221 protein-coding genes and 2 tRNA genes (2 of these 223 running past the window's edge) are annotated in these 226,545 nt (G+C 57.4%); 111 read left to right on the forward strand and 112 right to left on the reverse strand.

The window, feature by feature from the left end; translation table 11 throughout:
- A protein-coding gene (locus AC2FLE_RS07465; RefSeq protein ID WP_496696185.1) for a cytochrome c biogenesis CcdA family protein crosses the window boundary here: on the reverse strand, positions 1-354 show its start. 387 nt of this gene lie to the left of the window's left edge; only the first 354 of its 741 coding nucleotides appear in the window; the start codon lies at positions 352-354; its stop codon lies off the left edge, out of view.
- A gap of 80 nt (positions 355-434) precedes the next feature.
- On the opposite strand from AC2FLE_RS07465, the gene AC2FLE_RS07470 reads away from it, so the two are divergent.
- The 4 genes from AC2FLE_RS07470 (at position 435) to AC2FLE_RS07485 (ending at position 3,143) form a co-directional block, all read left to right on the forward strand.
- Positions 435-809 carry a hypothetical protein gene (locus AC2FLE_RS07470; protein ID WP_496696187.1) on the forward strand — a complete coding sequence of 125 codons (375 nt, stop codon included), beginning with the start codon at positions 435-437 and terminating at the stop codon, positions 807-809.
- 100 nt (positions 810-909) lie between these two features.
- Positions 910-1,218, forward strand: a complete 309-nt coding sequence (locus AC2FLE_RS07475; protein WP_142635976.1) for an ArsR/SmtB family transcription factor — start codon at positions 910-912, stop codon at positions 1,216-1,218.
- 41 nt (positions 1,219-1,259) lie between these two features.
- Positions 1,260-2,321 (forward strand): YeeE/YedE family protein, encoded by a 1,062-nt coding sequence (locus AC2FLE_RS07480; protein ID WP_496696188.1) that lies wholly within the window; start codon positions 1,260-1,262, stop codon positions 2,319-2,321.
- 285 nt (positions 2,322-2,606) lie between these two features.
- Positions 2,607-3,143: a bacteriocin fulvocin C-related protein gene (locus AC2FLE_RS07485; protein WP_496696190.1), complete on the forward strand. Its 537-nt coding sequence runs from the start codon at positions 2,607-2,609 to the stop codon at positions 3,141-3,143.
- Between the two features lie 57 nt (positions 3,144-3,200).
- Here the strand turns inward: AC2FLE_RS07485 and AC2FLE_RS07490 are convergent, their stop codons facing one another.
- A complete protein-coding gene (locus AC2FLE_RS07490) occupies positions 3,201-3,740 on the reverse strand; it encodes a ZrgA family zinc uptake protein (RefSeq protein WP_496696192.1) in 540 nt (179 codons plus the stop codon).
- 231 nt (positions 3,741-3,971) lie between these two features.
- Between AC2FLE_RS07490 and AC2FLE_RS07495 the strand changes: the two genes are divergently transcribed.
- The 10 genes from AC2FLE_RS07495 (at position 3,972) to speB (ending at position 15,023) form a co-directional block, all read left to right on the forward strand.
- Positions 3,972-5,243 carry an imelysin family protein gene (locus AC2FLE_RS07495; protein ID WP_496696193.1) on the forward strand — a complete coding sequence of 424 codons (1,272 nt, stop codon included), beginning with the start codon at positions 3,972-3,974 and terminating at the stop codon, positions 5,241-5,243.
- A gap of 128 nt (positions 5,244-5,371) precedes the next feature.
- Positions 5,372-5,665 carry a (2Fe-2S)-binding protein gene (locus AC2FLE_RS07500; RefSeq protein ID WP_142635828.1) on the forward strand — a complete coding sequence of 98 codons (294 nt, stop codon included), beginning with the start codon at positions 5,372-5,374 and terminating at the stop codon, positions 5,663-5,665.
- Positions 5,613-6,098, forward strand: coding sequence for a bacterioferritin (gene bfr, locus AC2FLE_RS07505; RefSeq protein ID WP_142635826.1), 486 nt, complete (start codon positions 5,613-5,615; stop codon positions 6,096-6,098). The genes AC2FLE_RS07500 and bfr overlap by 53 nt, the downstream gene beginning before the upstream one ends.
- Complete coding sequence (locus AC2FLE_RS07510) at positions 6,058-7,599, forward strand: di-heme oxidoreductase family protein (RefSeq protein WP_496696195.1); 1,542 nt, start codon at positions 6,058-6,060, stop codon at positions 7,597-7,599. The genes bfr and AC2FLE_RS07510 overlap by 41 nt, the downstream gene beginning before the upstream one ends.
- The gene (locus AC2FLE_RS07515) at positions 7,599-8,609 is read left to right on the forward strand and encodes an imelysin family protein (RefSeq protein ID WP_496696196.1); all 1,011 of its coding nucleotides are present in this window, start codon (positions 7,599-7,601) and stop codon (positions 8,607-8,609) included. The genes AC2FLE_RS07510 and AC2FLE_RS07515 overlap by 1 nt, the downstream gene beginning before the upstream one ends.
- Before the next feature lie 3 nt (positions 8,610-8,612).
- Positions 8,613-9,695, forward strand: a complete 1,083-nt coding sequence (locus tag AC2FLE_RS07520; RefSeq protein ID WP_496696198.1) for a DUF1513 domain-containing protein — start codon at positions 8,613-8,615, stop codon at positions 9,693-9,695.
- Between the two features lie 99 nt (positions 9,696-9,794).
- Positions 9,795-11,684: a biosynthetic arginine decarboxylase gene (gene speA, locus AC2FLE_RS07525; protein ID WP_496696199.1), complete on the forward strand. Its 1,890-nt coding sequence runs from the start codon at positions 9,795-9,797 to the stop codon at positions 11,682-11,684.
- A 21-nt stretch (positions 11,685-11,705) separates the two neighbouring features.
- Positions 11,706-12,929, forward strand: a complete 1,224-nt coding sequence (locus AC2FLE_RS07530) for a saccharopine dehydrogenase family protein (protein ID WP_496696201.1) — start codon at positions 11,706-11,708, stop codon at positions 12,927-12,929.
- An 85-nt stretch (positions 12,930-13,014) separates the two neighbouring features.
- Positions 13,015-14,184 carry a carboxynorspermidine decarboxylase gene (gene nspC / locus AC2FLE_RS07535; RefSeq protein WP_496696202.1) on the forward strand — a complete coding sequence of 390 codons (1,170 nt, stop codon included), beginning with the start codon at positions 13,015-13,017 and terminating at the stop codon, positions 14,182-14,184.
- Complete coding sequence (gene speB, locus AC2FLE_RS07540) at positions 14,181-15,023, forward strand: agmatinase (RefSeq protein WP_496696204.1); 843 nt, start codon at positions 14,181-14,183, stop codon at positions 15,021-15,023. The genes nspC and speB overlap by 4 nt, the downstream gene beginning before the upstream one ends.
- Here the strand turns inward: speB and AC2FLE_RS07545 are convergent.
- From AC2FLE_RS07545 to AC2FLE_RS07555, 3 genes are all read right to left on the reverse strand, one after another.
- Positions 15,020-15,610, reverse strand: a complete 591-nt coding sequence (locus AC2FLE_RS07545) for an HD domain-containing protein (protein ID WP_496696206.1) — start codon at positions 15,608-15,610, stop codon at positions 15,020-15,022. The genes speB and AC2FLE_RS07545 overlap by 4 nt on opposite strands.
- A 108-nt stretch (positions 15,611-15,718) precedes the next feature.
- Positions 15,719-16,858 (reverse strand): LPS export ABC transporter permease LptF, encoded by a 1,140-nt coding sequence (lptF, locus tag AC2FLE_RS07550; RefSeq protein WP_142635808.1) that lies wholly within the window; start codon positions 16,856-16,858, stop codon positions 15,719-15,721.
- 162 nt (positions 16,859-17,020) lie between these two features.
- Positions 17,021-17,503 (reverse strand): MarR family winged helix-turn-helix transcriptional regulator, encoded by a 483-nt coding sequence (locus AC2FLE_RS07555; protein WP_496696208.1) that lies wholly within the window; start codon positions 17,501-17,503, stop codon positions 17,021-17,023.
- Positions 17,504-17,580: 77 nt separating this feature from the next.
- Here AC2FLE_RS07555 and AC2FLE_RS07560 point away from each other — a divergent pair, with 77 nt between their 5' ends.
- Both AC2FLE_RS07560 and AC2FLE_RS07565 read left to right on the forward strand, forming a co-directional pair.
- Positions 17,581-18,462, forward strand: coding sequence for an EamA family transporter (locus AC2FLE_RS07560; RefSeq protein ID WP_496696209.1), 882 nt, complete (start codon positions 17,581-17,583; stop codon positions 18,460-18,462).
- Between the two features lie 73 nt (positions 18,463-18,535).
- Positions 18,536-19,555, forward strand: coding sequence for a hypothetical protein (locus AC2FLE_RS07565; protein WP_496691697.1), 1,020 nt, complete (start codon positions 18,536-18,538; stop codon positions 19,553-19,555).
- A gap of 144 nt (positions 19,556-19,699) precedes the next feature.
- Here AC2FLE_RS07565 and AC2FLE_RS07570 read toward each other — a convergent pair.
- Positions 19,700-19,775 (reverse strand) — tRNA-Trp (locus tag AC2FLE_RS07570).
- A gap of 143 nt (positions 19,776-19,918) precedes the next feature.
- Between AC2FLE_RS07570 and AC2FLE_RS07575 the strand changes: the two genes are divergently transcribed.
- A complete protein-coding gene (locus AC2FLE_RS07575) occupies positions 19,919-20,626 on the forward strand; it encodes a lysophospholipid acyltransferase family protein (RefSeq protein ID WP_496696211.1) in 708 nt (235 codons plus the stop codon).
- Here the strand turns inward: AC2FLE_RS07575 and AC2FLE_RS07580 are convergent.
- From AC2FLE_RS07580 to AC2FLE_RS07600, 5 genes are all read right to left on the reverse strand, one after another.
- A complete protein-coding gene (locus AC2FLE_RS07580) occupies positions 20,623-20,868 on the reverse strand; it encodes a MoaD/ThiS family protein (RefSeq protein ID WP_281972450.1) in 246 nt (81 codons plus the stop codon). The genes AC2FLE_RS07575 and AC2FLE_RS07580 overlap by 4 nt on opposite strands.
- Positions 20,861-23,116 carry a xanthine dehydrogenase family protein molybdopterin-binding subunit gene (locus tag AC2FLE_RS07585; RefSeq protein ID WP_496696213.1) on the reverse strand — a complete coding sequence of 752 codons (2,256 nt, stop codon included), beginning with the start codon at positions 23,114-23,116 and terminating at the stop codon, positions 20,861-20,863. Before AC2FLE_RS07585 ends, AC2FLE_RS07580 begins: the two co-directional genes overlap by 8 nt.
- Entirely contained in the window at positions 23,116-23,595 is a 480-nt protein-coding gene (locus AC2FLE_RS07590) for a (2Fe-2S)-binding protein (RefSeq protein WP_496696215.1), read from the reverse strand. The genes AC2FLE_RS07585 and AC2FLE_RS07590 overlap by 1 nt, the downstream gene beginning before the upstream one ends.
- On the reverse strand, positions 23,592-24,458 hold the full coding sequence (locus AC2FLE_RS07595) for an FAD binding domain-containing protein (RefSeq protein WP_496696216.1): 867 nt from the start codon (positions 24,456-24,458) through the stop codon (positions 23,592-23,594). The genes AC2FLE_RS07590 and AC2FLE_RS07595 overlap by 4 nt, the downstream gene beginning before the upstream one ends.
- 128 nt (positions 24,459-24,586) lie before the next feature.
- Positions 24,587-27,799 (reverse strand): reductive dehalogenase, encoded by a 3,213-nt coding sequence (locus AC2FLE_RS07600; RefSeq protein WP_496696218.1) that lies wholly within the window; start codon positions 27,797-27,799, stop codon positions 24,587-24,589.
- 76 nt (positions 27,800-27,875) lie between these two features.
- On the opposite strand from AC2FLE_RS07600, the gene AC2FLE_RS07605 reads away from it, so the two are divergent.
- On the forward strand, positions 27,876-28,781 hold the full coding sequence (locus AC2FLE_RS07605; RefSeq protein WP_496696220.1) for a LysR family transcriptional regulator: 906 nt from the start codon (positions 27,876-27,878) through the stop codon (positions 28,779-28,781).
- Here the strand turns inward: AC2FLE_RS07605 and AC2FLE_RS07610 are convergent.
- From AC2FLE_RS07610 to AC2FLE_RS07625, 4 genes are read right to left on the reverse strand one after another with little or no spacing between them, the layout of a single operon-like run.
- Positions 28,768-30,036, reverse strand: coding sequence for an NAD(P)/FAD-dependent oxidoreductase (locus AC2FLE_RS07610; RefSeq protein ID WP_496696222.1), 1,269 nt, complete (start codon positions 30,034-30,036; stop codon positions 28,768-28,770). The two genes, AC2FLE_RS07605 and AC2FLE_RS07610, sit on opposite strands and share 14 nt — an antisense overlap.
- A 41-nt stretch (positions 30,037-30,077) precedes the next feature.
- Positions 30,078-31,112: an ACP S-malonyltransferase gene (locus tag AC2FLE_RS07615; protein ID WP_496696224.1), complete on the reverse strand. Its 1,035-nt coding sequence runs from the start codon at positions 31,110-31,112 to the stop codon at positions 30,078-30,080.
- Positions 31,109-33,301 carry a dehydrogenase E1 component subunit alpha/beta gene (locus tag AC2FLE_RS07620; protein WP_496696226.1) on the reverse strand — a complete coding sequence of 731 codons (2,193 nt, stop codon included), beginning with the start codon at positions 33,299-33,301 and terminating at the stop codon, positions 31,109-31,111. Before AC2FLE_RS07620 ends, AC2FLE_RS07615 begins: the two co-directional genes overlap by 4 nt.
- Positions 33,302-33,311: 10 nt before the next feature.
- Positions 33,312-34,481: a pyridoxal phosphate-dependent aminotransferase gene (locus AC2FLE_RS07625; RefSeq protein WP_496696228.1), complete on the reverse strand. Its 1,170-nt coding sequence runs from the start codon at positions 34,479-34,481 to the stop codon at positions 33,312-33,314.
- Positions 34,482-34,579: 98 nt separating this feature from the next.
- Here AC2FLE_RS07625 and AC2FLE_RS07630 point away from each other — a divergent pair, with 98 nt between their 5' ends.
- On the forward strand, positions 34,580-35,473 hold the full coding sequence (locus AC2FLE_RS07630; RefSeq protein WP_496696230.1) for a LysR substrate-binding domain-containing protein: 894 nt from the start codon (positions 34,580-34,582) through the stop codon (positions 35,471-35,473).
- Between the two features lie 55 nt (positions 35,474-35,528).
- Here the strand turns inward: AC2FLE_RS07630 and AC2FLE_RS07635 are convergent, their stop codons facing one another.
- Complete coding sequence (locus AC2FLE_RS07635) at positions 35,529-36,686, reverse strand: acyl-CoA dehydrogenase family protein (protein WP_496696232.1); 1,158 nt, start codon at positions 36,684-36,686, stop codon at positions 35,529-35,531.
- Positions 36,687-36,792: 106 nt separating this feature from the next.
- Entirely contained in the window at positions 36,793-37,368 is a 576-nt protein-coding gene (locus tag AC2FLE_RS07640; RefSeq protein ID WP_496696234.1) for a TetR/AcrR family transcriptional regulator, read from the reverse strand.
- Positions 37,369-37,664: 296 nt separating this feature from the next.
- On the opposite strand from AC2FLE_RS07640, the gene AC2FLE_RS07645 reads away from it, so the two are divergent.
- The 7 genes from AC2FLE_RS07645 to AC2FLE_RS07675 all read left to right on the forward strand — a co-directional run bounded on the left by AC2FLE_RS07645 (position 37,665) and on the right by AC2FLE_RS07675 (position 46,085).
- Positions 37,665-38,129: a nuclear transport factor 2 family protein gene (locus tag AC2FLE_RS07645; RefSeq protein WP_496696235.1), complete on the forward strand. Its 465-nt coding sequence runs from the start codon at positions 37,665-37,667 to the stop codon at positions 38,127-38,129.
- A 12-nt stretch (positions 38,130-38,141) separates the two neighbouring features.
- Positions 38,142-38,762 (forward strand): pyridoxamine 5'-phosphate oxidase family protein, encoded by a 621-nt coding sequence (locus tag AC2FLE_RS07650; RefSeq protein WP_496696236.1) that lies wholly within the window; start codon positions 38,142-38,144, stop codon positions 38,760-38,762.
- Between the two features lie 47 nt (positions 38,763-38,809).
- Positions 38,810-38,971: a hypothetical protein gene (locus tag AC2FLE_RS07655; protein WP_496696238.1), complete on the forward strand. Its 162-nt coding sequence runs from the start codon at positions 38,810-38,812 to the stop codon at positions 38,969-38,971.
- Positions 38,972-39,074: 103 nt separating this feature from the next.
- Positions 39,075-41,555, forward strand: coding sequence for a heavy metal translocating P-type ATPase (locus tag AC2FLE_RS07660; RefSeq protein ID WP_496696239.1), 2,481 nt, complete (start codon positions 39,075-39,077; stop codon positions 41,553-41,555).
- Complete coding sequence (gene cueR / locus AC2FLE_RS07665; protein ID WP_142635768.1) at positions 41,552-41,941, forward strand: Cu(I)-responsive transcriptional regulator; 390 nt, start codon at positions 41,552-41,554, stop codon at positions 41,939-41,941. Before AC2FLE_RS07660 ends, cueR begins: the two co-directional genes overlap by 4 nt.
- Before the next feature lie 97 nt (positions 41,942-42,038).
- Positions 42,039-42,911, forward strand: coding sequence for an NAD(P)-dependent oxidoreductase (locus tag AC2FLE_RS07670; protein WP_496696241.1), 873 nt, complete (start codon positions 42,039-42,041; stop codon positions 42,909-42,911).
- A gap of 108 nt (positions 42,912-43,019) precedes the next feature.
- Positions 43,020-46,085, forward strand: coding sequence for an aminotransferase class III-fold pyridoxal phosphate-dependent enzyme (locus AC2FLE_RS07675; RefSeq protein ID WP_496696243.1), 3,066 nt, complete (start codon positions 43,020-43,022; stop codon positions 46,083-46,085).
- A 52-nt stretch (positions 46,086-46,137) separates the two neighbouring features.
- Here the strand turns inward: AC2FLE_RS07675 and AC2FLE_RS07680 are convergent, their stop codons facing one another.
- Together AC2FLE_RS07680 and hemP are read right to left on the reverse strand one after the other, a co-directional pair.
- Positions 46,138-46,614, reverse strand: coding sequence for a hypothetical protein (locus tag AC2FLE_RS07680; RefSeq protein ID WP_496696245.1), 477 nt, complete (start codon positions 46,612-46,614; stop codon positions 46,138-46,140).
- The gene (gene hemP, locus AC2FLE_RS07685; RefSeq protein WP_142635762.1) at positions 46,611-46,778 is read right to left on the reverse strand and encodes a hemin uptake protein HemP; all 168 of its coding nucleotides are present in this window, start codon (positions 46,776-46,778) and stop codon (positions 46,611-46,613) included. The genes AC2FLE_RS07680 and hemP overlap by 4 nt, the downstream gene beginning before the upstream one ends.
- Before the next feature lie 220 nt (positions 46,779-46,998).
- Here hemP and gph point away from each other — a divergent pair, with 220 nt between their 5' ends.
- Positions 46,999-47,664 carry a phosphoglycolate phosphatase gene (gene gph / locus AC2FLE_RS07690; protein ID WP_496696248.1) on the forward strand — a complete coding sequence of 222 codons (666 nt, stop codon included), beginning with the start codon at positions 46,999-47,001 and terminating at the stop codon, positions 47,662-47,664.
- A 324-nt stretch (positions 47,665-47,988) separates the two neighbouring features.
- Here the strand turns inward: gph and AC2FLE_RS07695 are convergent, their stop codons facing one another.
- The 5 genes from AC2FLE_RS07695 to AC2FLE_RS07715 form a co-directional block, all read right to left on the reverse strand.
- The gene (locus tag AC2FLE_RS07695) at positions 47,989-48,744 is read right to left on the reverse strand and encodes an ABC transporter ATP-binding protein (RefSeq protein ID WP_142635758.1); all 756 of its coding nucleotides are present in this window, start codon (positions 48,742-48,744) and stop codon (positions 47,989-47,991) included.
- Between the two features lie 9 nt (positions 48,745-48,753).
- Positions 48,754-49,509 carry an ABC transporter ATP-binding protein gene (locus AC2FLE_RS07700; RefSeq protein WP_142635756.1) on the reverse strand — a complete coding sequence of 252 codons (756 nt, stop codon included), beginning with the start codon at positions 49,507-49,509 and terminating at the stop codon, positions 48,754-48,756.
- A gap of 9 nt (positions 49,510-49,518) precedes the next feature.
- Entirely contained in the window at positions 49,519-50,724 is a 1,206-nt protein-coding gene (locus AC2FLE_RS07705) for a branched-chain amino acid ABC transporter permease (protein ID WP_496696250.1), read from the reverse strand.
- A gap of 3 nt (positions 50,725-50,727) precedes the next feature.
- Entirely contained in the window at positions 50,728-51,759 is a 1,032-nt protein-coding gene (locus AC2FLE_RS07710; RefSeq protein WP_142635752.1) for a branched-chain amino acid ABC transporter permease, read from the reverse strand.
- A gap of 96 nt (positions 51,760-51,855) precedes the next feature.
- Complete coding sequence (locus AC2FLE_RS07715; protein ID WP_142635750.1) at positions 51,856-53,202, reverse strand: substrate-binding protein; 1,347 nt, start codon at positions 53,200-53,202, stop codon at positions 51,856-51,858.
- A gap of 759 nt (positions 53,203-53,961) precedes the next feature.
- Between AC2FLE_RS07715 and AC2FLE_RS07720 the strand changes: the two genes are divergently transcribed.
- Together AC2FLE_RS07720 and AC2FLE_RS07725 are read left to right on the forward strand one after the other, a co-directional pair.
- Positions 53,962-54,807, forward strand: coding sequence for a helix-turn-helix transcriptional regulator (locus tag AC2FLE_RS07720; protein WP_496696253.1), 846 nt, complete (start codon positions 53,962-53,964; stop codon positions 54,805-54,807).
- A complete protein-coding gene (locus AC2FLE_RS07725; protein WP_496696255.1) occupies positions 54,807-55,298 on the forward strand; it encodes an A24 family peptidase in 492 nt (163 codons plus the stop codon). Before AC2FLE_RS07720 ends, AC2FLE_RS07725 begins: the two co-directional genes overlap by 1 nt.
- Positions 55,299-55,311: 13 nt before the next feature.
- On the opposite strand, the gene AC2FLE_RS07730 is transcribed toward AC2FLE_RS07725, so the two are convergent.
- The 9 genes from AC2FLE_RS07730 to AC2FLE_RS07770 all read right to left on the reverse strand — a co-directional run bounded on the left by AC2FLE_RS07730 (position 55,312) and on the right by AC2FLE_RS07770 (position 63,829).
- The gene (locus AC2FLE_RS07730; protein WP_142635745.1) at positions 55,312-56,295 is read right to left on the reverse strand and encodes a type II secretion system F family protein; all 984 of its coding nucleotides are present in this window, start codon (positions 56,293-56,295) and stop codon (positions 55,312-55,314) included.
- Positions 56,296-56,308: 13 nt separating this feature from the next.
- The gene (locus tag AC2FLE_RS07735; protein ID WP_496696257.1) at positions 56,309-57,337 is read right to left on the reverse strand and encodes a type II secretion system F family protein; all 1,029 of its coding nucleotides are present in this window, start codon (positions 57,335-57,337) and stop codon (positions 56,309-56,311) included.
- Positions 57,338-57,348: 11 nt separating this feature from the next.
- Complete coding sequence (locus AC2FLE_RS07740; protein ID WP_496691717.1) at positions 57,349-58,746, reverse strand: TadA family conjugal transfer-associated ATPase; 1,398 nt, start codon at positions 58,744-58,746, stop codon at positions 57,349-57,351.
- A 48-nt stretch (positions 58,747-58,794) separates the two neighbouring features.
- Complete coding sequence (locus tag AC2FLE_RS07745; protein ID WP_496691718.1) at positions 58,795-60,000, reverse strand: CpaE/TadZ family protein; 1,206 nt, start codon at positions 59,998-60,000, stop codon at positions 58,795-58,797.
- 11 nt (positions 60,001-60,011) lie between these two features.
- Positions 60,012-60,650: a TadE/TadG family type IV pilus assembly protein gene (locus AC2FLE_RS07750; protein ID WP_496696259.1), complete on the reverse strand. Its 639-nt coding sequence runs from the start codon at positions 60,648-60,650 to the stop codon at positions 60,012-60,014.
- Positions 60,647-61,138 (reverse strand): TadE/TadG family type IV pilus assembly protein, encoded by a 492-nt coding sequence (locus AC2FLE_RS07755; protein WP_271948250.1) that lies wholly within the window; start codon positions 61,136-61,138, stop codon positions 60,647-60,649. The genes AC2FLE_RS07750 and AC2FLE_RS07755 overlap by 4 nt, the downstream gene beginning before the upstream one ends.
- A complete protein-coding gene (locus AC2FLE_RS07760) occupies positions 61,135-62,619 on the reverse strand; it encodes a pilus assembly protein TadG-related protein (RefSeq protein ID WP_496696261.1) in 1,485 nt (494 codons plus the stop codon). Before AC2FLE_RS07760 ends, AC2FLE_RS07755 begins: the two co-directional genes overlap by 4 nt.
- A gap of 30 nt (positions 62,620-62,649) precedes the next feature.
- Positions 62,650-63,477 (reverse strand): Flp pilus assembly protein CpaB, encoded by an 828-nt coding sequence (gene cpaB, locus AC2FLE_RS07765; protein WP_142635731.1) that lies wholly within the window; start codon positions 63,475-63,477, stop codon positions 62,650-62,652.
- A gap of 163 nt (positions 63,478-63,640) precedes the next feature.
- A complete protein-coding gene (locus AC2FLE_RS07770; RefSeq protein WP_496696263.1) occupies positions 63,641-63,829 on the reverse strand; it encodes a Flp family type IVb pilin in 189 nt (62 codons plus the stop codon).
- Between the two features lie 381 nt (positions 63,830-64,210).
- Here AC2FLE_RS07770 and AC2FLE_RS07775 point away from each other — a divergent pair, with 381 nt between their 5' ends.
- Complete coding sequence (locus tag AC2FLE_RS07775) at positions 64,211-65,209, forward strand: LacI family DNA-binding transcriptional regulator (RefSeq protein WP_496696265.1); 999 nt, start codon at positions 64,211-64,213, stop codon at positions 65,207-65,209.
- Here the strand turns inward: AC2FLE_RS07775 and AC2FLE_RS07780 are convergent, their stop codons facing one another.
- Entirely contained in the window at positions 65,210-66,343 is a 1,134-nt protein-coding gene (locus AC2FLE_RS07780; RefSeq protein ID WP_496696267.1) for a Gfo/Idh/MocA family protein, read from the reverse strand.
- Between the two features lie 37 nt (positions 66,344-66,380).
- Positions 66,381-67,484: a Gfo/Idh/MocA family protein gene (locus tag AC2FLE_RS07785; protein WP_496696269.1), complete on the reverse strand. Its 1,104-nt coding sequence runs from the start codon at positions 67,482-67,484 to the stop codon at positions 66,381-66,383.
- A 126-nt stretch (positions 67,485-67,610) separates the two neighbouring features.
- On the opposite strand from AC2FLE_RS07785, the gene iolC reads away from it, so the two are divergent.
- From iolC to AC2FLE_RS07800, 3 genes are read left to right on the forward strand one after another with little or no spacing between them, the layout of a single operon-like run.
- Complete coding sequence (gene iolC / locus AC2FLE_RS07790) at positions 67,611-68,579, forward strand: 5-dehydro-2-deoxygluconokinase (protein WP_271948662.1); 969 nt, start codon at positions 67,611-67,613, stop codon at positions 68,577-68,579.
- Between the two features lie 9 nt (positions 68,580-68,588).
- Positions 68,589-69,425, forward strand: a complete 837-nt coding sequence (locus AC2FLE_RS07795) for a 5-deoxy-glucuronate isomerase (RefSeq protein WP_496696271.1) — start codon at positions 68,589-68,591, stop codon at positions 69,423-69,425.
- Positions 69,422-70,261 (forward strand): class II fructose-bisphosphate aldolase, encoded by an 840-nt coding sequence (locus tag AC2FLE_RS07800; protein ID WP_496696273.1) that lies wholly within the window; start codon positions 69,422-69,424, stop codon positions 70,259-70,261. Before AC2FLE_RS07795 ends, AC2FLE_RS07800 begins: the two co-directional genes overlap by 4 nt.
- Positions 70,262-70,310: 49 nt before the next feature.
- On the opposite strand, the gene AC2FLE_RS07805 is transcribed toward AC2FLE_RS07800, so the two are convergent.
- The 9 genes from AC2FLE_RS07805 to iolG form a co-directional block, all read right to left on the reverse strand.
- Positions 70,311-71,069, reverse strand: a complete 759-nt coding sequence (locus tag AC2FLE_RS07805) for an SDR family NAD(P)-dependent oxidoreductase (RefSeq protein WP_496696275.1) — start codon at positions 71,067-71,069, stop codon at positions 70,311-70,313.
- Positions 71,066-71,872, reverse strand: a complete 807-nt coding sequence (gene iolB, locus AC2FLE_RS07810) for a 5-deoxy-glucuronate isomerase (RefSeq protein ID WP_496696277.1) — start codon at positions 71,870-71,872, stop codon at positions 71,066-71,068. Before iolB ends, AC2FLE_RS07805 begins: the two co-directional genes overlap by 4 nt.
- A 39-nt stretch (positions 71,873-71,911) precedes the next feature.
- Positions 71,912-73,093, reverse strand: a complete 1,182-nt coding sequence (locus AC2FLE_RS07815; protein WP_496696279.1) for a phytanoyl-CoA dioxygenase family protein — start codon at positions 73,091-73,093, stop codon at positions 71,912-71,914.
- Between the two features lie 48 nt (positions 73,094-73,141).
- Positions 73,142-74,041 (reverse strand): myo-inosose-2 dehydratase, encoded by a 900-nt coding sequence (iolE, locus tag AC2FLE_RS07820; RefSeq protein WP_496696281.1) that lies wholly within the window; start codon positions 74,039-74,041, stop codon positions 73,142-73,144.
- Entirely contained in the window at positions 74,038-75,870 is a 1,833-nt protein-coding gene (gene iolD / locus AC2FLE_RS07825; RefSeq protein WP_496696283.1) for a 3D-(3,5/4)-trihydroxycyclohexane-1,2-dione acylhydrolase (decyclizing), read from the reverse strand. Before iolD ends, iolE begins: the two co-directional genes overlap by 4 nt.
- A gap of 83 nt (positions 75,871-75,953) precedes the next feature.
- A complete protein-coding gene (locus tag AC2FLE_RS07830) occupies positions 75,954-76,775 on the reverse strand; it encodes an ATP-binding cassette domain-containing protein (RefSeq protein ID WP_496696285.1) in 822 nt (273 codons plus the stop codon).
- Position 76,776: 1 nt separating this feature from the next.
- The gene (locus AC2FLE_RS07835; RefSeq protein ID WP_142635706.1) at positions 76,777-77,883 is read right to left on the reverse strand and encodes an ABC transporter permease; all 1,107 of its coding nucleotides are present in this window, start codon (positions 77,881-77,883) and stop codon (positions 76,777-76,779) included.
- A gap of 68 nt (positions 77,884-77,951) precedes the next feature.
- Positions 77,952-78,872: a sugar ABC transporter substrate-binding protein gene (locus AC2FLE_RS07840; protein ID WP_142635704.1), complete on the reverse strand. Its 921-nt coding sequence runs from the start codon at positions 78,870-78,872 to the stop codon at positions 77,952-77,954.
- Positions 78,873-78,989: 117 nt separating this feature from the next.
- Positions 78,990-80,003, reverse strand: coding sequence for an inositol 2-dehydrogenase (iolG, locus tag AC2FLE_RS07845; protein WP_496696288.1), 1,014 nt, complete (start codon positions 80,001-80,003; stop codon positions 78,990-78,992).
- Between the two features lie 365 nt (positions 80,004-80,368).
- Between iolG and AC2FLE_RS07850 the strand changes: the two genes are divergently transcribed.
- From AC2FLE_RS07850 to AC2FLE_RS07875, 6 genes are read left to right on the forward strand one after another with little or no spacing between them, the layout of a single operon-like run.
- Positions 80,369-81,796, forward strand: coding sequence for a tyrosinase family protein (locus AC2FLE_RS07850; RefSeq protein ID WP_496696290.1), 1,428 nt, complete (start codon positions 80,369-80,371; stop codon positions 81,794-81,796).
- A gap of 6 nt (positions 81,797-81,802) precedes the next feature.
- Positions 81,803-82,504 carry a copper chaperone gene (locus AC2FLE_RS07855; RefSeq protein WP_142635698.1) on the forward strand — a complete coding sequence of 234 codons (702 nt, stop codon included), beginning with the start codon at positions 81,803-81,805 and terminating at the stop codon, positions 82,502-82,504.
- Complete coding sequence (locus AC2FLE_RS07860; RefSeq protein WP_496696292.1) at positions 82,491-84,098, forward strand: S8 family peptidase; 1,608 nt, start codon at positions 82,491-82,493, stop codon at positions 84,096-84,098. Before AC2FLE_RS07855 ends, AC2FLE_RS07860 begins: the two co-directional genes overlap by 14 nt.
- Before the next feature lie 7 nt (positions 84,099-84,105).
- A complete protein-coding gene (locus AC2FLE_RS07865) occupies positions 84,106-85,914 on the forward strand; it encodes a S1 family peptidase (RefSeq protein ID WP_496696294.1) in 1,809 nt (602 codons plus the stop codon).
- Complete coding sequence (locus AC2FLE_RS07870) at positions 85,911-89,033, forward strand: ATP-binding protein (protein WP_496696296.1); 3,123 nt, start codon at positions 85,911-85,913, stop codon at positions 89,031-89,033. Before AC2FLE_RS07865 ends, AC2FLE_RS07870 begins: the two co-directional genes overlap by 4 nt.
- 51 nt (positions 89,034-89,084) lie before the next feature.
- A complete protein-coding gene (locus tag AC2FLE_RS07875) occupies positions 89,085-91,067 on the forward strand; it encodes a DNA/RNA non-specific endonuclease (protein ID WP_496696297.1) in 1,983 nt (660 codons plus the stop codon).
- Between the two features lie 37 nt (positions 91,068-91,104).
- On the opposite strand, the gene AC2FLE_RS07880 is transcribed toward AC2FLE_RS07875, so the two are convergent.
- From AC2FLE_RS07880 to hutC, 5 genes are all read right to left on the reverse strand, one after another.
- Positions 91,105-91,182: transfer RNA gene (locus tag AC2FLE_RS07880), tRNA-Arg, on the reverse strand.
- Between the two features lie 313 nt (positions 91,183-91,495).
- Positions 91,496-91,630 (reverse strand): hypothetical protein, encoded by a 135-nt coding sequence (locus AC2FLE_RS07885; protein ID WP_496676439.1) that lies wholly within the window; start codon positions 91,628-91,630, stop codon positions 91,496-91,498.
- Positions 91,631-91,805: 175 nt separating this feature from the next.
- Complete coding sequence (locus AC2FLE_RS07890; RefSeq protein WP_496696299.1) at positions 91,806-93,182, reverse strand: formimidoylglutamate deiminase; 1,377 nt, start codon at positions 93,180-93,182, stop codon at positions 91,806-91,808.
- Positions 93,183-93,226: 44 nt separating this feature from the next.
- On the reverse strand, positions 93,227-94,030 hold the full coding sequence (hutG, locus tag AC2FLE_RS07895) for an N-formylglutamate deformylase (RefSeq protein WP_496696300.1): 804 nt from the start codon (positions 94,028-94,030) through the stop codon (positions 93,227-93,229).
- Positions 94,031-94,126: 96 nt separating this feature from the next.
- Positions 94,127-94,831, reverse strand: coding sequence for a histidine utilization transcriptional repressor HutC (gene hutC, locus AC2FLE_RS07900; protein WP_246097191.1), 705 nt, complete (start codon positions 94,829-94,831; stop codon positions 94,127-94,129).
- Between the two features lie 216 nt (positions 94,832-95,047).
- Between hutC and hutI the strand changes: the two genes are divergently transcribed.
- The 3 genes from hutI to hutU all read left to right on the forward strand — a co-directional run bounded on the left by hutI (position 95,048) and on the right by hutU (position 99,567).
- On the forward strand, positions 95,048-96,256 hold the full coding sequence (gene hutI / locus AC2FLE_RS07905; protein ID WP_281972488.1) for an imidazolonepropionase: 1,209 nt from the start codon (positions 95,048-95,050) through the stop codon (positions 96,254-96,256).
- Positions 96,253-97,788 (forward strand): histidine ammonia-lyase, encoded by a 1,536-nt coding sequence (hutH, locus tag AC2FLE_RS07910; protein ID WP_496696303.1) that lies wholly within the window; start codon positions 96,253-96,255, stop codon positions 97,786-97,788. Before hutI ends, hutH begins: the two co-directional genes overlap by 4 nt.
- A 105-nt stretch (positions 97,789-97,893) precedes the next feature.
- Entirely contained in the window at positions 97,894-99,567 is a 1,674-nt protein-coding gene (gene hutU / locus AC2FLE_RS07915) for a urocanate hydratase (protein ID WP_496696304.1), read from the forward strand.
- A gap of 101 nt (positions 99,568-99,668) precedes the next feature.
- On the opposite strand, the gene glyA is transcribed toward hutU, so the two are convergent.
- Complete coding sequence (gene glyA / locus AC2FLE_RS07920) at positions 99,669-100,976, reverse strand: serine hydroxymethyltransferase (RefSeq protein ID WP_496696306.1); 1,308 nt, start codon at positions 100,974-100,976, stop codon at positions 99,669-99,671.
- Positions 100,977-101,079: 103 nt separating this feature from the next.
- Here glyA and AC2FLE_RS07925 point away from each other — a divergent pair, with 103 nt between their 5' ends.
- Positions 101,080-101,949, forward strand: coding sequence for a LysR family transcriptional regulator (locus AC2FLE_RS07925; protein ID WP_496696308.1), 870 nt, complete (start codon positions 101,080-101,082; stop codon positions 101,947-101,949).
- A gap of 8 nt (positions 101,950-101,957) precedes the next feature.
- Here the strand turns inward: AC2FLE_RS07925 and AC2FLE_RS07930 are convergent, their stop codons facing one another.
- A complete protein-coding gene (locus tag AC2FLE_RS07930) occupies positions 101,958-102,434 on the reverse strand; it encodes a GNAT family N-acetyltransferase (protein ID WP_496696310.1) in 477 nt (158 codons plus the stop codon).
- A complete protein-coding gene (locus AC2FLE_RS07935; protein ID WP_142635668.1) occupies positions 102,435-102,746 on the reverse strand; it encodes an ETC complex I subunit in 312 nt (103 codons plus the stop codon).
- A 177-nt stretch (positions 102,747-102,923) separates the two neighbouring features.
- On the opposite strand from AC2FLE_RS07935, the gene AC2FLE_RS07940 reads away from it, so the two are divergent.
- From AC2FLE_RS07940 to AC2FLE_RS07950, 3 genes are all read left to right on the forward strand, one after another.
- Entirely contained in the window at positions 102,924-103,397 is a 474-nt protein-coding gene (locus AC2FLE_RS07940; protein ID WP_496696312.1) for an SRPBCC family protein, read from the forward strand.
- 87 nt (positions 103,398-103,484) lie between these two features.
- On the forward strand, positions 103,485-105,674 hold the full coding sequence (gene uvrB / locus AC2FLE_RS07945) for an excinuclease ABC subunit UvrB (protein WP_496696314.1): 2,190 nt from the start codon (positions 103,485-103,487) through the stop codon (positions 105,672-105,674).
- Positions 105,675-106,284: 610 nt separating this feature from the next.
- The gene (locus AC2FLE_RS07950) at positions 106,285-106,638 is read left to right on the forward strand and encodes a DUF6280 family protein (protein WP_496696588.1); all 354 of its coding nucleotides are present in this window, start codon (positions 106,285-106,287) and stop codon (positions 106,636-106,638) included.
- 132 nt (positions 106,639-106,770) lie between these two features.
- Here AC2FLE_RS07950 and AC2FLE_RS07955 read toward each other — a convergent pair whose 3' ends face one another.
- Together AC2FLE_RS07955 and AC2FLE_RS07960 are read right to left on the reverse strand one after the other, a co-directional pair.
- Positions 106,771-107,061 (reverse strand): antibiotic biosynthesis monooxygenase family protein, encoded by a 291-nt coding sequence (locus AC2FLE_RS07955; protein WP_496696316.1) that lies wholly within the window; start codon positions 107,059-107,061, stop codon positions 106,771-106,773.
- Between the two features lie 274 nt (positions 107,062-107,335).
- Complete coding sequence (locus AC2FLE_RS07960) at positions 107,336-107,782, reverse strand: MarR family winged helix-turn-helix transcriptional regulator (RefSeq protein ID WP_496696318.1); 447 nt, start codon at positions 107,780-107,782, stop codon at positions 107,336-107,338.
- 110 nt (positions 107,783-107,892) lie between these two features.
- Between AC2FLE_RS07960 and AC2FLE_RS07965 the strand changes: the two genes are divergently transcribed.
- Positions 107,893-108,117 (forward strand): hexameric tyrosine-coordinated heme protein, encoded by a 225-nt coding sequence (locus AC2FLE_RS07965; protein ID WP_142635660.1) that lies wholly within the window; start codon positions 107,893-107,895, stop codon positions 108,115-108,117.
- A gap of 43 nt (positions 108,118-108,160) precedes the next feature.
- On the opposite strand, the gene AC2FLE_RS07970 is transcribed toward AC2FLE_RS07965, so the two are convergent.
- From AC2FLE_RS07970 to AC2FLE_RS07985, 4 genes are all read right to left on the reverse strand, one after another.
- Entirely contained in the window at positions 108,161-108,514 is a 354-nt protein-coding gene (locus AC2FLE_RS07970; RefSeq protein WP_142635658.1) for an MmcQ/YjbR family DNA-binding protein, read from the reverse strand.
- A 38-nt stretch (positions 108,515-108,552) separates the two neighbouring features.
- Positions 108,553-108,954 carry an excalibur calcium-binding domain-containing protein gene (locus AC2FLE_RS07975; protein WP_496696321.1) on the reverse strand — a complete coding sequence of 134 codons (402 nt, stop codon included), beginning with the start codon at positions 108,952-108,954 and terminating at the stop codon, positions 108,553-108,555.
- Between the two features lie 158 nt (positions 108,955-109,112).
- On the reverse strand, positions 109,113-109,520 hold the full coding sequence (locus AC2FLE_RS07980) for a universal stress protein (protein WP_142635656.1): 408 nt from the start codon (positions 109,518-109,520) through the stop codon (positions 109,113-109,115).
- A 71-nt stretch (positions 109,521-109,591) separates the two neighbouring features.
- Entirely contained in the window at positions 109,592-109,912 is a 321-nt protein-coding gene (locus tag AC2FLE_RS07985; RefSeq protein ID WP_496696323.1) for an antibiotic biosynthesis monooxygenase family protein, read from the reverse strand.
- 143 nt (positions 109,913-110,055) lie between these two features.
- Here AC2FLE_RS07985 and AC2FLE_RS07990 point away from each other — a divergent pair, with 143 nt between their 5' ends.
- Positions 110,056-110,718 (forward strand): hypothetical protein, encoded by a 663-nt coding sequence (locus tag AC2FLE_RS07990; RefSeq protein ID WP_496696325.1) that lies wholly within the window; start codon positions 110,056-110,058, stop codon positions 110,716-110,718.
- A gap of 43 nt (positions 110,719-110,761) precedes the next feature.
- Here the strand turns inward: AC2FLE_RS07990 and AC2FLE_RS07995 are convergent, their stop codons facing one another.
- The 5 genes from AC2FLE_RS07995 to AC2FLE_RS08015 form a co-directional block, all read right to left on the reverse strand.
- On the reverse strand, positions 110,762-113,050 hold the full coding sequence (locus AC2FLE_RS07995) for a glycosyl hydrolase family 28-related protein (protein ID WP_496696327.1): 2,289 nt from the start codon (positions 113,048-113,050) through the stop codon (positions 110,762-110,764).
- 138 nt (positions 113,051-113,188) lie between these two features.
- A complete protein-coding gene (locus AC2FLE_RS08000) occupies positions 113,189-113,590 on the reverse strand; it encodes a DUF4864 domain-containing protein (protein WP_496696329.1) in 402 nt (133 codons plus the stop codon).
- Between the two features lie 48 nt (positions 113,591-113,638).
- Positions 113,639-115,213: a lysine--tRNA ligase gene (locus tag AC2FLE_RS08005; protein ID WP_496696331.1), complete on the reverse strand. Its 1,575-nt coding sequence runs from the start codon at positions 115,211-115,213 to the stop codon at positions 113,639-113,641.
- A 122-nt stretch (positions 115,214-115,335) separates the two neighbouring features.
- Complete coding sequence (locus AC2FLE_RS08010) at positions 115,336-115,689, reverse strand: 4a-hydroxytetrahydrobiopterin dehydratase (protein WP_496696332.1); 354 nt, start codon at positions 115,687-115,689, stop codon at positions 115,336-115,338.
- Between the two features lie 7 nt (positions 115,690-115,696).
- A complete protein-coding gene (locus tag AC2FLE_RS08015) occupies positions 115,697-116,497 on the reverse strand; it encodes a phenylalanine 4-monooxygenase (protein WP_496696334.1) in 801 nt (266 codons plus the stop codon).
- Between the two features lie 115 nt (positions 116,498-116,612).
- Between AC2FLE_RS08015 and AC2FLE_RS08020 the strand changes: the two genes are divergently transcribed.
- Both AC2FLE_RS08020 and AC2FLE_RS08025 read left to right on the forward strand, forming a co-directional pair.
- Positions 116,613-117,071 carry an Lrp/AsnC family transcriptional regulator gene (locus AC2FLE_RS08020; protein ID WP_142635958.1) on the forward strand — a complete coding sequence of 153 codons (459 nt, stop codon included), beginning with the start codon at positions 116,613-116,615 and terminating at the stop codon, positions 117,069-117,071.
- Positions 117,072-117,152: 81 nt separating this feature from the next.
- Positions 117,153-117,575, forward strand: coding sequence for a tellurite resistance TerB family protein (locus AC2FLE_RS08025; protein ID WP_142635642.1), 423 nt, complete (start codon positions 117,153-117,155; stop codon positions 117,573-117,575).
- A gap of 2 nt (positions 117,576-117,577) precedes the next feature.
- On the opposite strand, the gene dacB is transcribed toward AC2FLE_RS08025, so the two are convergent.
- The 3 genes from dacB to AC2FLE_RS08040 form a co-directional block, all read right to left on the reverse strand.
- Positions 117,578-119,059 (reverse strand): D-alanyl-D-alanine carboxypeptidase/D-alanyl-D-alanine endopeptidase, encoded by a 1,482-nt coding sequence (gene dacB / locus AC2FLE_RS08030; RefSeq protein ID WP_496696336.1) that lies wholly within the window; start codon positions 119,057-119,059, stop codon positions 117,578-117,580.
- Between the two features lie 66 nt (positions 119,060-119,125).
- Positions 119,126-119,746: a nicotinate-nucleotide adenylyltransferase gene (locus tag AC2FLE_RS08035; RefSeq protein WP_496696338.1), complete on the reverse strand. Its 621-nt coding sequence runs from the start codon at positions 119,744-119,746 to the stop codon at positions 119,126-119,128.
- 32 nt (positions 119,747-119,778) lie between these two features.
- The gene (locus tag AC2FLE_RS08040; protein WP_496696339.1) at positions 119,779-120,162 is read right to left on the reverse strand and encodes an MOSC domain-containing protein; all 384 of its coding nucleotides are present in this window, start codon (positions 120,160-120,162) and stop codon (positions 119,779-119,781) included.
- Positions 120,163-120,349: 187 nt separating this feature from the next.
- On the opposite strand from AC2FLE_RS08040, the gene AC2FLE_RS08045 reads away from it, so the two are divergent.
- The 6 genes from AC2FLE_RS08045 (at position 120,350) to AC2FLE_RS08070 (ending at position 125,689) form a co-directional block, all read left to right on the forward strand.
- On the forward strand, positions 120,350-121,639 hold the full coding sequence (locus tag AC2FLE_RS08045) for a KAP family P-loop NTPase fold protein (RefSeq protein WP_496696340.1): 1,290 nt from the start codon (positions 120,350-120,352) through the stop codon (positions 121,637-121,639).
- 93 nt (positions 121,640-121,732) lie between these two features.
- Positions 121,733-123,388, forward strand: a complete 1,656-nt coding sequence (ettA, locus tag AC2FLE_RS08050; RefSeq protein ID WP_282021610.1) for an energy-dependent translational throttle protein EttA — start codon at positions 121,733-121,735, stop codon at positions 123,386-123,388.
- A 35-nt stretch (positions 123,389-123,423) separates the two neighbouring features.
- Positions 123,424-123,948 (forward strand): hypothetical protein, encoded by a 525-nt coding sequence (locus AC2FLE_RS08055; RefSeq protein ID WP_496696342.1) that lies wholly within the window; start codon positions 123,424-123,426, stop codon positions 123,946-123,948.
- Positions 123,945-124,334: a hypothetical protein gene (locus AC2FLE_RS08060; RefSeq protein WP_496696343.1), complete on the forward strand. Its 390-nt coding sequence runs from the start codon at positions 123,945-123,947 to the stop codon at positions 124,332-124,334. Before AC2FLE_RS08055 ends, AC2FLE_RS08060 begins: the two co-directional genes overlap by 4 nt.
- 411 nt (positions 124,335-124,745) lie before the next feature.
- On the forward strand, positions 124,746-124,952 hold the full coding sequence (locus tag AC2FLE_RS08065) for a cold-shock protein (protein ID WP_142635630.1): 207 nt from the start codon (positions 124,746-124,748) through the stop codon (positions 124,950-124,952).
- 179 nt (positions 124,953-125,131) lie between these two features.
- Positions 125,132-125,689 (forward strand): L,D-transpeptidase, encoded by a 558-nt coding sequence (locus AC2FLE_RS08070; RefSeq protein ID WP_496696346.1) that lies wholly within the window; start codon positions 125,132-125,134, stop codon positions 125,687-125,689.
- Here AC2FLE_RS08070 and AC2FLE_RS08075 read toward each other — a convergent pair whose 3' ends face one another.
- The gene (locus AC2FLE_RS08075) at positions 125,690-126,349 is read right to left on the reverse strand and encodes an arylesterase (RefSeq protein ID WP_496696348.1); all 660 of its coding nucleotides are present in this window, start codon (positions 126,347-126,349) and stop codon (positions 125,690-125,692) included.
- Positions 126,350-126,375: 26 nt separating this feature from the next.
- On the opposite strand from AC2FLE_RS08075, the gene AC2FLE_RS08080 reads away from it, so the two are divergent.
- Both AC2FLE_RS08080 and AC2FLE_RS08085 read left to right on the forward strand, forming a co-directional pair.
- Complete coding sequence (locus AC2FLE_RS08080; RefSeq protein ID WP_496696350.1) at positions 126,376-127,071, forward strand: ABC transporter ATP-binding protein; 696 nt, start codon at positions 126,376-126,378, stop codon at positions 127,069-127,071.
- Positions 127,068-129,596, forward strand: coding sequence for an ABC transporter permease (locus AC2FLE_RS08085; RefSeq protein ID WP_496696351.1), 2,529 nt, complete (start codon positions 127,068-127,070; stop codon positions 129,594-129,596). Before AC2FLE_RS08080 ends, AC2FLE_RS08085 begins: the two co-directional genes overlap by 4 nt.
- A gap of 2 nt (positions 129,597-129,598) precedes the next feature.
- Here the strand turns inward: AC2FLE_RS08085 and AC2FLE_RS08090 are convergent, their stop codons facing one another.
- On the reverse strand, positions 129,599-130,045 hold the full coding sequence (locus tag AC2FLE_RS08090) for an RrF2 family transcriptional regulator (protein ID WP_496691756.1): 447 nt from the start codon (positions 130,043-130,045) through the stop codon (positions 129,599-129,601).
- 93 nt (positions 130,046-130,138) lie between these two features.
- Between AC2FLE_RS08090 and AC2FLE_RS08095 the strand changes: the two genes are divergently transcribed.
- On the forward strand, positions 130,139-130,708 hold the full coding sequence (locus tag AC2FLE_RS08095) for a gamma-glutamylcyclotransferase family protein (RefSeq protein ID WP_142635620.1): 570 nt from the start codon (positions 130,139-130,141) through the stop codon (positions 130,706-130,708).
- A 52-nt stretch (positions 130,709-130,760) separates the two neighbouring features.
- Here AC2FLE_RS08095 and gltX read toward each other — a convergent pair whose 3' ends face one another.
- A complete protein-coding gene (gltX, locus tag AC2FLE_RS08100; protein WP_496696352.1) occupies positions 130,761-132,086 on the reverse strand; it encodes a glutamate--tRNA ligase in 1,326 nt (441 codons plus the stop codon).
- 140 nt (positions 132,087-132,226) lie between these two features.
- On the opposite strand from gltX, the gene AC2FLE_RS08105 reads away from it, so the two are divergent.
- Positions 132,227-133,159, forward strand: a complete 933-nt coding sequence (locus AC2FLE_RS08105; RefSeq protein WP_496696354.1) for an MBL fold metallo-hydrolase — start codon at positions 132,227-132,229, stop codon at positions 133,157-133,159.
- Between the two features lie 3 nt (positions 133,160-133,162).
- Here AC2FLE_RS08105 and AC2FLE_RS08110 read toward each other — a convergent pair whose 3' ends face one another.
- From AC2FLE_RS08110 to AC2FLE_RS08120, 3 genes are all read right to left on the reverse strand, one after another.
- Entirely contained in the window at positions 133,163-134,491 is a 1,329-nt protein-coding gene (locus AC2FLE_RS08110) for an NAD(P)/FAD-dependent oxidoreductase (protein WP_496696356.1), read from the reverse strand.
- A gap of 154 nt (positions 134,492-134,645) precedes the next feature.
- Complete coding sequence (locus AC2FLE_RS08115) at positions 134,646-134,897, reverse strand: hypothetical protein (RefSeq protein ID WP_496696358.1); 252 nt, start codon at positions 134,895-134,897, stop codon at positions 134,646-134,648.
- A 288-nt stretch (positions 134,898-135,185) separates the two neighbouring features.
- On the reverse strand, positions 135,186-136,844 hold the full coding sequence (locus AC2FLE_RS08120) for an NAD+ synthase (RefSeq protein ID WP_496696360.1): 1,659 nt from the start codon (positions 136,842-136,844) through the stop codon (positions 135,186-135,188).
- 146 nt (positions 136,845-136,990) lie between these two features.
- Here AC2FLE_RS08120 and AC2FLE_RS08125 point away from each other — a divergent pair, with 146 nt between their 5' ends.
- Complete coding sequence (locus AC2FLE_RS08125; RefSeq protein WP_142635608.1) at positions 136,991-138,460, forward strand: MORN repeat-containing protein; 1,470 nt, start codon at positions 136,991-136,993, stop codon at positions 138,458-138,460.
- Positions 138,461-138,466: 6 nt separating this feature from the next.
- Here AC2FLE_RS08125 and AC2FLE_RS08130 read toward each other — a convergent pair whose 3' ends face one another.
- On the reverse strand, positions 138,467-139,132 hold the full coding sequence (locus AC2FLE_RS08130; protein WP_496696362.1) for an SDR family NAD(P)-dependent oxidoreductase: 666 nt from the start codon (positions 139,130-139,132) through the stop codon (positions 138,467-138,469).
- Positions 139,133-139,415: 283 nt separating this feature from the next.
- Here AC2FLE_RS08130 and AC2FLE_RS08135 point away from each other — a divergent pair, with 283 nt between their 5' ends.
- Positions 139,416-140,987: a 2-isopropylmalate synthase gene (locus AC2FLE_RS08135; protein ID WP_496688927.1), complete on the forward strand. Its 1,572-nt coding sequence runs from the start codon at positions 139,416-139,418 to the stop codon at positions 140,985-140,987.
- A gap of 181 nt (positions 140,988-141,168) precedes the next feature.
- Here the strand turns inward: AC2FLE_RS08135 and rlmJ are convergent, their stop codons facing one another.
- Positions 141,169-141,954, reverse strand: a complete 786-nt coding sequence (gene rlmJ / locus AC2FLE_RS08140; protein WP_496696364.1) for a 23S rRNA (adenine(2030)-N(6))-methyltransferase RlmJ — start codon at positions 141,952-141,954, stop codon at positions 141,169-141,171.
- A 154-nt stretch (positions 141,955-142,108) separates the two neighbouring features.
- Between rlmJ and AC2FLE_RS08145 the strand changes: the two genes are divergently transcribed.
- From AC2FLE_RS08145 to AC2FLE_RS08170, 6 genes are read left to right on the forward strand one after another with little or no spacing between them, the layout of a single operon-like run.
- Complete coding sequence (locus AC2FLE_RS08145) at positions 142,109-143,155, forward strand: rod shape-determining protein (protein ID WP_142635599.1); 1,047 nt, start codon at positions 142,109-142,111, stop codon at positions 143,153-143,155.
- Between the two features lie 55 nt (positions 143,156-143,210).
- Positions 143,211-144,113, forward strand: a complete 903-nt coding sequence (mreC, locus tag AC2FLE_RS08150) for a rod shape-determining protein MreC (protein ID WP_281972515.1) — start codon at positions 143,211-143,213, stop codon at positions 144,111-144,113.
- Entirely contained in the window at positions 144,106-144,639 is a 534-nt protein-coding gene (locus AC2FLE_RS08155; protein WP_496696366.1) for a rod shape-determining protein MreD, read from the forward strand. The genes mreC and AC2FLE_RS08155 overlap by 8 nt, the downstream gene beginning before the upstream one ends.
- Positions 144,639-146,588 (forward strand): penicillin-binding protein 2, encoded by a 1,950-nt coding sequence (mrdA, locus tag AC2FLE_RS08160; protein WP_496696368.1) that lies wholly within the window; start codon positions 144,639-144,641, stop codon positions 146,586-146,588. Before AC2FLE_RS08155 ends, mrdA begins: the two co-directional genes overlap by 1 nt.
- On the forward strand, positions 146,585-147,724 hold the full coding sequence (rodA, locus tag AC2FLE_RS08165) for a rod shape-determining protein RodA (protein ID WP_496696369.1): 1,140 nt from the start codon (positions 146,585-146,587) through the stop codon (positions 147,722-147,724). Before mrdA ends, rodA begins: the two co-directional genes overlap by 4 nt.
- Positions 147,725-147,739: 15 nt before the next feature.
- Positions 147,740-148,672: a 2-hydroxyacid dehydrogenase gene (locus AC2FLE_RS08170; protein WP_496696371.1), complete on the forward strand. Its 933-nt coding sequence runs from the start codon at positions 147,740-147,742 to the stop codon at positions 148,670-148,672.
- On the opposite strand, the gene AC2FLE_RS08175 is transcribed toward AC2FLE_RS08170, so the two are convergent.
- From AC2FLE_RS08175 to AC2FLE_RS08200, 6 genes are all read right to left on the reverse strand, one after another.
- A complete protein-coding gene (locus AC2FLE_RS08175; RefSeq protein WP_496696372.1) occupies positions 148,669-150,684 on the reverse strand; it encodes a M3 family metallopeptidase in 2,016 nt (671 codons plus the stop codon). The two genes, AC2FLE_RS08170 and AC2FLE_RS08175, sit on opposite strands and share 4 nt — an antisense overlap.
- A gap of 59 nt (positions 150,685-150,743) precedes the next feature.
- Positions 150,744-151,787, reverse strand: a complete 1,044-nt coding sequence (locus tag AC2FLE_RS08180) for a HesA/MoeB/ThiF family protein (RefSeq protein WP_271948361.1) — start codon at positions 151,785-151,787, stop codon at positions 150,744-150,746.
- Entirely contained in the window at positions 151,787-152,242 is a 456-nt protein-coding gene (gene dut, locus AC2FLE_RS08185; RefSeq protein ID WP_496696374.1) for a dUTP diphosphatase, read from the reverse strand. The genes AC2FLE_RS08180 and dut overlap by 1 nt, the downstream gene beginning before the upstream one ends.
- A 15-nt stretch (positions 152,243-152,257) precedes the next feature.
- A complete protein-coding gene (gene coaBC, locus AC2FLE_RS08190; protein ID WP_496696376.1) occupies positions 152,258-153,454 on the reverse strand; it encodes a bifunctional phosphopantothenoylcysteine decarboxylase/phosphopantothenate--cysteine ligase CoaBC in 1,197 nt (398 codons plus the stop codon).
- A gap of 63 nt (positions 153,455-153,517) precedes the next feature.
- Entirely contained in the window at positions 153,518-154,333 is an 816-nt protein-coding gene (locus tag AC2FLE_RS08195) for a ChaN family lipoprotein (protein ID WP_281995197.1), read from the reverse strand.
- Positions 154,330-155,208, reverse strand: a complete 879-nt coding sequence (locus AC2FLE_RS08200; protein WP_142635576.1) for an RNA polymerase factor sigma-32 — start codon at positions 155,206-155,208, stop codon at positions 154,330-154,332. The genes AC2FLE_RS08195 and AC2FLE_RS08200 overlap by 4 nt, the downstream gene beginning before the upstream one ends.
- Positions 155,209-155,308: 100 nt before the next feature.
- Between AC2FLE_RS08200 and cobU the strand changes: the two genes are divergently transcribed.
- From cobU to AC2FLE_RS08220, 4 genes are read left to right on the forward strand one after another with little or no spacing between them, the layout of a single operon-like run.
- Positions 155,309-155,830 (forward strand): bifunctional adenosylcobinamide kinase/adenosylcobinamide-phosphate guanylyltransferase, encoded by a 522-nt coding sequence (gene cobU / locus AC2FLE_RS08205; protein WP_496696378.1) that lies wholly within the window; start codon positions 155,309-155,311, stop codon positions 155,828-155,830.
- On the forward strand, positions 155,827-156,405 hold the full coding sequence (locus tag AC2FLE_RS08210; RefSeq protein ID WP_496691771.1) for a histidine phosphatase family protein: 579 nt from the start codon (positions 155,827-155,829) through the stop codon (positions 156,403-156,405). Before cobU ends, AC2FLE_RS08210 begins: the two co-directional genes overlap by 4 nt.
- A 58-nt stretch (positions 156,406-156,463) precedes the next feature.
- Positions 156,464-157,348 carry a glutathione S-transferase gene (locus AC2FLE_RS08215; RefSeq protein ID WP_496696380.1) on the forward strand — a complete coding sequence of 295 codons (885 nt, stop codon included), beginning with the start codon at positions 156,464-156,466 and terminating at the stop codon, positions 157,346-157,348.
- 45 nt (positions 157,349-157,393) lie between these two features.
- Entirely contained in the window at positions 157,394-158,905 is a 1,512-nt protein-coding gene (locus AC2FLE_RS08220) for a YifB family Mg chelatase-like AAA ATPase (protein ID WP_496696382.1), read from the forward strand.
- Here AC2FLE_RS08220 and gshB read toward each other — a convergent pair.
- The 3 genes from gshB to rsmI are packed head-to-tail and all read right to left on the reverse strand — an operon-like array spanning position 158,902 to position 161,125.
- A complete protein-coding gene (gene gshB / locus AC2FLE_RS08225) occupies positions 158,902-159,834 on the reverse strand; it encodes a glutathione synthase (RefSeq protein WP_496696384.1) in 933 nt (310 codons plus the stop codon). The genes AC2FLE_RS08220 and gshB overlap by 4 nt on opposite strands.
- Positions 159,835-159,894: 60 nt before the next feature.
- On the reverse strand, positions 159,895-160,266 hold the full coding sequence (locus tag AC2FLE_RS08230; protein ID WP_496696385.1) for a YraN family protein: 372 nt from the start codon (positions 160,264-160,266) through the stop codon (positions 159,895-159,897).
- A gap of 1 nt (position 160,267) precedes the next feature.
- Positions 160,268-161,125, reverse strand: coding sequence for a 16S rRNA (cytidine(1402)-2'-O)-methyltransferase (gene rsmI / locus AC2FLE_RS08235; RefSeq protein ID WP_496696387.1), 858 nt, complete (start codon positions 161,123-161,125; stop codon positions 160,268-160,270).
- Positions 161,126-161,212: 87 nt separating this feature from the next.
- Between rsmI and AC2FLE_RS08240 the strand changes: the two genes are divergently transcribed.
- Genes AC2FLE_RS08240 through murJ form a run of 3 tightly spaced genes read left to right on the forward strand, consistent with a single transcriptional unit; the run spans position 161,213 to position 166,702 of the window.
- On the forward strand, positions 161,213-162,385 hold the full coding sequence (locus AC2FLE_RS08240) for a penicillin-binding protein activator (RefSeq protein ID WP_496696388.1): 1,173 nt from the start codon (positions 161,213-161,215) through the stop codon (positions 162,383-162,385).
- Positions 162,345-165,164 carry a [protein-PII] uridylyltransferase gene (locus AC2FLE_RS08245; protein ID WP_496696390.1) on the forward strand — a complete coding sequence of 940 codons (2,820 nt, stop codon included), beginning with the start codon at positions 162,345-162,347 and terminating at the stop codon, positions 165,162-165,164. Before AC2FLE_RS08240 ends, AC2FLE_RS08245 begins: the two co-directional genes overlap by 41 nt.
- A complete protein-coding gene (murJ, locus tag AC2FLE_RS08250; protein WP_496696392.1) occupies positions 165,161-166,702 on the forward strand; it encodes a murein biosynthesis integral membrane protein MurJ in 1,542 nt (513 codons plus the stop codon). Before AC2FLE_RS08245 ends, murJ begins: the two co-directional genes overlap by 4 nt.
- On the opposite strand, the gene AC2FLE_RS08255 is transcribed toward murJ, so the two are convergent.
- A complete protein-coding gene (locus AC2FLE_RS08255; protein WP_496696394.1) occupies positions 166,703-167,389 on the reverse strand; it encodes a rhomboid family intramembrane serine protease in 687 nt (228 codons plus the stop codon). It abuts the gene before it with no gap.
- 86 nt (positions 167,390-167,475) lie between these two features.
- Between AC2FLE_RS08255 and trpS the strand changes: the two genes are divergently transcribed.
- The 13 genes from trpS (at position 167,476) to AC2FLE_RS08320 (ending at position 179,062) form a co-directional block, all read left to right on the forward strand.
- Positions 167,476-168,504 (forward strand): tryptophan--tRNA ligase, encoded by a 1,029-nt coding sequence (gene trpS / locus AC2FLE_RS08260; RefSeq protein WP_496696396.1) that lies wholly within the window; start codon positions 167,476-167,478, stop codon positions 168,502-168,504.
- Between the two features lie 60 nt (positions 168,505-168,564).
- Positions 168,565-169,428, forward strand: a complete 864-nt coding sequence (locus AC2FLE_RS08265; protein ID WP_496696398.1) for a branched-chain amino acid aminotransferase — start codon at positions 168,565-168,567, stop codon at positions 169,426-169,428.
- A gap of 60 nt (positions 169,429-169,488) precedes the next feature.
- A complete protein-coding gene (locus AC2FLE_RS08270) occupies positions 169,489-169,944 on the forward strand; it encodes a universal stress protein (RefSeq protein WP_142635548.1) in 456 nt (151 codons plus the stop codon).
- 10 nt (positions 169,945-169,954) lie between these two features.
- Complete coding sequence (locus AC2FLE_RS08275; RefSeq protein WP_496696400.1) at positions 169,955-170,548, forward strand: 2-hydroxychromene-2-carboxylate isomerase; 594 nt, start codon at positions 169,955-169,957, stop codon at positions 170,546-170,548.
- A gap of 69 nt (positions 170,549-170,617) precedes the next feature.
- A complete protein-coding gene (locus AC2FLE_RS08280; protein ID WP_271948391.1) occupies positions 170,618-171,181 on the forward strand; it encodes a NifU family protein in 564 nt (187 codons plus the stop codon).
- Positions 171,171-171,758: a tRNA (adenosine(37)-N6)-threonylcarbamoyltransferase complex dimerization subunit type 1 TsaB gene (gene tsaB, locus AC2FLE_RS08285; protein WP_496696402.1), complete on the forward strand. Its 588-nt coding sequence runs from the start codon at positions 171,171-171,173 to the stop codon at positions 171,756-171,758. Before AC2FLE_RS08280 ends, tsaB begins: the two co-directional genes overlap by 11 nt.
- Positions 171,755-172,168: a GNAT family N-acetyltransferase gene (locus tag AC2FLE_RS08290; RefSeq protein WP_496696404.1), complete on the forward strand. Its 414-nt coding sequence runs from the start codon at positions 171,755-171,757 to the stop codon at positions 172,166-172,168. Before tsaB ends, AC2FLE_RS08290 begins: the two co-directional genes overlap by 4 nt.
- A 161-nt stretch (positions 172,169-172,329) precedes the next feature.
- Positions 172,330-173,328: a BMP family lipoprotein gene (locus tag AC2FLE_RS08295; RefSeq protein ID WP_142635539.1), complete on the forward strand. Its 999-nt coding sequence runs from the start codon at positions 172,330-172,332 to the stop codon at positions 173,326-173,328.
- A gap of 92 nt (positions 173,329-173,420) precedes the next feature.
- Positions 173,421-174,950: an ABC transporter ATP-binding protein gene (locus tag AC2FLE_RS08300; protein ID WP_496696406.1), complete on the forward strand. Its 1,530-nt coding sequence runs from the start codon at positions 173,421-173,423 to the stop codon at positions 174,948-174,950.
- Position 174,951: 1 nt separating this feature from the next.
- A complete protein-coding gene (locus AC2FLE_RS08305; protein WP_142635535.1) occupies positions 174,952-176,043 on the forward strand; it encodes an ABC transporter permease in 1,092 nt (363 codons plus the stop codon).
- 3 nt (positions 176,044-176,046) lie between these two features.
- Positions 176,047-177,015, forward strand: coding sequence for an ABC transporter permease (locus AC2FLE_RS08310; protein WP_142635533.1), 969 nt, complete (start codon positions 176,047-176,049; stop codon positions 177,013-177,015).
- Positions 177,016-177,371: 356 nt separating this feature from the next.
- Positions 177,372-178,292, forward strand: coding sequence for a sulfite exporter TauE/SafE family protein (locus tag AC2FLE_RS08315; RefSeq protein ID WP_142635531.1), 921 nt, complete (start codon positions 177,372-177,374; stop codon positions 178,290-178,292).
- A gap of 2 nt (positions 178,293-178,294) precedes the next feature.
- Positions 178,295-179,062, forward strand: coding sequence for a TIGR02186 family protein (locus AC2FLE_RS08320; protein ID WP_142635529.1), 768 nt, complete (start codon positions 178,295-178,297; stop codon positions 179,060-179,062).
- Positions 179,063-179,066: 4 nt separating this feature from the next.
- Here AC2FLE_RS08320 and AC2FLE_RS08325 read toward each other — a convergent pair whose 3' ends face one another.
- From AC2FLE_RS08325 to AC2FLE_RS08350, 6 genes are all read right to left on the reverse strand, one after another.
- Positions 179,067-179,795 (reverse strand): SDR family oxidoreductase, encoded by a 729-nt coding sequence (locus tag AC2FLE_RS08325; RefSeq protein WP_282021633.1) that lies wholly within the window; start codon positions 179,793-179,795, stop codon positions 179,067-179,069.
- Positions 179,792-181,324 carry an ATP-dependent DNA helicase gene (locus tag AC2FLE_RS08330; protein WP_496696410.1) on the reverse strand — a complete coding sequence of 511 codons (1,533 nt, stop codon included), beginning with the start codon at positions 181,322-181,324 and terminating at the stop codon, positions 179,792-179,794. Before AC2FLE_RS08330 ends, AC2FLE_RS08325 begins: the two co-directional genes overlap by 4 nt.
- 61 nt (positions 181,325-181,385) lie before the next feature.
- Positions 181,386-182,024, reverse strand: coding sequence for an acyl-homoserine-lactone synthase (locus tag AC2FLE_RS08335; RefSeq protein WP_496696412.1), 639 nt, complete (start codon positions 182,022-182,024; stop codon positions 181,386-181,388).
- A gap of 79 nt (positions 182,025-182,103) precedes the next feature.
- Entirely contained in the window at positions 182,104-182,823 is a 720-nt protein-coding gene (locus tag AC2FLE_RS08340) for a helix-turn-helix transcriptional regulator (RefSeq protein ID WP_496691781.1), read from the reverse strand.
- Positions 182,824-183,187: 364 nt separating this feature from the next.
- Positions 183,188-184,474, reverse strand: coding sequence for a crotonyl-CoA carboxylase/reductase (gene ccrA / locus AC2FLE_RS08345; protein WP_496696414.1), 1,287 nt, complete (start codon positions 184,472-184,474; stop codon positions 183,188-183,190).
- Between the two features lie 115 nt (positions 184,475-184,589).
- Positions 184,590-185,975, reverse strand: coding sequence for a 1-acyl-sn-glycerol-3-phosphate acyltransferase (locus AC2FLE_RS08350; protein WP_496696416.1), 1,386 nt, complete (start codon positions 185,973-185,975; stop codon positions 184,590-184,592).
- Between the two features lie 129 nt (positions 185,976-186,104).
- Here AC2FLE_RS08350 and AC2FLE_RS08355 point away from each other — a divergent pair, with 129 nt between their 5' ends.
- From AC2FLE_RS08355 to deoD, 3 genes are all read left to right on the forward strand, one after another.
- A complete protein-coding gene (locus AC2FLE_RS08355) occupies positions 186,105-188,087 on the forward strand; it encodes a protein meaA (protein WP_496696590.1) in 1,983 nt (660 codons plus the stop codon).
- A gap of 125 nt (positions 188,088-188,212) precedes the next feature.
- Positions 188,213-188,530 carry an H-NS histone family protein gene (locus tag AC2FLE_RS08360; protein ID WP_496696418.1) on the forward strand — a complete coding sequence of 106 codons (318 nt, stop codon included), beginning with the start codon at positions 188,213-188,215 and terminating at the stop codon, positions 188,528-188,530.
- 17 nt (positions 188,531-188,547) lie between these two features.
- Complete coding sequence (deoD, locus tag AC2FLE_RS08365; protein WP_496691783.1) at positions 188,548-189,258, forward strand: purine-nucleoside phosphorylase; 711 nt, start codon at positions 188,548-188,550, stop codon at positions 189,256-189,258.
- Between the two features lie 287 nt (positions 189,259-189,545).
- Here the strand turns inward: deoD and AC2FLE_RS08370 are convergent, their stop codons facing one another.
- Positions 189,546-189,686 carry a hypothetical protein gene (locus tag AC2FLE_RS08370; RefSeq protein WP_185956642.1) on the reverse strand — a complete coding sequence of 47 codons (141 nt, stop codon included), beginning with the start codon at positions 189,684-189,686 and terminating at the stop codon, positions 189,546-189,548.
- A gap of 136 nt (positions 189,687-189,822) precedes the next feature.
- Positions 189,823-190,602 (reverse strand): succinate dehydrogenase iron-sulfur subunit, encoded by a 780-nt coding sequence (locus tag AC2FLE_RS08375; RefSeq protein ID WP_142635506.1) that lies wholly within the window; start codon positions 190,600-190,602, stop codon positions 189,823-189,825.
- Between the two features lie 158 nt (positions 190,603-190,760).
- Here AC2FLE_RS08375 and AC2FLE_RS08380 point away from each other — a divergent pair, with 158 nt between their 5' ends.
- Both AC2FLE_RS08380 and AC2FLE_RS08385 read left to right on the forward strand, forming a co-directional pair.
- The gene (locus AC2FLE_RS08380) at positions 190,761-191,828 is read left to right on the forward strand and encodes a glycosyltransferase family 4 protein (protein ID WP_496696421.1); all 1,068 of its coding nucleotides are present in this window, start codon (positions 190,761-190,763) and stop codon (positions 191,826-191,828) included.
- Positions 191,821-192,687, forward strand: a complete 867-nt coding sequence (locus tag AC2FLE_RS08385) for an FkbM family methyltransferase (RefSeq protein ID WP_496696423.1) — start codon at positions 191,821-191,823, stop codon at positions 192,685-192,687. Before AC2FLE_RS08380 ends, AC2FLE_RS08385 begins: the two co-directional genes overlap by 8 nt.
- Positions 192,688-192,765: 78 nt before the next feature.
- On the opposite strand, the gene sdhA is transcribed toward AC2FLE_RS08385, so the two are convergent.
- The 8 genes from sdhA to AC2FLE_RS08425 form a co-directional block, all read right to left on the reverse strand.
- Positions 192,766-194,574 carry a succinate dehydrogenase flavoprotein subunit gene (gene sdhA, locus AC2FLE_RS08390; protein WP_496696425.1) on the reverse strand — a complete coding sequence of 603 codons (1,809 nt, stop codon included), beginning with the start codon at positions 194,572-194,574 and terminating at the stop codon, positions 192,766-192,768.
- Positions 194,575-194,599: 25 nt separating this feature from the next.
- Positions 194,600-194,971: a succinate dehydrogenase, hydrophobic membrane anchor protein gene (locus AC2FLE_RS08395; protein WP_142635498.1), complete on the reverse strand. Its 372-nt coding sequence runs from the start codon at positions 194,969-194,971 to the stop codon at positions 194,600-194,602.
- A gap of 11 nt (positions 194,972-194,982) precedes the next feature.
- Complete coding sequence (gene sdhC / locus AC2FLE_RS08400) at positions 194,983-195,366, reverse strand: succinate dehydrogenase, cytochrome b556 subunit (protein ID WP_142635496.1); 384 nt, start codon at positions 195,364-195,366, stop codon at positions 194,983-194,985.
- A gap of 199 nt (positions 195,367-195,565) precedes the next feature.
- Positions 195,566-196,228 carry a DUF1194 domain-containing protein gene (locus tag AC2FLE_RS08405; protein WP_142635494.1) on the reverse strand — a complete coding sequence of 221 codons (663 nt, stop codon included), beginning with the start codon at positions 196,226-196,228 and terminating at the stop codon, positions 195,566-195,568.
- Positions 196,229-196,278: 50 nt separating this feature from the next.
- Positions 196,279-197,307, reverse strand: coding sequence for a MaoC family dehydratase (locus AC2FLE_RS08410; protein WP_496696428.1), 1,029 nt, complete (start codon positions 197,305-197,307; stop codon positions 196,279-196,281).
- Positions 197,307-197,513, reverse strand: a complete 207-nt coding sequence (locus AC2FLE_RS08415; protein ID WP_142635490.1) for a DUF1737 domain-containing protein — start codon at positions 197,511-197,513, stop codon at positions 197,307-197,309. Before AC2FLE_RS08415 ends, AC2FLE_RS08410 begins: the two co-directional genes overlap by 1 nt.
- A gap of 12 nt (positions 197,514-197,525) precedes the next feature.
- Complete coding sequence (locus AC2FLE_RS08420) at positions 197,526-198,080, reverse strand: NnrU family protein (RefSeq protein ID WP_496696430.1); 555 nt, start codon at positions 198,078-198,080, stop codon at positions 197,526-197,528.
- A gap of 6 nt (positions 198,081-198,086) precedes the next feature.
- Positions 198,087-198,944, reverse strand: coding sequence for an HpcH/HpaI aldolase/citrate lyase family protein (locus AC2FLE_RS08425; RefSeq protein WP_496696432.1), 858 nt, complete (start codon positions 198,942-198,944; stop codon positions 198,087-198,089).
- 171 nt (positions 198,945-199,115) lie between these two features.
- Here AC2FLE_RS08425 and AC2FLE_RS08430 point away from each other — a divergent pair, with 171 nt between their 5' ends.
- Complete coding sequence (locus AC2FLE_RS08430; protein WP_271948426.1) at positions 199,116-199,415, forward strand: hypothetical protein; 300 nt, start codon at positions 199,116-199,118, stop codon at positions 199,413-199,415.
- Here the strand turns inward: AC2FLE_RS08430 and AC2FLE_RS08435 are convergent.
- Entirely contained in the window at positions 199,412-200,167 is a 756-nt protein-coding gene (locus AC2FLE_RS08435) for a sulfite exporter TauE/SafE family protein (RefSeq protein WP_496696434.1), read from the reverse strand. The two genes, AC2FLE_RS08430 and AC2FLE_RS08435, sit on opposite strands and share 4 nt — an antisense overlap.
- Before the next feature lie 161 nt (positions 200,168-200,328).
- On the opposite strand from AC2FLE_RS08435, the gene mdh reads away from it, so the two are divergent.
- The 13 genes from mdh (at position 200,329) to lpdA (ending at position 213,493) form a co-directional block, all read left to right on the forward strand.
- Positions 200,329-201,291, forward strand: coding sequence for a malate dehydrogenase (gene mdh, locus AC2FLE_RS08440; RefSeq protein ID WP_142635480.1), 963 nt, complete (start codon positions 200,329-200,331; stop codon positions 201,289-201,291).
- Between the two features lie 69 nt (positions 201,292-201,360).
- Positions 201,361-202,209 (forward strand): putative nucleotide-diphospho-sugar transferase, encoded by an 849-nt coding sequence (locus tag AC2FLE_RS08445; protein WP_496696436.1) that lies wholly within the window; start codon positions 201,361-201,363, stop codon positions 202,207-202,209.
- 216 nt (positions 202,210-202,425) lie between these two features.
- Positions 202,426-203,619 (forward strand): ADP-forming succinate--CoA ligase subunit beta, encoded by a 1,194-nt coding sequence (sucC, locus tag AC2FLE_RS08450; protein ID WP_496696438.1) that lies wholly within the window; start codon positions 202,426-202,428, stop codon positions 203,617-203,619.
- Between the two features lie 214 nt (positions 203,620-203,833).
- Positions 203,834-204,082: a hypothetical protein gene (locus AC2FLE_RS08455; RefSeq protein WP_496696440.1), complete on the forward strand. Its 249-nt coding sequence runs from the start codon at positions 203,834-203,836 to the stop codon at positions 204,080-204,082.
- Positions 204,083-204,154: 72 nt separating this feature from the next.
- Complete coding sequence (gene sucD, locus AC2FLE_RS08460; protein ID WP_109312903.1) at positions 204,155-205,036, forward strand: succinate--CoA ligase subunit alpha; 882 nt, start codon at positions 204,155-204,157, stop codon at positions 205,034-205,036.
- Between the two features lie 204 nt (positions 205,037-205,240).
- Positions 205,241-205,489 (forward strand): hypothetical protein, encoded by a 249-nt coding sequence (locus AC2FLE_RS08465; RefSeq protein ID WP_496696442.1) that lies wholly within the window; start codon positions 205,241-205,243, stop codon positions 205,487-205,489.
- A gap of 27 nt (positions 205,490-205,516) precedes the next feature.
- The gene (locus AC2FLE_RS08470; protein ID WP_496696592.1) at positions 205,517-206,059 is read left to right on the forward strand and encodes a DUF805 domain-containing protein; all 543 of its coding nucleotides are present in this window, start codon (positions 205,517-205,519) and stop codon (positions 206,057-206,059) included.
- 57 nt (positions 206,060-206,116) lie between these two features.
- Complete coding sequence (locus tag AC2FLE_RS08475) at positions 206,117-206,815, forward strand: sulfotransferase family 2 domain-containing protein (RefSeq protein ID WP_282021642.1); 699 nt, start codon at positions 206,117-206,119, stop codon at positions 206,813-206,815.
- Between the two features lie 37 nt (positions 206,816-206,852).
- The gene (locus AC2FLE_RS08480) at positions 206,853-209,810 is read left to right on the forward strand and encodes a 2-oxoglutarate dehydrogenase E1 component (protein WP_496696444.1); all 2,958 of its coding nucleotides are present in this window, start codon (positions 206,853-206,855) and stop codon (positions 209,808-209,810) included.
- Between the two features lie 2 nt (positions 209,811-209,812).
- Complete coding sequence (gene odhB / locus AC2FLE_RS08485) at positions 209,813-211,315, forward strand: 2-oxoglutarate dehydrogenase complex dihydrolipoyllysine-residue succinyltransferase (RefSeq protein ID WP_496696446.1); 1,503 nt, start codon at positions 209,813-209,815, stop codon at positions 211,313-211,315.
- A gap of 2 nt (positions 211,316-211,317) precedes the next feature.
- Positions 211,318-211,587 (forward strand): hypothetical protein, encoded by a 270-nt coding sequence (locus tag AC2FLE_RS08490; RefSeq protein WP_142635953.1) that lies wholly within the window; start codon positions 211,318-211,320, stop codon positions 211,585-211,587.
- A gap of 43 nt (positions 211,588-211,630) precedes the next feature.
- Positions 211,631-212,020, forward strand: coding sequence for an MAPEG family protein (locus AC2FLE_RS08495; protein WP_496691803.1), 390 nt, complete (start codon positions 211,631-211,633; stop codon positions 212,018-212,020).
- 84 nt (positions 212,021-212,104) lie between these two features.
- On the forward strand, positions 212,105-213,493 hold the full coding sequence (gene lpdA, locus AC2FLE_RS08500; protein WP_496696448.1) for a dihydrolipoyl dehydrogenase: 1,389 nt from the start codon (positions 212,105-212,107) through the stop codon (positions 213,491-213,493).
- 17 nt (positions 213,494-213,510) lie between these two features.
- On the opposite strand, the gene AC2FLE_RS08505 is transcribed toward lpdA, so the two are convergent.
- Positions 213,511-214,089 (reverse strand): TetR/AcrR family transcriptional regulator, encoded by a 579-nt coding sequence (locus tag AC2FLE_RS08505; protein ID WP_142635458.1) that lies wholly within the window; start codon positions 214,087-214,089, stop codon positions 213,511-213,513.
- A 98-nt stretch (positions 214,090-214,187) separates the two neighbouring features.
- Here AC2FLE_RS08505 and AC2FLE_RS08510 point away from each other — a divergent pair, with 98 nt between their 5' ends.
- Positions 214,188-214,781, forward strand: coding sequence for an NAD(P)H-dependent oxidoreductase (locus tag AC2FLE_RS08510; RefSeq protein WP_142635456.1), 594 nt, complete (start codon positions 214,188-214,190; stop codon positions 214,779-214,781).
- A 102-nt stretch (positions 214,782-214,883) separates the two neighbouring features.
- Here AC2FLE_RS08510 and AC2FLE_RS08515 read toward each other — a convergent pair whose 3' ends face one another.
- From AC2FLE_RS08515 to AC2FLE_RS08535, 5 genes are all read right to left on the reverse strand, one after another.
- Positions 214,884-215,936, reverse strand: a complete 1,053-nt coding sequence (locus AC2FLE_RS08515) for a sterol desaturase family protein (protein ID WP_271948450.1) — start codon at positions 215,934-215,936, stop codon at positions 214,884-214,886.
- Between the two features lie 91 nt (positions 215,937-216,027).
- Positions 216,028-216,633: a pyridoxamine 5'-phosphate oxidase family protein gene (locus AC2FLE_RS08520; protein WP_496696451.1), complete on the reverse strand. Its 606-nt coding sequence runs from the start codon at positions 216,631-216,633 to the stop codon at positions 216,028-216,030.
- Positions 216,620-217,360, reverse strand: a complete 741-nt coding sequence (locus AC2FLE_RS08525) for a lysophospholipid acyltransferase family protein (RefSeq protein ID WP_496693568.1) — start codon at positions 217,358-217,360, stop codon at positions 216,620-216,622. Before AC2FLE_RS08525 ends, AC2FLE_RS08520 begins: the two co-directional genes overlap by 14 nt.
- The gene (locus AC2FLE_RS08530) at positions 217,360-218,262 is read right to left on the reverse strand and encodes a cell division protein FtsX (RefSeq protein WP_496696453.1); all 903 of its coding nucleotides are present in this window, start codon (positions 218,260-218,262) and stop codon (positions 217,360-217,362) included. The genes AC2FLE_RS08525 and AC2FLE_RS08530 overlap by 1 nt, the downstream gene beginning before the upstream one ends.
- Complete coding sequence (locus AC2FLE_RS08535) at positions 218,259-218,936, reverse strand: cell division ATP-binding protein FtsE (RefSeq protein WP_496696455.1); 678 nt, start codon at positions 218,934-218,936, stop codon at positions 218,259-218,261. The genes AC2FLE_RS08530 and AC2FLE_RS08535 overlap by 4 nt, the downstream gene beginning before the upstream one ends.
- 182 nt (positions 218,937-219,118) lie before the next feature.
- On the opposite strand from AC2FLE_RS08535, the gene AC2FLE_RS08540 reads away from it, so the two are divergent.
- Positions 219,119-219,853: a zinc-ribbon domain-containing protein gene (locus tag AC2FLE_RS08540; RefSeq protein ID WP_496691808.1), complete on the forward strand. Its 735-nt coding sequence runs from the start codon at positions 219,119-219,121 to the stop codon at positions 219,851-219,853.
- Here AC2FLE_RS08540 and AC2FLE_RS08545 read toward each other — a convergent pair whose 3' ends face one another.
- From AC2FLE_RS08545 to argH, 5 genes are all read right to left on the reverse strand, one after another.
- Positions 219,854-222,391 (reverse strand): TIGR02302 family protein, encoded by a 2,538-nt coding sequence (locus AC2FLE_RS08545; protein ID WP_496696457.1) that lies wholly within the window; start codon positions 222,389-222,391, stop codon positions 219,854-219,856.
- Positions 222,392-222,428: 37 nt separating this feature from the next.
- On the reverse strand, positions 222,429-223,694 hold the full coding sequence (lysA, locus tag AC2FLE_RS08550) for a diaminopimelate decarboxylase (protein ID WP_496696459.1): 1,266 nt from the start codon (positions 223,692-223,694) through the stop codon (positions 222,429-222,431).
- 65 nt (positions 223,695-223,759) lie between these two features.
- A complete protein-coding gene (locus tag AC2FLE_RS08555; protein ID WP_185956656.1) occupies positions 223,760-223,915 on the reverse strand; it encodes a hypothetical protein in 156 nt (51 codons plus the stop codon).
- 82 nt (positions 223,916-223,997) lie between these two features.
- Entirely contained in the window at positions 223,998-224,180 is a 183-nt protein-coding gene (locus AC2FLE_RS08560) for an argininosuccinate lyase (RefSeq protein WP_496691811.1), read from the reverse strand.
- Positions 224,180-225,568: an argininosuccinate lyase gene (gene argH / locus AC2FLE_RS08565; protein WP_496696461.1), complete on the reverse strand. Its 1,389-nt coding sequence runs from the start codon at positions 225,566-225,568 to the stop codon at positions 224,180-224,182. Before argH ends, AC2FLE_RS08560 begins: the two co-directional genes overlap by 1 nt.
- 21 nt (positions 225,569-225,589) lie before the next feature.
- On the opposite strand from argH, the gene AC2FLE_RS08570 reads away from it, so the two are divergent.
- Together AC2FLE_RS08570 and AC2FLE_RS08575 are read left to right on the forward strand one after the other, a co-directional pair.
- Positions 225,590-226,156 (forward strand): TlpA disulfide reductase family protein, encoded by a 567-nt coding sequence (locus tag AC2FLE_RS08570; RefSeq protein WP_142635436.1) that lies wholly within the window; start codon positions 225,590-225,592, stop codon positions 226,154-226,156.
- Between the two features lie 66 nt (positions 226,157-226,222).
- Positions 226,223-226,545 carry the 5' portion of a hypothetical protein gene (locus AC2FLE_RS08575; RefSeq protein WP_496696463.1) on the forward strand. Its footprint extends 43 nt past the window's final position, so 323 of the gene's 366 nt are visible here — the first part of the coding sequence; the start codon lies at positions 226,223-226,225; its stop codon lies off the right edge, out of view.

A 226,545-nucleotide genomic window follows, 5' to 3' on the forward strand; every position in this document is an offset into this window, starting at 1 on the left:
CTGCCGATACAGGAACCCGATGCGAATTAACCCCAGGAAATGCAGGCCCATCGCTATGATGATGGCTGCAGCAATCCAACGCAGAATATCGAAGTATTCTCGTACCAGCTGACCAAATATCGAAGCCGTGGCCCCGAGAGCCATAAAGATGGTTATGATTCCAGCCGCAAATGCGATTGCAGCAAGCGTTGCCCGGCGGCGAACCTCGCCGGAAATGGCGGATGTCGCAGAAATCTGCTCCATCCCGACACCCGCCAGATAACTGAGGTAGAACGGCACAATTGGCAGGATGCAAGGCGACAGAAAGGACAAAAGTCCGGCGACCAAAGCTCCTGCAAATGTAATGTCGAGCATGGTCAAACCTGTCCTGGCGCGCTATCATTCACACATTCAAAATTATAAAGATACGTCACTGCGGTCAATCGGAGCTTTGGATGCGCCACCTAATCCTACGTTTGTTTGCGATTACGTTGCTTGTTTTTCCCGTGGCTTTACGGGCCGAAATGACGCTTCTGATGGCAGAAGAAGATGGGTGCATGTGGTGCGCCCGCTGGGACTCCGAAATTTCAGAAATCTACCCTAAGACACCTGAAGGAAATGCCGCACCGCTTCGGCGTGTCGATATCCGCGCAGCCATGCCTGACGACATCACATTGGAACGGCCTCTCTACTACACACCAACCTTTGTTCTGTTGGACAACGGCCGAGAGGTCGGACGAATCGAAGGCTATCCAGGAGAAGATTTTTTCTGGGGCGTGTTGGGCGTTTTACTGCGCGACGCTGGGATACTAATTGAGACCTCTGGATAAACTGCGGTATATTACATAAACTGTTTTGAATGCGTGAAGCCATGAAAGCGAGGCGATCTTGTTGGACAAATCTTCGAACCTGCCTGTGTTCTCCAAGGACATGTGCGCCGAAGACATGGACAGAATGATGGAGAATGCTCAGACCGCGTCAAATTTCCTCAAGGCAATCAGCCATGAGGGGCGCCTGATGATTTTGTGTTATCTGTCGTCAGGGGAAAAATCGGTCACGCAGATGGAGGAAATGCTCTCAGCGCGTCAAGCCGCGGTATCTCAACAACTCTCCCGCTTACGCTTCGAGGGCTTGGTGAAGACACGACGCGAGGGGAAAACGATCTACTACAGATTGGCTGATGATCGTTCGACCCAAATCCTGGAAGTCGTTTACGACCTTTTCTGCAGGGAGAAGTAGAAGCCGGTCAGAAAGCCGCCAGCTTTGGGAGGAGACTGGCAATGCTCGAAGCATTGGGAGACACAAATACCGTTGCTCTGATCGGTTTGATTGGTGGCATCGTATTGGGATTGGCCGCACGCATCGGCCGTTTTTGCACGTTGGGTGCAATCGAAGACTACCTTTACGCGGATGATGACCGGCGGCTTCGCATGTGGGCAATGGCAATCGGTGTTGCGATTGTCGGCAGCCACACAGCTATGGCATTGGGGGGACTTGACCCTGTCGGAACAAGGTATCTTGCGCAGACCTGGAACCCACTCGGTTCGATCGTGGGGGGCCTCATGTTCGGGTACGGAATGGCCATCTGCGGTAACTGCGGCTATGGCGCGCTGGCAAGGCTGGGAGGTGGTGACCTTCGATCATTCGTTATTGTTTTGATCATGGGTCTTTCCGCTTACGTCGTAATGTCCGGACCCCTCGCCTATCTGCGGGTATGGATATTTCCAGAGGAAATGGATCTCAATGGCCCCCAGAGCATTAGCTTTCTTGCCGAACGGTTGACCTCTATTCCAGCTTGGCTCATTGGCTCTGTTATCGGTGTTACTTTGGTGTTTTTTGCTTTGGCAAGCCATCGCTTCCGCCGCACTCCGGCACAGGTGTTTTGGGGGTCTGTAGTTGGACTGGCAATCGTTTCGGGCTGGCTTGGCACGAATTGGGTTGCGACACATGGTTTCGATGGTGAGCCGGTGCAAACCCATACCTTCGCGGCACCCCTGGGTGACACTATATTCTACCTTATGACTGCGTCCGGAAACACTTTGTCCTTTGCGGTCGGATCAGTCTCCGGTGTTCTCATTGGCGCGTTTCTGGGGTCGTGGTCTAAGGGCCATTTCCGATGGGAAGCATGCGAAGATCCACGTGAACTCAAGCGGCAAATGCTGGGCGCTGCGATTATGGGTCCAGGTGCGATCATCGCGGTTGGTTGCAGCGTCGGGCAAGGCATATCTGCATTCTCAATTTTGGCCTACAGCGCGCCCGTAACATTCGCTGCAATCTTTGCAGGTGCCGCAATTGGATTGAGACAGCTCGTGTCTGGATTGACCTTCATAACTGAGCGTTGAGTTCACAGTTCAAATCAGCGGGAATCCGGGTTTGCACCGGTGCAGCTGATACGCTGTACCAAGACCTAAAGAAACCCAGTTAATTTGTGATGGTGCTGGCGACTCTGCCATCACAAAAGCAAGCCAAAACGCTCTCTTTCCGACTTCGTCCTCGATCTAGCTTCTAAGGACATACCAAGGCTTATCGAGCCCTTGCTTCAGCCTGTTCTCTGCGCCCTCAGAAGGTCGGGACAAACGCGCAAACGAAAAATGTGTTATGATGGCCCCTTAGAAAAGGGGGCTACTATGTACAATCCCGTATCATCTATCTCAAAATTTCGGATCGGCTTGTCGGCATTGAACATCGCCGAACAGAAGTCAATTTTTGACTGCCTTCCCGCCGCTGTTCAGGCGGCAGTGTGGCAAGACCGGCTTAGTGAAGGCATTGCGGCACTGTCTGACAAGTCTCAGTGCCGATTACTTTCCGAGCTTCAGGAGTTACTCAATCCTGACTGCTACTCGGAAGACAAAGCGAACCATACGGCCACTTCTCGTCTTGAGGAGTTGTCGCCTGTGATCGAGAAGGTTTTTCCAGATCACTCGGTGTTTCATAAATATACGCAGCAACTCGGCGACAATGCTTGCGATAGCTCGATTATCGAAATTGCCAAAGGCGCGCCGCCTACCTGCACATGTTCGTCTTCGAGATCCTGTATGTGGTGGCACAATGATTGTGGGGCAATGCAGGAATGCCTTGCCGGTGGGTGCAAGAAGACTAACGTTGGATGCGGGGTTCTCTGGCTTCAGACATGCGATGGCCTTTGCACTGGGAACTGGTGCTGAAGAACGCAAGAAAGCTCTACCTATTCCGGCAGCAAAGCCTTTGCATTCTTTGCCGAATTACAGGCCTGTGTTGAGGTCTAAATCAGGCGCGTCGCGCGTCACGGTGTGACGATCAACCTTCCCGGATTTGTCGATCTGAACAATCAGAGATTCAGCACGTTGAAAGCGGTCAAAATAAGGAAAGGTGACGTGGTCCAGATGCGTCATGTCCTGGCATTGCATCTGATAGTCTGCCCTGAATTCGGTATGCACATTTGATCCGTTGTCTACGACCGGTCCCAACCCTTCACCAGACAGGGTGACATTGGCCGAGACAGTGAAACACCCCGCCTCTTCAGGCAAACTGAACAGATCAAGCGGGTTAGACAATTCGGAAATGGCTCCGGCGACCGAGGCCTGATCGCCTTCGGTTTCCGCTGGACCTTCGAACCCCAGGACGTCAAGACCGGGAACCACAAGGGAAATTGAAATCCCGGCTTCCGAAAAGGAAACCGCCAATCGTCCCTGCCCATGCTCGTGCTGATTTGCAACCTGGGACTGAGGCAACGCGTTTACCGGGAAAAGCGTTAAAACAAACACTAAGAACTTCATGACCATGGAACCATCTGAAAAGAATCAACTAAGCGACTCTAAACTGAAAAAACATTCGCGCAATCGCGTCACAATACACCAAAGCCCACTAGATTTGGGTAGGAATGAGCTATTTTCGCTCACAATTTACCTGACTATAAAACTCAGGTTGACTTAGTTGACTATTTCTATCAGTTAATTGGCCGAACGTCGCATCGCGCGAACCCATTGTTATCTGACAAGAAAGACTACCCCCCAATGAATACCCCCCTGATCCTGACAAGCGCCATGGCTCTGATGACCGCCACCTCTGCTTTTGCAACCGAGACCCCCTCGAAAGCAGATGTTCTGAATACATACGCCAATATCGCCGAGGCGAAGTACGATGACAGCCTGATTGCAGCCAAATCGCTGCAGCGCGCCGTGACCGCGCTGATTTCCGCGCCAAACGACGCAACACTGAATGCCGCCCGATCCGCTTGGATTGCGGCCCGCGTCCCTTATCAGCAGACCGAGGTTTATCGGTTCGGAAATGCGATCGTTGATGATTGGGAAGGTAAAGTGAACGCATGGCCCTTGGATGAGGGCTTGATCGACTATGTAGACACCACCTACGGCGGCCCGAGCGACGAAAATGAGTTCGCCGCATTGAACGTCATCGCCAACCCAAGCTTTGAACTTTCAGGCGAACCAATCGATGCCAACGACATCACCCCGGAACTATTGTCGGGCACTTTGCACGAGGCAGACGGGATCGAGGCCAACGTCGCCACTGGTTACCACGCGATTGAGTTCCTGTTGTGGGGCCAGGACCTGAACGGCCACGGTGAAGGCGCGGGTAGCCGTCCATGGACGGACTATGCCCAAGGTGATGCCTGCACCGGCGGTAACTGTGACCGCCGCGCCCAGTACCTTGAGGCCGTGACTGAACTGCTGGTCACCGATTTGGAATGGATGGCGACCCAGTGGCAGGACGGAGGCGCGGCACGAACCGCCCTGACCGAAAATGAGAGCGCAGGAATAAGCGCGATCCTCACCGGAATGGGCTCGCTGTCCTATGGTGAGCAGGCCGGTGAGCGGATGCGTCTTGGCTTGATGTTGAACGATCCCGAGGAAGAGCATGACTGCTTCTCGGACAACACACATAACAGCCACTACTATGATGGTCTTGGCATTCAGAACGTCTATTTAGGCAGCTATACCCGCATCGACGGAACTCCTGTCAGCGGCGCATCGCTTTCGGACTTGGTGATTGCCTCCGACCCATCTCTGGACGCCGAGATGAAGCTGAAGCTGGCCAACACAATGCAGGCGCTGGGTCGGATCAAATCCACAGCCGAGGCCGGGTTCGCCTATGACCAGATGCTGGAACGCGGCAACGAAGGTGGCGAAGTTTTGATCATGGGCGGTGTGAACGGGCTGGTGGACCAGACCAAGACAATCGAGCGGATCGTCACCATTCTGGACGTCGATCAGATTGAGTTCGAAGGATCAGAAAGCCTGGACAACCCGACGGCTGTTTTCCAGTAAACCTAGCGGTTCGGGGGCGGAGGACTATCCCGCCCCCAACTTTTTTTCGGCTAACTGACAGTATGCCGCAGGACACGCAGTTAATAACTGACTAATATAGTCAGAATACAATCCAGAGCGCCACCTCCATGATCGTCTGCCATTGCACCAAGATCACAGACACCGAGATTCATGCCGCCATCGACTGGATGCGCGTTTCCGACCCTAGGGCAGTCATAACCCCTGGCAAGATCTATCATGCCCTTGGAAAATCAGCGGATTGTGGCGGATGCATGCCGCTTTTCCTAGACACCATGCGCGCCAGCGATAATCTGGAAGTCCCCATGCAGCTTTGTGCATTACGCACCAAGGCATCACAGGAGAGTGTAGATGAAGGGCGATCCCAAAGTCATAGAATACCTCAACAAATCTCTGCGGCATGAATTGACGGCAGTCAGCCAGTATTGGCTGCATTACCGTCTGCAAGAGGATTGGGGCCTGACCCACATGGCAAAGAAAAGCCGTGAGGAAAGCATCGAAGAGATGGGTCATGCCGACAAGCTGATCGAGCGCATAATCTTTCTGGAAGGTCACCCCAACCTGCAGAAACTGGACCCGCTTCGGATTGGACAGACCCCGAAGGAAACTCTGGAATGTGATTTGGCTGCCGAGAATGATGCGCGCGCCCTGTACGTTGAGGCCCGTGAATATTGTCGAGAGGCGGGCGACTACGTCACTATGTCTCTGTTCGAGAACCTGATCAGTGACGAAGAAGGCCATATCGACTTCCTCGAAACACAGCTTGATTTGTACGAAAGGATTGGCGAAGCCAATTATGCGCAACTTAACGCATCGAAAATGGACGAAGGCGAGTAAGCTCTCGCTTGTGGCGGTGGCTGCGATTGCAGCCACCCCGATCCTGTCCGCTGAACTGCAGGATCTGCATCTCAACTTCCAACCCAGAACCGAAGATGAAAAGGCCCGGATCGCGGATGTGATCGCCGCGCCAACGGATTTCGACGCCGCGCAACGGTTCGAGGACCTGCCCGCCGGTGCCGCAACCGTAAGGGCACGTCAGGACGCAGATGCATTTTCGCAACCTTCGGGCAATCTGAAATTCGAACAGGAACTGGATTTCAAGGTCGGCAACGGGCTGTTCAAGAAAATCTGGGTGTCTTCGCCTTCCTCGACCCTGGCCTCGGACGGTTTGGGGCCATTGTACAACGCGCGCTCTTGCCAACGATGTCACATCAAGGACGGGCGCGGCCACACACCAAATGGGCCCGATGACGGGGCTGTTTCGATGTTTCTTCGGGTCTCAATCCCCGGTGGCGGCGCAATCGATGAAATCGCGGACTACATCGCCACTCAGCCCGAACCCAATTACGGCGGGCAGATGCAGGATCTGGCCCTTGCGGGCCACCCTGCCGAGTACCGGCTGGACATAACCTATGAAGACCTTCCTGTCGCGCTATCAGACGGCGAAACGGTCATTCTCCGCAGCCCGACCTATACCGCGGCGGATCTTGGATATGGCCCGCTGCACCCCGAGGCGATGCTGAGCCCGCGCGTGGCTCCGCAGATGATCGGTCTGGGATTGCTTGAGGCAATTCCCGTGCAGGACCTGCTGGCCCAAGCCGACGCGGATGACGCGGATGGCGATGGTATTTCCGGCCGCCCCAACATCGTTTGGTCAACCGAATACGGTGAACCGATGATGGGCCGGTTCGGCCACAAAGCCGGGATGCCTACGATAATGGAGCAGTCTGCTGCAGCTTTTGCAGGGGATATCGGCATCTCAAGCCCGCTTTACCCTGCTGGCCATGGGGAGTGTACGGAATTGCAGGTGGATTGCGTCGGCGCGCCCCATGGGGACAACGATGACCGCGTGTTTGAAATCGACCAACTGGGCATGGACCTCGTTGCGTTTTACAGCCGCAATCTGGGCGTACCCGCGCGGCGCGATATCGGTGACCCGCAGGTCCTGCACGGCAAGCAGGTGTTCTTCGATACCGGCTGCGCCTCGTGCCACACGCCATCCTATGTCACCCACCGGATGGACGACCGGCCCGAGCACAGTTTTCAGCTGATCTGGCCCTATACGGATCTTCTGTTGCATGACATGGGCGATGGTCTGGCCGACAATCGACCCGAAGCACGCGCAACAGGCCGGGAATGGCGCACGCCCCCGCTTTGGGGGGTCGGCCTGACGGGGCAGGTCTCTGGCCACACACAATTTCTGCATGACGGGCGGGCGCAGTCGCTGTTGGAAGCTATTTTGTGGCACGGCGGAGAGGCACAACCGGCGCGCGACTCCGTTGTGTCTATGCCAAAACCCGACCGCGACGCTTTGATCCGCTTTCTGGAGAGCCTCTGATGCGTGCCCTCGGCCTGGCCATTGCCCTTATTCTGCCCCTGTCAGCCTTGGCGCAAAATCCCAGCCAGATCCTGACAGATGTTGTTGAAGGGCACATTCTTCCCGGATACGCACAGCTATCTGACGCAACAGCTGCGCTGGATGCGGCAGCGCAGGCGGATTGCACAGCCGTTTCACCGAACCTTCGTGCAGCCTATCACCTGGCATTCGACCGCTGGGTCACGGTAAGCCACTTGCGCTTTGGCCCCTCCGAGGTCGATGACCGCGCATTTGCGATGGCATTCTGGCCAGACACAAAAGGGTTTACACCCAAAACCCTATCCGGCCTGATTGCCACCCAAGACGCGGTGGTTGACACCCCCGAGGCTTATGCCGAGGCTTCGATCGCGGGACGCGGGTTTCTTGCACTTGAATTGATGCTATTCGACCCAGCCCTCGCGGATCAGGGCGACAGGGCCTATCGATGCGCTTTGATCCGGGCGATTGCTGCAGATATAAACCGCAATGCGAAGGCGATGGACCACGACTGGCAACCTTTCTCTGCCAACCTGACCATGCCCGGCGGAGACAGTCCTTACCGGTCTGCTGATGAGGCCATGCAGGAACTTTACAAAGCTCTGATCACCGGATTGGAATTCACTGCCGAAACACGCCTTGGGCGCCCCATGGGCACCCTAGAGCGCCCCCGTCCCAATCGGGCCGAAGCGCGAAGGTCTGAACGGTCACTACGCCAGGTCGAACTGTCATTGATCACGCTGCGCGATCTGGCCACCGGGCTGTCCGCAGATCATCCGCAGATTGCCGCTGATTTGGATAATGCGTTCGACAAGGCTATCATCCGCACGCGTGAGTTAGACGACCCTACACTGGCCGGTGTCTCGACACCTTCGGGTCGGATACGGGTCGAAGCCTTGCAGCAGATGATCAACGACATCCGCACGATTGCAGCAACCGAGCTGGGCCCGACCTTGGGTATCAGTGCCGGATTCAATTCGCTGGACGGGGACTAAGCCATGACAAGCCGCCGTCAATTCCTTGCGGGCCTGGCTGCAGCTAGCCTTGCCCCAACACAAGGTTGGTCGACTGTCGGCGCGCCAGATTTCCTGGCGGCGGCGCTGTTTCCGGACGGTACCTATCGGCTGGCGGGCCTGAGTTCTGACGGCGGTATCTTATTCTCTCTCCCCCTGCCGGCGCGCGGCCATGCCGCTGCGGCGCATCCCTCACGCGCGCAAGCCGTGGCTTTCGCCCGCCGCCCTGGCACCTTTGGCGTGGTGATCGATTGCAAGAGCGGAACCCAAACCGCACGAATGGATGCTCCCAAAGGCCGCCATTTCTATGGCCATGGCGTGTTTTCCCGGGATGGAACCCATCTGTTCACCACCGAAAACGACTATGAGGCCGGTGAAGGTGTGATTGGCGTCTGGGACTCGGAGGACTACACGCGGTTGGGCGAGTTTTCTTCGGGCGGGGTCGGGCCGCATGATATGCGGCTCATGCCGGATGGGGAAACTCTGGTCATCGCAAATGGCGGCATTGAAACACATCCTGAAATGGGCCGAACCAAGCTGAATCTGCCCATCATGCAACCGCGCCTAAGTTATCTGAGTCTGTCAGGCTCGGTCCTGAAACAGATAGAGCTGCCCCGGACACTGCATAAAAATTCGATCCGGCACCTTGCCGTTCGATCCGACGGTCTGGTCGGGTTTGCAATGCAATGGCAGGGCAACAAGTCAAACCACCCGCCTTTGCTGGGACTGCACAAAAGAGGCGAGGCTCCGCGCCTGCTTGCAGCCCCGGAATCGGTGCAAAGTGCCTTGCAGGGTTACGCTGGCAGCATTGCTTTTGCCGGGGACGGCAAAACTATCGCCATCACTTGCCCCCGCGGCAACAGTTTGCTCCGGTTCGACAGCTTGACCGGTCAACTTAAAGACACGACCCCGCTTGAGGATGTCTGCGGCCTAGGTGCCGGGCCTTCCGGTTTTGTCTTCACCACAGGCACCGGGCTGGTCGGAGCGCTTACTGCCAAGGCCCGCATTTCCGCCCGGCCGGATTGTCAGTGGGATAACCATCTGGTTCCCGTTGGTCTGCCTGTATAAATTCGGAAATACCCGTCACATAGATTACACTTGGACGAATCGAATTGCTGCCGTATTGGCGGGCGCGAAGCAGGCACCCTAGGTTAAGGACAGACTTGATTGAAACAGACGCCCGACGCACCGCATTCCATCTACGGGGTTGAGAAATGGGGCAAAGACCTCATCGAGGTGACGGAAGACGGCGAAATCGGTCTGCGCAATCCCCTTGCACCAGAGACTGCTGCAATCAGCCTGCCCGGTATTCTGCGTGATCTGGACGATCGCGGCATCAAGGCTCCGATGATCCTGCGCGTCAGCTCCTATCTGGAGCACGAGATTGTCCATATTAACGAAAGCTTTGCAGAGGCGATTGCCCGGGTTGGGTACAAAAGCAGCTATCGCGGTGTCTTTCCGATCAAGGTCAACCAACAGGCTCAGGTGGTCGACCGGATCGTCGAGTTTGGGAAGAAGTACAATTATGGCCTTGAGGCTGGCTCTAAACCGGAACTTGTGGTCGCGCTTGCCCATCGTCTGGCCAATGAGGCGCTGATCGTCTGCAACGGCGTCAAGGATGCCGAGTTTATCCAGCTGGCCATCCTCAGCCGTAAAATCGGGTTCAATACGGTGATCGTGCTGGAAAGCCCGAAAGAGGCCGACACGGTGATCGAAGTCTATAACCAACTGGGCATCGAACCGCTGATCGGCGTACGGGTTAAACTGACCAACCAGATCAGCGGGAAATGGGAAGAAAGCTCGGGCGACCGTTCCGCCTTTGGTATGAACACCGATCAACTGGTCGCCACGGTGGACAAGCTGAAGGCCGCCGGATTGCTGCACTGCCTGAAGCTGCAGCACTCGCATCTTGGATCGCAGGTGCAGGACGTCAACGACGTGCGCCGCGCCGTGGGTGAGGCCTGCCGATACTATACCGAACTGACCCGCGAAGGCGTACCGCTGACCCATCTGGACTTGGGTGGCGGCATGGGCGTGGATTACACGGGCGAAAAGAAAGCCGCCGAAAACTCGATCAACTACACGGTAGAAGAATACTGCGCCAACGTGGTCGAAACCGTGGCCTATGCCATGGATGAAGCCGAGGTCGAGCACCCCACATTGGTCACCGAAAGCGGGCGCGCTATCGTTGCGACCTCATCCATGCTAGTTTTCAACGTGCTGGAAAGCACGCTTTATGACGCGCCAGACGGCCCTGAGGTCGAGGCGGATGATCATCACTTAGTCTCGGACCTTGCCGCCGTGCACGGATACCTCTCAAGCGACCGTCTTCAGGAATGCTGGAACGACGCCACTTTTTATCGCAACGAGCTGCGCGCCCTGTTCCGCCGCGGATATATCGACCTGCGCCAGATGGCGCGCGCCGAACGCATTTATCTGTCATTGATGGCCCGCCTCAAGGCGTTGGCTGCCAGTGATGAGCTCGACACGGATGTCGACGAACAGTTGGAAAAAGTGGCTGATATCTATCACTGCAACTTCTCACTGTTCCAATCGCTGCCCGACGTCTGGGCCATTGACCAGCTACACCCGATCGTGCCGCTGCAGGGTCTGAACGAAACGCCCGACCGCCGCGCGGTGCTGTCCGATATCACTTGCGACAGCGACGGCAAGATTGACCGGTTTATTCTGGCCGACGGTGTCTCGCCCAGCCTGCCGGTACATTCCCTGCCCGAGAATGACGAATACTTCATGGGCGTCTTCTTTGTTGGTGCTTATCAGGAAACGCTAGGCGATCTGCACAACCTGTTCGGCGACACCAACGTGGTTACCATCGACCTGCGCTCTGATGGCGGTTTCGATCTGCTGCACGAGCAAGAAGGCGACACCATTGGTCAGGTCCTGTCCTATGTCGAGTTTGATCCGGCCGACTGTGTCGCCGCCTTCCGCAAAATGGTGGACGAGGCGATCTCGACCGGTACTCTGCTGGCCAAAGACCGCAAAACCCTGATGAGCGCATATCGCGACTCGATCAATGGCTACACCTATTACGAATAACCCCCGAGAGGAGATGACCCCATGGGAACTTTGAGTGGCAAAACGCTGGTTGTCGGCGCGGGCGGCGTCTCTCACGCTGCGGTGCACAAGATGGCGATGAATTCGGACATCTTCACTGAAATCACGCTGGCCAGCCGCACCAAGTCGAAATGCGACGCCATTGCCAAGGCCGTGAAAGAGCGTGTGGGCGTTGATATCGCTACTGCGGAGCTGGACGCTTATAAGGTCGCGGACACGGTCAAACTGATCAAGGACACCGGTGCCGAGGTCCTCGTGAACCTGGCCCTGCCCTATCAGGACCTCGTGCTGATGGACGCGTGCCTTGAGGCGGGCATCCACTACATCGACACCGCGAATTACGAGCCCGAGGACGAAGCCAAGTTCGAGTATCACTGGCAATGGGCCTATCACGATCGGTTCAAACAGGCAGGACTGACCGCCATCCTCGGTTCGGGCTTTGATCCGGGCGTGACGTCTGTCTTTGCGACGTGGTTGAGAAAACACAAGCTGGATACGATCCGCCAGATCGACGTTCTGGACGCCAATGGCGGCAGCAACGATCAGGAATTCGCCACCAACTTCAACCCCGAGATCAACCTGCGTGAGGTTCTCGCCGAGGTGCGCCACTGGGAAGGCGGCGAATGGAAACACTCCCCCGCCATGACCCATAAGGTCGAGTTCGACTTTCCCGCCATCGGCCCCAAAAACATGTACCTGATGTATCACGAGGAGCTGGAGAGCCTCTCCACCCACTTCCCCGAAATCGAGCGCGCCCGCTTCTGGATGACCTTCGGCGACGCCTATATCACCCATGCCAAAGTGCTGGAAAATGTTGGCATGACCCGCATCGACCCGGTAATGCATGACGGCAAGGAAATCATCCCGATCCAGTTCCTGAAAACCCTGCTGCCTGATCCCGGCGATCTGGGTGCGGAAACCAAGGGCAAGGCCTGCATCGGCGACATCGCTACAGGTCAGGCCAAGGATGGTTCGGGTGAGAAAACATATTACATCTACAACATCTGTGACCACGAGGAATGCTACGCCGAGGTCGGCAGCCAAGCGGTCAGCTATACCACTGGTGTTCCGGCCATGATCGGTGCCGCGCAGGTTCTCAAAGGCAACTGGGTGCAACCCGGCGTTTGGAACATGGAACAGCTCGACCCCGATGATTTCATGGACATGCTGAACGAACATGGCCTGCCGTGGCAGGTCCACGAACTGGACGGCCCGGTCGAGTTCTGATCCGCCAAGTTTCATCTGGCCCTAAATACCTCGGGGGGTCCGGGGGGCAGCGCCCCCGCCCTCTCCAAATTCGGAGACGCCTGATATGTCCGACATGATGACCACCCAAGCAGGCGATGCCGGTGCTTTCCGCAATTTCGACCTTAGCCGCGTGCCAACGCCTTGCTTTGTGGTCGACGAAAAAGCAGTTGAGCAAAATCTGGCTATCTTGTCCGACGTCGGCAGTCAGTCAGGTGCGCAAGTGCTGAGTGCGCTCAAAGCGTTTTCGATGTTCTCGCTTGCGCCGCTGGTCCGCCAACATCTTGACGGCACCTGCGCCAGCGGTATCTATGAGGCGCGTTTAGGCCGCGAAGAATATGGCGGCGAAGTCGCCACCTTCTGCGCGGGCTACAAAGACGCTGACATCGATGAAATCCTGTCACTGTCCGACCACATCATCTTCAACTCACCCGCACAAAAGGACCGGTTCCTGACCAAAGCACAGGCCGCCAAAGTTCAGGTCGGCCTGCGCATCAATCCCGAACACTCCGAAGGTGAAATCCCCAAATACGATCCCTGCGCGCCGTGTTCGCGTCTGGGCACGCCAGTCAGCCATCTAAGCGCTGAAATCATGGCCGGGGTCGATGGCTTGCATATGCACACCCTCTGCGAACAAGGGTTCGAGCCCTTGCGACGCACATGGGAAGCCGTTGCACCAAAACTCGCCCCGTTCCTGGGTCATCTCAAATGGCTGAACTTCGGCGGTGGCCACCATATCACCCGTGACGACTATGATCGTGATGGGTTGATCGCGTTCATCAAGGAGATCCGCGAAACCCATGACGTCGACGTCTATCTTGAACCCGGCGAGGCTGTGGCACTGGATGCGGGGATTCTGGTCGGTGAAATCCTTGACCTGCCGACCAATGGCATGACCCTTGCGATCACCGACATTTCGGCCACCTGCCACATGCCGGACGTGATCGAAGCCCCCTATCGCCCGGCCCTGATGGACGAGGCCGAGGCAGGCCATACCTACCGTCTGGGCGGCCCGTCCTGTCTGGCGGGGGATGTGATCGGCGACTATACGTGGGACCAACCGCTTGAGATCGGCCAACGCTTTGCCTTCCTAGATCAGGCGCATTATTCGATGGTCAAGACCAACACCTTCAACGGTGTCCCCCTGCCCACAATCGCCCTGTGGAACAGCGAAACCGGCGCGTTGAAAATTATCAAACAGTTCGGCTATGACGACTTTAAAGAGAGGCTCTCATGAGCGTTTTCTTCGACAGTGAATTGACCACATCGGAACGGACCGAAAACGCCCGGTTTCGTGTAATCCCAGTACCGCTGGAGCGCACGGTATCCTACGGCTCGGGTACAGCCGGTGGCCCGGCGGCGATCATCGAGGCCAGCAACGAGCTGGAGCGCATTACCGGCCTTGCCGAGCCTTGCATAGCGGGCATTTTCACTGAGGAACCCTTGAACTGTGACGGCCCTATGCCTGCAGTGATGGAACGCCTTGCCCTGCGCACCGAAGCCGCCATTCGCGCTGGTAAAGTGCCGGTCACTCTGGGCGGTGAGCATTCGCTGAGCTACGGTGCGGTGATGGGTGTGGCCCGCGCGTTGAACCAACCGATCGGGATCGTCCAGATTGATGCGCATGCGGACCTGCGCGACACGTATCAGGGTGAAAAGCACAGCCATGCCTCGGTCATGCACCTGCTGGCCCAAGAAGGAGTCCGACTGGCCCAATTCGGCGTCCGGGCCTTTTCGACCGAAGAGGCGCAGAGCCGGGTGAAGAACAGCGTGTTCCACATTGATGCCGAGGAGCTGGTCACCGGTAACATCAACGCGGTCGATCTGCCTAAGGATTTCCCCGAACTGGTCTATGTCAGCTTTGATGTCGACGGGCTGGACCCTTCGCAAATGCCGGCCACAGGAACACCCGTGCCCGGCGGCTTGGGCTATTATCAGGCGCTACAACTGGTCGAGCATGCCCTTCGTGGGCGCAAATGCGTGGGGTTCGACGTGGTCGAGCTCGCCCCGGACGGCAATGCCGCCTGGGATTTTACGGCCGCACAGATCGTCTACCGTCTGATGGCCGCCTGCTAACCTTCGGCGGTTTCGTTCAACTCCATATGCCCCTCGCCGCGGCTTAGGACACGGCGCAGCATCGGCTCGAAGAACTCCAACGGTTTGGTCGGGTAATCCGGATCGAACGCCTTTTGGTCGTATTCATGGCAGAAATAGCGGCAGGTCTCCCAATAAGGACTGTCGCGGTACTTGTCGCGGGCGTTGCGGTCTCCGCCCAGGTGGTGATTGTAGTAATAGCCCTGGAACACGCAGTGATGTTTGAGGATCCAATGGGTTTTCTCGCTGACATAGGGCTTCATCATCGCCGCTGACAGCTCTCCATGGTTATAGGGAGACAGGATATCGCCGGTGTCGTGAATCAGCGCTGCGACGACCAGCTCTTCTTCCGCCCCATCCTCATAGGCGCGCGTCGCGGCCTGCAGGCTGTGCTGATAGCGGTTCACGGGATAGGGCGTCCAATCCTCGTCCAGCGAACGGATCGCATCAAGTATCCTGTCCGGCAACGCGGCGTTATAGGCCTCTTCGTATTCCATGACGGCGTCCCAATCGGCCTTGGTCGCCTCTTCAAAGCTGGTCCAGGTGGGTTTGTGGGTTTTGTCCAGCATGGTCCGGTCCTTTTGACTGATCATCCAACCGCAGCCTAACGCAGAAAACCTAAGCGAAAAAACGAATTAGCTTGGCCGAAGAACATTACGCCGAAATGCGCCGTAACTTCAGGCTTGGGACAATGCCCGCGAGTGTTTTCTTGCGCGCACGCGCAGAAGCGGACGACCTGCAATCAAAAGAAACAGGCACGAGATCAATATGCCCATGACGGCAGGCAAATAGAGCAATAGCCACAATTTCGGGTCTTCGATCACCAACGGGGACACAAAGCCACGCATACCTTCCAAAAGGACCAGAATTATGAATGCTCCAAAAATCTGTGGCCACAGGCCAAATCTGGAAAAGCTGCCCAACATAAGGGTTGCATAGCCCGCCATTGCGACCGCGATACAAATGGTGATCCACGAAAATCGCTGATGCAGCTCGTCGATCAACGCGCCCTCAGTGAACCCTTCTGCTGCCGCGATCGCAGCCCGGTCGCGCAACAGCTCTGCGGTGGGAATGGCCTCGAGGCTTCGCTCGGCCGCGTTGTCTGTACTCGTCAATTCTGAGATGTCATAGGACGCGTCCTGAAACAGTGTAGACGACAGGGTACGTCCCTGCCGGTCCTGACGCAGCGCAACTCCGTCAACCATCACCAGATGAATGCCCGAGCCGTTATTGACCAGATAAGCTGTTTGGCTGGAATAGCTGACCGGGCTGGTTTTATCTCGCCGGTCCGAAACAAAGACTTCGCGCAAAGTCCCGTCCAGATCAATCCCCCCAATATAGACGGTCACGTCACTTGCAGGATGCAGGAATTCGCCTTCATTCAATAACTGCGCTGTGACGTCACCCGCCACTTCGGCCTGCCGTTTTTCCAGTAGATCGACCGAGGCTGGGCGCAGGAAAACACTGATCGAGGCCATCATCAGACCAGCAACAAGACCGAACAGAACCACAGCGCGAGCCAGCCGCCACGGGCTGGAACCTGTGGCCAGCATCACCGTAAGCTCGCTTTCACGGCTCAGGCGGTTGGTGGCATAGACGGCCGCTGCGAATACGGCCATGGGCATCACCGTACGGATCAGCGTCGGCAAAGTAAGAGCGGTAAATTCAAGAAACACCATGGCCGATTGACCACCGCTGATGACACGGTCAAACAGGCTGACCGAGCGGGTGATCCAGAAAACCCCCACCAGAATCAGAGTGAAAAAGCCGAACAGAATCAGCAGTTGCCGCAGGAAGTATCCATCGAAGCGCGACATGTATCCTCATCCGGCTACCTGAAATTCGTTTGAACAATATGCCAATCCCCTGACCGAGGAAACCGCATAGCCCAAGAATTATAGAAATTGAGCCGTGCGCACTAAAACGGCTTATGCCACATCGGAATTGGCACCCCGGTCCAGCATGCTTACCTGCCCGGATCAGTCCAGCGTTTCAGACAACGATCTGAGCAGGTGATTGAGCTGATCGCGCTGTTGCAGGGACAAACCCTGAACCAGGCGCCGCTGAGTCTCTACATGATCCGAAACGGCGGCCTCAATCGCTTTGAATCCGTTTTGGGTAAGACGGATCAGGAAGCCCCGGCCATCCTCAGGGTTTTGCACTCTTTCGACCATCCCCGCCTTAACCAGTTGATCGACGCGATTCGTCATTGTGCCGGACGTCACCATTGTAAGCTCCAAAAGCTCGCCAGGTGAAAGACCCTCTGGCTTGCCAGACCTTCGCAACGTGGCAAGGACATCAAAGCTGGCAGCGTTCATGTCATGAAGAGCCCAAGTATGCTCCATCGCCCTTCGCAACTGAACCGCCAACCGCGTCAGTCGACCAACGGTTTCCATCGGCCCCACATCCAGGTCGGGCCGGGCACTGTTCCACTGCGCGATAATTCGCTCCACATGATCCATGAATTCTGGCTAGCCCAACTTTATCTTGACGTCAAGATTTTACAATATATCTTGACGTCAAGATAAAAGGATTCGCCATGAGACACCAAACCGACATCGCCCTAACTGCTGTTGCCCCTTTGATCTGGGGTAGCACCTATTATGTTACGACCGAATTTTTGCCCGCCGGATATCCGATCACGATGGCCGCGCTGCGTGCGCTGCCTGCCGGACTGCTGCTGCTAGTTTTGTCCCGTCAACTTCCAAGGGGTCATTGGTGGGGCCGCATATTCATTCTGGGCGCGCTCAATTTCACCGTGTTCTGGACCCTGCTTTTCGTCGCGGCTTACAGGCTCCCCGGTGGGGTCGCAGCCACTGTCGGCGCGGTACAACCTCTTATTGTAGTCTTCCTGTCGGCATTTCTGCTGAACACCCCGGTTGGGCTGAGATCGGTCGGCGCAGCGCTGCTGGGGGTGATCGGCGTCGGGTGCCTTGTCCTCGGAACAGCTATCAATCTTGATACGGTTGGCCTGATCGCAGGACTGGGTGGCGCCCTTTCGATGGGGGCAGGAACTGTCCTGACGCGCAAATGGCAACCGCCGGTGCCGCTGCTGACATTTACCGCTTGGCAACTAACCGCCGGCGGGCTGTTGCTGGTGCCGCTTGCACTGATATTTGAGCCCGCCTTACCAGTGCTTGAAACAAACAGCCTTCTCGGAATTGGATATCTGAGCGTCATCGGGGCTGCCCTGACCTATATCCTGTGGTTCCGAGGCCTCGCCCGGATCGAACCCTCTGCGGTCTCGGCACTTGGCTTTCTCAGCCCGTTATCCGCCGTAATGATTGGTTGGGTCATGCTTGGGCAAAACCTGACCTTTGTGCAGATCGCCGGTGTCTGTATTGTACTTCTGGCGGTCTGGCTGGGGCAAATGGGCAAACGTACCGGCCGTTCGATTGTCACCATCAGAAAGCCCGCCTGAAACTCCAGGCATCGATGTACGAGTTTTGTGCTAAACTGTGTGCTGTGCAACGCCCGGGCTAGAAAGGTATCACGTGTCAAAAAGCCGAGTAAAACCGCGCTATTTTGCCATCGCCCTGCTGCCGGTATGTGTTTTCGCAATCCATAAACTGATCCAGAACCAAATGATCGCCAATGAACTGGACGTTCCAGTAAACTTTGTGTTGAGCGGTAGCTCTTGGCAGGAAGCCGTTGGTCGATTTCGGTTTCTTGCCGCGTCCTGGTTCTTTTTATCGCTGGCCTTGTTGCCCGTGGCAGTCTTGTTCCGGACCCTGTCACGCCCGATCGAAAAAAACACCCGGATCGCGGCAATCGCGATTGTAGTCGCCATCGTGTTTCTGGCTCTCGTGCCGACCATTCAAAAGCATATGACCGACCAAAGCCCGCAGATTTACCACCAGATCGGCAAAGCCGTTTTTGAAACAGCATTGTCGCAAGGCACCTTACCGGCATGTTCCGGTTCGGAAGATAGCTGGATGTTTGGGAAATGCGGGCAGGCCCCTGTTCTTTCACTGTTCAACCGTATTCTGGACCTGGTGAATGCAATGGCCGGCCTTGCGATCGGGTCGCTGATTGTCGGAATGATATTGTGTCTTGGTCGGCATGAATCTCAGGACATCGAAGCAACCGCAGCTGAGCTGGCGCAAAACCTGCGGCAGATGCGGCAGCAGCTCTACCTGTCCAGTCTGGTGCTGACCTTCGGCATGTTCTTTGCCGCAAGCTGGATGTACTGGCCCTTGCCCATGATCGCTGAATCAGAAAGGGCCGCCTATAGCGCATTGCTCAACGCATCGGCCTTGTTCACCGGCACATATTTTTGCTTGCTAATGCTCAGCTACTTTCTTCCCGTGGCAGTCCTTCTGGACGGAAGAATTTCTAACCTCGCTTTGGCTGCCCGAAATCAGGGCGGCACAGACCAGGCATTCGACATTGATGACTGGAGATCGTCGCATAAGCTGACAGAAGGGACAGGTGACATCATCCGCGCCGGCTTCGCCCTGACGGCCCCAATCTTGGCCGCTTTTGCCGGTGGCATATCACCGATTTTGGGTTAGACCGTGATTTGTTGAGCAACCAGAACGCGGTTTATCGCATCGGTCGAATGCTCTGCTGGTCCAAGTTGTAACAGCTAGGCTGCGCAAAGGGTCACGCGTGTCCCATTCCGCCCAAGCGGCACAAACTTCTGGAAATGGAGAGAATGGCAGGGGCAGCAGGGTTCGAACCCGCGACCTACGGTTTTGGAGACCGTCGCTCTACCAACTGAGCTATACCCCTAAGGTGCGCCTCAAATATGCCAGCCGCGCGGCGGACTCAAGAGGCTTTTTCAGATTCCTCCTCAGTTATGCGCACGACAAACAAGTTGCGTATAGCGTTGAGTTCTATAAGACACGGTTTGATCAATATGAGGGTCACCATTCGTGAGCATCCGCAAGAAAATCGCCGATAGCGAGGCCGTCCTGAATTGGACCGCCCGCCGCATCGCGAGCTATATTCGGATGGTCAACCGCAACACCCAATGGCAACGCATCGGCTATGAAGAGCTGGACCAACTGGCCGATCAGGGCGAGCCGGTCATCGTTGTCCTTTGGCATCAGCGACTGGCACAATCGCCCTATTTCTTTCCGTTGGATAAGGGGCGTATCTGCTCGATCACATCTTCGGCACGCGCTGGCAGCATGGTTGGTCGGGTGCAGAAACTGTTCGGCATGGACACCATCGCCATGACCAGCAAAAACGCCAACAACATCGCAGTGTCACGCGAAGTGATCGGCAAGATCAAGCGGGGCATTTCCATCGGTATCGCCGCTGACGGCCCGCGCGGTCCGGAACGGGTGCTGTCGACAGTGCCTCTGGTTTGGGCACGCACCTCGGGCAAGCGGGTCTTCGGTATCACCTATTCCGCCCGCCACGGCAGCGAGGCCGGAACCTGGGATCGCCTGCTGATGCCGCGCCCCTGGCGCAACAAAGGCGTGTTTCTGTGCCGGGAATGGACCGAAAACGTTCCCCGCAAGACCAGTGAAGAAGAACTCGAGACCCTGCGGTTAAGCCTTGAGGCGCATATGAACGACATCACTGCCGAAGCAGACAGGATGGTCGGGCGCGAACCCTGGTTACCCAAGGGCTAACCGCCGCGCAGCCTTTGCATCAGATACACTTCGCTGCCTTCGGGGATCGGTTCGGTCAACCCGCTGGCGATCACGCGCCCATTGATTGAGATGGATACACCGGCATCTATCGGCGCCTGAAGCTGCGGATGTACCCGCGCGAGCGCCTGCAACAACTCGCCGGTGGTTTTAGCCTCGACCTCGACCACCTGCTGACCCCCGGTCAAAGACCGGAGGCCGGACCACAGGTGAACCTCAACCATTGTCCTTGAGCGCCGCCAGAATGCGCGGCGGTGACATTGGAAGTTGTTTCATCCGCACACCCGCCGCGTTCGAAACTGCGTTGGCGATGGCTGCCAGCGGCGGCACGATGCCGGTCTCGCCCACGCCGCGCACACCAAACGGGTGGCCGGGATTGGGCACTTCGACGATCACCGTGTCGATCATCGGCAGGTCGCTGGCGACCGGGATGCGATAGTCGAGGAAGATCGAGTTCTGCAGACGACCATCCTCGCCATAGACATATTCCTCGTTCAACGCCCAGCCGATACCTTGCGCCGCGCCGCCCTGATATTGGCCTTCGACATAGGTCGGGTGGATGGCCTTACCGGCGTCCTGGATGACGGTATAGCGAGTGATGCTGGTCTTGCCGGTTTCCGGGTCGACCTCGGCATCGACGATATGGGTGCCGAAGGACACGCCTGCGCCCTCGGGCGTCGCTTCGAAATGGCCCGAGATCGGACCGCCGGTCGCGCCCATATCAGCGGTGATATCAGCCAGAGGCATCGGGTCGAAATCACCTGCATTGGGGCCCGAGGGCACCGCGCAGCCGTTTTCCCATTTCACCGCATCCACCGGGATGCCCCACTTGGCCGCCGCCCGTTCGCTGAGCTTTTCGACCGCGTGCCGGGCCGCCTTGATCGTGGCCAGACCCGAGGCATAGGTCACGCGCGATCCGTGGCTAACGTCATTGTATCCCAGCGTCGCCGTGTCCGCGATGGTGACGCGGATATTCTCGTAGGGAATGCCCAGAACCTCGGCTGCCATCAGCGCCATCGACGCGCGCGAGCCGCCGATATCGGGCGTGCCGACCATCAGCTGGGCCGAGCCGTCCTCGGACAGGGCAAGCGACACCGATGTCTCGCCGCCGTGGTTGAACCAGAATCCACAGGATATCCCACGCCCCTGCCCTGGTTTCAGTGGCGCAGAATAGTGCGGATGCGCCTTGGCGGCCTCAAGCGTTTCGACCAGACCGATGCGTTCGTAGCGCGGGCCATAGCTGGCCTTCGTACCTTCGTAGGCGGCGTTTTTCAGACGCACGTCCACGGGGTCCAGACCCAGTTTCTTGCACAGCTCGTCAATCACCGACTCAACAGCAAAGGCTCCCATCGGTGCACCGGGCGCCCGGTAGGCCGCTTGTTTCGGGCGGTTGGCCATGACGTCATAGCCCACCTGCTTGACGTTAGTTAGGTTATAAGGAGCAAAGGCACACATGGCCGTCATATCACCCGGCGCGCCGGGGAAGGCCCCACCCTGCAGGCGGAACACGCCTTGCGCTGCGGTGATCGTGCCGTCTTTCTTCATCCCGATCTTGATATCCATCGACGCGGAGGCCGTCGGACCGGTGGCCCGGAATACCTCGGATCGGGTCATCACCAGCTTGACCGGCCGGTTGGCCTTGCGGCTCAGCGCCAGCGCGACCGGCTCGATGAATACGGTTGTCTTGCCACCAAAGCCGCCGCCAATCTCGGACGCCGTCACCCGCAGTTGCGATGTTTCGATCCCCAGCAAAGCCGCACAGGTTTTCTGCGCGATCCAGTGACCTTGGGTGGTGCACCACAGCTCACCCTTGCCGTCATTTCCCAGCGTCGCCAAACAGGCATGAGGTTCGATATAGCCCTGATGGGTTGCCTCGGTGACAAAGCTGTCTTCAACGACCAGATCCGCCTCGGCAAAACCGGCTTCGACATTGCCATGCCCGCTTTCGTGATAGCGCACGACGTTCGGGTGCATCCCTTCGGGCACGGAATAATCCGCCGCCCCCTCGCGTATAACCGGAGCGTCCGGGGCCATCGCTTTGTCGACATCGGTCACATGGGGCAGCACCTCATATTCGACCTCAATCAGCTTGAGTGCATCACGCGCCGACAGCGCCGAAGTTGCCGCAATAGCTGCCACCGCGTGGCCGTCATACAGGGCCTTCTCGCCTGCCATAACGTTTTCCAGCACGTTCCAGAACTCACCTTCAAGACCGGGCTTAAACGGCACCTCAGCGAAATCGTCACGGGTCACAACGGCTTTGACGTCTTTATGCGCTTGGGCCTTGGAGGTATCGATCTTTACGATCCGCGCATGGGCATGGGGCGAGCGCAGAATAGCCCCGTGCAACATGCCCGGCGCGGTGGCGTCAGCGCCAAATTTCGCGCGCCCCGTGACCTTGTCCAGCCCGTCAGGGCGGTTCGGTCGGGTACCAACGAAAGTGAATTCAGATTTGCGATCGTCGAGTGCCATTATGAAGCCTCCCGCAGTTCAGCCGCTGTATCCATCACGGCGCGAATGATCTTGTCATACCCAGTGCAGCGGCAGAGATTACCAGCCAACCAATACCGTGTCTCTTCCTCGGTCGGGTTCGGGTTCTTTTCCAGCAACGATTTGGCCGCGACCAGAATACCGGGGGTGCAGATACCGCATTGAAGAGCAGCATATTCAATCATCTTCTTCTGCAGCGGATGCAAAATGTCCCCGTCTGCAATACCTTCGACCGTCTCGATCTGTTTACCCTCTGCTTCGATCCCAAGCATCAGGCAGGAACAAACCAAACGGCCATCGACAGTTACCGAGCAGGCACCGCAATCGCCGGTGCCGCAGCCTTCTTTCGCACCGGTCAGGTTCAGCTTGTCGCGCAGACAGTCCAGCAGGGTCTCGCGTGGGTCACACAGGTATTCGACCGTGTCACCATTGACGGTGGTGGATACGTGGAACTTGCTCATGCTTGCTCTCCCTTGGCGCGGGCATAGGCGATTTTCGCGGCGCGTTTGGCCAGAACCCCGGCCACTTCGGTACGGAATGCGATTGTGCCGCGCTTGTCGTCGATCGGGTTACAGGCAGTAGATGCGGCAGCGGCAAGCGCGTCCAATGCAGCATCGTCAAGGGTGCTGCCCATGATCGCCTTGGCGCAGTCTTCGACAAGCAGAACAGTCGGAGCCACAGCGCCCAGCGACACGCGGGCCTCGGTGATGGTATCCCCGCCCAGACGGAGATTCACACCAACGCCAACCACCGCAATATCCATCTCGGTCCTGGGGATGAACCGCAGATAGGCATCACCTCCGTTTTCCCCGCGTGCAGGAATATTGACCGCCGAGATCAGTTCACCCTTGGCCAAGGACGTTCTGCCCGGGCCGGTCGGAATATCTTCGACGGCAACCTCACGGGTGCCACCTGGTCCGGTTACTGTCACGGTCACGCCCGCTGCCACCATGGCTGGCACCGAATCCGCCGCAGGCGAGCCATTGCACAGGTTGCCAGTCAGCGTCGCCCGCCCCTGCACCTGAGTCGATCCGATCAAATCCATCGCTTCGACCACGCCGGGCCAGTCGAGGCCCAACCCGGGATGTTCGCTCATTTCCGCACCCGTCGCCGCCACGCCCAGCGTCCAGCTGCCGTCAGCATTGCGGGTGATATCGCTTACGCCATTGATTTTCTTGATGTCTATCAATGTATCAGGCGTCACCAATTCCGAGCGCAACTGCACCAGAACATCGGTGCCACCGGCAAGAAACCGTGTAACGCCTTTTGCATTTTCTGCCAGAGCCGACGCCTCGGCAAAGCTGGCAGGGCTGTGATAATCCATGATTTTACCTCGCGCCTGTTGGTCAGGATCCACTGGGGTTCGCAGGGACGTTAGTGCAGCAACACACTGACGTCCATGGCAAGAACGACCTATTTTTCGATCCCGAAATGTCGTTTCCAGACCTCGGATCAGAGGTCGATCTCGACCACCCCGTCCGGGTCCGCAGCACGGCTTTGGCACAGGATGATTGCGCCTTCGCGCTGCTTGTTCGACAGCACGAAATCCCTATGCTCGATTTCACCCGAAATCACACCGCATTTACAGACGCCGCAAATTCCGTCCGAACATTTCACATCGACCTGAATTCCGGCTTCGTTCAGCACCTGCGCCGCGTGTTTGTCGGCGGGAACTTGCAGCTCTCGCCCCGATCTGGCCAGTTTCAGCGTGAAAGAATGGTTCTCATATTCGGGCTGCTCGGGGACCGAGAAATACTCCAGATGCCGCGCCTCATCGGGGAAGCCTTGCTGTTCCGCTTCCTGTATCACGCCTTCCATGTACCGATCCGGGCCGCAGGTATAGACATGCCAACCTGCCTGATATCCCGACAGGATTGACTGTAAATCAGCGCGCGTGCCTTCGTCCGAGAAATGATAGTGCACGTGATCGGCCCAGGGCATTGCAGCCAGATCGTCCAGATACCCCGCCCCGGCGCGGGTACTGGCCGAGTAATGCAGCGCAAAGGGTTTGCCCAGACTGTGCAAGCGGTGGGCAAAAGCGATCATCGGCGTGATACCGATCCCGCCGCCCATCAGGAATGTCCTGGTGGCGGTCTCATCCAGTTCGAAATGGTTGATCGGTTTCGAGATGAAAACCTTGCGCCCTTCGGTAAAAATCCGATGCAACAGGGCCGAGCCGCCCCGCCCCTCATCCTCGCGCAAGACACCGATCTGATAGGTCGCTGCGTTCGCCGGATTGCCGGACATTGAATATTGCCGCAGGAACTCTGGCGCGACCAGCACGTCCAGATGAGCCCCTGCCGTCCAGAGGGGGAGCGGCGCGCCATCCAGTGTCGCGAACTCATATTTGGTCACATCATCGGTCATCCGGTCGACCTTGCTCAACTCGACCCGCATGACGGGAGCATCCCCGGCGATCGTATAGCTGTGAACAACAGACATGTCCCCGGCGGCCTTGCGTGCCTTGTACTCCTCTGCCGTGACCATCGCTTCATAAGCTGCAATCCCGGCTTCGCGGTCCATGGCAAAAGGATAGGGCCAGGGATGCGGGGCCAGATAGGCGGGATAGACCGCCAGCGTCTGATCCTCATATTTCAAGGCAAGGTCCGTCTGCAGGTTGCGCCGGTTCAGCGGATGCTGGGTCGGGCGATACGCTCCGTCGGGCTGCAATTCGATATCCCACCACCATTTCTTGGTGTCGTTCAAGCCACCATTGCCCACCGCATCGTCCAGTTTCGCCAGCGCTGGCGCAGCTTGGGGGAAGTTCATCGCGGCCCAGCGGAAGGGACGTTCCTTGAAGATGCCTTCCAGATTCCATGGGCAGGTTTTCATGCACCGCCCGCACATCGCACCACCCGATGTTGTCACCCGGTAAGTGGCGCATTTCTGGCTGTCGGATTTCCAGATTTCATAGCCGTTGAACATCAGTTTTGGCCCGGCGGTGATCGCCCCCGAGGGGCATTCTCGCGCGCATTTGTTGCAGCTTTCACAAAAACTCTGCAGTCCGAAATCTATCGGCTTGTCATGAGCCAGAGGCATATCTGTTGTGACCGCACCGGATTTCAGACGCGGGCCCAAATAGGGGTTCAGGATGACCTCGCCAATCCGGCTGACCTCTCCCAGTCCCGACAACAGCAAAAGCGGAGGCTGCAGCACTTCGCCATCCATCACCGTATGGGCCTTTGCCTTGTACCCAAGGTTGCGGATCTGCTGTGCTACGACCCCACCCAAAAGCGAGAACCGCAGATAGGCGCGCATGGATTGGGCCACTGCAATCCAGTCGTCGCCACTGGACCCTTCCATGGTCTCGTAACCCTGATCAATGATCATGCTGATGGCTTGATCATGCGGCGGCGTGATCTCTTCTCCGGCGGCATCATGTGAATACCACGCCCAATCGGGGCACCGGCTGAGACCGACGGCATCCGCACCCAGAAAATAGGTCGTGGCCTTGATATTAGCGGCGTTCCGGGCGGCATCTGTCGGCGGCGCTGTCTCGGCGCTGTCGCCATCCTGCAGCAGAACAAACGCGCCCAGCGCGCGCCGTTGCGCGAAACTGGGGGCCGCCTTGCGCACGTAATGCCCTCCCTTGGCGGCGTCCTGCATGGACTTTCCCATGTCGCCGAATTGCGCCCGGGCAAACATGTCAGCCCGTTTGGGGACGCGTGCAACGTTTTCCTCATCAATATAAGTTGTCGGCGTTTCGACGCGCTTAAGCTTTTCGAAAGGATGCGCGCCGTCGACATAGCGCCGTTTGGCATAGGAGTCGCGGTTCAGCGCATTCTTGGCAAAACCCGCCCCCAACCACCATGCTGGCCCTTGTGTGCGAAACCGCGGTTGCTGGGCCATCGGGCACAGCGGGCGGTCATGGGCGATCTCCATCTCGGTCGTCACTACGGCCAGCCCGTACCGAGTCCCAAGCCAAGGGGCGACAAGCTTTCCGCCTTCAACCGTGGCCAGACCCGCAGCGACCGCCAGTTTGCCCAGATCAACATCCGACGACATCGCCGTATGCGCCCGCGCATCAAAGCCAAGCAGGCGGATGTAGTTGGCAATAACCACCGCATTTTCGGTCGCCAACAAACAAGCGCGATGATCCTGCGCATCCACGATCCAATCGGCTCCGGGCTCGGACGGGTCCGGGTCACGGTTGTGTTCATATAGGAACACGATTGCATGGCGGTGGCTGTCAATCGGTTTGGGTGCAGCCTCGATACTGTCTTTCAAATCCGCCATGATGACGTCAATACCCGAGGCCAGTGTTTTGGTCTGCCGAGTTCTTAAGGCATCTGACAGCCGGTCGATATCGGGATTACGGCGTGGCGCGGATAACAGCGCGTCGGACGGCAGCGGACCGCATCCGATCATCGACGCATCGTTGAAATAGCCAAAGGCCTTTAAATGGTTGGCACGTTCGCGCGGCTCTGGCGGGATATCGGCCATTGCCGTGTTCACCAGCCCGTTGCGGATCGCATCCATCATAGCCTGAAATTCACCCATCGCATTAACGATGCTTTGGGGTTTGTCGGGTCGGCGAAAGCTAAGATCGCCCATAGGCGTCACCTGCGAAAGGTCCGGCATTGTGTCCTGCCGCGCCAACCGCTCAAGCGGGTAGCCGCCCATATGAACTGGCCTGTTCCGGTCTGAAAAGAAACGGATTCCCATAGCGTGCCTCCCCTTGCCCGTCTGACCCTTAACGCCCGGTAGACAGCAATACCATTCATACTTAATCATAAATAATATGAATAAAAATGATTTCACTGATTTGGACGGCAAAGTCCTGCGGGTCTTTCTGACAATACTCGAGGAAAGCTCGGTCTCGAAAGCAGCCGATCGGCTGGGGGTCACGCAATCGGCAATCAGCCACACGCTGTCCAAACTGCGGCAGGTGCTGGGCGATCCGTTGTTTGTACGTTCAGGTCAGGGCCTGACCCCGACCGAACGGGCCTTGTCCCTGAAGGACCCTATTCAAACGGTGCTGGACGGGATGCGTGCCTTGACCGACGGTCGCCCCTTTGACCCGTTATCCGAACAGATCGACATTCGCATCGCCACAAATGACATGCCACGCGAAGTGATATTCCTAAGGCTGTTGCGCGACACACGCGCCGAGGGTGCACGGCTACGGTTGGAGTTCATCCCATCGGGCGTTCCCGATCCGGACCTGTTGCGCAGCGACCGGTGTCAGTTGATGGTCACCCCTCTGCCGCCGGATGGGCCGGACATTTACCAGAAACGGCTGCTCGAAAGCCCGCTGATGATGTTTTATGATGCCGGCCATTGCACCCCGCCAAACAGTTGGCAGACCTACTGCGAGAGCGACCATATCGAGGTGCGCTTTTCCGATGGTCGCAACGCCCGTGCCGTCATGCGGGGTGTTGATCAAAGCCAGATCAGAGCGCCGATTGTTACCCTGCCCCATTTCAACGCGATACCGGCCTTTGTGCGGGGCAGCTCGTTGATCTCGACCGATACCGCCTTGATGAGACAAGGTCCTCTGGCCGGGTTGGACTGTGCGCATTTGCCCTTCGAATGCACCCCGGTTCCGCTTTACATGGTCTGGCACCAAAGGTCGGCCAATGACCCGGCGCATCGTTGGCTGCGCAGAAGGATCGAAGCCATAGCAGCTGACATCAGCGCGCCTTGATCAAATGGGTCAGTGCAGCACCGGTTTCAAAGTAGGCGTGACGCAGGCGGGTCCAGCGTTCAGTATGTTCCGCCACAGCGGGAACTGGCAGCAACGCCGGATCCCCTGCCAAAAGGCTCTCAGCCGCCATACGGCCAAACACCGTGCCCGGCCCGATACCCCGGCCTGAATAGCCATGGATCGAAACCGCATCCGGTCCGATCCGGGTGATCTTGGGAATGTGGTCCGAGGTCATCGCAATGCGGCCATGCCATCCCTGCTGCAAGGGTTGATCCGCAAGCTGAGGATAAAGCTCTGACAGTTTGCGCTTGATCCATCCGGTATGCGCGGCGCTGCCCGCATGTTCTAGATTGCCCATTGCGCCGAGGATAAAGCGCCCGTCGTGATCCATTCGGAAAGAGGTCATGATCAGGCCGGTATCCCAACATCCTTCGGCTCCGGGAAGAATACTCGCGCGCAGATTGTCGGACAACGGCGCAGTAGTGAATTGAAAATACGAGACAGGAACATAGGCCGGTGCCGTATCGGGCAGGTTCCGATGATACGCGTTGGTGGCCTGGATCACTGATTTGGCGCGCACCGTGGTCTGCGGGGTTTCCAACAGCCACTGGCCATCGACATGGCGCATCGTCATCACTGGGCTGTGCGTGTGAACGCGTGCCCCGGTTGCGGCAGCCGCGCGGGCCAGACCACGCACATATGCCATCGGCTGGATCGTTCCGGCGCGCGGGTCGAACAGAGCTCCACGAAAGGTGGCGCTGCCCGTGCGCTGGTACGTCTTGTCCGACGACAGCAACTCGACCGGAGCGCCTGCCTGACGCAACTGTGCATGGCGTATTTTCAAATCAGCAAGACCAGAGCCAGAATGCGCACAATGCAACGTGCCCTTGCGCATCGGCTCGCACTCAATCTCATGTGTCTGGATCTCGCTGAATACTTCACTTGGGGCCGCCGCAAGGATTTCGATCAGACGTGTCCCGGCCGCATCCCCCAGATGAGCGCAGATTTCAGTAGGTCGTACCCAGAGCCCGGCATTGACCAGCCCCACATTGCGCCCAGACCCACCATGCCCGATCTCTTGCGCTTCAAGCACACAGACCGAGGCTCCGGCCCGTGCGGCCGTCAAAGCCGCGGAACAGCCAGTATAACCGCCGCCGATCACCGCAAGGTCCACAGACAAATCGCTGGTCAGCGGGGCGCTCTCCACATGCTCGCGGCAGGTGTGTAGCCAAAGGGATTGATCGTAGTCGCTCAATGCGGACTCCTTGCGGTGTCAAAAACCATTAGGACGCGGGATCAGGTCGTCGCAAGAGCCCTTTGATCCTCACGCCCCATCGCGATCAGGAAAGGCCGCGCCTCTTGCTGCGACTGAAACGCTGCCCGATCGCACATCCCCTGCCACCCGGCCAGAACCAGCGATTGCGCAACGGCACCGCCCAAAGTCGCTCCGGGGCCTGTCACGATGAACAGGTCAGGCGCGAATTCGCGCGCGGCGGTCTGGATTGCGCGGGTGAAGTCATAGGCCGCGGTCACTTGATGTCCCAGGGTGTAATCCCACAGTGCCTGCGTGTCCGTCGCACCCGGCCACCAGATTTTGCCACGCCCGTCGATCAGAGGCCGGTCAGGCTGTTTGAACAGCTCCGCACCAAGTTGCGTGCGCCCTTCCGCAGCCACCGGAGCTTGAAGGTGGGTGTGAAATGCGGCGTGATTTGCCAACCTCATGGGGAACCTGTCTTGCACACTCGGCCACGATGCCTCGAACGCGCGCAAGCCCTCTTCGTTACCCGCTAGAACCAGCATTCCGCCCAAATCAATCGACAATGCCAGAACCTGACCGTCCTGCGCGTTGATCCGCGCCACATCCGCCAGCAATTCAGCCTTACGCTGAGGATCAGCCACCCAGCTATCGTCTGAAAACGGGTATACGAGCTGCCCACCAATTAGGTGGTCCTGCATCAGCGTCCCCATTGTGTTCACCACACGAAAGCCATTCTCGGGCGACGCCGCGCCTCCGACGGCGAGGGCGATGTACCAGCCCATCGAGTTGCCGGTGACAGCCACCACTTCAATGTCATCGGCCAGCACCTGAGCATCAGCCAGAGATGCCGCGTAGATCAGAGGTGAGGCCACATCTCCACGCGAATACTTGCTGACCGTGAACCGATCGGCACCGTCCAGCTCCGTGACCGTCTCTTGCCCCGCATTGGCACGGATAGCGTCAAAATTGCCAAACATCTGCATCCGGCTTGCGTGATGACGGTGCAAATAACCCAGCTCGGCTTTGTTATAGGTGCCCCGACCCGGGCAGATCACAACGGCGGTACGGGTCATGAGCGGTTTCCAGTCAGATTGAGCGCGGCGGCGACGATATTAACCTTTGACGGCAATGGCGCAGCATATGCAGGCCCGGTCGCGATAAAGCTGTCTTCCGCCACAACGCGGGCGATTGGGGTGTCGGGGCTTTCTTCGACGAAGAAAGTTGTCAACGCCTCTGACTGGCTCCCGGTCCGGCGGCATTCGTCAACGACCAGAATATGCGCACAGGTTTTGGTGGCCTCGCGCAACGCTTCTGCAGGTAATGGAGCCAACCATCGCATGTCGATAATCCGGGTTCGGATCCCTGCGGCCTCAAGTTCGGGCAAGGCTTGCTGCGACAGGTAGTGGCCGTTGCCATAGGTCACAATCGCCAGATCGGTGCCGTCCCCCTGTACCCCGACCTCGCCCAGGCGGATGCTGCGATCCGGCGAAGGATAGGTCGTCATCCATCCGGCATCTTGTGCCTGATGGAGGTCGCGCATCGGATAAAGCGCAATGGGTTCCAGGAATACCACGACGCGCTGCTCTTCGCGGGCCAGCCTTACGCATTCTCGAAGCATCTGCACCGCGTCCGAACCGGTCGAGGGGCAGGCAATGATCACACCCGGAATATCGCGCAGAACGGCCAGAGAGTTGTCGTTGTGGAAATGCCCCCCGAAACCCTTCTGATATCCCAGCCCGGCGATCCGCAGGACCATCGGATTGGTAAATTGCCCGTTCGAAAAAAAGGGCAAGGTCGCGGCCTCGCCCCTGATCTGGTCCTCGGCATTGTGGAGATAGGCCAGAAACTGAATTTCAGGGATCGGGACAAAGCCGTTATGCCCCATACCAATGGCCAGCCCCAGAATGGACTGTTCGTCCAACAGCGTGTCGATCACCCGATCCGGGCCGAACCGCTGTTGCAGCTTTTGGGTCACGCCATAGACGCCACCCTTGCGCCCCACATCTTCGCCCATGCACACGATCTCGGAGTGTTCCAGCATCAGATCGGTCAGCGCCCAGTTGATCAGACGACTCATCGGCTGGGGGTCGTCCATCGCGCGCATGTCGCCGCCAAAAGCGGCTGCACGGGCCTCGGCCCCCGGACCATTGGTGGGTTTGCAGGAGCGTTTTGGCGGGATCAAGCTGGCCATGACTTCGGACGCGGTGGTCAGATGCGGGCGGGTCACGGCCTCTGCCGCGATCCTGTCGGTGCGAGCGCAAGTATCCTGATATATCTTCAGCGCCTGATCCGACGATAGCGCCCCGGCCTGATCCAACAGCCGCACCGAATGCAGCAGCGGATCATTTGCCTCATCAGCTTCGACTTCGGATTTAGCCATATAGGTCGTCGGGACGTCCGCCCCCGCATGGCCATAAAGCCGAACGGTTCTTAGATGCAGAAAAGCCGGTTTGCGCCGAGTGCGCACGTATTCCGCCGCCTCTTTCGCAACCGCATAGGTTTCGAAAATATCCAAACCGTTGGCCTGGAAATATTTGATCCCCGGCCGGTGCTGCATCGACGCTTGAATCCATCCCTTTGGCGTTTTGACCGAGATACCGATCCCATTATCCTCACAGACGAACAACAGGGGCAAAGGGGTCGACTGAACGCTGGTCCATCCGGCCGTATTGATCGCCCCCTGCGCAGTCGAGTGGTTGGCCGATGCGTCCCCGAAGGAACACATGGCGATCCCGTCCTGTGGCAGTTCGCGATGTTCGGGCGGGTGCCGCCGCGCTGCACCCAGGGAATAGGCCGCACCCACAGCTTTGGGCAGATGACTGGCAATTGTCGAGGTCTGCGGCGGGATCATCAGTGCCTTCGAGCCCAGTACCTTGTGCCGACCACCCGAGATCGGGTCCTCTTTCGAGCAGGCGAAACTCAGTAACATATCCCAGGCGATCTGCTGACCCGGCACCTGCTCGGAACGCGCGATCTGAAACGCGGCATCTCGGTAGTGCAAAAACGCGATGTCCGTGGGCCGCAGCGCGTGGGCGACAGCCGCCATGCCCTCATGCCCGGACGAGCCGATGGTATAGAACCCCTGCCCCGCCTTCTGCATTGCGCGGCTGGTACGGTCCAGTGCCCGGCTGAGAACCTGAGACCGGTACAGCGACACCGCATCGGCGTTGCTTAATCCCGGTCGCGGTGCGGCGCCGTCAGGCAGGTGGTGCTGCGCCACACGTGTCAGGAAATTCTCATGAACGATCTGAGCGCGATCCATGGCGGCCCCTCTACTTCAATCTGGTGGTCGCAACAGAAATGCGCCGCAACCCTTCTTGCAGGCTTTCGGTGGCGTAAGCAAAAGAAAGCCGCAGGTGGCCCGGCAAACCAAAGGCACGCCCCGGCACCAGTGCCACCCCGACTTCGTCCAGCAGATACCGGCAGAATTCGTGATCGACCGGCATTTCAGCCGGTGTTTTGGGAAAGACATAGAACGCGCCATCCGGAACGGCACACTCCAGACCCGCGGCATTCAACCCAGCAACCACAAGATCACGGCGCACCCGCATCGCCTGCAGGCGTTCGCCCAAAAGCGTTTGCGGCCCGGTAATCGCAGCCAATGCTGCCGCCTGCGCGATGGAACATGCGCCTGATGTAATCTGCCCCTGAACAGCGGTCATCGCCTTGATCAAGGGTGATGGCCCGATTCCCCAACCGATCCGCCACCCGGTCATCGAATAGGCCTTGGAAACTCCATTTACGGTCAGCACTCTATCCGCCAGATGCGGCACGGCCTGAACAAATGGCGTGAAGGGAACATAGGTCAGGTGTTGGTAAATCTCATCCGAGATAACCCAAACATTGGGATGCCTGTCCAAAACACGACCCAGAGCCTGCATTTCCGATTCAGTATAGACCGCGCCGGTCGGGTTTGAGGGCGTGTTCAGCAAAAGCCAGCGAGTGCGCGGCGTAATTGCGGCCTCAAGCTGTGCTGGGGTCAGCTTGAACCCCTGAGAAACCGGACAGTCCAGGACAACCGGAATACCGCCGGACAGCCTGACAATATCCGCATAGCTGGTCCAGAACGGCGCCGCGGTAATAACTTCATCCCCGGGATCGAGCGTGGCCATCAGCGCCCCGGACAAAACCTGTTTAGCACCGGTCGAGACGATCACGTTTTCCGGCTGGACACTGGCCCCGACGGCGATAGCCGCCCGAACGTCCGGCGCCCCTGCCGTCGCAGGATACCGTGTTTGCCCGGCCAGCGCCGCTTGATGGGCCGCTTCGACCACATGTTCAGGGGTCGGAAAATCAGGCTCACCGGTGCTGAGCGCGACCACATCGACACCCTGCGCCTTAAGGCGCGCAGCCTGCTCAGAGATCTGAACAATCTCTGACAACTCAATCCCGCGCAGCCTGTCTGCACGCCTAAAACTATCTGCTGCGATTTGCCTGGACACTGCCAACGTCTCTCTTGACCAAAATATTCATTTGGTATCGGGCTGGCGGGCCCCAAAAGCCAGTGATATTCCATCCGAAAGGTATGAGGAATTATCATATGATCGCCCCCCGTCGTTTTCTGCCGTCTATCCCCTCTCTGCTGGCACTCGAGGCCGTTGACCGCCTTGGCAGTGCATCGGCGGCAGCGGAAGAGCTTTCGCTGACCCAAAGCGCCATCAGCCGACAGCTCAAGTCGATGGAGGAACAGCTGGGCATCGAACTGATCCAGCGAACCCAGATGCGGCTGCAGCTTACCCCGGCGGCAAAAGAATACGTTCAGGTCGCGCGCAAAAGCTTGCACCAACTGGCGCAGGCCTCCCTAAAACTCAGAGCCAATCCGACCGGAGGATCGCTGAACCTGTCGATCCTGCCAGCGTTTGGGATGCATTGGCTGGCGCCGCGTCTTCAGGACTTTGCCCGCCGACATCCCGAGGTGACCGTCAATCTGAACACCCGGCTTCGCCCCTTCGATTTCGAAACGGAACATTTCGACGCCGCGATTCATTTCGGGCGTCGAGATTGGCACGGCGTCAACTACCTGCCGATCATGCGTGAAAACGTTGTACCGGTTTGCGCCCCGGAAATTCTGCCCAAAAACCCGGAACAGATTGACTGGCTATTGAATGCCCCGCTGCTGCACCTGGAAACGCGCCCTGATGCCTGGGAGCAATGGTTTGCCGCACAAGGGCTTGTGGCATCAGCGCTTGGCGGCATGTTGTTCGACCAATTCTCGACTATGGGACAAGCCACAATTCATGGGCTTGGGGTGGCGCTGCTGCCCAGCTATCTGGTCGAAGACGACTTGAAAACCGGGCGACTCGTTCCCGCCTGGAAAGGCCCAGGCGTCAGTCTGGGCGATTTCTTTCTGGTCTGGCCGCAATCCCGGGTGGCATCCGAGCCGCTGAAGTCGTTCTGTTCTTGGCTGCAAGGCCAAGTCGACCAAATCTCGTGACCGGGCCATTCCGACCACCCTAGAAAACTGCGGGGAGTGAGCGTTCCGAACAGGATTATGTGTCCAACGACCGAGCAATGAGTTCCTTCATGATCTCATTTGTCCCGCCATAGATCATCTGAACCCGCGCATCCGCGTAAAGCCGAGCAATCGGATATTCCATCATGAACCCATAGCCACCAAACAGCTGCAGACATTCGTGCATGATCTCATTCTGCACCTCAGACCCCCAGTATTTGGCCATCGACGCGGTCGATGCATCCAAAGTTCCAGCCTCAAGCCGGGCAATACAGTCGTTGACAAAACTGCGCAGCACTTCGGCCTTGGTTTTACACTCGGCAAGCTTGAAGCGGGTATTCTGGAAATCCATCACGCGCTGACCGAAGGCTTTGCGCTCCTGCGTGTATTTAACTGTTTCGGCAATCGCGAAATCAATCGCACCCAGGGCACCGATTGCAATCGTCAGGCGTTCCCAGGGAAGTTGCCGCATCATCTGGTAAAAACCCTGCCCCTCTTCCGCACCAATCAGGTTTGTCATCGGGACCTTGACGTCCTCAAAGAACAGCTCGGCCGTGTCATTGGACTTCATGCCCAGTTTCTTGAGGTTCCGCCCCTTGCGGAACCCATCTGCGCCCTGCGTTTCGACCGCGACCAACGATACCCCTTTCGACCCTTGGGTCTTGTCGGTCTTTGCGGCCACAAGGATCAAGTCCGCAGATTGCCCATTGGTGATAAAGATCTTGGACCCGTTCAGACAGTATGAGTTACCGTTCTTTTCCGCAGTTGTGCGGATCGACTGCACATCCGAACCGGTTCCGGGCTCTGTCATGGCCAGCGCGCCGATCATCTCGCCCGAGGCGAGTTTCGGCAGCCATTTCAACTTTTGATCTTCGCTGCCATAAGCGGTGATATAGTGGACGACAATCGACTGGATCGCATAGCCCCAACCGGAATCTCCGTGCGAGGTCTGGGCGTACATGGTCAGAGCATCAAATCCCATGCCACCACCGACACCACCGTGTTCTTCGGTGATCGCGCCAGCCATCAGTCCCATGTCACCGGCCTTGCGCCAGAACGCACGATCAACAACCCCGTTTTCGGTCCAGCGCTCGATATTGGGCACCAGTTCGTCCTGCATGAAACGGTTCGCCATTTCGGCAAACATCTGGTGCTCTTCGGACACCCAGCTGGATGTAGGGGTAATAAGAGACATTGCGCATCCTCCAAGATCAACTTGCTGCCAGCGTAATTTGGACCGCCAAGTAATCCAATGCGTTGGATGAAACGCTACGCAACGTCTTTTGGAAGATTTCGCCGGGTCACGGGATCGGTGCGGCCAACGCGTTTTCCAGCAAGACCCGCGCTGCAGCTTTGGCATCTTGCGCGGGATCACAGCTTTTCAACAGAACCGCCGTCACGATTGCCCCTTCTTTCAGCAGAAGAATCTGACATCCCAGGCTTTCAGGGTCGAAGGCACCGGCTTTGCGGGCCAGATCCGTGAAATATTCCAACAACAACCGCTTGTGCTCCGCCGCCTGCACGTGGATCGGGTGCTCTTTCTCCTGGAACTCGGCGCCAGCCTTGATGAACATGCAGCCGCGAAACCCGTCTTCGGCGAACCACTCGCCCAGTGCATCAAAGCTTGAAATCAACTGGTCCGCAGGGGTGTGGGCCAATTCCTCGACACGACGCATGAACCAGTTGCGGAAATTCTCGTCCCGCAGACGCAAAGCCGCCAGAATCAGATCTTCCTTGGTGCGGAAATGTTTGTACATCGAAGTCTTCGACACACCCGTCTCAGCCACCAGCTTGTCCATGCCGGTCGCATGAAAACCGTCACGATAAAAGACCTTCAGGGCCTTGCGGACCAGCTCATCCCTTTTGTTTGGGCGCATGATTCGCCTCCTATACGTACCGATCTGTACATAATTGTACCCTCCATAATCCGCAAGGGCCACCAATGTTCAGGAAATTCTCTTTATTTTCCACCTGGATAGAGAAAAATTTTAGATATTTTACAGGCGCCCCTTGCAAAGAGGTACCGATCAGTACACCTTAACGACACGATGTACCGATCAGTTAACTATGGAGCCGTCATGAAACGCCGTACCAGCCCCTTCAACCGCCAGTACATCCCATTTCTGTTGACCCTTGCGCTGCTCGCTGCATCGCTAACCTGAAGGATCATGACATGAACCGCCCCCCTCTGCCGCCATTCACTGCTGAGACCGCTACACAAAAGGTCCGCATGGCTGAAAATGCTTGGAACAGCCGCGATCCGGATATCGTGACGCCCGCCTACACCGAGGACAGCCAATGGCGGAATCGGGCTGAGTTTGTCGCGGGCCATGCTGAAATTCACGCGCTTTTGACCCGCAAGTGGAGAAATGAGCAGGAGTACCGGCTGATCAAAGAACTCTGGGCCTATTCGGAAAACCGTATTGCCGTGCGCTATGCCTATGAATGGCGGAACGACAGCGGCCAGTGGTTCCGCTCATATGGTAACGAGAACTGGGAATTCGATAGGGATGGTCGGATGGCCAAACGTCATGCCTCGCTGAACGACCTTCCGATCAGGCAACAGGATCGGGTTTTCCTTTGGCCTCTTGGTCCACGCCCTGACGACCATCCCGGCCTGTCTGATCTGGGCCTGTAGAAAGGACCTATTATGCCACGTGCTTTTTCCAAACTAACCTTCACGTCTGCTGTTCTCACCCATCAAGAAAGGATGGGATCGGCGAAAACCTATGCGAAATTCCTGGAAAGCGGCCCTGTGCAGGGTCACGAAATCAGAGCCGCCGAAAAAGTGTTCATCGAGGCCCGCGACGGGTTCTACCAATCAACCGTGTCCGAGACCGGCTGGCCATATGTGCAGTATCGTGGCGGACCCGCGGGGTTTTTACGAGTACTTGATGCGCAGACCATCGGGTATGCTGATCTTTCGGGCAACAAACAGTATATCTCGCGCGGGAATTTGGATGGCAATGACCGGGTTGCTCTGATCCTGATGGATTATGCCAACCAGCGACGCCTGAAAATACTTGGGCGTGTCAAAATTGCCGAAGGCGCTGCGGCGGCTGCCAGCCTCTCCCCTGAAGGCACCCAGACCCCGGCCGAGCGCGCCGTCATTATCAAGGTCGAAGGTCTGGACTGGAATTGCCCAAGTCACATTACCCCACGATTCACCGAGGCCGAGCTGCGCCCCCACCTGAACGAATTGGGCCAGCAGCTGGCCCAACTTCAGGCGGAAAATGACCGGCTGAAACGGGAACTGGAAAATAAGAAATAAACCCCAGTGCCAAGCATTCCCCAACTTGTGATTCAAGGACTGACACCATGATAACGTTAACGCTGCACCGAGCCTTCATAGTCCTGTTTGGTTTCGCTCTGTCGATTGCCTTTCTTATGCTGGGATTTTTCGCATCTCCCGAAGCTGTTCGGACATCCCCGCCCGCGCTTTATAATTCGCTGCTGCTGGAAAAACTGACCCAAGACTAAGAACCGTACGGCCCTCGAAACAAGAGATTGTGCCTGAATCATGATCTCTGCCCTTGACCTTCCTGTGACTGGAACCCCCATCTAGGGTTGGAAACAGGACAGGATGAGTCGATTGGCCACCCCACATGCTATCAGACTGAAGGTCACCGGAATGAACTGCGCATCCTGCGTAGGCCGCGTGGAATCTGCGTTGCGCAATGTTCCCGGGGTTACCGAGGCTTCGGTCAACTTCCCAACCGAGACTGCACAGGTCACTTATGACGGGCCGATCAGCGACCTGACCGGCGCGCTGGACAAAGCTGGTTATCCGGTGTCAGTGGCAGAAGCTGTTCTGCAGATTGACAGAATGAGTTGTGCTTCTTGCGTCGCAAGGATTGAACGAGCACTCTGCGCAGATCCGGCCGTCATAAGTGCTCGGGTCAACCTGGCCGCTGAAACCGCGACCATTCGTTTTGCCGACGGGGCAACTGATCCTGTGAAGCTGGCGCAGCAAAGCACTAAAGCGGGCTATCCGGCGCACCCTTCCAGGATGGCCGAAAGCAACGATGACAAACCGGGCGAAGCCTCTGCGCTGATTCGTACGACCCTGATCGCTGCAACGCTGGCTTTGCCCGTGTTCATACTCGAGATGGGCGGGCACATGATCCCAGCCTTTCATCACTGGGTTCAGGCGATAATCGGGATTCAGACCAGCCATATCATCCAGTTTGTCCTGACGTCAGTTCTGCTGATCGGCCCCGGAAGGGTGTTCTATGCCAAGGGTATCCCGGCCTTGCTGCGCGGGACACCTGATATGAATGCGCTGGTCGCGATGGGAACCGGTGCCGCCTATCTGTATTCCGTCCTGGCCACCTTTGCGCCTCAGGTTCTGCCGCAAGGCAGTGCAAATGTGTATTACGAGGCCGCCTCGGTCATCGTGGTCCTTATCCTGCTGGGTCGCGCGATGGAGGCGCGGGCAAAAGGCCGGACCGGGGCCGCCATTCGCAAACTGGTCGGGCTTCAACCGAAAACAGCCCGGCTAGAACAGGACGGGGGCACGGTCGATCGACCCATATCCGAAATACTGGTTGGCGATGTGCTGCAGATCCGACCCGGAGAGCGCGTCCCAGTCGATGCTCAGGTGTTGGACGGCACCTCATACGTGGATGAAAGCATGATTACCGGCGAACCCGTTCCTATAGGGAAATCGGCCGAAGATCAGGTGATAGGGGGCACGGTCAACGGCACGGGCGCGCTGCGCGTGCGCGCCACGCGGGTTGGGTCCGAAACGGTGCTGGCGCAGGTGATCCAGATGGTTCAGCAAGCTCAGGGTGCCAAGTTGCCGATACAGGGGCTAGTCGACCGGATCACGGCGTGGTTTGTTCCCGTTGTGATTGGCGTTGCCCTACTGACCATTGCGATCTGGCTGATCTTTGGCCCTGCGCCTGCCTTGCCGATGGCGCTGGTCGCAGGGGTTTCGGTTTTGATCATTGCTTGCCCCTGCGCCATGGGGCTGGCGACTCCGACGTCGATCATGGTGGGCACGGGGCGCGCGGCTGAACTGGGCGTGCTGTTCCGCAAAGGCGATGCTTTGCAGCAGTTGCAACAGGCCAAGATCATTGCTTTGGACAAAACCGGGACTCTGACACTGGGGCGCCCCGAACTGGCGAATGTCACGACCACGAACGGGTTTGAGCGCGATACTGTTCTGCGGCTGGCCGCTGCGGTTGAGGCGCGGTCCGAGCATCCGATTGCCACGGCGATCACGCGGGCCGGACCGGCGGACCTGCCCCCTATCTCCGGCTTTGAATCGCTGACTGGGCTGGGCGCCCGCGCGTCCGTTGATGGGCACGATCTGTTGATCGGCTCACCCAGATTAATGGCGCAGAACGGCATTGATCTATCCGCGTTGAGCCAACAGGCCGACCAGCATGCCGCCGAAGGGGCAACCCCCGTATTCGTCGCGATCAACGGTCAGGCTGCGGCACTTCTTACGGTCTCGGATCCGGTCAAACCGGGCACGATCGAAGCTTTGCACAGGCTGCACACGATGGGCCTGACATTGGCGATGGTCACCGGGGACAACGCCCTGACTGCGCAGGCCTTGGCAAACAAGCTGGGCATCGATCATGTCACAGCCGAGGTCCTGCCGGACGGAAAGCTCGCCACAATCAACGCCCTGCGCGACCAGTTCGGAGAGCTGGCCTTTGTCGGAGACGGGATCAACGACGCCCCGGCATTGGCTGCGGCGGATGTCGGCATTGCTATCGGAACTGGCACGGATGTGGCGATTGAAACGGCGGATGTGGTGCTGATGTCGGGCGATCTTCGCGCGGTTGCCAATTCAGTTGAAATCAGTCGCCGGACCATGAACAATATCCAACAGAATCTGGGCTGGGCGTTTGGATATAATGTTTTGCTGATCCCTGTCGCCGCCGGGATTCTGTATCCTTTTGGCGGCCCGCTTCTTTCCCCGGTTCTGGCGGCTGGAGCCATGGCTTTGTCCAGCGTCTTTGTCGTCACCAACGCGTTGCGACTTCGCAGGGTTCGCGCCAGCCTGCCCGAGGGGTCACATACGGCGGCTCAACAAATGGTGACGTCATGAATATCGGCGACGTTTCCAACCAAACCGGTCTCCCGGCCAAGACCATCCGCTATTACGAAGATATCGGACTGATCAAACCGCTGCGCGATGATAATGGCTATCGCCGGTTCCGCAGTCAGGATGTGCACAAACTGAACTTTTTGGGCCGGGCCCGCGCATTGGGATTTACGATCGAAGATTGCCGGACCCTGATGGCCTTGTATGAGGATGAAACCCGCGCAAGTGCAGATGTGAAGAAGGTTGCCCGCGCGCATATGGTCCAGATCGAAGCGAAGATCGCCGACCTTAATGCGATGCGCGATACGTTGGGTCATTTAATTGACGCCTGCGCCGGCGACGACAGGCCTGATTGTCCGATCCTGAAGGATTTGGGCGGACAACCCTGACACGGGGTTGCCCTTTGTCTTCAGCTTTGCTTTGTCTCTGCCAAACAATCCGGCTTGCGGCATCTGACCGGGCCTGGACAGCAGAGAGGTTCACCAAATGGCAAAAGTTGCGTTCCTTGGTTTGGGTGTCATGGGATATCCAATGGCCGGCCACCTGCAGGCTGCAGGTCATGAGGTCACGGTTTTCAACCGAACCACCGCTAAGGCCGAGGCTTGGGTCGCCCAATATGGCGGCTCAATGGCCGCTACCCCGCGCGAGGCGGCTGAGCGAGCCGAGTTTGTCATGGCTTGTGTGGGCAATGATGATGACCTTCGCATGGTCTGCGCCGGCGACGATGGTGCCTTCGGCGCAATGTCAAGCAGCGCGGTTTTCGTCGACCATACGACCGTCTCGGCAAAGGTAACCCGAGAGCTTTATGGCGCGGGCAAAGCCGCAGGGATTGCCTTTGTGGACGCGCCGATTTCGGGCGGTCAGGCCGGGGCTGAAAACGGCGTTCTGTCGATCATGTGCGGGGGGGATCAGGCTGCCTATGACGCGGCCGAGCCCATTATGCAGGTCTATTCCAAAATCTGTCGCCGCATTGGGGACAGTGGCGCCGGTCAGATGACCAAGATGTGCAACCAGATCGCCATTGCCGGACTGGTTCAGGGCCTCAGCGAGGCACTGCATTTTGCCGAAAAAGCCGGGCTGGATGGCCGGGCGGTTGTGGAAGTGATCAGTCAGGGGGCCGCAGGCAGTTGGCAGATGGCGAACCGCTATGAAACCATGTTGGACGATCATTTTGAGCACGGTTTCGCGGTGGACTGGATGCGCAAGGATCTGGGAATTTGCTTGGATACCGCAGATGAAACAGGGGCATCCCTGCCGGTGACGGCTTTGGTTGATCAGTTCTATAAGGATGTGCAGAAAATGGGCGGGAATCGGTGGGATACGTCCTCGCTTATTAAACGGTTGCGCGCATTGGGGTAACGGGAAAAGGGGGCTGTCTGCCCCCTCTTGGCCCGCAGGGCCAATTCACTCCCGAAGATATTTTTGGCCAGATGAAAAGGACCCCGGTTTACTGGGACAGGGTTTCAAATGAACGACATCATCGCATTTTGGGCTAATGCTTTGCGGCAAAACTGGGGGCTGGACGCGCGGCTGACCCGATTGGACGGCGAATACGATCTTAATTTTCTGGTCCGGGCAACCAACGGACAGGATTATGTTCTGAAAGTCATGCGCCCCGGATGCGAAGCAGAGCTTGTGGACCTCCAGGTCAAAGCCTTGGAACATATCGCCTCAGAAGCACCGGGGCTGCCATTTCCTACAGTGTTTCCCGATTTGCAGCGGGATTATCTTCCCAGGATCGAAGATCACGAGGGGGTACCGCGCCTTGTTTGGTTGCTGGAATGCCTGCCTGGGCAATGCTATGCGAAATCGGCACCCAAACCCGAAGAGTTGATCCTAAAGCTGGGTCGCGTTCTGGGTGCTACAGACCGCGCATTAGAGCAGTTCACGCATGAGGGTTTGGCCCGGGGTGATTTCAAATGGGATCTGACGCAGGCAGGATGGATCGAACAGCATCTGGGCACCGTTAGTGATCCCGAGCGGCGGGCCGTGCTGGCCGAGATATGTGGCGAATTCAACGCGATTTCAGGCAAGTTGACGGATCTGCCCAGTCAGGCGATCCATAACGATGCCAATGACTATAACATCCTGGTCGAAGCCGAGTTGGGTCAGCGCCCGGCGATCTCGGGCCTGATTGACCTTGGCGATATGTGTGCCGCGCCACGCGTTTGCGATCTGGCGATTGCCGGGGCCTATATCGTATTGGATCATCCGCAACCCGAACGCGCATTGGCGGCACTGGTGCGCGGCTATCAGGCGGCAAACCCCCTGCGCGCGGACGAAGTCGATCTGATCTGGCCTCTCTTGCGGATGCGACTGGCTGTGTCGGTTGTGAACTCGACCCTGATGGCCCTTGAAAACCCGGATGATCCTTATGTCACCATCAGTCAGGCGCCGGCCTGGCGGTTTCTTGAGGACCACAGCGTCAATGGCGGATTGATGCCAGCGCGCCTGCGCGTCGCCTGTAGTCTGCCGGTCACCGATGGGGCCGAGCGCATCCATGCCTATCTGTCCGCGCATCGCGGTCAATTCGCCGAGATGTTTGGACAGGGTCTAAAAGATGTGCCCATGGGCTCGCTATCGGTCGAAAACTCGGTGTGGCCGCAGAATCCGTTCCACATGCCCACGGCAGAAGCGGCACGTGTTGGCGAGGAATATGGCACCGAACTTTGGTTAGGATATTACAATGAACCCCGCCTGATTTACGCAGAGCCGGGGTTCCGCAAAGGGCCATGGAAAGCTTCGGACCGACGCACCGTGCATCTGGCGGTGGATGTGTTCGCGCCTGCCGGCACTGTCCTGAATGCCCCGATCAGTGGCCGGGTCGAGGCGGTCGAGAACCGCGACAGTCACCTTGACTATGGCGGGGTGGTAATCCTGCATCACGAAACACCCCAAGGCGATCCGTTCTATACACTCTACGGACATTTGGATCCCGAGGTCTGCGACAGGCTGAACCCGGGCGATCCTGTCGCACAGGGTGCGGCTTTTGCACGGCTTGGGGATGTCACACAGAACGGGGGCTGGGCCCCACATGTACATTTCCAGCTGGCCCTGACTACCAACGGGATGCAGGCCAACTGGCCGGGTGTTGGCGACCCTGACGAGCTTGAACTGTGGCACGCCGTCTGCCCGAATCCGGCGGCTCTGCTGAACCTTCCCGATGACAAGGTGTTCTATCGGCCGACCGATAAACAGGCGATCCTGCAGGGACGGCAGGACCACTTCGGAGGCAACCTGTCCCTGACCTATGACGATCCAGTCATGCTGGTACGCGGTTGGAAGCATCACCTGTTTGACGAATGGGGTCGCCCTTATCTGGATGCGTATAACAATGTACCCCATGTGGGCCACGCCCACCCGCGCATTCAGGCTGTCGCAGCAGATCAGCTCAAGCGGATGAATTCCAACACTCGGTATCTGCATCCGGCCCAGACGGCTTTTGCCGATAAGGTTCTGTCCAAGCTGCCCAATCACCTCGAGGTCTGCTTCTTTGTGAATTCCGGCACCGAAGCCAATGAGCTCGCCCTGCGGCTGGCCCGCGCCCATACCGGCGCCAAAGGGATCGTGACGCCCGATCATGGGTATCACGGCAATACCAACGCCGCGGTGGCAATTTCGGCCTATAAGTTCAACAAACCGGGCGGAGTTGGTCAGGCGGATTGGGTGGAACTGGTTGAGGTCGCGGATGACTACCGAGGGTCTTTCCGGCGCGACGACCCCGATCGCGCCCAGAAGTTTGCAGATCTAGTGGACCCAGCGATTGCAGCCCTACAGGACAAAGGTCAGGACGTTGCCGGTTTCATTGCCGAGACCTTCCCTTCAGTTGGCGGGCAGATCATACCACCCAAAGGCTATCTGCCCGCGGTTTATGAGAAAATCCGCGCCGCTGGTGGTGTCTGCATCGCCGACGAGGTGCAGACAGGTCTGGGGCGTCTGGGCAAATATTATTTCGGCTTTGAGCATCAAGGCGCGCTGCCGGATATCGTGGTCATGGGCAAACCCATTGGCAACGGTCATCCATTGGGCGTTCTGGTTACTACCAAAGAGATCGCCCGCAGCTTTGACAACGGGATCGAGTTCTTTTCGACCTTTGGCGGATCGACCCTGTCCTGCCGCATCGGCAAAGAAGTTCTGGATATCGTCGATGATGAAGGCTTGCAGGACAATGCCCGCCTGATGGGCGAAAGGTTGATGACAGGCCTGCGTCAGATCGAGACCGATTTCGGATCTGTCGGTGATGTGCGCGGCATGGGCCTGTTCGTTGGAGTCGAACTGATCAACCCCGATGGCTCTGAAGGCCGTGAGATCTGCAAATATGTCAAGAACCGGATGCGCGACCACCGGATTCTTATTGGCAGCGAAGGCCCAAAGGACAGCATCCTGAAAATTCGCCCGCCGCTGACGATCGAAGCGGAAGATGTGGACATGATCCTGTGGGCATTACGGGATGTGCTGGCAGAAGTTGGTGATTACAGCCCGCCACCCTCATGCGATCATGACCATCACCACGCAGGGTGCGGCTGCTGCTGAGGGCACGGAACCCCGGCGCGCATTCGCCGGGGTTCTGCACCTGCTCTGCTGCTTAGTGCAGCGTGGCAGTGGGGTTCTGATGTCTTGAGGTTGGCATCGGGATCGAGACCGTCATGCGTCGCAAAGCCAGCCCTAATTCCTCAGACAAAGCGGCCAATGCGGGGGCAAAATCGGGACGGACGATCAGGGACGCCATCATCATAGCGTCTTCGCGCGCGCCTTCTGATGCCGCCGCAATCATCTGGGCGAAACAGTTTTCATCCGCGCCAAGGCAGGCACAGCCCAACCCATGCCGGATCAGCGGGCGTCGCCCGTGATGGGCACAAAGCGAGCACAGCTGGTCCAGCGTCAACATCGCTGCCCGGCCCTGATCCGTGCCCAGGGCGATCTGAAAGTCCTGCGCCGCATCCATACGCGTTTGCATTCCGTCCCCCCAGAGGCGCAGGTACATGACCGCACCGGCCTCGACAGGGCTTAGGTCGGACAGACGACCAACGGTCGCGCCACCCCGGGCTGCAGGCGCGCTCATTTCGTCAGGATCAGTTTACCCGCGCGCGTGATGCGCAGGGTGTACAGCTGATCGCCCAGCTCGATATGGGCCAGATTGCCCCCTTTGGTCAGATCTTCAGCCTTATGTGCAGGCAGCATTGATACGGCAAAAGACTGGCTGGGATTCGGGTTCTGAACATTCATCAGGATCACTCCGGAGGGTTTCGGGCAATGCGCCTTATCGGTTTACTTTTCGGGTATCTGGCTGGCCCGATTCCGGGGTTGCTGACGGCTTGAAATATAATCTGATTATTTTAGTCAGGTATGTCAAGCCTCAATATCCCACTCTCGCAACCGGGTTGAATTGCACTGCCTGAACACACCAGTTAGGACTTGCAGTGCAGCTTCAGAGGCAAGGATTTCAATGAGCGCTACAATTATGTTCGATTTGGACGGAACGTTGGTCGACAGCCTTCCGGACATCACCGCCGCTGCGAATGCAATGCTGCGGGACACTGGTGTCCCGCCCCTGTCCCAGGACACGATCAAACAATTCGTCGGCAATGGCCTCCCGAAATTGGTAGAACGTATGATGTTTCATTGCGACCTGCCTATGGATCGCCATGCCGAGCTATCGGAACTGACGCTGACCCACTACAACGCAGCCTCCAGCGACAAAACCGTCGTTTACCCTGGCGTGGCCGAAGCGCTTAAACAGCTGCGCCAGATGGGTTGTGTTCTGGGTGTTTGTACAAACAAACCCAAAGCACCGGCTGACCATGTTCTGAAGGCGATGGGCCTGACCCATCATTTCGATGCCACCCTGGGTGGTGACAGCCTGGCCACGCGCAAACCAGACCCAGCCCATCTTGAGGCAAGTTTTAGCGCAGTGGCCGCTATAGGTCCGCGCCTGTTCGTGGGTGACAGTGAGGTCGATGCAGAAACCGCTGAACGGGCCCAGGTGCCCTTTTTGCTATTCACGGAAGGTTATCGGAAAAACCCGGTTTCTGAACTGTATCATACCCGTAACTTCGCCGACTGGCACGAAGTGCCTGCGCTTGTAAGTGAGCTTTTGGGGGAATTGGGTTGATGTCCCCCAACTAGTGAGGGGCCGGCCGAGGGGGTAAGTAGCCAGCCCCTCAAGGGGGAAAAGTGGTAGGTCCTTGGAAACTCCTTGGATGATTTGAAGTTAACGAATCGCTCCAATCAAAGATATAGGGGGTTTCCCGTAGCCCTAGACAGGGTGTTGAAATTACATAATAAATTATCCGTAAATTCTAAAAATTCGTTGAATATTGTCATTTTCCGTTGGTGACCCGGACCCTGGACACCGCCAATCGAAAGCTGAACAACGAAAAAGGGCGGGGATGAACACCCCGCCCGACGGTTCAGAACAATTGCTGAATCCGCATGTTCAGATTGCCAGATATTCCTCGCGCAGCTGTGGATTCTCTAACACCTCGCTGGCGGCTCCATCAAACACGATGCTGCCCGTATCCAAAATGATCGCACGGTCCGCCAATTCCAGGGCGCGCACCGCGTTCTGCTCGACAATGATCGTGGTCATACCCTGCTGTTTGACGTGAAGCAGAGTCTTTTCGATCTCATCCACAATCACCGGGGCAAGCCCCTCATAGGGTTCATCCAGAAGCAACACCTTGATGTCCCGTGCCAAAGCCCGCGCAATCGACAGCATCTGCTGCTCTCCGCCAGACAGGGTAATTCCTTCTTGCTTGCGGCGCTCACCCAGCCTTGGGAACAGCTCATAAAGCCGTTCCAGCGACCAGCCGACAGGTGGAGCGATCTGGGCGAGTTGCAGGTTCTCTTCGACCGTCAGACCGGGGATGATACGACGATCCTCGGGCACAAGGCCAAGGCCTGCAGCGGCGGCCTCATAGCTGGTCATTTTGTGCAGCGGCTTGTGATCCAGCCAGATTTCACCATGACGCACCTCGGGGTCACTGACCCGCGCGATGGATCTGAGCGTCGAGGTCTTGCCAGCACCATTCCGGCCCAGCAGGGCCAGAATTTCACCTTCGTGCACGTTAAAGCTGACGCCCTGCACGATATAGCTTTCGCCATAGTATGAATGCATGTCCCATACGGACAAAAACGCAGGGGCGGTGCTGGCCATATTGGCGTTTTTCGAAAAGTCAGGTTTCTCGTTCATTGCTTTTCCTTACGCGGCCTCACCCAGATAAGCTTCGCGAACCTTGGGATGCCCGCGGATGTTTTCTGGCGTATCTTCGACCAGAGGTGTTCCCTGCGCCAGAACGGTGATGCGCTCGGCCAGGCTGAACACCACATGCATGTCATGTTCAATGATGGCGATGGTAATGTCACGCTCGTCCTTGATCTGTTTGAGCAGGTCGATCGTGTTGTTGGTATCTGCCCGGGCCATCCCGGCGGTGGGTTCGTCCAGCAAAAGCAGGCGCGGGTTCTGGCTGAGGCACATGCCGATCTCAAGTCGTCGCTTGTCCCCGCGTGACAGCGATGCCGCGTGCATCTCGCGTTTGTCAGCCATGTTCATCTCTAACAGCATCGCCTCGGCCTGCTCGACAATCGCCTTTTCACTGGAGATGGTTTCATAGGCGTGCATCCGAAACGCGCCGTCCCGCATCGCAAAGATCGGGATCAACATGTTCTCCATCACAGTCAAATCCCCGAAAATCTCGGGCGTCTGGAACACACGGCTGATGCCCATCTGGTTGATCTGATAGGGTTCCAACCCCAAAACAGAATTGTTGTCGAACAAAACAGAACCGGTATCCGGCATCAGCTTTCCCACCAAACAGTTCAGCAAGGTTGACTTGCCCGCACCGTTCGGGCCGATGATCGCGTGGACCGAGTTTTCTTCGACGTTGAGGTTCACATCCGACAGCGCCTTGAGGCCACCGAAGCGTTTGCTGACGTCTTTGACTCGTAGAATTGCCATGGTGCCCCCTTATTCCGCTGGCTCGGTTTTGCCCTTCGGGGCATCATCGGCGCCCGGTTTCTTACGCTTGAACCAACCCATCAGCCGCTGACCACCTTCAACCAGCCCACCCGGCAGATAGATCACCACCAGCATGAACAGGATACCCAGCGTCAGATGCCAACCCTTGCCGATGAACGGATGGATCAGGAACACAACCGCGTCCTCAAGCCCATCGGGCAGGAAAGCGAACCAGCTGTGCAGAACATTGTCGTTGATCTTCGAGAAGATGTTTTCGAAATACTTGATAAAGCCTGCTCCCAGTACCGGCCCGATCAGGGTCCCTGTACCGCCCAGAATTGTCATCAGTACCACCTCGCCCGAGGCAGTCCACTGCATCCGTTCGGCCCCGGCCAGCGGGTCCATTGCGGCCATCAGCCCCCCCGCCAGACCGGCATACATGCCTGAAATCACAAAGGCTGCCAGCGTGTAGGGTTTCGAATTTAGACCGGTATAATTCATCCTCTGCTGGTTGGATTTCACCGCCCGCAGCATCATGCCAAAGGGCGAGCGGAAGATGCGGATAGAGAGATAGAACACCGCCATCATGATCACCGCACACAGGTAATAGCCCGCGTTAAAGTCAAAGCTCCAGGCACCTACATCCAACGTATAGGTCGCGCGCATGGGAATGCCGAACAGATGCGGTAGGTTCGGCGCGCTGGCCGATTGCAGGATCTGCGGATCGTCCGCATAGACCTGCAAGCCGGTCTCACCATTTGTCAGGTTGAATTTTGGGTTCGAAAGCACCGAATAGGCCAGCGCAAAGCTCATCTGTGCAAAAGCCAGCGTCAGGATCGAGAAATAGATGCCCGACCGACGCAGGCTGACAAATCCGATCAGCAGCGAAAACAATCCAGCAACCAGAACGCTGAGTGCGATGGCCGGAATGACGTTATAGCTGAGCAGTTTGAACATCCACACAGCGGAATACGACCCCACCCCAAGAAAGGCCGCATGGCCAAAGGACAGGTATCCGGTCAATCCAAACAGAATGTTGAAGCCGATCGCAAAGATCCCAAAGATCACGAACCGCTGCATCAAATCGGGATAGCCCGCGTTGAACTGCGCCATGGCGCTGCCTTCGGGGAACGGGTTCAGGATAAAGGGCGCCAACAGGGTCAGTATGGCGACAATGATCAGCAGGCTGGTATCTCTCTTGTTCAGTCCCAACATGGCTTATTCCTCCATCACGCCTTTGCGCCCCATCAACCCGCGTGGACGGGTCAAAAGCACGATGATGGCGACAAGGTAGATGATGATCTGGTTGATGCCGGGGATCGTGGTCGTGGCCCAGGTGGTCGACGCAAAGCTTTCGAGCACGCCCAGCAGGAACCCGGCCAGAACCGCGCCCGGCAATGAGCCCATCCCCCCCACAACCACAACCACAAAGCTGAGAACCAGAAAGTCCATGCCCATGTGATAATTCGGGGGGTTGAGCGGCCCGTACATCACCCCGGCAAGACCCGCGACCGCGGCCGCAATCCCGAACATGATGGTAAACCGCCTGTCGATATTTATCCCCAGCAGGCCCACCGTTTCACGATCTGCCATGCCAGCCCGCACGACCATGCCAAAGGTTGTGAATTGCAGGAACGAGAACACAGCTCCGATAATGCCAACGGCAAACCCGAAATAGACCAGCCGCCAGATCGGATAGATGATGGCGTTGGGATCGAATCCAACCATGATGCCAAGATCAACAGACCCACTCAGCATATCGGGGGGCGGGGTCTGGATCGGATTGGCACCGAAGAAATATTTGATGATCTCCTGCAGCACGATCGCCAGGCCAAAAGTCACAAGGATCTGATCCGCATGAGGGCGCTTGTAAAAATGTTTGATCAGCCCGCGCTCCATCACGTAGCCGACAAACAACATGATCGGGATCGCGAACAGGACAGCCAGAGGAACGGACCAATCTATGATTGACGCGCCAATCTCGGGGCCGAACCAGGCCTCAATATACGGGGTTTCAACCTTCAGCGGGTTGCCCAGAAAATCTTTCTGACTTTCATCAAGGGTCACGTAGCTCAAGTTAAAGAGTTTTTGCAAAGACACCGCGCAGAACGCACCAATCATGAACAGCGCCCCATGGGCAAAGTTCACAACTCCAAGCGTTCCGAAAATCAGCGTCAGGCCAAGCGCGATCAGCGCATAAGCCGACCCCTTGTCCAACCCGTTCAGAATTTGCAGAAGAATGGCGTCCATAGTCCCCACCTTTGGCCTGTCCAGTGGACTCCCCCATAGGTGGGAGAGCCCGTTTTCTAGGTCAGAGAATTTTCGTCGAAAATTCTCGCGCTTGTGTTACGCGCCCGGATTGCATTTACCCAGTTCGCCACCGGCAAACATCGGGTGCTCGGGATCGTATTCGACCTGCGCGCGTGGGGTGATCTCGACGATCTCCAGCGTGTCATAGGCGTTGGTCGGGTTCTCGTTGCCCCGCACCACCAGCACATCCTTGAAGCACTGATGATCCGCGCCACGATACCATGTCGGTCCGTTGCCCAGACCGTCGAACTCAAAGTCTTCCAGCGCTTCGGCGACACCACAGGGGTTGAAGGTACCCGCCCGTTCACACGCATCCGCATAGAGCAGAACCTGCGCATAGCAGGTCTGAGCCGAATTGGACGGCGGCTTGCCGTATTTCTCACCAAAGGATTTCACAAAGGCCTTGGTGCCTTCGTCTTGCAGCTGCCAGTTCCAGTTCATCGAACCCAGCACGCCCTTGATGTTCTCGCCAGCACCAGCAGCCATCAATTCGGAATACAGCGGCACGACAATCTTAAAGTCTTTGCCGTTGGCCACCTTGTCGAGTAGACCGAACTGAATCGCATTGGTCAGCGAGTTCACCATGTTACCGCCATAGTGGTTCAGAACCAGCACATCCGCGCCCGAGTTCAGAACCGGCGCGATATAGGACGAGAAGTCCGTCGACGCGAGCGGTGTTTTGACCGTGTTGACCGTTTCCCATCCCAGGGCTTCGGTCGAGGCCACAATCGACTCTTCCTGAGTCCAGCCCCAGTTGTAGTCAGCGGTCAGATGATAGGCCCGGCGTTCACTGCCCATTTCGGCGGCAAGAACCGGCGCCAGAGCAGCGCCCGACATGTAAGCATTGAAGAAATGGCGGAAACCGTTCGCCTTCTTGTCCTTACCGGTCGTGTCGTTGGCATGGGTCAGGCCAGCCATGAAGATCACGCCCGCTTCCTGACACAGACCCTGAACTGCGACAGCCACGCCCGAGGACGAGCCGCCGTTGATCATGATCGCACCGTCTTTTTCGATCATCGACTTGGCCGATGCGCGTGCGGCGTCCGATTTGGTCTGGGTGTCGCCGGTTACGAACCCGACCTTTTTACCAAGAATCCCGTTCCCTTTCAGGGCCTTGGACGTAAAGGTGTTCAGGCAACCGCCATCGCCCTCACCGTTCAGATGCTCGACTGCAAGCTGCTGTGCCAGCAGTTCATCATTACCCTCTTCTGCATAAGGCCCGGTCTGCGGAACATTGAAACCCAATGTGACAGACGACCCAGAAGGTTCGTTAGTATATGCAGCAGCCGACGATGCGGTAAAAATCGTAGGTAGGGCCAGACCGGTACCGGCAACAGCACCAGACTTCAGCACGCCGCGGCGTGTGACAGATTTATTAGTCATTCATTCCTCCCAGTTCCCTGTTTTACGTCTGTTGGCTCCTCTTCCAGCAAACGATTGCGCAGGTTTACGCACCGCGAGTATGGCGGGGGTTCTGAAAATTTCTCAATAACCTATTCAAAAAGCAGCTATGTTATGTAAACAAATGAACACCTAGGTGCGGATTTTTGTAAATTTTCAAACATTTTATGCTTCTTAAGAATTGAAATTAAAAGGTATTATTTGAAAACATGCCGGTGATCGCCATGCAGGCAGTGCCGCTCTGCTCGACAAGCAAGAAGTTGTTGCTAAATCTAAAGGAGAGCCCGGGCCGTATGATACAGCTCAGATGGTCACCGGGACGAGCTGACTTCCCCTGGAGATCAAGCCGTTTGAACCTGGGTTCTCAAACCCGAAGCATCGTGCAAATCAAGAATTGTGACAAATTGAAAAACGGTTAATCCCTCCACGGCTGCATCGGTGAATACAGGCAACCGCCCGACCAACCGACGACCAAACAAGCGCAATAACCTTACAAAAAAGGCATAAACCACTACGCTTCGCCCCGTATTCCGCGAATAGGTCAAAGAAATAGTCCGCGGATTTTGTGCAGTTTGTTTACTGAAACGCGACGAATTGATCGTACATAATTAGGTTAATGATTTTTTAGATGAGTTTTAGACGATTATATAGAACTATAGGAATGTAAAGAATCGGTAGGAGGTTGCGCACTCTTATATTGCAAATGCGCGTTTATGTTTGTTCGAGTACAGGTTGTTATCTATGGTCCGGGGGAATGCTCAGAGCGCTGCGTGGTTGCCAAACGCGCTTCATGCCAGAGCCATCATTAATTTCATTCATTGGAGCCAGGCAGGCGTCGTTCTTGATGCCGCGCTTGAAGGTATCGTCAAAGCATTTGGCGCCGATTGTGCTGTCATCAGCCGTGTGTGGCTGAACAAGGGGGCCCATCGTGTTGCCGCACGGGCTGACACACGGGATCCAAAATTCCAAAGACCGTTGTTTCATTCTTTCGCCAACGACGCCCTCGGCCCGTTTCGGAACAAACCAAAACGCGCCTCGGTGTTTAGTCTGCGAGATGACGGGGCAGATCCCAGTGATATCTCCGCAGTTTTGTTGGATTGGATGTCGCACCGCAAGCTGGATGACATTCTGTTCGTATGCCTGGACCATAACGGCGGCGAAATCGACTTTCTGGAACTTCATTTCGGGCAGAGTTCCGAACCCGGTTGCCGCGAAGCCATTGAACAGGTGGCTCCGCAACTATCCGAGACCTATCAGGCCCGCCGAGCCGGACTGATCACTGAATCATTGTCTCGGCAATCAGTCACCGCACTCAGAAAATCATACAGTGAAGCACCTATTCTCAGCACCGAGAACCCAACGGGCCTGACCCGTGCCGAATGGCGTGTTTGCGTTCTTGTTTCACGCGGGCTGTCGCCTCAGTCCATTGGTGCCGAACTTGAGATCGGACCAGCGACAGTTCGCACGCATCTCAAGCATATCTATTCAAAAACGGCGCTGGACACCTTCCACATGCTGGCCCGGCGCTTGGTATCGGTAGAAGAGCGCGAGGCCCTTTTTGGGAAACCTGGCCAGGCACGTGCCTGATGCCTGAACTGGACTGGCAGTCCTGGCTGACATTGTGGGTATTCACACCGCTGTTCGTAATGATCGCCTGGACGGATTTCACCCAAATGCGCATCCCTAACCTGTACTGCCTTCTGGGCGGTGCAGTCGTGCTTGTGAGCGCGCCGTTTCCGGATTGGAACCAACTGTTGCTGCGCCTTCTTGTGGCCGCAGCGTGTTTTGCGATTTGTTTCGGTCTGTTTGCTGCGGGTTGGCTGGGCGGCGGCGACGCCAAGATATTGCCAATCGTATTTGCCGCAATTCCGGTCCCGGTCGTATCGACCTATCTGCTAATACTGGCAGGCTGCATGGCAGCGGGGCTGATCGGAATGTCGCTGTTTCGACGCTTCGCCCGACAAACTTCCCCGCATATCAAGTCGACCGCCCAGTCGCGCGAATTTCCTCTTGGAATCGCTATCGGATCATCCGGGGTGATCCTTGCAATCTGGTCGGCTACTGCGCTTTGGTTCTGACCATGTCAGCGTCTTAGGGGCCAAACGCATCCATATAACGGATCACGATCGGGGCCAGGATCAGCCCGGCGATTGCAGGCAGCATAAAACTGGCCATAACCGCCGACATTTGGACAGGCAACTTGTTGGCCTTTTCCTGTGCCCGCACCTCGCGCAGTTCACGCATTTCTTCGGCATAAGTGTTCAAAGCCGCAGCCAGGGGAACGCCAAACCGGGTCGATTGCAGCACAACGCTTACGAATGAGCTCATTTCCTCGATACCTGTTCGACGCGCCATACGCATCAGCGCGGTATCTCGGTCACGCCCTGCCTGAATCTCGGAAAGCGCAATCAGCATCTCTTCGGACATTTCCGGCGCGACTAGCTGCATTTCGACCGCCACTTTCAGCAAGGCCTGATCAAAACCGAGGCCAGCCTCGATACCGATCTGAAGCAGATCCAGCATGTTCGGAAACGCATTTTCCATCAGGCGCTTGCGCTCTTTGATCCGGGCGCCCATCCATAACTGCGGTATCAGATACCCGATTCCGCACAATACGCCGACATTCCGGATAATCTCGAACGCGTTCAGGCTCGACGTATATTCCGCGATCCGCGCACCCAAGTTGTTTGCCGGTTGCCAGGACATCAGGAAGAGGAAGGCCAGCGGCAGGAACGTCGCCAGCCCCAAACGGATAAGATAGAAATTCACGATTGCGTTTTTGCTGCGAAATCCGGAACGCGCCAACACTTGCCCAACTTCGAAACGTACACTGGCATCGCTGGGTATCAGGGCCGCACTCAAACCTGTCGGCGCTTCGCCCTCGACTTTTTCAGGAACTGCCCGTGACAAAGCCTGACGTGGTCGGCTTGACACCATGCGCTCTGCGGCTGTGGACCGTTCGCTAAGCGAGGACGAGATACCAAGAAACGCTACGACCGCACCTATCAGCACACAACCCAGAACCAGGATCTGCGTTGATAATTCGCTATCAAAAATCGAACTCAAATACTCCATCGAATACGCCTCTTCAAATCCGGAAATTCACAAGCTTGAACATCACAATCGCGTTCAGGACGATGGTCACGGCGATAACGCTCATGACTGGCACAAAGGCCGGAGAGTCCGCGACTTCGCCATAATATGTCGGCGTCATGATGGTCATGAACACGGCAATGCCAACGGGAATGGATGACAGGATATATGCTGTCATGCGGCCTTCGGCCGAGATGGCCTTGACCTTGCGACGCAATGACATGCGCGCTCGGATCACGCGAGCCAGCGTGCGCAGGATGCCGGCCAGGTCGCCACCTGTGCCGTGCTGCATCATCAGTGCAACAGCTAGATATTGGATATCTTCTTCATCGATGCGGTCAGCCATGCTTTTGATCGCAGTTGTCAGTTCTTCGCCATAAGAGACCTGATCAACGACCAGCCCAAACTCGGTTCCAATCGGGTCAGGCATTTCTTCGGCGACACTTTGTAAGGTTGTGTTCAGTGGGTGCCCCACCTTCAATCCACGGGACATCAGGTCCAGCGCATCGGGCAACTGCTTGATCAACGCCGCCTTGCGCTTGCGCAACGTCACCCCCAACGCAACCAGTGGCGCGATCAGGAAAACAAGGGCGCAGGTGGGGACCACTTTCAACGGATCAGCCACCATAGACCCACCAATGGCCGAGATCAGAAAGGCTGCGCCACAACCGGCCAGAAACATTTCGGGAACCATGTTCAGGCCTGAAACCTTCAACGCCAGAGGCAAATCCCCCACTAGCGGGAAACTCCGCAACAGTGGCTTGGCTTCCTGCGGTTTCAACAGGCTGAGGACATCCTCACCCGACTTCCCCTCGGACAGCATCTGAATTCGGCGGTTGATCGCCTCTTCGCGGTTTTCGCCACGCCGCATAAACTGACGCAGCCCTTCAAAAGCAATCAGCGCACCCAGGAAAACCGCAAGCGCCAGAACAAACCTGACATCGAACCCGGCAACTTCCATTTCCGGGCCGATCAGGTTGTTGATGTTCAAATTGGCCAGATATGACCTGATTTTCTCGAACATCCCAGACCTCCTTAGTTGAACTTGACGGTGGACAGGTCGACCCCGGCAGCCGCCAGTGCATCACTGGATTTTGGTCGAATTCCCGTGGGCATGAACCGGCCCAGAACCTTGCCGTTTTCATCCTTGCCTTCGCGCTTGAAGACAAAGATGTCCTGCATGGTGATGATATCGCCTTCCATTCCAGTCACTTCCGAGATCGAAGTAACCCGGCGCGTCCCGTCTGACAGTCGGTTCAACTGAAGCACAAAGTGGATGGCCGAAGCGATGGTGGCCCGGATCGCCGAATGCGGCAGCTCCATCCCGCCCATCTGTACCATCTGTTCGACCCGAGACAGCGCATCGCGTGGACTGTTGGCATGAACGGTCGTCATCGAACCGTCATGGCCGGTATTCATCGCCTGCAGCATGTCGAAGGCCTCTGATCCGCGCACCTCGCCGACCACAATACGGTCAGGGCGCATCCGCAGCGCATTGCGGACAAGATCACGCTGGGCCACAGCGCCGGTCCCGTCCAAACCCGCTGGGCGGGTCTCCATGCGGAGAACATGTTCCTGCTGCAGTTGCAGTTCAGCAGCGTCTTCGATGGTCACGACCCGTTCGTTGCCGCCGATATAGGAAGACAAGGCATTCAGCATCGTCGTTTTACCTGATCCGGTTCCTCCGGAAATCAAGACATTCATCTTTGCCTCGACCAAACCGCGCAACAACGCCGCGGCACTGTCATTCAATGCATCGTTCTTAACCAACCGCTCCATCGTCAGCGGTACGCGCGCGAATTTACGGATCGACAAGGCCGGCCCGTCCAGCGCGCAGGGCCGAATGATCGCGTTTACACGGCTGCCATCCTCAAGCCGCGCATCCACCCAGGGCTGGCGTTCATCGATACGACGGCCAACACGGCTGACAATCTTGTCGATGATCCGCAGCAAATGACGTTCATCCCGAAAACGCGCCGAGGTTTTTTCCAGAATACCCGAACGTTCGACGAAAATCTGCTTGTGACCGTTCACCAGAATATCGTTGATCGAAGGGTCGGCCAGCAAAGGCTCCAGTGGCCCAAGCCCAAGCACCTCGTGCATCAGTTCTTCGACCAAAAGCTTGATTTCCTCGGACCGCATGGCCCGGCCCTCGGACCGCAACAGATCAGTTGCGTGTTTGCCGATTTCGCCCCGCAATGTGTCTTCTTCGACCTTGTCGATCACAGCCAGATTCAGCTTATCAAGCAGCGAGTTGTGCATCCGGGCCTTGAGGTCAATACGGTCCATCTCGCGCTCGCGCTCCATGGCACGGCGTTCGGCGTTCTTGACCTCGATATCAGCAACATTTCCGTTCGGCTGTTTCGTGTCCAACGGCACAACTTTTGGGGATTGGGATGTTGTGCGACCCGTTCTGTCAAATTCACGAAACATTCTGCTTTACCTTTTACTTAACTGATCTTCACTTCTTCGGACTTCGATTTACTGTTTGCCCACGCGTGGCGGCAGAGAAACTGTGGTTTCCTGCGCGATGCGGCGGATGGCCCGTGTCAGAGGCGCCCGATTTGAGACCTCTTGCAGAGGTACGCCCCGGTCCACGCATTCACGAACGGTTCGCTCATCCTTGGGAACCCAGTGGGCGAAATCCTGTTCCAACAACTTTGCCGCTGCGCGGTGATGCGCGGCCGGGATCAGGGGTTTCTTTTCCAGGCTCGCAACCAGCTGAATTTCCAAGGCCGGGTTTTCGGCGTGATAGAAATCCATCAATTTCCGTGCTGACCGGATCGAAGGCACCGCGACATCCGTCACCAAAAGCAGCCGGTCGGCTTGGGACAAAACCGGCGTGATCCACTCGACCAGAGCTCGCGGCAGATCAATAATCACATAATCATGGCTGCGCTTAAGGCTGTCCAAAATGGCCGAGATCTGTTCTTCATTAATGGCACTGAGAGGACCAAAGCGCGACGGTGCAGCCAGAACATCAACCCCACAGGGGGATTTGGTCATGGCCTGTTCCAGAAAGGCGCCATCGGGAATGCTCTCATCCATCGCCATCCGCCACATGGCGTCACTTTCCTCAACATCCATCAGGGCGGCAATAGATCCGAACTGAAAATCCAAATCGACAACCGCGACTTCGTTGGCGGCTTTCTTCTTGAAGAACCCTTCCTTGGCCTGTAGCTCGTTGGCCAGATTGGCAGCGACGATAGACGATCCAACCCCACCACGGGATTTGGCCACGGCGATCACTTTGCCCAGGGTTGCTTGACCGCCCCACACGGCCGGCAACTGCGCCTGACGGCGGGCCCGGATTGCGTCCACCTGCGGCACAATTTCCTCGTCGATCCACTTTCTCGGAAGAACGTCGTCGACACCAAGCTTTTTCAGCTGGCGCGCCTTTTCCAAGGGCAGATCCTCGTGGGCCAACGCAATGATGATCGCATTTGGCATACGAGCATCACAGATTTTCCGTGCGGTTTGCAGTAGGTCCCCGGAATTCTCATCCACATCGAACAGAACAACATCATGCTCTGCAGTCAGCGAGATCGCAGAGCCGTTTACCCCCGCAACGGTGTCCTGACGACCGGTGAACCGGCAGTTCGCCTGCCCCCGCAACGAGCCTTCGATGGCCGAGTAAATCTGCTCGTCCGGTGAAATCAACAATACTGAAATCTGCTTGGCACTCATTATGTTTCTCCTTACTCACTCGCCCCGGCCGCCAGATCTTCGGCGGGAACCGATGTGCTCATCGCGGGAAGAGAAATACTGTTGGGGGTATTTGACGCAGGTGTTGTGCCGTTCGACGCAAGAGCGGCAAGACCGGCGATTGGCATCATGAAGTTAAAGTTTACGTTAACAAGTTCGGCGGTAACGACCGGCGTATATGGCCCCCCTAAAAATCCAAGGCGCGCGTCATGCGAATATCCGATCTGTACGTTGGCGGCAGTCGTTCCCGGTGGCAGCAACATGCGGATATCATTCCAGACACGTGCGCCGTAATCCGTCGCGGTATTCAAAGGGCAAGGCGCAGGCAGGGCAGGCACGGCACAGACATTGCCACTGCGGCAGAGCACCCCAAATTTCGTACTTGTAGGAGCGCCGCTTGCCAGCGTGTGCTCGGTCGGCAACGCACCGCAAAGCGGAGGCCCAAGAGTTGCCAGCCTGGATGCTTTTTGCATCGCCTTCTGCGCCATGGTAGTCGACCAGAACAACCGGCCATAATCCACAATGCCGAACATCAGCAACAGGAACAGTGGAATGACCATCCCCAATTCGACCAGGGCAGCGCCACGCTCCTGACGCCGGAAGGTCCGCAGGATATGCGACAACCGGGTCATACGCCGAACACCCGGCTCTGATCCGAAATCACCGTGTCAAGCGTGCTAACTGCCCCGCCGAACAGGCCCAGAACATTGCCCAGGATAAAATCAATCTGGATTTTCGCGGTCACTTCGACCACTGAGGTCGGGTCAATACGATAGCTGCCAGACCGCGATATGCAGGTCGGGGTTACATCCACCAGCGTTGTTCCGACCGGCAAATGCGCCCCACCGCCCAGTCGGTTGGCGACAATATCTGTGGCCATTGCATCATAGCTTGCGACGCCGCCCGCGCTGCATAAATCCAGCGGTGCGATGCGAGCGATCATGCGTGACGCATCCCGTACGCCGGCAGATGTCGCCTGATGTATCCAGGTGATCCGGCTGCCCTCGATGATCACAACAAAGAACAGCAAGATAACCGGCAGAACCATGGCGAACTCGACCATCGGCGCGCCAGACTCGCAGCGCTGAAAGCGTGAGAGGAAGCGACCCAGCGGCTTCATCGGTACAGCCTCACGACATCGCGGAAAATGCCATCAACGGCACTGCCACCAACTCCGCCGCCAACCTGTTTGACAACCTCGACGAAGATGTCGAAATCCGAGCCTGTGGATTCTTCAAGTGGCTGAAACAGAAAGACTTTTACGAATTCCTTCACCGGCACATCGGTGGCCCGCCCGGAAACCGGATTCGCGGTGCAGTCAATCGCTGCGGCGATGAACGTACGCCGCTCGGGATCGGTGCTGGGTTGGCCTGAACATTGGGCGCGGCCGGTCTCGTCCCGTCCGGTGACGATATCGCCCGACCCGGCCCGGCTGACCTCATCCAGATATACCTGATACCGGGTGTTTCCTGTCGGTGCGCCCTGCGCATGCGGTGTCAGCGTACCGTCCGGTCCAACTCCATAATTCATAAGATTGTAAGCCGCTTGCCCTGACGTCCAGTTGCCATTGCCAAAACGGCTGCCATTGCAAAGACCACTCACCGGGTCAAAGCAATCATCCGGCGGCATTGGAATAGTATTGGTCGACAGGTCCGGGTTGTTTTTCACACAGCCCCCGCCAGAATGGTCCCAGCCTGAAATCACATTTGGACCCGGCGCATAGTCTGGATCGTTCTTCAGTTGGTTCATGGTCGCCTGGAACATATCGAACCGCGAATTGTAGATCGCGCTGCCAATCCCGTTACGCTGACCGGGTTCGGTGTCGACACCGCGCTGAGACACGCATTTAGTCAGGTTCCCATTCGCAGCAATGAGGCAGATATACAGCTTTGAGCCGGTTAGACCGGCGCATGGCCCGTTTGGATTGATCCCGATATCCGTTGGATCCAGAAATCCGAAATTCCCCGGCCCCCAGGCCGAGTTGTTGCCGCCAGTACGCAATTTGATGGAAGCGCCGATATTGGCGCTGGAGGTCCAGCCCGACGGGATGCAGAACATCAACGGCGTTACGTCACAGGCATATGCTGAATACCCAGCGATCGAGACTGAATTCACCTCTCCGGACGGGCCGGCGACACCCAGCAAGCTGGCCAGCGATCGGCCAAAAGGCAGGAAAACAGTCCGTGGTGTCGCGGTCACCTCGACCAAGACGGCACGCGCCGGGTCTGTCGTCACAAAGGGCGTAACCGAGTCGTTATCGTCTGGGTCTGCCACCGGAGTAGGCAATCCGGTCAGAAAGCGAAGCGAAAAATCCGCAGAAGTTCCAAGGCTTTGGCTGCCATCCGCGAAAAACTGTTCGTCGTCGATCATGCCGGATGCCGCAGCTGTTGCACGGGTGATGGCGTCAGCATTGCCATCCAGCTCTCCTGCGGCGGCAAGCGCCACGTGGTCGGTATAGGCTTGCATGTCAGTTTGGGTAGAGGCGATACGCCCCAGATCAAAAGTCAGTGCAGCCATTCCGATCATGACGACCATGAACATGCCGACAAAAACCAGAATTGTGCCGTCTTCTTTGTCCCTGATTTTGCGTAGCGAAGTCATATCAACCTCCCTCGAAAGACCAACCTGACCTCAGTTCACCGGCTCAGTTGTTGCACTGGTGTTCCCAAAGACCTGAATTTCCTGAACGTCGGTTGCCCCACGGCGAACTTTCACAATCGGCCTGGGCGTGCCCTCTTCTAGCGGTGATTTTTCAAGGAGGATGTCGCTGAGGCGAACCGCTTCCAGCGGCTTATCCTCTTCTGTTTGCAGAGACCGCAGAGACAGGCTGAGCTGCCCAGCCTTCTGCGCCAGAGCCAACTTCTGACCTTCATCCGGGGTGACCTCGATCGTAACCGTGCGGGCAATGCCCGGTTGGTCAAGCTCTTCATCCGCGGTTTGGTCCACGCCGATGACCCGGATATTCTGCAGGATCGTCACTGCACGCAATGTATCATTGGTGCCGCGGGTCAGAACAATGTCGACAAAGTCGCCAGGCGTAACAAATCCGCCTACCCCTGTCTGCGCGTCGACATTGATCGCCATCGCGCGGTTATTCTCGCCAATCGTCTGAACGATTGTCACTTTTTCACCAAAATCGGAAACTTTCGAGGTCAAAAGAATTTCACCCTGCGCCAAAGCGCGCTTGGCCCGGCGAGGTTCTATGCCGGCGGCAGGCAGGACATCATCAAAGCTTGTAAAAACACCTGCAGGCACAGATGCAGTAGGCCAATCAATGGTCGTCAGCTTGTGCCCTTCGATCGGCGTTCCGAACGCGATATCTTCGGCCACGGCCACAACACGAACTATGGTTGGTTCACCAGCTGACTGATTCCGTCGGATCTGATCCTGTGCCAGAATGACTGCGCCACCCGCCAAACCTATTCCCAGGAAAGTCATCAAAAATGATTTAATACGCATGGTATCCTCCAATTCCCGGGAAAACTCAGGATAATTACTTAATTGGGCCTGAATGGCCAAACAGACCGCTTATGCAAATCAAAGGTGGTCTGGTAGGAAACTGACGCCCCACGCTTGCGAATGGGAAGTCAGGTTTTTTTCACTTAGGAAATTGGCGCGCAGCTTAAGGCGTTGTCCGCTTGGCTGCCGAGTTTGCATCACTAAAGTTGCTGCTGGTCGTGCCAGCCAAATTGGTCAGAATTGTCCCGCCGACGACAATCGCAACAAACAGCGCGATGCCATATTCAACAAGGGTCGCGCCGCGCTCGTCTTTGCGTAGCTTCAGAAATACTTTGCGAATTCCATTCAACATTACTTGAACTCCAGACTGTTTTACCAAAGTGCGAAATCCCGCACTGACACGAGGAACACACCCCCGTTAACTAAATCGTTACCTATGAGGTGGTGCCGAAACCTCCCCACAAACGAAAAGAAATTCCCGCTTAGGGCGAATTTTCGATCATTTTGGGCGGAAATGTGTCAAATCGCGGACCGATTTACGGTGCGCGGCGGCAGATTTACCTGATCTTCCGTCAGAAAGAATCGATTGGTGAGAAGCTGCTCGGGGTCAATAAACCGGGCCCCGCGTCAAACGAGCAATCATTTGCAACCGATTGCAGCCACCAGACTAACTGGCTTAGTATCACGACATGAAAATGTCTGTCATCCCACCTTTCTTCTGCAGGTACGAAACATGAGCGTCACCCTAAAAGACGTCGCAGCTCTGGCCGGGGTGTCGCGCTCTGCCGTGTCGCGCACCTTTACCGAGGGCGCCTCGGTTTCGGCGAAAACCCGAAGCAAGGTGGAAAAGGCGGCTGCTGAACTGGGCTACAGCCCGAACGCCCTGGCCTCATCGCTGACCACGGGACGGACAAAGCTGATCGGGCTGATCTCGAACAACTTTCACAACCCGATTTTCCTTGAAGTGTTCGATCAGTTCACACGTGCCTTGCAAGAACGTGGATTACGCCCGTTGATCGTGAATCTGACGGATGAGACCGAGCCTGCCAATTCCGTTCGGATGCTGCGCCAGTATTCTGTTGACGCTGCCATCGTGGCCTCTTCGACCCTGCCGCCAAGTTTCGCCAAGGCGTTTCACGATGCCGGTGTTCCGGTTGTGCATACGTTCGGGCGCTCGGCGACCTCACCAGAGGTACATGTCGTCGGGATCGACAATGTCGAATGTGGTCGCATGGCAGCCCGCGAGCTAAAGGCGCGGGGTTATCGGCGCGTTGGATATTTAGGCGGGCCAAAAGATGCGACCTCGGCCATGGATCGCTATCAGGGCTTTATGGAAGAGGCCGAAAAGCACCCCGATCTTGAGGTGACATACTCTTTCGCCGGGGCCTATTCATTTGAGGCGGGGCGCGCGGAAATGCTGGATCTGCTAAAGGGTCAACCAGCCGAAAGCTATTTCTGCGGCGATGACATTCTGTCCGTCGGTGCGCTGTCCGCCCTGTCGGATCACGGGTTGAAACCGGGCAAGGATATCGGGATCATCGGCCTGAATGACATGGAGATGTCGCGTTGGGAAAGCGTGAATCTGACGACCATCCACCAACCGATCAAGCAAATCATCACCTCGTCTGTGGATCTGGTGGAAGAGATGCTTAAAGACCCCGAGCGTTATCCCGAGGCCCGCATTTTCCCCTGCCGCGTAGTCGAAAGGGGCACGCTGCGCCCCCGCGCCTAGTCAGCGGAACATAGGGGGGCGCGCATCCTTCCAGGCTCCGTCTTCATTGCCCGACGCAACGGCAGCATGGACCGCTGCGATAGACCGCACACCATCCGCTGCGCCTGGCAACCCGTCGCGGGATTCGCCACGAATGGCATCGGCCAGATCGCAATAGATGTTGGCTACAGCCAAGGGAAACCCTTCAGGATGTGCGATGGCAACCCGCGACAGGCGCTGGGCGTCCTCGTACAAGCCACCTTCGCCCTTTTCAATGATCTGTGTGCGGCCGCCAACCGGTGTATAGAGCAACTGGTTGGGCTGTTCCGAGGTCCATCGCAGACCGCCGGTTTCACCAAAGACCTGAATGTCGAACCCATGTTGGCGCCCGATCGCAACGGACGAAGTCCACAAGCGCCCGACGGTGCCACGCTCTGTCCGGAAGTTGACCATGGCATCATCCTCCAGCACGCGGCTTGAGATGGTCGAGGCCATGTCGGCGGACAGCGACGTGACCTCATCATCGCAAATGAAGCTTGCCATATGCAGCGCGTGTATACCGCAATCCGCGAACTGCCCCGAGACACCGGCCATCGCCGGATCATACCGCCAGCGCACGCGTGGATTGTCGGCGTCAGTGGCATCCCCGTGGTGGCCGTGGCTGAAATTCGTCACAACCAGACGCACCTTGCCGATATCCCCGACCCTCACCATTGCACGTGCCTGGCGCACCATCGGATAAGCCGAATAGCAATAATTCACGGCGCATAGCTTGCCCGATGCTTCGGCGATGCGCACGATCTCTTCGCCTTCTTCCACGGTCATCGTCATCGGCTTTTCGCACAGAACGTTAAAACCCGCCTCGAGATAGGCCTTGGCAATTTCAAAATGGGTCGAGTTCGGTGTCGCGATGGTAACCAGATCGATGCGGTCGCTACGGTCTTTTTCACCGGCTAGCATCTCTTGCCAGTCGCCATAGGCGCGATCAGTTGCAACGCCCAGACGCTGTGCATATTCACGTCCCACGTCGGGGCGGTGGTCCAACGCTCCAGCAGCGAACTCAAACAGCCCATCGGCCTGTGCGCCAAGGCGGTGCGCAGGGCCAATCTGGCTGCCTTCACCGCCACCGATCATGCCCCATTTCAGCTTTGTCATGGTCTTAGTCTCTCTTTGGAAATTGGGTGGTGAGTTTTCAGAAATCGCTGATATCTGTCCATTGCCGCCCGTCTGACGATGCCAATGCAGCCGCCAGAACGCGGTTCACCTCGTGCCCATCGCGGAAGGTAGGCCAGGTATTCTGTCCAGAATGGATGGCCTGCAGGAAATCCTTGGCCTCGATAATGATCTGATCCTGATATCCTGTGCCGTGGCCAGGGCCCTGGCAAAAGGGCTCGTAATCCGGATGCGCGGGGCCGGTCAGGATCTTGGTGAACCCGCGCGTGGCCTCGGGGCCTTCGCGGCGATACAGCCACAGGGCGTTCTGATCCTCTTGATCGAACCGGATCGCACCTTTGGTACCCGAGATCTCATAGGCGTAACCCATCTTGCGACCCGTTGCGACGCGGCTGAAATAAAGGTTTCCCATGACCCCGTTTTCAAAACGACACATCATCTGCGCGTGATCATCATTGGTAACTTCGCCGCCGGGGCGATGCCGGTGCACCGTCTCCACATCGGCCATAACCTGAGTGATCGGCCCGATCAGCGCCAACGCACCATTCACCATATGCGGAGCAAGATCGCCGATGGTTCCATTGGCCATTCCCGTTGTGCGCCAGGTTGCTGGGGCCTCGGGGTCGGCATAGAAATCCTCGGTATGTTCGCCACGGAACCATGTGACCTGACCGATTTCCCCTTCAGCAATAAGCTGTCGCGCATATTGGCTGGCGGGGGTGCGGATATAGTTGAACCCAACCATGTTGATTGCACCTGTGGCCTCGGCTGCCGCCACCATCGCGCGGCTGTCGTCCAAGGACGCCCCCAAGGGTTTTTCGCACAGCACCGGTTTACCAAGGGCAAACGCCGCCTCAGCGATTTGACGGTGCGTCGACTGAGGTGAGGCGATCACAATGGCCTCGACCTTTGGATCCTCGACCAACATGCGCCAGTCATCGGTAGCGCGCTGGAACCCGTAGGCGGCGCGATAGACTTCCGCGCTTGCAGATGTCGAGGCACAGATCACCTCAAGCCGCGGGCGCAGCACGGTGTCGAACACGGCACCTACCGCTGACATCGCGACCGAGTGGGCCTTGCCCATATAGCCGCCGCCAACAATTCCAATTCCAATTTCAGGCATCTGCCGCGGCCTCGCACATATCATTTGCAACCGGTTGCAAAATCAGTATCGTGTGAATCGATTCAACGCAAGGATCAACACACCTTGCCGACCCTTTTCGCCGGAGGAAATGACGTGACCGCTTTGATGGACGGTATCAAAGGAAACCGCTTTGGCGTCTTGGGTCGTGCGGGCATGGACCTGTTTGCCGATCCCATCGGCGAGAAAAGTGAGGATGCCGACGCGTTCCGGGCCGATCTGGGCGGTTCATCGGCAAATATATGTGTGGGTCTGGTCAAGCTGGGCAGTCAAGCGTCGCTGATCACCTCGGTATCAGACGACGCGGTCGCGCGGTTCTGCCTGAACCGGCTGGCGCATTACGGCGTCGATACGTCCAACATACGGGTTGTAAGGGGCGAATACCGCATGTCGCTGGCAATCTACGAAAGCCGGACAGAAGATTTCCAGAATGTCATCTACCGCAATGGCGCAGTCGATTTCCAAGTCACCGAAGAGGATATGGACCAGGTCGATTTCAGCTCCTTCTCGGCTGTGATCTCGGCCGGAACCGTCTTTGCGGCCGAGCCTTCGCGCAGCGCCACATTCCGGGCCATCGACACGGCCCGCAAGGCCGGTGTGCCCGTAATATTTGACATAGACTATCGCCCTTACAGTTGGCCCTCACCCGAAGTCGCGTCCGAGGTCCTGTCCCGCGCCGGTGACGCCAGTGATCTGATCGTAGGCAATGACGAAGAATTCGGTTTCATGGCGGGCGGGATAAACAAAGGGTTTGCCAAGGCGCAGGAACTGGCGGCCAAACCAGGCCGCGTGGTGATCTATAAAATGGGTGAAAAAGGCGCCATCACGCTGATGGACGGGCAGGAATTTCAGACAGGTATCTATCCGGTGACTGCCGTCAAGCCGAATGGCGCAGGTGACAGTTTCATGGCCGGGTTACTGGCCTCGGTTGCAGCGGGGTACTCGCTGAAGGACGCGGTGATGCGCGGTTCGGCCTGCGCCTCGATCGTCGTGTCACAACCCGGCTGCGCGCCCGCTATGCCGACCACCGAACAGCTGGACACGTTTCTGGCCACCCATCCCGGCCCCACGGCATAGGAGATCCCAATGCATATCGCCCCCTATGAGAACCAGAACAAACCCATCGTGGATGCCGATGACCCAATGGTGCCCCTGAACTATTTCAACATCGTCAAACTGAAACAGGGCGAGGCGTTCGAATATCAAGTGCCGGGGTATGAGACCTGCATCGTCCCGGCCACAGGTACAGTCGATGTGGATGTCGAAGGCGTGCAATTTGCCATGCTGGGCAACCGAGGAGAGGATGTCTGGGATGGAGAGCCAGAGGGCGTTTATGCACCCGTTGGCGCCAAGGTGCAGATCGTCTGCGCCTCGGACCACTCCGAAGTCTTCATCGCGGGCGCCAGATACGACAAAGTGCTGGACCCGTTCGATGTCCGCCAGCACGATCTGGTGCAATACGGCAGCGACGATACCAAAACCCACCGCAAGATCAAGCACATCCTGGGCCAGAAACAGCATGACAAGGTGGGCCGTCTGCTGGTGAGTGAGCTGTTCACCGTGGGTCAGGGCGGCTGGTCGGGATTTCCCAGCCACAAACACGATACCAACCGCCTGCCGGATGAGACCCGCCATGACGAGACCTATAATTTCCGTTTCAAACCCAACTGGGGCTCTGGCCTACAGATGCTGCAGCGCGAGGATAACGAACCGGGCGACGCCTATCATATCATGGACGGATCGACCGTCTGTATCGACAAGGGTTATCACCCCTGCTGCGTCCTGCCGGGGTATGAGATGTATTATTTCACGATCCTCGGCGGCCTGACCCAACGCTCGCTAGTCCAGTATTTCCAACCCACCCATGCCTATCAGATCGAAACCATACCGGGCATCAAAGACATGATTGCAAAATTCAAATGACCCTCGCCACACTGAAAGACGTTCTGCAACCGGCTTATGAACAAGGCTATGCCGTGGGCGGCCTGGTCACGTTAGGATGGGAGGATATGCGCGCCTATGTGGCCGCAGCCGAAGCCGAAAACGCACCTCTGATTCTGCAGGCCGGACCCAGTTGCCGCGAGCACACCCCCCTGCCCGTTCTGGGCAAGATGTTCCGCTATCTGGCCGAAAACGCCTCTGTCCCCGTCGTCGCCCACCTGGACCATGGGTACACCTTCGAGGACTGCAAAATCGCGTTGGACAGCGGCTTTACCTCGCTGATGTTCGACGGGTCGCGTAAGCCATTGCAGCAAAACATCGATGAGACCGCGGCCATTGCCGAAATGGCCCATGCGGCAGGGATTTCATGCGAGGGAGAGATCGGCTTTGTGGGGTATTCCGGTGGCGAAGGCTCAAATGGTACCGACCCCGAGGAAGCCGCGAAGTTTGCACGCGAAAGCGGCGTCGACGCGATGGCGATTTCGGTTGGCAATGTTCACTTGCAGCAAAACAAAGAAGGTGGCCTGGATGAGGCGCGTATCGCCGAAATCGATGCCGTGACCGAAGTGCCTTTGGTCATTCATGGCGGGTCCGGTGTGCCGGTAGAGCAGCGTATGAAGCTGGCGCGCGAGACCTCGATCTGCAAGTTCAACATAGGAACCGAGCTGCGTATGGCATTCGGAAATGCCATGCGTGAAGCCGTCAATCGTGATCCTGAACGGTTTGACCGCGTCACGATCCTGAAGGAAACGCACGACCCGGTTGAGGCAGCTGCCCGCACCGTGATCCGTGCCTTTGGCGCCCCGCCGCAGCATTAGGGCGTCAAGTTACCAGTCGACCGGAAGCGCATCGCCAAGCGGCATCACCTCAGATCGAGCCGCCTTCGACCATGAAGTTCCCCGCGCTGCACATGGCCGCGTCGTCTGAGGCCAGAAACAGGACCATGCGCGCCACATAGACCGGCTCAATCGGGTCCGGCAGACATTGACGATCCACCTGCTTGGCCAGCGCCTCGGGTGTCACCCATAACTCTTTTTGCCTCTCCGTCATGATCCAGCCCGGAACTACTGTGTTCACCCTGATGCGATGGTCGCCCAACTCGCGCGCCATGGTACGGGTTAGGCCATGAACGGCAGATTTGGCGGTGGCATAGGCCGGGAATCCTGCCCCGCATTCCCACCAGGAATTCGATCCCAGATTGACGATGGCCCCCTTGCCCTTAGCGATCATGCCCGGGGCCACCGACTGGATGGCAAAGAACATATGGCGGATATTGGTGGCCATTCGGTCATCCCAATACTCCGGCGTTACCTCGCGCCAGTCGTGGCGTTCGTCATGGGCAGCGTTGTTGACCAGAACATCCGCCTCGCCCAGCGTGGCGACCAGCCGCTCGAACGCGGCCTGCAATGCCTCAATGTCGCGCAGATCGCATTGGGCAAAGGCATGCTGCCCGTCCAGTTCCGCCAATAGCGCTTGGCCCGCATCTGCGTTCAGATCAACAAACCCGACCCTGGCCCCCTGGGCGGCAAAGGCGCGAACCGTTTCGGCGCCGATCCCCCCGGCCCCGCCGGTGATAAAAACTGTTTTTCCCGCAAGACCGGGGTAATTCGCAAAATTCGCGCTCATGCGTCACGCTCCATGATCCATTCAACTTCGGGGGCGGCAACAAAGCGCCATTTCCGCAATGGGCCGGCCATGACGTTCAGATAGTACATCTCAAACCCATAGGGCGCACCGCAGGGATGATGCCCGCGCGGGACGATCACGACATCGCCATCAGATACAGCCATAGCCTCGTCCAGATCGCCATCATCGGTATAGACCCGCTGAATGCCGAACCCGTACGAGGGGTTCAGACGGTGGTAATAGGTCTCTTCGAGATAAGTGATGCGAGGAAAGTCATCCTCATCATGGCGATGGCTGGGGTAGGAGGACCAGTGGCCATTGGGCGTGAAGACCTCGGTCACCAGCAGGCTGTCAGCGACGTCTTCGGCCTCCATCGCGATATTGTTGATATAGCGGGTATTCACACCCTTCCCGCGTTCGGTCAGTGTGATGCCACCCGGCCCGATCCGTCGCGCCGGATGGCCACCTTTGCCGGGGGCCGAACACACGGCCACAACACAATCGGTTTCCGCCACAGCCTGCCAATCGGTTCCGTTGGGCAGGTACAGACAATGCGGCGGCGTCTTTTCAAAGACATCCATGCGGTCACCCAGCACACCCCAATCCTGCCCGGCCCCGGTGATATGCGCCTTGCCCTCGACCATGACCAGGATGACCTCATTGTCACCGGTTTCTTCGGCCGCCCTGTCGCCTGCGCGTAGGTGGTAAAGACCGAACCCGACATAGCGCCATCCCGCAGAGGCAGGGGTGATGTCATGCACCTTGCCATAGGGGCCGCGTGGTTTCCTGAGCAGGTTGGCCATGGGGCCTCCTTTCTGGGCGCGCCGGCCCGGTTCGTAACGTCAGGCGGATTGTCGGGTTTTCAACGCCGAAAGTGCCGAGGTCAGTTGCTCTGGCGTCCATTCTTCGGCGACCGCACGCCGCAAGATATCCGCCTGGCTTTCCGGCGCATTACCACCAATCGGGGGATCTGTGTCCAGATTTGTCGGAAACGGATAGCCTTCGGCCGTCGCCGCGATGGCCGCGTCCAGCTCGGACCCAGTCAGCTCGCCGCTTTGCTTCAGGGCCACCAGTGACGGCAGCACGGCCTGCGCCATGGACCGGCGGTCGATGGCCTCCATCGCACGACCAAAAGCGGATGAGATCTGCAACAAGTTCGCCATACGGTCGATATCCGTGCTGCGGTTCTCGCCGGCCGAGTGGAACAGCGCGGGGTTGAAGAATACCGCGTCGCCTTTGTTCAACGGCACCTGAACATAGCTCTTCTCAAAGTGGTCCCTGTGCGCGGGGTCGTGAAAGCCAATATATCCGGCTGGATATAGCTGTGAAAACGGCAACAGTTTGGTGGGCCCGCTTTCCACCGGCATGTCACAATGTGCCACTGCCCCCTGCAAGGTCAGCGCCGCCGTCAGCAGATGTGCATGCACAGGGTACCGGGCAGCGCTTTCAGCGGTCTGAAAGCCCAGATGGTAGTCCCTATGCGCCTGCTGTGCCTTGCCGCCGGGGCGGACCTGATTGACCTGAGCCGTGACCTGATAGTTCGGCCCCAGCCATGCCTCGCAGGCGGTGGCAACAGCAGCGTTGCCGAAGTATTTTGAGAAACCTTCTGGATCGCGCAGGCAGTGCTTTTGCAGCGCATTCCAGATCCGGTCATTCGCACCCGAGGCGGCAAAATGATCACCCTCGCCTTCGCCGCTTTGGCGTTCCTCGTCGATGATCTGCCGAAAAACCTCGGTCGCCCGGTCGATCACCGACAGATCCTGATAGGCCCCTTTCAGCGCGATCACCCCGGCGGATTGGTTCAGCACATGGCCCCATTCCGCCATCAAAACGCGCCGTTGCCCTGTATCTTCCAGCGCGGGACGCAGGGCATTCATGTCATAGACGGGGACGTTCTTTTCGATCATCGCGGCCTGCGGAACCATGTCCGAGGTCAGTTTCCGAGAGGTCAACACCTTGAATTCGTCCAGATCACAGGATTCCCGGTCAAAATACCCGACATATCCAATTCTTTGACTTACCATGATTTTCTCCTTCTTCATGGCCTTGGTGTTGCCCCTTGGGGCGGTTTGTTAGTTGGTGATCTCCAATCTTGCCTGAGCGCAGACATCGACAATGTGGTCGTAGCCCATCTTGGAATACTCTTGGGGTGGGGCCTTGGCGGGGTCCTGTTCGGCCTCGACCACGATCCAGCCGCTATAACCCATAGATTTCAACGCATTCGCCACGGCTTGAAAATCAATGCAACCATCGCCAGGCACAGTGAACGCTCCCGCGACGACAGCATCCAGGAAGCTGCGGTTGTTTTCGCGCACATCCTGTACGACCGCCGGACGGATATCCTTGAAATGGACGTGATGCACCCGGTCACCCCACCGATTGAGGGTCGCCATCACGTTGCCGCCACCAAACAGCAAGTGGCCGGTATCAAAGCACAAGCCGACCTCGGGGCCCGACCCTTCCATCAACCAGTTCACATCCTCTTCGCTTTCGATAATCGTGCCCATGTGGTGGTGATAGGCCATCGGCATGCCCTGATCAGCCATCCATTTGGCCAGCTCGGTGATTTTGGCGGCATAGGCCAACACCTCATCCCGGGACAGTTTCACCCGGTCATTAACCGCGACCCCGATCTGCCCCTGCACGGTGTTCGAACATTCGGCATAGACGATGCACGGGCTGTTGAGCGCTACGAATTGTTCGACCTGCGCGCGCACAGCCTCGCGCTCGACGGCAAAATCGTTAACCAGAGAAGCCCCAGAACACCAACCGCCACACAGGGCGATATCATTGGTGTCGAGATATGTGCGCAGACCTTCGGTATCGCCGGGCATCCGCTGACCGCGTTCGACGCCGGTATAGCCGATCTCGCGCGCCTCTTTCAGGGCCTGTTCCATCGTGTAAGCCGCGGTCAGGTCCGGCAGATCATCATTCTGCCATGCAATCGGAGAGATGCCGATCTTCACGCTCATTTCGTGTTTCTTTCCTTGATGGCAACCTCATAGGCTGCGCGCTTTTCATTCACTTCCGGGCGGATGCTGACTTCGGGCACGGCCACTTCCCACCAGGTGCCGCCATATTCGGTCGACGGGTACGGATCGGTGTCTATGACGACCACATAGGGGCCGGTGACCTCGCCACGTTTGGCCAATGCCTGCTCCAGCTCAACGATCGAGCCCACCTTGACCGAGGTCGCCCCCATCGCCGCCGCATGCGCAGCGAAGTCTATGGCCGAGGGCGTTTCGTGCACCGCGTGATCCAGCAAATTGTTAAACTCGGCCCCGCCAGTGCCCATTTGCAGACGGTTGATGCAGCCAAAGCCCCGATTGTCGGTGATCACCACTGTGAAAGAGACCCCCATCATCGCCGCCGTCGCCATTTCGGAATTCGCCATCATATAGGTGCCGTCACCGGTAAAGCAGATGACGTCGCGATCAGGCTGGGCCATCTTGATGCCCATTGCACCGGCGATTTCATAGCCCATGCAACTGAACCCGTATTCCATGTGATAGGCACCGGGGCGGGGCGCTTTCCACAGCTTGTGCAGCTCACCCGGCATCGTGCCCGCGGCGCACATGACTACCGTGTTATTGTCCGAGGCGCGTTGCACCGAACCCACCACCTGCATATCCGTAGGCAACGCGTTTCCGTCACCGGGCGCGTCGGTCAGTGCATCCACCTTGCCAAACCAATCTGCCTTCAGCGTGTCCGCCACCGGGTCGGCCCGGTAGCCGTGCAAGGCTTCGCCAAGTTCCTCTAACCCGACACGCGCATCGCTTTGCAGCGGCATTGCGCCGTGTTTTTCGGCGTCATAGGCGGCTGTGTTCAGGCAGATCATCTCGCGGTTCGGATTGGAAAACAGCCCCCAGGACCCGGTGGTAAAGTCCTGCAACCGCGTCCCAACAGCAAGCACCAGATCGGCCTCGGCGCAGGTGGCGTTGGCCGGTTCACCACCGGTTACACCAACCGGACCAAGGTTCAACGGATGATCCCAGGCCAGCGCTGATTTCCCGGCCTGCGTCTCGGTGATCGGGATATTGTGGGATTCCACAAAGCTCTGCAGAACATCCGTCGCTCCGGAGTAATGCACGCCACCTCCGGAAACGATAACGGGACGTTTGGCTGATCTGATCGCAGCCACCGCACGGGCCAACTCCGCCTCATCCGGGCGAATGCGGCGCTGATACCAGACCCTCGGCTCGAAGAAACCCTCGGGATAGTCATAGGCTTCGGCCTGAACATCCTGGCAAAAGGCCAACGTCACAGGCCCGCAATCGGCCGGGTCGGTCATGGTGCGAAAGGCGCGGGGCAAGGCCGTCAACAGATGTTCAGGCCGCGAGATGCGATCATAGTACCGGCTGACCGGGCGAAAACAGTCATTGGCACTAACCGTACCATCACCAAAGCTTTCGATCTGTTGCAACACAGGGTCAGGCCCGCGGGTGGCAAACACATCGCCGGGGATAATCAGAACCGGCAACCTATTCACATGCGCCAACGCCGCCGCAGTGACCATATTGGTGGCCCCCGGTCCAATGGATGAGGTCACCGCCATCGCCCGCGTCCGCCGCATCTGCTTGGCATAGGCAATCGCGCAATGTGCCATTGTCTGTTCATTTTGCCCGCGATAGGTTGGCAGGCTGTCTTTCGCGCCGTGCAGCGCTTCGCCCAGCCCGGCCACATTGCCATGGCCAAAGATGGCCCAGACACCGGCGATAAAGGGTTCACCCGCTTCGTTCATCTGCGCGCCCAGATAGCGCACCAAAGCTTGCGCTGCGGTCAGTCGGACTGTGTTGCCCATAGTGATACCTTTCAACACAAGGCCATCTCGGCCATTCCTGCAATTTCGAAATTAGCGGGCCTGTGGCCCAGACGGGGGAACGGTTAAACCGTTCCGCCCAGAGAGCCTTCGAGCTGGGCCATTTCCTGACCGCCCGCCATCAGGTCCTGCAATTGTTCGGGTGTGATCTCGCCTCGTGTGGCCGTGCCCAGAGTCTTGCCGCGATTGAGCACGGTAAAGCGATCACCTACGGCCAGCGCATGGCGCACGTTATGGCTGATGAACACCACACCCACGCCCTGATTGCGCACCTTGTCGATGGTCGCCAGAACATTCGATGTCTGACGTACCCCAAGGGCCGAGGTCGGCTCATCAAGGATCAAAACCTTGGCACCGAAGTAAACCGCCCGGGCAATGGCAACCGTCTGACGCTCGCCCCCTGACAGGGTTCCAACGGCCTGATCCGGCCCGCGCAGGTTGATGCCCATCTTGCGCATCTCGACCATGCAGACCTCATTGGCCTCGTCGATATCGAACCGTTTGAGCAATCCCTTGCCCTTGGTCGGTTCGCGGCCCATGAAGAAATTGCGGGTCACGCTCATCAAAGGGATCATCGCCAGATCCTGGAACACGGTCGCGATACCCGCCTCCATCGCGTCGCGGGGCGTGTCAAACTGCAACGGCTTGCCTTCGAAAAAGATCTCGCCCTTGGTGGGTTTATGAACCCCGGACATGGTCTTGATGAAGGTTGATTTACCGGCACCGTTGTCGCCCAGCAGGCAGTGACATTCGCCGGGCCTGACGTCAAAACTGACACCCGCCAGAGCGATAATATTGCCAAAGTGCTTTTCGATGTTTTTCATCTGCACGATTGGCGCGACATCCTCTACCGCATCTCCGTGATGGAACTTGCTGTCTTCAGTCATATCAGCGCTCCCCGGTTACGCGTTTGCGAATGGCATTGTTGAACAGAACCGCGATCAGTAGCATTGCGCCCAGGAACACCTGGAACCAGTCCTGATCGAAATCCGTGTAAGTCAGCCCGATGACCACCATGCCAAAGATGATCGCGCCAAAGAACGCCCCGATGGCCGATCCATAGCCGCCGGTCAGCAGACAGCCCCCGATCACCGCCGCAATGATGGCCTCAAACTCTTTCTGGAAGCCACGGCGCGCATCGGTCGATCCCGCGTCGATCACGGTGATGATTGCAACCAGCGCCGCACAGCAGGCGGTTAGCATGAACAAAGACACTTTGATACGGCTCACCGGCACACCAGAATTCGACGCCGCATTGCTGTCGCCACCGGCGGCAAAAATCCAGTTTCCAGCTGGTGTCCGCAGCAAAACATAGGTCGCCGCTAGGGCCAGAACGATAAACCACAAAATCTCGACCGGAATGCCCGGTACTTTCGGCGCCCCGTTTTTGAATGTGTCGATCAATCCGTTTGCAGCCAGCCAGGCAAACAAACCGGCAAAAGCTTCGCCCGAGAAGAACGGGGCCAGCCAGTCGTTTTCGACTACATCGCGCACGCCACGCAGCTGGGTTGACCCGCCAGTGGCTGCTTTGAGACCCACCAGTGAGAGACCGCGCAGAATGAAAAGGAAAGCCAGAGTTACAATAAAAGAAGGCAAGCCTGACCGTATGACGATATTGCCGTTCACCGCCCCAACAAAGGCCGCAAAAACAAATGTCATCGGGATCGCAATGATCAGAGGTAACTGCCAAGTCACCACGCAGACACCAAAGAACAGGCCTGCAAAGGCAACCATCGAACCGATCGACAGGTCAAACTCACCCCCGATCATCAGCAGCGCCGCTCCGATAGCCAGGATACCCAGCTGTGCCGCGGGCGTCATGAAGTTCATAACTCCAGCCAGCGTGAACATGGAATCGTCTGCCGTGAGCGCGAAGAAAATGACCACCAGGACCACACCGGCCATGGCACCAAGCTCTGGACGTTTCATCAGCTTGGTCAGAAACGGTTCTTTCTTTACGCGTTCGTCCGTAGTGACGGGCGCTGACTCACTCATGTTTCCCTCCCAATTCGGTTGAAACGGCGCACCTGGCGCCGTTTCTGTTTTTCACTGTCCCAATCGGATCAGCGGATACCCTGTGCCGACAGGTCGATAACCTGAGCTGCCTTGTCCTGTGTGATCAGGTTCGGACCCGATGGCACGTTGCCACCTGGCATCAGGCCGTATTTGGCATGCAGGCCCATGAAGTTCACAGACAGATAGCCCTGCAGATACTGCTGCTGGTCGATGGCAAATGCCGCATCTCCATCGGCGATGGACTGCAGGAAGTTCGCAGACAGGTCGAACGAGGCTACGTTCACATCACGGCCCGATGCTTTCACAGCCGCTACCGTGGGTTCACCAGCCGAACTTGCACCCAGCGCCATGACTGTGTCGACAGCGTCATTCGCGGCCAGAGCGGCCGAGACCTTCGCTTCGATTTCTGAAGGATCGTTCGAGGTTGGCAGAACTTCGACGCTGCCACCAAAGCCTTCGGCAAAACCGGCGCAACGCAGGTCAAGCGCCACGTTTCCGACTTCGTGGTTCACACAGATCGCATTCGCGCCACCCATCGAAGCCAGCTTTTCGCCTGCGGCCTTGCCCGCATCAAACTCGTCCTGACCGACATGCAGCAATGCGCCCAGCTGTTTGGACACGTCCGAACCCGAGTTGATCGAGATCACTGGAATTCCGGCAGCAACAGCACGTTCGATTGACGGGCCAAGCGCATCGGCATCCGGGATCGAGACAATCAACCCGTCCGGTTCCTGGTTCACGGCGGCGTCGATCAGCTGTGACATCGCAACCATGTCAAAGGTCTCGGGTGCGCGGTATTCCACGTTCACGCCGACATCCTTGCCCGCTTGCTCAACGCCGTTTTTCACGACGTTCCAGAAGGCGTCATTGGCCTGACCATGAGACACAACGACGATCTCCTGCGCGAATGCAGGCGTGGCCATCGCCAGTGCACCAGCTGCCAGTGCGCCTTTAAAGAAATTATTCATATGGTTTCTCCTCCCGTTTGAACAGTGTGTTGGGGTCTTGGCCCCAATCTTCCGATTAAACCGAATCTTCTTCGCCCCGATCCGGGGCGAAGCTGCCCCAAGTTTCCGCATATCCGATCATTTTGCAACCGGTTTCAAAACTTTGGCCAAAACCATCGACTGTCCGGACTGCGCAGAACGGGTTGCGGCCTCGGCCATAGCAAGCGCGGCGACACCGTCGTCCAGAGTTACAGGCACCCCTGATCCAGAATTTACTGACCTAACGAATGCATCCCATTCTGCGCGATAGGCAGACATGTAGCGTTCAAGGAAAAAGTAAGTAGGCTTGGCACCGGTCACGCCATTCGAAGTTGACTTAACCACTGAGTTTTCAAGGATATTTTGCGCCTGAAGCATCCCTTCTGATCCCAGCAATTCAACCCTCTGATCATACCCATAAGCCGCGCGCCGAGAGTTTTTGATCACAGCGATCCGGCCATCTGCATAAGTCATTGTCACGACCGCCGTGTCCACATCACCTACGGCACCGATTTCGGGGTCAACAACCGATGTGCCCACTGCCGAGATTACTTCCGGCAGGTCACCCATCAGGAAGTTCGCCATGTCGAAATCATGAATCATCATGTCCCGAAACAGCCCTCCTGATACTTTGACATAGCTCACCGGTGGCGGCGCGGGGTCGAAAGATGTAATGGACAACAACTCGGCCTTGCCGACCTCACCAGCCTCAAACGCGGCCTTCAAAGCAGCAAAATTCGGGTCGAATCGACGATTGAAACCGACCATGACGGGCTGGCCTGTGGCTTTTGCAAAGGATTGACAGGCGACAGCCCTATCAAGGCTCAAATCAACCGGCTTCTCGCACAATACCGCTTTCCCGGCTTGGGTAGCCGCTTCGATCAGGTCGGAATGCGTATCCGTCGGCGTGGCGATCAGCACCGCATTTATCGAAGGATCAGAAATGATCTCTTGTGACTGTCGCGCACTGGCCCCGAATTCCTCAGCCAAACGCGCCGAAGCTTCGGGCAGTGCATCAGACACCGCGCTCAGTTCACTGTAAGGATGCGCCGCAATAGCCTGCGCGTGAACACGCCCAATGCGCCCAGCCCCCAGCAATCCTACTTTTAGCATCCCGCGCCCCCGAATCCCTTTTTTCGACACCACAATGATTCTCTTTGCAACCGGTTGCAAGAATTATTTCACAGTTACGTAAATTCACCCTTGTTTTCGGGTACTCGGCATGTGTGCCCACTGCAGCTGCGGCCGTCCAATTCACAAATATACAGTAACTGGCGCCTCTGACTTAGAACGCAAGCGAAAGGCCGCGCGTCACCCTGAATTCATCTTATTTGGGAAACGCACATTGGCACTGTCAACACCTGCCCAGGCCTACCCTGCTATGGCTTGGATTCATTTCGGTTAACATAAAACCACGCAAGTGTTACACTCGGCGCATTATTAGATTCCAAGATTTATTTGCAGTTTGAGGTATTGTTATGGCCACAAGAATCCGCAAAAACGTTTGGACCCTGCCAGCCAACGACGAAACTCTGATCTGGTATGAGCGTGCTGTCGAAGCTCTCTGGGACCGAGATCTGGAAGACCCGACATCGTGGTTTTTCATGGGCGCAGTTCATGGGCAGCCGCAGAATTTTCCGAACATTCCCGGTTCCGGACAATTCTGGAACCAATGCCAGCACCAAAGCTGGTTCTTCCTGCCCTGGCACCGCGGATATATCACCGCATTTGAGGCCGTCGTCGGCAAAGCCGTCGCCGATCTGGGCGGGCCGCAGGATTGGGCGCTGCCTTATTGGGACTATTCCCAACCCCTGTCAGAAAACCCGAATGCGCGCCGCCTTCCTGTGGCGTTCCGTGAGCCGACCAAGTCAGACGGCACGCGCAACTTCCTGTTTTCCCGCCGACGTGTAGTGGTGAATGGAGATTTCGGATTTCCAGACGACGTGGTGTCGCTGGATGCGTTGGATCATGAAGATTTTACCAATGATACGCCCGGCTTCTCATCAGGGTTTGGTGGCCCGCAAACCGGGTTTCACCCCGGCGGTGGGGACAATGGCGCATTGGAAAGCACGCCCCATAACGATATACACGTTTGGATTGGGGGCTCTGGCGGTTTTATGGCAAATCCGGCCACCGCGGCCTTTGATCCGATTTTCTGGCTGCACCATTGCAACATTGATCGGCTATGGGAAGTCTGGCGCAACGCAGACCCGAGCCATGTCGCCCCACCCTCGCCACTGTGGCGCACTGGCCAGACATTCTCGATGCATGATGGCGATGGCGCGGCATTCACCTTCAACAGCGAAGAAATGCTGGACAGCACAAGCGTCCTGCACGGGTTTCAATATGACGGCGTTCCACCCGCAGTAGAACCCGCCATTCCAGCAGAGGAGTTCGTCATGGCAGGCAAGGAACCCGAGCTTGCCGGCGCAAGCGAAGCTCCGGTCAAGTTGCGTGGTGCAATGACCACTGCCGGCGTAAAGCTCGACACTTCAGTCGCGCTGATTTCCGGCGCCGAGGCCCCCGGCACCACCCGGCGCGTTCACCTGCATCTTGAGGGGATCAAGGGCCGTGGCATGCCCGGATCTTACCGCGTCATGCTGGATCTTCCGGATGACGCTTTGCCGCCAGCGATTATCGGCACCTTGTCGCCTTTTGGCCTTGAACAGGCAAGCAACCCGGACGGCCCACATGGCGGCAGCGGCCTTGCGGTGACTTACGAGATCACAAAGCTGGCCTTTGCACTGGGGCTGAGCCAAGGCGACGCCAACAGGTTGCAAATCCGGTTTCAACGGATGTTTGATGACAGCGAGGCCTTTGGCCAAGTACCTGGGTTGGAACAGATCGCCCCAACAGAACAGCAGCCAGACATTGAGATCGGCCGCATAAACCTTTATTTCGACTGATCGCTCATGGCGTCGGCTACCGGAATAGATCGCCCTCGCCTGTTTGGACGGGCCGATATCGAAATACGCACGACACTTGGCGTGGCCGCACTTGCATGGCTTTGGCTTGCTTTGGTGCCCGCGCCATCATTGCATTGGCCGGCGATGGTTCTGGCGATGATGCTTCCAACGCTTGTTCCGCAGATCGCCCATGTCCGCGCGCGCAGCTTCGCAGATCGAAGATCACGCGCGGCACTTCTGTTTGTTCTGCCATATCTGTTGGCCTGGCTGGTCGCAGGCGCGCTTGCTGCGTTTCTTCTGGCGCCGGTTCTGCACCAAACCGTGTTTGCGCCGTTGGCTTGCCTGTGCGCCGCAGTATGGCAGTTTAGCCCGCAAAAACGCAGCGCATTAAGGAAATGCCACAGCCGTCCGGTCCTAGCCGCCTTTGGTCCAAGTGCCGACCGCGATGTGCTGATCTTTGGGCTGACCTATGCGCGCGATTGCATCACCTCTTGCTTGCCGATGATGCTTGTCATGCTAGGGACCCACGACTTTGCCGTCATGATCTTTTTGACTGTGATCATCCTGTCGGAGCGCGCCGTTCTTCGCCCCGACCCCCGCGCCAGCGCATTCACCCTGTTGCTGACCGCGCTTGCGCTTACGGCGTTGGCCCATGCGCCCCACCATCTTTTGCTTTTGTATAAGGATATTTGCCATGCAGGAATATGACGCCCTAACAAGGTCCGATGTCTCGCTCGACGGCGATCCGCTAGTCATTGAAGTGGTCTCGGATACACCCCAATCCTTGTCGGCTATTCAAGAACGTGTGGGTAGTGCACTTCCTGATGTTGCCACCAGTACCCAAGCGGTCTTCGACGCAGATGCGGATCGATTTTTCTTTGTTGAATTCCCCGAGATCGATCCAAAAAGCCAAGAGCGTGAGGTTTTTGCATTTGGCCGTGCCCTCCGTATGGCGCTGGACGTAGCCGAGGCCAACCCGGTCTTGCCAGACAGCTTGTACGGGGCTGCACATGTGGGTACGGAAAGCTTTCTCAGTTTCTGCGAAACCAAGCGCGACAACTCTCGGCCCTATGGCTGGCACCACAAACGGATCAAGACACCGCTGGCCTGGCAGCACACCCGGGGTCAGGGTAGCAAAGTCGCGGTGATCGACACGGGCTATTCCGACCATAGCGAACTGGCCGGCGTGATCGAAACCAACGGCATGTGGAATTTTGTCGAAGGGAACGGGGATGCGCGTGACCGGTTTTCAGGCGGCGTCCTAAAACATCCTGGTCATGGCACGCTTGTCACCTCGGTCGTCGGATCGCGGGGCGGGGCCGATATGAATGGCGATACCACCTCGCCGGGGGCGATAACTGGTACGGCCCCTGCGGCCAAGGTTCTGCCAATCCGGGCGATCAAATCGGTGATCGACATGACACAGCTGCGTATTCCTGCGGCAATCTCTCATGCGGTCAGCCAAAACGCCGATGTCATCGTGATGGCGCTTGGCGGGCCGGTACGGGTCTCTTCGACGGAACAGGCGCTGCGCAATGCGGTACAGGCCGGGCTGGTCATCGTCTGCGCTGCGGGCAACTGTTATCCGAACGTGGTCTTTCCCGCCGCCTATGCATCACTGGAAATCTGCACAGCTGTCGCTGCACTGCAGCCCGACAGACGCCCCTGGCGCAAAACTGGGCGTGGCCCCGAGGTCAGCTTTTCGGCCTATGGCGAAAACGTGTGGGGCGCGGCCAAGAACAAGGCGACCGACCCAAACTCGGGTATCCGCGCCAGCCAGGGTACCACGCTTGCCACCTCAATGACTGGAGGCGTTGCAGCGCTGTGGGTCGCACATCACGGCGGTCGGGCCGCGCTGTTGCAAAAGGCCCAGAATGCTGGGACCACCGTTCAGGCGATGTGGTTGCACTGTGCCAAACACGGGATGAGCAAGCCAGCCGTCTGGAACGGCGCCACCGATCTTGGCGCGGGCATCATCAATGCTCAGGCGGTCCTGGACGCGCCACTGCCCACAGGCGCCGAAAGCCCGGCGGCCCCCGACCCGAATGCGACCCCAACATTGAACATTCTGGTCTCGCATCTTGCGGGAACAGACAGTGCCGCCGCCGGAGAGGTTACCCCTGACATGGCCGATTACGCCAATGAGATCATCTGGCTCAGCTATCGCCGTGGGGCCCGCAAACGCATCGCCGAAAGCGATGGTGGGGCCGAGGCCATGGTTGGCGAAGACGCCCCGACCCCGGGCTTGGACACCGCATTGTCGGACAAACCGGCCCTCAGCGCCTATTTGGGCATGGGATAAGCCAAGGATGGTGAATGCAGCGCACATACGGATTGCGATCCGAAAGCATGAGCCGATTGTGCGTCATGCTCTGACTGCGCTGTTTCCCGACCCTGATGACCCGGTGAATTACGAGGCCGTCGAGGAAAGTGTGGACGAAGATATCGGCGAAACGCTTGCCGATGTCTTGCTGGAAATTCTGGTCGACGCTGCGAAGGTCAAGCAGTTCCTCAATTTTCTGCGCGCGCGCGGCGCGGACCCTGTGCCGCGCGACCGTAACCTGATTTTTGCCGAAAACATCGCTCGGTTTGACGGCACCCTGATCGGCACACCGGCGAATAATTCGTTCGACTTTGCTGCATTGGGCGATTTTGCCCCACGCGCAGAGAGCTTTCGCTGTCAGATCTGGATCAACAACACATTCGAAGGCTCCGGCGCGTTTGTTGCCCCCAATCTGGTGCTGACTGCAGCCCATGTTCTGGACCCGCTAAACTCCGTGCCCGCCGGGGTCGACCCTCGGCTTGAAATACTTGCCTCGGACGAAAAGCGGTACCGGGCAAAATGCGTAAAACTCTGGCCCTATCACGACAGTGAAAAGGCCGGGAACCTGCCACCGGGCGATGAGGTGGATATCGCGCTGCTGCGGATATTCCTGCCGCTGGGGCATACCTATGGCAGTGTCGATGTGACCGGCGATCCCCCCGATTTTGAGGGTGCAGACCTGTTCACATTGGTCCACTACCCCGAAGGTGTCACCAAGGGGTTCATGCCCGGCAAAGTGCACCGAGAACCTGGCGCCAAGCGGTTCCCTCATGACATCGACACATCCGGCGGGTCATCGGGTGGCCCAGGTTTTGACAGCCAGTTCAGGTTTCTGGGCATCCACCAGGGCAAATGGGAGACGACCAAACGGCTTGTCCCTTTCGAGCAGTTCCACGATGACCCCGACTTCCAAGATCTGATCAGCAAGAACTCGAACCAGCGGGACATGTGGTCGCTGAGCCGCGACATTGACGGAACCATCATCATCGGCCGCAACCAATTCGTAACCGGGCTTGCCCATATGCTGGATCATCCCAAATCCAAACTGCGTGGGATCTGGATCAGGCGCGAGGATACGACGTCTATTCGCGGTCTCGGATTCAGCTATGACATGCTGGAATCCTATCTGCTGATGCAAGAAGCACCTAACGCCGCGCCGCAACATCGTTGCATCCGATTGGGGCCGACCCTGAATACGGACGATTTGCTTGCTGATCTTGCCGAGAAGGCCAACGGGACCGTCACCTCGCCAGACGCTGCTGCTGGAACAACCGCCGCCCAGACCACCGATGTTGCATTCGAGGGCAGCCGCGCGGAGACTCTGATTGCGGACATGGATCAGGCGGCCAAAACCGCAGGGCAAACATGGTGGATCTATTTCGACAACCCGCCCGAAGGGCTCTCACCACGTGCCCAGGTACAGTTCGAGCACATCGCCAAATGCTTGCCCACATCCGAGAACCTGCGCCTGATCCTCGCAGGCTATGAGACCTATCGCCTGTCGCCCCTGCGTTTTGCCAATGTCGGCGCTGTCGACGGCGCGCAGCGCAGCGGCCTATTGGTGGAAGAGCTGGGACCATTCACACGCAGCGATGTTGAGGCTACAATTAACAGCATGATCACTTCGCTTGACCCGGCAAAAGAGCTGACACCGGCTGCTCGACGGGCAATGGTGGACTCTGCTCTGGCTGGGTTGAGCCCTGACAACACAGGTGAATTCGATGGCGAACATCTGGAAACCGTTGTCACCCGTGTTCGCCAAGAGGCCAAACGCTTTCTGGAGATAGAAGAATGAACCTGGCGCAGGAAGAACTCCGTTCGCGCCTGCTGCGCGCTGCAGCCCTTCGAGGGGCATTTGAACCACGGCAGCTTATGCGCGAGGTGCTGAGCGAGGATGAATACCGCAACCGCGTGCTGCGGGCGCGGCTGATGTCATCCCTTCGTGAGCTGAGCCATGTTGATAAGTCGGGCGACTCGACCAAATGGATTCTCCGCCTGACCGCCCGACATCGCGAATTGTCTGAGATGGAAGAGTTCGACTCGGCCACCACGCAGTCCGAGATCGTGCAGGCCCTGTCGGGCCAAGAGGGGTTCGCACCGGGCGCTCTGGATCACCTTATCGAGGCGGAAACAGATGAACAAAACCTGTCGCAGCACCTTGTCACGTTAGAGCGTGCAGGCCAAAAAGCGCCGGGATATGACCGTCTGTTCAGGCTGCGCAGCCGATTGAACCTGCTCAGACGCGAGCGCCGGTCAAAAGAGCGCCTGGGCGAAAAATTCGTGGGGCGTGTCAGCGAAATCGACAAGATTCAACGCTGGATCGACCACCCTCTGCGCTCGGCCCCTTTGAAAACCCTGCATATCGAAGGTCAGTACGGGATCGGAAAATCCTACCTTCTGGAACGCATCATCCAGATTACAAGCGAACGCGAAGACGTCATCCTGATCCGGCTGGATTTCGATCAGCCCTCATTGCAGACCGGTCCAATCTTTGAAGAGATCTCGCGTCAGATCGGTACCGCAATACCCCAAGCGGCCCCCGAACTCCGCAAATTGCGGTTGCGATATTCCGAACAGATCACACGGGAGATATACGAAAGCTCGGATCTTACACCGCGTCAGTTGATCCTGGCGATGACCAACGCGGTGGCTGATGCCCGCCTGCGCCTGGTTATCCTGCTGGATACGCTCGAAGTACTGCATGGTCAGGGCGCGACCTTCGTGAACAACCTCATGAACGATTTGGATCGCTTTGTCGAAAAGGAACAGATCGAAGTATCGATCATCTCAGCCGGTCGCGGGCCGATTTTCGGCGAAGATCACCCAAGACGGGGCGAATACATCAAGCTCGACCAGATCGAAGACGAGTTGGTCAATCAAACGCTGGATGAGGCCGGAATCCCCGAGGAATTCCGCGATCAGATCATTTTGCGCTGTCAGGGCAATCCGTTGAAATTGCGGCTGCTGATTGACGAGGTGCAGACCGAGGGCCGATTGGCCGAAGTCACCGAAGACGAGAATGACCCGATTGCCGCGGGCATCGTGAACCGGGCCATCACATCGCGCCTGCCAGTGCACCTGCGTGGCATTGCCAATTACGGCTTGGTTCTAAGCGAGATAAACGCCGACAACCTGAACGGCATCGTTGCACCGGCGCTTGGGCTGGGTGACCTCAGCAGCGAAGCAGGCACAATCGTCGCGGATCTTGGCCTGCAATCCTGGCTGATGGACGCCGCCACTGATGGTCAACTGACCCATAAGGCCGACATGCGGCGGGACCTGCTAGAACCCACCTACAACCAAAGCCCCGTCGAAACCGCAGAGGTAAACCGTGCAGCTTGTGACTATTACGCTGACCGCGATCCACTGTTGTTCCTTTATCATTCGCTTCAGCTTATGCGCGTCGGAGAAGCCCCTCCAAGCATCAATCCCTCACTGGCTGAACGCTTCCCGGAACAGCTGTTGAAAGAGCTGCCAATCGACGCGCAGGACCTGATCCGTCAAGCTCGCGGCCAGCGCTCGGCCCCGGTGCAAGAAACCAAACAACGGGAATACGGCGCCACTGGGCTGGACAGCGGTTCTGAACTTCCCCCCGAAAACCTTGTACAGGTTGAGTCCAAGGCCGCGACGGCACGAGCACGGATCGTCAAAGGTCGCGGTTATGTGGCCGCACCAGATAGTCGCGCAGTCAAAGACCTGCGAGCGATGTTGGAGCAGGGCCAGCGCCGCGAGGCAACACATATCATACGCGAAGGATTGAAAGGCGCCTATGATCCGGCAAGCGAAGTTGGCATCCTGATCCTGTGCCACAACTGGCAAAGCGGTCATTGGTCCATGGCGCGAAGCCTATTCAATTTGTTGCCAGCAGAAACCTTGCTGAGAGAGGCACAACAAAGGCCCGAACTGGAAGGCCGGATGCTCCTAGAGATTTATGCCGAGTTTGAATTCGAAGAGCTCGTTAACCGACTCCGCGATAAGGACTTTCGCGACATAGCTCTTCGCGTCGTGAACAGCTCGTCTCGAATTGGAATGCAGTCAGCAGCGCTTGAATTCGCTCTTCTGGCAACGGGTATGAGCTTTGAGGGTGATCATGAGGTTCTGGGCCTGATCGCGCCCTATCTGGATCACGGCCCACGCGAGCTGACCTATGAAAGGCTCCGCTATGCGGCGGGTATCCGTCAGGAGTTCGGGCTGGAATATTCAGAGCCGGACATGCCCGACCCCGCTTTACCGACGGATGATTACGGGCTCGCGTTGGCCCCATTGAATCCCTATTTCGACCGGATGCTGGCGCTTGTGGAAGAGTTTCAAGCAAGTGGCCGAGGTCGTGTTCTGCGCGATTTGTCCAACCTTGCCACCGGCCTTTATGAAGCGGCTGACATTTTTGCCCCGGGTTTACAGGGAATCAACAATGCGATGTCCCAGCTGTCAGAGCGTCCAACGGATGTGATTTCGCTATTGCGCGCGATGGGCCTTACCGCTGATTGGGCCGAGGGGTACAGTTTTTACCACCCGATCTCTGACTTGCCAACGCTCGCACGCGCGGCAAGACGTTGGCAGCAAGTCATCGGCGGCTATTGGGCCTTCCCCTCACCACCGCCACCAGAATGGAATTCCACACGGAAATGGAGCGACCTGACATCAAGTCGAACCGTCGACCTTTTGGAACGCGGCAGTCATGGTCTGGCAGACCGAGTTCTAAACTTCTGGGCGGATCCTTTGAACGAAGGGCGCGGTAAGTCCACTCAAACCCTGCAACGCCGCCTTGCACCAGTTGCTCGGGGGCTCACCCATGGTTCAGGAAAAGAGGAAATCCTTGGTTGGCTTACCAAAAGCCGGGCGCCCGTGGTGTTTCATCCGGCACTGACCATGTTTGCCGAAACAGGGCGGGGGCCAAAATACCTCGATCCCTAGAGGCAGATCGACTGAGTTTGAAAACTTCATATTAGCTGAGGAACCAATGCCATGAGCGATTTCGAAAAGGAAACATTCAGCCGGCTGGAAGGCCTTGGAAATGCCGGAACAATCGACAAGGCGCGTGAGGCTCTGGATACCAGTCCGGGCATTCTTGGTGAAATGGGCCTGACACCGGATCGTGCCCGTGAATTGATGGGCGCGCAGATGAATAAGCTGGAAAGCTTTGGCTCTACGCCCTCGCAACTTGAAGCCATCGTGCGCGCGGTCGGACGCCCTCCCCTGATCGTGCGCGGCGGCAAGGTTGAAGGCAAACAATCGCTGTCATCCGACTTTCCGCCGGATATCGACATTCGTATCGGCAAGGCCGAAGACAATATCGCCTCGGTCGGGCGGATCGAGTTTATCAATCATGACTTTAGCTGGGGTGGCACTGGCTGGGTGATCGAAAAGAAGGACGACCATCTGCTGATCATCACCAATCGCCATGTTGCCAAGCTGGTCGCGCGGCGCAGTTTCCTGGGCGATGGTGTCTTCATGTTTGCCCCCGGCAATGCCCGCTATGGCGCCCGGATAGATTTCCTGGAAGAGGTCGGCGCGGCACAAGACCCCGAACGGCTTTTCGACATTCGCAAGTTCACCTATATCGCCGAAGATGCGGCCGCAGATATCGCGCTTGGAAAGATCGACCTGCCCGCAGATACGGCCAATTTCACGCCTACGCCGATCCCGCGCGCCGATACGGATGCCCAGCACGGCGAATGCGTCGCGGTGATCGGGTATCCCGCCAAGGATTCCTTGCGCAATGACCCCACGCAGATGTCCAACTATTTCAACGACCTGTATGACGTGAAACGCTTTTCGCCCGGATTTCTCATCGAAGATGGCGGCGTGACGATCCTGCGCCATGACTGCACGACTTTGGGCGGCAATTCGGGCTCGCCTGTGATCTCGTTGGACAGCGGCAAAGCGGTTGGTCTGCATTATGCAGGTACCTTCGGCGTCGGAAACTCGGCGGTCAGGATCAGCACGGTCAACGCATTGTTGGACGGGGCGGTGCCGACCTCGATCCCCGGAACTGAAATCGTCCGGCCAGAACGACCTGACGGAAACCATGACGCAGACCATTTTGAACCGCGCGACGGGTACAACCCGGACTTCCTTCAAGTGGCAGAGGTCCCTCTGCCGGTGGTACCGAATGCGTTTGGGCTTGCCACTCCGTCGGATGCGACCCCGGAACGCCCCAACGAATTGCGCTATCAGAATTTCGGCATTCTCTATTCTGCGACTTTCAAAACACCGATCATTGCCGCGCTGAATATCGATGGTGCCAAGACCCGACCGCAAAAACGAGGTAGCGACAAGTGGTTCGCTGACCTGCGCATCCCAGCAAATGTCCAACTCGGCAAAGAGGATTATGATCACGCGGATATTGACCGGGGCCACCTGGTTCGCCGTGCGGCGACAAATTGGGGTGTCGATGATGCACAGGCCAAACAGGCCAATGATGACAGCTTTCACTATACCGCTGCTGCCCCGCAGCACCGGGCTTTTAACCGGAGCCACGCGCAATGGTTGGGTCTTGAGAACTTTATCATGACAAATGTGCGCACACATGGATTCAAGGCCTGCGTGTTCACCGGACCAATCCTGACCGGTGACGAGCCGATGTTGAAAGATACCGGATCGCCGGTACCCCTGAAGTTCTTCAAGCTTGTGACCATGCTGGCCGAAGAGGATGGCAGCGAAGGCATTCTTCGCCTTCATTCCACCGCCTATGTGCTCAGCCAGGTTGAGGTCATCCAGCAGATGCTCTCGAACGAGGGGAGCGTGGAATCTGTCGGTGGATTTGAGTTTGGTGCCTATAAGACATTCCAGATCCGCGTCCGGGATTTGGAAAAATTAACCGGGCTGAACTTTGGACCCCTTAGCGATGCCGACCCATTGGCGCAGCGTCTGACCGATGCAGAAAGCCTGGCGGGACAACCACGTCCGATCGTCACAGTCGAGAGCTTTGCCAACGTCGTAATCTGAGAGTGGCGGATGTATACTCAATTAGGAATTGTGCATTTGGCGAGCCGTGGAGGACTCGAACCCCCGACCTGAGAATTAGAAGTTCCCTGCTCTAATCCAGCTGAGCTAACGGCCCGCTCATATTCTGGCTGTATCAGCCAAATCCCTCGCCTTGTCAACTTGATGGAGAGATGAGGTTTTGGGGCAAAAAACCTCTCTGATTTCAGCATTATCTCTGACCGGAGCAAGCTTATACAGGTACCTTGATTGCTGGGTGAACTGCACCTCGAAGCCATGCCTCAAAAGGCCCTAACCGAGTCGAACTTACCAGACTAATTCAGGCCGCATATGCAGCCTGTCACGATGACGGAATACATCGGCAAACTGGGATGCCCTCACCTGCATCACTGCAATTTGATATTGCGCCGCGCAGTGGCAAACCTGTTTGATCAGATCTTCTGCAGATCCCAGCTGATTGCGGTGGCCGGAATCGTTAATAACACCGCACACATGCCCAGACCCGTCATGGGGGTACGGTGATCCAGTTCCGTTTCGCTCAGATCCGCCAGCATCACGCGCGCCATTGATGTGACAAGGTTCGGAAGGCGCGTACCAACTGGAATGTTCGAGACCAATGGGCTGGGTGACAGAAAATTCCTCGGCGATCTCGGACAATGTTTTCAGCCTGACCAGCACCAAGTGCCCCAAGGTTCTTAAGCTCGCGCAGTAATGAGTTCCGCTGGTTCTATTCACCCTACATCATAGTTTTTGCGCCAACCGACGCATGGTGGAAATATATCCGGCGTCGATGGACTCGTGATCGGGGTGCTGACCATCTTCAATAACCTTTTGACCAGCAACATAGACGGCAATGATTTCTGCCTGCTGACCCGAGAACATGTGGAAATCCAGCACGGCTCCGGGCGACACCGCCGCCATCAGACCATTCCTATCGTAAGACAGTTCTACAAAATCAGCACGGCACCCTTTTGCGATACGGCCGATATTGCGCCCGGCTGCACGCGCTCCACCTTGGGCGGCGGCTTGCCAGAGATAACCGCCAACATTGGGCATGTCCTTGGAGCACATAACATTGCGCTGCCGGTGCAGCAGGCGCTGACTATATTCCAGTGTGCGCAGCTCCTGAACTGCCTGGGTACAGATGTTGCTGTCCGAGCCGATACCAAAATGGCCATTTGCTGCCACGAAATCGACCGCCCGGAAAATCCCGTCTCCAAGATTTGATTCCGTCAGCGGGCACAGACCCACGGTCGCGCCCGAAGCGGCAATGGCCGCAACCTCGGCGTCATCCAGATGGGTGGCATGGATCAGGCACCACGCGGCGTCAATCTGGACCTGGTCCATCAGCGCCGCAACAGAGCGTTTGCCACTATGCGCGATACTGTCTTCCACCTCTTTGGTCTGTTCGGCCACATGGATGTGAATTGGACACCCCGGCAACTGGTCTTGCCGAAGCTCCATAAGCCATGACATTTCATCCTCGGTTACGGCGCGCAGGGAATGCGGCGCGATTCCGAGGTTAAGCTTTTCATGCTGCTGCTTCAGGGTTTCGATCAGCAAAGCGTATTGATCACGTGCATTGGTGAAACGCCTCTGAGCATCTTGCGGAGACACGCCGCCGAAATTTGCGTGTGCATAAAACACCGGAAGATGCGTCAGGCTGAGGCTCGTTCGATCTGCAGCAGAGACAATAGCAGAAGACAGCTCCTCAGGTTGGGCGTAGCGCGCTCCATCCTCTTCATTGTGCAGATAATGAAACTCGACAATCTCGGTATAACCGCCTTTGAGCAATTCCATATACAGCTTGGCAGTGATTGCCTGCAGGTCCTCGGGCGATACGTTATGAGCGAAATAGTACATCATTTCGCGCCAGGACCAGAAGCTGTCGACCGGATTCCGGCGCACTTCTGATAACCCGGCCATCGCGTATTGAAAGGAATGACTGTGCAGGTTGGGCATGCCCGGCACAACCGGGCTTTCAATCACCGGATAGGCATTGGGATTGTCGTCCGCGACCAGTGCTCCGAACTCACCAGATTCCGTGACGGTTACGGAGATATTGCTAAGCCAGCCCTGGTCCGTCAGTGCCTGTTTGAAATGAAATCCAGTTGTCATCCACTTTCCTTTACTTGGATGCCGTATCGGCGAGTCTGTTTGGGTCATCCACGGGTGGTGTTAACTTCATCCAACAACGCGGTAACAAGGTTCTTGATCGCGGTGCCAAGTACCTCTGCCTTAGGGAGCACAAGGTCCCAAGGGGCGTGCTCGATCATATAGGTGGACTGTGCAATTTCGAGTTGCAGCGCATGAATGTTCTGGTCGGGTTGGCCATAGTGCCGGGTAATATAGCCTCCCTTAAAGCGGCCGTTTTTGACAAAGCTGTATTGGCCGGACCCCAGCGATCTTTCGGCGCAGGCCTCAAAGCGCGCGGCTGTGCTGGCCCCGCTATTTGTGCCCAGATTCAAATCCGGCAGCACCCCATCAAACAGCCTTGGCACTTCGGAACGGATGGAATGCAGATCCAACAGAATGCAGGTGCCAAACTGCGCACTGATCCGCAGAATCTCAGCCTTGAGCGCCTGATGATACGGTGCCCAATAGGATTGGATGCGCGCCTGTGTCTCCTGCCCATCTGGCTCTTGCCCTTCCAGATAAAGCGGCTGACCGTCAAAATCGATTTGCGATATCAGGCCGGTTGTCGGACCGGAATAAAGCGGCGCGTCATCAGCTGAACGGTTCAGGTCCACCACATAGCGCGAATACTGCGCCGCCATGACACCCACACCCAATTCGGCACAAGGCAGCGCCAGCTTGCCCATGTGCCAATCCGTATCCTTCAGCTCCAGCGCGGCGGGTCGCAAACGGCGTTCAACCTCCGGAGGCAGCAAGGTTCCGGCATGTGGGACATTCAGCAAAATCGGCGTTGAACCCGCCTTAAACGTCATTAGATTCTGAACAGCCATCGCGTTCCCTTTGTTTGATGTTCTGTCAGCCCATAATTCGGCAGACCGACGAAGACCGACATTTTTTATCGCCCCAAAAGCTGGACTCCGGTCAGATCAGAGATGCGTCGTCATCCGGTAACCCGGTGCAAAGTAAAGCTTGGCATATGTCACCGGCGCGCGACGCAGCCAGGTAATGCGTTCGGCGGTAAAGATCGGGTCGCCAGGTGGCGTGTCCAAGAACTTGGAGATTTCACCATCAGCCTTGGTCGCCATGAAACTAAGCTCCAGATTGCTGAATGGCACCCTGTTAACCAACCAGTCATTCGGCCCCGATTGTTCGAAACTTTCCTCCAACACTTCAGGTACAACGTCGGCAACTATCCATCGCACCTCAAGCTGAAACGCTACGTTGTCGGCATAATGCATACATCGCAGGTGCAAGACGTCCTGCTCTTTTTTCAGGTCGAGGCGTGATGCCAGCCAGGACGGTGCGGGTTGCACCTCTCGGTCCACCAAAGAGTACCGATAGGCCGCACCGGTGGCCGTTATCTCGTCACGCACCAAAGGGATCGCAAATTGCGCCTTTCTGATGGGAGAATTCAGAACCCGTGTGCCGGCCTTGCGTTTTCTTTCCAGGTATCCTTCTTCGGCAAGCTCTCTCAACGCCCGGTTGACCGTTGTTCGTGTACTTGAGAATTCAGCGGCCAAATCCATCTCGCTTGGCAAAATGGAATCCGGGCTCCAGATACCGGTTTGGATTCGATCCAAAACCACCTGCTTGATGTCCCGAAAGCTCATGTTCCCCTGAGGTCTTGCCATAAAACTCCCCAACTCAAAAACCGGCCTTAATTGGCTTATACATACACATAAGACATCTGCAATGAAGCATGTAACTCTGCCCCGCACCTAAGACTTCTACCTAATTTGACTCCAAGAAGGCGGCTTCGGCGCGATGCCTTTCATTATTTTGTGTACACATTATGCAGTAATCAGTATACCTATTTCAGAAGCATTGCAACTTGGGATCAGATTCTCATGACTGGTAAAACAACCCTTCGTGGCGCAAAAATTGCAACACAAGCCAGCCAGCAGGGCCCTTATGGGCTAATCGAGGATGGCATCATCGTAATATCAGGTGAGTTTATCGAATGGGTCGGACCCAGACGCGATCTGCCCGATGAATATACCGAGCTTGAGGCCGAGGATCTGAACGGACGCCTTGTGACGCCCGGTTTGATCGACTGCCACACCCATGTTGTATTTGGCGGCGACCGCGCCCAAGAGTTTGAAATGCGCCTGAATGGTGCAAGCTATGAGCAGGTTGCGCGCGCCGGAGGCGGTATTAACGCAACCGTTCAAGCGACACGGGCCGCCAGCCTGGAAGAGCTGATAGAAAGTGCATTGCCCCGCGTCGACGCGATGATCCAAGAGGGCATGACCACTATCGAAATCAAGTCCGGCTATGGGCTAGAACAACAGACAGAGCTGAACATGCTGCGCGCCGCGCGCGAAATTGGAAAACGTCGCCCGGTTTCTGTTCAAACCACATATCTGGGCGCCCACGCGACTCCGCCAGAGTACAAGGGGCGCGATGACGCCTATATCGACGAGGTCGTCATTCCGACCTTGCGGGCCGCCCATGTAGAAGGGCTGGTCGATGCGGTTGACGGATTCTGCGAAGGGATCGCCTTTCAGCCCAAACAGATCGCCCGTGTCTTTGACGCCGCCGCTGCCCTTGGCCTTCCGGTTAAACTGCATGCCGAGCAGCTTTCTAATCTGGGCGGGGCACAGCTTGCCGCCTCCTATGGCGCATTGTCTGCGGATCATATCGAGTATCTTGACGAAGACGGCGTGATCACCATGGCCCAGGCGGGAACAGCGGGCGTAATCCTGCCCGGTGCGTTCTATACTCTGCGTGAAACGCGTCAGCCTCCGATTGAGCTGCTGCGCAAACACGATGTCCCAATGGCACTGGCAACCGATTGCAATCCGGGATCATCCCCCCTGACATCTCTTCTTCTGACCATGAATATGGGCTGCACCCTGTTCCGTATGACGCCAGAGGAAACACTTGCGGGCGTAACCTGTAACGCAGCGCGTGCCCTTGGTTTGAGTGATCGCGGTATGATCGCAGCGGGTCAGCGGGCCGATCTGGCGGTCTGGAATGTGGGCCGTCCGGCCGAGCTTTCTTATCGTATCGGGTTCAACCCGCTTCACAAACGCATCTTTGGAGGTCAAGCGTGACAACTCTCACTCTGGCGCCCGGGCAGGCTACTCTGCCTCAGCTTGAAACCATCTATTGGGATGAAGCCTCGGTCATACTTGATCCGACGTGTCGTCCTGCGGTCGAGGCGGCCGCAAAACGGATCGCTATCGCCGCTGCGGGTGATGTACCGGTTTATGGCGTCAACACGGGTTTTGGCAAATTGGCCAGTCTCAAGATCAAATCTGAAGACACCGCCACTTTGCAGCGAAACCTGATCCTCAGCCATTGCTGCGGCGTAGGAAACGCGATGCCCCGCCGGATGGTTCGGCTTATGATGTCTCTTAAGCTATTGAGTTTTGGCCGTGGCGCATCTGGCGTCCGCTGGCAACTGATCGAGCTTATGCAAGACATGCTGGAAAAAGGCGTCACCCCTGTTGTTCCAAATCAAGGATCGGTTGGCGCGTCAGGCGATCTGGCACCTCTTTCACATATGACCGCAGTAGTGATCGGTGAGGGAGAGGCGGAATATAAAGGCGAAATTCTTCCGGGTGCCGAGGCGCTTGCAAAGGCTGGCCTGTCCCCGATCGAGCTTGGTCCCAAGGAAGGTTTGGCCTTTATCAATGGCACACAGTTTTCAACGGCCTATGCGCTTGCCGGTCTGTTCGAAGTCTGGCGTGCTGTACGCAATGCGCTGGTCATCTCGGCCATGTCCACCGATGCCATCATGGGTTCAACGGCTCCGCTGCAGCCCGAAATCCATGCACTGCGAGGACATCGTGGCCAGATCGAAGCGGCAGGTTCGATGCGTGAGATACTGGCGCAATCCGAAATTCGAGAAAGCCACCGGGATGATGATACACGTGTTCAGGATCCCTATTGCATCCGCTGTCAGCCGCAGGTGACTGGTGCGGCGATGGATGTCCTGCGACAAGCCGCACAAACCCTTTTGATCGAAGCGAATGCTGCAACAGACAATCCACTTGTGCTGACCGAAGCGGATATGATCGTGTCCGGTGGTAATTTTCACGCGGAACCCGTTGGGTTCGCTGCTGACATGATTGCGCTGGCATTGTCCGAGATTGGCGCGATCAGTCAACGGCGTATTGCTCTGATGGTCGATCCAACGCTCAGCTTCGATCTTCCGCCCTTCCTGACACCTGAACCCGGATTGAATTCCGGCCTGATGATTGCCGAAGTGACGACAGCCGCTTTGATGAGCGAGAACAAGCATCTGGCCAACCCTTGTGTCACCGATTCAACACCCACCTCCGCCAATCAGGAAGATCACGTCTCGATGGCAGCACATGGTGCGCGGCGGCTGGCCCGCATGGTCGAAAATCTCAACCACATCCTTGGGGTCGAGCTGCTCTGCGCCGCGCGTGGCATCGAATTCCGCGCCCCCCTCCAGACGAGCCCGTTGCTGCAACAGGCCATCGCACGGCTGCGCGAGGATGTTTCGAGCCTGCAAGAGGATCGCTATATGGCGCCCGATCTGAAAGCGGCAAAGGAATTGGTCGCGTCGGGCGCGTTGCTGAACGCGCTGAACGCCTCTTTGCCGGGCCTTAACTGATGGCGGTCTTTGCCATGATGGCGCGCGACCGCAGCCGAGACACATGATTGAAAACTTCAATGCCCTTGCCCTGTCGGGCTCTATCCAATCTGAAGGGAATGACCGATGAGCGATCCTCGTAAGAACAGCCGGGACATCTATCCGCCAACCGGGACCGAACTGAATGCCAAAAGCTGGCTGACCGAAGCACCACTGCGGATGCTGATGAACAACCTGCATCCCGACGTGGCAGAAAACCCGCACGAGCTGGTAGTATATGGCGGCATAGGCCGGGCCGCGCGAACCTGGAAGGATTTCGACCTGATCGTCGACAGCCTGAAAGATCTTGAAGCGGACGAAACCCTGGTCGTGCAGTCGGGAAAGCCCGTCGCCATCGTCAAAACCCACAAGGACGCACCGCGCGTGCTGATTGCCAACTCGAACCTGGTGCCGCATTGGGCGAATTGGGATCACTTCAACGAGTTGGATAAGAAAGGTCTGGCGATGTATGGCCAGATGACTGCGGGTTCCTGGATTTACATCGGGTCGCAGGGCATCGTCCAAGGCACCTATGAGACCTTCATGGAAGCAGGACGCCAGCACTATGGTGGCAGTCTGAAAGGCCGTTGGATCCTGACCGGGGGTCTGGGTGGTATGGGCGGTGCTCAGCCACTGGCTGCTGTGATGGCGGGTGCCTGCTGTCTGGCCGTGGAGTGCGACGAGAAATCCGCCGATTTCCGACTGCGCACGCGCTATGTCGACGAGAAAACCCACAGCCTGGACGAGGCGCTGGATATGATCGAGCGTTGGACCAAAGCGGGCGAAGCCAAATCCGTGGCGCTGATCGGCAATGCCGCCGATATCTTCCCCGAGATCCACAAGCGCGGCGTCAAGCCCGACATCGTCACCGATCAGACCAGCGCGCATGACCCGATCAATGGGTACCTGCCTCAAGGTTGGACCGTAGCCGAGTGGCGATCCAAGGCTGAAACCGCTCCGAAGGAAGTGGAAAAGGCAGCCCGCGTCTCGATGAAGGTGCAGGTCGCGGCGATGGTTGCCTTTCACAATGATGGTGTTCCAACCGTCGATTACGGCAACAACATCCGGCAAATGGCGCTTGAGGAAGGTCTGGAAGACGCCTTCGCCTTCCCGGGCTTTGTGCCTGCCTATATCCGTCCGCTATTCTGCCGTGGCATTGGCCCGTTCCGCTGGGCGGCCTTGTCGGGGGACCCCGAGGACATCTACAAGACCGATCAAAAGGTCAAGGAACTGCTGCCCGATAACACGCATCTGCACAACTGGCTGGATATGGCGCGCGAACGGATCGCATTCCAAGGCCTTCCTGCGCGTATTTGCTGGGTTGGTCTGGGTGACCGACATCGCCTGGGTCTGGCGTTTAACGAGATGGTCAGAACGGGCGAGCTAAGCGCGCCGGTGGTCATTGGTCGTGACCATCTGGATTCCGGTTCAGTCGCCTCGCCCAATCGCGAGACCGAAGCGATGAAGGACGGGTCTGACGCGGTCTCGGACTGGCCTCTGCTAAATGCACTGGTCAACACCGCCTCGGGAGCGACTTGGGTATCTCTGCACCATGGCGGCGGCGTTGGCATGGGCTTTTCCCAGCATGCGGGTGTGGTGATCTGCGCCGACGGCACCGATGATGCTGCCAAACGCCTGGAGCGCGTTTTGTGGAACGACCCTGCCTCGGGCGTGTGGCGTCACGCCGATGCTGGTTATGACCTGGCCAAGGATTGCGCCCGTGAACACGGGCTGCGCCTGCCTGGAATTCTGGGAAACTAAGTTTGGATCAAGCGGAACAGATCCCGGCCATTCATTTGTGAAGGCCGGGATTGAACGATCACCAAACACCGTGCGCACCGGTTGCTTTTGGAAACGGTGATCTAATGGACAAAGCACAGCGTATTGAACGCGCGTCTCCAGGCTGAAACCTCGGAGGCAATCGGCGCGCCTTGCAGACCTTGTTTGATCAACCCCGCCAGACGATCCGAATCGCCTGCGGTCATCCCCCAACGGACAAGCTCGGGCGTGCCAATCCGCAGACCGTTCATATCACCCTCAACCGCCGCCACGGGCAGACCGATGCCGCAGGCAAGGAACCCAGCTTGGCGTAAGGTTTTTGAGGCCGCTTGCCCGCCCCCGAATGGCTCGGCCAGCACAGCGAACTGGTGAGAGTTGGTAAAGCCCTCGGCCCCAGCGAACACAGGCACATTTTGTGCATCCAAAGCCGCAGCCAATGCCTGCGCCATGGCGATCATCTCTTTCGCATAGGCCGCGCCAAAGTCTTTCCAGTCCAGCATCGTGACCGCAAGCGCGGCAGTTTTCGCCGCATCAAAATTGGCCGTCATGCCGGGAAAGGCGATAGCGTCCAGCGTTTTGGCGATTTCTGCATTATTCGAAACGATCAGCCCACCTGCAGGGCCACCAAGGCTTTTATAGGTGCTCATCGTCATGAAATGCGCGCCCTCGGCCAGCGGGTTGGACCAGGCGCGCCCGGCAATAATGCCGCATTGATGGGCCGCATCGAACATGACCTTGGCCCCGACCTCATCGGCGATGGACCGCACTTCGGACACGGGATGCTCGAACAGGTTCAGGCTGCCACCAATCGTAATCAACTTGGGCCGCTCGGCCCGTGCCAGCGCCCGCAGTTGGTCCAGATCAACGGTATAGCCATCGGCATTCAACGGGGCCTCTATGGTGCGCAAGCCGTATAAGCCGGCGCAGCCATCGACATGATGCGTCACATGCCCGCCTAGGGATGCGGGCGGCGCAATGATTGTGTCGCCCGGTTTGCAGGTGGCCATAAAGCCATAGAGGTTGGCAATCGCACCAGAAGGCACACGAACCTCGGCGAATTTGGCATCGAACACATCCGCGCAAAGCTGGGCCGCGATCACTTCGATTTCCTCGATCGCTTCCAGTCCCATTTCGTATTTGTCGCCGGGATACCCCAAAGAGGGGCGCGACCCGATGCCAGAGGATAATAGCGCTTCGGCTTTCGGGTTCATCACATTGGTCGCAGGGTTGAGGTTAAAGCACTCTTCCTCATGGATCACTCGGTTCTGCTCGGCCAGCTGCTCGATACGGGCCAGCAGATCGGCAGACGTTGCGGACGCCGTCGTGGCCGCTATGTCCTGAATCAGGGTTTCACTGGTGCTCGGCACCCAATCTCGTTGTGCAAGCGTCATTGGACGTCCTCCGTTTTGCAGCATGGTGGCAGCCATTCCGTGACAGCGCAAAGCAGATTTGCTATTTCTTGGCGTAGAAAAACTAAGGCTTGAAATGAGTGTCATGCCCAAACGCCCGAAAGGGCCCCCGCTGAATGCAATGCGCGCCTTTGAAGCTGCCGCACGTCATGTCAGCTTTGTCGCCGCCGCTGAGGAATTGAGCGTCACGCCCGGAGCGATTTCGCAGCACATCAAGACACTGGAGGGCTGGGCAGGTACCGCGTTGTTTCGGCGCAACGCGCAGGGGGTGGAACTGACCAAGGCCGGGGCTTCGCTGGTGGCTGAATTCTCTGCGGCCTTCGACGGGTTGGCCGAGGCGACGCGTGCCCTCCGCAACCTCAAACCCAACGCCGATTTTCATATCGCCGCCTTGCCATCTGTTGCGCAGCTTTGGCTGCCGAAACGGCTAAGCCGGGTCAGGGCGCAGTTTCCGCATATCAATTTTTCGGTGACCGCGATGGAAAATCCACCCAGTCTTGATCGGGAATTGTTCGATCTGGCCATATTCATTGGCGAACCCAATGCTGAGCCCGAGCAGATTTGCATTTGCCCCGATCTCATCTCTCCGGTCGGCGCGCCTAGCCTGATTGAACGTATGAACCACTTTGGCGACGCCGTCCTTCTGCATGACCAGACCTGGAACGACGATTGGACAATCTGGTCACAGAACACGGGAATTGAACTGCAAGATGCGCAGACCGGGCCGAAGTTTTCTCTGTACAGCCTGGCCGTGGAGGAAGCGAAGGCAGGTGCGGGTATCCTGATGGGGCATCTATGTTTGCTTGAGGATGCCCTGGCAAGCGGCGCTCTTAAGTCTGCAAGCGAATGCACCTGCCCAACGGGCTGCTTTCTGTTCGTCCAGATACCTGGCGCAACGCGGCAAAGGCTCGAAACGCAACAGGTCGTGGCATTGCTGAACGAAGATAGTGCCTAACAACCGGCCTATTCTGCGGGCTTTAGATCCAATCGCATGAAGGCACTGTTGGGGTCGGCCTCATAGCCGTAGATCGGGCCGCAATAGGAATAGCCCAGCGCTTCATACAGCCTGCGCGCGGCGTCATAGTAGGACAGATGATCGGCGCCCGTCTCAAGAACCAGCGCCGAGGTTCCTTCGACCCGTGCGTGATCAGCAAGATGGGTCATCATCACTCGCGCCAGACCGCGGCCACGCGCGGCGGCAAGGATATGCACGGATTTGACTTCGGCGGTCCCATCCGGCAGCGCCTTGAGCGCGCCGCAGCCCAGCACCTTGTTACCCTCATACAAAGCCCAGAACCGCATTCCGGGCCCGGCCAAGGCACTGGCATCCATCGTGTGATTGCTCTCGGCTGGCCCGGCGGTTTCGCTATGGGCAAAATGCGCCTCGACCACCGGGCGCAATGCGTCGGAGGTTGGGTCAGTCTCGCGAATGTCGATCATTTAGTGCGTCCAGGGTGCGCGCCGATCGGTGGCAAAATTCTCGCCATAACCGCGCGCGCGCAGGTTCGGCTTGCGTTTATGCGGTTCACTGACCTGTGCGTCGATACCGTTGTCCTTGGCGTAATCCAGCGCCTCTTCCTTGGTGTCGAAATTCAGACGCACCTGGGTCTGAGTGTCACTGGAAGACGTCCACCCCATCAACGGATCAACCTCGCGCGTGGATGCGGGGGCATATTCCAACACCCAGTGCCGGGTCTTGGCGGTACCCGATGTCATCGCATTCCGCGAAGGCTGGTATATCCGTGCGCGCATGTCGCCTCTCCGTACTCACTTGGCTGAGGTTGTTTATGCGTCAGAGCGGAGCCTGGGACAAGACAACAAATGTCGCGGCTGGCGAACTTGGTTTTCACGCCTTGGCTCAAGACTAATGCCAAAAACTGTCATCAGATACTGTTAGGTCAGGCCTCAACTGACAACAAGGATATCAAGATGATTCACTTTGAAAGAGCCATGAAAATGGATGCCAACCCGCAAACCGTATGGGCCATTCTCAGCCGCTTCATGCATATCGACGAATTCGCGCCCCAGGTGGTCTCTGTCGACGCCTTGACCGAGCAGGAAAATGGCGTTGGATCAAAACGGCGCTGTCATTTTGCGAATGGAACCTCTCTGGTCGAGAAGGTCACGCAGTGGGACACCAATCGCGGCTATCGCGTGCAGCTTTCCGATATGGCCGCCATGCCACTGACCGAGGCAAGTGCAGCGATCACCATCGAGCCCCAGACAAACGGCGGTTCTCGCGTGGTCTGGAGCATGGATTACCACGTGAAATACGGTGCATTTGGTTGGGTGCTGGGGCAAACGCTGATGAAAATGATGATGAAGGGCGTTCTGGACGGCAACCTCAAGGCGCTTGCCCAAAAGGCGCGTGCTGGCCAAATCCCCAATGGCCAAACCGCATAATCCCGGATTGATGCGCTCCATTTCAGATCAGGCCTTGCAGATGGACAAAATAAGAACAAATGTAAGGGCCTGATCCGGAGCCTGCCCATGCCTTACGCCCATTCCGACAAGACCCAGCTGACCGCTGATGACGTCCGCGCCCGCCTGAAACTGGAAGGCGGTAAAGAATTCGTCATGCATACCGAGTTCTCACCGGCAGGCGACCAGCCCACCGCGATCAAGGAACTGACCAACGGCATCTTCGACGGCGAAAGAGAACAGGTTCTGCTGGGCGCGACCGGGACGGGCAAGACCTTCACAATGGCCAAAGTGATCGAGGAAACCCAGCGACCCGCCATTATCCTTGCGCCCAACAAAACGCTCGCGGCGCAGCTCTATGGCGAATTCAAAGGCTTCTTCCCGGAAAACTCGGTCGAATATTTCGTGTCCTACTACGACTATTACCAGCCCGAGGCTTATGTCGCACGGTCGGATACCTATATCGAGAAAGAATCCCAGATCAACGAACAGATCGACCGGATGCGCCACTCGGCCACGCGGGCGCTGTTGGAACGCGATGACGTAATCATCGTCGCCTCAGTGTCGTGCATCTACGGTATCGGCTCGGTCGAAACCTATGGGGCGATGACGCAAGACCTGAAGGTTGGCGGTGAATACAACCAGCGCCAGATCATGGCCGATCTGGTCGCCCAGCAATACCGCCGAAATGATCAGGCATTCCAACGGGGCTCGTTCCGAGTACGGGGTGACAGCCTGGAAATCTGGCCCGCCCACCTTGAAGATCGCGCTTGGAAATTCTCGTTCTTCGGTGAGGAATTGGAAACCATCACCGAGTTCGACCCGCTGACCGGTGAACGCGCCGCGAATATGGAACAGGTGCGGGTTTACGCCAACTCGCACTACGTGACCCCGAAGCCAACGATGAACCAGGCGATCATCGGCATCAAGAAGGAACTCCGCATCCGACTGGATCAACTGGTCGGAGAGGGCAAACTGCTGGAAGCGCAACGTCTGGAACAACGCACGAATTTCGATCTGGAGATGTTGGAGGCCACCGGCGTCTGTAACGGAATCGAAAACTACTCGCGCTATCTGACAGGCCGCGCACCGGGCGAGCCGCCCCCGACCCTTTTCGAATTCATCCCCGATAACGCCATCGTCTTCGCCGATGAATCCCACGTCAGCGTACCGCAGATCGGCGGCATGTACCGGGGCGACTATCGGCGCAAATTCACCCTGGCCGAGCACGGCTTCCGCTTGCCGTCCTGCATGGACAACCGCCCCCTCAAGTTTGAGGAATGGGACGCCATGCGCCCGCAATCCGTCTTCGTCTCGGCCACGCCTGCGAAGTGGGAGATCGAACAGACCGGCGGCGTCTTCACCGAACAGGTGATCCGCCCCACCGGCCTGCTGGATCCCGAGGTCGAAATCCGCCCTGTCGGCATGCAGGTCGACGATCTGCTGGACGAGGTGCGCAAGGTCGCCGCCGACGGTTATCGCACGCTGGTCACCACTCTGACCAAACGCATGGCCGAGGACCTGACTGAATACATGCACGAACAGGGCATCAAAGTCCGCTATATGCATTCCGACATCGACACGCTGGAACGCATCGAGATTCTGCGTGACCTGCGGTTGGGGGCCTTCGACGTGCTGATCGGCATCAACCTGCTGCGCGAGGGGCTCGACATCCCGGAATGCGGGCTGGTGGCCATTCTGGACGCCGACAAAGAAGGCTTCCTGCGATCCGAAACCTCACTGGTCCAGACCATTGGCCGCGCCGCGCGGAACGCGGACGGGCGGGTGATCATGTATGCCGACAAGATCACCGGTTCCATGGAGCGCGCGCTGAACGAAACCGATCGCCGCCGCGCCAAGCAGGTCGCCTATAACGAGGAACACGGCATCACCCCCGCAACCGTACAAAAGAACGTCGAGGATGTTCTGGCTGGCCTCTACAAGGGCGACGTCGACATGAACCGCGTCACCGCCACCATCGACAAACCGATGCATGGCGCCAATCTCGAGGCCCATCTGGACGGTCTGCGCGACAAGATGCGCAAAGCCGCCGAGAACCTTGAATTCGAAGAGGCCGCCAACATTCGGGATGAGATCAAACGTCTGGAAGCGGTCGATCTGGCCATCGCCGACGACCCTATGGCGCGCCAATGGGCGGTCGAGAAAGCTTCGGAAGATGCAGTGAAATCGCGCGGACGGTCAACAGCTGGAAGGCCGGGCCAGCGGGGTGGGAATGTGAAGCGGCGGAAGAGAAATTGACAACAACGATCAAATTAGACGAAAGTGCCCGTGTTTTCAAACTGATGGAAAGTGAAATTGTCGATTCAAAGCCGAGCAAATCAGTTCAAGTTAATCCTCGAAAGAAGAGCAATAATTCACAATGAACGTTGCAAGCTAGCTGCAAACTTTGTTTCCGCCATTGCGATAGCGTTTTTTGTGGCTGGATTAATAGACAATTTTGTCAGCGAGACACCCGATACGGCGTTATTTTTTGTTTGTTTAGTGAATTGCGCTATTCAGTGTAGCATAGGGTGGAGTATTCTTGGGTTGTTGAGAACGGCAAATGGATAAGCTAACGGCTGTCATAGTAGCCTCACTGGTACTTCTTTGCGTTTCAATCGCGTTAAGAATTTTCTTGGGCCGTTCAGCTTCACGAATTGTCGAAGATGAGAATTCTCTAACTAAGCTCGAAAGTTTGGCCGAACAGTTCCTAAACGAGGGCAGAGAACCTAACGATGACGACTCTGAGCCTTCAAGCGATGTTCAGAGCCAATTGACATCAGATACTGCCTCCGAAACACACCAACATGAAAAAAAAGAGCCTTCCGTTGAAAACTCAGAACAACCCGACGAGCGATCTGAACATTCCATGTTGTCCGGTTCAGCTTTAATTGAACGACGCCCCTCGGATACTTCAAGCTATAGCAATGTTGATAGCAAGCAGGGTAGTAGAGCTCGAAAGCTTTTCGCGGCTGTAATTTTGGCGGCCCTCGATGATGCTATTCTTCGGGATAAAGAGTTCGGTGATGGTGTGGACCAAATCGCAAACTGGGCGAGATCACCGGACGGAAAAGAAGTTCTATCATGTGCCGGCATAGATCCAAATGAGCGGGTGGTCCAAGGACTTTCGGAATTCGTAAGTAGAGGTATACGGACAAGCGTTGCACTTTCACGACAAGAACAAGAAGAAGCTGTTGTTCTTGGCTTCAAAAAAAGCGCTTGATCGTATGAATAATTAGCAAGCGTAGGATGGGTTTCCAACCCATCGCTCCGTTGGCCACCTATACGCATGATGGGGTACAACCCCATCCTACACCGCGTCAAAAAAAAGGGCGGGATAATCCCGCCCCGTGGCTTACCCCTTATCCCAATGTGCAACCACGTCGTATCCAACCGGCGTCGGCGGGCTTTCCATGAACTCGGCGAAATGGCCCCACAGCTCGGCCACTTTGGGTGCGTTTGCGTTCGAGGTCGCCTCGCTTTCAACAACCGAGATCACATAGCCCGACCCGTCCTCGTTCATCACATTGGTAAAGCTGTGCATGCCGGGCATGCCCATGATTTCTGATTTCAATGCGTTCATTTTCGCCGTCGCCGCCTCACGCGTGCCGGGCTTCATCTTGAATTGAGTAATACGTGCGAACATGATCTTCCTCCCTCGTCCGGCGATATCGCCATGTGGCGCGGTCGGAACGACCCCGCCGCACGCAACCTAGCACGGCAGCCCGAAATCTCACATTGATACGCGTGATTTGCGGCCATTTTCAACCATACGCCTCACTGTATTTGGGCCACTGACACGCCAGAGTTGCTGCCCAGCGCGGAAGGCTCGACATCTGAATCACATATTGTGATTCCACAGCCGCAGCCAGACCGAACCCGAACTACCAAAGCGCCGTTCACCGTGTTTGCGGCCTGTGCTAACTGCCGGCCTGTGACAAGCCGGCTTTCAGCTTCTCCAGCGTATTCAAAAGGCGGTCTAGGTCAGGTTCGTCCAGCCCGGTATCGGCGATCATGCAGGCGGTGATCTCATGCGCCACAGACCGCAAGGCCGATCCCGCCCCTGTCAGAGAAACAACAACCTGGCGTTCGTCCTCTTTGCTACGGGTTCGGTCGACAAGCCCGTCGGCCTCAAGTCGTTTCAGCAGCGGGGTCAGCGTGCTGGTTTCCATCGACAACGCGTTGGCCAACTCACTGACATTTCGCCGGTCTCTCTGCCACAGCAGAGTCAGGGTGATGTATTGCGGATAGGTCAGCCCTAGCGGGCCGAGGTGTCTCTTATAAGCGCGGTTGATCACATGCCATGACGTATAGACCGCATGGCAAAACATCTCGTCGGTCTTCGGTTGGGTCGGAGAATCTGTCACGGCAGCACCTTCGCTCGCTTATATCGTGCACGATATAATTCATTGACCCACGCCCACAAGGCAGTTTATATCGTGCTCGATTTTATTGCGCACGATATAGGAGGCAACACATGTCCTGGCTACCAACGCTCATCACCGAGACACCCGAGGAGGGATTTGACCTGGCAATCAAACTATCACGGATGGCGGTTAAGAAGACGCAGCCCAATGACGAGATTCGTCAGCGCTTGAGGCCGATCTACGAAAACGATGCGGACAGCCTGACTATGGTGTCGCATGTCGTGGCGACAAATTACCAGACCGTGGCGGCAGCGAACAACTATTGGCGCAAGTGAGTAAAGGTGAAATGGGCTGGGTGGCGGATGGGATGACCTATTCCTATACGCCCAGTTCCGCCCGCATCTTCTTGGTCAGCTTGGCCACGACCAGATCATAGGACGTCACGATATGCTCGCGCAGCGACGTGTCGCTCATCCCGCGGTCCTCATAGACCTGCAGCCATTTCATCCCGCGCGAGGCCAGATATGGCGCAGGGCGAATTCCGGGTTCGTCGCTCAACACCTCAAAGGCCAGTTCAGTGGCTTTGAAGGTGAAGGCGTCTTGACCGTCGTTCCAGCCGCAGATCGCAAACACCTTGCCCCCCACTTTCCACACGTCTGCATTGCCCCATTGAACCACATGAGAGCTGGCCTTCAGGCCCGCGCAGAAACTATTGAACTCTGCTCTCGTCATCGGCTTTGCCTCTTTGTTCCGAAGTCCTTACCCACCTGTCAGGGCCTCACGAATTTGGCATTGCCAACGCGTTTTTGAGGGGCATCGCTTTGTTCTGCATTCGGGGCAATCACTCCACAGGCCACACCATCCTGATCGGGATCGTTTTGCAGGTGATAGCCCGGCTCGCCCTCCAGAAACGGACCAGGAAGAACCGAGAGCGCAGCACCACATCCGGCAAGGGCAACAAGATGTAAAACCGCCTCATCACGCTCGAATTCTGAAGTGCGCAACCAGACGCTCAGGGCAATGATGCCTGTCGTCAGCGGCAACATGAGGACCATCAGCAGAATCCGCACCGGTGACAATGCGCGCCGGCGCAGAGCTTCGGCGCGTTGAACACGTTTGGCCGATTTCGGATCCGTGAACAGCGCCTTGGGAGTGGTCTTTTCTGGCTGCATTCCCGATCAATACACCAGTATCCGTGGGATGCCGATACCTAAGGGACAAACATATCTGTGAAACTCTGTCACGATGCAGGACGCTCTACGAACCTGGGCCAAGCAAACAAGACAGACCGACCAATTTCTTGGCTGCTCGCTTGTGATCTGGCAGAGACCTAACGCACCACGTGCACTGAGCATGCAGCGTGGCGGACAACATGGGTAGCGGTGGAGCCCAAAAGCAAATCCTGCATACCTGGTCGATGAGACGCGATGATGATCAGATCCGGCTTATTCACGTCGGCCCAGTCAAGGATCGTCCGACCGGAATGCCCCTCGACAACGACTCCGCGGGCGCCCGAAATATTTTCCGCCAGCGCATCCAACTCGGCCTGAACGGCCTTGCGCGCATCTTCCAGATATCCGACCGGCATATAAGCGCTGGCATAGGCCGGTATATGTTCGACCACGTGCAGCAACGTGACCTGCGACTCGGGTGCTGCCAACAGTTGCGCCAGTTTCAATGCGGACGGCATATCACGCGCGTCGTCGAATGAAATTGGAACAAGAATATTGTGATACATGGCACGCGCCTCCTTGGTTGCTCAAGCATACTGGTCTATTATCAGGCGCGTGACCTTGATCCAGGTCAGGATCAGCTGAAGGTTTCCGCAACATCGTACATCACGGGCTCAAAACTCTTGCACAACTCGTTGATTTTACGGTTTCTATCGCGCATTTCTGTCGTACGCAACATGGCCAGAAAATCCTCGCGACGCTCCCATTGCGAATAATTGGCAATCCGGGTCTGGGCGTCATTCACGTGCAATCCCGCTGCAACAAATCCAGGTTGCTTTGAGATGAAGCTGGCATAGGCATCCGTCAACGCCTCAAGCAGATCCTGGCAGGTGCCAGGCGTCATTTCAAATGTCGTGATTACGGTCTGCACAGTAGCGTTTTTGGAAATCTTTGGCATCTTGAAACTCCCTTGTCTGTCTCAAACCTAACACAGGATTCTGAAAGGTCTTGTGTTTCATTTTGGCCTTGGTGCGCTCTTTTCAGTTCAAAAATGAACAAAACACTAACACTCCGTTAACCATGCTGACGGAAGCTGCAAGCATGTATCGCTTTGCCCTGATATTGCACCTGTTGCTGATGGCCTCTCCTGCCTGGTCAGGTGCATGGCTGCGAGAAAAGGATGCAGCATTCACAGCCGCCTCACTGACAGCTTTTCGGCTCCCTGAGGATGGGCACGACTATAAAACCTCTCTCTATGCGGAATGGGGATACAGCCAGAACCTGACGGTCGGCTTTGATTTCGAGCAAAACCAAGACCTCTATGGCCATGCACTCATCTTTGCCCGTGTCCCAGTAGCGGATTTGGGCCAATGGGGTCGGTTCGCTGCTGAATTTGGTGCCGGTGCATATCACAAACAAGAACGGGCCTGGGCACAGTACAAAGTGACGCTGTCTTACGGCAAAGGATTCCAGAGCGCTTTGGGAAGTGGTTGGATCGCGATTGATGCCGCCATCGAAAACCGAACACATGATGACATCTATCGAAAGCTCGACCTGACAACAGGGCTTTCATCGGACAGGTTGATCAATCCCCTTATCCAAATCGAAACGGCCTACAGATCTGGGCACTCGATATATTGGAAGGCACGCCCCTCGGTCATGATCCGAACCAAAGACAGTTCTACTACCTGGGTTCTGGGGGTGGAAAGAAATGATGCCCGCAAAAACACGGGCATCAGACTGGCTTTGTGGAACGAATTCTAAGTCCAATCCGTTCCTACATTAATTCAGGCAGACGCCCGCACCGTCAACGCTCCATCCTCAGGATTGCTGAAACCTCGCCCTTCAGGCCCTCAGGCCAGCGTAACTGGATATCAGATCCATCCGCCCCGTGCTCCAGCAGGACATAGGGGTGCGAATATTTGGTTGACCCAAGCGCTGTCTTCAAAGGTCCCAGAACGGTAACCGAGTCACAACTGCGCGCCTTGCCACCAAAAGGCAACCGATCCTCAGAAGACACCGTCCACGCCGTTGCGGCGGTGTTCTGTGCGTGCCGTACCCTCAGTGGATTTGCGGTTTTAGCAGTCACACCATGGAACGTATTGTTTTCAAACGTCACGTTCAAATGGGCTGTGTTGTTCAGATCAGCGAATGTCGTGTCCACGCGTTCGGCCCGGTCGATCCCACCGTTGATGGATCGGAATTTGTTCCCCGTCACGACAACGCCGTTCAGGAAATGCCCGGCGCCATAGGGACGAATGACAATGCTGCTGAACCAGGGCGCGACCTCGTTCGAGTAGAAGATATTGTCGGTAATGCTCATGGCGCTGAACGAGAAGCCAGCGGTGTAAACAGGGTCTGAATCCCGCTCATTTGTCCATTCGACAAAACAGTTATCGACATAGTTCTCGGCGATGGTCGAGCTGTTGTAAGTTCCGATCATGACCAATCCGGCCGAGCGCACCCCCTGAGCGATGCTGTCCCCCTGGAAAAAATGGTTGCCCAGAACCATGTTGTTGGTCCCTGCCAGCACCGCAAAATGCAGGAAACGAACCGCGCGATTGTGGCGCAACTTGATGTCATTGGCCGTTGAGTTCAACGCAATCGACTTGCGATCCGAGACGTCAAAGGACTCTTCAGAAGACAGAAACTGACAATTATCGACCAACATGCCCTGACACCCTGTACCGATCGAGGTGATACCGCGATCCAAAGGTCGGCTGATAAAACAGTTCGTTATGGCAAATGTGCTGCCTGACGGCGCAAGGCGGATAGCGCTACAGCGGCCATTGCATTGAAACTCGATCTCTTCCATTCCGAACTTGCGCAACGTGCTGAAACCACTGAAATCGAGCAGATATTTGAAAGACAAAAAGGTGAACGTTTGCGTCCCGGATGCGTTATAGATCGGGGCGTTCAAAGTGATCTCTCCCGCCCCCTCATCCTTGGACCGGACATAGATCTCGCGGCCAACGCCGCTGCCCTGCACCAGCGCGCCGACAGGAATGTTGGCCACATTCGCAACATTGGTCAAACGCGTTGGGTCCGACGGGCTGTAGGTTGCCAGAGATGTGAATGTCTCGGTGTCCCAGGCCGAACTGCTTTGAACATCGAACTGGCCATTGCGGATGATCCGCCGTGTCGAAAACCCTGTTTGTTTGTTCGGAACCGCCGCTGCCATGTCAATCGGCTCACTCACCGAAATCTTGCGCCCGCCCAGATCCAGCGATTCATGATCCGAGTTGTTCAGCAAAGCCTGAAAGGCCTTTTTGAATGCCAGGTCCTCGGCGCCGAAGGCCGTGATATAGGCCGGCAGGTTAAAGTTCTTCGTCAGCAAGAGCATCTTGTCATCGGGCATTGTGACCATGCCCTCAAATTCCACCTCAGACGAGATCGTCGTGTTTTCCGTCAACAGGTAGGTGCCATCCGAGACAAAGACACGTCGTCCATTCGCCGCCTGATCAGCGGCGACAAATGCTGCTGTGTCATCCGCTACACCATCACCGACCGCTCCGAAATCACGGATATCGACCAGAGAGATCATGTCGCGCAGGAACACATTGGTGACATCCGTTATCTCGATATCGTCGATCCGGACCACAGCGCCGTTAGTGCCTTCAATATCCAGCCCGAAATGCCCGTACAGGGCGGAAACCCCCCAAGGCATATCCACGCCCGTCCGTTGCCCCGCGCCCACAATGGCTGTGATTTCGTGCACTGTGCCATAGCCAGACAGCTGTGTTGCCGGGCCTTGCTCGACCACGCCCGTCACCTGAACATCGCCTGCCCCACCCGCCCAAGCGGCGATACGAACCTCGGGCAAGGGGCCGCTAATCGCTTTTATCCGGGCTTTGACCTGTAAGTAGCACTCGGGCAGCAGCGGTGTCTGACCCATATAGCGCAGCTGTTGTGTTGCGTTCACCTTCAGAATTTCCAGACATCCGCCAAAATCCGCGTCCGCCGGAACAAATACACCATTCCCCGATCCATGATAGGTTGGCGAACCCGGTGTTCCGTCACCACTTGACCATACGTTCAGACCGTTTGCGAAAGCAGGCGGCATGAACACGATGCCGTCGGTGATTGCCTTGTTCATAGAAATCCCTTTCCCATTCGCGCAGCGGCCAATCACCACGCGCATAAACCCAGTGTTCGGGGTCGGCCCCGAACGCAAAAGCCTGAGTATCGAAAAGGAATTAACCGCCGCTCATATCACCGTGACGGTGGTGTTGCGCTACGCCGCCGGATCCGAATTTCCCAAAAGCTGCACGCCGTTGATTTTCCAGCCCTGTCCCTGAGGGATCATCTCGTAGTCCAGAATGTGAACCTGCCCGTCGCCATCCGTGATCATCACCTTCTGCCACAACGCCCCTGAAATTTCGCGAAGTTCCAGAAACCGCACGTCCGCAGGCCGCCAGACCATCGGATAGCCACGCCGGACCATCACCCCGAAATTCTCAGGCGTTCCGAAAAGGCGCTGGATAGTGGGGCTGGCAAAAGTAAAGGCGGTTGCGAAATCATCCGCCTTGAACGCCTGTATCTGCCCCGCGATATTCGCCTCGATCTCGGCGTTTTGGGCAAAGGCTCCGGATGCCAGTCCGGCACTCAAAGATACAGCAAGCAATAAACGACGCATGGGGCCACCTCCTGATCGAAGGATAGCCCCACGCGCGATCAGGTCAAATCAGACCAGCTCTCCGGCCAGCGCCTTGTCGATCAGCGCAATGGTTTCCGGCACGCCATAAAGCGCGATGAACCCGCCAAATCGCGGCCCCTGGGATGCGCCCAACAACACCTCGTAGAGCGCGGTGAACCAGCCCCGCATAGGGTCAAACCGCTCGCGTCCGACAGAGTAGACCACCGATTGCAGCGCCTCATCCTCAATCGGTCCGTCATATGCCGCCAGCTCTGCTTTCAACGCCTCCAGCGCTTCGCGCTCTTGATCCGTCGGCGCCCGGTGCTGGCGGGTCGGCTTGACGAAATCGTTGAAGTAACGAACGGCGAAACCCGCCGCCTGATCCAGATCAGGATGCGTCTCTGCCGTAGCCTCGGGCGCATAGCGGCGGATGAAGCCCCAAAGCGCGTCTTTGTCTTCGGCCCCCGAAACCGACGCCAGATTCAACAGCATCGCAAACGGCACCATCAGGGTCGATGCAGGAACGTCCCCGCCGTGGATATGCCACACCGGATTGTTCAACTGCGCCTTCAACTCTTGCCCCGGATAGGCCCGCAGTTGCTGATGATATTCATCATAGGCCTTGGGGATCACATCAAAATGCATGCGCTTGGCGGTCTTGGGCTTTTGATACATAAAATACGCAAGACTCTCAGTCGGTGCATAGGTCAGCCATTCGTCGATCGAGACGCCATTGCCCGAAGATTTCGAAATCTTCTGACCGTTCTCATCCAAAAACAGCTCATAGCTGAAATGCTCTGGCGCACGGCCACCCAACGCCCGGCAGATCGCGTCATAGATCTTTTCGTTGGTGGCATGTTCCTTGCCGTACATTTCAAAATCGACGCCCAGCGCGGCCCAGCGCGCACCGAAATCCGGCTTCCACTGCAGCTTTACGTTGCCCCCCGTGACCGGCAGCGTCCATTCCTTGCCGTCGTCGTCATCAAAGGTGACGGTATAGGTCTCGGCGCAGACCTTTTTCATCGGCACGTACAGAACCCGACCTGTTTCGGGGTGGATCGGCAGGAAGATCGAATAGGTCTGCTGCCGCTCTTCTCGCAGGCTTTTCAACATGATGGCCATTACGGCATCATAGTTGTCGACCGCCCGCTTCAGAATCTCGTCAAACTGACCCGAGCGATAAAAGTCGCGCGCCGAATAGAAATCATACTCGAACCCAAAAGTGTCGAGGAATCTGCGCAACATTGCGTTGTTGTATTCGCCAAAGCTTGGGTATTCGCCGAACGGATCAGGGACCGAAGTCAGAGGACGCTGCAAATGCTCTTCAAGCGCTTCGGGATTCGGCACGTTGCCGGGCACTTTGCGCATACCGTCCAAATCGTCCGAGAAACAGATCAGCTTGGTCGGAATATCCGACAGCGCCTCAAACGCACGCTTGACCATGGTGGTCCGCGCCACCTCGCCAAATGTCCCGATATGCGGCAAGCCGGACGGGCCATAGCCCGTCTCGAACAACACATACCCCTTGTCCGGAGCCCCTTTCTGATAGCGTTTGAGCAACCGGCGCGCCTCTTCAAAAGGCCAGGCCTTGGACGACATCGCGGTTTCACGCAGTTCAGACATTTTCTTTAAGCTCCATCGGGAAAACAGCGTCGGCTTTCGTTTGCCGCCGACCGACCCCTCCTATTGTGCCGGTGCAGCATGAGTCAATAAAGCAAGCCGTTTTTCCTGTCTGGAAACTGGCCTCAGACGACTAACTGATCCAACTTGGCCGCCCAGATGAAATCATTCTCACTAAGGCCGTCAATTTCGTGGGTCGTCAGTTGAACATCCACATATCCCCATCCAAATCTGATGTCGGGATGATGCCCTTGCTGATCGGCAAGCCAGGCGCAAAGGTTTGCCAGATAGGCTGCCTTGGCAAAACCTTTGAGTTTGAAATGACGGCTGAGTGTTTTTGCCTCCGCATCCAGCGACCAGTCCGGGGTCAACTGAGCCAGATGCGAGGTTGCCACATCACGGGCCATTGCCGAGATGCCTCCGGAACAGGGGACGCAGGTCCGGTCCGAGAGGGTGCAGGTTTGATCAAGTTGGGTCATTTTCAGCTTACTCCGCTGCTGTTGCCTTTTCCGGGAACTTATTCGGCAACAGGCCGAGTGACTGCGCCCGGCGCACATCCGCAAGCAAATCCCGATCGGCAGCGGCAAACAGCTCTTCGGGATCCTCCAGCACGAAATAGCCCATCTGGTGCATATCAATCCGGTAGGGCGTGCGCAGGATCGTCAGAACGTCAAAGGGATCGCGGTCGGGTATTTCGCTTTCCACCGCGTAGACAAGTTCGGTCGGGGATGAGGCAAGCCCCGATCCCAGCGCCTTGATCACCCCATCCTGACGCCGCAGGCCAAATTCGATCGAGAACCAATACAGCCGGATCAGCCAGGCATAGTCTTTTTCACCGGCCTGCACCCCCGCCAATCCGATAGCGTGGCTGAAGGCGGCAAATCGCGTATCGCTCAGCAGTGGGGTATGGCCGAAAATCTCATGAAAGATGTCAGGCTCTTCGATGTAATCGAAATCCTCGCGAGACCGGATGAACGAGGCCGCCGGGAAAACCCGGTCGGCCAACATGCCAAAGAAAGTCTTGAACCCGATCAGCGCGGGTACAGGCTGCACTTTCCAGCCTGTCATATCCAGAAGCCTCTCAGAAATATCAGCGCATGATGGAACACGGGTTTTCGGAAGCTCCAGCCGGTCCAGCCCCGCAAGATAATCACGCGCCATATAGCGCTGTACGTTCTCTTGCTGAGCGGCATAAAGATCAGCCCAGACAGCATCCTCTTCGTCGGTATATGTGATGTGACCATTGGCATTGGCCACCTTGGCGACGTATTTTGTCGACATTGGCATGGAAGCTCCTCCTGAAAAGAGCATAGCCAGACATCGTGAAAAATTTCATTTGAATGTTTTTCAGGATCATACAATATGAACGATACATTTCACAAACTCAAAAGATATGACGCAAATGCTTCAAAACGCGGATATCGCCATCCTGCAAGAGCTTCAGACCGATGGCCGCCTGTCTATGCAAGAGCTCGCGGATCGTACCGGCCTGTCTGCCTCGCAATGTTGGCGGCGGGTTCGCGATCTCGAAGCTGCCGGGGTTGTGGCAGGCTATACCGCTCGTGTGCCCGCCAAATCCGTTGGCCTGAACGCAATAGCCTATGTTCATGTTGCGCTGCGCGATCATCAGGAAGACAGCATCACTTCGTTTTTGCGGCTGGTTGAGACCGAGGCTCAGATTGTCGAGTGCGCCTCAATCACCGGGGATCATGACTTCATTCTGAAAGTCTATTCGAAAACACCCGAAGATCTTGAGGCGTTCATCATGCAAAGGCTGTTGAAATCGGGGTTAGTCCGCGACACTCGCAGCAATTTTGTACTGCGGCAGACGAAAACACGTGGCCCTTTGCCCATTCTTTGATCTATCGCTCCAAAATCCGTTGAACCTATTCCCTGCCCCACCTATCGTGCGGGATCAGAACAGTTCAATCAGGACACCCCTATGACCAACCAAGTGCCACACCCGATGTCTCCTCAAGATTGCCTCGTGGCGATTATGGTTGCGATCTCTGCATCAGATGAGACCATCCGCACCGCCGAGCTGGTCAAAATCGAGGGCGCGGTCAACATGCTGCCTGTCTTTGCAGAATATGACATCGACCGGATGTATCGCGTTTCCCAGATCGTCTTCGATCTGTTTGAACAAGAAGATGGTCTGGATGCCCTGTTTGGACTGATCCGCGACAACCTGCCCGAACGCCTGAACGAAACCTCCTATGCGCTTGCATGTGATGTTGCGGCTGCAGATGGTACGCTGGCAGAATCCGAATTGCGGCTGCTCGAGGAAATCCGTTACGAGTTGGACATCGACCGTTTGCATGCCGCTGCCATCGAGCGCGGCGCGCGGGCACGGCACACGACCTGACGTCAGCTGCTGCCGCCCAGCTTCCCCCACCTTTCGATCAGTGCGCGCTGCAATTTGCGCGACCTGTTATTCCAGCTCCGCCCGCCTTCGGGCCGTTCACGATACGCTCGGGGGATCGTTGCGCGATGCTCTATGTCGGCCGTGAATATCGCAAAGGCCAGCTCTGCCCCATCCGGTGAGGTTATGAACCCGCCCAGGCCCGAGACAAAGTTCAGGGTTCCGGTTTTCGCATTCACTCTGATCGGATGATCCTTGACCGGCCGCCCCTGACTGTCGGCAAGGGTAAATTTCTTCAGCAAAGGCCGGAGGTCTCCGGCTTTCTGCGCCGCCAGCAGCGCGACCACCAAATCCTCGGGCGCTACGCGTGAATCGCCCCCAAGCCCTGAATGATCGACCATCGCAACCCCGGTCACACCATAGGTCTCTGTGGCCCATCTGTTCATCTCGGCAGCTGACTCCGCCAAAGTCTGCGGTCGCGTACCGCGCGCCCTCGAGGCAGCGAGCCCTACCATCTCGGCAGTGAGATTGGTCGAGTATTTCAGCATGCCCTGCAATATGCTCTCGAGCGGGTCGCTTTGATGAATGACCAAAGGGGTTCCATTCGGCATCTGCCGCGTGACCTGCGTCCGCCCCAGCACAATTCCGTTGGATCGGGCCAATGTTCTGAAAACGTCACCTGCATAAAGCGCGGGCTTGCGGACAGGCAGCCACCGCGCCCCATCGCTACCCAACGCGCCTTTGGCAACAGTCCACCGGTCCTGACGGGCGCTGGCTTCGTAGGTATAGATCGGCAGATTGCGGCCCTCGACCTTCATCGACGCCACTTCCACTGCAGGCGTATAGCGCGTGCTTCGGGCATCCATGGTCACGTCATAGCTGGCGCCCTGCTTTTTCCACTCGAAATGCACGCGATTGAAATTCAGAGAAATGCCGCTGATCGCAGGGCTGTACCCCAAATGATCTGGCTGCCCCGGATCAATGCTGAACACGTAAGGCAACGCGCCATCGTAAACCTTGAAGGCGCCGCGGACCTCGGTGATTCCGGCCTCGCGCAAGTTTGCCGCCATCGTGGCCAGCGCATCCGTATCCAGCAAAGGATCACCACCGCCAACAAGAACAAGATCGCCGTTCAAAATGCCGTTTTCTATGGGCCCCTCAGCGACCAACGCAGTTTCGAACCTGTAGTCAGCACCTAACACATTCAGCGCGTAAAGCGCGGTCAGGGCCTTGCCAACACTTGCCGGTGGCAAACCCCGGTCGCCACCATAGGTTTCAAGCACCGTGCCTGTATCAGCGTCGGCTACAGCAAAGGCGACTTCGCCGCGCAGGTTCGCGGCTTCGACCAAGCGCACAACACCTACGATCGGCTCATCACGAATCTGAGGCCTCAATGACGTCAGCGGTGCCTCAGCCATAACGGCTACAGGCATCAGGGCCGTGCCCAGACCAGCAATAAATCCTCGTCGCGAATAACGATCAATCATGGGTCAATTAAAATCTCAGAGATCACAGGCAAACAACCTGAGATCCGAATTATGGGCCCACAGGGGCTATTCAGGCAACACCTTGTTGCCCCAATCCCCATGAATGCGCAACTGGGTCGAACTGACATCCAGCATCGGTACATTCACAAAGCACCATGCCGGGGCCTGTGCCCGGCCCAGTAAATGCCGCGCCTGCCCGTCGATGCGGTATTTGGCATAGCGACGCGCCGCAGGGGACATACGTGCAGAGATGCGGTCTCCGGGACGGGCAACAACGCCAACCGGTACGGTTTCAACAATCGACTGCCAATCCTTCCACTTATGGAATTGCGCCAGGTTATCCGCGCCCATCAGCCAGACAAACCTGACCTGCGGATAAAGCTTCTGCAGGGCGGCGACAGTATCCGCCGTGGCGCGTGTGCCGGTCTGGGCCTCGATATCCGTCACCTCGACACGTGAATGCTGCATCACAGCTTGCGCTGCCTTCACCCGCCGCGCCAATGGCGCAGGCCCGCGCTCTTTCAACGGATTGCCCGGAGAGACCAGCCACCACACCCGATCCAGCCCAAAGGCCTTCATTGCCTCGAGTGTCACATGCACATGACCCTGATGCGGCGGATCAAATGACCCCCCGAACAACCCCACGACCTGCCCGGGCCGCGCATATGGGATAGAGCTACGCTGCATCTCTAGCTGATGTTCAGAACTCGGCGGGGTTGTCAATCAACAGGTTGCACAGCGTCGCCCAACCTGACCCGCCCGGGCCGCACCACCTCGGCGCACCAACCGCCATGACCCCGAACGGCGGAATAGCCCCCCTTGCCCAGCGCCTCCTCCATCCGGCTGCACGGTGCGCAGATCACGGTGAAACGCAGGATGGCCTCGCCCACCAGCACCTCACGCCCCTTGAGCGCCGCCAGATTGATCCCCGAAACCACCAGATTGCGCCGCAGGATTTCAGGCGCGACCGGGCCCTGCCCGAGATAAGAGCCCATCGCCGACAGGTGTTCCTGCTGGATCAATGTAACTGCCCGCTTTCCCGGACGGCTATGATCGCCCTTAAGCCCCTCGCCGAAAACCATAGCTTCGTCGACCGAAACCATGTCCACCCTCCGCGCCGACCGGAGGCCAATCCACGAAATCCTCCCCGACTGCGCCCAGCCCGCTATGAGATTTTTCAGGGACATAAGAGATTCCGAAATTTCCACTTCTCCCCCTTTCTAGCCATCTGGCCCTTCCCGACCCAACCGCTAATAGTAGCGCTGATTGATTTGTGAATTGGAACCAAACATGCGCCTGACCATTCCCGAACCCAGGATCAAGCTTTATGAAGACGGCTTTGCCGAGCACGACAAACTCTCGCGTGAGGCGACTGGCGACAACCTGTCAGAATTGGTCGAACGCATCGATGATCCGCTGGTGATTGCTCTGGATGGAGAATGGGGGTCTGGCAAATCGTTCTTTCTGAAATGCTGGGTTGGTGAGCATTTAAAACGTGAAGAGAATACAACACAGACCGTCTATTTCGATGCGTTCAAACATGACTTTTTGGATGATCCTTTGATTGCGTTGACGGGAGTAATTGCTGACCGATTTGACGAGGCCGATGACAAAAAAGCTCAGAAGGCTTGGAACAAGGCCAAACATGTAGCCCCCGCCCTCGGTCGAGCAGTTATTCGCGCCGGAGTTTCAGTGGTGACAGCTGGGCTTGTGACCAAAGCAGACGAACTGGCAGAGGCTGCAATCAACACTGCTTCCGTAGAATTGGATGGAGCCGTGGCCGGTTTCTGGAAAAGAGAGAACGGGAAACGCGCAGCGATGGAGGGTTTCAGGCAAGCTTTGATTGACTTGACTGAGCCTGACAAGGACGGAGTGCCAGCTCGAAAACTCGTTATCGTCGTAGATGAGCTGGACCGCTGCCGCCCAGACTATGCGCTTTCGCTGCTCGAAATCGTTAAACACTTTTTCAACGTAGGAGGCGTCCACTTTGTTCTGGGTGTCAATCTGGAGCAACTACAAAATAGCGTCAAAGCAAGGTATGGAAGCGGAACAGAAGCCGACGCATACCTTCAAAAATTTTATTCTATAAAGTTAAACCTGCCCAGAAAGATCCAATACACACAAGACTATGTGCAATACTTCGATTTTGCATCTGGACAGTTGAAGTTACCACCGGAAATCCATGGTATCACTCGCGACCTACTAGAACGCTATTTAGGTTCCGCGCCGATGACTCCTCGGACAATTCAGCGGATACTGACTGTTCTCGCGCTAATCCCACTCCGAAGCATCCGTGAGACACCATACGAATTTTTGGTGGTTCCTGCGATGTTAAAAATATGCGCTCCGACCATCTACGAAAAAATGAGAAACAATGAATTAACGTTGGAAAATCTTCTACTGATCTTCAAAATAGATGTAGAGAAGATTGATGGTTGGGTCTCTGCGTTGAACGCGGCAGGACAGCACCATCAAGAGTATTTCGGAAGTACCGGAAGACGTATTCCAGACAACTTTCTGGCCTCGATCTGCGAAGATTACCTTGAAGTATTCGACACAAGAAGTCTTGAAGTCGAATAAGTAAGGGGTCGCGCATTCATCCACGATTGCCCCCACCCCACGCATCCGCTATCACACCGCCCAACCAAATTTCTCCGACCCAAAGGACGCGACATGGCCGCCTATCAATATGTCTACCACATGCAGGGTGTCTCCAAGACCTATCCCGGTGGCAAGAAGTGCTTTGAAAACATCCACCTGAGCTTTCTGCCCGGTGTGAAAATCGGTGTTGTCGGCGTCAACGGTGCCGGTAAATCGACCCTGATGAAGATCATGGCCGGTCTCGACAAGGATTTCACCGGCGAGGCCTGGGCGGCCGAAGGCGCCAAAGTCGGTTACCTGCCGCAGGAACCGAAGCTGGACGAAAGCCTCAGCGTGCGCGAAAATGTCATGCTGGGCGTGGCCGAGAAAAAGGCGATACTCGACCGCTATAACGAATTGGCGATGAACTACTCAGACGAAACCGCGGATGAGATGGCCAAGCTGCAGGACGAGATCGACAGCCAGAACCTCTGGGATCTCGACAGCCAGATCGACGTTTCGATGGAGGCGCTGCGCTGCCCGCCGGATGATGCCAATATCGCCAACCTCTCAGGGGGTGAGAAACGCCGCGTCGCGCTGTGCAAATTGCTGCTCGAAGCGCCCGACATGCTGCTGCTCGACGAGCCGACCAACCACCTGGATGCCGAAACAATCGCCTGGCTGCAACAGCACCTGATCGACTACAAGGGCACCATCCTGATCGTCACTCACGACCGCTATTTCCTCGACAGTATCACCGGCTGGATCCTCGAACTCGACCGGGGTCGTGGTCTGCCTTACGAGGGCAACTATTCCGCGTGGCTGGAACAAAAGGCCAAAAGGCTGGAGCAGGAAGCCCGCGAGGACAAGTCTAAGCAGAAGACCCTGCAACGCGAACTCGACTGGATGCGCCAAGGCCAGAAGGCCCGTCAGGCCAAATCCAAAGCCCGGATCAACGCCTATAATGATTTGGCGGAACAGTCCGAGCGCGAAAAGCTGACCCGCGCACAGATCGTCATCCCCAACGGCCAGCGCCTTGGCGGTAAGGTGATCGAGGTCGAAGGCCTGTCCAAACACATGGGCGATAAGCAACTGATCGAGAACCTCGACTTTACCCTGCCCCCCGGCGGAATTGTCGGCGTCATCGGGCCCAACGGCGCCGGTAAATCGACCCTGTTCAAGATGCTTACTAGTCAAGAGCAGCCCGACGCAGGCACCATCACGCTTGGCGACACGGTTGAACTGTCCTATGTCGACCAGTCCCGCGACGACCTCAAGGACAACGACACCGTATGGGAGGCGATCACCGGCGGCGCCGAGATCATCCAGCTGGGCGACGCGCAGGTCAATTCCCGCGCCTATTGCTCCTCCTTCAACTTCAAGGGCGGCGACCAGCAGAAAAAGGTCTCCTTGCTGTCAGGGGGCGAGCGCAACCGAGTCCACATGGCCCGCTTGCTGAAAGAGGGCGGCAACGTCCTGCTGCTGGATGAACCCACCAACGACCTCGACGTCGAAACCCTGCGCGCGCTGGAAGACGCCCTTGTCGATTTCGCCGGCTGCGCCGTGGTCATCAGCCACGACCGCTTCTTCCTCGACCGGATCTGCACGCATATTCTGGCGTTTGAGGGTGATGCCCATGTCGAGTGGTTCGAGGGCAACTTCGAGGATTACGAAGAGGACAAAAAACGCCGTCTGGGACCAGACGCGCTGGAGCCGAAGCGGTTGAAGCATAAGAAGTTTGCGCGGTAAAATATTGAGCGATAACTTGTGCGGCGAAGAAATTGGTGCATACTCGCCGCACGATACTGAGAATTATTGCGAAATCGACATTGTTGCATCCGATTTTTAAGAAGAACGTCCTAAGCTACGCTGGCGCCATAGCCGCAATTGGCGGTTTTCTTGGTGTGATTTTCTTGGTGTTATCTCTTTGGAATGGCAACCAATGGGCAACAGAAAATAGTAGCCTTTTATTGATCAACGGTTTCTACTGGTATGCCATCCTATTGATCGCGTGGCTTGTTCTATCTTGGCAACCAAAAGAGTTCATGTCTTCACCGACCGTCCGTGTTGTTAGAGAGGATGGCATTATCATAGTTGAGGGCAGCCCTTGGCTAGGTATTGGCGTTGGAGCAATGCTATTTGTGATGGAAGACGATTTTGAACGCATGGTTTGCTCAGCCGAGGTAATTAACATCCAATCCAATGGCCTCGTTCAGCTAGCGATACGCGATGACACCGATGTAAACTATATGGAAACGTTGCGGGCGGCAAAACAGCAGATTGTTATCAAACCGGGACATTACAAATGACGACCACCTATGAGAAGTTGGCGAAAGTTGTTTTCGTGATTGACGAGCAGAAAGTAGCGATCAACCGCGGCCAAAAGGATGGCGCACAAGTAGGCGACAAGTTCCTTATTTTTAGACTTGGCGAACAGATTGTGGACCCAGATACCGGCGATAATCTCGGGCAGCTGGAAATAGTCATCGGCCGAGCCCGAGTAACCCACGTTCAAGAACGACTATCGACACTCGAGAGCATTTCGACGAGAAACATCCCAGGGCGAAAGAGGATTATCAAAAAGACTGGTACAATTGCACTGCTGGGCATTGGTGAGGAAGAAATTGAGGAGAACCCATCGACAGTTGTCGAAGATTTGGATGCCGAGCAAGGAGACTTGGCAAAGCCGATCTGAACAAAGAACCTAATGCAAACGTAGGATGGGCGTTCGCTCCCCTCCCTCCCAATTCTGTAGGCTGGGCTCTGCAATCCTTCGGCTCTCCAAACGTGCCCACGGTGACACCACCACTCCATTCCGGATCAACTCGATCCGCGCGATTGTCACGATGGTTTGCCGAATTCGGCCACGCGGTGGGTTGCCCATTGCTCGGCGGAATCCCGTTCAAAACACCCCTTGACCCCTGAAAACACAGTACCTTCCGGATAATCCACCCTTGTCACACGCGCCACTCAATGCCATACCCAGAGTGCTAACGTTTCTATTTCGACCCACTGTCTCCTTCTACGGCGCTCAGTCTATCGATACAGACGACGACGCCAGGCTGCCGCAACTCCGTGGGCAGCACCAGATAAGGAGAGCACGGATATGCCTTCAGGCACCGTAAAATGGTTCAACACCACCAAAGGCTATGGCTTTATTGCACCCGAAGATGGCGGCAAAGACATCTTTGTACACATCTCGGCCGTCGAACGCTCGGGCCTGACCGGTCTGGCCGACAACCAGAAAGTCACGTACGAGCTGCGCTCGGGTCGTGACGGTCGCGAAAGCGCCGACGACATCCAGCTGGCGTAAGCCGCTATAAGGGCAGGGTTTTCCTCTGCCCTTTTCTATTTGTGCCTGAGCGACCACCTGTAAAAGTGTGTCCCGGCGATTACATCACAATTCAGTTACTCTTCCCCGACGATTGACCGGATCGGATATCATCCGGACACTATGGTCATGATTTTTCTGTTGTATTGAAGAGAGCTGATATGTTGACACGCCGTACATTCCTGACTGCAACAGCAGCAGCAAGCCTTGTTTCGACCGCCGCGTCGGCAAAGAAAGCCGTCGAATACGACCCCACTCCACAATTTGTTCGAATCAAAAAGCAATTCCTGCCAGGCCAGCTTCTGGTGGTTCCACGCTCGTTCTATCTGTACTTCGTAACAGAACCTCGCAAGGCAATCCGTTACGGGTGCGGGGTGGGCAAAGCCGGGCTGGAGTTCACCGGAACAGCGACCATAGACGTCAAAAAGGAGTGGCCCACCTGGCGCCCCACCAATGAAATGATCGAGCGTGAGCCAATTACATATGCTCGTTTCAAGGATAACGACTATGTGCAGCCTGGCGGTGACGGCAATCCGTTAGGTGCACGGGCGCTTTATCTGTTCGAGAACGGCGTTGACACTTATTTCCGAATTCACGGGACTACTCAGCCGCAGACCATAGGCCGTGCGGCCTCGAACGGATGTATACGCATGCTGAACACGCATGTCATCGACCTGTACCAGCGGGTGCCGATTGGAACAGTTGTGACGGTCGTCTGATCAATCTTCTGCTGATTTCACAAGTTCCAAAACCTTTGGTCCAAGGTCTTCAACGATGAGGGCCACACCACTGGCGTTGGGATGGATGCCATCTGCCTGCATGTGTTCCCGTACTTCTTCGGGGTTTCCTGCCGCAGTCAAACCTGTGAAAAAACTTGGCGCGTATCCAGTCTGATATCGATCCGCCAGATCGGGGTAGATCGCATCAAATGCGGCTTTGTAATCTGGGCCGTAATTCCCCGGCGCCTGCATCCCGACCAACAACACGGCGACCTCAGCGCTATCTGCTGCTTTCAAGATCGTCTCAAGATTTGCGCGTGCAACTGCCGGATCAAGCCCTCGCAACAGATCGTTCCCGCCCAATGCGACAATCATCCCATCCACGTCGGGTGTCAGTGTCCAGTCCACACGCGCGGCCCCTCCGGCAGTGGTATCTCCGGATACGCCCGCGTTGATCAGGCGCACATCCGCTCCGTGATCTTTCAACCAACGATCCAGCTGCGGAACAAATCCGTCTTGCTCGGGCAGGCCGTACCCTTGAGTCAAAGAATCCCCGAGAGCGGCAATCACTACGATTTCTGCTGTGGCCGCAAAGCCGCAACACGTGATAAGCACCGGCATCAAAGACTTGCGCAACATCTCAACTGCTCCATATCCCATTTGATTACCTCGGTTCGGACCAACCCATGATCTCAACTGTTCTATCACTTGAAAATGCCGCTTTATCGCTGGATGGCAATGCCGGTCAGGTAGATATCCTGCACGACATCACGCTTTCCGTACACAAGGGCGAGACACTGGGTCTGATTGGGCCGTCCGGGTCAGGAAAATCGTCGTTACTGATGCTGATGGGCGGGCTGGAACAGGCGACGGGCGGCCAGGTAACCGCACTCGGGCAAAATCTGACCCGCATGAACGAAGACGAGCTCGCGCGGTTCCGACGCAACAGCATGGGCGTTGTATTTCAAAATTTCCACCTGATCCCCACGATGACCGCCCTTGAGAACGTGGCCACACCGCTGGAGTTGGCCGGTCACAAAGATGCCTTTCAACGGGCCGAAGCCGAATTGGAGTCCGTTGGGCTGACGCATCGACGCGACCATTATCCAGCGCAGCTCTCCGGTGGAGAGCAGCAGCGCGTCGCGCTAGCCCGTGCCTCTGCCCCGCGACCACAGATCCTGCTGGCGGATGAGCCTACCGGCAATCTGGACGAAACAAACGGAGCCGCCATCATTGACCTGCTGCTTGGCCTGCGCGACAGGCATGGTGCTACTTTGGTTCTGGTGACCCATAGCCACAGCCTTGCGCGCAGATGTAACCGTGTTGTCCGGCTGCGCGATGGAAGGATTGCCGATGACACAAGGCAAGAGGCTGCCGAATGAGCCTGCGGATGGCCGGGCGGCTGGCGCGGCGGGAACTGCGCGGAGGTCTGCGCGGTTTTCGGGTGTTTCTGGCTTGTCTTGCACTTGGGGTCGCTGCCATTGCCGCTGTGGGTTCGGTCCGCCACGCCATCCAAACCGGACTGACGCAAGAAGGCGCGGCTCTGCTGGGCGGGGATGCACAGCTGGAATTCACTTATCGCTTTGCGGATGAGGCCGAACGCGCATGGATGAGCGGCGCAGCCACGGCCATCTCGGAAGTGGTAGATTTTCGGTCAATGGCAGTCACGCAGCAGAATGCTGAACCTCAGCGCGCGCTTACGCAGGTCAAATCCGTTGATGACGCCTATCCTTTGCTGGGCAAGCCCGTACTAGAGCCCCAGATGCCCCTGGCTGACGCGTTGAAGGGGCAGCTGGGGCTGCCCGGCGCCGTGATGGACCCCTCTCTGATCGACCGGCTTCAGCTATCGGTTGGGGATCGGTTTTCACTGGGGACGCAGGAATTTGTCCTGACGGCAGCCCTGATCCACGAACCGGACGGGGCGGCGGATGGGTTTGGATTGGGTCCGCGCACGCTGATCCGCACACAGGACTTGCTGAATTCCGGATTATTGGCACCGGGTACTCTGTTTTCCACCAAATACCGTCTGGATCTGCCGCCGGGGTCTGATCTTACAGCTCTTTCGGCGCAGGCAAGCGAAGCCCTTGAAGGCAGCGGAATGCGGTGGACCGATGCACGGAACGGTGCCCCCGGCATTTCAGAATTTGTTGCCCGGCTCAGCGCTTTTCTGGTTCTGGTTGGACTATCCGGGCTGGCTGTTGGCGGCATCGGCGTATCTGCAGCGGTGCGCGCCTATCTGGCGCAAAAGACTGAAACCATTGCTACCTTGCGTACTTTGGGTGCCGATCGGGCGACCGTGTTTCAGACTTATCTGATCCAGATCGGTATTCTCTCTGGCATCGGCATTTTTCTGGGCATCATATTGGGTGGATCGGTGCCTCTGCTGCTTGCGCCGCTGATCGAAACTCGCCTGCCTGTGCCCGCAGTGTTCTCGTTCTATCCGCAGCCTTTGGCTGAAGCCGCGCTTTACGGCGTGCTCACCGCCTTTTTATTCACACTCTGGCCCCTTGCCCGTACTGAAGAAATCCGTGCAGCCACCCTGTTTCGCGATGCGCTGTCTTCGGCGCGCTTCTTGCCTCGTGCAAAATATGTTCTGGCCACAGGCATCGGGCTTGCGGCGCTGATCAGCGCAGCCGCCTTTTTCAGCGGATCGACCCGCCTGACCCTTTGGACCAGCGGCGGGCTGGCCGGAGCGCTGGTTCTGCTTTCGATTGCAGCGATGGCGATCCGCAAACTGGCGCGCCTGACCACAAAACCCGCCCGAGGGAATCCTCCCCTGCGATGGGCCCTGTCGGCCATTTCCGATCCGCGCGAAGGGGCCGCATCGGTTGTCCTGTCGCTGGGGTTGGGCCTGTCGGTACTGGCCGCAGTCGGGCAAATCGACGGCACCCTGCGAAACGCGATTTCAGGAAACCTGCCCGATGTCGCCCCTTCATATTTCTTCGTCGATATCCAGAAAGAGCAGATGCCCGGCTTTACCGAACGGCTGGAAAACGACCCTGCCGTAAGCCGGATCCAAAGCGCGCCCATGCTGCGCGGGATCATCACGCAGATTAACGGGCAGCCCGCGATTGAGGTCGCCGGGGACCACTGGGTACTGGAAGGCGACCGCGGGGTCACCTATTCCGACGCCCCGCCCTCGAACGCACGGGTCACCGCCGGGGAATGGTGGTCCGAAGACTATTCCGGAACGCCTCAGGTCAGCTTCGCCGCTGAAGAGGCCGAAGAGATGGGCCTGAAGCTGGGTGACCAACTGACCGTCAACATATTGGGGCGCGACATCACCGCAGAGCTCACCTCTCTGCGCGAGGTGGATTTCTCGACCGCCGGGATGGGTTTCATCATGTCCATGAACCCGTCGGCCCTGGCCGGCGCACCGCATAGCTTCATTGCCACCGTCTATGCCGAAGAGCAGGCCGAAGCCGCGATCCTTCGTGATCTGGCGGGTAAATTCCCCAATATCACCGCAATCCGTGTCCGCGATGCGATTGACCGGGTCTCGGGTCTGCTGGCCGGGTTGGCCGCTGCGACGTCTTATGGGGCTGGTGTTTCGCTGCTAACCGGCTTTCTGGTCCTGATCGGCGCCGCGGCAGCGGGTGAACCAGCCCGGCGGTACGAGGCCGCAGTCCTGAAGACCATCGGTGCCGACCGACGGCGCATATTAATCAGCTTTGCCCTTCGGGCTGTTCTGCTGGGGTCTGCCGCTGGAATTGTAGCCCTGATGGTGGGCATCCTCGGCGGCTGGGCGGTTGCGACATATATTTTCGACACCAGCTTTGACGTCATCTGGCCATCTGCCATCGGCATCGTATTGGCCGGGATCATCGTCACGCTAGGCGCGGGGCTGATCTTTGCCTTGAAACCCCTTGCCGTTCGCCCGGCGCGCATCTTGCGCGCCAGCGACTGAGTTTATCGGACGCAGGCGACGGGCTGCAAAATCGTCAGCAGATTTGCATTGTCACACACCAGCGAATCCAGCGTGATTTCGTCCAGCGAGGCATAAAAAACCTCGGCCGCGTCCCGCAGCGCAAGGCGCAGCCGGCAGGCGTTGGTGAGCGGGCATGTATTGTCGGCATCCGCAAAGCACTCGGCAATCGGCAAGTCGCCCTCGATATGTCGAAAAACCGAACCGATCCGTATCTGATCAGCAGATCTAGCGAGTACCATACCACCATTGCGACCGCGATGAGTGCTCAGATAATCTAACTGGCTGAGTTGGTTGATCACCTGCGCCAAGTGGTTTTCCGAGATATTGCAGGTCTTTGCGATCTCGGATTTGGTCACCAACCTGTCTGGATTTGCTGCACAATACATCAGTAGGCGCACAGCAATATTTGTCCGCTTGGTTATCCGCATGTTTGCCTCCCTAAGTTCAACATGCTGCCTTATTGCATGTTGGGCAAAAAAGCGGTTTGACATACATCAATTCCCGGTCAGAAGTGATCCCGCATGGCAGACCCCTATTTCTTTGGCTACGGCAGCCTCGTGAATCTCGCGACCCACGATTTCCCCGACCCGCATCCCGCGCAGTTGAAGGGATGGCGGCGGGCCTGGCGGCATACCGATTTGCGCCCGGTCGCTTTCTTGACCGCCATTCCGGATCCCACTTCTGAAATCGACGGCATGATTGCCCATGTCCCAGGCAATGACTGGGACGCGCTGGATCAACGTGAGTGGGCCTACGACCGCGTTCCAGCGACTAAGGCCGTCACCCATTCTCTGCCACACGAGGTTGAGATCGCTGTTTATGCCGTACCTGATGACCGTCAATCCGCGGCCAGCCGGCGCCACCCCCTGCTGATGAGCTATATCGACGTGGTTGTGCAAGGCTATTTGCGTGCGTTCGGGTCCGAGGGCGCCGATCGCTTTTTTGCCACCACTGATGGCTGGGACGCCCCGATCCTGAATGACCGGGCAGAGCCGCGGTATCCGCGCCACCAGGCATTGAAACCGGATGAGACTTGTTTTGTGGATGATCGGCTGAAGCGAATAGCAGCCCAGATCGTAAAGACCTTATAGAAAAAAGGCGCGGCCAGGAGACCACGTCTTATCACAATCTAAGGCACTAAGATCAGCCGCGCGCGCGGATCACCTGCAAAAGGGGCAACAGGGTTGCCATCTCGGGGCCGCGCTCCATCCCTGTCAGTGCCTTGCGTAAAGGCATGAACAGACTCTTGCCCTTGCGGCCTGTCGCGTCTTTCACCGCGCTGGTCCACTGCCCCCATGTCTCGCCGTCGAACGGGCCTTCTGGCAACAACGCCACGGCCTCGGTGATGAACTCTCGGTCTTCATCGGCAATCAGAGGTTCGGCACCGTTACGGCACAGCTCCCACCACCCTTTCAGGTCTGCCAGAGTGGTGATGTTCTCGCGGGCCATGGCCCAGAACGGTTCGGCCAGTTCGGCCGGTACGCCCGCATCTGCCACAGCATCCGCAACGTCGGCCAATGACAAAGATTGCAGGTGTTTTGCCGTCAACGGAAACAGGTCCTGAACGTCAAACTTGGTCGGTGCGGCACCAAAACGACCAATGTCAAATCCATCGATCAGCTCGGCCATCTCTGTCCGCAACTCAACCGGGTCGGAAGAGCCCAGACGTGCCATCAAGCTGAGCAATGCTAACGGCTGTACGCCCTGCTCGCGCAGATCACGCAGAGCCAGCGTGCCCAGTCGCTTAGACAGCGCCTCGCCCTGGGGGCCGGTCAGCAGAGAATGATGTGCAAAACGCGGGCAAGTACCACCCAGCGCTTGGATGATCTGAATCTGCGTCGCGGTATTGGTCACATGGTCCGAGCCACGCACCACATCGGTCACACCCATTTCGGTATCATCGACCACCGACGCAATCGTGTACAGAACTTGACCGTCGCCCCGGATCAGAACCGGGTCAGAGACCGAGGCCGCATCAATCGAAATATCGCCCAGAATGCCGTCGGTCCACTCGATCCGTTCATGATCCAGCCTAAAGCGCCAGACTCCGTTGCCACGTTCTGCCCGCAGCGCGTCTTTCTCGGCGTCGTTAAGGTTCAATGCTGCGCGGTCATAAACCGGCGGCTTGCCCATATTCAGCTGCTTCTTGCGCTTGAGGTCTAGCTCGGTCGGGGTTTCGAAAGCCTCATAGAAACGACCCATCTCGCGCAGCTTGTCGGCTGCCTCGGCATAGCGGTCCAGACGCTCGGACTGTCGTTCGACCCGGTCCCAATGCAGGCCCAACCACTCGAGGTCCTGCTTGATGGCATCGACATATTCTTCCTTCGATCGCTCGGGGTCTGTGTCGTCGATACGCAGGATGAAGGTGCCGCCAGCCTTGCGGGCAATCAGGTAGTTCATCAGAGCTGTGCGCAGGTTGCCCACATGGATGTAACCGGTGGGTGACGGGGCGAAACGGGTGGTTGTCATAGGAGTCTCCTGTTGGCGCGGCTCTTCTCACAGGATGGGCAAATTGTCCAGCCACCGCACCGGTTCACGCCAACGTCAGGTGGCAATCCTCGGGCGATACCCTATCTTCAAAGTGCTGGCACACACAGGGAGATCTCAAAATGACCGTTACACTAACTCGTAGGGCCGCACTGGGCGCGGCGGCAGCATTGCCTTTTGCATCAGCTGCTACCCCAATCCTGGCTGCAGCAAGCGATACCAAAGCGAATTCAACCATCGCGAAATCGTTCCAGCTGGGCGATTTCACCGTAACAACTCTGTTGGATGGCAGCCTGCCGCGCGATGGCGCCAAAGAGATTTTCGGCGGCGGTGCCACGGATGAGGAATTTGCAAACGTATCGGCCCAGAATTTTATTCCTGCCGATAAAGCCCAGTTCTTTTTCACACCAACGCTGGTCAATACCGGATCTGAACTTGTGCTGTTTGATACTGGCCTTGGGCAAGGCGGCATTCAGGCGGCATTGGCAGATGCAGGCGTGAACCCGGATCAAATCGACGTCGTTGTCATCACCCATATGCACCCTGACCATATTGGCGGCATGACCACAAATGACGCGCCGACTTTCCCGAACGCGCGCTATGTCACCGCATCGACCGAATATGACTTTTGGGCCGCTCAGGATTCTGGCAATCGGGTTGGTGATCTAGTCGCCGCGAAAGTTACTCCGTTGGCCGAAAAGATGACCTTTGTCGGGGATAATGGCGAAGTTCTTTCCGGAATAACGGCCGTTTCAGCGCACGGGCATACACCCGGACACACAGTCTTTCATCTGGAAAGCAATGGCCAACGCCTGGTTCTAACGGCCGATCTGGCCAATCACTATGTGTGGTCTTTTGCTCGTCCCGAGTGGGAGGTAAAGTTCGACATGGACAAAGTCGCAGCCACCGCTTCACGCCGCAATGTGCTGGGGATGCTGGCGGCGGACAAAATCCCGATGATCGGATATCACATGCCCTTCCCCGCAGCCGGTTACGTCGAGGCGCGCGGCGATGGGTTCCGATTTGTCCCGGTCAGCTATCAGATGATGGGTTAACGTCTAATACCCCAGGTCCGGCCGGATTTTCGACCCGTCCACAAAGCGGGACAGGCGGAAAACGGCCGGATTAACACAGGGGACATTGCCCGAGACCAGATCAGCCATCAGCCGCCCGGCACCGGGCCCGATCCCGAACCCATGACCCGAGAAACCCGTAGCGATGAACAGGCCGGGCCTGTGGTCCACGTGCGAGATGATCGGGATCGCATCCGGCGTTACATCAATCATCCCTGCCCAACTCTGAACGATTTCAGCCTGCTTTAGCGCGGGAATACCACTGATTGCGCTTTTCCAAGCCCGCCGCAACGCCCGGCGCGATGGTTCGGGATCCAGAGTGCGGCAAAGTTCGAACGGTGTCACATCCGTGGGCAACCACCTCCGATCTTGTCGCGCCTCCTCGGCCCACCGCTTCGACACCCGAAACCGCAGCGACCGCCACTCCTGGCGAAACGCAGGAAGAAATTGCCACGCCAGACGAAGGCTATCCGGCACGATATCAACGGTGTTTTCGTGCCCGGACGCAATCGTATACCCTCCGTCGTCCCGCTTGCGTATTGCAAAATCGTCCGACCACAAGGCAGCCTCAGGACCGGAAACCGGAGAGGTTCGGAATACGGTGTTCAGCACCTTCAGTTGTGGAAAATCAACTCCGGCATTCCCTGCAAACAAGCGCGACCACGCACCGCCCGCCAGTACGACATTGCCGCAGGCCACGCGACCGCGTTCTGTGAAGACACCGACGACACGGTCCGCCTCTGTATCCAGACAGCGCACTGCACAGTTGGTCATCAACAGGGCCCCCCGGTCACGCGCAGCTTCGGCGATTGCGGGTGCAGCCCATTGCGGTTCCGCCCTACCGTCTTGCGGCATAAACAATGCGCAATCCAACCCCGTCTGATGGTCTGGCATAAGTTCCGCCAACAGAGCCCCGGACACCATCCTTGCCCCAGTATTCAACCCCTCCACATGGCGAAGCCAGCGTTCAAGATTGCTCTGTTCCCGCTTGCCAGAGGCGCCGAACAGGATACCGGCCTGTGTGAAACCTGTCTTGCGCCCGGTGCGTTGATCGAGCTGCGCCCAGATACGCTGTGATTCCTGCATCAGCGGGATTTCCCGAGGATCGCGCATACCCAAACGCACCCATCCCCAGTTCCGCGAACTCTGCTCGGCGGCAATTTGTCCCTTTTCGCACAGAAGGACAGACATTCCCCGCTCTGACAGTTCGAGGGCAGTTGAAGCCCCAATAATTCCTCCACCAATGACAACAACATCAACGGCTTTTGGCAGCTTTAGATCGGGTTCAACAGCATTAGGCTTGGGGCCAGGCATCAACCGCTCATAATTCATTGCACGGACCGCAATGAAGGCGCGGGATCAGGACAGACGCAACAGAAGAAACTTCGCTTCAATGACTATTGCTCAGGCCTGTGACCATTCGGCCAACGTGGCAAGCCAGCGCATCTAATTCAGGATTTTGAAAACTTCAGGCCGCGCCGCACAATTCAGCCAGTTTCTGACGCAAAGAGGTAGCGATACCGCCTTCCGGCACCTCGGCTTCTGTTTCCAGAAACTGCGCGCAGGGGCTCACCGTCGTGGATTCCTCTTTGGGCACCTCTTCATTCAACAAATTGGCAATGGCAGCATCTACCTTTGCCTCATCCAGAGACCGACCTTCGGATTGCATAGACCGCCATTTTGGCGGTGAATGAAGCGGTTTATCGTATTCATCGTACATAATGGCACCAAATCGTTAACTCAGACATCCAATTTCGGACGCGTCGCTAAAGACCGATGGGAAAGCTCATTAACACCTATTTCCCACAATGCGTCGCATCCGCCCCACATGGGGCAACAATCAAGCTAAAATGTGGCAAAAAAAAGACCGGGCATCAAGGGGGGCTCGGAAACGCCCAAGAGAATCTAAGCCACTACACTCAAAAATAAAAACAGTTCCAGAAGCACGCGGCTATTGCCCGTAAAATGGAAACAGTTTTCGCGTCAAAATGGTGATTCCTGTAAGGCGTCAGGTCCTGTCGCGCCAACGATTCACGATAGGATACCTGCGATCCAGCCAGAATGCCCGCTTGGTCAAACGTGTCCCCGGGGCGGACTGAAACCGTTTGTATTCGCTGATATAGACCAAATGTTCGATCCGGCGCGCAACGGCTTCTTCGAACCCGGCGGCCACGCAATCCGCGATCGACCCATCCTGATCAACCAATATATCCAGAATGGCGTCCAGAACCGGATAATCCGGCAGGCTGTCACTGTCCTTCTGGTCTTCGCGCAACTCGGCACTAGGAGGTTTGTCGATGACCGAGGGTCGGATGACCTCACCCTCAGGGCCTTTCATCCAGCCGCGATGATTGGCATTGCGCCAGCGGCAGGTCTCGAACACGCGGGTTTTGTACAGGTCTTTGATCGGATTATAACCACCGTTCATATCCCCATAGATCGTGGCATATCCAACGGCGACTTCGGATTTGTTGCCTGTGGTCAGCAGCATCTCGCCGAACTTGTTCGACAGGGCCATCAGCAACAGCCCCCGCAGGCGGGACTGGATGTTTTCTTCGGTCAGATCTTCGTCTCGCCCGGCAAACAATGGGGCAAGCGTATCCGTGATCGCCGCGCGCCCCTGTGCGATAGGGACGAAATCATAGTGAACACCCAACGCCTTAGCCACCGCTTCGGCATCATCCAAAGAATCCTGGCTGGTATATTCCGACGGCAACATCACGCAGCGAACATTTTCAGCGCCAATCGCATCAACCGCTATTGCCGCGACAAGGGCTGAATCAACGCCACCAGACAGACCCAGAACAACCTTTTTGAACCCGGTTTTAGCCATGTAATCACCCAGAGACTGGACCATCGCGCGATAGTCCTGCTCCCACGCATCTGGCTGCGGCACAATCTCGTCCGGAATTATGCGCCAACCTGCGTCGCCGCGTTCAAGATCCACATGCGCTATCGCTTCGTCGAACACAGGCATACGGAATGCCAGTTCTCCGCCTGGATTCAACCCAAAGGTCGCCCCGTCAAAGACCTGATCGTCCTGCCCCCCGACCATGTTCAGGTAAATCAGCGGCAATCCGGTCTCAACCACGCGCGCCACCATATGGTTCAGGCGCACATCATATTTGTTTCGGAAATAAGGCGAGCCGTTGGGGATCAACAGAAATTCGGCTCCTGTCTCCTCCAGCGTCTCGGCAACATCCGGATGCCAGCTGTCTTCGCAGATTGGGCTGCCGATCCGAGGGTTGCCAACCGAATAGGGACCGCCCAGCGGGCCGGAATCATACAGGCGCACTTCGTCAAAGACTGTCTCATTCGGCAGGTGATGTTTCAGCACTTTACTGCTGATCCTGCCGTTCTTGAGGATGAGATAGGCGTTATACAGCCGGTCATCTTCGAACCACGGCCCGCCGATCGCAATCGCAGGTCCATCGGCGCAACGTTCCGCAAGCGCCTCAACAGCTTTCATTGCGGCTTTGTGGAACGCAGGCTTGATCACAAGGTCCTGCGTATTATAGCCGGTGATGAACATCTCGGGGAAAGCAACAAGTTGGGCACCGGCCTCGCGCGCCTGCTCCCACGCAGAAAAAGCCTTGGCCGCATTGCCTTCCAAATCCCCGACAATGGGATTGAGCTGCGCCAGAGTGATACGGAAACGGTCGGCCATACTGCCCTCTTGCCCTCGTCTGTCCTATTGCCATTTACCAGATCGCACCGCGAGTGAAAGACCAATAAGGCAAAAGCCGTTGCCCTGCCTGCGTCGGTATCCTAGTTTTGCGCAAAAGCACGATGCTCGCGCAGACAGGACCAAACATGAACGTTTTTCGCACTTCAATCGCCGCAGTTGCATTGACCCTGTCAGCGCTGACCGCCTTCGCGCAGAACGATCAGGTAGTCGTGGCCGATGACGAAGTGGGCGGCGTATACGAAGGCACGTTCCTAAATGGCCTGCGGCACGGAACCGGCACCTACCAGTTGCCGGATGGTTTCGAATACGAAGGCGAATGGATCGAAGGCGAAATTCAGGGCCAGGGTATTGCGCGCTATGCTAACGGATCGATCTATCAGGGCGCCTTTGCCAACGGTCAACCCGAAGGGTTCGGAACGATCATCTATGCTGATGGTGGCAGCTATGAAGGGGAATGGGCCGATGGCTCGTTCAACGGCCAAGGAGTCGCCGTCTATGCCAACGGAGCGAAATACGAAGGTGGGTTCAAGAATGCCCGGCACCACGGCAAAGGCACTCTGACCGACCCGACCGGAGAGGTATACGAGGGCGACTGGGTCGACGGGGTCAAACAGGGCAAAGGCAAGATCACCTCAGCCAAAGGCAACGTGTATGAGGGCGACATCAAAGACGGCAAGCGTCATGGCACAGGTAGCCTGACACGGCCGGAAGGTATGAGTTATACGGGTGACTGGTCCGAAAATCGCATGACCGGAAAAGGCCGTCTACTGCAAGCCAATGGCGATTTGTATGAAGGCGACTTTTTTGATGGGCGCCGACAGGGCAAAGGCAAGGCAACCTATGCCAGTGGCGCCATTTACGAAGGTGACTATCACGATGATCGCCGCCACGGCAAAGGCCGTTTTCTGGGCACGGACGGGTTCGACTATACTGGTGAATGGAAAGACGGCCAGATTGAGGGCCTCGGAGAGCTGACCTATCCTGACGGTTCGACCTATGTCGGTGATTTCAGTGCAGACCTGCCCCATGGCAAAGGAATGCACACCTATCCTGATGGCCTGATTTACGACGGCGACTGGATCGCCGGAGTCTTCGAGGGTCAGGGCAAGGCCACTTACCCGAACGGCGCCATCTACGATGGGCAGTTCAAGAACGGTCTGAACCACGGCACCGGTGTTCTGACATTTGCAAACGGGTACAAATATGAAGGCGATTGGGTCGACGGTGCGCGCCAGGGCGAGGGCACAGCCAGCTTCCCGGACGGAACGACCTACAAGGGCGATTTCAAAGATGGGCAGCGCCACGGGCAAGGATCGATAACCACACCGCGCGGCTTCACCTATACAGGCGGTTGGGTCGAGGGGAAGATCAGCGGCACCGGAACCGCCACCTATGCGACTGGTGACGTGTACGAAGGTGGGTTTTTGGACAACAAACGCCACGGTGACGGCACGATGCGCTATGCTGACGGCAAAGAAGAAACCGGCGTCTGGGAAAACGGTGTTCTGCCGGGTGAAAACACCAGCGAGCCGCAGGAGAGTGCTCCGGCAGACGACAGCGCGACAACGGCAACCAGCCCTGCCTCTGACGGTTAGCGGGTCTCACCACGGCACAGGTTTTCCAGCCCAGTCGAAGAACCCGCCCGTGTCTGCGGGCACAAGCGCCCTGGCGACGCTCAGCAGGTTTCGCGCGGCTTCATCCGATTCAACGGTCGGGTGTCGCCCAACATATTTGCGCGTGAATTCTGTACGCACTGTGCCCGGATGCAGAGCCACACAGATCGCCTGTTTGTGGGTGCGGGCCAGCTCAATCGCGGATGTGCGCACAATCTGATTGGCCGCAGCTTTTGAGGCCCGATAGCTGATCCATCCCCCCAGCTGATTATCTCCGATTGATCCGACGCGGGCGGACAACACCGCCACGACAGATCGCCTACCCCGTGGTAGCAGCCGCGCAGCGTGTGACAGCACAAGGGCCGGACCAACCGCATTCAGGGCAAACTGGTCCATCATTGCCTGCGCTGAAATTGATATGATGGACTTCTCCGGCTGTGCACCATTGATTTCCAAAGCACCCGTCGCAATGAAGATCATGTCAAACGGGCATTGCAATGCTTCCAGAGCCGGGCCGACAGCTTCGACATTCGTGAGGTCGAAACCATCTGCAGAACGCGACAAGGTGGTTACGTCTACGGATTGCATGGTCAACAGCCTTTGCAGCGCGGCACCGATACCACCCGAGGCACCTATGATGAGAGCTTTCTCCATTCCGGATCAACTAGCGGTCTTCACTCGGCAATCAACCGTCACGGTTCGTGCAGGTTTTGACGTCTGCATGAAATTCCTACTTTTCATTCCCCGCATGCGCTGTATAAGCTCAACCCCATGATCAACCGCGCAGATATCCTTGTTGCCGACACCGCCCCCTGCGGTGCGTCTCTGCGTGGCCTACTGATCCTAATCCGCCTCTGAGCGTGCCACCCGGCGCGCCCGCTCAGAGGAGGACGCCCGCGCGCCATAGGCTTTAGGACAGAAGAAGAAAGAGAATCCCATGACCAATGTGACCGACCAAGACCGCGTCTTGATCTTTGACACCACTTTGCGCGACGGCGAGCAGAGCCCCGGCGCGACCATGACTCATGCCGAAAAGCTGGAAATCGCGGAACTGCTGGACGAGATGGGTGTCGACATCATCGAGGCCGGTTTCCCGATCGCATCAGAAGGCGACTTCAAAGCCGTCAGCGAGATTGCCGAGCGATCACAAAACAGCCGCATCTGTGGGTTGGCCCGTGCGAATTTCGCTGATATCGACCGCTGCTGGGAGGCGATCAAACACGCTGGCAAGAACCGCATCCACACTTTCATCGGCACTTCTCCACTGCACCGTGCCATTCCGAACCTGACCATGGACGAGATGGCTGACAAGATCCACGAAACCGTCAGCCACGCCCGCAACCTGTGCGAAAATGTACAGTGGTCGCCGATGGATGCGACCCGGACCGAGTGGGATTATCTGTGCCGTGTGATCGAGATCGCGATCAAGGCCGGTGCCACGACGATCAACATCCCCGACACTGTCGGTTACACGGCACCTGTCGAATCCGCTGACCTGATCAAGCGCCTGATCGAAACGGTTCCGGGCGCGGATGAGGTGGTGTTTGCCACCCATTGCCACAACGATCTTGGCATGGCGACGGCGAACTCACTGGCGGCTGTCGCTGGTGGTGCGCGTCAAATCGAATGCACCATCAATGGCCTTGGCGAGCGTGCGGGCAATACTGCACTGGAAGAAGTTGTGATGGCGCTGCGCACCCGCAATGACATCATGCCGTGGCATACTGGCATCGACACCACCAAGATCATGCATATCTCGCGACGGGTTGCGACGGTTGCGGGCTTCCCGGTTCAGTTCAACAAAGCCATTGTCGGCAAGAATGCCTTTGCGCATGAAAGCGGAATCCATCAGGACGGCATGCTGAAGAACCGAGAGAATTTCGAGATCATGCGCCCTGAAGATATCGGCCTGTCGGGCACCTCTTTGCCGCTTGGCAAACACTCGGGCCGGGCTGCGTTGCGCGATAAGCTGGAAACGCTGGGCTTTGAGGTCGGAGACAATCAGCTCAAGGACATCTTCGTGCGGTTCAAGGATCTGGCCGACCGCAAGAAAGAGGTTTTTGACGACGACCTGATCGCGTTGATGAGCCAGGATGATGAGGCCGACGATCACCTGCAGTTGGTTTCGATGAAAGTCACCTGCGGCACCGGCGGTCAGGCGGAATCGACGGTCGAGCTGGAAGTGGATGGCAAGGACATTGTCGCGACCGAACATGGCGACGGTCCAGTCGATGCCACCTTCAAAGCCGTTCGCCGAATCTATCCCAACACCGCCCGCCTGCAACTGTATCAGGTCCATGCTGTGACCGAGGGTACTGATGCGCAGGCAACCGTATCGGTTCGGCTGGAAGAGGACGGCATGATCGCCACCGGTCAGTCAGCGAATACCGATACGGTCGTGGCATCCGCCAAGGCCTATATCCACGCACTGAACCGCCTGATCATGCGCCGTGAAAAGGCCGGGCCAGGTGCAGACACGCGTGAAATCAGCTATAAGGACCTGACCTGACAGCCGGATGACACTCCCAAGGGCTCCCGCACCCGCGGGTGCCCGGCTACGCCGGACGCCCTTGCGGCTTTGGGCCCGGCAGCGCGCCTGCGGCGCGCTGCCGGGCCCAACACGTTTGATGGCATCTTTAGATGCTGGCAAATGGGGCGGGAGAACCCTGTGGTCCGAAATCAGACTGGCGTCACAGCCCTTTGAACAGCTGAGACAAGCGATCCATTTCATCTTGGATGCCAAAGGGCGCGTTCAGCAGGAACATCCCTGATCCGACCATTCGATGACCTTCCCGCGCAGGTGCAAACCGGACTTCATGACAGATCGCCTTGGGAAAGCCCTGCGCCTTCAACGCGGCAACCATCGGGGCCTGACGTTGATCGGTCAGGATCGGATACCACAGCGCGATGACGCCCACATTCCATTTACGGTGCAGTTTTGAGATCACGCCCGGTAGCCGGTCATAATCCGCCTTCACCTCATAGCTGGGATCAATCAACAGCATCCCGCGCCGCGGCGTTGGTGGCAGCAAAGACTGCGCCAGCTCAAACCCGTCCTGTTTGTACTCCTTTGCCCCAAAGGGGGACATGGTCATCGACAATGCCGCGTATTCCTGCGGGTGCAGCTCTGCGAAATGCAGACTGTCCTGATCCCTCAGCAGGTTGGCCGCGATCAGCGGTGAACCGGCATAGCTGTTTTCCCCGTGCCGTTCATGGACCTTGGCCAACGCCAGAGACAAAGGATGATCTGCTGGGAACCACCCTTCGCGCTGCGCTCGCTTGATACCTACGGCTGCCTCGCCTGTGCGCACGGCTTCTGCTGCGTCTAACTGGTACAGGCCACGCCCGGAATGGGTTTCCAGATAGGTTATCGGCTTATCTTTTCGCGTCAGATAGTCCAGTACCCATGCCAAAAGAGCGTGCTTTTGAACATCAGCCAGATTCCCGGCGTGGTAAATGTGTTGATAAGAGAGCATGTTGCCTTCTAAAGTCCCTCTCAATAAGGCGGAAAGGTGCTGAGTTACGCGGAATCAGCCCTTTTACCGGGCGAGATGGCACCCTATAAGACATCCGTCCCGGAACCGTCGAGTCGCGGGCAGTAGAAATTCTGACGAACGGGATCAGTACAACATGGGCATCTTTGGCAATCTGGGCGGCTTGTTCTCAGCGGACATGGCGATCGACCTTGGAACAGCAAATACGCTTGTTTATGTCAAAGGGCGCGGTGTGATCCTGTCGGAACCTTCAGTTGTGGCTTACCACGTCAAGGATGGGGTAAAGAAAGTCCTCGCCGTCGGTGAGGATGCCAAGCTGATGCTGGGCCGAACCCCTGGTTCGATCGAAGCGATCCGCCCCATGCGCGAAGGCGTGATTGCGGATTTCGACACTGCTGAAGAGATGATCAAGCACTTTATTCGTAAGGTGCATAAACGCTCCACCTTCTCAAAGCCCAAAATCATTGTCTGTGTCCCCCATGGTGCTACGCCTGTTGAAAAACGGGCCATTCGCCAATCGGTTATGTCCGCAGGCGCTCGCCGGGCAGGCCTGATCGCCGAACCCATCGCTGCGGCTATTGGTGCAGGAATGCCCATCACCGACCCGACCGGCAACATGGTTGTGGATATCGGCGGCGGTACCACCGAGGTAGCCGTTCTGTCGCTGGGAGACATCGTCTATGCCCGTTCGGTCCGCGTCGGCGGAGACCGGATGGATGAGGCGATCATCTCATACTTGCGCCGCCAGCAGAACCTGTTGGTGGGTGAATCCACCGCCGAGCGGATCAAAACCACCATCGGAACCGCCCGTATGCCGGATGACGGGCGCGGCCAGTCGATGCATATCCGTGGCCGCGATCTGTTGAATGGCGTGCCCAAAGAAATCGAGATCAGCCAGGCGCAGGTCGCCGAGGCCCTGTCGGAACCGGTTCAGGCAATCTGCGAAGCCGTTATGACCGCACTTGAAACTACGCCGCCTGATCTGGCCGCAGATATCGTGGACCGCGGCGTCATGCTGACCGGTGGCGGTGCTTTGTTGGGCGATTTGGATCTGGCACTGCGGGAACAGACAGGTCTGGCCGTATCAATTGCTGATGAAAGCCTGAACTGTGTGGCTTTGGGCACCGGCAAGGCACTGGAATACGAAAAACAGCTGCGCCACGCGATTGACTACGAAAGCTAAGGCGCGCACCCTCTAAAGGGTACATTCGGGCGCGAGCAGCACGGGAAGGAGTCCTGTGGCAAAGGACCGATCACAGCGCGATGAATACACCACCCCGCTCCGCCGTCTGCTGCTGGGGATCGTGGTTCTGTGCCTTCTGGGCATCTTTCTGGTCTGGCGCATTGACAGCCCTCGCGTCGAACGGTTTCGGGCGCAGGTTGTCGACAACGTGGTGCCCTCGATGGATTGGGCGATGGTTCCGGTTACCGCTGCGGTCAATCTGGCACGGGATTTTCAGAGCTATCAACGCCTGAGCGAGCAGAACCAGGAATTGCGCAGCGAGTTGCGTCTGATGCGCGCCTGGAAAGAGGCCGCACTGCAACTTGAGCAGGAAAATGCACGGCTTCTGGATCTAAACAATGTGCGTCTCGATCCGCGCCTGACCTATATTACCGGGGTCGTCATGGCCGATAGCGGTTCTCCGTTCCGGCAGTCGGTTCTGTTGAACGTGGGCGAGCGTGACGGAATCATGGATGGATGGGCCACCATGGACGGGATTGGCGTTGTCGGTCGTATCTCGGGTGTTGGTCCAGATACCGCACGGGTGATCCTGATGACCGACGCATCCAGCGCGATACCTGCCACGATTCAACCGTCGGGGCAGACCGCTCTGATTGCCGGGGACAACACCGCCGCGCCTGTGGTTGAGTTTCTGGAGAACCGCGAACTGGTGCGCCCGGGCGACAGGGTTGTGACCTCGGGGGATGGCGGCGTTTTCCCTGGCGGCCTGCTGATCGGTCAGATTACCGCTGATCCGGGTGGCCGCCTGCGGGTGCGGCTGTCTGCAGATTTTGAACGGCTCAAATTTCTAAGAGTGCTGCGCTATCAGTCTGCGCCACTTATTCAGGACCCCGGAGGAATTGTCGGCCCACGCCAGCCCGAGGCGGCACTGACACCGACGGAGACCGGCGATGGATAGTGCCGCGTCCAATCTGTGGCTCAAACGTGGCCTGTATCTGCTGTTGGCGCTGCTGGTCTTGTTCCTGCACCTGCTGCCACTGGACACGCAGCCGGATCGCTGGCCGTTTCCGGATTTCCTGATTGCGTTGACCTTTGCCTGGGTTCTGCGGCGCCCCGAATATGTGCCAACCCTGCTGGTCGCCCTGATCATGCTGGCAGCCGACCTTCTGTTTCAACGCCCCCCCGGCTTGCTGGCCGCGCTTGTTGTGTTGGGTACTGCCTATCTTCGGTCCGCAACTCCCGGGTTGCGCGACGCGGGCTTTTTGGGCGAATGGACCACCGTTGCCGTCGTGATCACAGCTGTTTTTTTCCTGAATCGCGTCATTCTTGCTATTCTGTCCGTGCAACAAGCGGTATTGGGGATGGTCGTGGTGCAAGTGGTTCTGACAATCGGGATCTACCCATTGATCGTTCTGCTCAGTCAGAACGGTTTTGGTGTGCGTCGTGTCGCACCTTCTGACCCTGGCCTGTCGGGAGGGCGGTAATGAAACAGCGCAAACCTAAGTCACAGGGCCTCGCCTATAAACGTTTGCCACGCCGTGCGCTGATCCTTGGAGGCCTACAAGCCGCTTTTATCGGAGGTCTGGCCGCCCGGATGCGGTTTATGCAGGTAGATCAGGCTGACGAATACCGCCTGTTGGCCGAGGAAAACCGGATTAACATCCGCCTGATCCCGCCCACACGTGGTCGAATATACGATCGCAACGGGCAGATCATCGGGCAAAACTCTCCGTCCTACCGTATCGTCATGGTGCGCGAAGATGCGGGCGATGTTGAAGCCGTCATCTCCAAGCTTTCTGAACTGATCCCACTGACCGAGGATGAGATCGAACGCGCCATGACCGAAATGCGCAGATCGGCCCCGTTCCTGCCGGTCACTCTGGCCGATCAAGTCACGTGGGAAGATATCTCGAAAGTTGCCGTCAACGCCCCCGCCCTGCCCGGTGTCACACCCGAGGTCGGGATGACCCGGCAATATCCCAGATATGAGGATTTCGCGCATATCGTCGGCTATGTCGGACCGGTCAGCGATTACGACCTCAGTCAGATAGAAGATCCGGAACCCGTTCTGCGCATTCCCCGTTTTCAGATCGGCAAGGTCGGGCTTGAGGCCAAACAGGAAATCAGCCTGCGCGGCAAAGCAGGCGCCAAACGCGTCGAAGTGAACGCCACCGGCCGCGTGATGCGTGAACTTGACCGTCAAGAAGGTTTGGCCGGGGCCGATTTGCAACTGTCGGTCGATGCCGATCTTCAACAATACGCTCAGGCCCGTTTGGCTGGTGAAAGCGCCGCCGCAGTGGTGATCGACTGTGAGACCGGTGATATCCGCGCCATCAGTTCCGCACCCAGCTTTGATCCCAACCTTTTTGTGCGCGGAATCTCGGTTGCCGATTACCGAGCTCTGACACAAGACAACTATCGCCCGTTGGCCAACAAGACAGTACAGGGCACTTATCCACCCGGCTCGACCTTTAAGATGATCACCGCCATGGCCGCGCTTGAGGCTGGGGTCATCGGTCCTGGAAACACTGTTTACTGCCCCGGCCACTTGAAAGTCGGCAGTCGCCGGTTCCATTGTTGGAAACGCGGCGGGCATGGTACAGTTGATCTTGGTCTGTCTCTGAAACGCAGCTGCGATGTGTATTATTACGACGTTGCCCTGCGCACAGGCATCGACAATATCTCCGACATGGCTCGTATCTTTGGGCTGGGCGTGAAACACGATATCCCGATGTCCGCAGTGGCTGCAGGGCTTGCCCCCAATCAGGCTTGGAAAGAGCGTGTCCACGGCGAAGAATGGCTGGTAGGTGACACTGCCAATGCCTCAATCGGTCAGGGCTTTATGCTGGCTTCACCGCTGCAACTAGCCGTCATGACAGCCCGGATCGCAACTGGGCGTGCGGTCGCGCCGCGTCTGGTGCGATCGGTCAATGGGGTCGAACAACCCTCGGGCGCCGGGGAACCGCTGGCGGTCAATCGGACTAATCTGGAATATGTCCGCAAGGCAATGTTTTCGGTCTCGAACGACCGGCGCGGCACGGCTTATCGCAGCCGTATCATCTCGGATGAGTTCCGTATGGCGGGCAAGACCGGCACCAGCCAAGTCCGCAATATCACCAAGGCAGAACGTGCGGCTGGCGTTATCCGCAACGAAGACCTGCCGTGGGAACGCCGTGACCACGCGCTGTTCGTCAGCTTTGCCCCCTATGACAACCCGAAATACGCCGTAGCCGTCGTGGTGGAACATGGCGGCGGAGGGTCGAAGGCCGCGGCACCGGTTGCACGGGATATCATGCTGCAGGCGCTGTACAAAGGTACGCCACCACTCGAGGCGTATCCGGCCGCCGATCGTGAGCGTATCAAGGAACAGCAAAAACAGCTCGAGGGCGACCGCCGCCCCAAAGCGCGTCCGCCCCAGAAGGACCGCGCATGAGCTATCTTGAATATGCCGTCAAATCCACGCCATCGGGGTTCCGCAAGTTCCTGTATATGAACTGGCCCCTGACCCTGTTGCTGATCAGCGTGGCCAGCGCAGGGTTCCTGATGCTGTACTCGGTGGCGGGTGGATCATGGACCCCTTGGGCCGAACCTCAGATGGAACGCTTTGGGTTGGGCTTGATCGCGATGTTCATTGTGGCACTGGTCCCGATCTGGTTCTGGCGAAATATGTCGGTTCTGGCTTATCTGGCCTCGATCGCTCTACTTGTGGTGGTCGAGTTGTTCGGAACGGTTGGCATGGGCGCGCAACGCTGGATCGACCTGGGGTTCATGCGCCTGCAGCCATCAGAGGTGATGAAAGTAGCACTGGTGATGGTGCTTGCGGCCTATTACGATTGGCTCCCATCGCATAAAACGTCACGCCCCCTTTGGGTTCTGATCCCTGTCATCCTGATCCTGATCCCAACCTTCATGGTGTTGCGCCAGCCGGATCTCGGCACCTCGATCCTGCTGCTGGCGGCGGGGGGAGGCCTGATGTTTCTGGCCGGCGTTCACTGGGCCTATTTCGCTGCGGTTATTGCCGCAGGTGTCGGTCTGATCGCCACGGTCTTCAACAGCCGCGGAACCGAGTGGCAGTTGCTCAAGGATTACCAGTTCCGCCGCATCGACACCTTCCTTGATCCCTCCACCGATCCGCTGGGCGCGGGGTATCACATCACCCAATCCAAGATCGCGCTGGGGTCCGGAGGCTGGAACGGGCGCGGGTTCATGCAGGGCACACAATCGCGCCTGAACTTCCTGCCCGAGAAACACACAGATTTCATCTTTACGACGCTGGCCGAAGAATTCGGATTTGTCGGCGGCATCACGCTGCTGGTTCTCTATGGGCTGATCCTGATCTTTTGCCTGGTTACGGCCCTGACAACCAAGGACAGGTTTTCCTCTTTGGTCACGCTGGGTATCGCACTGAACTTCTTCCTATTCTTTGCCGTGAACATGTCGATGGTCATGGGCTTGGCCCCAGTCGTAGGAGTTCCCCTGCCGATGGTCAGCTATGGCGGTTCGGCCATGCTGGTTTTGATGGCAGCTTTCGGCATCGTCCAAAGTGCCCATATTCACCGCCCCCGCTGATCCGAAAGGCCCGTTATGACCGCAAACATCCTGTTCTCGGCACGCCCCAAACTATGGCCCGTGTATCAACCCTTGATGACACAGTACCTGACTAATGCCGGGGTCGCGTTTCAGCTAGACACCACGTTTGAACCAGATCAGGTGGATTACGTCGTCTATGCGCCCAATAGCGGCTTACGGGATTTTGCACCTTACACCCGCCTCAAGGCCGTGCTCAGCCTTTGGGCTGGGATCGAAAGCATCGTCGAGAATGACACTCTGACCGTGCCGCTGGCGCGAATGGTGGACCACGGGTTGACGCAGGGGATGACCGAATGGGTCGTCGGTCACGTGCTGCGCTATCATCTGGGTATGGACCGGCACATCACGGTTCAGGATGGGGTTTGGGCCCCAGATCCACCACCGCTGGCCCCGGACAGAACCGTCTGCATCCTGGGCCTTGGCGCATTGGGAGAGGCCGCAGCCCGCGCGCTGTCTGTACTGAATTTCAACGTTACCGGCTGGAGCCGCTCGGCCAAGGCCATCCCCGGTGTCACCTGCTTTCACGGTGAGGATGGGTTGCGTGCGGCACTGACACAGGCCGAGATCGCGGTTCTATTGCTGCCCGATACGCCTGCCACGGAAAACACACTGAACGCCGAAACCCTGTCGCTGATGCCCAAGGGTGCGCATATCATCAACCCGGGCCGAGGACCGCTGATCGACGATCAAGCCTTGCTGGCAGCTCTGGATACGGGCCAGATCGGTCACGCAACGCTGGATGTTTTCCGGGTCGAACCGCTGCCTGCGAGCCACCCGTATTGGACGCATCCAAACGTCACGGTGACGCCTCACATTGCCTCTGAAACCCGCCCCGCTACATCGGCGCAGGTGATCTGTGAAAATATTCGCAGAGGTGAGGCGGGCGAGCCTTTCCTACACCTCGTTGACCGCGAATTGGGATATTAGGCTGCGATAAGGCCGCGCCCCTTCAGCAGGGCCTCAACCCCCGGCAAACGACCGCGGAAGGCCAGATATAGTTCTTCGGCTTCGCGGGAACCGCCAGTGGACAGGATATTTTCCTCCAGCGCGTTTGCGCGTTCGGAATCAAAGGCGCCCCCCGCCTCTTCGAACGCGGCGAAGGCGTCTGAATCCATGACCTCGGACCACATATAGCTGTAATAGCCAGCGCTATAGCCGTCACCAGCAAACACATGCGCAAAATGCGGCGTGGCATGGCGCATCCCGATTGCCGCGGGCATTCCAAGATCCGCCAGAATTTCGGCCTGTCTCGCCATCGGATCGTCGGGCACAGCGCCCTCATGAAAGGCCAGATCAACCAGCGCCGAGGCCACATATTCTACAGTCTGGAACCCCTGATCGAAATTGGCGGCCTTGAGCACTTTCTTTAGCATCTCCTGCGGCATCGGTTCGCCGGTTTCGGCATGGGTGGCGAATTCGGCCAGAACTTCAGGGACTTCAAGCCAGTGTTCGTATAGCTGGCTGGGCAGCTCGACAAAGTCGCGCGCAACGGAGGTGCCCGAGATGCTTTCATAGGTCACATTCGACAGCATCTGGTGCAACGCATGGCCGAATTCATGGAACAAAGTCCGAGCGTCGTCATAAGACAGCAGCGCCGGATCACCCTTGGCGAAATTACAGACGTTGATCACCACCGGAGCCTGCATCTTGGGAAACTTTGTCTGCCCGCGCATCGCGCTGCACCAAGCCCCTGACCGTTTGGAGCCGCGTGCAATGTAATCCCCAATGAACACCGCGATATGTTGCCCGTTCCGTGTCACCTCCCAGGCCCGGCAGTCCGGATGGTACAGCGGTATGTCCAACTGCTTGAATTCCAGCCCGAACAAACGGTTCGCGCAGGCAAAAGAGGCCTCGATCATGCGATCCAACTGCAGGTACGGTTTCAGCGCCGCCTCATCCAGATCGTGTTCAGCCTTGCGGCGTTTCTCGGCGTAGTAACGCCAGTCCCACGCTTCCAAAGGCCCATTCACCCCATCATTCTGCATCATCTGCGTCAGGATTTCGGCATCAGCATTGGCGCGCGTTTTGGCAGGCTCCCAAACCTGCATCAGCAGATCACGGACGCGGTCGGGCGTGCGGGCCATTTCGGTTTCCAGTTTGAAATCGGCAAAACTTTCATAGCCCAGCAGCTTTGCACGTTCCTGACGCAACTGCAGGATTTCGGCGGCAATTTCCCGGTTGTCAGTCTCGCCGCCATTTGCCCCCCGGGCAGTCCATGCGCGATAGGCTTTCTGGCGCAAATCCCGGCGCGGTGAAAACTGCAGAAACGGTACGATCAGTGACCGGGACAGGGTGACAACCGGTCCTTTTGCACCCTTTTCCTCACCCGCTGCCCGGGCAGAATTGACCACAAAACCAGGAAGCCCCTGTAGGTCATCTTCGGACAATTCCATGAACCAATCGCGCTCATCGGCAAGAAGGTTCTGGGTGAAGGACGTCCCCAGCGAGGCAAGCCGCGCTTTGATCTCTTGCATCCGCGTGTCTTCGTTTCCCTCAAGCGCCGCACCAGCGCGCACAAACCCGCGATGCGACAGCATCAGAACGCGTGCCTGCTCATCCGTCAGGCCCAGTTCATCCTTGCGCGCCCACAGATCGGCAACCCGCTGAAACAACGCCTTGTTGGACGAAATCCCCGAGAAATGCGCGGCCAGCTTGGGTGAAAATTCGCGCTGCAACTCCTCACGCAAGGGATTGCTGTCTGCGCCCGCGACCGTGAAGAATACCGACAGAACCTTGTCCATCATCTCTCCTGCAGCTTCCAGCGCTTCGACCGTGTTGGCAAAAGTCGGGGCCTCCGGGTTAGAGGCAATCGCGCCAATCTCAGCGTTATGGGCCTGCATGGCCGCGTCCAGGGCCGGGGCGAAATCCGTGTCGGATATCGTGTCGAACGGTGCAATTTCGAACGCGCTGGTCCAGGCGGACAGAATCGGGTTGGTCATTGAAGTCTCCTTTGTCCCCTACCTAAGAACGACCGCGCGTTCGATCCAGAGCAGAGGGGTTATCCTTTGCCACAAACGGGGCAATCTGCACGGCGAGGCAGTGTAATCTTGCGGCTTTCGCCATAGAGAGCGTCGTAAATCAGCATCTCACCCCTCAGTGCCAGACCCGCCCCGGTGATCACCTTGATCGCCTCAACAGCCATCATCGAACCGACGACGCCAGGCAAGGGGCCGATCACCCCAGCCTCGGCGCAGGACGGGGCCAGACCTGGAGCCGGAGCCTCGGGGAAAATGCACTGATAACAAGGCGCATCGTTGGCCGGGTCGAAAACGCTGAGCTGGCCTTCCCACTGCGACAGCGCACCCGAAATCAGCGGCTTGCCCAACGCGACCGCCGTGCGATTGGCCAAATAGCGCGTGTCGAAATTATCAGTTCCGTCCAGGATGACATCAAAATCGGAAAATAACTCGGTGGCGACCTCTTCGGTCAGTCGGCGGTGATAGGGCAGAACAACCACATTCGGGTTTTGCGCCAGCATGGCCTGCTGGGCCGAAAAAACCTTGGGCATACCGATATCCGCATCCAGGTGGATCACCTGACGCTGAAGATTGGCGTTCTCAACCTCATCATCATCAATCACCCCGATCGTGCCGACCCCGGCCGCAGCCAGATACTGCAAAGCGGGCGCCCCAAGCCCCCCAGCGCCGATCACAAGCACGCGGGCCTGCTTCATCTTTTTCTGCCCTGGCCCACCAATTTCGCGCAACACGATATGGCGGGCATAGCGGTCAAGCTCGGTCTCGGAGAATTTGTCTGAGGGCATGGCTGGCTCCTTGTTCGAGGCCGGCGCCGCGCGTTTTCGCAGCGCTTTCAGTCCCCTTCCATAGATCAGAACCAGAACCCCCGTACCAACCAAAATCAACCAGGTCGCAGCAGAACCACCCGTGGCCTGACGCAGGGGGTTGCCAAGGGGCAAAACCAGCTGTGCCGAGATTACCCCCAGCAACAACACCCCAACCGAAATCATCCGTGCATTGCGTGACACGCCAGCCAGATAGCCGAGCCCCCAAAGCGCTGCGGCGATGATCAGGACAAGTAACATCAGCCGCGCCCGGTCGAACCGAACCCGCCTGCACCGCGGTCAGTATCGCTGAGCGTATCCGTGGCCTCAAATGACGCCTGCACCACCGGGGCGACGACCAGTTGGGCGATACGTTCCCCATGTGTGATTTCAAAGCTCTCCTGCCCAGCGTTCAACAGGATCACCCCCAGAGGGCCGCGATAGTCGCTGTCGATCGTACCCGGCGTATTGGGCAGCGTGATCCCGTATTTCAGCGCAAGGCCCGAGCGGGGCCGGACCTGCACCTCATACCCATTTGGGATTTCAATCCGCAGTCCGGTGGGAACCAGAGCCCGCTGACCGGGCAGCAACGTGATCGGCGTCTTGTCCGGGAAGTTTGCACGCACATCCGCGCCTGCCGCTCCGGTGGTTTCATAAGATGGCAAGGGCACCGAAAGGTCGGCCCCGTCCTCACGGATCACACGAATTGCTACCATCGGATATCCTCTTGTCTAACCGGCCAACGCGTCGGAAATCTTGCGTGCCAGTTTTTCGGCCACTGCGTCTTTGCCCATGCGTGGCCATTCCTCGGCCCCATCGTCGGAAATCAGGATCACCGCGTTTTCGGCCCCTCCCATTATCCCGGTCGCAGGGCTGACATCATTGGCAACGATCCAGTCGCACTCTTTGCGCTCGCGTTTGGCGGTCGCATGTTCGATCACGTTGTCGGTTTCCGCAGCAAAGCCAACAACTAGCGCGGGGCGTCCATCGTCCAGCTTGGCGACCCGCTTCAGAATGTCCGGGTTTTCAGCAAAATCCAGTGCCGGAAGACCGTCGCGCGTCTTTTTCAGCTTGCGGTCCGACGCGCTGGCCACCCGCCAATCCGCCACGGCGGCGGCAAATACCCCGGCATCGACAGGCAATGCTGCATCCACCGCGTCTGACATCTGCTGGGCTGTTTCAACCCGCACAACCTCGACCCCATCGGGTGCGGGAACCTCAGCAGGTCCGGTCACAAACACAACCTCTGCACCCAACGCAGACAGAGCACGTGCAATCGCTGTGCCCTGCGCCCCGGATGAGCGGTTCGCGATATAGCGCACCGGGTCAATCGGCTCGTGCGTGGGACCCGAGGTCACAAGAATGCGTTTACCGCTGAGCGGTCCGCTGCCCAGCGATGCCTCAATCGCGGCGACGATCTCAAGCGGCTCCGACATGCGGCCCGGACCATATTCGCCACAGGCCATGTCGCCTTCGTTCGGCCCGACAAAACGAATGCCGTCCGCCTGCAGCTGTTTCAGATTGCGCTGCGTCGCCGGGTGATCCCACATGCGGACATTCATCGCAGGCGCACACAGAACCGGTGTGTCCGTCGCCATCAGCAGGGTCGAGGCCAGATCATTCGCCAACCCTCCCGCCATTTTGCCCATTAAATCCGCAGTCGCCGGAGCGACCACGACAAGATCCGCAGAGCGGGACAACTGGATATGCCCCATCTCGGCCTCATCGGTCAGATCGAACAGATCGCGATAGGCCTTCTCGCCGGCCAGCGCGGCAACAGACAGAGGTGTCACGAATTCTTCTGCTGCGCGGGTCAGGACCGGCGTAACGGCGGCGCCGCGTTCCTTCAGTCGCCGGATCAGATCCAGTGACTTATAGGCAGCAATACCGCCACCAATGATCAGCAGAATCCGTTTCGATGCCAGCATGTTGTGCCCTTCCCGTCTCGGTCGGCCCCGACATTAGGCAAGCGCGCCCGACAGTTCCAGCGGTTAATTCTGCGGTTGAAAGGCCAGGCAGGGGTCTTCTCGGTCCGCGGTCGGGCTGTCGATGACTGCATCATAGTCCCCTTGGATCGTACCGTCTTCAGACTGACCCAGGACATACACTTTAAGACCCGGACGCAGACGCGACAGGAATGTCGGAATACCGCGGTCCTTTCGTGCGTGGCCATTTCCGGTGATAACTGCAACCGGGCCACCAGTTTCGTCAACGGCACGCAATATGGCCCGTGCCAGCACCGCATCGCGCAACCTTTGGATCGCAACCAGCTGCGGCAGAGCGCTTTCAGGCAGCGCATCGCAATGCGCCGCCATCTGGTCAGCCTCGCGCGCCGCCTGTTCCGCCTTTGACAGAGGTACGGTCAACCCAAATCGCGCTGCGTCAGCGCCTAGCGCAGTTGCAGCGCCACGTTCCATCGCTGTACGCGCTGCCTTACGCGGGACCATTGCGCCATAGACCGGCGCATCCGTGGCCTGAAAGATCGGGTAATACAGGCTGAGAGGGGGCCACCCGGATTCCGCCCAACGCAGGATGCGTGACAGTTCTTCGGGATCGGACGCCGCTTTTTGCGCCAGGCGCTGTGCGCCTTCCTCGGTGACCATTTCCCAGACCACGGCGGAGGGGTCGATCAATGTAATCGCCTGTTCCTGAACCAGATGATGGCGAGGATTGTCATGGGTTTCGCCCAACAAAACAACGTCTGCCATTCGCATCGCGGCCGTAACATCGTCAGGGATCAGGTCATCGGCATGACCGGACCCAGCCATAACCATCAGCGTACACATCAGAATCGCAATCTGTTTCATGCGATGAAGTGTTGCACCTCGCGCGATTGAGCTTCAAGGTTCTTACGCATTTTTACAAAAGCCGCGGCTTCAAGCTGACGCACCCTCTCTTTCGACAGGCCCAGTTCCTGACCCAGGCTTTCCAGTGTGCGCACCGGTTCACGCAGCTTGCGTTCGCGCACGATGAAGCGCTCTCGGTCGTTGAGGGCTTGCATCGCCATCACCAACCATTCGCGCAACTGTTCGGTGTCGTGCTTGTTTTCAACGGTTTCAGCGGCCTGTTCCCGGTCATCCTCTAACGCGTCGATCCATTCGCGCCCGTCTTCATCCGTGGATTGCACAGCGTTCAACGAGAAATCCGACCCTGCCAGCCGGCCTTGCATCATCTCAACGTCGCGCAACGGAACACCGATCTCGGCTGCTATCATCTGGTGCAACTGGTGACGGTCCAGCGCCATCCCATCAGTGGCCGCTTCGCGTTCAAGCCGGGCCTGGACGCGACGCATGTTGAAAAACAGGGATTTCTGGGCAGAGGTGGACCCGGTCCGAACCATTGACCAGTTTCGCATTACATAGTCCTGGATACTCGCCTTGATCCACCAGACGGCGTAGGTCGAGAACCGAACCCCGCGATCCGGGTCAAATTTGTCAGCGGCCTTCATCAGACCCAATCCGGCCTCTTGGATCAGATCATTCATCGGCGCGCCGTAACGTTTGAACTTGGCCGCCATCGAAATTGCCAACCGCATATAGGCCGTGATCAACCGGTGAAGCGCCTTTTCATCACGCTGGTCACGCCAGGCATAGGCCAGCTTCAACTCGGTTTCTGCATCCAGTAACTCGGCCTTCATCGCCCTGCGCGACATCGAGAAATCGTTTGCGCTGTCCAGTGCCATGGAAATCTCCCTTTTTCGCTGGCGCGGCCCGGGCTTGCCTTGCCGACCCATGGTCGATACGCAGAACAACACCAGGTGGATCACTTAAAAGGTAATGATCGTGGGTTCGGATTTAACCTTTGTGCTGGGCGGAGCAGCCTCAGGCAAGTCGGCATTCGCCGAGCAACTTGTTGTTTCATCAAGTAAAAGCCGCGTTTATCTGGCCACATCACAAGTGTTTGATGATGAGATGCGCGATAAGGTTAAGCGCCATGTTTCACAGCGCGGCAGCGGTTGGGAAACGATCGAGGCCCCCCTGGAACTTGGCGCACCCCTGGCCGAGCTGACCCCGGATCAGATCTGTCTGATAGATTGTGCCACCATGTGGCTAACCAATCACCTGCTGGCGGAACACGACCTGCAGCAGGCCCAGACAGCACTGCTTGAAGCGTTACGAGACTGTCCTGCCCCGGTCGTCATCGTCTCGAACGAGGTTGGCCACGGGATCGTCCCGGGCAACGCCCTGTCTCGCCAATTCCGCGAGGCGCAAGGCCGCCTGAACATCGCGCTCGCCGCGCAGGCTGATCTGGTGGTTCAGGTCACTGCCGGGCTTCCTGTGGTATTGAAAGGGCAACTGCCATGACGCGTCTGCATCTAGTCAGGCACGGTCCGACCCATGCCAAAACCATGGTCGGCTGGTCCGATCTGCCTGCTGACCTAAGCGACCACGCCGCCATTGGCCGGCTACAAAGCTACCTGCCGGCCAACGGGTTGTTGATCTCATCCGACCTGTGCCGTGCCGCTGACACGGCTTCGGCGGTACAGGGCACCCGGCACCGCCTGCCCCACCACCCCGACCTGCGAGAGATCAATTTTGGCAGTTGGGAATTGCGCGGCTTCGAGGAAATCGAGGCCGAAGACCCCGAACTAACCTTCGCCTACTGGGACAATCCCGGTGAAGTTCGCCCGCCAAACGGCGAAAGCTGGAATGAAGTCCGAGCCCGCGTCAACGCGGTTATTGACAGGTTGATTGGCGATCACACCGGCCAGGACCTGATCATTGTTGCCCATTTCGGCGTCATCCTGACACAGGTCCAGCGTGCCATGGATGTGGACGCGCAAGAGGCTTTCGGCCACCGGATCGACAATCTTTCCGTGACTGAGATTACTCATCACGGCGACCGTTGGTCGGTCGGTCGGATCAATCACTGCCCGTGATCAGGCCGCGCACAAATCTCTGTTTTACGGATTGAATAGCCTGAGTCATCCTAGACCCATGACCTATGATTTGTTTATCGGAGACCGCCTGTTTTCCAGTTGGTCCTTGCGTGGTTGGTTGATGCTGGAGAAGTTCGACCTGCCCTATCGAAACCACATGATCGGCCTTTATTCAGGCACTATGGCCGAGGATATGAAACCCCTGTTCCCGGCGCGTCTGGTGCCTGCTCTGCGCCTGCCAGACGGAACTGTGGTTGGTGAAAGCCTTGCCATGGCCGAGACCTTGGCTGAGCGCCACCCACAGGTCGGATTGTGGCCCTCTGACGCGGCTGCCCGCGCCACTGCACGGTGGCTTTGCACCGAGATGGTGGCCGGGTTTTCAGCCCTCCGCGGGGAATGCGCGATGCAGCTGCTTCATAGTTGGAAGGGGTTCGAACCGGCGGCCGAAACGCTTTCTGACCTGCGCCGGATCGAAACCCTTTGGGATCATGCGCGCCAAGTGTCTGGGGCGAACACCGGCCCTTTGTTCGGTACATATTCTTTGGTGGATGTGTTTTACACGCCCGTTGCCGCGCGGATCATCGGTTATGGGCTGCCTGTTTCGGACGCCAACCGGGACTATTGCCTGACCCTCCTGTCGGATCCGGTTGTCAGGCAGTGGCGTGCGATGGGTCTGACAGTCCAGTACGACCCTTTCCCGTATTCGCTGGACCTTCAATCGGATCCCTGGCCAATCGGCGGGACATCGTCTGCTGTGGCCGCCCAGAGCGGTCCCTCGGTCAACCAGACCTGCCCCTATTCCGAAGAGCCCGTCACAGATTTTCTGGACCTGGACGGTCAGCGCTGGGGATTCTGCAATCGGTTCTGCCGCGACAAAACCCTCGCCGATCCGGAGGCATGGCCGAAATTCACTCAGATGGTCAGCGCCGTTAACGATTCCTAAACCGGCGGCGTGCCAGTAACGACCTGTTAACCAAGCAGGTCGTTCATGGTCGCTCGTTCTCATACAGTCGCCTTTCAAGGTGTCGACGCCCGCCCGGTCGAGGTGCAATGCGCGGTTTCACCGGGGTTGCCTGCCTTTTCCATCGTCGGCCTGCCCGACAAAGCAGTTTCAGAGGCCCGCGATCGCGTCCGAAGCGCGCTAAGCTCGATGGCCATTGCCCTACCGTCAAAGCGTATCACCATCAACCTATCCCCCGCTGACCTGCCCAAAGAAGGCAGCCATTTCGACCTGCCCATTGCGGTGGCTCTGCTGTCAGCCCTGGAAATCATTCCCAAGGACGCGGCTGAAGGGGCCGTTTCACTGGGGGAATTGTCACTGGACGGGTCTCTTGTGCCTGTTGTCGGGGCGCTTCCTGCCGCGATGACCGCCGCGGCCGAGGACCGAACCCTGCTGTGCCCTCGGGCCTCCAGCGCCGAGGCGGCTTGGGTTGACGCTACTCAGGTGATCGGCGCTGAATCTTTGGGCGATGTTGTCCGCCACTTCTCGGGCCAAGCCCCTTTGCCCGCTGCCCTGCCCGGCGAGGTCAACTTTTCCCGCAGCACCCGCGACCTGCGCGATGTCAAAGGGCAGGAGCGGGCGAAACGCGCGTTGGAGATTGCCGCCGCAGGGCGGCACCACCTGATGATGATCGGCACGCCGGGGTCCGGGAAATCCATGCTGGCCGCGCGCCTGCCGGGGATCTTACCGCCCCTGACACCGGCCGAGGCGCTTGAAACCTCGATGATCCAATCCCTGTGCGGCCTGCTTGACGAAGGCGGCATCAGCCGCACCAGACCATTTCGCGAGCCGCATCATACGGCATCGATGGCGGCCATTGTTGGTGGAGGGAAAGGAGCCAAACCAGGAGAAATCTCATTAGCCCATAACGGGGTTTTGTTCATGGACGAATTTCCCGAATTCCCACGAACCGTTCTGGAAACCCTGCGCCAACCCATCGAAACCGGAGAGGTCATGATTGCACGTGCCAATGCGCATGTGAAATATCCCTGCCGCTTTATGCTGGTTGCCGCCGCCAACCCCTGCAAATGCGGCTACCTGACAGATCCGGCGCGGGCCTGCTCGCGTGCGCCGGTCTGCGGCGAGGATTATCTGGGGCGCATTTCAGGCCCGCTGATAGATCGGTTCGACCTGAGGTTCGAGGTACCTCCGGTCGGGTTCACCGACCTTGACCTGCCTTCATCCGGGGACAGTTCGGCCACAGTTGCCGCGCGTGTCGAGCAGGCGCGTGCGGTTCAAGCGCAAAGATACACTGGAACGTCCGCGCGCCAGAATGCGGATGTTGAGGGCAATGTGCTGGAAGAAATCGCCGCGCCGGATGCCGAAGGAAAAGAGCTGCTGTTGAAAGCGGCTGAGAAATTTGGTTTGTCAGCGCGCGCCTTTCACCGCATCTTGCGGGTCGCGCGCACCATCGCCGATCTGGACGGCGCATCAGATGTCCGAAGACCCCATGTGGCCGAGGCGCTGAGCTTTCGCATCAGCGCCAATATTGCATCTTAAAGCCTGGCTTCGATGGCCTGCCAAATCTTTTCTGCGATGTTCACGCCATCAAATCGTTCCAATTCCTGAATTCCGGTTGGCGAAGTCACGTTAATCTCGGTCAGGTAATCGCCGATTACATCGATACCAACAAAAACCTGCCCTTTTTCCTTCAACAAAGGTCCAATGGCTGCGCAAATCTCAAGATCGCGATCCGTCAGACCAACCTTTTCGGGCCGTCCCCCCACATGCATGTTGGATCGTGTTTCACCTTTGGCGGGAACACGGTTGATTGCACCCACAGCCTGACCGTCCACCAGAATGACCCGTTTGTCGCCATTGCTGACATCGGGCAGGAATTTCTGAACGATCAGAGGTTCGCGCGAAAACCCGGTGAACAACTCGTGCAAAGATGTCAGGTTCCGGTCGTTGCCATCCAACCGGAACACCCCCGCACCGCCATTTCCATAAAGCGGTTTCAGGATAATATCGCCGTGCTTTTCTTTGAACGCCTTAATCGTCTGCAGATCGCGGGCGATGGTTGTCGGTGGCGTCAGATCAGGGAAATCCAGCACCAGGAGTTTTTCGGGATAGTTCCGAACCCAGAATGGATCATTTACCACCAGCGCCTGTCCCTTAAGCCGGTCCAGCAGGTGGGTAGAAGTGATATAGTGCATGTCAAACGGGGGATCCTGACGCAGCCAGACCACGTCGAACTCGGCCAGATCAACCTCGCGCTCGGGCCCCAATTCTGCCGGGTTTCCGGCCACGCGCTGCACCGTCATATCGTGGCCGCGGGCCGTGATCCGGCCCTCCTGATAAGCCAGTTTGTCAGGGCTGTAGAAGAACAGCATATGCCCGCGCGCCTGTGCCTCTTCGGCCAGACGGAATGAGCTGTCGGCATTGATATCCACGGCCCCGATCGGGTCCATCTGAAAGGCAATTTTCATGGCGTGTCCCTCAGTTTCACGCCAGATACATGGCCCAGCCAGGCCGGGGGTTCAATGGGGTCAGACCTGATCAAAGGCGTTTTCGATGATTTGCACCGCGCCAAACGCATCCACCAAAGCCGCATCAAACCGAACATTTGTCAGCTGGCCGTTGGGTTCCCCTTCCAGAAATTGGGCGGCCGAGGCACAGATACGGTCCATCTGGCGCCGTTTGATCCGGGCAGCAGCCATCTCAAAGCTTGTGCTTTTCTTGACCTCGACGAAAACCAATCCGTCACCGTTGCGGACGATCAGATCAATCTCGCCCCCTGCCCCGCGCCAACGGCGATGTGCTATGGAATATCCCCGCCGCTCGTAATCTGCCGCAACCTGCTGTTCCGCCGCCTGACCCGCATGATAAGAAACCGAACATCGGACAGTGCGTGAGGTCATCTTACCCTTTCCCGAGTTTCAGCGCCTTCTGATAGATCGGTCGACGCGGCAGTTTATACATCTGCGACACCAAATCCGCCGCATCGCGTACTGAATGAGTTTCCAGGGCGCGTATCAAAGCCTCTTCTATGTCTGAATCGTTAACAGTTTCCGAAGCGCCACGGTCTACCAGCAGAACAATTTCGCCTTTGACCGTCTGACTCGCCAATTCTTCTGCCAGGTCTGCCAGCGACCCGCGCCGAACTTCTTCGAATTTCTTGGTTAATTCGCGGCACATCGCGGCCTGCCTGTTTTCCCCTAGAACCTCAGCCAGATCCGACAGACAGGACGCTACACGTTTCGGAGATTCATAAAATACCAACGTCCCAGGCACATCTCGCAGCGTCTCGATCCGCGTCCGGCGCGCGCCCGAGGCATTGGGCAAAAACCCGGCAAAGAAAAAGGCATCCGTCGGCAAACCAGCCAGCGTCAGCGCCATCAGCGCGGCGGAGGGCCCCGGCGCGCAGGTGACCATATGCCCCGCCTCGGCCGCTTGCCGCCCCAGATCATAGCCCGGGTCCGCAATCAGAGGCATTCCGGCCTCAGACGCATAGGCCACCGATTTCCCCTCAGCCAGCGCGTCCAGGATTTTGCCGCGGGCGCCTGCACCGCTGTGATCGTGATAGGCAAGAATGCGGCGCCCCTCGAGCGGAACGCCGTGAATCTCCATCAACCGGCGCAGGCTGCGCGTGTCTTCGGCGGCGATCATGTCCGCCGACGCCAACACGTCTAGCGCCCTGAGCGTAATGTCGCGCGCCGCCCCGATCGGAGTGGCAACAAAATACAGGCCCGTGCCCAATTTGACTTTTTGAAAATTCAAAGCTGGACCCTCACAGCGTGACGTCTATTATCGCGGCGCAAATAATGGCAGCATCCCAAGCCGCCGGATCAGGGAGTTTTCATTTAGATGTTTACCGTTTGCAAGCCCGTTCGCAAGTTGGCGCGTGCAGCCGCCGTCTTGGCCACCGCGACCATTCTGACGGCGTGTGACGTCAGCAGTATCGGCGGAGGCCCGTCGATCAACACTTCAAAACCTGTACCGGTTGCTTTGCTGGTTCCGGCTGGATCTGGAAATTCCGGGGACGCTGAACTGGCGCGCAGCCTTGAAAACGCAGCCCGCCTGGCGATGTCCGATCTGCAGAATGTACAGATTGATTTGCGGGTCTACGACACCCGGGGCAATTCGGGTACCGCCGCAACAGTCGCGCAGCAAGCCGTGGCAGACGGTGCAAAGATAATCATCGGTCCGGTCTACGCCCAGGCGGCAAACTCAGCTGGTCTTGCGGTACTGAACAACAAGGTCAACCTGCTGTCGTTTTCGAACAATACCAGCATCGCAGGCGGCAATGTCTTCGTGCTTGGCCCCACTTTTGGAAACACCGCCAACCGGTTGGTCAACTATGCCGGTTCGCGCGGCAAGACCGGAACGGTCATCGTGCATAGCAACGATGCCGCCGGGCGGCTTGGACAATCGGCTATTGCAACCGCGCTGAGCAACAGCCGAGTGGGTAATGCAGGCACGGTCGGCTATGACCGCTCTCAGCAGGGGGTCATCAACTCGGTGCCGACAATCAAGGCTACTGTGGCGTCCTCGGGGGCGGATTCGATCTTTCTGACTTCGACCACTGCAGGGGCGTTGCCGCTGTATTCCCAGCTTCTACCAGAAGCAGGCGTTTCCCCGGCAACCACGCAATATATGGGCCTGACTCGCTGGGACATCCCGGCCCAGACACTGGAACTGCCAGGCGTTCAGGGTGGCTGGTTCGCATTGCCGGACCCATCCAAGGCACAGGCTTATCGTCAGCGGTACAACAACACATATGGCGAGGCACCACATCCGATCAGTGGCCTAGCCTATGATGGCATAGCCGCGATTGCTGCCTTGGTCAGCCAGGGCAAATCCGACGCTCTGACAGCATCTGCCCTAACTCAGAACGCCGGTTTTCAGGGCGTTGGCGGTATCTTCCGTCTGCGACCCAACGGTACGAATGAACGTGGTCTGGCCATTGCCACGATCCAGAACAAACAGGTGGTTGTGATTGACCCTGCCCCACAAAGCTTCTCTGGCGCCGGATTCTGATCGGCTGGCTCTGACACTCATCCCAAGGGGTGACCTGATTTGCCAGCCCGAAGAAATCTTTGACTGCGCAGCCGTTATGGCACAGCTGTCAGAGGCCTTCGACAAGACATCTGATAACGCCGAACGGCGCGGCGAAACCGTGCGGATTTTGCGCAACGTCCAGAAATCCGGTCGTCAGGCAATCGCCGATGCCTTTGTCCGCGATCCATTTGATGCGCGGCGGCTGACCCATTCCTATACCTACCTGACCGACGGGCTGGTCTGCACCGCGATGCAAGTGGCCAGTCGCGAGCTTCACCCGCTGGCCACGCCGACACAGGGAGAAAAAATGGCCGTGCTGGCAGTGGGCGGCTATGGGCGTGGGGAAATGGCCCCGTCCTCGGATGTCGATCTGCTGTTTCTGACCCCCTACAAGATCACTGCCTGGGCCGAGAGTGTGATCGAATCCATGTTGTATATCCTGTGGGATCTGCGGCTGAAGGTCGGGCATTCTTCGCGCACCATCAAGGATTGCCTGCGCCTGGGATCCGAGGATTTTACCATTCGCACCGCGATGTTGGAACAGCGCTATTTGGCTGGCGACGCCGATCTGGCAAATGAGTTGGAAACGCGCCTGAAAGACGATCTGTTCAAAGGCACTGAGCGCCAGTTCATCGAGGCCAAGCTGCAGGAACGCGACGCGCGCCATCTGAAACAGGGCGAGCGGTATATGGTCGAGCCCAACGTAAAAGAGGGCAAAGGCGGATTGCGCGACCTGCAATCGCTCTACTGGATTGCCAAATATATTTACGGCGTTCAGGACGTGGCCGAGTTGGTACCGCTGGGTCTGTTCACCCCCGAGGAATTCAGCACTTTTGTGGAAGCCGAGGATTTCCTGTGGGCCGTTCGCTCGCATTTGCATCTGGTGACCGGGCGCGCAACCGAACAACTGTCTTTTGACATGCAGGTCGAGGTTGCTTCCCGAATGGGATACGAAGACCGGGCGGGTCGTCGGGCGGTCGAAGTGTTTATGCAGCGCTATTTCCGCGAGGCCACGAAGGTTGGCGAGCTGACGCGCATCTTCCTGACCAAACTCGAGGCGACGCATATGAAAGGCGCGCCTCTGCTAGAGCGTATTTTCCGCCGCCGCCCCAGGATCAAAGCCGGATACAAAGTCGTCCATGGACGTCTGGACGTAGCCGACCCGAACAAGTTTCTGGCGGACAAGCTAAACCTTCTGCGCCTGTTCGAGGAAGGTCTGCGCACCGGCATGCTGATCCACCCGGACGCGATGCGGCTGGTCAGCGCCAACCTGAACCTGATTGATGACGACATGCGCGAAGACAAAGAGGCGCGGCGCATCTTTCTCGACCTGATGCTGAAACACGGCAACCCGGAACGCGCCCTGCGCCGCATGAACGAACTGGGGGTGCTGTCGGCCTTTCTGCCCGAGTTCGAACACATCGTGGCGATGATGCAGTTCAACATGTACCACAGCTATACGGTGGATGAGCACACCATTCAGTGCATCGTCAATCTGGCCCAGATTGAACGCGGAGAGTTGGGGGAATCCCTGCCGCTGGCGTCTTCAATCCTGGAAGGAGGGGTCAATCGCAAGGTTCTGTATGTTGCCCTGCTGATCCATGACATTGCTAAGGGGCGACCCGAGGATCATTCGATTTTGGGCGCACAGATGGCCCGCAAGATTGCACCTCGGCTGGGTCTGAACAAATCGGATTCAGTAACCGTGGAATGGCTGGTGCGGTATCACTTGTTGATGTCGGACATGGCGCAGAAACGCGATATTTCCGACCCGCGCACGGTGCGCGACTTTGCCAAGGCCGTGAAAACGGTCAAAAGGTTGGACCTACTGACCGTGTTGACCGTCTGCGACATTCGCGGCGTTGGACCCAACACCTGGAACAACTGGAAAGCCACCCTGCTACGCGCGCTGCATGCAGAAACCAAGCGCGCGCTTGAGACCGGGATGGAAGACCTCAACCGTGCCAATCGCGGTGCCGGTGCCAAAAAGGCGTTGCGGGCCGAGCTGGCGGAATGGACCAAAGCCGCCCTCAAAACCGAGACGGGTCGGCACTATGACCCCTATTGGCAGGGCCTGAACCTTTCGACCCATGTAGAATTTGCCGAGATGCTGAAAGAGCTGGACCGCAGCGGTGATGCTGGCGCGATGGAAATCCGTCTGCACCCGGATGAAGACCGCGATGCGACGCGGGCCTGCTTTGCCATGGGTGATCACCCCGGCATTTTTGCCCGTATCGCAGGCGCTTTGGCGCTGGTCGGGGCCAATGTGGTTGATGCGCGCAGTTACACCACCAAAGACGGCTATGTCACCGATGCGTTCTGGATTCAGGACGCCGATGGCCACCCGTTCGAGGCCAGCCGCTTGCCGCGCCTGACACAGATGATCCACAAGACCCTTAAAGGCGAGGTCGTGGCGCGGGATGCCCTTAAATCACGCGACAAGATCAAGAAACGCGAACGGGCCTTTAACGTGCCGACCCATATCATCTTCGACAATGACGGGTCCGAGATCTACACGATCATCGAGGTCGATACCCGGGACAGGCCCGGCCTGCTTTATGATCTGACACGAACGCTTGCTGCCGCCAATGTCTATATCGCCAATGCGGTGATCGCGACTTATGGCGAACAAGTGGTGGACACCTTTTACGTCAAGGATATGTTTGGGTTGAAATATCACTCGGAAAGCAAGCAGCGCGGGCTTGAGGCCAAGCTGCGCAAGGCCATCTCCGAAGGCGCCGAGCGCGCGGTCTCATGAAACAGATCCGGCTGTTTTCAGGCCTGTTCACTGTCGGGTTCTGGACCCTGGCCAGCCGTATTCTGGGCTTTCTGCGGGAAATCCTGCTGACCGCCTACATCGGGCCCGGGCCAGTAATGGATGCATTCGTCGCCGCCTTTCGCCTGCCCAACATGTTCCGCCGCTTCTTTGCCGAAGGTGCGTTTAACGCAGCCTTTGTGCCAATGTTTTCCAAACGGCTCGAAGGCGGGGAAAACGCGCAAGGCTTTGCACAGGACGCGTTCAACCTGCTGGCCGTGGCGGTGCTGGCGCTGGTCGGGCTGGCGATGGTTTTCATGCCTGGCCTGGTCTGGCTGACGGCCGAGGGCTTTTACGGTGACGACCGCTTCGACCTTGCCGTGGATTATGGATATGTGGTCTTTCCCTACATCTTTTTCATGTCGCTAGCGGCGCTGTTCTCGGGCGTGCTGAACGCAACCGGCCGTTTCGCGGCTGCCGCCGCCGCGCCGATTTTACTGAACATCTTTGCCTGCACAGCACTGATCGCCGGCGCTATATCAGGCGGAGAAGTCATCCGTTGGCTGATCGCCGTCATCCCCATCGCTGGTGTTGCGCAGCTAGCGCTGGTCTGGATTGCAACCGAACGTGCGGGCATCCGTATCCGCCCGGGCCTGCCGAAACTCAGCCCTGAAATGCGCAACATGGTCCGCATTGCGGTTCCGGCCGCCTTGGCCATGGGGGTTACACAGGTCAATCTGGTGGTGGGCCAGCTGGTTGCTTCGAAAACCGAAAAGGCCGTCAGCTGGTTGTTTGCAGCGGATCGCTTGTACCAGTTGCCATTGGGCGTCGTGGGCATCGCCGTCGGCATCGTCCTGTTACCCGATCTATCTCGCCGCCTGCGCGCTGGGGACAAGTCGGGCGCCCGCGATGCGTTTTCTCGCGCAGGTGAGTTTACGTTGCTGTTGACCATCCCGTCGACCGTTGCCTTTGTGCTCATCCCTACCCAGCTGGTCTCGGTTCTGTTCGAGCGCGGACAGTTCACCCCCGAAGACACCGCCGCCACCGCACTTGCCGTGGCGATCTATGGCATCGGCCTGCCCGCGTTCATGCTGCAGAAATTGTTGCAGCCTTTGTATTTCGCGCGTGAAGATACACGCTCGCCCTTTCACTATGCAGTGTTTGCGATGGTCGTGAACGCTGCACTGGCTTTCGGGCTGTATCCGTTGGTGGGATGGTTCGCACCGGCGATTGCCGCCTCGGTGGCCGGATGGGCCATGGTTGGACTGCTGGCCTTGGGCGCGCGAAAAATGGGGGAAGAAGCGCAGTTTGACGACCGGTTCAAGAACAGGGCATGGCGGATCATTGCGGCGTCCCTAGGGATGGGAGCTGTCCTGTATGCCGCTATTGAGCTGTTTGGGTGGGCCTTTGCCCTGGAAGGCTGGCGTTACCTGGCACTGCTCGGCTTGATCATCGTTGCTGCAGTTACGTATTTCCTGCTCGGCCACCTGATTGGTGCATTCAAACTTTCCGAGTTCAGGAAGGCTCTACGTCGATCCTGATTAGTCGCGCCGAATACGCCTGACGATTCGCGCCCACCCACCCGGAGCAACCAGGAACGACAGGGCAAAACCAGTGGCAAAACCGCCCAGATCAGCCACCCAGTCCAGCGTTCCGCCAAACAGCAGGCCGAACAACAACTGAATGCCCATCAAAACGGCGATCAGGCTGAAGGCGCGTGACTGGTTCTCACCCACCAGCGACAGCTTGCGCCAGAGTATCCACGTAAACGCTCCGATCAGCCCATAGACCGGAGGGAACCCACCCACCAGCGGAAAGCGCGGATCCAGCAACAGTGCATAAGCCAGCGCACCACCCACGCCCGACAGCACAAAGATCACCAGCATCTGAACGCTACCAAAAACCTCGGCCACCATTTTACCCATGGCCAGCACAAAGACGCAGACAAAGATGGCCTGCGTGAACGTGCCGGATACAAACGGATAGGTGACAAAGCGGATCAGATGCTCGAACGGCCAGCGCCCGTTTTCCACCATCCAGTCGAAGATATCCGGCGAAAACGAATAGTGCTGCAAAGCGTCCAGGCGCCAGCCTACAGCAGTTGGCCCCCCAATGATCCCGCGCGTACCTAGAGTAAATGCCAGTTCAACCCCCATGATGAACACACACAAAGCCACCACCACGGGCGGCAGAGGGTTCACGGCGGGTGTATAATGCTCACTGCTCATTGGGCGGGCCTTTCGCGGCTGTTGACGTCCCTTTGCCTCATGGGTAAGCGACGGGGGCTGATTTTTCCAGACGGGAGTTCCCTTCGATGACCGATTCCAAGTTCACGCCGCGCGTGTTTTCCGGTGCACAGCCATCCGGTAACCTGCACCTTGGCAACTATTTGGGCGCATTGCGGAACTGGGTTCGGATGCAAGGGTCCAACTATCAGACAATCTACTGTATGGTCGATTTGCACGCGATCACCGTTTGGCAGGACCCCAAAGAGTTGCAGCACGCAACGCGTGAGCTGTGCGCGGGGTATATCGCATCAGGATTAGATCCCGAAAAATCGATCCTGTTTAACCAAAGCCAGGTTCCTGAGCACGCGCAACTAGCATGGATTTTTAACTGCGTTGCCCGGCTTGGCTGGATGCAGCGCATGACACAGTTCAAAGATAAGGCTGGCAAGAACGCGCAGAATGCATCGTTGGGCCTATTCGCCTATCCGGCGCTCATGGCCGCAGATATCCTTGTATATCACGCGACACATGTTCCCGTCGGAGATGATCAAAAGCAACACCTGGAACTAACCCGAGACATCGCAACTAAGTTCAATCATGACTATGGCGTCGATTTTTTTCCGTTGACAGAACCCGTCATCAAAGGTGCGGCAACTCGGGTCATGAGCTTGCGCGATGGGTCAAAAAAGATGTCCAAATCCGACCCCTCTGACATGACCCGGATCAACATGACCGATGATGCCGACACGATCGCCAAGAAAATCCGAAAGGCCAAGACCGACCCGGACGCTCTGCCTTCGGAAGTCGATGGCTTGGACAACCGCCCCGAGGCCCGCAATCTGGTGAATATCTACGCCGCCCTCAGCGATCAGACGGCGGATCAGGTTCTGGCCGACGTTGGCGGCAAGCAATTTGGCGAGTTCAAACCGATGCTGGCCGATCTGGCGGTTGCCAAACTGTCTCCGATCTCGACCGAAATGGCCCGCTTGATGGGCGAAGAGGCCGAGATTGATCGCATTCTGGCCAATGGCGCAGAAAAGGCGCGCGCGATTGCGGCCCCGATCCTGCAGCAGACCTATGACATCGTCGGCATGGTTGGTGCGAAACGGGGCTGATTGGCTCTGGACGTTGCCTTAACGCCTTCCTAGGTTTGCCTCAAAGCTTGGGAGGGCGTCATGGCAGTCGGCAAGAACATCCGCACCTATTTCAACGGGCAATGGCATGATGGGGATGCACCGATCATGCGCGCTGCGGATCATGGCGCATGGCTGGGATCATCCGTCTTTGACGGCGCGCGGTTCTTCAACGGGCTGACCCCGGACCTGAATGCCCATTGCGCCCGCGTGAACCGCTCTGCCGAGGCGCTGATGCTGACCCCCACCGTCACCACAGAGCAAATGGTTGAGATCGTGCGCGAAGGGCTTGAAGCCTATGCGCCCGACACGGCCGTGTATATCCGCCCGATGTATTGGGGCATCGACGGAGATGCGACAGCGATCGTACCGCAGGAAAACAGCACCGGGTTTGCTGTCTGCCTAGAAGAGATTCCGATGGCGCCTGAGACCGCCTCGGCCACGCTGGGACTGACCCGATTCCGCCGTCCTGTACTGGAATCAGCAGTGGTGAATGCCAAGGCCGGGTGCCTGTATCCCAACAACGCACGGATGCTGAACGAGGTACGTGCGAACGGGTTTTCGAATGCTTTGGTGGCTGACGCATTGGGCAACGTAGCCGAAACCGCAACCGCCAATATCTTTATGGTCCGCGACGGCGAGGTCTTTACCCCCGTCCCCAACGGCACCTTCCTTGCCGGCATCACCCGTGCACGACATATCAAAAACCTGCGGGCCGACGGCGTGGCTGTGCATGAGGCGGTTCTGAGTTTCGAGGATTTCTACGGGGCCGACGAGGTATTCATGACTGGCAACATGAGCAAGATCACCCCGGTGACCGCGCTGGAGGACACCCGGTTTCAGGTCGGTCCCATCGCCCGGCGTGCACGCGACCTGTATTGGGACTGGGCCGCCAGTGGGCGTTAGGCTCTGGTTGCCAGCACGCACCTAGTCGGGCATGATCCCCGGAAATGAATGAGGACACCCATGCGCAAGTTCCTAGTGGTTCTGGATGACAGTCGCGAATGCCTGAATGCGATGCGATTCGCGGCTATGCGCGCGGCCCATACCGGCGGCGGCGTAACAATCCTGTCGGTAATCCCACCGGACGAATTCAACCATTGGATCGGCGTTGCCACCGTCATGCGTGAAGAAGCGCGCGAGCGTATCCATGCGCATTTTGAAGTTTTCGCAAAATGGATGCGCGACAAGCAAGACGTTGATCCTGAACTGGCCATCCGCGAAGGCGAGCCCGTTGCCCAGATCATCGAGCATGTGCAATCCGATCCTGATATCGGCGTTCTGGTTCTGGGTGCAGGCACTGACAAAAAGGGACCTGGCCCATTGGTGACTCAACTGACCAAAAACTCAGGCAGCCTGCCGATCCCAATCACTATTGTTCCTGGTGATCTGAGCAAAGAAAAACTCGAAGCGATTACCTGAGGCCACACCGATGCAACGCAGCATTCAATTCTGGTTCGAATTCGCCTCGACCTATTCTTATCTCAGCGCGATGCGTATCGAAGAGGCTGCCACCCGCCATGGCGTCTCGGTCGAATGGCAGCCTTTTCTGCTGGGGCCAATCTTTGCCACCCAAGGGTGGGATAATTCTCCGTTCAATCTGTACCCGGCAAAAGGTCGGTACATGTGGCGGGATATGGAACGCCTGGCCGCCCAGCGCGGCTTGCCATTTGTCCGGCCCGATCCTTTTCCGCAGAACGGCTTGAAAGCGGCCAGGTTAACATTGGCGATTGAAGATCAGGGGCAAAAAGCTGCCTTTGTGCGCGCCGTCTATTCTGCCGAATTTGCCCAAGGGCAGAACATCGCGGATGAGGCTGTTTTGGCCGGATGCCTCAGCTCAGCCGGGCTTGCCGCTGATTTACTTTCCCAGACCCAGAATCCGGCGATCAAAGCAGCGCTTATCGCGCAGACAAAAACCGCTCAGGCCAAAGGGCTTTTTGGCGCGCCCAGCTTTCTGGTCGGGGATGAGCTGTTCTGGGGCGATGATCGGCTGGACGACGCGATAAGCTTAGCTGCGGAAATTTAGAATCGTTCCAATTCTTGACTTCCAGCTCGTGGACCCGCATATCAGAGACAACAGATACGGAGCCGCGCCATGTTCATCCAGACCGAATCCACACCGAACCCTGCAACCCTGAAATTCCTGCCCGGCCAGACCGTGCTGGAAGCGGGCACTGCAGATTTCCCATCGGCTGAGGCTGCGGAAAAGTCGCCGCTGGCCAACCGCATTTTCGCTGTGAGTGGCGTGACCGGGGTATTTTTCGGCAATGACTTCGTAACCGTGACCAAAGCGGACGACGTTCAGTGGGACCACATCAAACCCGCCATTCTGGGCGCGGTGATGGAGCATTACCAGTCCGGCCAGCCGATCATGGGCGCGGATGCCAATGCGGGTTCGGGCCATGCTGAACACAGCGGCGAAGACGCCGAGGTGGTCAACCAGATCAAAGACCTGCTGGACAGCCGTGTGCGCCCGGCAGTCGCGCAGGACGGGGGCGACATCACGTTTCACGGTTTTGACCGCGGCGTTGTCTACCTGCATATGCAAGGCGCCTGCGCAGGCTGCCCATCCTCGACGCTGACGTTGAAGATGGGAATCGAAAACCTGCTGCGTCACTACATTCCCGAAGTGACCGAGGTTCGCCCTGTTGCCGTCTGATCCTATCATTCTGGCGTTTGACACATCGGCCGCGCATTGCGCGGCCGCTTTGTTGCGCGGTGACCGGATTGTTGTGTCTTGTGTCGAGCCCATGTCGCGGGGACAAGCCGAACGTCTGATGCCGCTGCTCGAAGAGGTGCTTTCAGCAGAGCAATGCTCATGGCGCGACCTGTCGGCAATCGGCGTTGGAATTGGCCCCGGAAATTTCACCGGCATCCGCATATCGGTCTCGGCCGCGCGGGGTCTGGCCTTAGGTCTGGGGATACCGGCCATCGGTGTGTCGGGCTTTGACGCACTTGCCACCCTGGACGGAGATGCACTGCCAGCGATCCGCGCGCCCAGGGACCAGGTCTATGTTTCGCGGCCTGATATGGAACCGGAACTGATCCAGCTTGATCAGGCAGAATCGCTGGGTACGCTGATGTTCAACGACAACCCAAAGGCTCAGGTCTGCGCTATTGCCCGCGTGACAGCGCAAAGATGGCAGACCACGACCGAGGCCCCCGCCCCCCTGTACATACGCCCCGCTGATGCGGCGCCCTCCAAGGACCAACCTCCGATGTTGCTGGACGGATGACCCCCGAAGAACTGGCAAATACTCACGCCGCAGCATTCACACAATCGCGCCCCTGGACCGCCACAGAGTTTGCAGAGCTGCTGCAGAATCGCTTTACCCATATCGTAGGTGATGCCCAGTCCTTTGCCCTTTTCCAGGCAATCGCAGACGAAGCCGAACTGCTGACGATTGCCACCCATCCCACAGTTCAGCGTCAGGGATTGGCCCGGAAACGCATGGCGGAATGGCACGCGGCTGCCAAAAAACTGGGCGCCAACCGGGCGATTCTGGATGTTTCCATCGCCAATCAGCCAGCGACAACACTTTACAAGCATTGCGGGTATCGCGTGTGCGGCACGCGCAAGAATTACTATACGATTGAAAATAATCGGAAAATTGATGCCGTCGTCATGGAATGCGATTTAACCTGAGACAGGCCGCGAATTTTCTTGGACCAAATGGTCAAAAATCTGTTGACCGCGGCGGTTGCAAACGGCCTTAATTCCCGCCATCACAACGGTTATGCTCGCTCACAGTGGGTAAACGGGGCTATCTTGGCTCTGACCGAAAAAATAACAAACGGGAGTAACAAATGACCCTGATGAAATCCTTGATGGGCGCCGCAGCGGCGGTTGCACTGACAGCGGGTGCCGCACTGGCCGAACCGGCACTGATCTTTGATCTGGGCGGCAAGTTCGACAAATCGTTCAACGAAGCCGCGCATAACGGCGCCTCACGCTGGGCGGAAGAAACGGGCGGCACCTACCGCGAGATCGAAATGCAGTCCGAAGCGCAACGCGAACAGGCCCTGCGCCGCTTTGCCGAAGCAGGCTCGAACCCGATCATCACCATGGGTTTCGGTATGGCTGACCCGCTCAGCGCGGTTGTTGCCGACTATCCGGACACGAAATTCGTTGTTGTCGACGTAACCTGGCTGGACGCGCCCAACCTGCGTCAGGTTGGTTTCGCTGAACACGAAGGCTCTTATCTGGTTGGTATGATGGCTGCGATGGCGTCCGAATCCGGAACCGTTGGCTTCATCGGCGGCATGGATGTTCCGCTGATCCGTCACTTTGGCTGCGGCTATGCTCAGGGTGCCAAGGCGGTGAACCCCGATATCAACGTGGTTGCCAACATGACCGGCACAACGCCTGCGGCATGGAACGACCCGGTTAAGGGCTCGGAACTGACAAAGGCACAAATCAGCCAGGGTGCCGACGTGGTCTATGCCGCAGCTGGCGGCACCGGTGTTGGTGTTCTGCAAACCGCTGCTGACGAAGGCATCCTGTCAATCGGTGTCGACAGCAACCAGAACCACCTGCACCCGGGCAAAGTTCTGACCTCGATGCTGAAGCGCGTGGACGTCGCTGTTTATGAGGCGATGAGCGCAGGCGAGAACGTTGAGACCGGCGTATATATCATGGGTCTGGCCGAAGACGGCGTTGGCTATGCGATCGACGACAACAACGCTCCGCTGGTTTCGGATGATATGAAAGCAGCAGTCGACAAAGCCCGTCAGGACATCATCGACGGCAATGTTTCAGTTGTCAGCTACTACGAGAACGACAGCTGCCCAGCACTGCAGTTCTGATATCGCGCGGGTCGGGGGTGATGCTCCCGGCCCGATTCCACTTTGCTGCACCGGGATGACCGGGCAGTCCTTTCGGCAACTGAGGACAAGACATGACCGTCCCCGCCATTGAGCTCAAAGGGATATCCAAATCCTTTGGGCCGGTTCAGGCCAACAAAGACATTTCCATCAGCGTCGCCCCCGGTACGATCCATGGGATCATCGGAGAAAACGGTGCGGGCAAATCCACGCTGATGAGCATTCTCTACGGCTTTTACAAAGCCGACAAAGGTGAGATTTGGATCAACGGTCAAAAGACCGAAATCCCTGACAGCCAGACCGCGATCGCCTCGGGCATCGGGATGGTGTTTCAGCATTTCAAACTGGTCGAGAATTTCACCGTTCTGGAAAACATCGTGCTGGGCGCCGAGGATGGCGGGCTATTGGCCCCGTCCCTGACCAAGGCCCGCAAAGAGTTGAAAGAGCTGGAAGAAGAATACGAGCTGTTCGTGGATCCCGACAAACAGATCGACGAGATCGGTGTGGGGATGCAGCAGCGGGTCGAGATCCTCAAGGCGCTGTATCGCAAGGCCGAGATCCTGATTCTGGACGAACCGACGGGTGTTCTAACCCCCTCCGAGGCGGATCAGCTATTCCGCATCCTCGACCGGCTGCGGACCGAGGGGAAGACGATCATCGTGATCACCCACAAGCTGCGCGAGATCATGGAAAACACCGACACCGTGTCGGTTATGCGCCGCGGGCAAATGACGGCCACCGTGAAAACCGCCGAGACCAGCCCCGAAGAACTGGCCGAGCTGATGGTGGGCCGCAAGGTTCTGCTGCAGGTCGACAAGGTTCCGGCGCAGCCCGGTAAGCCCATCCTCGAGATTGAAAACCTGCGTGTTTTCGACAGCGCGGGCGTCGAGCGTGTCAAAGGCATCGACTTGACCGTGCGCGCCGGTGAGATCGTCGGCATCGCAGGCATCGCCGGCAATGGCCAATCCGAACTGCTAGAGGTTCTGGGCGGCATGCGCCCGGGCCAGGGCCAGATCAAACTGAACGGCACGCCGCTTGCGCTCAGCGGGGTGGGGTCAGATGGCCAGGCGCGGCGCGCGCAGCACATTGCGCATGTGCCCGAAGACCGCCAGCGCGAAGGCCTGATCATGGATTTCCACGCCTGGGAGAACGTGGCCTTCGGCTATCACCGAGACCCGGCCTATAAGCGTGGCCTCTTCATGGATAACGCCGCCCTGCGCGCCGATACCGAAGCCAAGATCGAAAAATTCGATGTGCGCCCGCCGAACCCCTGGCTGTCGGCTAAAAGCTTTTCGGGCGGCAATCAGCAGAAGATCGTCGTCGCGCGTGAAATCGAACGTAATCCGGACCTGCTGTTGGTCGGTCAGCCGACCCGAGGCGTGGATATCGGGGCGATCGAATTCATTCACAAACAGATCGTCGACCTGCGCGACCAGGGCAAGGCGATCCTGCTGGTCTCGGTCGAGCTGGAAGAGATATTCTCGCTGTCGGATCGAATCGCGGTCATGTTTGACGGACATATCATGGGCGAACGCCTGCCCCATGAAACTGATGAAAAAGAACTTGGCCTGTTGATGGCCGGTGTTGCGGGAGAGGCAGCGTAACATGGAAAAAATGCCCAAATGGGCCGATGTCGTTCTGATCCCGGTGATCAGTCTACTTCTGGCTGCAATCCTGTCGGCGCTGGTGATCCTCGCCATTGGCGAAAACCCGATCGAAGCGGTGAACCTGATGGTCACCGGTGCGCTGGGATCGACCTATGGCTGGGGCTATACGCTGTATTACGCCACGAATTTCATGTTCACCGGACTGGCCGTGGCGGTCGCCTTTCATGCCCGGCTGTTCAATATCGGTGGCGAAGGTCAGGCGATGCTGGGCGGGCTTGGCGTGGCCGTCGTGTGCCTTTACATCGACTGGCCGCATTGGAGCATCGCCTTGCTGGCCGCCTGTGCTGCATCGATGGTGTTTGGGGCCGCTTGGGCCGCCATACCGGCCTATCTGCAGGCCAAACGCGGCAGCCATATCGTGATCACCACGATCATGTTCAACTTTATCGCTGCGGCCTTGCTGAACTATATGCTGGTCAACGTCATGCGCCCGCAGGGCTCGCAAGACCCGGCGACTGCGCGTTTCCCCGAGGCGGTACACCTGCCGACGTTCCAGTCGATGTTCTCGACCGCTGAAAACGTCGTGTTCCGTGGCGCGCCTGCCAATATCTCATTCTTTGTTGCGGTCCTGGCCTGCGTGATCGTCTGGGCGCTGATCTGGCGTACCCGTCTGGGTTATGAGATCCGCGCCTATGGGCATTCGGAAACCGGTGCCGTCTATGCCGGTATTTCTCCGGTTCGGATCACCATCATCGCCATGCTGATCTCGGGCGCGCTGGCTGGTCTGATGGCCACCAACAACGTGATGGGTGAGGCAGAGCGGCTGGTTCTGAACTCGACCGAGGGCGCTGGCTTTATCGGTATCGCCGTGGCGCTGATGGGCCGGTCCCATCCGTTTGGCGTGTTCCTTGCGGCGCTGCTGTTTGGTTTCCTCTATCAGGGCGGGGCCGAGCTGGCGTTGTGGACGTCTATCCCGCGCGAGCTGATCGTAGTCATACAGGCCCTGGTGATCCTGTTCACCGGCGCCTTGGACAACATGGTCCGCATGCCGCTTGAGAAACTGTTCCTTGCCATGCGGAAGGAGGGCTAAGCGATGGATACTTTCGTTACCCTCATCCAGGTCCTCGATTCGACCGTCCGCCTGGCCACGCCGCTGTTGCTGGCCTGCCTGGCCGGTCTGTATTCCGAACGCGCCGGTATTTTCGACATCGGGCTTGAGGGCAAGATGCTGATCGCGGCGTTCTTTTCTGCTGCCGTTGCCGCCGTGACCGGATCGGTCTGGCTGGGATTGCTGGCCGGGATCGCGGCCTCGCTTGTTCTGTCCGCCCTGCATGGGGTGGCCTCGATCACCTTTCGGGGCAACCAGCTGATTTCGGGCGTCGCCATCAACTTTCTGGCCTCGGGGCTGACGGTCCTGATCGCGCAAAGCTGGTTCAAACAGGGCGGGCGTACCCCCTCGCTGTTCGGCGGAGGGCGCTTTGAACCGATCACCTTCCCTTTTGCGGATGCGGTGAGTGATGTCCCATTTCTTGGGCCAATCTATTCCGAGCTGCTGTCCGGCCATTCGATCCTGGTCTATGTGTCTTTCCTTCTGGTCCCGACAACTTGGTGGGTTTTGTACCGCACCCGCTTTGGCCTGCGCCTGCGCGCGGTGGGTGAAAACCCAGCCGCGGTGGATACGGCCGGGGTTTCTGTCGTTGGGCTGCGTTTTGCGGCTGTAGCGATCTGTGGCGTGCTGTGCGGCATTGCCGGTGCCTATCTGGCCACGGCCCTGCAAGCTGGCTTCGTCAAGGAAATGACCGCCGGTCGCGGGTTCATCGCGCTGGCCGCCCTGATCTTTGCAAAATGGCGGCCATGGCACGCGATGTGGGCTTGCCTGCTGTTCGGACTGTTGCAAGCGGTTGCGTTGCGGTTCCAAAATATTGACCTGGGTGGCGTGGTGATTCCTGTGCAGGTCATGGATGCGCTGCCATATATCCTGACCGTCGTCATTTTGGCCGGCTTTGTCGGCAAGGCTGTTCCACCGAAGGCCGGTGGCGAACCCTATGTAAAAGAGCGGTAATAGGTCCAGTTTGAAACACACGTCAGTCCTGTTCGCTGCATGGCGGCATGTAGAGTTGATTTTACATGCCGCAACGGCTCTAAAGGGGCATGGATGTGTTTCCAGTGACAGCTGATTTGAGAGAGTTTCTCGCCGGGGTGCCGGATGCTAGGTCTTGCGCTTGGTCTAAGGGGATACTCCCTATCAAAACGCCTTCTGCGGATGCACAGATTCAGACTGGTCCAAGCCGCCAGCCCTGCTTTACCCTGCCTCGCCAAGGGCGTGATTCTGCGCGTCAGATACGAACCCTTTCACAAATTCCAGAAGTCGAATGTGTCACATTGCGCGACGCAGCTGGCCCTAATTACTAGTACCTCATGCAAATTTACCTTCCTATCGCTGAAGTTTCCGTAAACGCCTTTCTGCTGCTGGGGTTGGGCGGCATGGTCGGCATCCTATCAGGGATGTTCGGGGTCGGCGGCGGGTTTCTGATGACCCCGCTGTTGTTTTTCATTGGCATCCCACCAGCAGTTGCCGTAGCCACCGAAGCGAACCAGATTGTCGCCTCGTCCTTTTCTGGTGTTCTGGCCCATTTCCGCCGAAAGACGGTCGACCTGAAGATGGGCACGGTATTGCTGGTCGGGGGACTGATCGGTGCTGCGTTCGGGGTGGTGATCTTCAACTATCTCAAAAGCCTCGGACAAGTCGATTTGCTCGTAACCCTGTGTTACGTGGTCTTTCTGGGCGTCGTCGGCAGCTTGATGTTCATCGAAAGCCTGAACGCGCTGCGTAAATCCAAAAAGGGCACCGCCGCCCCTGTTGCACGTCGTCAGCGCGGCTGGATTCACGCGATGCCGTTCAAAATGCGGTTCCGTACATCGGGCCTCTATATCTCGGTCATCCCCCCCGTCCTGGTCGGGCTTAGCGTAGGTATCCTTTCTGCGATCATGGGCGTCGGAGGCGGCTTTATCATGGTTCCTGCCATGATTTACCTGCTGGGAATGCCCACCAAAGTCGTTGTCGGCACCTCCCTATTCCAGATTATTTTCGTAACAGCGTTCACCACGATGCTGCACGCGACAACCAACTACACAGTCGACATTGTTCTGGCTGTGTTGTTGCTGGTCGGCGGCGTGATCGGGGCGCAGATCGGAACGGTGATCGGCGCACGAATGCCTGCCGAGCAGCTGCGCGTATTGCTGGCTGCACTGGTCTTGGTGGTTTGTGGCAAGCTGGCGCTGGATCTGCTTCTGGAACCCTCCGAGCTCTACTCGCTCGGCGTTGCAGGGGGGCACTGATCATGCTGAGACGGTTGATCCTGCTACTCGCCCTTTGTGTCACCCCGGCCATCGCCGAGGAGGAACAGGTCGTGCTTGGCCTAAGTCAGGACCGGGTTGCCATCACGGCGAATTTCGATGGCTCGGAAATTCTTATTTTCGGTGCCGTGAAACGTGAAACGCCGATCCCTTCCGGCCCACCGCTTCAAGTTATCGTGGCCGTTGCAGGCCCCTCGAGCCCAGTGACGGTCCGGCGAAAAGAACGCAGGCTGGGTATCTGGGTCAACACCGACAGCGTCCTGGTCGACCTTGCGCCCAGTTTTTATGCGGTTGCCACCAGCGCTCCGCTTACAGAAATCCTGTCAGATACAGAAGACTTGCGGTACAGGATCTCGATTGAACGGGCCATTCGGTCAGTGGGTGCCGCGATGAATATCCGGGGCGCGCAGAATTTTGCCGAGGCCGTCGTTCGCATCCGTGAGGATGAGGGCTTGTATTCTATCCGCGAAAATACGGTTGCGGTGGACGAGCAGACATTGTTCCGAACCTCAATCGACATGCCAGCCGATTTGACCGAAGGCGCCTATTTCGCGCGCATATACCTGACCCGCGGCCGAGAGGTTGTTTCCCAGTTCGAGACCACAATCGACGTGCGGAAGGTCGGGCTGGAACGGTTCCTCTACAACATGTCCCGTCAGCAGCCGGTCTGGTATGGCCTGATGTCTTTGGTCATTGCCATCGCGGCGGGTTGGGGAGCGTCCACAGCCTTCCGACTATTGCGCGAGAACTAAAGCCCTATCCACGCCCGATATAGGGCATCGTAGTGGCCATGACGGTCATGAACTGGACGTTTGCCTCTGCAGGCAAAGACGCCATGTGCAGTACAGAACGTGCGGCATCGTCAACAGCCATCGTCGGGTCGGGCTGCTGCCCTCCCGCGATGGCGTTTTCAACCAGGTTTTGCACCATCTGTGTTCGCGCGTTGCCAATATCGATTTGACCACATGCGATACCAAAGGCGCGCCCGTCCAGTGATAGGCTGCGTGTCAGGCCTGTTATCGCGTGTTTCGTAGCGGTGTAATGGACCGAATTCGGACGCGGTACATGCGCGGCGATCGAACCGTTATTGATGATCCTTCCGCCTTGCGGGGCCTGATGCCGCATGATGCGAAAGGCTTCGCGCGCGCTTAGGAACATCCCGTTCAGGTTCACGCTGACGCTTTGGTACCAATCCTCCAACTGGATTTCGTCTATCGTGCCGCCGGGGGCAAAGATTCCGGCATTATTGAATAATACGTCAAGACGTCCCGCCTCATTCTGGAATGTCTCGAAAGCACCCGAAACAGCGGTGGGGTCGGTAACATCGGTCACCAAGGGGATCGCATTCTTGTGCCTTTCAGCCAATTCGTTCAGCACATCCGCGCTGCGCGCCAGCAGCCCGACCGCCCAGCCCTCGGCCAAAAACAGCTCGGCAGTTGCCCGTCCGATGCCTGAACTGGCGCCTGTGATTATGATGGATTTCATATCTCTTCGGCCTCCAGGGTCAGCGTCGCAGCCGGAGCCGCGCGCAAATCATCCACGCGCAGCGGATAAGTGGGCTTGGCCAGCCTGTTGCGCACCACCCAAATCAACCTTTCTTGCGCCCGCGTGATCGCAACATAAGCCAGACGTTTCCACAAAGGTTGCCCAGCCTCGGTTCGCCCCATCCGGGCAGCCGCATATATATCCGGCGCAAACACCTGTACCGTGTCCCATTGTGACCCCTGCGCCTTGTGAATAGTCACTGCTGCGCCATGCAAAAAGGTTGCCCCCATACGCGCAGCAAATGGAATAAACGGTTCTTCCTCATCAGGCATTTCGATTTTGACAATCGACGCTGCACTGACCTGAGGATCCTCGGCCCCCATCACATGCAGGCGCGAAAACCCCGGTTTTCGTCCTGGCCCCAGATAGATGACCTGAGCACCCTTGATTAGCCCGCGCGCCTCAAGATCCAGTCTTTTCTTGCGGTGCTTCAGCGGCAGTTCGATTCCATCGCAAATCAGCGGCTCTCCCGCCAGAAGCTCGGTGTCGGGTGCAGCGTGAACATTGCGGAAGGCCTGAATCAAGCGAATTCGGGTGGCATTTCGCCAGACCAGAACCGGGCTGCGGGCCATTAGGTCAACTTCAACACGCTGCCCCCAAACAACACGGTCATCCTGTCGGGCGGTCTGTTCGACAAGCCGTTCAAAATCCTCAAACCTCATCTGAGGGTCGGCCAGCGCATGCGCGAGGTCCAGGATCGGGTTGTCTGCCGTCTGCCTGTGGACCCTGTGCAATACCTGCTTTCGCGGCTCGGGCAGAGTCTCGAATACCATGCTGCCGGACTGATTGACCGGGGCGAGCTGCGCCGGATCGCCAAAAAGCAACAGGGTCGGAAAGATCTCTTTCAGGTCTTCGAACTGCCGGTCATCCAGCATCGAGGCCTCATCTACAAAGCCTATGTCCAGCGGCTCCTCCCGACGCTTCCAGCCGGTGATAAAGTCGGACCCACGAAGGCCCGCAGCGGCCAGCGCGCCGGGGATCGACTTGTTGTTCTGATAAAAAGCGGCCGCCCGGTCCAGGGCTTCGTCAGTCAACCCTTCAACCTCGGGGCGTTCATCGTTGCCCGCCAGCCATTCGGCAATGCGTTCATATTCCGGGTCATAAACCGGCGTATAGAGGATGCGGTGGATCGTGGTCGCAGGCACACCCCGCAGGCGCAAAACACTGGCGGCCTTGTTCGTTGGCGCAAGAATGGCCAAGCTGCGTTTCTCGCGCGCTTTGCGGCTTTCGAAATCACCGGAAACAATCTGAAGACCCGCGTCAACCAATGCTTTGTAAAGCTCTGCCAGCAGTAGCGTTTTCCCTGAACCCGCCTTGCCGATCACGGCCATCACCCCGGATTCGCCATTGCCGGGCATTTTCAGCAGAGCATCATCATCCAGGTCCACACCGGCAGATTTCAGCATCTCGGAAATGCTGTCATAGGCGGCGGCTTGATCGTCAGAAAAGGTTACTGTGGGTATAGACATGGCGCGACCCTACAGGGCCACGCCAGCTATCGCCAGATATGGAATTGGCTTTCAGACCCCGTCAGGCGGACAGGGCAAACCGGTGTTGCCGGACAGTGCCAAACGCGGCTTTGAACCACATCCTGGACAGCTCACGTGGGATGCCCGCCCGTTCAGCCACCCGATTGCAATCCTCGGCCGAATAGGGCCAGAGCCCAACCGAAATCTGATCACGCCCTTTCCCTTGTGACCCCAGAACGACTGGAGACGAACCGATCAGACGGTAGATCCGAATCATGCGCGCATCAAAGACGCCTGCAATATGGGTCAGCCCGAACCCTTCCATGATTTCGCCGCCGCTCAGCATGATGGCACCGGCAGTATGGGCACTGGCCGTTCGTGACAGGCAGAACCGCGTCACCTCCCAGATCAGCGGGCTGTGGACAGGCTTACCTCCTGTCAGATGCCCAAACACCTCATTCACCATGACAGGTCCTGTCGTCGGCAAAACCCGCATCGACCCCCCATGACTGCCATCCTCTTCTTCCCAGATGACATAGAGCGGATTCAGGTCATCATACTGATCCCGCTCTTCTCCTTTTTCGTCCACGTGAACATCCCAGCCCAGCCGGGTTTTGAACTGATCGGCGCGATCCCGGAACATCCCCTCGGCCAGATTCGGAAATTTATGTAGTTCGTCCGCAAACAAATAGCGCAACATGACTTTTCCCCTCGTCTTGTGCAAGAACGAAGGGAGTACAAAGTCGTGGTTAATTTCCCGTTTTTAGAGCGTGCGCTTGTTAAACCACTATTAATCCACGGCTAAGAGCCGTTGCGATAGCATGGGTGGTGTTCTGCGCCCCAAGCTTGGCACGCGCACTTTCAATATAGACACGCAGCGTATGTTCCGAGATTGACAGTGAGTGCGCGACTTGTGCCCGGCTGTATCCAAGCGCCAGCAAGGTCATGGCATCCGTCTCACGAGGCGACAGGCCCCGGGTCGTATCCGGCTGCCTGTCGGTTTCGAACTCCAGAGCCTTTCGGTTAAAGTAATGCGCGATCAAAATCAGCTCGCGGCCATGGGCCTCGATGAAGGACTTCCATTTCTCATCATCACATGAGTGATTCACTGTGAATAAGGCAAACTGGCCGTTCGGCCCCCGGATGGGGATCGAATAACCCTGATTGCCAACTCCATGTTCAAGGGCATCTTGCAAAAAGGCTTTCGCCACTTTTCCAGACCAGTCCAGCAATTTCCAGTCAACCGGGTGGAACCGTTGGAAACACCCCAGGATCACCGGATCTATGCGGTGATAATTCCGCTCACGGTATCGCTCGGCCCAAGCGTCCGGGTAAGTTGTATAGCCGTATTGATCCCCGGCACCATCAACCCAATGATAGATAAGATGTTCAACCTGCAGCCGGTCGCGCAATCGAACGGCTACATCGCCCAACTCGTCAAGCGTGTTGGTGCTTTCCAAGTCCTCTAGGACCTGACTCATGTCGAGTTGTGTTCCCATTCGCGGGCGCCTGTGCCTTATCCTGCATGGACGCAATCTCGGCCGCTGCGATCAACTTGGTATCATCAAGCTGCTCGGCAAGTGCGGTCAAACCGTTTTCAACAGCGAAGGCGTTGAGGTCCGACAAAACGTCCAGTATCCACTCATTATGCGCCATCTAAAGTCTCTCCGAAACGGTTAACGAAGGGTTAACACAACCATAACATGTGAGATGCTTTTAAGCCTATTCACTGGTTTCTACTCCCCAAAACTAGCGGGTCACGATTTCGCAACCCACTGTAATTATTGCCTAATGCCTAGAAATAGATGCACCCGCGCTCGCTCGATGCGATTCGCGGGTGCTAATATTCTTTTTTTTGGGGGCTCAGCCTTTTGCGTCTAGAACCTCTTCAAGCGTGCGCAAGCCCGTCTGCGGCGCCTGAACCAGAACCGACATATTGCCTGGTTTATGCTCATTCCGCATCATCTTCATATGCGCGTCGGGCAATTCACCCCAGGCAAACACTTCGGACATGCAGGGATCCAGACGGCGTTCGACCATCAGTTGGTTCGCGGCAGCAGCCTGCTTGAGATGCGCAAAATGCGAACCTTGCAGGCGTTTCTGATGCATCCACATATAGCGAACGTCGAAAGTCAGGTTATAGCCGGTGGTACCGGCGCAGATCACAACCATACCACCTTTTTTCACGACAAAGGTCGACACCGGAAATGTGCTTTCGCCGGGATGTTCAAACACCATGTCGACATTCTTGCCTTTCCCGGTGATTTCCCAGATCGCCTTGCCGAATTTGCGCGCCTCTTTGAACCAGTCCGCATATTCCGGTGTGTTTACTGTGGGCAACTGACCCCAGCATTTAAAGTCTTTGCGATTCAGCACGCCCTTGGCGCCCAGCCCCATAACAAAGTCACGCTTGCTTTCGTCCGAGATCACGCCGATTGCGTTGGCGCCTGCGGTATTGATCAGCTGGATCGCATAAGAGCCCAGGCCGCCCGAGGCACCCCAGACCAGAACGTTCTGGCCCGGCTTCAGATCATGCGGCTCGTGCCCGAACAGCATCCGATACGCGGTCGCCAGCGTCAGAGTATAGCAAGCGCTTTCTTCCCAGGTCAGGTGCTTGGGGCGCGGCATCAACTGCTGGGCTTGAACATTGGTGAACTGTGCAAAAGACCCATCCGGCGTTTCATAACCCCAGATCCGCTGGCTGTCCGAATACATCGGATCGCCACCATTACAATGTTCGTCGTCGCCATCGTCCTGGTTGCAGTGAATGACAACCTCGTCGCCCACTTTCCAGCGCGTTACTTTCGAACCCACGGCCCATACGATCCCCGAAGCGTCAGAACCGGCGATATGATACGGGGCCTTGTGGCCGTCAAAGGGCGAGATCGGCTTGCCCAGGGATGCCCAGACGCCGTTATAGTTAACGCCCGCCGCCATCACCAGAACCAACACCTCGTGGCTGTCCAGCTCTGGTACGTCCACGACTTCCTGGACCATCGCAGTATCCGGTTCCCCGTGGCGTTCCTTACGGATTGCCCATGCATACATTTTCTTAGGCACAAACCCCATCGGAGGGATTTCACCCATTTCATAGAGGTCTTTTTCCGGCGCGTCGTAAGTTGCGATACCGCTGTCGGTGTCCAGAGCCATGTTGGCCTCCTTATTTCTCATTCCTGTTTGCCGCGATGCAGAAGCGCTTGCGTTGGATGATGAGATATTGGCCTGAAGGAAATAATGCAATAGATTTTGCATCATTTTTGTAATTTTATGACCCAGCGCCTGCAGAAACTTCTTTCGCTGCCGCAGCATCAGGCCAGCCGTCGCCAATCGGGGCTGAGGCTGCATAGTAGTCGAGCAGATCAACCCTTTGCCCGGATTGAGATATTTTCCCACCTTCTCGTTTCAGAATTCTCCGTTCGACCAGCTGATCCAAGGCAGCTGAAACCGCAGACTCATCCTGATCACCCAAAGTTCCGTCACGTTGCAAAAACCCGGTGATCAAGCTTTTAAGCTCGTCTTCGGGCATTTCTCCTTTGGTGCGAACCAGCCAGCACGCTGCAGGAACAGGCGCCTGCGGAATCGCTTCTTTGATCCGTTGCATGAGTTCGCGCGCGAGATCAGTCATTACATCGTCATGGGCGGTGCGAAATTCCTTCAACGAGATAGGGTGACCATATCGCACCCCAGCAAATCCAAACCGCTGGTAGCGACCGGTTAGGCGCCTACCTATTTGTTTCAATATCCACCCAGTTATGACCCCGATCCGGGCACGAAATTGCCTTTGATTGCCAAGTGCGGCCTTGGTCAGGATCGTATCTTCAAGAACCCGGTCATAGTTTAGCGCAACGGGAACAAACACCACATCCGCCCCATCCGCGCTGGCACCATCGATTATGTATTTCAAAAGCCCCAGCTTGGGGCGTGCCATAGCCCCCGTCAGGCTCAGCCCGCCTTCGGGGAACATAGCCTGTGTGACACCGGCATCGGTGGCATGCCGGACATAGCAGGCCAATACCTGACGATAGAGTTCGCTGCCGGACTTGCGGCGAATAAAATAGGCCCCCATCGCACGAATCAACCGACTGAGCGGCCAAACACGCGCCCATTCGCCAACAGCATAAGACAAAGCCGATTGCTGGGCCGCCAGATAGGTGACCAGCACATAATCCATGTTGCTGCGGTGGTTCATCACAAAAACAACTGTCGCATTTGGATCAATATCTTTCAGGGCATCTTCATCCTGATAACTAAGCCGTACATCATAAAAGGCGTTGCTCAGAATCCGCGCCAACCGGATGGCGATACTGAAATAGGCAACGGCGGAAAAAGAAGGCACGATCTCGCGCGCATACCGCTGGGCCTGTTCAAAGGCGACCGCTTCGGGGATGCCTTCTTCACGTGCGTGCTGCTGCACGGCCTGCCCTACCTGAGGATCATAGATCAGGCGTTGAATCATATCGTGGCGTCGGGCCAGCTTGAACGGCTGTATCGGGCGCTGCAGGCGCGTGTTCAGGCGTTTGACCGCGCGCTCCAACCTACGACGAAAAAACCACCGCACAGACGGAAACAGAAAATGCGAGGCCAGTGTGACCGCGGCGAATACCAGGATCAACAAAAACAGCCAAAGCGGAAGTTCCACGGTCTGTGTCATAAATGCACCCTGCCACCAATCGCTGCATCCCACAATCGGCACAACCGGAAATGCCGCGACGCAGCGAATTGACATGTCCCGAAAATTGCGCTTTAGAACCCATGAACGCAATTTTCTTGCCCACCCGCAATACGAGGCCCAGCTATGACGCAGACGCAGAAAGATCGCCCCTGGCTCATCCGAACCTATGCCGGTCATTCCACCGCCAAAGCGTCCAACGCGCTGTATCGCGGGAATCTGGCCAAGGGTCAGACGGGTCTGTCAGTGGCCTTCGATCTGCCGACGCAAACCGGCTATGACAGCGATCACACGCTGGCACGCGGCGAGGTTGGTAAAGTGGGTGTACCGATCAGCCATCTGGGCGACATGCGGGTTTTGTTCGACCAGATCCCGTTGGAACAGATGAACACGTCGATGACGATAAACGCCACGGCTCCTTGGTTGCTGGCGCTCTATATAGCGGTTGCCGAGGAACAGGGCGCCGATGTCTCGAAACTGCAGGGCACGGTTCAGAACGATCTGATCAAGGAATACCTAAGCCGCGGCACTTATGTCTGCCCGCCGAAACCGTCGCTCAAGATGATCGCGGATGTGGCCGAGTATTGCTATTCCAATGTGCCGAAATGGAACCCGATGAATGTGTGTTCCTATCACCTGCAAGAGGCTGGCGCGACGCCCGAACAGGAACTGGCCTATGCGCTGGCTACCGCCATCGCCGTTCTTGACGAGTTGCGCCCGCGCGTCCCGGCCGAGGATTTCCCAGCATTGTGCGGACGGATTTCGTTCTTTGTGAATGCCGGCATCCGCTTTGTCACCGAGATGTGCAAAATGCGCGCCTTTGTGGATCTTTGGGATGAAATCCTGCAACAACGTTATGACGTTGAAAACCCGAAATTCCGCCGCTTCCGTTATGGGGTGCAGGTGAACTCACTGGGACTGACCGAGCAGCAGCCGGAAAACAACGTCTACCGTATCCTGATCGAAATGCTGGCGGTGACCTTGTCGAAAAAGGCCCGTGCCCGCGCGGTTCAGCTGCCCGCATGGAACGAGGCCCTTGGCCTGCCCCGCCCGTGGGATCAGCAGTGGTCGATGCGGATGCAACAGATTCTTGCCTATGAAACCGACCTGCTGGAATATGGCGATCTGTTCGACGGCAACCCGGCCGTAGACGCCAAAGTCGAAGAATTGAAACAGGGCGCGCGGGCCGAACTGGCGAACCTGGATTCGATGGGGGGTGCTGTCGCTTCGATCGAATACATGAAGTCCCGTTTAGTCGATTCCAACGCAGAGCGCCTCAACCGGATCGAGCGCAACGAGACCATTGTGGTCGGCGTGAACAAATGGACCGAGGGCGAGCCCTCACCCCTGGAAACCGAAGACGGCGGCATCATGGTCGTTGATCCGGCAGTAGAGCAGGAACAGATCAACCGCCTGAACGAATGGCGCACCGAACGGGATGGCGCGGCAGTTGCAGCAGCGCTGGCCGCTTTGCGTGAGGCCGCACAATCCGGTGCGAATGTAATGGAGCCGTCAATCGTCGCCGCCAAGGCTGGCGTCACCACCGGCGAATGGGCCGAAGAGATGCGCAAAGTCTATGGCACATATCGCGGCCCGACCGGCGTTTCCGGCTCGGTCTCAAACAAAACCGAAGGGCTGGAGGACTTGCGCTCGGCCGTTGACGCGGTCAGCGACAAGCTGGGGCGTCGCCTGAAGTTCCTGGTCGGCAAGCCCGGCCTGGACGGTCATTCAAACGGCGCCGAACAGATCGCCTTCCGCGCCCGCGATTGCGGCATGGACATCAGCTATGACGGCATCCGTCTGACACCCGAGGAAATTGTGGCCGCCGCAATCGAGGACAAAGCCCATGTGATCGGCCTGTCGATTCTGTCCGGCAGTCACATACCGTTGGTTCAGGACGTTCTGAACCGTCTGCGCGAGGCGGGCCTGAACGATGTTCCTGTTGTTGTCGGTGGCATTATCCCTGATGACGATGCTGAAAAGCTCAAAGCGATGGGTGTGGCCAAAATCTACACGCCAAAAAACTTCGAGTTGAATGCAATCATGGGCGACATAGTTTCCTTGGTTGATCCGCAAAACCTGGCCGCTGAATAACCGCCGATTTGCCACCCATTTTCCCCGTATCTATCGCCTTCGCAAAAGGGATAGATAATGGATGCTTTTAGAACTACGGTGACTCTTCGGGGACATTGTAATTCGGTAACATCAGGGGAATGTAAATGGGAATGAATCTCGAAAAGATGACGCGCAATGAACTGTTGGAATTGCGTGCCAATGTAGATGTCGCGCTGAAAGCAGCCGAAAGACGTGATAGGAAAGAGGCTTTGAAAGCCGCTCAGAAAGCCGCAGCGGAATTTGGGTTTTCCCTTTCCGAACTTTCTGATGGGTCCTCGAAATCTCTTAAGGTATCGAAAACAAAAGCAAAATACCGAAATCCATCCAACCACGATCAAACCTGGTCGGGACGCGGTCGCAAGCCGCATTGGGTACACGAAGCTTTGAAAGCCGGAGCGGATATTTCGGATATGGAAATCTGAATGGAATTGATAACGAAATGACGATTCATATAGGCGCCGAAAAAGGCGAAATCGCTGAAACAGTTCTTTTACCCGGTGATCCTTACCGGGCAAAATGGGCGGCAGAAACTTTTCTGGATAACGCCAAACTGGTGAATGACGTGCGTGGCATGTTGGGCTTCACCGGAACCTGGAAAGGTAATCCGGTGACGATTCAAGGCAGCGGCATGGGAATGCCCTCGCTGTCAATTTACGTGAATGAATTGATCCGCGATTTTGGCGCCAGGACTTTGATCCGTATAGGGTCATGTGGCGGGATGCAGGACAGTGTGAACATACGTGATGTCATTTTGGCGATGACTTCGACCACGCTCAGCACGCCGTCTCGGGGGATCATGAAAGAGCTCAACTTTGCACCTTGCGCGGATTGGAGCCTGTTGCAGGCCGCCTTTCAGGCTGCGGCAAACAAAGGAACACCAACTCATGTTGGCGGGATTTATTCCTCGGATGTATTCTACGATGAACGTCCCGATCTGAACGAACAGATGGTGCGTCACGGCATTCTGGGCGTCGAAATGGAAGCCGCCGAACTTTACATCCTGGCCGCGCGCCACAAGTGCCGGGCCCTTGCCGTGCTGACCGTTTCCGACCACTTGCTGACAGGAGAAGCTCTGCCATCGTCCGAACGTGAAAGCAGCTTTGGCGACATGGTTGAGATCGCACTTCAGGCGGCGTTTCCAAAGGCTTAGCAAACGGGTTGGGGCAGGGTCGACCCTGTCCCGCATCGGCTATCTAGCGGTCGATCCCTTTAAACACTGCTTGGGGCTTTCCGCCCCATCGGTCTGAGCACCGCAAAACGAACAGACCCATTGCCCTTCTTTTCGGTGCTGGCGCCAGCGGCATTCACGCGTCAGTGACGAAGTACGGGCGCGCCACAGAAAATAGGCGAATACGGCGGCAGCAAGAAGCAGAAGAAAAACAGGCATTCTCCTGCTTCGCTGATCAGTCGGTTGTTTTCAAGCCCTGCAATCGCAGATCAGGCAGCATTTGCGTATTCGAACAGCTCTGGCATCCGCTCTGAAGTGGGGATTACCGTTTCTGGCGTATAATAGGCCCATGCCTGTTCCAGCAATTCCAGGGCTTCGGCGGCATCAGCGGAGTTGGTTTTGGTTCTCATCGGAGTGATCCCATTGTGACATAATCACTCCTCCCTGAGCCAAACATAGGACAGGCTGCAGGCGTTCACACCACATATTCTTGCAAATGGGAATTGCACCTGCCGCAACACAGCAGGCACATGGATCAAGTCCGCCTCACACCGTGCGTTCGACCATCATCTTTTTGATCTCGGCGATTGCCTTTGCAGGGTTCAGACCCTTCGGGCAGGTTTTGGCGCAGTTCATGATTGTGTGGCAACGATACAGCTTGAACGGATCTTCCAGCTCATCCAGGCGCTCACCCGTTGCCTCATCTCGGCTGTCAATGATCCAACGATATGCATGCAGCAGAGCCGCCGGGCCAAGATAGCGGTCGCCATTCCACCAATAACTTGGGCACGAGGTCGAGCAGCTGGCGCACATCACACATTCATAAAGACCATCCAGCTTTTTGCGGTCTTCAATGGATTGCTTCCACTCTTTCGCAGGCCGGTTGGTCTTGGTTTCTAGCCAGGGCATGATGCTGGCGTGCTGGGCATAGAAATGGGTCAGGTCCGGAATCAGGTCCTTGACCACAGGCATATGGGGCAAAGGATAGATTTTCACATCGCCCTTGATCTCATCCATGCCATAGATACAGGCCAGTGTGTTGATCCCGTCGATATTCATCGCACAGGACCCACAAATGCCCTCGCGACAAGACCGGCGGAAGGTCAAGGTTGGGTCGATCTCATTCTTGATCTTGATCAGCGCATCCAAAATCATCGGACCGCAGCTGTCCATATCGACGAAATAGGTATCCACCCGGGGATTTTGACCGTCGTCAGGATTCCAGCGATAGATCTGGAACTTGCGCACATTCGTCGCGCCCTCTGGCTTGGGCCATGTCTTTCCGGTGGTAATCCGAGAATTTTTTGGCAGGGTGAGTTGTACCATTTCCGACCTCGCTAAATTCCCGTGTATAGATACACGCTGCAAGTGCGAAAGCCAACCATTTAGCCTTGAAAACAGTCAATAAAGATGGGTGATTTCACCTTTACATTGAGCTTATGTGCATGGAGTCTGCACCCGAGAAAGCAAAAGCTGAGTGCCGTATGCAGACACGAGTATTGAATATTCCCTACGGCACCAAAAACCCCTATCAAAACATGATGTACAGCGCATGCGAGCCAGAGTTTTCTCTAGCTGCAATGAAACAGCTGAACTTTGCAGAGATTGCGAAACCAGAATTTCAGACCGAACACGGAATCCTGCATATCCAATGGGATGACAGGCTGTTTCCGATCATGGATGGTGAAGATCCCGCGAACAACGCTCTGTTTCAAGATGCCGTGTCGGGACTTGAGCTGTATAAATCAAACGGTGGTCGCGTCATCTGGACCATTCACAATCGCGCCGCGCATTCAGCGCGTGAGGGCAACGATGGATTTCACGCGGCGCGACGCAAGTTGGCAGAGCTGGTCGATATGATCCATGTCCATACCCCGAATGCGCGACAACATATGATCGCCCTATATGACGCGGAACCGAATAAGATTTGCCTGATCCCTCACCCAAGCTATCTAGGCGTTTATGAAAGCGCTGAAATCACGCTTGCGCGCCTGATGCAACCACGCGATCAGACTCACTTTTTGACCTTTGGCGCGATGCGCGGAAACCGCGAGTTGGACCGGCTTCATTTCGCCATCCGGAAGCTAACCAACAGGGGTTTCGACTTTCATATGTCAGTGGTAGGCCGAGTCTTTCGGCCCAGTCGGCGATTGGTACGACGGCTGGACGCCATTTCAAACGTAACCGTGATAGGCGAACGCGTAGAAGATGAGGCCATTCCGGGTGTGTTTTCCCAAGCTCACGCCTATGTTTTGCCATCTACACAAACCTTCACCTCTGGAACCGCAATGCTTGCCATGACCTTCGGCTTGCCAGTTGTCGCCCCGGACATTGAACCCCACCGGCAGACGACCCCGGAATCCTGTCATGATCTACTGTATCCCGCACAAAACCCTCGAGGACTGATCCGCATGATGATGAAGGTGATGGAAATGTCCGATTCAGAACTCGCTGAAAAACGTAGGGCGTGCTTCGAATTCGCTCAGGAGCGCGCGCCAGAGCGGATCAGCCGCAAGTTGGCCGAAGCGCTTACGGTTCTAAGAAATGGATAATCTTTTCAGCGCCCGCATTTCTGCTTTGTACGATCTTCTGGATTTGACCAGTTTTGTACGCATTGCCGATATTGGCGCCAATCCAATGCGCCGTGACGCCCCTTACCGTGACCTACTAAAGAACAAATTTTGCAATGTCGTCGGTTTCGAACCTCAGGAAAATACGATGAAAGAGGTCGTCCGCAATAAAGGTGCAAATGAAGAGTATTTCAACTTTGCAGTCGGAGACGGCAGACCGGCCTTGTTGAATATCTACAAGGGCTCGGGTTTGACATCCTTGCTGAAAATAAGGGGAAAAACACTTTTTTACCTACGCGGCCTACGCAATGCTGCAAGGCAAATTGGCAGTATGGAGATGCAGACGCAGCGGCTGGATGATATCGCAGGTTTGGGTCCAGTGGACTTTCTGAAAATCGATATTCAGGGCGCCGAGCTTTCGGTGTTTACCTCGGCGGAAAACACGCTGAAAAATGTCGCCGCCATACAGACCGAAGTGTCGTTTTTTCCATTGTACGAGAATCAGCCAGGTTTTGGCGAGGTTGACACATTTCTCAGAAAATTGGGGTTTTTGCCTCATAGTTTTACGCAAATCGAGAACAGGCTGGTCATATCGAAATGGTCGGGAGTTCTTTCGGACTTTGAATCGACTCAAATGCTGGACGGGGACATTATCTATCTCAGGGACTTGTCTGATCCTGCAGAGCTGAACAGCCAGATGCTAAAGCGACTGGCAATTCTAACCGAAGGTGTTTTTGGGTTCACAGATGTCAGCCTGAAAATTCTCGACATATTGGCACAGCGTCAGGAAATCTCTGAAGCCGATGTGAATAAGTACATTGAAACATTCATCTCGCCATAGCCGATTGGCTAAGTACATATATTACTTACCCATAGAATTTGAGCAGTCCGGTGGTTGGTCGCGGACTGCCCAATCACATCAGAAAGTCCGCGCCTTGGGCGCGATTTTCTTCAGGCTGATTCCGCCTTCTGCTTCGGTGCTCAGCGGATCGACGATCACCGGGCGATAGCTGAGGTTCACCTTATTACCGTCTACGCGGGACACCGTGTGAACGCGCCAGTTTTTGTCGTCGCGTTCGCTGAAATCCTCATGCGCATGGGCACCACGGCTTTCCTTGCGCGCTTCGGCACCGACGATGGTGGCCAGCGCACTTGGCATCAGGTTGGTCAGTTCCAGCGTTTCCATCAGATCGCTGTTCCAGACCAGCGAGCGGTCGGTGACTTTCAGGTCGTCCATTTTGGCGGCAATCGCCGTCATCTTTTCAACGCCTTCGGCCATGGTTTTGGCGGTGCGGAATACGGCCGCGTCAGCCTGCATGGTCTTTTGCATCTCAAGCCGCAGATCGGCGGTCGGGATCGCTCCGCTGGCGTTACGGACGGTGTCAAAGCGATCAAAGGCTTTGTCGACCGACCCCTGGTTCAGAACCGGATTGGCGCTATCTGCATCCACAACCTTACCAGCCCGGATCGCCGCCGCGCGGCCAAAGACCACAAGGTCGATCAGCGAGTTCGAGCCCAGACGGTTCGCGCCGTGGACCGAGGCACAACCCGCCTCACCTACAGCCATCAGGCCGGGCACGACAGCGGTTGGATCATCGGCGGTGGGGTTCAGAACCTCACCCCAATAGTTGGTCGGGATACCGCCCATGTTGTAATGCACGGTTGGCAGAACCGGGATCGGCTCTTTGGTCACGTCCACACCGGCAAAAATCTTGGCGCTTTCGGAAATACCCGGCAGACGCTCGGCCAAAGCCTCGGCAGGCAAGTGGCTAAGGTTCAGGTGGATGTGGTCGCCCTCTGCACCCACACCGCGCCCTTCGCGGATTTCCATAGTCATGGAGCGCGAGACATAGTCGCGCGGTGCCAGGTCTTTGTACTGAGGCGCATAGCGCTCCATGAACCGTTCGCCTTCGGAATTGGTCAGGTACCCGCCCTCACCCCGCGCACCTTCGGTGATCAGACAACCCGAGCCGTAGATGCCGGTCGGGTGAAATTGAACGAACTCCATATCCTGCAGCGCCAGACCCGCGCGGGCCACCATACCGCCACCGTCACCGGTACAGGTATGGGCCGAAGTGGCGCTGAAATACGCCCGGCCATAGCCGCCGGTCGCCAGCACCACCATCTTGGCGTTGAACACATGCATGGTGCCATCGTCCAGCTTCCAGCAGACAACGCCCTGACATTGCCCGTCCTCGGACATGATCAGGTCGATGGCGAAATACTCGATGTAGAACTCAGCGTTGTTTTTCAGCGACTGACCATAGAGCGTGTGCAAGATCGCGTGGCCGGTCCGGTCAGCAGCGGCACAGGTCCGCTGTACCGCAGGGCCTTCGCCGAATTCCGTTGTGTGGCCACCAAAGGGACGCTGATAAATCTTGCCTTCTTCGGTCCGGCTGAAGGGCACGCCGTAATGCTCCAGCTCGTACACCGCCTTTGGCGCTTCGCGGGCCAGATACTCCATCGCGTCGGTGTCGCCCAGCCAGTCCGAGCCCTTGACCGTGTCGTACATATGCCACTGCCAGTGGTCAGGACCCATATTCGACAGCGACGCCGCGATGCCGCCCTGTGCGGCAACCGTGTGCGAGCGGGTCGGGAACACCTTGGTCACGCATGCCGTACGCAGACCCTGTTCCGCCATACCCAGCGTTGCGCGAAGACCTGCACCACCTGCGCCTACGACAACGACGTCGTATTCGTGGGTTTCGTATTCATATGCTGCTGTCATTGTTCTTATTCCTTACCGCGCATCATCACAGGGCGAGTTTCACCAGGGCAAACAGCCCTGCAACCATCAGCGTGTAGCCAAACGCCCACATCGCAACCAGCGTCACTTTCTCGGCGACACCATGGATATAGTCTTCGATGGCCTCCTGCGCTTCGTACATCAGCTGCAACAGGGCAACGATCAGTGTCAGCGCGCATACGATCGCCGGGAAGGGGCGACTGAAATAAGCCAGAACCTCTTCGTAGGTTCCGCCCAGACCGGCACCAAATGTGAAGATGAAGAGAGGAATCAGAACGGTCAGGATCATGGCCCGGACCATTGTGTTCCAATGTGTTTGGGTTCCGGATTTGCCCGCTCCCAGACCCTCGGCGCGTTTACGGTCAGTCAGGTATCGCATCGAACGTCTCCTTAAACCACAAGAACGGTGATGATGGTCAGGATCGTGGCACCAACGAACATGCCCCATCCCAGCTTTTCAGAGAGATCAACATCTAGGCAGTAGCCGAAATCCCAAAAGACATGACGCAACCGGCCCAATGTGTGGTACCACAAACCCCAGGCCGCTCCGGTCATGACAAGATCACCGAACCAGCTGCGCAGAAACCCGTCTATGCCTGCAAAGGCCGCCTCAGAGGTTGCCGCCGCCAACAGCCACCACACCACAAGTGCTGCGATTGCGAACACGGCCAATCCAGTCATCCGAACCATGATCGACGACAGAGACGTCATCTGTGGGCGGTAGATGCGGATATGCGGTGAGAGCGGGCGGTTGCCCCGATTTACATCGCTCATGGCGGCTCCTTTTCGGTTGGCTTCCGAAGGTTTTACTGGTTTTTGCGACACTGTCACGTGCTGCAGCTGCAAAAAAGCTCAGAATTCGCGCAAAATGACAGATTAAGCGATAAAGTGATCACACAAAATATTCTTGTGATCACAAATCAAATCAGACGAAACAGATGTTAGCGCCTGCAGCTCCGAATCCCTGCCACACTTATTTCAGACCGGCCGTTTGCTGGGTCACTTCCCGCAACAGTTTCTTTCGGATGCGGGCCGGATAATCCTCGAACCCGGCCGCCGAAACGACAAACGCTCCCTCACCTACAATGACGTTCTCAAAGAAATAGGCCGTCAAGTCGGGTTCGCTTTCCTCGATGGCGATGGCATTTACCGTGACACCTTTCCCACGCAACACATCGTGAATCTCGGACGGTTCAACCCCTTCGTTGGAAACCCCATCACCCGAGATATCAATCAGGTGCCGTTTGCATTCGGTTACCTCGCTGAAACTGGACATTGTGGTCTCAAGCGCCTCACCGATTGCAGTCGAAAAATTGCGCCAGACTCTAGCATCCGCAGCCACCTGTCTGGCGAAACTATCTATGGCTTCAAAGCTATCCATATGTGTCCAGGGGATCGTCACCTTCTGACGAGAGGCTCCGGTCCATTGGACCAGCATCAACCGCGCATTCCCGCGCACGAGCGCCTCGGAGACGATGGGGTCACGCAATCCAGCGGCCAGGCCGTCCATTTGTATGCGGTATTCGTTCGAATCCACCGATCCCGAGACATCAACGGCCAGAGCCAAAGCAAGATCACACGCCTCGGCGGTCGGGGCCAGAAAGAAACAGGCGACGAAAGAGCGAAGCAGAGACATGGTCACAGCCTAGCACGAATATTGCAGGCTGCGTTCAAATGAATGTGGGGTCAGACTGGCATCAAAGCCCAGTAGTCGAGGTCCAACAGAACATTGGGCAGATATCGGCCATCGTCATTTTTCAACTCGAATGGCTCTCCGCCCTTCGTGGCAACCAGCCGCAACCGGACCGCCCCAACGCCGGGGATGCCGGTTTCGGCTTTGTCCAGCACCTCAGACCAGGCCTTAATCGTATCGCCTGAGAAGCAAGGGTTGGCATGGGCTCCACCGTTCAACCCGACGATCATCTGCGCATTTGCCAATCCATTGAACGACAGGGTCCGCGCCATCGAGATCACGTGCCCGCCATAGATAAGACGGCCTTCGCGGCGGAAGGTCAGATCGAAATGAACCTTGGCAGTGTTCTGCCAAAGTCGCGTGGCCAGCATATGCTCGGCTTCTTCCACGGTGACGCCGTCCACATGATCAATCTTTTCACCAATCGCGTAATCGCCCCACCGATGCGCCTCACCGGCCTGAACAAATTCATAGGAGGAAAAGTTCAGCCCTTGTGGCACAACCAGATCCTGAGGCTCCAGCGCCTGTTTCAACGCGGGCACCACCGTGTCCGGGGCGGGCGCGTCAGGGTTCGATTTGCGCACCATCACCCAGCGGACATACTCAATAACCACCTCATCGCGCTGGTTCAGGCCACGGGTTCGCACCCACACCACACCGGTTTTTCCGTTCGAGTTCTGCTTGACCCCAATCACTTCGGATTCCGACCGCAGCGTATCGCCGGAATAAACCGGCTTCAGCCAACGCCCCTCAGCATAGCCCAGATTAGCCACAGCATTCAGCGATACATCAGGGACAGTCTTGCCAAACACCACGTGAAACGCCGCCAGATCATCGATCGGGCTTTGCGGCAGGCCACAATTCCGGGCGAACTCATCCGAGGAATACAGAGCATGACGCGCCGGATAGAGCGCATGATACAACGCCCGTTCGCCATCGGTCACGGTGCGAGGCACCGCGTGGTGCAGCACTTGCCCTACAGAATAATCCTCGAAGAAACGGCCCGGATTGGTCTTTGCCATTATTGCTGTCCCAGTTTCATTTCAGGGGAATAGTCGGTCGCAACCTCTTTGGTCACGGCCTGCGCACAACGCATCACGTTGTTTGCAGTGTCAAAGGCATAGGACGGGTCACCATACAGCTCCCACCCTTTAGCCAGCGCGTCCGACACTTTGTGACAGAAGGCTGCGGTGTCTTCCTCGGTCAGCAGACGATAGAGTGTTGCCATGTTGTCAAACCTTTATGAACCAAACGGCGACGGACCAACCAGCCCGTGAATATAGCCGATAATGCCCAGCAGAACGATCGACGCGATAAAGAACATCGCATCCTTGCCGTAAGTACCCGGCTCGCCCGGTGTCCAGTCCGGCTCGGATTTGTTGATCACGATCACTTCGACCACCGCCCAGGCCAGCAAGCCGCCGAACAGGACGATTGAGGCCAGATCACCATTGACCAGCAAATGCGCAAAGGCCCAGAGCTTCATGCCGCCCAGCATCGGGTGACGCAGCTTGTTCAGCAAACGGCCCTTTTGGCCTGCGGGGCTCATCATATAGATAGCGATCAGCACCAGCAGGTTGTTGACGTGGACCAGAAAGGTCGGCGGCGACCAGATTGGGATGAAATCGGTCATGCGATAACCGAAGATCATCAACAGGATTGACGCCAGCAGTGCCAGCGCCACCGCGCCCGCACCGCCTTTGCCCATCGCCGCGCGCTGGTCCGGCATCACGCGTTTGAACAGATGTGCGGCCCACCAGAGCGCCACACCAAGAATCAGAAGAACAAAGCCCATGCTGGCTTACCCCGCTTGCAAAGCTGAAATCGTCTCTGCTTTTGCCAGAATTTCACGGGCGGTTGCAACGTGCAGGTTTTCCACGATCTTGCCATCGACGACCGCGACGCCCTGCCCTTGTGCTTCGGTCTCTTCAAAGGCGGTGATCTGGCGGCGGGCCAGATCGATTTCCTCATCCGATGGGGCGAAGGCGTCGTTGGTGACATCGACCTGTGCGGGATGGATCAGGGTCTTGCCGTCAAAACCCATATCGCGGCCCTGCGCGCATTCGGCCGCCAGGCCTTCGCTGTCCTTGAAGGCGTTATAGACGCCATCGACGATGATCAGCCCCTCAGCCTTGGCGGCTAACAGGCACAGGCCCAGCGACGTCCGCAACGGCAGGCGGTCAGGGCGGAACCGTGTCTGCAATTCCTTAGCCAGATCGTTGGTGCCCATGACGAAGCCCGCCATCAGCGGATGCGCGGCAATTTCGGCGGCGTTCAGCATCCCGCGCGGGGTCTCCATCATGGCCCAAATCGGCAGATTACCGGTTATTGCGGCCAACGCATCCACATCTGCGGCAGAATTCACTTTGGGCAGCAGAACCACATCCACGTCCATGTCCCGCACGGCTTGGGCATCGGCCCGGCCCCATTCGGTATCTAGGCCATTGATTCGTACGATCTTGACCCGCGCTCCATAACCGCCAGCAGCCAAGGCAGCCCCGAGCGTTTCACGCGCGTTGTTTTTTTCGTCCGCCGTGACCGCATCTTCGAGGTCAAAAATAACCGCATCAACAGGCAGGTTGCGGGCCTTGTCCAACGCCCGGTCTTTGGAACCAGGAATGTACAATACGGAACGGTAGGGTCGCTGACGGGGGTCCATTGGCTTCGGCCTCTTGAAATAATGTTGCGCAGAATGGGGCATTTTCTGTAGGAAAGTTCAAGCGCAAACTTGCCGCACCGCAGCATTAACGACGCAACGTGCGTTCCTTTAACCGTATTTCGGTCTGCACCGGTCACCGTCTTGGCAGATCGCAATCAAAAGGGTTCACCGATGAGCAAGACGCTGTTCAATATGACAATGGGGCTGGGTATCATGGTTCTGGCCGCCCAGCAGGTGCAGGCTCAAAGCTGCGCCCCCCGCGACGAGGTCATAACTCGACTGGCCGAGACTTATGGCGAAACGCGTAAGAGCATTGGCATCGCCCGACAAGGTGCGGTGATGGAAGTCTTTGCCTCTGATCAAAGCGGAAGCTGGACTATTACGGTGACATTACCGGATGGAATGACCTGCCTTGTGGCTTCGGGCCAGTCCTACGAAGATATGGCCGAAGCACTGCCGCCCAATGTCTAGCTCAGGGCCTCCCAGATCAGTTTTGTTCCGGTCAGCATCAGCAAAACGTAGGCAATACCGAAGAACAGGCGTTCGGATATCATGAAATGCGCGCGCACACCCAGCCATGCACCAAGCACGGCAAATGGAGCCAGCAACAAGTCGGCCAGCGCAGTGTGCCATGTGAACAGACCCAGATAGGCATACGGAATGAATTTAGCGACATTGATGACCCAGAAGACCAGCACAGTGCTCGCCTGAAACTCGGTTTTCGACAGACGCTGCGATATCAGATAGACGGCGGCGGGCGGGCCGCCCGCATGACTGACAAAGCTGGTGAATCCGGCGACCAACCCCGCAAGAATTCCCGCAAATGGCGGCAGGCGATTGGCAAAGCCGCGGATCCAGCCCTTTCTCTGGGCCACATGCCAGATCACGAACCCCACTGAAATTCCTCCGATCAGCAGGCGCAGAAGGTCGTCATTCGTGGCGCGATACAGCCAGGCGCCCACTGCCACACCGGGCACTGCCCCCACGATCAGCAGGCGTGAATCCGGCCAGTTCCAGCGTTTCCAATAGGGGCCCAGCGTAGCGATGTCGATTACCATCAGAATTGGCAACATCAATGCAAGCGCCTGTCCCGGTGTCAGGATCAGTGCCAGAATCGATGATGCGGCAAACGCCACCCCCGAGCCGAACCCACCCTTCGAGATGCCGGCGAAGATCACAGCAGGGATCGCCACGGCAAAAAACATCAGGTCCATCTCGAACATGCGGTGTCCCGTAAATATGCATGAGTCACAGGCGGTTTAGCGCAATCGGTAGGAGACGTGCAAACGGTATGCGGTGGCATGCCGCGCCGCAGAAGGCTTGCGCAGCGCCGGTTTTAGGACTAGCAAAACCGCGATTTCAATACCGACCGGAGATTTTCCAAATGGCCAGACCCAAGATCGCGCTGATCGGCGCAGGTCAGATCGGCGGCACGCTCGCCCACCTCGCAGCAATGAAGGAACTCGGTGACGTCGTGCTGTTCGACATCGCCGAGGGCACTCCGGAAGGCAAGGCGCTGGATATCGCAGAATCCGGCCCTTCCGAAGGGTTCGACGCCAAGCTAAAAGGCACCCAGTCCTATGAGGACATCGCAGGCGCCGACGTTTGCATCGTCACCGCAGGTGTCCCACGCAAGCCAGGCATGAGCCGTGATGACCTGCTGGGCATCAACCTGAAAGTCATGAAGTCGGTCGGTGAAGGCATCGCCGCCAACGCGCCCGATGCTTTTGTCATCTGCATCACCAACCCGCTGGACGCGATGGTCTGGGCTCTACGTGAATTCTCGGGCATGCCGCACAACAAGGTCTGCGGCATGGCGGGCGTTCTGGACTCGGGCCGTTTTGCCCACTTCTTGTCGGAAGAATTCAACGTGTCCATGCGCGACGTCACTGCCTTTGTTCTAGGTGGCCACGGCGACACCATGGTTCCTTCGGTTCGTTATTCTACCGTTGCGGGCATCCCGCTTCCCGATCTGGTCGAGATGGGCTGGACCACACAAGAGAAACTGGACGCAATCGTGCAGCGTACCCGAGACGGCGGGGCTGAAATCGTTGGCCTGTTGAAAACAGGTTCGGCTTTCTATGCGCCTGCCACATCGGCAATCGAAATGGCCGAAGCCTATCTGAAAGACCAGAAACGCGTCCTGCCCTGCGCCGCTTATTGCGACGGAGAGCTGGGTGTCGAAGGCATGTATGTCGGCGTACCCACCGTGATCGGCGCAGGCGGTATCGAGCGTATCGTCAACATCAAGCTCAACGAAGAAGAGCAGGCCGGTTTCGACAACTCGGTCAACGCCGTGAAGGGTTTGATCGAAGCATGTAAAGGCATCGACAGCTCTCTGGCCTGATCCGCCTAATACCGTTAAACAGTGCCCGGCTCACCTTTGGTGGGCCGGGTCATTTTTTGGAAGATTGCCATGTCGCCCCAGGGATTTGTGATTGCCGCAAGCGGTAAGGATTACATCGAAACAGCGGTGGCAGCGGCTCGGTCGTTAAAGGTCGCCATGCCGGATGTAGCGGTCGACCTGTTCACCGACCTCGAAAACATCCCGGGAACAGAAGTGTTTGACCAAATCCACATGCTGGACAAAAGCTGGTTCCGACCCAAGTTCGAAAGCCTTGTGCGGTCCCGGTTCGAAAAGACGGTCTATTTGGATGCCGATGTGCGCTGTCTGGCAGATATGTCGGATATCTTCACCGTCTTGGAGCAGTTTGATATCGCGATGGTCCATGACCCTTTGCGCAACTCGGCCCATGCGCAACGTGTTTGGAAAACTCCGCTGCCCAACGCATTCCCCCATCTCAATGGCGGGCTGGTTGGAATTCGCACTTCGGACGCAGTGCTGGATTTCCTGCGAGATGTGCAAGAGACTATCATCTCGGAAAACCTGACCTCAGATCAGGCGCTGATCCGCGAAAAGCTGTTTGCCAGCGCGTTGCGACTGGCAGTTCTGCCGCCCGAGTACAACTTCCTCGATTATCGTCAGGCCGAGATGTTTGGTTTTCTGCACAGCGCCCCGCGCCTGCTGCATCACTACAAATTTCACAGCCGTCATGACAAGCGGCTGGACAGCGCTAGAACTGTCGCCGGTTTGGTAGGGCCCGATCTCGAACGTCATATCAACAGCCTTATCGAAGCCGACGCACAGCTCACGCCCGGCGCGTCGAAAAAAGTCCGACCACTGGTTGACAAAGGCTTGTTGGGCAAACTGCGCAAACTGGTGATGTCTGTGAAAAAGGGTATCGTCCGCCTCAGACGCGGATAGGTTAGCGCTAGCTTGAAAACGTCATATTCTATTGGGTGAATTTCCCGACGAATCAACGCTCAATACCGACTCAAGTTTTGTGATCACACCCTGAAATGCTGTGATCACAAATAATGAAAATCTTCGTGAAAAACCTACTCAACATCAAAAAAGCCTTTAAACTTGCCCCTTAGACACGCCTATATCGGTCAATCGTAGTCAGACGGGACAGTTTCGATGAACATTCACGAATATCAGGCCAAAGCGCTTCTTCGCAGCTATGGCGCCCCGGTTTCCGACGGTCGCGCGGTCCTGCGCGCCGAGGAAGCTAAAACCGCAGCCGGTGAGTTGGACGGACCTCTTTGGGTCGTCAAAGCGCAGATCCACGCGGGCGGCCGCGGCAAGGGGTCTTTCAAGGAATCCGATGCCGGGGAAAAAGGCGGCGTCCGTCTGACCAAATCGGTTGAAGAGGCCGCCGAGGAAGCCAAGAAGATGCTGGGGCGCACGTTGGTCACCCATCAAACCGGCCCCGCAGGCAAACAGGTCAACCGCATCTATATCGAAGCAGGGTCCGGCATCGAAACGGAATTGTACCTGGCCCTGTTGGTAGACCGCCAGACCAGCCGCATCTCATTCGTCTGCTCGACCGAAGGCGGCATGGATATCGAAGAGGTGGCCGCAGCCACGCCTGAGAAAATCTTGTCCTTCTCGGTTGACCCAGCCACCGGTTATCAGGCCTATCACGGCCGCCGCATCGCATTCTCACTGGGTCTGCAGGGCGCACAGGTCAAACAATGCGTCAAACTGATGAGCCAGCTCTATGCCGCCTTCGTCGAGAAGGACATGGAAATGCTGGAGATCAACCCGCTGATCGTCTCCGACAGCGGCGACCTCAAGGTGCTGGACGCCAAGGTCAGTTTTGACGGCAACGCGATGTATCGCCACCCGGATATTTCAGAACTGCGCGACACGACCGAGGAAGACCCCAAGGAACTGGAAGCCAGCAAATACGACCTGAACTACATCGCGCTGGATGGTGAGATCGGCTGCATGGTCAACGGCGCCGGTTTGGCGATGGCGACGATGGACATCATCAAGCTCTACGGGGCTGAGCCTGCCAACTTCCTCGACGTGGGCGGCGGTGCGACCAAAGAGAAAGTGACCGAAGCGTTCAAGATCATCACCTCGGACCCGCAGGTCAAAGGCATTCTGGTCAACATCTTCGGCGGCATCATGCGCTGTGACGTGATTGCTGAGGGCGTTGTGGCCGCGGTGAAAGAGGTCGGCCTGCAAGTTCCGCTGGTCGTGCGTCTGGAAGGCACGAATGTCGAGAAGGGCAAAGAGATCATTAACACCTCTGGCCTAGACGTAATCGCAGCGGACAACCTGAAAGACGGTGCCGAGAAGATCGTGAAGGCGGTTAAGGGGTAAATTCGTGGGTCTTTTCAGTAAGCCACTGTTGTTTGCAGGCGCACTGCTTAGCTTGGCCGCCTGTCAAACAACAACTGAGAGCACGTCGCCGTCGAACCCGCCAGAAATCAAGCGGTCATCAAACGCGGGTCCAGGCGCCAATCCGGTCTCGGCCGGACAAGCTACGGCGTATTTCCGCGCGCTGTGTGGTCAGGCAGAATTGGGACGCAGTGCTTTGGAAGACGCAGCGGCGGCAAATGGATTTGTCCAGAACTCGAAAACAACGACATACTTTCATCAGAAACAAGATCTTTCGGTCAAACTGACCGATACTGCCTGCTCAATTGTGTTTGTGTCCAACGAAAATCTATCAACGGTCAATGGGACTTTTAACGCTTTGCAAAGCGACTTGGGTCCGATCAGCATCCGGGACGTGGGTGTACTCGGCGGCGAACACTACTTCAGCGCACGGATCAAAGTTTGAATGGGCGTGAGCCTACAACCAATACCTTAAGGGTCACCTGACCCATCAATGGTAAAAATAGGAGAACGCCAAATGGCAGTCCTCATCGACGAAAATACCAAAGTGATCTGTCAGGGCTTTACCGGCTCGCAGGGCACATTCCACTCTGAACAGGCCATCGCCTATGGCACCAAGATGGTCGGCGGTGTGACCCCCGGCAAAGGCGGGATGACCCACCTTGACCTGCCCGTGTTCAACTCGGTCCACGAGGCCAAGCATGTGACAGAGGCCAATGCCAGCGTGATCTATGTGCCGCCGCCCTTCGCGGCTGACTCGATCCTCGAAGCGATTGATGCCGAGATGGAAGTGATCGTCTGCATCACCGAAGGCATCCCGGTTCTGGACATGATGAAGGTGAAGCGCGCGCTGGAAGGCTCAAGCTCGCGCCTGATCGGGCCGAACTGCCCCGGTGTGATCACGCCCGACGCCTGCAAGATCGGCATCATGCCCGGCCACATTCACAAACGCGGGAGCGTGGGTGTCGTTTCCCGCTCGGGTACGCTTACTTATGAAGCTGTGAAACAGACAACAGACGTAGGCCTGGGCCAGTCCACCTGTGTGGGCATCGGCGGCGACCCGATCAAAGGGACCGAGCATATCGACGTGCTGGAATGGTTCCTGGCCGATGACGAAACCCATTCGATCATCATGATCGGTGAGATTGGTGGTTCTGCCGAGGAAGAAGCCGCGCAGTTCCTGGCGGATGAGGCCAAGAAAGGCCGCTCGAAACCCACCGCTGGCTTTATCGCAGGCCGCACGGCCCCTCCGGGCCGCCGCATGGGTCACGCGGGCGCGATTGTCGCCGGTGGCAAAGGCGGAGCCGAGGACAAGATCGAAGCCATGCGCTCGGCCGGTATCGTCGTGGCCGAAAGCCCGGCGCAGCTGGGTGAGGCTGTGCTGGAAGCGATTGGGTGAGCTGTGACTCCCTGTTGCCCATATGAGCTGAGGGCGGCGCCCAACCGCGGGTGGGTGCGAAGCACCTGCCCGTCAATTCTTTGGTTTACCTTCGGCAAAACGGGGTGGACGAACGCTGCCCGGCGATGCCGCTGGGCAGGACTCGTTGTAGCGGTCGCCTGCTTAGGTAACCTAGCCAGCGCCGAAGCATCTAGTGAAGCACCGATGGATCAATTCATCGTTCGCGCCATTCCTGGCGTCACAGGTGGCTCGACAAAAACATTGGGCGATGACCGCATCTCATTTACTTATTTGAGCATTCGTGTCGACGATGAAGAGTTGCAAGCAGCTGCCGATTTTTGGTGCTCGCAATTTGAAGGATCCGCTAGACTTGTTTCCGATACTCAGGTCGGCAGCTCACTTCTGCTATTTGAACGCCGCCAGTCAGTTTTCGACTGCGCGGTCCAAAATTAGGGGCAAGGCATGAGTCAACCAACAACCATGACCTTCTCCGACGCCATCCGCACCTGTTTCTCCAAGTACTTCACGTTCTCGGGTCGTGCCTCGCGGCCTGAATACTGGTTCTTTTTCCTGTTCATCCTGATCTGGAGCATCATCGCCGGGATCATCGACGCGCAGTTCTTCACGCAAGTCGCTGTGACTGAAACCGAGACGTCCAGATCCGTGTCCGTCACGTCTTCGCAGCCTGTGCAGGGCATTGTTGGTCTAATCGTGTTCTTCCCGCATCTGGCCGTCGCCTGGCGGCGGATGCATGATACCGGGCGCAGCGGGCTGTATGCGTTACTGCCGATCCTGCTGTTCTTTGGCGCCGGGGCCGTGATGGTCTTTGGTATCGGCCTCGCTTCGCATTTCCAGCATGGCGGCAATCTGGACATCCTGTTCACCCGCGCCACGCTGCTGATCGTCATTCCGACATTTATCGTTCTGTTTGTGTCGCCCCTCCTGGTCCTATGGTGGCTGACCCGCCCCAGCCAGCCAGGCACCAACCAATACGGTCCCAATCCTTCAGAGGTCCCTCAATGAACCTGCTGAGCGTAAACTCTCTACAAGCGGCCCCTGTAGCCAGAGGGGCCATCTGACATGGTTTTGGTTTGCCATGAGCATAAGTTTGTCTACCTCAAGACGACAAAGACAGCGGGAACCTCTACCGAGATAGCGCTTCAGCCCTTGTGCGAAGAACCCGGACTTCCACGGCTTGAAAATGGGCAAATCCGCGTATCGAAATACGGTATTGTCGGTGCTCGTGGGAAAACTGCAAGTTTGGTCCGGCCAAAATGGCAGTTCTGGCGCAAATACGCATGGCGCAACCATATGCCTGCGAAACAGGTTCGAGCCAATCTTGGGGCAAAGACCTTTGATTCCTATACAAAGATCGCCAACGTACGAAATCCATTCGATCGTGCTGTATCCGACTACCACTTTCGGAAACATCAGCAAGGATTGCCCTCGGAAGACCCGCAGACCGAAATTGCTCAGTTCAAAGAGTTCATCCGGTCAAAGGCCTGGGGCAATAACTGGGACATAGTCTCGATCAACAACAAGCTGATCGTGGACAAGTTCGTCCGCAAGGAAAACCTGCAGTCAGATCTGAAAGAGATTTATCGATCCTTTGGGTTGCCGGAAGACAGCTTTGAATTGCCGCACGAGAAGTCGATGGCCGAACGACGAAAAGGCATTCCGGTGCCCGATTATTTCGACGCAGATACGATAGATATCGTTCGACGAAGAATGACCTGGATATTCGAGGCCGGAAACTACCCCGAAGATCCGCAAGACTAAACCATACCAAACCCGAAATCGCATTTGAGGTCCTACAATGACCGAACATACGCCCAACTCTGCCTTCCACGCCTCAAGCTTTATGCAGGGGCATAATGCCGAATATCTGGAGCAGCTCTACGCCCAGTATACCAAGAACCCCGGCGCGGTGGATGCCGCCTGGGCCGAGTTCTTCAAGGCCATGGGCGACGCCTCGCCTGATGTCCAGCGCGAGGCCGAGGGGCCTTCGTGGGCGCGGTCCGACTGGCCGCCGATGCCGACGGATGATCTGACCGGTGCGTTGACTGGCGAATGGGCCGAGATCGACGCCAAGGCGGCGGGTAAGAAGATCAAGGAAAAAGCCGCCGACAAAGGCGTTGCCGTCAGCGAAGACCAGATTAAGCGCGCAGTTCTGGACAGTCTGCGGGCGCTGATGCTGATCCGGGCCTATCGTATTCGGGGTCATCTGGCCGCCGATCTGGACCCGTTGGGCATGCGGGCTGCCAGCACGCATCCGGAATTGGACCCCAAAACTTATGGGTTTACCGATGCCGATATGGATCGCCCGATCTTTATCGACAACGTGCTGGGCCTGCAGATGGCCAGCATGCGCCAGATCGTCGAGATCGTGAAACGCACCTATTGCGGCACCTTCGCGCTGCAATACATGCATATTTCGAACCCGGAAGAGGCTGCCTGGCTGAAGGAACGGATCGAAGGCTATGGCAAGGAAATCGCGTTCACCAAAGAGGGCCGCAAGGCCATCCTGAACAAGATGGTCGAGGCCGAAGGGTTCGAAAAGTTCCTGCACGTGAAATACATGGGCACCAAGCGCTTTGGTCTGGACGGCGGCGAAGCACTGATCCCCGCGATGGAACAGATCATCAAACGCGGCGGGGCCCTAGGCCTGAGCGATATTGTCATCGGCATGCCACACCGCGGACGTCTGAACATTCTAGCGAATGTAATGGCCAAGCCATACCGCGCCATCTTTAACGAATTCCAGGGGGGCAGCTTCAAGCCTGAGGACGTGGATGGCTCGGGCGATGTAAAATACCACCTGGGCGCCTCAAGCGACCGCGAATTTGACGGCAACAGCGTACACCTGTCATTGACTGCTAACCCAAGCCACCTTGAGGCGGTGAACCCTGTTGTTCTGGGCAAGGTCCGCGCCAAGCAGGATCAGTTGAACGACACCGACCGGACCAGAGTCATGGCCATTCTACTGCATGGCGATGCGGCCTTTGCCGGTCAGGGTGTCGTTGCCGAAGGATTCGGCCTGTCAGGCCTGCGCGGTCACAGGACCGGCGGCACCATGCATATCGTGGTGAACAACCAGATCGGCTTTACCACTGCACCGCATTTCTCGCGCTCCAGCCCTTATCCCACGGATATCGCACTGATGGTTGAAGCCCCGATCTTCCACGTGAATGGCGACGACCCCGAGGCGGTGGTACACGCAGCCAAGGTTGCGACCGAGTTTCGCCAGAAGTTCCACAAGGACGTGGTTCTGGATATATTCTGCTATCGCCGGTTCGGGCATAACGAGGGCGACGAGCCCATGTTCACCAATCCGATCATGTACAAGAAGATCAAGACCCATAAGACCACGCTGTCACTATACACGGAACGGCTGGTCAAGGACGGGTTGATCCCCGAAGGCGAGATCGAAGATATGAAAGCCGCCTTCCAGGCCCATCTAAATGATGAGTTCGAAGCCGGCAAAGACTATAAGCCCAACAAGGCCGACTGGCTGGACGGGCGTTGGGCGCATCTGGATAAGAACAAAGACGAATATGTTCGCGGCGATACTGCGATTGCACCAGAAACCCTGGCCGAGGTTGGTGCATCGCTAACCCGGGCCCCCGAAGGATTTGCGCTCCATAAAACTGTCGGCCGCCTGCTGGATCACAAAAAGCAAATGTTCGAAAGCGGCAAAGGCTTTGACTGGGCCACGGGTGAGGCACTGGCCTTTGGATCATTGCTGACCGAAGGCTATCCAGTTCGCCTGTCGGGACAGGACGCGACGCGCGGTACGTTCAGCCAGCGCCATTCCGGCTTTATCAATCAGGAAACTGAGGAGCGGTACTATCCACTGAACAACATCCGGGCTGGTCAATCACAATATGAGGTGATCGACTCGATGCTGTCGGAATACGCGGTTCTGGGCTTTGAATACGGCTTTTCCCTGGCTGAACCCAACGCTCTGACCCTGTGGGAGGCGCAGTTCGGCGATTTCGCCAACGGTGCGCAGATCATGTTCGATCAGTTCATCAGCTCGGGCGAAAGCAAATGGCTGCGCATGTCCGGTCTGGTGACCCTGCTGCCGCACGGGTTCGAAGGGCAAGGGCCTGAACACTCTTCCTCGCGTCTGGAACGCTTTCTGCAGATGTGTGGTCAGGACAACTGGATCGTGGCCAACTGCACGACGCCTGCGAACTACTTCCACATCCTGCGCCGTCAGTTGCACAGAACCTTCCGCAAGCCTCTGATCCTGGTGACACCGAAATCGCTGCTGCGCCACAAGCTGGCGATCAGCACGGCCGAGGATTTCACCACCGGCTCCAGCTTCCACCGGGTGCTGTGGGACGACGCGCAAAAGGGTAACTCGGACACAACCCTGGTCAAGGATGACAAAATCAAGCGGGTCGTGATGTGTTCCGGCAAGGTCTATTTCGACCTGCTGGAAGAGCGTGACGCGCGCGGCATCGACGATGTCTATCTGATGCGGATCGAACAGTACTATCCGTTCCCCGCGCATTCGCTGATCAATGAACTGGAACGGTTCAAGGGAGCCGAAATCATCTGGTGTCAGGAAGAGCCCAAGAACCAGGGTGCATGGTCTTTTATCGAACCCAATATCGAATGGGTCCTGACCCGGATCGGCGCCAAACATACCCGCCCGGTCTATGTCGGCCGCGCCACCTCGGCCTCACCTGCGACAGGTCTGGCCAGCCAACATAAAGCCCAACAAGAAGCGCTGGTGAACGAAGCGCTGAGCATTGAAGGAAAGTAATGATGTCCATTGAAGTTCGTGTTCCCACGCTGGGCGAATCCGTTACCGAAGCCACCGTCGCCACCTGGTTCAAGAAACCCGGTGATGCAGTCGCGGTCGATGAAATGCTGTGCGAGCTTGAAACCGACAAGGTCACGGTCGAGGTCCCCTCGCCCGCCGCTGGCGTGATGGGTGAGGTTGTCGCCGCCGAAGGCGAAACCGTTGGTGTTGATGCCCTGCTGGCGACAATCGTCGCCGGAGAAGGTGCCGCCCCGGCCCCAGCCGCCGCACCTGCGCCTGCCGCAGCACCGGCAGCCTCGGGCGGCAGCGTTGATGTGATGGTGCCCACGCTGGGCGAATCCGTGACCGAAGCGACGGTCTCGACCTGGTTCAAACAGGTCGGTGACAGCGTCGCACAGGACGAGATGCTGTGTGAGCTGGAAACCGACAAGGTCTCGGTCGAGGTTCCCGCTCCTGCGGCGGGTGTTCTGGCAGAAATCGTTGCCCCTGAAGGCGCAACCGTAGATGCCGCAGCCAAGCTGGCGGTGATCTCGGGTTCAGCAGCAGGGGCAGTAGCCGCTCCGGCAGCGGTTGCACCTGCAAGCGGAAGTGATTCCGTTGGCGGCAAAGATGTGGCCAATGCACCCTCGGCCGAAAAAGCCATGGCCCAGGCTGGCCTGTCCGCCGATCAGGTCACGGGAACTGGACGCGACGGACGTATCATGAAGGAAGATGTGGCCAAGGCAGTCGCGGCCCCAGCGCCCGCTGTCGCGGCACCCGCACCTGCGACCCAGGCACCACGCGCACCCGTTGCTGCACAGGATGCCAGCCGCGAGGAACGTGTGCGCATGACACGCCTGCGCCAGACCATCGCCAAACGCCTGAAAGACAGCCAGAACACCGCCGCCATGCTGACCACCTATAACGAGGTGGACATGACCGAGGTGATGGCCCTGCGCAACCAGTACAAAGACCAGTTCGAGAAGAAGCACGGCGTCCGTCTGGGCTTTATGTCCTTCTTCACCAAGGCCTGCTGTCATGCACTGAAAGAAGTGCCCGAAGTGAATGCCGAGATTGATGGCACCGACATTGTCTATAAGAACTTTGTGCATATGGGTGTCGCCGCAGGCACGCCGACCGGTCTTGTTGTTCCGGTCATCCGTGATGCAGATTCGATGTCATTTGCCGCGATCGAAAAGGCAATCGCCGAAAAGGGCAGGCGCGCCCGTGACGGCAAGCTGAGCATGGAAGAGATGCAGGGCGGCACCTTCACCATTTCGAACGGCGGCGTCTATGGCTCGCTGATGTCCTCGCCGATTCTGAACCCGCCGCAGTCGGGTATTCTTGGTATGCACAAGATTCAGGACCGTCCGATGGCCATCAACGGTGAGGTCAAGATCCGCCCGATGATGTATCTGGCTCTGTCCTATGACCACCGGATCGTGGACGGCAAAGGTGCTGTGACCTTCCTAGTGCGCGTGAAAGAGGCACTGGAAGACCCACGCCGCCTGCTGATGGATCTATGACCATGGCAACTCATGTACTCTGGCAGGCTGACGTTGCTGATTTTGATGTCTGGCTGAAAGTGTTTCGCGAAGACAAGCCAATGCGGGAGGCCGCGGGTATCCGCGACCTCCACATCTGGAAAGACCCCGATCAGCGTGATCATGCGGTTGCAATGTTTGAGGTGGTTGATCTTGAAAAGGCCCTGAGTTTCTTTGATTCTGAGGAATTGGCCATGCATCACGAACGCGGCGGGATCGCGCATATTCAGGTGAAGCTTCTGACGCCAGTTTAAACCGATTTATCGCATCCGTTCCTAGTGCGAGGAAACAAGCTGAATGACCACGGAATTGACCGTCTTGTCGCTGGCAGCCCTTCTTTGGGTCGCTCAATTTGTCGCCTATTTGATCTCTGGCCACGGCAAGGTCGATGTGCTGCACGCGTTGGGACCTCGTGATACCCCGTTTGACAAACCTGCTGCAATGGGACGTCTACACCGGGCACTTAGCAACCATTCCGAAGGGTTGGTTTTGTTCGCTATCGCATCTTTGGTCATTACGACCTCGGGGCAATCCAGCGCTTTTACTGCCGCCTGTAGCTGGGTCTACCTGATCGCACGCGCTTCCTATGTTCCGGCCTATGCATTTGGCTGGACACCATGGCGTACGGTGATCTGGATGATCGGGCTGTTGGCGACCACTGCAATGCTGTTGGCAGCTGTGTTTTGATTCGAGCTGCCGCATAGATTATTCAATGGGGGTGCATTGCGCAGACAAGCGTATCCGACCCCACCAAATACAAGGACCGGACAAATGGCAAACTATGACGTCATCGTAATCGGAGCAGGCCCCGGCGGCTATGTCTGCGCCATCCGCTGCGCGCAGCTGGGGTTGAAAACCGCCGTGGTCGAAGGGCGTGAGACGCTGGGCGGCACCTGCCTGAACGTGGGCTGCATCCCGTCTAAGGCGTTGCTGCATGCCAGCCATCAGCTGCACGAGGCCGAGCATAACTTTGCCAAGATGGGCCTCAAGGGCAAAAGCCCTTCAGTCGATTGGAAGCAGATGCAGGCCTATAAGGACGAAGTCATTGACGGCAACACCAAGGGCATCGAGTTTCTGTTCAAGAAGAACAAGATCGATTGGCTGAAAGGCTGGGGCTCGATCCCTGCTGCCGGTCAGGTCAAGGTCGGTGATGAGGTTCACGAGGCCAAGAACATCATCATCGCGTCCGGGTCCGAGCCTTCCGCGCTGCCTGGTGTTGAGGTGGATGAAAAGGTCGTCGTGACCTCAACCGGCGCGCTGGCGCTGGGCAAGATTCCGAAGAAGATGGTTGTCATCGGCGCAGGCGTGATCGGGCTGGAACTGGGCTCGGTCTACAGCCGTCTGGGTTCCGAAGTCACGGTGATCGAATTCCTCAAGGAAATCACCCCGGGGATGGACCCTGAGGTTCAGAAAACCTTCCAGCGCATCCTCAAGAAACAGGGCCTGAGTTTTGTCATGGGTGCTGCGGTGCAAAAGACCGAAGCCACCAAGACCAAGGCCAAGGTGACTTATAAGCTGCTGAAGGATGACAGCGAGCATGTGATTGACGCCGATACCGTCCTTGTCGCTACTGGGCGCAAACCGTTCTCGGATGGTTTGGGGCTGGACGCTTTGGGTGTTGAAATGACACCCCGCGGTCAGATCAAGGTAGGCGCCGATTGGCAGACTAACGTGCCGGGCGTCTATGCCATCGGCGACGTGACTGAAGGCCCGATGCTAGCGCATAAGGCCGAAGACGAGGGCATGGCCGCCGCCGAACAGGTTGCGGGCAAGCATGGGCATGTGAACTATGGCGTCATTCCGGGCGTGATCTACACCTGGCCCGAGGTCGCCAATGTCGGCGAGACCGAGGCGACGCTCAAGGAACAGGGCCGTGCCTATAAGGTCGGAAAGTTCATGTTCATGGGCAATGGCCGCGCCAAGGCGAACTTTGCCTCGGATGGTTTCGTCAAGATTCTGGCAGACAAGGAAACCGACCGCATTCTGGGCGCGCATATCATTGGCCCGGCTGCGGGTGATTTGATTCACGAGGTCTGCGTGGCGATGGAATTCGGCGCCTCGGCCGAAGATCTGGCGCTGACCTGTCACGCGCATCCGACATATTCCGAAGCGGTGCGTGAGGCGGCCCTGGCCTGCGGCGACGGGCCAATTCACAGCTAACAAAAGGACCCCGGTGACTAGGTCGCCGGGGTCAACCATGCATCCAGATAGACCCTCAACCGGTCAGTAAAACCGGTCGAGGCGTGCAAGGCGCAGAACTTCAGGGACATGGCCTGAATGGCAAAGGCCTGAACACCTTCGGCCAACAGCTCGGTCGGAATGTCCTGTCGGACATCCGCAGCGTCAAGCCACATCATCACCACACGAAAGTAGCGCTCAAAGCAATATGCGATCGGTCCGATATCGGCGATAGCCGTCGCCCCCGAATATCTTATCAACAAGTCAAAGACATACCGTTCGGATGTCATGAAGCTGTGAACCGGCTGCAGGGCGGTCATGATATCATTCACCGATTTGGGCGCGGTCCCAGCCTCGGCCTGATCGAGGCAGGCATTCAGCCGATCTGCGATCAGTAGCTCCATCAAGGCATCCTTGTCGCGAAAATGCGCGAAGAACGTCCCTTTGGCGACGCCCGCGCTCTGGACGACCTCTTCTACCCTCAGCGCCTCGTATCCGCTGTTTTCAATGAGCGCCTCGGCAGCCGCCAATAGCCGGGCCCGAGTTTTGAGAGTTCGTTTCTGGGGTGGTTTCTGCATATGGTTAGCTCGCATGTTTTTTGACCATGGTCAAATTTTTATTGACCGCGGTCACTTTTCGATTCTATAAGTGACCATGGTCATTTTTAGGAGAGCCCATGCAACCGAAGAAAATACTCGTCCTCGACGGACATCCCGCCGATAGCAGCCTGTCGCGGACCTTTGCCGAAACTTATGCCGACGCCGCCCGAGGCAAGGGACATGACGTGCGTCTGGTCCATCTAAGCGAGATGCAATTCGACTTTGATTTTGGTCAGGGCAATTATCACGATTTCAAACCGCTAGAACCGGTTCTTGAGCAGGTATTGCAAGATTTCGAATGGAGCGAGCATCTGGTCTTGACCACGCCAATGTGGTGGGGCGGATTGCCCGCAAAGCTCAAAGGTCTGATCGACCGGATGTTCATCCCCGGACGCACCTTTGACACGCGAAACACCACTAAGATTGGATTGCCCGCCCCAATGCTGAGCGGACGCACCGCGCGCGTCATTCTGACATCAGATACGCCGGGTTGGTTCATGCGCCTGATCTATCGCCAGGCCCTGATCCGCCAGGTACGCGATCAGATATTGGGATTTGTTGGCTTCAAGCCGACCCGGTTCACCTATTTTGCCGGGGCAAGTTATCCCAAACCGGGTCACGTGGACCGCTGGGTCAGCAAGATCGCCAAGATCGGAGCCGCCGCGGCTTGAGGGCGTTTGCGTCACTATGCCCAGCCGAAACCACCGCCAAGGTGTTGCCGGGCACAGGCGATCAGCGGATCACGTCAGGCCGGCAACCACCGCAGATGCTCGCTATTTGACCGAATGGCGACTGGCGGCATCTGCATCGGGCGCTTGGTAAGACGATGGCCGCCGTTTCTTGTTCAGAATACGCCACGCATCTCTGAACGGCAGGAAATAGAGCTTCATGCAGGTGTCCATCTCGTGACCTTTGTCCTTCTCGGTCACACCGAATTTCACGTCTCTGTTATCCTCGGGCATGATGTAGGTGCCGAACAACACATCCCAGAACGGAAACATGAAGGCGAAGTTTTTGTCCAGATGGTCCGGGTGGCAACTGTGATGCACGTGGTGATGCGCAGGCGAGGGAAATACTTTCGACCACACACCCGGCCAACGCAACCAGATATGGGAATGTCGCAGATTATAACCTCCGACATTGAACAAGAACATCAGCACCGGCACGCCCAGCAATGCCGGCATGTTCGGCTGGTATCCTAACAGTCGAAACGCAAACCCGGTTACTGCGCCGGCACCAAACCCAATCGCAACATTGTAGAGGATATTGTCTATCGGATGTTCGCGAAAATTCGACAACGGGTGCATCACCTCGGCGCTGTGATGAACTTTGTGAAATTGCCACAACAGCGGGACCTTGTGCTGCAGGTAATGGGCTGCGTAGCCGATGAAATCCATAATCAGGAATAGAATGAGCATGTAGGTGAAGGTAGCCAAAGCCCCCAACCAGCCAACCAAGGGCTCTGCCCGGGGTGAGTTATTGGGGTCAAGCCCACCGCTTGCCCATTGATAGGACAAGGCGGCTGATCCGGCGAGCAGACCCAATATCAGAAAATGCCCGATCAGTTTGTGGAAAAAGAAATAGCGGATATCGAGCCATGCCGAAGGGTGGTCCCAGACCTTGCGGGGAAACAGAAACCCGAGAAAGCTACTCTCTCCGTCTACATGTGACGCGTTTCTGCGCTTCACGGCATAGATGGCGAAGGCAATCAGCAGAGAACTGCCGACATAGACATAGAAAATCCGGTTCGTGGGATCCAAAGGAGACGTAAACACATAGCGGGCGTGGTTCAGGAAAGAATCCCAAACTGAACTAAGCTGCTCCATTGACGGCTCCTGTAACCTGTATTTGCCTCACGGTTCTCTACTTACCTACCCGTGTGACGATTCTTTGACCAAACCTTGATAAGTAAACAGGCTACCACATCGTTTTTGCGGCGCGTTGCCCCCAGGCCTCATCATATTGCGTGCCACCTTCCTCGCCGTCTGACGCTTCGGCCAGGATTTCACCCATTGTCGGCAATATGGCGGCTTCGTCCCCGCTGCTCCAAGTCCGCGCACGCATCAGCGCACGGGCACACTGAGTGTAGACCTCTGTAATGTCGATGACGATCACGGTGGCCGGAAGCCTGCCTTGTTTTTCGAACCGGGTTCGAAGGTCTTGGTCCGCTGTCAGTCGGGCCGACCCGTTGACGCGCACAACATTGTTCGACCCTGGGACCATGAACATCAAGGACACACGCGGATCGCGCACGATATTGCGCAAGCTGTCCAGCCGGTTGTTTCCGCGCCAGTCGGGCATCGCCAATGTCTTTGGATCCAGTTCCAGAACCACCGGACCATCATCGCCACGTGGGCTGCCATCGACCCCTTCGGGCCCAACCGTACTGAGTACGCATAGCCGCGAAGCCATGACCCATTGCCGGTACAGAGGCGTCAACTGGTGCGCTACTTTACGCAATGATGGGGCGCCCGGTGCGCCGTAATGTCCCTCGAGCGTTTCGATATCGTCAATGAACTGCATCAGGATCAAACCCCACTTCTGTCATCAAAGCGTTCGAGCGCGTCTCGATCACATCTTCCAATCGGTCCAGAAAGCGCGCACGTTCGACGCCGGGTTCTATCGGATCAAGGAAGTCGACAATCGCAAGGCCGGGTTTGCGCATCACGCCGCTTCGGGGCCAGAACACTCCGGCATTTGTTGCAACAGGTACGCAAGGGATTCCCAAGCCTTCGTACAGGACGGCAGTTCCAACCTTATACGGTTTGTGAACGCCTGGCGCGACACGGGTGCCCTGCGGATAGATCACCAACTGGCCAGGTTCTGTAAATTCCTTTGCCACATCCTGGACCATCTTGGCCACAGCAGCGCCCTTCTTGCCGCGATTGACCGGGATGCACCCCAGGCGGCTGGCGTAAAGCCCAATAACTGGCGTCCACAGTAATTCGCGCTTCATAATGAACTTGCCATGAGGAATCGCGCTAAAGATCATGATGATATCGAGGAAAGACTGGTGTTTGGCCCCGATGACCACCTCGTCCACTGGCACAGTCCCGCGAATTTCGCATCGAATACCAACCATCCAACGCGCCAGCCACATGGTTGTGCGCGCATAGGTCTTGCATGCATGCAGCGCTCCGCGCTTTGCAAACATGGCGTAAGGAGCAAACACGAGGCCAAGGACCAGCATCCACATGTAGATCACGATCATGAAGACCAGTGAGCGGATCCATTGAATTGGAGTGGCCATTACGAAAGCTCCTTCAATTTGCGGTTTGCCGCAGTCCATGTGGCTAGAAAGGCCACCGCAGCACCCAGTACCGGGATGAGGGCTGGCAACAGCCACCCTGCCCCCTGAAAGCCCAGGCCCGTCAGAAAGCCGCCCTCGTCCGACGATGCCTCGGGCAGCAACAACACACCTGTCATTCCGAACAGCACACCAACCATCGCGCCAAAAAATGCGCGGTAGGTGAAGCGGCGAACAAACGCATTGGCAATAAATCGATCCCGGGCCCCGACAAGACGCAGCACTTCGATAATCTGCGCGTTGGCTGCCAGCGACGCATTGGCCGCCAATGTGATCATGGCGGCGGTCGCTCCGCCAATCAGAAGGATTGAGACCCAGCCAAGCCTCCGGAGCGAGCGGGCCGCATCAACCAAAGGTTCGCGCCAGCGCGAGTGGTCGTCCAGAACGGCTCCGGGCACCTCGGCTCCAAGACGCAGGCGCAATCCTGCTGCATCCAGACCTGGCTCACCTTCGACAATTTCGATCAACTGCGGCACGGGCAGCGTGTCCAGTGGCAAATCCGGGCCAAACCAGGGCGACAACAGCGCAATCTGCTCCTTGATGGTCAACGCCCGGGCAGAGGCGACACCGGGTGTTTGCGACAACACCGTCAGCGCGGTTTCAGTCTGGGCGGCCATCTGGTCGGCCGGGGCATTGATCCGCACCGTGGCAGCGCCGGCAAGTTCGCTTGCCCAGCGGTCTGCCACTCGCCCCGACGCCAATGACAGAGCCAGCGCGAACACCGCAAGAAAGCCCATCGCACCGGACACGAACAGTGTGAGATGTGCAGTATAGCCAGTGGGCGGAACAACTCGGTCGGCACGACCATCACGTTTCAACAGGTTGCGGAAAGTTTCCACGTTCATAGATCCGCCCCCGCCAGTTGAATTTGGCGCTGCGAGATGCGCAAAACACGCGCCTGCACCTGGCTTTTCGCCGCACGGATCAGGCTAAGATCATGGGTCGCAATCAAGACTGTCTTACCCATCTTGTTCAACTCGACCAGCAGGCGCAAAAGGCGCTGAGACATTTCCCAATCCACATTGCCCGTCGGCTCATCGGCCAGCACGACATCGGGCGACAGCATCACCGCACGGGCCAGCGCCGCACGCTGGCGTTCACCGCCTGACAGCTCTGGTGGCAGCGCGTCAAGACGCGCACCCAGCCCGACCCAGTTTAACAGATCTGACAGATCTGTTTGCTCGGCAATTTCCGCCTTACCGGATACCATCAACGGCAAAGCGACATTCTCGGCCAAAGTCATGTGATCCAGAAACCGGCAATCCTGATGCACCACACCTATCCGGCGGCGCATCAGGGCCATCTGATCGCGGTCAAGGCGGGCGATATCCTGATCGAACACGCTCAGCCTTCCCGATGTGGGCAGCAATGCGCCATAGCAGAGCTTTAACAGGGTTGTTTTGCCAGCACCGGACGGCCCGGTCAGGAAATGAAACGACCCCGGTTGAAGCTTAAGCGATACGTCGCTCAGCAATTCACCTCCACCATAGGTGTAGCTGACATGGTCCAGCTCGATCACGGGGGCCCCCAATTTTTGTGCCGCTCTTCTTGCCCCAGCGCGGTTCAGGTTTCAATGCCCGTACCGGGTCCAAATGGTGACACTTGGCCCGCGAAACCGAAAACGCGCTTTGCTGTTTGGTTCTAACGGAATATCATTCTTAAAAAAACTATTATCAGGCCAACCCCCGGCCCGGAGGCAGCATGCGTCTTACTTGTCCCAACTGCAGTGCCCAATACGAGGTGCCAGACGAGGTCATTCCAGAGGAAGGCCGCGATGTTCAGTGTTCGAATTGCGAGAAAACGTGGTTCCAGGCCAAACATCCGGCGGATCCAACCGTTGAGCAACCTGCAGATGAAACGACTGCCGAGGATAAGGCTGTTCCACCGGCGGAGCCAGAAACCGCCGACCAGACCGAGCCCGAGCCCGAAGCCACACCAAAGGATGGTGCGCCGGTCAGCAATGTGGATCCTTCGGTCGCCGATATACTGAAGGAAGAAGCCGCACGCGAAGCCGAATTGCGGGCCCAGGAAGGCAGCAGTCTTGAAAGCCAGCCTGATCTTGCTCTTGATCCACCTTCCGAGCCGGAACCAGACCCCGAACAGGCGGTCAAGGAACTGACAGCTACAGAAACCGCTAAAGATTCCGGGCAAGGTGACGCCCTGCCCGATGTCGAAACGATCAATTCCGGATTCCGCGGCGACGCCTCTGCAGATGCGCCTGAGGCATCAGCGCCTGCGCCCCCCAAATCCGGCGGCTTTCTGCGTGGGTTCGCTCTGATCTTGATACTTGGTGTGATCCTGTTCCTGATCTACGGCAATGCTCCGCAAATCAGTGAGGCTGTTCCTCAGGCGGATGCAGTTCTCAAACCTTATGTGTCTTTGGTGGATCAAGCCCGGCTTTGGCTGGATACCCAGGCTGGCGCTTCTCAGAACTGATCAGAACCGTTCAAGCAGGCGCTTGAGATATTCCAATTCAATCTCGGGGCGTTCGGATTCACCGGTCCGGCGGCGAATTTCGTCCAGCAACTCGCGCGCACGGCGATAAACGTCCTCACCCTGCAGCAGGCTCTCATCGGTTGACATCGACCCGTTTGCCCCAGGGTTGCGGCCCAGTGGATCGCGGTTGTTGGCCTGCATGTCGCCTTCCTGACTGCCTTGACCTGGTTGATTCTGCTGGTTCTGGGCCAAGGCCTCACCTAACGAGCGCATCCCTTCCCGCAGCGCATCCATCGCTTCGGACTGGTTGTCGATAGCATCGGCCAGCTCGTCATTCCGCAGAGCCTGCTCAGCCTCATTCATGGCGCGGCCAGCGCGCCCAAGCGCATCACGGGCGGCTTCGCCTTCCGGAGTACCGGCACCGGGCAAGTTTTGTTGCTGGCGGCCCAGCTCATCGCGCAGGGCCTGTTGACGATCGGCCAGCGAACCCTGACCCTGCTGACCTTCATCAGCCTGGTCCGAACCCTGCCCCTGTCCGCCCTGGCCTTCGTGGCTCTGACCACGGCCCTGACCGCCATTGCGGCCCTGATTGCCCTGGTTTTCACCAGTCTGCGCACCGGGATTGAACTGCTCTTGCAGATCGCGGAAAGCCTGATCGCTCAGCCCCTGTTGATCGCGCAATGTCTCTGCCAAACCCTCCATCGCCTGTTGGCCTTCGGATTGCTGACCTTGACCCTGACCTTGCGTGACGCGCATGTTCTCCATCATCTGCTGGAATTCCTCCAGCGCCTGCTGCGCCTCGGCCATACGGCCCTGCTCCATCAGATCCTGAATTCGATCCATCATCCGTTGCAGATCATCCTGCGTCATCTGCAAGGATTCTCCGTCTTGCCCCTGCTGACCTTCTTCACCGTTCTGCTCTGCCAACCGCTGTAACTGTTGCAGGTAGTCCTGGGTGGCCTCGCGCAGCTCTTGCATCAGCTCAGCGATCTCTTCGTCGCTTGCCCCGTTCTGCATCGCCTCCGTCAGGCGCTCCTGCGCCCGGCGCATCCGCTCAAGAGCGTCGGCAAGCGTACCGTCCTCGATCAATACGGCCAGCTTCCATAGTGAGGCCGCGATTTCTTCCTGCTGCGTCGGCTTCAACCCGTATTCGGTAAATGTCTCAAGCCGCCGAAGTGTCACCCGCAAGCGCAAATAGGCCGTATCCGAGCGGAACAGGTCCTCGGGCAGATACGATACCGCCCGCAGAATCTGAGATACCCGTTTCGCGTTGTCCCGTGACCACAGCAGATCGCGCCGCTGTTCAACGATCGCAGCCGCCAGCGGATCAAAGAACCGACGCGCCGGAAGTGCTGTTGTATAGGGTTCAGACTGCCCTTGCTGATCGGCAGCATCACGCGCCATCAAAGTGATCTTTACTGGCAGATGCGCCCAGGGATGTTGTGAGAAATCCTCGATCAAATTCTCCGTGAAATCGGCCCGGTCGCCTGTAATGGGCATCGGTAACTCAACCTCGATCACCTCACGCGGTTCTGGAATCGCCATCAGACCATAGCGGCGATCAATTGCATCCAGATCCAGTTCGATCAGGGCAGAGCCTGCTATCACACCGTAATCATCTTTGGCCGCAAAGGGCAGTTTCATCTGGCCGCCTGCTTCGGATTTGGCAACGTCCGACACGGTGATCTGTGGAGACGTATCTACGATCACTTCCAACGCCCAATCGCGTCCGGAAGGCCCGTCTATCGTCATTCGGCCCGAACGTTCGACGACAAATTCCTGTTCAGGGTCGGTGACCGCTTCCGTGCCCAGCGGTGTCGAGGTTTCGGTCAAGCTGTGCGCACCGACCTCGCCGTAGAATCGCAATGTGATGCGGCTGCCTTGCGGGACCGAAAGTGTCGGGTCGGATTGATCCGCCAGATAGAGCGTTGGCAAGCCGGTATAGCGTGGCGGCTCGACCCAGCCTTCCCAACTTGGTCCCTGCCCGGCAACAGCTGCACCCGGTGTCATCTCTGTCACGGATCCTATGCGCCAAAATGAGCCGAAAAGCACGGCAATCACCAGCGCCAGCAAAGCTATGAACCGCAGAGCATAGGGGTCGCGGTCGGCCAGTCGGAGATCGGGCTTTACCGGCGCAGCCTGTGCGGCACGTTCCGCCATACGCGCCTGATGAGCCCGCCACAGGGCCACAGAATCAGCATCCATCGCGCCGATGGCCTGTTCATCCATCAGAGCCTGGATAGGACGCCCTGGCAGGGTCTCATCCATCCGGATCAACGCTTCGTTTCGTGTTGGGATACGGAACCGCCGCACGCCGTGGATCAGTGCAACCAACAGCCCAATCAACGCCGCCGACCCCGCGACCCAAACGGTTTCCACCCCGACATGGTCCTGCAGTCCGAGCATCAGCGCGGCCAACAGCGCCATGGAAATTGAGAAAAACGGCCAGAAAGACCGCCAAACCTGCTCGCTTAGCATCCCCACCTGCGTTAGCAGCAAAGACAATCTGGGGATCGGCAAGGTTTCTCTTGCGGTCAAGTCGGGCCTCCGTTCACCGGCCCGCGCGTCTATTGCGTCAGAGCCACTCGGGTATGGTATCGCGGTTTATGATTTCGTCAAAGCTCGGACGTTCACGAATTACGGCAAATTGATCTCCGTGCACCAGAACTTCGGGTATCAGGGGCCGCGTGTTGTATTCGCTGGACATGACCGCGCCATAGGCCCCTGCGCTGCGAAAGGCGACCAGATCACCAGCACCCAGTGGCGGCATCTGCCGTTGCTTGGCAAATGTATCGCCGCTTTCGCAAACCGGACCGACGATATCATAAGGTTGCTGTTCCGTGCCCGGCACGGGTTCGATCACCGGTACGATATCGTGATAGGCTTCGTACATGGCCGGGCGGATCAGGTCGTTCATGGCACCGTCGAGGATCAGGAAATCCCGGCCCTCGCCGGATTTCACATAGATCACTTTGCTGACCATCAAACCAGCATTACCGGCAATCAGGCGGCCCGGCTCTATTTCGATTTCGCATCCCAGATGACCCAGAGTGTCTTTGATCAGCGCACCGTATTCCAAAGGCAGCGGCGGCGCGTCGTTCGAGCGCGCATAAGGAATGCCCAGCCCCCCGCCCAGATCGAGGCGGCGAATATTGTGGCCCTCACTGCGCAGCGTCTCAGTCAGCTCAGCAACCTTCTGATAGGCCAATGCAAAAGGCTCCAGCTCGGTCAGTTGCGAGCCGATATGGACGTCGATACCAATGACCTCCAGCCCGGGCAGGCTGGCAGCGTGGGCATAAACTTCTGACGCACGGGCGATCGGAATGCCGAATTTATTCTCGGATTTTCCGGTGGCGATTTTGGCGTGGGTCTTGGCGTCCACATCCGGATTTACCCTAACGGTGATCGGAGCAACGACGCCCAAATCAAGCGCAACGGCGTTGATCACCTCCATCTCGGGTTCGGATTCCACGTTGAACTGACGAATGCCACCGGTCAGAGCGGTGCGAATTTCTTCGGCTGTTTTGCCAACGCCCGAAAACACGATCTTATCGCCGGGCACTCCGGCAGCTTTGGCCCGCAGGTATTCCCCACCCGAAACAACGTCCATCCCCGCGCCTGCCTCGGCCAGCGTCTTCAGGATCGCCTGATTGCTGGCGGCCTTCATCGCATAACATACGAGGTGGTCGGTCCCGTCCAACGCCTCATCGAACAGCTGGAAATGACGCAGCAGCGTCGCCGTCGAATAGATGTAAAAGGGTGTCCCAACCGCAGCTGCGATTTCGGAGATCGGGACATCCTCGGCGTAAAGCGCGCCGTCGCGGTAAAGAAAGTGATCCATAAAGACGCGCTTAGACCAAAATGCCCCGGCGGATCAATGGATTCTACGCAAACAGGGGTGTCGCGTCATTCAATATGCGAAACGCCGACCCGACCATAACCGGATATCGAAATTCCAGATCCGCCGGATTGGGGTTCGGGATCGGGTCGCGGTTTATAGGATGGGTCGCAAGCCGCAAGAATGGCGAGGCCAAAGAACAGGCCTAGAATCTTCATATTCATTTCTTTTTCCAAGGTTTACGGCCGAGCGCCATTGATCGGTCTGAAATGGGAACTGAGTGCTGAAACTGCAACTCGGGAAACACTACCGCCCGAGAAAAACGCTCAGAGGGCCGCGTTGCAGGCCAACGCCACCCCCGACATAGGCGCCGCTGGTGCCGACGCCGATATTGGCGCTCATCGTTGGTTGGATCGGTTCGCCATCCGCACCGCATCCGGCCAGGGTTACCCCTGCCAGCACCAACAGAGCCGCAGTCAGAATTCGCATTACACCAACGCCTTCCATCGCTTGACCTGAGCCCGCACCTGATCCGGTGCCGTGCCGCCGTAAGACTGGCGCGAGTTTACCGAATTTTGCACCGTAAGGACAGAAAAGACGTCATCGGTGATCTCCGCATGCACTGTTTGCATATCCGCAAGCGTCAGGTCCGGCAGATCGCAGCCCTTGCTCTCGGCCATCGCAACCAGCGATCCGGTGACGTGATGGGCATCGCGGAACGGCAGGCCCAGAACGCGCACCAGCCAGTCGGCCAGATCAGTCGCGGTCGAAAAACCCGACCCTGCAGCCGCAGCCAGGCTTTCGCGGTTGGCGGTCATGTCCTTGACCATGCCTTCCATCGCTGCCAGCGCCAGCATCCAGTTATCGGCAGCGTCAAAAACCTGTTCCTTGTCTTCCTGCATGTCCTTGGAATAGGCCAGCGGCAGGCCCTTCATCACCATCATCAGCGCGGTGTTGGCGCCATAAATGCGCCCGACCTTGGCACGGATCAGTTCTGCCGCATCCGGGTTCTTCTTTTGCGGCATGATAGACGAGCCAGTCGAAAAACGGTCAGACAGGGTGACAAAGCGGAACTGGGCAGAAGACCAGATCACCAGTTCTTCGGCAAAGCGCGACAGGTGCATTGCACAGATAGAAGCAGCTGACAGGAATTCCAGTGCAAAGTCGCGGTCGCTGACGGCATCCAGCGAGTTGGCGGCCGGGCGGTCAAAGCCCAGCGCCTCGGCTGTCATGACCCGATCAATAGGGAACGAGGTTCCAGCCAGCGCGGCAGCCCCCAGTGGGGATTCGTTCATCCGCGCGCGGGCATCGCGGACGCGGGACAGATCACGTCCGAACATTTCGACATAAGCCATCATGTGATGACCCCAGGTCACAGGCTGGGCGGTTTGCAGATGCGTAAAGCCCGGCATGACCCAGTCCGCCCCGGCCTCTGCCTGCGCCAAAAGCGCGCGGATTAGGGCTAGCAGACCGGTATCGGCGGCATCGAACTGATCACGCACCCACAGTTTAAAATCGGTTGCCACCTGATCATTGCGCGACCGGCCTGTGTGCAAACGGCCCGCAGGTTCGCCAATGACCTCTTTCAGCCGTGCCTCGACATTCATGTGGATGTCTTCCAGAGCTGTCGAGAACTGAAACGCGCCGTTCTGGATTTCTGACAATACGGTGAGCAGCCCTTCCCGAATGGCCTCAGCATCACTATCAGTTATAACGCCCGTGGCAGCCAGCATGGCGGCATGGGCGCGCGAGCCTGCGATGTCCTGGGCTGCCATCCGCTGATCGAACCCGATCGAGGCATTGATTGCCTCCATGATCGCGTCTGGACCGGCGGCAAAGCGGCCGCCCCACATCTGGTTCGAAGATTGATCGGTCATGTAAGAAAACCCGGAGTTGATATGCGCCTATTTCGTCTGATCCCCCTTTATATGGCCCTTGCGCTAGGTGCAAACGCGGCTTTGGCCACAGATGCGGAAACTCTGGGTCCGCTGCGCGAAGGCACCCTGAAGCGGTTGATCCTGCACAAAGAGCCCAAACCGCACACCTTGGTCGAATTTCAGTTGGAAGATGACGGTGGCACCGCAACGCTTGCCGACTATCAGGGCAAATACGTTCTGCTGAACTTTTGGGCCACATGGTGCGCACCGTGCCGCAAGGAAATGCCTCAGATCGCCGAGTTGCAGGCGGAATTCGGGGGTGACAAATTCGAAGTCCTGACATTGGCCACCGGGCGCAACTCACCCGCGGGGATCAAGAAGTTTTTCGAGGAAAACAACATCGAGAACCTGCCGCGCCATCAAGATCCGGGCTCGGCCGTGGCACGTGAGTTCGGTGTCATTGCCCTGCCAATCACGGTCATTCTTGACCCCGATGGCAATGAAATCGCCCGCCTGATCGGGGATGCCGAGTGGAATTCAGACAGTGCCAAGGCGATCATTGCGGCACTGGTCGCAGAAGAAAGCTAAGGTCGTTTTCCCGAAGTCTTGAATTTATGATAGCCTCCCCGTCGTTGTAACGAGGAGGCTTTCTTTATGAAGAACGTATTCACTCTGGCCATCGCTGCCTGTCTGGTTTTGGGCTCGGCATTGGTTGCCGAGGCCAAAGACATCAGGAAAGAAAAAGATTTTCAGAATGCTGTCGCTGGTAAAAAACTGGTAGATGGCGGCACTTGGGTGCTTATTTCACCCGACGGGAAGATTTCCGGACAAACCAGCGACAAGGTCAAATTCTCGGGCGCGTGGATCTGGAACAAACGTTTTTGGTGCCGAACGCTTGTTGTTGGCGGAAATCAGATCCCGCAGGATTGCCAGAAAGTAACGATAGAAGGGAACCAGGTGACCTTTACCCGCAACAA

The sequence above is a fragment of the Ruegeria sp. CDSA077 genome (assembly GCF_059612265.1).

What these genes read in the sequence shown, in the direction of transcription:
- AC2FLE_RS07470 (WP_496696187.1), top strand. Translation starts at nt 435, where the DNA reads ATGCGCCACCTAATCCTACGTTTGTTTGCGATTACGTTGCTTGTTTTT.
- AC2FLE_RS07475 (WP_142635976.1), top strand. Translation starts at nt 910, where the DNA reads ATGTGCGCCGAAGACATGGACAGAATGATGGAGAATGCTCAGACCGCG.
- AC2FLE_RS07480 (WP_496696188.1), top strand. Translation starts at nt 1,260, where the DNA reads ATGCTCGAAGCATTGGGAGACACAAATACCGTTGCTCTGATCGGTTTG.
- AC2FLE_RS07485 (WP_496696190.1), top strand. Translation starts at nt 2,607, where the DNA reads ATGTACAATCCCGTATCATCTATCTCAAAATTTCGGATCGGCTTGTCG.
- AC2FLE_RS07490 (WP_496696192.1), bottom strand. Translation starts at nt 3,740, where the DNA reads ATGGTCATGAAGTTCTTAGTGTTTGTTTTAACGCTTTTCCCGGTAAAC.
- AC2FLE_RS07495 (WP_496696193.1), top strand. Translation starts at nt 3,972, where the DNA reads ATGAATACCCCCCTGATCCTGACAAGCGCCATGGCTCTGATGACCGCC.
- AC2FLE_RS07500 (WP_142635828.1), top strand. Translation starts at nt 5,372, where the DNA reads ATGATCGTCTGCCATTGCACCAAGATCACAGACACCGAGATTCATGCC.
- bfr (WP_142635826.1), top strand. Translation starts at nt 5,613, where the DNA reads ATGAAGGGCGATCCCAAAGTCATAGAATACCTCAACAAATCTCTGCGG.
- AC2FLE_RS07510 (WP_496696195.1), top strand. Translation starts at nt 6,058, where the DNA reads ATGCGCAACTTAACGCATCGAAAATGGACGAAGGCGAGTAAGCTCTCG.
- AC2FLE_RS07515 (WP_496696196.1), top strand. Translation starts at nt 7,599, where the DNA reads ATGCGTGCCCTCGGCCTGGCCATTGCCCTTATTCTGCCCCTGTCAGCC.
- AC2FLE_RS07520 (WP_496696198.1), top strand. Translation starts at nt 8,613, where the DNA reads ATGACAAGCCGCCGTCAATTCCTTGCGGGCCTGGCTGCAGCTAGCCTT.
- AC2FLE_RS07530 (WP_496696201.1), top strand. Translation starts at nt 11,706, where the DNA reads ATGGGAACTTTGAGTGGCAAAACGCTGGTTGTCGGCGCGGGCGGCGTC.
- nspC (WP_496696202.1), top strand. Translation starts at nt 13,015, where the DNA reads ATGTCCGACATGATGACCACCCAAGCAGGCGATGCCGGTGCTTTCCGC.
- speB (WP_496696204.1), top strand. Translation starts at nt 14,181, where the DNA reads ATGAGCGTTTTCTTCGACAGTGAATTGACCACATCGGAACGGACCGAA.
- AC2FLE_RS07545 (WP_496696206.1), bottom strand. Translation starts at nt 15,610, where the DNA reads ATGCTGGACAAAACCCACAAACCCACCTGGACCAGCTTTGAAGAGGCG.
- lptF (WP_142635808.1), bottom strand. Translation starts at nt 16,858, where the DNA reads ATGTCGCGCTTCGATGGATACTTCCTGCGGCAACTGCTGATTCTGTTC.
- AC2FLE_RS07555 (WP_496696208.1), bottom strand. Translation starts at nt 17,503, where the DNA reads ATGGATCATGTGGAGCGAATTATCGCGCAGTGGAACAGTGCCCGGCCC.
- AC2FLE_RS07560 (WP_496696209.1), top strand. Translation starts at nt 17,581, where the DNA reads ATGAGACACCAAACCGACATCGCCCTAACTGCTGTTGCCCCTTTGATC.
- AC2FLE_RS07580 (WP_281972450.1), bottom strand. Translation starts at nt 20,868, where the DNA reads ATGGTTGAGGTTCACCTGTGGTCCGGCCTCCGGTCTTTGACCGGGGGT.
- AC2FLE_RS07585 (WP_496696213.1), bottom strand. Translation starts at nt 23,116, where the DNA reads ATGGCACTCGACGATCGCAAATCTGAATTCACTTTCGTTGGTACCCGA.
- AC2FLE_RS07590 (WP_496696215.1), bottom strand. Translation starts at nt 23,595, where the DNA reads ATGAGCAAGTTCCACGTATCCACCACCGTCAATGGTGACACGGTCGAA.
- AC2FLE_RS07595 (WP_496696216.1), bottom strand. Translation starts at nt 24,458, where the DNA reads ATGGATTATCACAGCCCTGCCAGCTTTGCCGAGGCGTCGGCTCTGGCA.
- AC2FLE_RS07600 (WP_496696218.1), bottom strand. Translation starts at nt 27,799, where the DNA reads ATGGGAATCCGTTTCTTTTCAGACCGGAACAGGCCAGTTCATATGGGC.
- AC2FLE_RS07605 (WP_496696220.1), top strand. Translation starts at nt 27,876, where the DNA reads ATGAATAAAAATGATTTCACTGATTTGGACGGCAAAGTCCTGCGGGTC.
- AC2FLE_RS07615 (WP_496696224.1), bottom strand. Translation starts at nt 31,112, where the DNA reads ATGACCCGTACCGCCGTTGTGATCTGCCCGGGTCGGGGCACCTATAAC.
- AC2FLE_RS07620 (WP_496696226.1), bottom strand. Translation starts at nt 33,301, where the DNA reads ATGGATCGCGCTCAGATCGTTCATGAGAATTTCCTGACACGTGTGGCG.
- AC2FLE_RS07630 (WP_496696230.1), top strand. Translation starts at nt 34,580, where the DNA reads ATGATCGCCCCCCGTCGTTTTCTGCCGTCTATCCCCTCTCTGCTGGCA.
- AC2FLE_RS07635 (WP_496696232.1), bottom strand. Translation starts at nt 36,686, where the DNA reads ATGTCTCTTATTACCCCTACATCCAGCTGGGTGTCCGAAGAGCACCAG.
- AC2FLE_RS07640 (WP_496696234.1), bottom strand. Translation starts at nt 37,368, where the DNA reads ATGCGCCCAAACAAAAGGGATGAGCTGGTCCGCAAGGCCCTGAAGGTC.
- AC2FLE_RS07645 (WP_496696235.1), top strand. Translation starts at nt 37,665, where the DNA reads ATGAACCGCCCCCCTCTGCCGCCATTCACTGCTGAGACCGCTACACAA.
- AC2FLE_RS07650 (WP_496696236.1), top strand. Translation starts at nt 38,142, where the DNA reads ATGCCACGTGCTTTTTCCAAACTAACCTTCACGTCTGCTGTTCTCACC.
- AC2FLE_RS07655 (WP_496696238.1), top strand. Translation starts at nt 38,810, where the DNA reads ATGATAACGTTAACGCTGCACCGAGCCTTCATAGTCCTGTTTGGTTTC.
- AC2FLE_RS07660 (WP_496696239.1), top strand. Translation starts at nt 39,075, where the DNA reads ATGAGTCGATTGGCCACCCCACATGCTATCAGACTGAAGGTCACCGGA.
- cueR (WP_142635768.1), top strand. Translation starts at nt 41,552, where the DNA reads ATGAATATCGGCGACGTTTCCAACCAAACCGGTCTCCCGGCCAAGACC.
- AC2FLE_RS07670 (WP_496696241.1), top strand. Translation starts at nt 42,039, where the DNA reads ATGGCAAAAGTTGCGTTCCTTGGTTTGGGTGTCATGGGATATCCAATG.
- AC2FLE_RS07675 (WP_496696243.1), top strand. Translation starts at nt 43,020, where the DNA reads ATGAACGACATCATCGCATTTTGGGCTAATGCTTTGCGGCAAAACTGG.
- AC2FLE_RS07680 (WP_496696245.1), bottom strand. Translation starts at nt 46,614, where the DNA reads ATGAGCGCGCCTGCAGCCCGGGGTGGCGCGACCGTTGGTCGTCTGTCC.
- hemP (WP_142635762.1), bottom strand. Translation starts at nt 46,778, where the DNA reads ATGAATGTTCAGAACCCGAATCCCAGCCAGTCTTTTGCCGTATCAATG.
- gph (WP_496696248.1), top strand. Translation starts at nt 46,999, where the DNA reads ATGAGCGCTACAATTATGTTCGATTTGGACGGAACGTTGGTCGACAGC.
- AC2FLE_RS07695 (WP_142635758.1), bottom strand. Translation starts at nt 48,744, where the DNA reads ATGAACGAGAAACCTGACTTTTCGAAAAACGCCAATATGGCCAGCACC.
- AC2FLE_RS07700 (WP_142635756.1), bottom strand. Translation starts at nt 49,509, where the DNA reads ATGGCAATTCTACGAGTCAAAGACGTCAGCAAACGCTTCGGTGGCCTC.
- AC2FLE_RS07705 (WP_496696250.1), bottom strand. Translation starts at nt 50,724, where the DNA reads ATGTTGGGACTGAACAAGAGAGATACCAGCCTGCTGATCATTGTCGCC.
- AC2FLE_RS07710 (WP_142635752.1), bottom strand. Translation starts at nt 51,759, where the DNA reads ATGGACGCCATTCTTCTGCAAATTCTGAACGGGTTGGACAAGGGGTCG.
- AC2FLE_RS07715 (WP_142635750.1), bottom strand. Translation starts at nt 53,202, where the DNA reads ATGACTAATAAATCTGTCACACGCCGCGGCGTGCTGAAGTCTGGTGCT.
- AC2FLE_RS07720 (WP_496696253.1), top strand. Translation starts at nt 53,962, where the DNA reads ATGGTCCGGGGGAATGCTCAGAGCGCTGCGTGGTTGCCAAACGCGCTT.
- AC2FLE_RS07725 (WP_496696255.1), top strand. Translation starts at nt 54,807, where the DNA reads ATGCCTGAACTGGACTGGCAGTCCTGGCTGACATTGTGGGTATTCACA.
- AC2FLE_RS07730 (WP_142635745.1), bottom strand. Translation starts at nt 56,295, where the DNA reads ATGGAGTATTTGAGTTCGATTTTTGATAGCGAATTATCAACGCAGATC.
- AC2FLE_RS07735 (WP_496696257.1), bottom strand. Translation starts at nt 57,337, where the DNA reads ATGTTCGAGAAAATCAGGTCATATCTGGCCAATTTGAACATCAACAAC.
- AC2FLE_RS07740 (WP_496691717.1), bottom strand. Translation starts at nt 58,746, where the DNA reads ATGTTTCGTGAATTTGACAGAACGGGTCGCACAACATCCCAATCCCCA.
- AC2FLE_RS07745 (WP_496691718.1), bottom strand. Translation starts at nt 60,000, where the DNA reads ATGAGTGCCAAGCAGATTTCAGTATTGTTGATTTCACCGGACGAGCAG.
- AC2FLE_RS07750 (WP_496696259.1), bottom strand. Translation starts at nt 60,650, where the DNA reads ATGACCCGGTTGTCGCATATCCTGCGGACCTTCCGGCGTCAGGAGCGT.
- AC2FLE_RS07755 (WP_271948250.1), bottom strand. Translation starts at nt 61,138, where the DNA reads ATGAAGCCGCTGGGTCGCTTCCTCTCACGCTTTCAGCGCTGCGAGTCT.
- AC2FLE_RS07760 (WP_496696261.1), bottom strand. Translation starts at nt 62,619, where the DNA reads ATGACTTCGCTACGCAAAATCAGGGACAAAGAAGACGGCACAATTCTG.
- cpaB (WP_142635731.1), bottom strand. Translation starts at nt 63,477, where the DNA reads ATGCGTATTAAATCATTTTTGATGACTTTCCTGGGAATAGGTTTGGCG.
- AC2FLE_RS07770 (WP_496696263.1), bottom strand. Translation starts at nt 63,829, where the DNA reads ATGTTGAATGGAATTCGCAAAGTATTTCTGAAGCTACGCAAAGACGAG.
- AC2FLE_RS07775 (WP_496696265.1), top strand. Translation starts at nt 64,211, where the DNA reads ATGAGCGTCACCCTAAAAGACGTCGCAGCTCTGGCCGGGGTGTCGCGC.
- AC2FLE_RS07780 (WP_496696267.1), bottom strand. Translation starts at nt 66,343, where the DNA reads ATGACAAAGCTGAAATGGGGCATGATCGGTGGCGGTGAAGGCAGCCAG.
- AC2FLE_RS07785 (WP_496696269.1), bottom strand. Translation starts at nt 67,484, where the DNA reads ATGCCTGAAATTGGAATTGGAATTGTTGGCGGCGGCTATATGGGCAAG.
- iolC (WP_271948662.1), top strand. Translation starts at nt 67,611, where the DNA reads ATGGACGGTATCAAAGGAAACCGCTTTGGCGTCTTGGGTCGTGCGGGC.
- AC2FLE_RS07795 (WP_496696271.1), top strand. Translation starts at nt 68,589, where the DNA reads ATGCATATCGCCCCCTATGAGAACCAGAACAAACCCATCGTGGATGCC.
- AC2FLE_RS07800 (WP_496696273.1), top strand. Translation starts at nt 69,422, where the DNA reads ATGACCCTCGCCACACTGAAAGACGTTCTGCAACCGGCTTATGAACAA.
- AC2FLE_RS07805 (WP_496696275.1), bottom strand. Translation starts at nt 71,069, where the DNA reads ATGAGCGCGAATTTTGCGAATTACCCCGGTCTTGCGGGAAAAACAGTT.
- iolB (WP_496696277.1), bottom strand. Translation starts at nt 71,872, where the DNA reads ATGGCCAACCTGCTCAGGAAACCACGCGGCCCCTATGGCAAGGTGCAT.
- AC2FLE_RS07815 (WP_496696279.1), bottom strand. Translation starts at nt 73,093, where the DNA reads ATGGTAAGTCAAAGAATTGGATATGTCGGGTATTTTGACCGGGAATCC.
- iolE (WP_496696281.1), bottom strand. Translation starts at nt 74,041, where the DNA reads ATGAGCGTGAAGATCGGCATCTCTCCGATTGCATGGCAGAATGATGAT.
- iolD (WP_496696283.1), bottom strand. Translation starts at nt 75,870, where the DNA reads ATGGGCAACACAGTCCGACTGACCGCAGCGCAAGCTTTGGTGCGCTAT.
- AC2FLE_RS07830 (WP_496696285.1), bottom strand. Translation starts at nt 76,775, where the DNA reads ATGACTGAAGACAGCAAGTTCCATCACGGAGATGCGGTAGAGGATGTC.
- AC2FLE_RS07835 (WP_142635706.1), bottom strand. Translation starts at nt 77,883, where the DNA reads ATGAGTGAGTCAGCGCCCGTCACTACGGACGAACGCGTAAAGAAAGAA.
- AC2FLE_RS07840 (WP_142635704.1), bottom strand. Translation starts at nt 78,872, where the DNA reads ATGAATAATTTCTTTAAAGGCGCACTGGCAGCTGGTGCACTGGCGATG.
- iolG (WP_496696288.1), bottom strand. Translation starts at nt 80,003, where the DNA reads ATGCTAAAAGTAGGATTGCTGGGGGCTGGGCGCATTGGGCGTGTTCAC.
- AC2FLE_RS07850 (WP_496696290.1), top strand. Translation starts at nt 80,369, where the DNA reads ATGGCCACAAGAATCCGCAAAAACGTTTGGACCCTGCCAGCCAACGAC.
- AC2FLE_RS07855 (WP_142635698.1), top strand. Translation starts at nt 81,803, where the DNA reads ATGGCGTCGGCTACCGGAATAGATCGCCCTCGCCTGTTTGGACGGGCC.
- AC2FLE_RS07860 (WP_496696292.1), top strand. Translation starts at nt 82,491, where the DNA reads ATGCAGGAATATGACGCCCTAACAAGGTCCGATGTCTCGCTCGACGGC.
- AC2FLE_RS07865 (WP_496696294.1), top strand. Translation starts at nt 84,106, where the DNA reads ATGGTGAATGCAGCGCACATACGGATTGCGATCCGAAAGCATGAGCCG.
- AC2FLE_RS07870 (WP_496696296.1), top strand. Translation starts at nt 85,911, where the DNA reads ATGAACCTGGCGCAGGAAGAACTCCGTTCGCGCCTGCTGCGCGCTGCA.
- AC2FLE_RS07875 (WP_496696297.1), top strand. Translation starts at nt 89,085, where the DNA reads ATGAGCGATTTCGAAAAGGAAACATTCAGCCGGCTGGAAGGCCTTGGA.
- AC2FLE_RS07885 (WP_496676439.1), bottom strand. Translation starts at nt 91,630, where the DNA reads ATGGCGCGCGTGATGCTGGCGGATCTGAGCGAAACGGAACTGGATCAC.
- AC2FLE_RS07890 (WP_496696299.1), bottom strand. Translation starts at nt 93,182, where the DNA reads ATGACAACTGGATTTCATTTCAAACAGGCACTGACGGACCAGGGCTGG.
- hutG (WP_496696300.1), bottom strand. Translation starts at nt 94,030, where the DNA reads ATGGCTGTTCAGAATCTAATGACGTTTAAGGCGGGTTCAACGCCGATT.
- hutC (WP_246097191.1), bottom strand. Translation starts at nt 94,831, where the DNA reads ATGGCAAGACCTCAGGGGAACATGAGCTTTCGGGACATCAAGCAGGTG.
- hutI (WP_281972488.1), top strand. Translation starts at nt 95,048, where the DNA reads ATGACTGGTAAAACAACCCTTCGTGGCGCAAAAATTGCAACACAAGCC.
- hutU (WP_496696304.1), top strand. Translation starts at nt 97,894, where the DNA reads ATGAGCGATCCTCGTAAGAACAGCCGGGACATCTATCCGCCAACCGGG.
- glyA (WP_496696306.1), bottom strand. Translation starts at nt 100,976, where the DNA reads ATGACGCTTGCACAACGAGATTGGGTGCCGAGCACCAGTGAAACCCTG.
- AC2FLE_RS07925 (WP_496696308.1), top strand. Translation starts at nt 101,080, where the DNA reads ATGCCCAAACGCCCGAAAGGGCCCCCGCTGAATGCAATGCGCGCCTTT.
- AC2FLE_RS07930 (WP_496696310.1), bottom strand. Translation starts at nt 102,434, where the DNA reads ATGATCGACATTCGCGAGACTGACCCAACCTCCGACGCATTGCGCCCG.
- AC2FLE_RS07935 (WP_142635668.1), bottom strand. Translation starts at nt 102,746, where the DNA reads ATGCGCGCACGGATATACCAGCCTTCGCGGAATGCGATGACATCGGGT.
- AC2FLE_RS07940 (WP_496696312.1), top strand. Translation starts at nt 102,924, where the DNA reads ATGATTCACTTTGAAAGAGCCATGAAAATGGATGCCAACCCGCAAACC.
- uvrB (WP_496696314.1), top strand. Translation starts at nt 103,485, where the DNA reads ATGCCTTACGCCCATTCCGACAAGACCCAGCTGACCGCTGATGACGTC.
- AC2FLE_RS07950 (WP_496696588.1), top strand. Translation starts at nt 106,285, where the DNA reads ATGTTGTCCGGTTCAGCTTTAATTGAACGACGCCCCTCGGATACTTCA.
- AC2FLE_RS07955 (WP_496696316.1), bottom strand. Translation starts at nt 107,061, where the DNA reads ATGTTCGCACGTATTACTCAATTCAAGATGAAGCCCGGCACGCGTGAG.
- AC2FLE_RS07965 (WP_142635660.1), top strand. Translation starts at nt 107,893, where the DNA reads ATGTCCTGGCTACCAACGCTCATCACCGAGACACCCGAGGAGGGATTT.
- AC2FLE_RS07970 (WP_142635658.1), bottom strand. Translation starts at nt 108,514, where the DNA reads ATGACGAGAGCAGAGTTCAATAGTTTCTGCGCGGGCCTGAAGGCCAGC.
- AC2FLE_RS07975 (WP_496696321.1), bottom strand. Translation starts at nt 108,954, where the DNA reads ATGCAGCCAGAAAAGACCACTCCCAAGGCGCTGTTCACGGATCCGAAA.
- AC2FLE_RS07980 (WP_142635656.1), bottom strand. Translation starts at nt 109,520, where the DNA reads ATGTATCACAATATTCTTGTTCCAATTTCATTCGACGACGCGCGTGAT.
- AC2FLE_RS07985 (WP_496696323.1), bottom strand. Translation starts at nt 109,912, where the DNA reads ATGCCAAAGATTTCCAAAAACGCTACTGTGCAGACCGTAATCACGACA.
- AC2FLE_RS07990 (WP_496696325.1), top strand. Translation starts at nt 110,056, where the DNA reads ATGTATCGCTTTGCCCTGATATTGCACCTGTTGCTGATGGCCTCTCCT.
- AC2FLE_RS07995 (WP_496696327.1), bottom strand. Translation starts at nt 113,050, where the DNA reads ATGAACAAGGCAATCACCGACGGCATCGTGTTCATGCCGCCTGCTTTC.
- AC2FLE_RS08000 (WP_496696329.1), bottom strand. Translation starts at nt 113,590, where the DNA reads ATGCGTCGTTTATTGCTTGCTGTATCTTTGAGTGCCGGACTGGCATCC.
- AC2FLE_RS08005 (WP_496696331.1), bottom strand. Translation starts at nt 115,213, where the DNA reads ATGTCTGAACTGCGTGAAACCGCGATGTCGTCCAAGGCCTGGCCTTTT.
- AC2FLE_RS08010 (WP_496696332.1), bottom strand. Translation starts at nt 115,689, where the DNA reads ATGACCCAACTTGATCAAACCTGCACCCTCTCGGACCGGACCTGCGTC.
- AC2FLE_RS08015 (WP_496696334.1), bottom strand. Translation starts at nt 116,497, where the DNA reads ATGCCAATGTCGACAAAATACGTCGCCAAGGTGGCCAATGCCAATGGT.
- AC2FLE_RS08020 (WP_142635958.1), top strand. Translation starts at nt 116,613, where the DNA reads ATGCTTCAAAACGCGGATATCGCCATCCTGCAAGAGCTTCAGACCGAT.
- AC2FLE_RS08025 (WP_142635642.1), top strand. Translation starts at nt 117,153, where the DNA reads ATGACCAACCAAGTGCCACACCCGATGTCTCCTCAAGATTGCCTCGTG.
- dacB (WP_496696336.1), bottom strand. Translation starts at nt 119,059, where the DNA reads ATGATTGATCGTTATTCGCGACGAGGATTTATTGCTGGTCTGGGCACG.
- AC2FLE_RS08035 (WP_496696338.1), bottom strand. Translation starts at nt 119,746, where the DNA reads ATGCAGCGTAGCTCTATCCCATATGCGCGGCCCGGGCAGGTCGTGGGG.
- AC2FLE_RS08040 (WP_496696339.1), bottom strand. Translation starts at nt 120,162, where the DNA reads ATGGTTTCGGTCGACGAAGCTATGGTTTTCGGCGAGGGGCTTAAGGGC.
- AC2FLE_RS08045 (WP_496696340.1), top strand. Translation starts at nt 120,350, where the DNA reads ATGCGCCTGACCATTCCCGAACCCAGGATCAAGCTTTATGAAGACGGC.
- ettA (WP_282021610.1), top strand. Translation starts at nt 121,733, where the DNA reads ATGGCCGCCTATCAATATGTCTACCACATGCAGGGTGTCTCCAAGACC.
- AC2FLE_RS08060 (WP_496696343.1), top strand. Translation starts at nt 123,945, where the DNA reads ATGACGACCACCTATGAGAAGTTGGCGAAAGTTGTTTTCGTGATTGAC.
- AC2FLE_RS08065 (WP_142635630.1), top strand. Translation starts at nt 124,746, where the DNA reads ATGCCTTCAGGCACCGTAAAATGGTTCAACACCACCAAAGGCTATGGC.
- AC2FLE_RS08070 (WP_496696346.1), top strand. Translation starts at nt 125,132, where the DNA reads ATGTTGACACGCCGTACATTCCTGACTGCAACAGCAGCAGCAAGCCTT.
- AC2FLE_RS08075 (WP_496696348.1), bottom strand. Translation starts at nt 126,349, where the DNA reads ATGGGATATGGAGCAGTTGAGATGTTGCGCAAGTCTTTGATGCCGGTG.
- AC2FLE_RS08080 (WP_496696350.1), top strand. Translation starts at nt 126,376, where the DNA reads ATGATCTCAACTGTTCTATCACTTGAAAATGCCGCTTTATCGCTGGAT.
- AC2FLE_RS08085 (WP_496696351.1), top strand. Translation starts at nt 127,068, where the DNA reads ATGAGCCTGCGGATGGCCGGGCGGCTGGCGCGGCGGGAACTGCGCGGA.
- AC2FLE_RS08090 (WP_496691756.1), bottom strand. Translation starts at nt 130,045, where the DNA reads ATGCGGATAACCAAGCGGACAAATATTGCTGTGCGCCTACTGATGTAT.
- AC2FLE_RS08095 (WP_142635620.1), top strand. Translation starts at nt 130,139, where the DNA reads ATGGCAGACCCCTATTTCTTTGGCTACGGCAGCCTCGTGAATCTCGCG.
- gltX (WP_496696352.1), bottom strand. Translation starts at nt 132,086, where the DNA reads ATGACAACCACCCGTTTCGCCCCGTCACCCACCGGTTACATCCATGTG.
- AC2FLE_RS08105 (WP_496696354.1), top strand. Translation starts at nt 132,227, where the DNA reads ATGACCGTTACACTAACTCGTAGGGCCGCACTGGGCGCGGCGGCAGCA.
- AC2FLE_RS08110 (WP_496696356.1), bottom strand. Translation starts at nt 134,491, where the DNA reads ATGCCTGGCCCCAAGCCTAATGCTGTTGAACCCGATCTAAAGCTGCCA.
- AC2FLE_RS08115 (WP_496696358.1), bottom strand. Translation starts at nt 134,897, where the DNA reads ATGTACGATGAATACGATAAACCGCTTCATTCACCGCCAAAATGGCGG.
- AC2FLE_RS08120 (WP_496696360.1), bottom strand. Translation starts at nt 136,844, where the DNA reads ATGGCCGACCGTTTCCGTATCACTCTGGCGCAGCTCAATCCCATTGTC.
- AC2FLE_RS08125 (WP_142635608.1), top strand. Translation starts at nt 136,991, where the DNA reads ATGAACGTTTTTCGCACTTCAATCGCCGCAGTTGCATTGACCCTGTCA.
- AC2FLE_RS08130 (WP_496696362.1), bottom strand. Translation starts at nt 139,132, where the DNA reads ATGGAGAAAGCTCTCATCATAGGTGCCTCGGGTGGTATCGGTGCCGCG.
- AC2FLE_RS08135 (WP_496688927.1), top strand. Translation starts at nt 139,416, where the DNA reads ATGACCAATGTGACCGACCAAGACCGCGTCTTGATCTTTGACACCACT.
- rlmJ (WP_496696364.1), bottom strand. Translation starts at nt 141,954, where the DNA reads ATGCTCTCTTATCAACACATTTACCACGCCGGGAATCTGGCTGATGTT.
- AC2FLE_RS08145 (WP_142635599.1), top strand. Translation starts at nt 142,109, where the DNA reads ATGGGCATCTTTGGCAATCTGGGCGGCTTGTTCTCAGCGGACATGGCG.
- AC2FLE_RS08155 (WP_496696366.1), top strand. Translation starts at nt 144,106, where the DNA reads ATGGATAGTGCCGCGTCCAATCTGTGGCTCAAACGTGGCCTGTATCTG.
- mrdA (WP_496696368.1), top strand. Translation starts at nt 144,639, where the DNA reads ATGAAACAGCGCAAACCTAAGTCACAGGGCCTCGCCTATAAACGTTTG.
- rodA (WP_496696369.1), top strand. Translation starts at nt 146,585, where the DNA reads ATGAGCTATCTTGAATATGCCGTCAAATCCACGCCATCGGGGTTCCGC.
- AC2FLE_RS08170 (WP_496696371.1), top strand. Translation starts at nt 147,740, where the DNA reads ATGACCGCAAACATCCTGTTCTCGGCACGCCCCAAACTATGGCCCGTG.
- AC2FLE_RS08175 (WP_496696372.1), bottom strand. Translation starts at nt 150,684, where the DNA reads ATGACCAACCCGATTCTGTCCGCCTGGACCAGCGCGTTCGAAATTGCA.
- AC2FLE_RS08180 (WP_271948361.1), bottom strand. Translation starts at nt 151,787, where the DNA reads ATGTTACTTGTCCTGATCATCGCCGCAGCGCTTTGGGGGCTCGGCTAT.
- dut (WP_496696374.1), bottom strand. Translation starts at nt 152,242, where the DNA reads ATGGTAGCAATTCGTGTGATCCGTGAGGACGGGGCCGACCTTTCGGTG.
- coaBC (WP_496696376.1), bottom strand. Translation starts at nt 153,454, where the DNA reads ATGCTGGCATCGAAACGGATTCTGCTGATCATTGGTGGCGGTATTGCT.
- AC2FLE_RS08195 (WP_281995197.1), bottom strand. Translation starts at nt 154,333, where the DNA reads ATGAAACAGATTGCGATTCTGATGTGTACGCTGATGGTTATGGCTGGG.
- AC2FLE_RS08200 (WP_142635576.1), bottom strand. Translation starts at nt 155,208, where the DNA reads ATGGCACTGGACAGCGCAAACGATTTCTCGATGTCGCGCAGGGCGATG.
- AC2FLE_RS08210 (WP_496691771.1), top strand. Translation starts at nt 155,827, where the DNA reads ATGACGCGTCTGCATCTAGTCAGGCACGGTCCGACCCATGCCAAAACC.
- AC2FLE_RS08215 (WP_496696380.1), top strand. Translation starts at nt 156,464, where the DNA reads ATGACCTATGATTTGTTTATCGGAGACCGCCTGTTTTCCAGTTGGTCC.
- AC2FLE_RS08220 (WP_496696382.1), top strand. Translation starts at nt 157,394, where the DNA reads ATGGTCGCTCGTTCTCATACAGTCGCCTTTCAAGGTGTCGACGCCCGC.
- gshB (WP_496696384.1), bottom strand. Translation starts at nt 159,834, where the DNA reads ATGAAAATTGCCTTTCAGATGGACCCGATCGGGGCCGTGGATATCAAT.
- AC2FLE_RS08230 (WP_496696385.1), bottom strand. Translation starts at nt 160,266, where the DNA reads ATGACCTCACGCACTGTCCGATGTTCGGTTTCTTATCATGCGGGTCAG.
- AC2FLE_RS08240 (WP_496696388.1), top strand. Translation starts at nt 161,213, where the DNA reads ATGTTTACCGTTTGCAAGCCCGTTCGCAAGTTGGCGCGTGCAGCCGCC.
- murJ (WP_496696392.1), top strand. Translation starts at nt 165,161, where the DNA reads ATGAAACAGATCCGGCTGTTTTCAGGCCTGTTCACTGTCGGGTTCTGG.
- AC2FLE_RS08255 (WP_496696394.1), bottom strand. Translation starts at nt 167,389, where the DNA reads ATGAGCAGTGAGCATTATACACCCGCCGTGAACCCTCTGCCGCCCGTG.
- trpS (WP_496696396.1), top strand. Translation starts at nt 167,476, where the DNA reads ATGACCGATTCCAAGTTCACGCCGCGCGTGTTTTCCGGTGCACAGCCA.
- AC2FLE_RS08265 (WP_496696398.1), top strand. Translation starts at nt 168,565, where the DNA reads ATGGCAGTCGGCAAGAACATCCGCACCTATTTCAACGGGCAATGGCAT.
- AC2FLE_RS08270 (WP_142635548.1), top strand. Translation starts at nt 169,489, where the DNA reads ATGCGCAAGTTCCTAGTGGTTCTGGATGACAGTCGCGAATGCCTGAAT.
- AC2FLE_RS08275 (WP_496696400.1), top strand. Translation starts at nt 169,955, where the DNA reads ATGCAACGCAGCATTCAATTCTGGTTCGAATTCGCCTCGACCTATTCT.
- AC2FLE_RS08280 (WP_271948391.1), top strand. Translation starts at nt 170,618, where the DNA reads ATGTTCATCCAGACCGAATCCACACCGAACCCTGCAACCCTGAAATTC.
- AC2FLE_RS08290 (WP_496696404.1), top strand. Translation starts at nt 171,755, where the DNA reads ATGACCCCCGAAGAACTGGCAAATACTCACGCCGCAGCATTCACACAA.
- AC2FLE_RS08295 (WP_142635539.1), top strand. Translation starts at nt 172,330, where the DNA reads ATGACCCTGATGAAATCCTTGATGGGCGCCGCAGCGGCGGTTGCACTG.
- AC2FLE_RS08300 (WP_496696406.1), top strand. Translation starts at nt 173,421, where the DNA reads ATGACCGTCCCCGCCATTGAGCTCAAAGGGATATCCAAATCCTTTGGG.
- AC2FLE_RS08305 (WP_142635535.1), top strand. Translation starts at nt 174,952, where the DNA reads ATGGAAAAAATGCCCAAATGGGCCGATGTCGTTCTGATCCCGGTGATC.
- AC2FLE_RS08310 (WP_142635533.1), top strand. Translation starts at nt 176,047, where the DNA reads ATGGATACTTTCGTTACCCTCATCCAGGTCCTCGATTCGACCGTCCGC.
- AC2FLE_RS08315 (WP_142635531.1), top strand. Translation starts at nt 177,372, where the DNA reads ATGCAAATTTACCTTCCTATCGCTGAAGTTTCCGTAAACGCCTTTCTG.
- AC2FLE_RS08320 (WP_142635529.1), top strand. Translation starts at nt 178,295, where the DNA reads ATGCTGAGACGGTTGATCCTGCTACTCGCCCTTTGTGTCACCCCGGCC.
- AC2FLE_RS08325 (WP_282021633.1), bottom strand. Translation starts at nt 179,795, where the DNA reads ATGAAATCCATCATAATCACAGGCGCCAGTTCAGGCATCGGACGGGCA.
- AC2FLE_RS08330 (WP_496696410.1), bottom strand. Translation starts at nt 181,324, where the DNA reads ATGTCTATACCCACAGTAACCTTTTCTGACGATCAAGCCGCCGCCTAT.
- AC2FLE_RS08335 (WP_496696412.1), bottom strand. Translation starts at nt 182,024, where the DNA reads ATGTTGCGCTATTTGTTTGCGGACGAACTACATAAATTTCCGAATCTG.
- AC2FLE_RS08340 (WP_496691781.1), bottom strand. Translation starts at nt 182,823, where the DNA reads ATGGGAACACAACTCGACATGAGTCAGGTCCTAGAGGACTTGGAAAGC.
- ccrA (WP_496696414.1), bottom strand. Translation starts at nt 184,474, where the DNA reads ATGGCTCTGGACACCGACAGCGGTATCGCAACTTACGACGCGCCGGAA.
- AC2FLE_RS08350 (WP_496696416.1), bottom strand. Translation starts at nt 185,975, where the DNA reads ATGACACAGACCGTGGAACTTCCGCTTTGGCTGTTTTTGTTGATCCTG.
- AC2FLE_RS08360 (WP_496696418.1), top strand. Translation starts at nt 188,213, where the DNA reads ATGGGAATGAATCTCGAAAAGATGACGCGCAATGAACTGTTGGAATTG.
- deoD (WP_496691783.1), top strand. Translation starts at nt 188,548, where the DNA reads ATGACGATTCATATAGGCGCCGAAAAAGGCGAAATCGCTGAAACAGTT.
- AC2FLE_RS08370 (WP_185956642.1), bottom strand. Translation starts at nt 189,686, where the DNA reads ATGAGAACCAAAACCAACTCCGCTGATGCCGCCGAAGCCCTGGAATTG.
- AC2FLE_RS08375 (WP_142635506.1), bottom strand. Translation starts at nt 190,602, where the DNA reads ATGGTACAACTCACCCTGCCAAAAAATTCTCGGATTACCACCGGAAAG.
- AC2FLE_RS08380 (WP_496696421.1), top strand. Translation starts at nt 190,761, where the DNA reads ATGCAGACACGAGTATTGAATATTCCCTACGGCACCAAAAACCCCTAT.
- AC2FLE_RS08385 (WP_496696423.1), top strand. Translation starts at nt 191,821, where the DNA reads ATGGATAATCTTTTCAGCGCCCGCATTTCTGCTTTGTACGATCTTCTG.
- sdhA (WP_496696425.1), bottom strand. Translation starts at nt 194,574, where the DNA reads ATGACAGCAGCATATGAATACGAAACCCACGAATACGACGTCGTTGTC.
- AC2FLE_RS08395 (WP_142635498.1), bottom strand. Translation starts at nt 194,971, where the DNA reads ATGCGATACCTGACTGACCGTAAACGCGCCGAGGGTCTGGGAGCGGGC.
- sdhC (WP_142635496.1), bottom strand. Translation starts at nt 195,366, where the DNA reads ATGAGCGATGTAAATCGGGGCAACCGCCCGCTCTCACCGCATATCCGC.
- AC2FLE_RS08405 (WP_142635494.1), bottom strand. Translation starts at nt 196,228, where the DNA reads ATGTCTCTGCTTCGCTCTTTCGTCGCCTGTTTCTTTCTGGCCCCGACC.
- AC2FLE_RS08410 (WP_496696428.1), bottom strand. Translation starts at nt 197,307, where the DNA reads ATGGCAAAGACCAATCCGGGCCGTTTCTTCGAGGATTATTCTGTAGGG.
- AC2FLE_RS08415 (WP_142635490.1), bottom strand. Translation starts at nt 197,513, where the DNA reads ATGGCAACACTCTATCGTCTGCTGACCGAGGAAGACACCGCAGCCTTC.
- AC2FLE_RS08420 (WP_496696430.1), bottom strand. Translation starts at nt 198,080, where the DNA reads ATGGGCTTTGTTCTTCTGATTCTTGGTGTGGCGCTCTGGTGGGCCGCA.
- AC2FLE_RS08425 (WP_496696432.1), bottom strand. Translation starts at nt 198,944, where the DNA reads ATGGACCCCCGTCAGCGACCCTACCGTTCCGTATTGTACATTCCTGGT.
- AC2FLE_RS08430 (WP_271948426.1), top strand. Translation starts at nt 199,116, where the DNA reads ATGAGCAAGACGCTGTTCAATATGACAATGGGGCTGGGTATCATGGTT.
- AC2FLE_RS08435 (WP_496696434.1), bottom strand. Translation starts at nt 200,167, where the DNA reads ATGTTCGAGATGGACCTGATGTTTTTTGCCGTGGCGATCCCTGCTGTG.
- mdh (WP_142635480.1), top strand. Translation starts at nt 200,329, where the DNA reads ATGGCCAGACCCAAGATCGCGCTGATCGGCGCAGGTCAGATCGGCGGC.
- AC2FLE_RS08445 (WP_496696436.1), top strand. Translation starts at nt 201,361, where the DNA reads ATGTCGCCCCAGGGATTTGTGATTGCCGCAAGCGGTAAGGATTACATC.
- sucC (WP_496696438.1), top strand. Translation starts at nt 202,426, where the DNA reads ATGAACATTCACGAATATCAGGCCAAAGCGCTTCTTCGCAGCTATGGC.
- sucD (WP_109312903.1), top strand. Translation starts at nt 204,155, where the DNA reads ATGGCAGTCCTCATCGACGAAAATACCAAAGTGATCTGTCAGGGCTTT.
- AC2FLE_RS08465 (WP_496696442.1), top strand. Translation starts at nt 205,241, where the DNA reads ATGGATCAATTCATCGTTCGCGCCATTCCTGGCGTCACAGGTGGCTCG.
- AC2FLE_RS08470 (WP_496696592.1), top strand. Translation starts at nt 205,517, where the DNA reads ATGACCTTCTCCGACGCCATCCGCACCTGTTTCTCCAAGTACTTCACG.
- AC2FLE_RS08475 (WP_282021642.1), top strand. Translation starts at nt 206,117, where the DNA reads ATGGTTTTGGTTTGCCATGAGCATAAGTTTGTCTACCTCAAGACGACA.
- AC2FLE_RS08480 (WP_496696444.1), top strand. Translation starts at nt 206,853, where the DNA reads ATGACCGAACATACGCCCAACTCTGCCTTCCACGCCTCAAGCTTTATG.
- odhB (WP_496696446.1), top strand. Translation starts at nt 209,813, where the DNA reads ATGTCCATTGAAGTTCGTGTTCCCACGCTGGGCGAATCCGTTACCGAA.
- AC2FLE_RS08490 (WP_142635953.1), top strand. Translation starts at nt 211,318, where the DNA reads ATGGCAACTCATGTACTCTGGCAGGCTGACGTTGCTGATTTTGATGTC.
- AC2FLE_RS08495 (WP_496691803.1), top strand. Translation starts at nt 211,631, where the DNA reads ATGACCACGGAATTGACCGTCTTGTCGCTGGCAGCCCTTCTTTGGGTC.
- lpdA (WP_496696448.1), top strand. Translation starts at nt 212,105, where the DNA reads ATGGCAAACTATGACGTCATCGTAATCGGAGCAGGCCCCGGCGGCTAT.
- AC2FLE_RS08505 (WP_142635458.1), bottom strand. Translation starts at nt 214,089, where the DNA reads ATGCAGAAACCACCCCAGAAACGAACTCTCAAAACTCGGGCCCGGCTA.
- AC2FLE_RS08510 (WP_142635456.1), top strand. Translation starts at nt 214,188, where the DNA reads ATGCAACCGAAGAAAATACTCGTCCTCGACGGACATCCCGCCGATAGC.
- AC2FLE_RS08515 (WP_271948450.1), bottom strand. Translation starts at nt 215,936, where the DNA reads ATGGAGCAGCTTAGTTCAGTTTGGGATTCTTTCCTGAACCACGCCCGC.
- AC2FLE_RS08520 (WP_496696451.1), bottom strand. Translation starts at nt 216,633, where the DNA reads ATGCAGTTCATTGACGATATCGAAACGCTCGAGGGACATTACGGCGCA.
- AC2FLE_RS08525 (WP_496693568.1), bottom strand. Translation starts at nt 217,360, where the DNA reads ATGGCCACTCCAATTCAATGGATCCGCTCACTGGTCTTCATGATCGTG.
- AC2FLE_RS08530 (WP_496696453.1), bottom strand. Translation starts at nt 218,262, where the DNA reads ATGAACGTGGAAACTTTCCGCAACCTGTTGAAACGTGATGGTCGTGCC.
- AC2FLE_RS08540 (WP_496691808.1), top strand. Translation starts at nt 219,119, where the DNA reads ATGCGTCTTACTTGTCCCAACTGCAGTGCCCAATACGAGGTGCCAGAC.
- lysA (WP_496696459.1), bottom strand. Translation starts at nt 223,694, where the DNA reads ATGGATCACTTTCTTTACCGCGACGGCGCGCTTTACGCCGAGGATGTC.
- AC2FLE_RS08555 (WP_185956656.1), bottom strand. Translation starts at nt 223,915, where the DNA reads ATGAATATGAAGATTCTAGGCCTGTTCTTTGGCCTCGCCATTCTTGCG.
- AC2FLE_RS08560 (WP_496691811.1), bottom strand. Translation starts at nt 224,180, where the DNA reads ATGCGAATTCTGACTGCGGCTCTGTTGGTGCTGGCAGGGGTAACCCTG.
- argH (WP_496696461.1), bottom strand. Translation starts at nt 225,568, where the DNA reads ATGACCGATCAATCTTCGAACCAGATGTGGGGCGGCCGCTTTGCCGCC.
- AC2FLE_RS08570 (WP_142635436.1), top strand. Translation starts at nt 225,590, where the DNA reads ATGCGCCTATTTCGTCTGATCCCCCTTTATATGGCCCTTGCGCTAGGT.